Origin of the sequence: Herbaspirillum lusitanum, assembly GCF_026127345.1 — a bacterium.
In the GTDB taxonomy this organism is placed as follows: domain Bacteria; phylum Pseudomonadota; class Gammaproteobacteria; order Burkholderiales; family Burkholderiaceae_D; genus Herbaspirillum; species Herbaspirillum lusitanum.
The window spans coordinates 630,281-860,966 of record NZ_QXFG01000008.1 but is presented as its reverse complement, the minus strand read 5'-3'; the positions used below and the strand labels follow the sequence as shown (position 1 = coordinate 860,966).

Here is a 230,686-nt window from a genome sequence, read left to right as displayed (position 1 = left end):
GTTTTCTCTCCGGTGGAAACGAGACACTAATCGTGCATTTTTATCGATACATCTTTTCGGAGGAAAATCGTGAACACTACTAGCCAAGACGCCATCGTGTTACTCAAAGCGGATCATCAGGAAGCCAAAGAACTGTTCGATAAATATGAAAATATCAAGGAACATGCCGGCGACGACCAGAAAATGGAAATTGCAAAAAAAGTTTGTGGGGCTCTGCTGATCCACATGGAAATCGAAGAAAAAATATTCTATCCGCGCGTGCGTCAAAAAATAGACGATGCCGATCTGATGAATGAAGCGCTCGTGGAGCATGACGGCGCCAAATCTCTCATCCAGCAAATTGGAGAGCTCAAGCCAGGCGATCCGATGTTCGACGCCAAAATCAAAGTCCTCGGCGAACAGATCGAGCACCACGTGGAAGAGGAGGAGAAGGAAATGTTTCCCAAAGCCCGGGATTCCGGGCTTGACCTGATCGAATTGGGAAGTCAGTTATTCGAAGCCAAAAATCGATTGCGGGTGGAACATGGACTACCTGCACTATCTACGACGTCTCCGACGAAAACCGATACCGGTTCAGCGCCCGAAACGACACAGGCACAGGTCAAGGCGGAAAAATTTTCCACAAAGCACTCCGACGAGAAGTTTGAATTTCCCAAAGGTCAGGACGCCCGGGAAATTCGTTAGCCTGCCGCTCGTGTGACGGTCACGCCGACCGTCATTCCGTCTTTGACGGATGCGCGGGCGCCGGCCCTCCGGCACGTTCCTCGCGCTTCCCGGTGGCGTCGCCTGCATTGTTGACAACGTCAAGCACTCCATCCTTGCGCGCGCTCTGGACACCCGGGCGCGCGTCGAGCGGGGCGGCGCCACCGAGCGTGCCTTCCTTGCCTGGAATTTCCGCTTCCGGACGACTAACGATTTCATTGGGACTAGATGTCGCGTCGGTATGATCTTTGGTCATCACTGGCTCCTGAACACAAACAGATTGTGAAGCGATGATGCGCTCCCGACAACGGACGCGGTATCGGCCAAGTGCCCGAGGTTGTGTAGGAAGCGACTGTCGGAAAGCAGGGGGATCAAGGGGAGGTGGCATGAGCCAGGCGGACAACGAAATTGTTCGGCATCATTTAAAAACGTCTACTGAAGAACCCCAGTTCAAGAGATTAATTGGTGCACGCTAGCCAGATAGACCGACTCGCCATTTCACAACCCACCCGTGATCAATTTACCGACCGCCAAAAGACTTGCGTAATAGCCTCTGTACTTAGGCAGGCTACCCGGCATGTCCTGCACACGACGATGATAGAAGATGTCCAGTCGAACCGGTGGCAACTGCGCCACTAGTTCAAAATTGCTGGCCGGGATGAACATCACCTTGAACGGCCCGAAGCCTGCAACCTCCACGATCGGCTTGCCGCAAGTCCGGCAGACTCCACGGTTGAAGTTCGGGGGCAGACGGTATTTCTTGAATGAGATATTCCCAGCATTTTTCAGAACGACATCCTTGGCGCGAGCGGCAACAACATCCGCAAACGGTTTGTCGTTAAAGATCTGGCAGATCAGGCAGTGGCACCGGAACCTGGCTTTCGGCAACGTATGCAACTCGAATGAGCAAGCGCCGCATTCGCAGGCGCCGCGTAATGGCAACGATGTGTCGGCAATCATGTGCAGATGATCCTTAGTTTCATTGGGAATAGCATTTCGATCACCGTAGCATCATGTTGAGAATGGTATCGATCGGCTGTTTGAAGGGCGCGTGGAGCAGGTTGGCGAGGTTCCAGCGCCCCTGCTCATAGATCCCCTTGGCATGGCTGAAGGTGCGGAAACCCTCGACGCCATGGTAAGCGCCCATGCCGCTGGGCCCAACGCCACCGAAAGGCAAGTCATCCTGAGCGATGTGCATGATCGTCCCGTTAATGGTGACGTTGCCGGACATCGTTCGGCTTAGCACCTTGCGGCGGTTCTCATCATCAGCACCGAAGTAGTAGAGCGCGAGCGGCCGAGGACGGGCATTTACATAGGCGATTGCTTCTTCGACATCGCGGTAGGTAAAAATCGGTAGTATTGGGCCGAATATTTCCTCATGTGCGATGCGCATGTCGTCTGTAACGCCAAGCACCACGGTTGGCGCCATCGTATTGGGACGACGAGAAGCATCGCCGGGCCGATTGCCAACCTCAATGATTTGCGCCCCTTTGGCGCGAGCATCGTCGATCAAGCTCTGAAGCCGAGAGTGATGCCGCTCGTTGAAGATTGAGGTGTAGTGCTCGCTTGTCGGACCGTCCGTATAAAAGGACGCCACTTTCCGGTCATACGATCCGACGAACGAGTCGATGTCGTTTTCGTGGACGAGTACGTAATCGGGAGCGATGCAGGTCTGGCCAGCGCTGAGCAGCTTACCGAAAGCAATGGACGCGGCCGCCCGGTCGAGGGAGTGGCCCTTGGCGATGATGGTCGGTGATTTGCCCCCCAATTCAAGGGTGACAGGGACAAGATTGTCGCTAGCGGCCTTCATCACCGACCGCCCCACCGCAGTGCTGCCAGTGAAGACGAGATGGTCGAACGGCAAAGCAGAGAACGCTGCCCCCACGTCCGAATCGCCGGTCACCATGGCGAACTGGTCTTCGGAAAAGATCCCGCCCAGCATTCTCGCGAGCAACGAATTGGTGGCGGGTGTAAATTCAGAAGGCTTCAGCATCACCCGGTTCCCGGCAGCGATGGCCGTTATGACCGGCATCAGCGCGAGGTTCACCGGATAGTTCCACGGCGACATCACGCCGACAACACCAAGCGGCTGATATTCGATGCGGGCATTGCCGGGCCGCATGTGCAGCGCAACGTGGCGGCGGATCGGAGCCATGAACTTGCGAAGGTTGCTGATCAGATACTTCGTGCCCTCGGCGACCCCGCCAACCTCCATGATCGCCGTCTCGTGCCTTGAGCGATGCCCAAAATCGGCATTGATGGCATCTTCGATTTCCCTGCGGTGTCCGATCATCATGTTCCTGAACTTCGACAGATCAGCGCGTCGCTGCGCCAGCGAGGGCGCCCCGTCACGAAGGAAGGCAACCCGTTGGCCGACGAGGAGGCCGCGTAGCTGATCAGCGTCGGTGATTTTTGCAATGGCGTTCATGGTCACTCCAATGTAGACAGTGGAAACTTATGCCTTGACTATAGGTACGTAAGTAGGCATTGTCAACATATATTCACAAACAACTTTTGAGATTACATGTCAGACACATCCAACCGCCCCTATCACCATGGCGATCTCCGTCGTGCTGTTCTCGAGACCGCCTTGGATATGCTTCGGGAGGAGAAAGGCTGGCAGTTCACGCTGCGGGAAGTCGCCCGCCGGGCTGGCGTAAGCCACGCAGCGCCCTACAAACACTTTCCCGATAAGGCCGCGCTGCTTGTAGAGCTCGCTATGATTGGCTTTGACCGGCTGCGCGAATCCCTATCGGCAGCAAAGCCTGATGCGCCCAAAACTCTGCGCGACGAATTTACGTCGATAGCTCATGCCTACGTCGCGTTCGGAACGAGCAATCCGGCTCTCTACCGCCTGATGTTTAGCGCGGAGGAGGGAAAAGCAGTGGGAATGCACCTGAATGAGCGGGCACTGGCGGTATTCGATGTTGTCCTCGAAATCCTCCGCTGCGGCCAAGCCACGGGAAGTATTCGCAAGCGGCCGATAGAAGGCCAGGCGGCAGCCTGTTGGGGCCTCGTCCACGGCATGACCATGCTTGCGATCGATGGGCTCTTGGTGCCCGAGAAGGTGGGGCTGACCCCCTTGGATGCAGCTTTGAACGCGCTGGTGGAAGGGCTGGAGAACCCAGCAACATGACACTAGCTGCTCAACACTAGACACTGATTTGGCAGTGCTCTACATAAATTAAGTAACGATCGAAATTTCAACTATCCGCATGGCTTAAAAACCGAATCCGCCAAATCTCGAAAGCAAAAGCGCAGTCTCAAGCAGATGCATGCGGACCATAGATTTAATTAGAGCTCTCGGACGACTACGGGCGCTGGTGAACAAAATAAACATTGGATGTAATTTGACGAGTCCCCAATGTAATTTGTTCATTTCCATGATAAGCGGCTAATCGGGAACGGATTTCTTTCATGCGCCAGTCACCGTTGTTCACGCCGGCATGTTCATTGGGCGTTTAAAGACCCGACTCGATGTAATTCCCCGACGTTCTCTTGCTTCCGTCACAACGCCCGCGCCGGACGTCCTCCCTCATGTCACGGATATGTAATTTTTGACCGGTATAGTCGCGGCTCTAAGTCTGTTGTTTCCGCTTGACTCCATTCCAACTGGTTGCACTCTATTCGAACTATGACAGGTAGCCCGGCATCAGTCAGTGTGCTTGCGCTGGCGGGATGCCTGGCCACTGCCGGCCTCCTGTTTGCGGTACGTCCATCCTTCGCCCAGGCGGCGAAGGCGTTGGGTCAATCCCTGCAAGCCGGTGATTCCGCAATCCATGCCGCTGCGGCCGACACCGCTGAAAAATCATCGTCTTTTGAGTTCGATATTCCGAGCCAATCTCTTGCTTCAGCCCTGGATCGCTATGCCGTCATCACGGGCAACCCCGTCCTGTTTCCCAGCAAGCTGGCCGCGGGCAGGAGCTCCTCCGCCGTCCGCGGCCGCCTCGAAGCCGGCGCCGCACTGGAACTCCTGTTGCAAGGGACCGGCCTGGCCGCCGAGCAGCTGCATGAAGGCGGGCTCAATACGTTTGCGTTAAAACAATTGTCGGCAGCGGACGTCGTCGAGGCAACCGCGCGTGCGGAAGCGAAACGCCATGTTTCCGAACGCTACGATGCCTTGGTGCAGGCAAGGGTGTGGGAAGCGCTATGCAAGGACGCGCATACGGCGCCGGGGAGCTATCGGGCATTGCTGCGGTTTCGCATCGACGCGCAAGGGCGCATACGGCAGCCGCGCTTGGTCAGTTCGACCGGCGATGCGCGTCGCGACAGCATGTTGACCGACACCTTGGCCAACGTCGGCATTGGCCAGCCGCCACCGGCAGACCTGATGCAGCCGCTGACCATGCTGATGCTTCCGCAGGGGAAGATATCGGGGCGGCTTTGCCCTGCGGAGGCGCGCTGATATGTCCGAAGACGTCCGCGCCACGCTGCTTACGCATCTCACCAGCCGCTACGCCGATCTCAAGCGGCGGCTGACGCGCGTGCTCGGCAGCGATGATCTGGCCGGTGATGCGCTACAAGATACCTGGTTGCGCCTGCAGCGTCTCGAAGGGCAGAGCCCGATCCTGAATCCGCACGCCTTCCTGTTGCGCATGGCGGCCAATATCGCGGTCGACAACCGGCGCAGCCAGAGCAGGGCGCTACCGCCCGGCGAGATCGATGAGTTGCTGGAGTTGTCGGACGGCGCGCCCGGCCCCGAGCAAACCGCTGAAGCGCGGTCCGAAGCGCAGGCGCTGGCGCGTATCCTCGAGCGGATGCCGCCGCGCCGCCGCGAGATTCTGATCATGGTGCGCTGGGAAGGCATGGCGCAAAAGGAGGTCGCGCAACAGCTGGATATCTCGCTGCGCACCGTCGAACACGAACTCAAGCGCGCGCATGATTTCTGTGTTGCCAGGCTGGAAGAGAAAAATTAATTGCGGATTTCCATGTCGACAAACGTCTTACTCTATACCGAGCCGGAAATACAGGTGCCCTTTGAGCGCCGGTCTTGTCGCCGGCCGTGGAAAGCCTGACTGTGAAGATAGCCCCTGAGGATCGTTCCGACCTGCCTGACGTGCTCGCGCAAGAAGCGCGGGTCTGGTTGCGCCGGCTGACTTCAGGCGACGTCACCGAATGGGATGCGCAGGCGTTCAAGCGCTGGAAGCAGACCAGTCCGGCGCATCAGCAGGCTTTCATCGATGCCAGGCGTCAATGGCAGGCCATGCGCCCGGCCATCGGCAAGCTGCTGCAAGGCAACCGCGATGCAGCAAGATTGCACGAACGCAGCATGCAATCCGGCGGGCTTGTTCATTCCGGGCGTCGGATGTTCCTGCGGGTGGCCGGAGGCGTAGCAGCGGCGGCAGTCGGTGTTGCCATCGTGCATCCGCCCTTGCAACTCTGGCCGTCGCTGAACGAGTGGCAGGCCGATGCGCGTACGGGCAAAGGCGAACAACGCGATCTGGCCTTGAACGAGCGCATCAATATCACCTTGAATACCCAAACCAGCATTCGCACGGAAACCCTGGCAGGCGAAACCGGCGGGATCGATCTGATCTCGGGCGAGGCGGCCATCGATTTGCGTGGCAGCGGCGCGGCGTTCAACGTGGTTGCCGGCGTCGGTCGCAGTACCGCCCGGGAGGGGCAGTTCGAGGTACGCAATCTGGATGGCAAAGTCTGCGTGACGTGCATCCGGGGCGCCGTGCGCGTGGTACATCCGGGCGGCGCCGTCGATTTGAAGCCGCGCCAGCAGACCATTTACGATGCCGATGCGCTCGGCCGCGTCGCAGACGTCGACACGGCCGGCATTTCAGCCTGGCGCAAGGGCGAATTGATTTTCCGCCAGGCGCCGCTGCAACAGGTCATCGACGAAATCAATCGCTATCGTCCGGGCCGGGTTGTGCTGGCGACGAACGCGCTGCGTGACAGCGCCGTGAGCGGACGTTTTTCGATTGCGGCGCTGGATGGCGCCTTGTTGCAATTGCAGCATTCCTTTGATCTGAATGCGCGCCGTCTACCGGGCGGCGTGCTGGTATTGAGTTAAAAAAAAGATGCGTCATCGCTGGCCGGTGCGCAGAGAAAAATAGTTGGGGGTTTTGAGAACCGGTCGTCGTCCTTGTAGAGACAGGTTGCGATGCAGCAGAAATGCCGCAGAACGCAACCGGCAAACTTTATCGGACGCAGCCGGCCGTTTGGGCGGATGGCTGCTCGGGGAACGATTCAGCCATCTACGGGACTCAACATGAATACACGCAGCCGCAGCGCGCACGCACGTATCGCTACACGCAACAACCGACGATACTTTCATCCTGCACCGCTGGCCCATGCAGTGGCCTTGATCATTGCTACCGGCGCGTGGCACAGCGCGCATGCGCAGCAGGCTTTCAGCAGCGCGTGGTTTGCCGCCAAGGGCGCAGCGCAAAGCACGGCAGCCAGCACCGGCTATCTTCCCAACGGCATGCCGGCGTCGTCGCTCACCAATCCGGCCTTGCAGCAACAGAAGGCCAACCAGCAGCTCCAGACTTCCCTCAATAACCTGACGCTCATTGCACGCGGCATCGCCGCCCAGCAAGCTGCACAGCAGGCCGCGCGATTGGCGGCGACGAACGGCGCCGGCGTGCCCGACGGCTTGGTGGATGGTGGTCTGAAAGTCGACACCGACAGCCTTACCAAAGGCTGGCTTAATGCCACCGCGCCGACGCAGACCACGGCTGACGGCAAGACCTCGGTCGTGATCCAGCAGACCGCCGAGAAGGCGATCCTGAACTGGGAAACCTTCAACGTCGGCAAGAACACCATCCTGAGTTTCCTGCAGCTGCCGCATTGGGCGGTACTGAATCGCGTCAACGATCCGCTGGCGCGTCCCAGCCAGATTCAAGGGCAGATCAAGGGCGACGGTACGGTGATGGTCGTCAATCGCAACGGCATCATTTTCAGCGGCAGCAGCCAGATCGATACGCGCAACCTGGTGGCGGCAGCGGCCAACATCAGCGACAGCCAGTTCACCACGGGGCTGTACGGCGCCAATCAGACCACCGCCAGTTTCACGGACGCCAACGGCAAATTGATCGTCGAGGCCGGCGCGCAGATCGCCACCAGAAATCCGGGCTCAGTCACGCAAGGCGGCGGCTACGTGCTGCTGCTCGGTACTGAGGTCAGCAATGCCGGCCAGATCACCACCAATCGCGGCCAGGCCGAACTCGCTGCGGGCGACAGCTTCATCATCCGCAAGGGTGTCGGCACCGACGGCAATACCATCTCGACCACGCGCGGCAACGAGATTGCCCCACAGTTCAACCAAGGCAGCAGCGCCGGCAAGGTCAGCAACAGCGGACTGATTGTCGCCCGCGAAGGCGACGTCACCCTGGCGGGACGCGACGTGCAGCAGAACGGCGTGGCCGTCGCCAGCACCACCGTCAATACGCGCGGCACCATCCACCTGCTCAATTCCGCCGGCGATGCGCAGGGCAAGGTCACGCTCGGCGCCGGCGCAACCACCGCCATTGTGATCGAGGACGACGGCGTGACGACCGCGCTCAACAGCCAGCGCGACGCCTTGATCAGCGAGTCCGCAGCGCAGGATATTCTGCGCGCGAATAGCGTCGCCGGGCGCTTCGACAATCTGGCGAAACTCTCCGATCGCCGCGATCAGTCGCGCATCGAAATCGTCAGCGGCGGTGACGTCGAGTTCCAGGGCGGTTCGACCACACTGGCCACCGGCGGCCAGATCGCCGTGAGCGCCGTCAAACGTAGCTTCGTCGCCGACAAGGCGACGCTTGACGTTTCCGGCACGGTGGGCGTCAACCTGGCGATGGACGTCAACAACATCAAGATCAATGTACAAGGCAACGAATTGCGCGATGCGCCGGGGAACCGCGACCTCGGTAGCCTGCTCAACGGCAATCTGTGGATCGATACGCGTCAGCTGATTTATGTTCCCGCAGGGACGGGCGGCTATGCGTCGGACCGCTGGTATACGGCCGGCGGTTTGCTGGAGGTCGGCGGCTATCTCGGCAACCAGGGACATCGTGCCGGAGAGTGGGCGGCGCAGGGCGGTTCGATCATGCTCGGCGGCGCCGAAGTCATCACGCAGGCGGGCTCCAGCGTTAACCTGTCGGGCGGCACGCTCAATGTCCAGACCGGCTACCTCAACCAGAGCTGGCTCAAGGGCGCCGACGGCCAGTTGTACAACGCCAGTACGGCTTCGGCGAACATGATGTACACCGGTGTCTACAAGGGTTTTGAGGACGAACACGTACGCTGGGGAAAGAACGCCACCGCGTATTACTACAATCCGCTGATCGGCCCGCAGCGGCTGTTGCAGAACGGTTATACCGTCGGCCGTGATGCCGGCCGGCTGATCATCAATGCGCCCACGGCCGTCATCGAAGGCAATATCGTTGCCGATGTCTACAACGGTCCCCAGCAAACCGCGGTGCGGTCAGTCGCCACAAGCGACGGCTACAAGCTGTCGCAGTCGAGCGCCGCGCGTGCGGCGCTGCTGGCGTTGGGAAACTATTCGGCGATCGGCAGGACCGATCTGTTCAATACCGACGTGCGCATCGGTGAAATCGCGCAGACCACGTTGGGCATGGGCGCCGGCGATGCCCTCGATCCCGCGCGCAACGGCACCGTCTGGCTCGATAGCAAACAGCTGAGCGCACAGGCGCTGGGCGGACTGGATCTCGGCACGCGCGGCGCCATCGTGATCGACCGCGCGTTGACGCTGGCCGACGGCGGCCAATTGAACCTGACCGGCGCCAACATCGACATCCGTGCCGACGTCGCCATCCATGGCGGTAGCCTGCGCGCGGGCAACCTGTTCTTGTCGGGGGTTGCCGGTTCGACCACACAGGTATTGACGCAGGGCGGCGCTTCGCTGATTGCGCTGCGTGATGGCGCCACGCTGGACCTGCGCGGCCGTCAGAGCAGCGCTGTGACAAGCGATGGCAATACGTCGGCTTACGTCGACGGCGGTTCGGTGGCGCTGGAATCCGCCAACGACGTCAGCATCGAACGCGGCAGCGTGATTGATGTTTCTTCGGGTGCGGCCATCCTGGTCAAAGGAAAACAAAAAGGCGGAAAGGGCGGCAATGTATCGCTGATTGCCGATTCTGCCGCATCAGGCGCCAGCAATGGCGGGGCGCTCCGGCTGGACGGCGAAGTTCGCGCTTACGGCGTCAGCGGCGGCGGCGCGTTCAAGATCGAGACAGGCAATGCCGTTGTGATCGGAGGCGATCCGGCGCTGACGCCGGCTGCGCTGAACATCGATGCGTCACGCCTGCAATCCGGTTTTTCCAGTATCGACATCAACGGCCATCAGGGTCTGGCGGTCGCGGCGGGCGCGCAGCTGGATGTCGCGATGCCGGTCTATCGTTTCAGCGGCAGCGATCAAGCCGGTGCGTTGCTGACTGTGTGGACGCCGCCGCAGCAGCAGGATGACGTACTCAATCAGCGCATCGTGCAACGCGCAGGCGCCGACCTGACGTTGCGGTCGCAACGGCGTCCCAATGAAGGCGGCGACATCGCCATCGGCGCCGGTGCAGTGATCTCTGTTGACCCCGGCCGTTCGATCAGCCTGCTTGGCGGCGGCATGAGCAATATCGTGGTGGATGGACGTCTCAATGCATGGGGCGGCAATATCGCCATCGGCATCGATTCGCCGTTGGCCACCAGCCTGCAAAGCACCTCGCAGCACGCGCATCAGCGCTCGATCTGGATCGGCGACAGCGCCGTGCTCGACGTCGCGGCGCGCGCGGTCACCGCGACGGCGGCGAACGGACGACGTTACGGCACGGTGCGCGACGGCGGCACGATTGCCATCGGCGGCACGCTGGACTGGGAAGGCAAAGGCGAAGCCAATGCATCCGATATCGCCGTGATCATTCGTTCCGGCGCATTGCTGGACGCGTCGGGAAGCAGCGCCGTACTGGATTTCCCGGCAGCGGGAAAAATGAATCAGGTCAATGTCGCCAGCAACGGCGGCAGCATCATTCTCAAATCGGCGCATAGCCTGTATCTCGACGGCACCTTGCGCGCTCGTGCAGGCGGCGCCGGTGCGGCAGGCGGTACCCTGGCGATTGCGTTGGAGAGACTTGCGTTCGCAAGCAATGCTCCGCCGGACGACGCCGTGCGCGCCCAGCGCGAATTCATTTTTTCGCAAACACAGCAGGGCAGCGGCTTGTCGCCGACATTGCAGCCGGGCCAGACCGATCCGGCGCTGGTCTATGGGACGGGACGGCTCGGCGTCGATCAAGTGGTCAATGGCGGGTTCGGCAATCTGTCGCTGCTGGTCGACGGCGCGCTGAGTTTTGCCGGCGACGTCAATCTGACGACGTCGCAAAGCATGCGCTTGTATGCCGGCAGCTACGGATTGGCGGAGACCGCGGCGGCCAACTCGCAGGTAAGACTGGCGTCGTCCTATTTGCGCCTGGGTGCGGCCACACGCACCGCCAAAGATTTTGAGGTGATGTACGGCGTGACCTGGCGCAACGGCGCCTCGACACGTTCCAGCGACGCCGTGTTCACGGCGACGGCGGATCTGATCGATGTCCGGGATCGTGTCGGATTTGGCGCGCACGGACAGATACGGCAACAGAACAACAGCCTGGTCGACGTCGATCAGCGCGGCTTCGATACGGTCGATCTGGTCAGCCGTGGCGATCTGCGCCTGCTCGGCGGTACCGCCGGACTCGGTTTGTCGGGTAGCCTCACGACTGAGTTGGCGACGACCGGCAACATGCGTATCACGGCGGCGCAGATTTATCCGGCCACCAACGCCAGCGCACAGATCATGGCGGGTTATGACACGGGCCGTGTGCTCGATATCCGGCGCTATGGCGGCACCAATGCGGCGGCGCCGTTCTCGGTATTCGGTTCGCTGATGCTGGGCGCCGACACTGTGCGCCAGGGCGGTGTCGTGCGCGCACCGCTGGGCAGCATCACGCTGGGCACGGACGGCCGCGGCGCTTCCACCGCACATGCGAGCCTGGTCGACTTGTTGCCCGGCAGTCTGACCTCGGTCAGCGGTGCCGGTCTTTTCATGCCGTATGGCGGCACCATCGACGGCGTGACGTATGACTATGCAGGCAAACCGATTGCCTTGCGGGCCCTGGGCACCAGCGGCATCACAATGAGCGCCGACAGTGTTGTCGGCCACGGCGGTTCGGTGCTTGACCTGTCGGGTGGCGGCGAACTGACCGGAGCCGGTTTCATCAGCGGCCGCGGCGGTTCCGTTGACATCCTCCGCACGCCGCTGGTCAACGCCAATCCAACTTCGGGCTTCAGCAAGTCCGGCAACGCCGTCTATGCCATCGTGCCGGGTTCAGGCGCTACCTATGCGCCGGTAGCGGCCGAGGCCGGCGCCGCCGATCCGATGATCGGCCGGCAGATCACCATCGACAGCGATGTCGCAGGTCTGAAAGCCGGTACCTATACGCTGATGCCATCGACGTATGCGCTGCTGCCGGGGGCATTCCGGGTCGAAGTGGGCACCGCGCTCACGCCGGGAGGCGGTGTCGTCGCGACCGGCAACGGCTCCTATGTCGCGTCGGGTTATCTCGGCGTAGCAAATACTGCAATACGTTCATCGCTGCCGAATCAACTGGTGCTGACGCCTGCCGACGCGGTGCGCAAGCAATCCACTTACAACGAAACCGACTACAACGCCTTTGTCGTCGCCGATGCGGCGCGGCGCGGCGGCATGCGCGGCGAGGTCAGCGACGACGCCCGCGGCCTGGTGCTGGACTTCGGCTATGTACGTCTCAAGCCCGGCGTACGCATGCTGCAATTCGACGGCACCGCATTGTTCAATCCGAAGGCAGGTAGCGGCGGCTTCGGCGGCACGCTGAGCGCCAAGGCTTACAACCTGGAAGTACTGGCGGACGGCGCGATGCCTTCGGCCGGCTTCACCGGCGCGTCCCTGTACGCATCGGACCTGAATTCCTTCAACCCGGCACGCATGATCCTGGGCGGATCGCTGGAGCTGCAGTATGGCGATAATTTCGCCACCTTCAAGGGCGACGCCGCCAGTCTTGTCGTGCGCAGCGGGGCGCAGTTGAGCGCTCCGGAAGTGTTCATGGTAACGGGCAGTGCATCCGGCGGCATCACCGTCGAACAAGGCGCGTCCGTCAGCACGCTGGGCCGTGGTGCAGCCGCTTACGACTCCAGCAACGGCGTGGTGTTTTCCGCAGGAGCGGCCAGCGTCCTCGGGTTGTCCAACGGCTGGATCAATCTGTTGCCGACCAACGTGCCCGGATCGAGCGGCGGCGCCATTGATGTCGGCGCATGCAACGGCGGCGCCTGCAGCGGCGCCGCGGCCTTGTACAGCGAAGGCACGCTGGCGATCGCCACCAACAAGGCGCTGACGATAGCCGAGAACGCACGCTACGGCAGCAGGAATCTCTTGCTTGCGGTGTCATCGCTGAACATGGGCAGCGATGCCGCGCTCGGCAACGCCGCGGCCAACGGCATGCTGCCGGCGGGCTTGTCGCTCAATCAGGGCGTGCTCAATCGTCTGCTGGCCGGCAATGCCGGCGTCGGCGTGCCGGCGGTCGAGTCGCTGATATTCAACGTGCGCGAGTCGGTCAACATGTACGGATCGGTTGATCTGGATACACGCAATCCGGTCAGCGGCAAGTCCTCGATCCAGCGTCTGGTGGTCGGTACGCCGGCGATCTATGGCTATGGTTCCGCGACGGACAAGGCCAACATCCTCACGGAAGAATTCGTCTGGACCGGCTCCACGTCGTCGCAGGTCGTCACCGGCACCGGCAACGGCTCCGGACAGTACACGCCGGACCTGCCGGGCGCAGCCATCGGCAGCCTGCTGGGTGACGGCACGCTGAATATTTCGGCACAGCGCATCGTGTTCGGCAACGGACCGAACTCGCAACCGCTGGCGGGCGTCTCCGCCGATCGCCTGGCGCTGGGATTCGGAGCGGTCAATTTCAACGCCGGCGAGCGCGTCACCGCCAACGGCACCGGCACGCTGAAGGTCTATCACCAGCAGGGTGCTTATGTTGCCGGCCAGGGTTATCAATACACTGGCGGCGACCTCAACATCGTCGCGCCGATGGTCACGGGTGAGGCCGGCTCGGTCAATCGCGTCACCGCCGGCGGCGCCATCGCGCTGTCGGCGCCGACGGGTGTTTCCACGGCGGCCAATAACGATGCGCTCGGTGCCGAACTGCAGCTGAACGGCCGCAGCATCAGCGTCAATACCGCCGTTGCCCTGCATTCGGGCAAGCTGTCGCTGAACGCCGCCGACGACCTGACGCTGGGCGCTGATGCGCACATCGATCTGTCAGGACGCGCCATCAGGTTCTTTGAACAGACCCGCTATAGCTGGGGCGGTGACCTGCTGCTCAACAGCACTAACGGAAATATCGTGCAGGGCGCCGGATCGATCATCGATCTCTCGGCGCAAAACAATCGCGGCGGCACCTTGAAGGCCACCGCGCTGGGCGCGGTGGCGGGCCACGTCGATCTGGCCGGCAGCATCCGCGGCGCGGCGAGCGGACGCTACGACGCCGGCGGCACCATCGTGCCTTACGACGCGGCGGAAGTGACCGTACGCGCGCAGACGCTCAACGATTTCGCCGGACTCAACGCCCGGCTCAACAGCGGCGACGTGTTCGGCGCGCGCCGCTTCCAGATCAAGCAGGGCGACCTGGTCATCGGCGACGAGGTCAAGGCGCGCCAGGTGGAAGTGACCGTCGATGGCGGCAAACTGACCGTCAACGGCCGCATCGACGCCAGCGGATTCCAGGTCGGCGCCATCCGGCTGTCGGCAAGGGACGACCTGACCGTCAACGGCGTGCTGGACGCCCATGCCACCGGCTTGCGGGTGGACAGCTACGGCAAGATCATCGACAGTGCCAACCGCGCCATCGTCGACCTGACCACCCAAGCCGGCATGCTCACATTGGGCGCCAATGCCGCGGTCGATCTGCGCGCCGGCACCGCAACCGCGCAAGGCAACGATGGTGCGGCGCGCGGCACGTTCAGCCTGAATGCGCCGCGCCTGGGCGGCAGTGCAGGCGGCGCGGGCGCCGGCGCCAATGATGTCGCTGTCACCGTCAACGGTGCGCCGCTCATCAACGGCGCCAAGACCATTGCCGTCAATGCCTTCCGCAGCTACGACGACGCGCCGCTGGCGCCGTTGCCGGATATCTCCGGCAATACGCCGCAACTGGTGACGCAAGCCTACCTGGACGGCATCGACGTCGACAGCCAGGCTTACATCAACGCAGCACTGGCGAACACCAATCTGGCCGGTCGCCTGGCAGGACTGGGAAGCTATCATCTGCGCCCGGGCGTGGAAATCGTCAGCAACAAGATCACCAACCCCGGCGGCGACCTGACAGTAGCGGGCGACCTGGATCTGTCCGGCTATCGCTACGGGCCGGGCGCCAACCGTCTCGATCCGAATCTGCGTGGCTACGGCGAACCCGGCGTGCTGGTATTGCGCGCCGGCGGCAACATCAATGTCTACGGCAGCATCAACGACGGCTTTGCGCCGCCGCCTGCGACACCCGACGACAAGGGCTGGTATCTGACCGAAGGCCGTAACGCCGCGGGCAGAGGCGAGACGCCGTTCGGCGGCGATATCGTGATCCCGGTCGATGGCATCGTGCTGGAAGCCGGCACCTTGTTCCCGAAGAATGCCACCCTCAACTACGACGTACCTGTCGCCGGCGCCATCCTGCCTGGCGGCACCGTACTACCGGTGGACGTTACGCTCAACGGCAGCCATACGCTGGCGGCCGGCACGGTGCTGGGCGCCAACGTCTACAACGCCGACGGCAGCGTCGCGTTGGCGGCCGGAACGGTACTGGGCAGCAATGTCGTCCTCAGCAGCGGTATGAAACTGGGCGCTGGCAATGTGCTGCGCAGCGACGCCGATGTCGCCGCACTGACCTGGCCCAAAGGCGTGGCGCTGCCGGTCGACATGACCGCCAGCAGCAGCGTTGCGCTGGCGCGCGGCGCCCTGATTCCCGCGATGACGAAGGTGGAACTGCTCAACGATGAGCCGGTCAGCCTGCGCCCGGCAAACGGCGGCGTGCAAGGCCGGAACTGGGCGGTGGCGCCGATGCTGGGTCAGGGTTCGAGCAGTTGGGGATTGCAGCTGACTGCCGGCGCCGATCTCGGCTCGGCGGATCGCCGCGCCGTGCTACCGACCTCCAAGGGATCGGTTGTGCTGGCCGATACGCATGCCATGACCAAGGTCGAAGTCAGTCTCGGCGGCACCGGACTGGTCTGGTCGGACGCTGCTGCGGATAGTGGTTTGGAGCCCGGCGCCCCGGTTGATCAACTGTATATCGACCTTGGAGTTTGCGATCCTGCAGGAGGAGGATTGTGTGCGATCGATCCCAAGCGCATCAGCTATGTATGGGGCGTTGACGGCACGAAGTGGGATCCGAGTTTCGTAGTGGGGCAACCGGTAGACCCTTTATTCATGGACTATTGCAGCTATAGCCCCAATTCATGTTCCCAGTTCATCAATCCGGTCAAGGACGTCACGGCTTACACCGTGCAGTCGCCGATGTTCAGCGTCATCCGCACCGGCAGCGCCGACCTGGGTATCAACGCGGCGCGCGACTTGCTCATGCAGTCGCCGTTCGGCGTCTACACTGCAGGAACGCGCTCGGCGGCATTGACCAACGGTGGCGGCGCCGATCCGTACAACCAGCCGCGCAGTCTCAAGAACGGCAGCCCGATTGGTATTCCTGCGGGAGATTACAGCGACGCGCTGGCAAGCTATCAGGCCTGGTATCCGGAGCAGGGCGGCAACCTGAGCGTGAATGTCGGCGGCGATGTGACCGGCGACACCTGGGGCGCGTTCAAAGGAGTCAAACGTTCGCAGACTCCAAGCGCCAGCGTCGGCAACTGGCTGTGGCGCCAGGGCACAGGCAGCACCGCCAGCGGTACGGAGGCCATCCCGACCGCGTGGTGGATCAATTTCGGCGCTTACGTGCCGTCCATCGATGTGGACTCGACCGATCCGTATCTGGTCGGCTTTACCGGATTCGGTACACTGGGCGGAGGCAATCTGAGCATTGATGCCGGAGGCAATGCAGGCATCCTGACGCGCCGCGGGGACGTGACCGGGGTGGCGTCGCCACGCAGCCAGGCGCTGGTGGCTGCGGTCGGCAGCACCGGCCGGGTCGGGGCGGATGGCACGCTGACGCTGACCGGCGGCGGCGATCTGCGCATTCGTGTCGGCGGCGCGGTGAACGCCAACACCTCTGTTTCGCAATACGGCAACAGCGGCGCCAGCATACAGAATCAGGACATCAACGGCGCGCTGATCAATCTGCGCGGAATGACCTCGCTGACGGCCGGCGCCATCGGCGGCATTCAGCCGCGTTACCGCCAATTGCAAGCGCAGGTGGCGGGGGCGGACGGCGATGCGGCAGACACCCGTTCCATTGATGCATTTACCTCAACCATCGCTCTTAGCGGCAGCGGCCTGACGCTGATGCCGGGCGACTCGGCAGTCTATCTCGACACGCTGGGCGACCTGGTGCTGGCGACCGCCGCCGACCCCGGTCGCGTGTTCAGCACCAACACAACGGCTTTCACCGCGGCAGGCAACCGCTATGCCGGCGGCGGCCAGAGCTGGTTCTCATTGTGGACGCCGCGCACGGCCGTCAATCTGTTCGCGGCTGGCGGCAATCTGACGCCCGGCACCGATGTCGCCAACCAGGGTTCTTCGATCGGCAACAGCAACCCTGGCGACATCGTGGTGGTCTACCCCTCGATTCTGCGTGCGACGGCGGCCACCGGCAGCATCTATTACGGTTACTCCGCCGCACCGGTATCGAACAGCACGCCGACGACGAAGTCGCTGGTGCTGGCGCCCTCAGCCAAGGGCGCACTGGAGTTCCTGGCGGGTAACTCGCTGTTCGGCGGTGCATATCCAATCAGCATGTCGGGCTCCGATGCGCCGCTGCCGACGCCGTTCAATCCCGCGTTTGCCGGCTTTGCCGCGAATGGCGCCCTGATTGCCGGATCGTCCAACCTCAGTCTGAACGGGACGCTCAGCCAGGATGGCGGCTACAGTGGCAAGCCTAGTCTGGGCGCTGCCAACAGCTTCCCGCTCTTCGCGTTCGGGCCCGATACGATCGGCTCCACCGCGTTGCATCTTGGCGATCCCTCGGCGGCGTTGTTCTACGCCGTCAACGGCGACGTGGTGGGGCTGAGCAACGGTAACGTGCAGACGTATACTCCTTATACCGAACGCACCATCCCGGTCTGGTATCGCTCGGCTACGGCAGCGCGTGTGCTGGCGGGACGCGACATCGTCAATGCCAACGGTCTGTTCGTGCACAACAACAGCACCGACATCTCGTTGGTGCAAGCCGGCCGCGACATCCTGTACGCCAATCTTCAGGTTGCCGGTCCCGGCACGCTGGAAGTATCGGCCGGACGCAATCTGCTGCAGGAAGGCAAGGCCAGCATCGTCAGTATCGGGGCATTGGTGCAGGGCGACAGCCGTCCCGGCGCCGACATCGCAATGATGGCGGGCATGGGTGCGGGCGGGCTGGATTTCTCCGCGATTGCGAAGCGCTACCTGAATCCGGCCAATCTGGCCGACGCCAACACGGCATTGGCCAGTCAGTCGGGCAAGGTCGTAAAGACATATAACGCTGAACTCGGTGTCTGGCTCAAGGATCGCTACGGCTTCCAGGGCAATCAAGCCGACGCGCTGGCGTACTTCAATGCGCTGGCGCCTGAGCAGCAACGCGTCTTCCTGCGGTCCGTGTACTACGCCGAACTGCGCGAAGGCGGTCGCGAGTACAACAATCAGGAAAGCCGCCGCTATGGTTCCTTCCTGCGCAGCCGCGACATGATCGCCACGCTATTCCCGGATCGCGATGCCGCCAGCAATGAGATTCGCCGCAGTGGCGACATCACGATGTTCGGCAACGCCGGCGTGCACACCAACTTCGGCGGCGACATCCAGATGATGGCGCCGGGCGGGCAAATCGTCGTCGGCGTTCAGGGCGAGGCGCCGCAGGCAAGCGCAGGCGTGGTGACGCAAGGCCAGGGCAATATCCAGCTGTTCAGCGAGAAGAGCCTGTTGCTTGGTCTTTCGCGCGTGATGACGACGTTCGGCGGCGATATCTTCGCCTGGTCGGAGCAGGGCGACATCAACGCCGGCCGCGGTTCCAAGACCACGGTACTGTACACGCCGCCCAAACGCGTCTACGACCAGTGGGGCAACACCGCGCTGTCGCCGCAGGCGCCGAGTTCGGGCGCAGGCATCGCCACGCTCAGTCCGGTGCCGGAGGCCAAGGCCGGCGACGTCGACCTGATCGCGCCCCTGGGCAAGATCGACGCGGGCGAAGCGGGTATCCGCGTCTCGGGCAACATCAACATCTTCGCACTGGAGGTGGTCAATGCGACCAACATCCAGGTCAAGGGCGAAGCGGCTGGGATACCGACGGTTGCGGCGGTCAATGTCGGCGCACTGAGCAACGCGAGTGCGGCGGCCAGTTCCGCAGCTGCGGCGGCGCAAGACACGGTGCAGCGCGCCCGCAATGAAGCACGCCAGGCATTGCCGTCCATCTTCACGGTGCGGGTACTCGGTTTCGGCAATGACGGCGGCGTCGGCGATGCCGCATCGCCGACCTCGTCAAACGGCGTCAAGCCAGGTTACGACCAGAACAGTTTTGTGCAGATCGCCGGACACGGCGACGAGATCAAGCCGGAACTGATGTCGCGCCTGACTGAAGCGGAAAAGCGCAAGCTGCGGCAGGACTGGTGATGAGGGAATGAACCGTTGACCTGATGTGGAAGAAAGCGGCGCCGGAGGCAATCGATCCGGCGCCGCTTTTTTGTTGTCAGCGCGGCAGCACGGGAACGGCCGGTGCAGCCGACGGGCGCTGCGGATACACCGAGGTGCCAAAGGTATTTCCCATGCGGTTGCTGGTGGCGGTGTAGTTGAACAGCCCGAGCTGATTGGACGGCTTGCCGACGATGGCCTCGGAAGTCATCTCAGGTGTTGGCTGTTTTTTTTCAGCCGCCTTTGGCATCAGCTTTTGCGTCAGGCAGTCATAAGACGGAATGTGCTCACCATTGACGACAACGTCGATGCAGGTCGCCGCATTTCCATTTGATGCAGCATCCGGTTCCGCGGACCATGCCGGTGCAGCGCTGCCGGCAAACGAAAAAAAGAGCAACGGCAGGATTATTTTCACGGTCATGATTTTCTTTCCAGTGTGGGTGTGCCGCCGCCCCGGATTGCACAACGCGAGCAGTGCGATTCGGATGATTTTTTTGCCGGCGTCGCGTCGGGTTTTGTCACAGAGAGGTCACGTCCTGCCGCTAGCATCTCGGCTCGTTACGTTCCCGAAATCGATGACCGCAGCATAGGCGATGTCGGCAAGGCTTTCAATCAAAAAGAGCAGTGCCGAGACATCGTCGAATAACAAAAACAAGCTCGTCCCGGTACGTGTCCGGCAGAGCGAAGGAATTCTCAGCGACGCGGTTTTTCGCCGCTCGCCAACGCCGCCGGACATTGTCAAAAAAAGAATTATGAACGTTTGATGACATTTGACGGTTCCGGCGCATGCCAATCGTCTATGCATTTAGACGCTGCATCGATACCGATCGACGGCATTGATGACAGATGCCGGCTTCGCCATCGCGAAGCAAGGCGCCGAGAAGAGTTGGATTAAGAGGGCTGGGTTCACATATGCATGAAGCAAACCGAAACAAACACGGATCGCCTGGCTGTCTGCGGGCGATATGCCTGGCAATGCTGGCGGCCGGAATGGGTATGGGAGTGGAGGGCGCCGCATCGGCCCAGGAGGCCGGCAATGCGGTCGCGCCACCGGCCGCTGCGTCGAGCGAAGACACGCGTCGCGTCGACATCAACGAGTACATCGTGCGCGGCAATACCGTGCTGGACGCGCGCAGCATCGAAAAGGCGGTTACGCCATTCCTCGGGCCGCAACGCACCATGAAGGACGTGGAAGGCGCACGCGACGCGCTGCTGGCGGCCTATAACGCCAAGGGTTATCAATCGGTGTATGTCGACCTGCCGGAGCAGCAGGTCACCGAGGGCGTGGTTTTCCTGCAGGTCAGCGAAACCAAGGTGGGCCGCGTGCGCGTGGTCGGCGCGCAATACAATTCGCCGCTCGAAGTGCGCGACCAGGTGCCGGCGCTCAAGGAAGGCGCGGTGCCCGATTTTACGCAAGCGCAGGTGGAACTGACCGCGCTCAATCGCGGCGCCAAACGCCAGGTGGTGCCATTGGTGAAGCAGGGCAGCGTTCCCGGCACCATGGACGTCGATCTCAAGGTTGACGACAGCAGCCCGTGGCGCGCCAGCGTCGGCGTCAATAACGACTACAGCGCGGACACCAGGCCGTTGCGCATGACCGGTTCGATCGGCTACGACAATCTCTGGCAGCTCGGCCACAGCGCCTCGCTCAGCTATTTCGGCACGCCGCAGGACATGAACCAGACCCGCGTCTGGTCCGGATCGTACAGCGCGCCGCTGCGCGGCACCAACTGGGCGATTGAAGCATCGGGCTTCATCTCCAACAGCAACGTCGCCACCGTCGGCGGCACCAGCGTGCTTGGCAAAGGCAATTCGATCGGCATCAAGGCGACTTACACGGTTCCCAATGCGGGAATCTGGTATCACGCTTTCGGCGCCGGCGTCGATTTGAAAAAGAACGATCAGTCGCTGCAACTGAACGGTGCAGGCGACACCGTGCCGCTGAAATATGCGCCGGTATCGCTGACCTATGCAGGCTTCATGCAAGGTGAGCGCAATCAGTACGGAATCAATTTCACGCTGCTCAACAGTACCAGCCGTTTCTTCGGCTACGGCAGCGACGATTCGCAGTTCGATTACAACCGCTACAAGGCGACCTCCAGTTTCCTGGTGCTCAAGCTTGATCTGAACGGCACGCATACGTTCAGCAACAACATGCAGCTCGGTGGCCGACTCAATACGCAAATTACCGATTCGCCGCTGGTCTCGGGCGAGCAGATTGCCGCCGGCGGTCTCAACTCCGTGCGGGGTTATCTGTCGGCAGAGGCCACCGGAGACTATGGCACTGTCGGTTCGATAGAGCTGCGTTCGCCGATGCTCAGCTACCTCAATCCGGTGGTGGAAAACTGGCGCATCTACACCTTCCTTGATGCGGCGCGTCTGAAGCTGCGTGAGCCGTTGCCGGAACAGGTTGACGTCTACACACTCGCGTCGGTCGGCTTCGGCAGCAGCTTTCTGATCAGCCAGGCAATCAGCGGTCGCTTCGATTTCGGTTACCCGCTCAAGAAGGGGCCCCGTACCCCCAACCATACCCCGCGGCTGAATTTCAGCCTCACGGCGACGTACTGAACGTCGACGCCTTCACTTAACTATTTTTATACGCGTTTTCGGAGATCCATTGTTATGCGACGTATCCTCTTTCTCATGCTCGCGCTGGCGAGCACCTTGTTGCCGAATCTGGCGCATGCCTGGTGGCAGCCCGACTGGGCATATCGCAAGCCGATCACCATCGACGGCGGTCCCAAAGGCGGCGCTATCGGCGGCGATGCCGGCCGCACGCCTGTGCTGGTGCGTCTGCATACGGGTAATTTCAATTTTCAGGATGTCAATGAGAGCGGCAACGACCTGCGCTTCGTCGGCGCCGACGACAAGACCGTTCTGAACTATCAGATCGAACAATTCGATCCGCTGCTGGGCATCGCCCTGGTGTGGGTCGACGTGCCAGCCCTGACGGCCGCGCCGCAACAGCTGTGGATGTACTACGGCAATCCGAAGGCCCCGGCTTACGGCAACGGCCAGCGTACTTTCGATTCCGACTACACGCTGGTCTATCACTTCTCCGAAGCCAATGTGCCGCCGCGCGACAGCACCGCCTACGGCAATCACGGCCAGACCGCCGTCGTCAGCATCGACGGCACCGTGATCGGCAAGGGCGCCAAGCTGGGCGGCGTGCCGCTAATGCTGCCGGCCACGCCTTCGCTGGAAATGACGGCAGGCGGGAAGTTCACCTTCTCGGCCTGGGTGCGTCCTGAAAAACTGGGTCCGAATCAGGTCATCTATTCCCGTCGCGGCAACGGCGCAGAGCTACTGATTGGCGTCGATGCAGGAGTGCCGTTCGTACAGGTCAACGGCAAGCGCAGCAGCCCGGGTCAACCGATCCAGGCCGGCCAGTGGTCGCATATCGCGGTCAAGGGCGACGGTCAGAACGTGGCGCTGCTGGTCGGCGGACGTCCTAGCGTGGCGCTGCCGGCAAGCTTGTCGGCGATGAACGCCTCGGCTGCCATCGGCAGCGATACCGAAGCCGGTTCGAGTATGGCGCCTTTTGCCGGCGCGATCGACGAAGTGCGTCTGTCGCGTGTAGCGCGTCCTGACGCCTTGCTGCTGGCCGATGCGGTCACGCAGGGCGGCGATTCGCATCTGGTTGCTTTCGGCGTGGATGAGAAGCAGGCCGGCAAGAGCCACTTCGGCTTCATCCTCGCGGCCATGCCGCTGGATGCATGGGTCGTGGTGATCGTGCTGGGTCTGATGATGTTCCTGTCGTGGGCCATCATGATCAGCAAGGGCCGTTTCTATGCAGCGACATCCCGCGCCAATGCGATCTTCATGAACCTGTTCCACGAAACCGCCGGCGCGTCTCTCGACCAGCTCGGTCGTAGCAACAAGGTGCCGGAACAGATCAAGCAGGATTCGTCGTTGTGGCGCCTGTATGACGTCGCCGTGGATGAAATGCGCCGCCGTCACGATCGCGGCTACGACATGACGTCGGTCTCGGCGGCAACCATCGACGCGATTCGTGCCGCCATGGACGGCGTCATGGTGCGCGAAAACGAACGCATGGCCAAGCGCATGATCTGGCTGTCCACCACCATCGAAGGCGCGCCTTACGTCGGTCTGTTCGGCACTGTCATCGGCATCATGCTGGTGTTCGTGGTGGCGGCGATGGCCGGCGCGGTGGATATCAACTCGGTGGCGCCGGGCATGGCGGCAGCGCTGCTCTGTACCGCCGCCGGCCTGGGCGTGGCGATCCCCGCGCTGTTCGGCTACAACTGGCTGGGATCGCGCGCCGACGCCATCGGCGCCGACATGGCGGTGTTCGTCGATGAATTCGCCACCCGCCTGGCCGAAGAGCAGGGCGACGGCCGCCACCTGCGTGCAGTGCAACTGCAGGCATAAGGGGCGATCATGGCGAGAGCGAAATACACCCCGCGCAGACGCACCGGCGGGATCAACATCACGCCCTTCGTGGACGTGCTGCTGGTGGTGCTGGTGATCTTCATCCTCACCAGCAACGCCAGCATTCCGGGCATCAAGGTCGATCTTCCCAAGGCCAGTGCTTCGGTTGCGCTGGAAAAGCCGAAGACCAAGGCAATCACGGTCGACAACGCCGGCCAGGTGTTCCTGGATGCGTATCCGGTCAGCTTGCCCGAGCTGGAAGAGCGCCTGCGCACTGAAAAAGCGCTGACGCCGGACTTCCCGGTCATCGTGCGCGGCGACGCCGCGGTGCAATATGCCAAGGTGGTGGAAGTCCTCGATCTTCTGCGCCGTATCGAGCTCAATCAGATCGGCCTCGTCACCGGCAAGCAATCGTGAGGAGAGCGTCGTGAAATTGAGTAGTGCGAATAACGACGCTCCGGCGACCACGCAGGCTTCCGGTTCGTGGCATCGCTGGAGCGGCATCGCCATCGGCGTAGTGTTGCTGGCCGCGGTCGTGGCGCTGGTTTGGTATCTCCTGTCGGGCGTCGCCAGCACCAAACGCGAAGTCTCTTCGCCACCGATGTTGATGCTGCCGCCGCCACCGCCTCCGCCGCCGGAACCTGAGAAATTGCCCGAGCCGACACCGGACAAGATCAAGCCGGAAGTCGCTCCCGAACCAAAACCGTCGGAACAGATGGAGTCGCCCAAGGACGATAGTCCACCTAGTCCTTCCAAGGATCTGGGCGATCCGGTCACCATCGACGGCGCCGCACAAGCGGGCAACGATGCATTCGGCATCCAGGCCGGGCGCGGCGGGGGCTCTACCGGCACCGGCGGCGGCATGGGCGGTTCGTACGGGCGCTATTTCGGTACGGCCTTGCAGCAAGCTTTCACCCGCGATCCGCGCACGCGTCAGTTGGCGTTCGACGACATCCGCCTCGACGTCACGCTCGATGCGGACGGCAAGGTTGTCAAAGCGACGCTGCTGCAAAGCACCGGCAATACCAAGATCGATGAAGCGATTCTGACGATGGTGCGCGAATACAAGGCTGACGAACGTCCGCCTGCCGCGCAACGCTATCCGATACATATGTCCATCCGCGGCCGGCGACCCTGAAACACCGCCATCGTCATCTTTAATTTGAAATTATTTGGGGAAGAAATGTAATGAACACACCACTCGACAAGAATGGTTTTGCCGCCCGCAAGCAGCATAAAAAGACGCTGCGCCGCGCCACGGTATTGGCCGGCATGTCTGCCGCCGCGTTGTTGCTGATGCCGCTGGCACATGCCCAGACGTCGCCTTCTTCTGAAACCGCGATGGTGCGATTGATTCGCGGCCTCATCGAGAGCGGCGCCCTGAAGAAAGATGTTGGCAATGCACTGCTGGCGCAAGCGCAGACCGAAGCGATCGCCGTGCAGCAAGCGCAGCGTCAGGCTGTTGCTGCCGCCGCACCTGCAGCCGCAGGGCGTAGCAAGATCGAACCGGGCGATGTGCGCGTGCCCTACATTTCTGCCAGCGTGCGAGATCAGATTCGCGATGAAGTCAAAGGCGAGATCATGGCGCAAGCCAGGAGTGAAGGCTGGGCTGCACCGAACGAAACGCCGGAATGGACCAAGCGTATCCGTGTCGAAGGGGACATGCGCTTGCGCGGCGAGTCGCGCTTCTATTCCGCCAACAACAGCAACATCGAAACCGATTGGCGCGGCATCAACTCAGGTACCGGCTACGACGTCAACTCAAATACCAACCTGGCATTGCCGCAACTGCTCAATACCAACAAGGATCGCGCCAATCAGTTGCGCATCCGTGCACGCCTGGGGATCTTCGCCGACATTTCGGAGAGCACGCAGGCAGGCTTGCGCCTGGCCAGCGGTAGCGACGACAGCCCGGTCTCGACCACGCAGACCCTGGGTGGCGGTCTGGGCAAGAAAAACGTCTGGCTGGACCAGGCTTGGCTGTCCTACAAGTTCAACGAAATGGTCAAAGTCACCGGCGGTCGCTTCGGCAATCCGTTCATGTCGACCGACATGTTGTTCTCCAATGATCTGAATTTCGACGGCCTCGTCGCGCAGTACGACAAGACGCTGGCGAACAAGGATATTTCGGTGTTCGGCACGCTGGGCGTGATCCCTCTGGAATATTCGTCCGACAGCAGCCCGAGCCGCAGCCAGACAAAACTGTCGAGCCAGAACAAGTGGCTGCTCGGCGCACAGGTCGGCGCGCAGTGGAAGCTCGACAACGAAAATCGCCTGCGCGGCGCCGTGGCCTACTACGACTTCAAGAACATCAGCGGCCGCACGTCGGATTCGTGCACATTGTATGCCGGCGCCGATGGCTGCAACACCGACTGGTCGCGCCCAGCCTTCATGCAACGTGGTAATACGCTCATGCTGTTGCGTACCATTGCGCTTGATCCGACCAGCCCGGCCAACACGCCGCAACCGCAATACGTCGGCCTGGCATCCAAGTTCCAACTGCTCGATCTGAACGCGCGCTGGGATACACGTATCGCCGGCGGCTACGGCTTCCGCCTGGACGGCAATTTCATCCGCAATCTGGCATATGACGAAAACGAAATGTTCCGTCGCGCCACGGTCGGCATCGTCAACAACGGCGGCACTGCGCAACCGGGCGTACGCGGCGACTTCAAGAGCGGCGCCAATGCCTACATGCTGCAAGCCACACTGGGCAACCCGGCACCGGCAGTGCAGGGCGAGTGGAACGTGCTGGCCGGCTATAAGCGCATCGAACCCGATGCGCTGCCGGATGCCTACAACGATTCCACCTTCCATCAGGGCGGCACCAACGCCAAGGGCTATTACCTCGGCGGCAATTACGCGATCGACAAGAACACGCAATTCTCGGGACGCTGGTTCGCAACCAAGTCGGTGTATGGCGCGCCGGTATCGATCGATACCTTGCAGCTTGAAGTGAACACGCGTTTCTAAGGAGGCAAGAATGTCATCAGGTTTGCATACCTCCGGCCGCATGAGCACGCTAGCCGCAGCCGCTCTGCTGATGCTCACGGCGAGTGCCGTCTGCGCGCAGCAGGGACAGAGCATGGAAGAACGCCTGCGCAATCAGTTGCGTATCACCACCACGCAGTTGCAGGAAGCGCAAAACGAACTGGCGGTACTCAAAGCCGGGAAAACGTCGCCCGCCGCCGGTGCAAGGAATACCCCGGCGGCGGAGGCCGACAACGTCAAGAAGGAACTCGCCGAAGCCAGATCGCAACTTGCGGCTGAACGCCGCGCACGCGAGAAGAGCCACGATGCCACGCAAGCCGCCCTGGATAAATCCAACGGCCAGAGCGCGCAGTACCGCAACGCGTACGAAGAGTTGCTGAAGCTGGCGCGTGCGGCGGAAACAGAGCGTCAGCGTCTGGCCCAGGCCACAAAGGCGCAAGAGGCGGCAATCACGCAATGCGAAGCGAAGAACACCCAGCTCTACACGGTCGGACAGGAGATCTTGCAGGCGTATGAAACGATGGACCTCGGCACCATCATGTCGGTGCACCAGCCGTTCGCCGCGCAGAGCCGGGTGAAGTATGAGCAAATCGCACAGCAATACGGCGACAAGCTGTATGAGGGGCGTTTTGATCATCGCACCCCAGTCACGCCGGCGGCGAGCGCCGAAACGACGCCGGCAACTGTTCCCGCGTCGACGCAATCGCGCTGAGCAACGCAAGTGTCCGCTTCCAGCAAGAAAGTACTTTTAAAAAGGATGAAAAAATGAAACCAGTCAAATTCAACGCGCAGTACATTCGTCCTTGTCTGCACGGCATGGCCGCAGTCCTGCTGGTCGCCGTGTTCGGCAGCGCCGGTGCCCAGACCAAGGGGGCTGACAAGCCGGTCGCCAGCCTGGGTCAGGTCAGCGTGCCGCAAGCCGAGCTGGAACGCATGCTGCAAGCCTTGCCTCCGGACGAACGCACGGCCGTCAAGAACGATCGCGCCGGGCTGGAGAACTGGCTGCGCCAGCGCGTCACCAGTGAAGCCGTGTTGCGGGAAGCGCGCAGCAAGGGCTGGGCCGAACGTCCGGAGATCAAGGCGCGCGTCGATGCCGCCGTCAAGGAAATCACCAACCGCCTGGTGGCCACCAGCTTTCTCGAATCGATGACGCAGGTGCCGGCTGATTATCCGTCCGACGCCGACATCAAGGCCGCTTACGAACAGAACAAGAGCACCTACAACCTACCGGCCGCCTATCGCGTCGCGCAGATCTACCTGTCCACATCGGCCACTGATGCGGTCGGCAACAAGAAAGTTGCGGAGAAGGCAAAACGTCTTGCCGTACAGGCGCGCAACGGCGATTTCGCCGCCCTGGCCAAGACCGAGTCGCAGGACCAGAGCAGCGCCGCCCGCGGTGGTGAAGTCGGTACGTTGGCATTGACAGACATGCTGCCGGAAGTCCGCGAAGCCGTCGCCAAACTCAAGGCCGGCCAGGTCAGTGAACCGGTGCAGGCGGCTGCCGGCATCCACATCGTCAAGTTGCTGGAAGCTCAGCCGGCGCGAACTGCCACGCTGGAAGAAATGAAACCGCGCCTGCAAGCAGCCTTGCGCCAGCAGCGTCAGCAGCAATTGGTGCAAGCGTATCTCTCAGGCCTGGCGCCGGCCGATCGCATGAACATTGATACGGCCACGCTGGACGCCGCGCTGCAAAAAGTGAACTGATCCATGCCGCTGTACCCAGCCCGTACAGAGGCGGGGCGCGGCGAAACAGACATTGCCGTTTTTCTCAATTTTTATATCAGGATCGACCATGAAGAAATCAACCGACATCGCAGCAGCTACCGACCTCTCCGAATTGCTCGTCGCCGTGACGCCGGAGCAGGTATCCGAGGCCATCAAGTCAGCCGGCTGTTCGGTGACTGCACTCGAACACAACGGCGTGGCGCATCTGCATAGCGCCAGTCAGGGCGTCGGCTTCCAGGTATTGTGGGGCAATGCCGCTGCGCAGCAGGGACAGTTCATCGATTTCACCATGAGCTGCCCCCTGCGCGTACAAGGCGGCGTCCTGCCTCCGGGCCTGATTGCCGAATGGCACCGCAACAAGCGTTTTGCCCGCATCGTGGAACACGGCGAAATGATTGCGCTGGAGATGGATGTCATCGTCGCCGGCGGCGTCAGCAAGGGCAACCTCAGCATGACGTTTCAGTTGTGGACGCAGATGATGGGGCAGTTCTTCCTGCATCTGCGCAATTTCGCCGCGCAAGAGGCTGATGCCGTGCCTGCCGCGGAAGCGGCACAGGCGGTCGCTGCGGAACCGCGCGCACTGGAAGAAGCCGACGCCGCGTAACGTCGTTCAACCGGGAGCGCGCCGCGTTCCCGGCCGTGCTTCCCCACCTGCCTCGTCTTTGTTTCGATCCCGTCCTCTCGTCATGGCAACGTCATGTTTGTTCGCTATGCTGCCCGTCTGCGGTTACGTACTTCGCGTAACTTGTTTTCCTGCCCCCACATGAATATCGTATTCAATCGTCTATGCCGACCAGGGCCGCCACCTGCTTTTCCAGACTCTACGGCGCCGATGCCGTGGCGTTTCGCAAGAGGAGACGCCACGATCGATAAAGAAGCATGAAACTGCTGTGAGAAAATGCCGCAACATCCGTGCGCGGCCCTTGGGCCGACGCATGTACAAGCGGCAAGGGGAGCAGGGCGGAACAACATGAAAAACATTTCGGGAGATAGCCGGCGCGCCGCCCGGTCGACGCGGTTTTGGTACATGCTGGCGGCGGGCTGCCTGCTCTGTTTATCCTGCAGCGCTGCTCCGGCGGAGAGTATCGAGGCGCAGGCCAGCGGTATATTTCTGAACGCCGACGGCGATGTGCTGACGGCCAGGCATGCGGTCTCCGGATGCCGTTCGCTATATGTGGTCAAGGATGGAAAAGTGGTGATGGCGATCTTGCGTGCGGTCAGCAACGAGGACGACGTCGCAGTGCTGGCCACAGCGCTCAAACCTTTTCTGAGTGCCGTGTTCCAGCGTTCAGCGTTGCCGCCAGAGCGCAGCGTGGCGGTATTTGCCGAAGCCTATTCGCGCTTGTTGCGCCTGCCTGACCGGGCTCGCACCTTGAGCAATGCGATCACGGTGCCGGAAGAGGGCGGCGAACTTCAACTGCTGTCCGGCGTGAAGCCCGGCGCCAGCGGCAGTGCGGTGCTGGGCGCCGGCGGCCTGGTATTGGGAATGGTGGTGGAACGTGTCGCTGGCGCCCTTTCCGGTGCGGGCGTGGCGCAAGCGCATGTGCGCAATCCGGCGCAAACAGGCGCCGCCACGCTGGTGAAGGCATTGCCGGCGGCGGCCATCAAGCATTTTTTACGCGCCGCCAACGTCGGCTTTGCCGAAAGCGATACCGCGCAAATCAGCGCGCAGCAGTCGCCCGCCGCACGCGCCTTCACCTTGGGAGCCGGCGTCATTTGCGGGTAATTTGCGCAGCTATGATCAAGCCCTGAGGTACTTCATTTGACAGAGACAAATATGCAAAAATTTTCGCAGCTGGAGAATCGCCCCGTGCCGCACCGGGCCACCCGATGGCATGCCGGTCTCAAGTTGATCCGGCGCATCGGCGCCGGCATCGGCATTGCCGCCATGCTGGCGCCGGCCGAAGCGCTGCCCGCACAGCCGGTGCAATCCCAACAACCACCTCAGCACTGGATCAGCTATGCGCAACTCGCAAGCAACCAATTTTCTGCGTGGCTCAGCGATCCCGCCGACGATGCAGTCGTGCGTTTGCACGGCTGGATGCAGGAACGCTTGCTCAAGGACGGCCAGGCATTGCCGCCGCCGCTGGTGACGCGCGTGTGGGTCGCGCCGTCGGGCAAGGTCGAGCGGCTGGAATTTTCCTCGCTCGGCAATGCCCAGGCCGACGCCGATCTGCGCACCTTGCTGACGGCCCAGCCTTTATCGGAGCCGCCGCCGCCGGACATGCGACAGCCGATGGTATTGCAGCTGTCGCTGGATTTTCCGCAAAAGCAGTAGCCGGCACCGCTATATGCCGCGTCTTCACCGATTTCGATGCTTCGCTTCCGCATGACACCATCGGTCTTGCTGGTCTTGCCAGCCTTGTTTTTCGCGTTGCCGGCGGCATGCCCAGACCGGCGGCGTCGATTCCGGCGCCATGTTGCCAAAGGCGTCGAGCACCGTTGCGCTGAAACCCGCGCCCGACTTCACGCGGCTGGTCAAAACCTACGGCGGCGCGGTGGTGAACATCAGCGCGGTGCGTGAGGCCGGACTGCGTCGTGAAGGCAACGTACCGAGACAAGATCGCGTTGACGAAAGCACGCTCGGCTCCGGCTTCATCGTAGGCGCCGACGGCTACATCCTGACCAATGCGCACGGCAACGGTTGGTAAACAAAATAAACATTGGATGTAATTTTACGAGTCCCCAATGTCATATGTTCATGTTTCTCTAGGTAGCTGATTCGCAAAGGCGAATTTTATAAGTCGGCGCAATTTGTTCACGGAAAAATGTTCACGGCGGCAGACAATTCAATGATTCAAGGTGAACATAGTGACGTTTTTCGTCATCCTCACCCAGCCTACCGAGACATGCCAACCTGAGTATTTGGTGCTCAATTGATGTCGCTAAGCTTTTAATCACTTAAGTCCCGCAGATTCCAAGTAGTCGTCAGTTCTACGTGCGCCAAACATCGGATGTTTGCCTTATTTCACACACATATTGAGCCCCGCCTTTCCGATCGCTTCTGACAGGACGCAACGGTGCAGGCATACCAGCCAAAATGAATAAAATTTCCCGGAGGAAATATTTCATCACTCCCTGCGCTGCGATACGGGCTGCCGAATGGGGTCAATCTGGACATATTTTGAAAAAGTGAGACAAGAAGTCAATTCTTGTAGTGATTCAGTGGCACTATTGCGAGCAGAAAATATCCTAATTTTTGCGGGGATAGACCTGCCCATTCAACGATGTCGGCACGCCTCATGATGAGCGCGTGACGATGGTTCGTTAAGTCGTAAAAATAAAGGCGACATCAAATCACCTTGCAGGATAGGGCTTTGCTTGTTAGTCGGATTGTTTGCCGGAATAAACAAGCTTGCCGATGTTAAGTCGGGAATGCTCAGGGGGAGCGGGATGCTGGAGAACACTATCATTGCCGCGCTCAGAACAGGGCTGCTGGCAGTGCCGACGGTCTCGGCCGTCCGTCTCGTCGCTGCAGCGACGAAGGGGGAGGCCGGCGTTGGCCTAGTCGCCTATGTCGTCGACGGTCAGCGTAAGGCTTTGGAGGTCGCCATTGCGGACTCGGGGTATCCGGGGCCAGTAGCGCTCGTGCGGGTGCACGCTTTGCCGCTGCGGCCCGACGGCTGCGTGGATGACAACGTCCTGGCCGCATTGCCGGCCTGGGTCGAGGGGGCTTTGCCGCCGACTGCTGTCTATCGGCCGATTGTGCCGTTGCGGCCGCGCATCCATCTGGCGGATATCTTGCCGGACTATCCCTTGCTGACGTCCACAATGCGGGAAACTCCGGTCTCCCGGACACCGGCGAACGGTGCTGCCGACAAGCCGGCAGTTTCCCGACTCAGATCGATTCCTGCGCAGCCGCAGATGCCGGGTGACTTGGCCGAAGCATTGGAGCGCGCGGCGCAGCATCCCGAACTCGGCATCGTCCATGTCGCCGCCGACATGAGTGAAATCCGGGTCAGCTATGCCGAATTGTTCGATCAGGCGCGCCGGATATTGGGCGGTTTGCGCTCACACGGCGTTCGCAGCGGCGATGTGGTTCTCGTCGATGCAACCGACAGCAAGAGCCTGCTGCCGCTGTTCTGGGCCTGCATACTCGGCGCCATGGTGCCGGCGCCGTTCAAGCTTGCGGCTGCGGCAGCGGGCGGCGCATCGCTCAAACGTCTGCGCGACTCCTGGGAAGTGCTGGGGCGACCGGTCATTGCCGCCGATCCGGCCAGTTTGCAAGCACTGGCGCCGCTGGGCGCGGATGCGCTGAGTGAAATGACCTTGCTGGATACGGCTGAACTTTACTGCGCCGAAGGCGCAATCCCTTCGCCGGCAAGCGATCTGCAGGTCTTGTCCATGGTGTTCATGACCTCTGGCAGCACCGGCCTTCCCAAGGGCGTCATGCTGAGCCAGGCCAATGTGCTGGCGATGATCGGCGGCGCAGCCGAACGCGGCGCCGCGTTGACGCACGGCGCGACGACCATGAACTGGATGCCGCTCGACCATGTCGGCGGCCTGGGCTTCTTGTCGATCTTGCCGCTGGTGCTCGGCATGAACCAGATACAGGTCGACACCACCACCATACTGGAAGCACCCATACGCTGGCTGGATCTGGCGCACCGGCATCGGGTCTGCATGGTCTGGACGCCCAACTTTGCGTTCGAGCTGTTGCAGCAAGCGGCATCTGCGCCCGGCGCGACGCGCGACTGGGATCTGTCGAACCTGCGCATGATCCTCAACGGCGGTGAGGCCGTTTCCGATAGTGTGCTGACGGCTTTTTCTGCGCGCTTCGCAGAGAACAAATTACCTGCCGGCGCGATATGGCCGTCATTCGGCATGACGGAAACCGTCAGCGGATTTTCCATGTCGCAGTGGGCGCCGGGCAACGGCGAGGTGGTTTCCCTCGGCCTGCCGATCTGCGGCGCCGCACATCGCATCGTCGACCAGCATGGAGAGGTGGTCCCGGAGGGCATCATAGGTGCCGTCGAGCTGTCCGGCGACTCCTTGTTCATGGGATATTTCGGCCGCGACGACCTGACGGCCGAAGCCATGCACGGCAACTGGTTCCGCTCCGGCGACATGGGCATCATCCGCAATGACGAGCTCTTCGTGGTCGGGCGCATCAAGGAAATGATCATTATCAACGGCGCCAATTTCTACAGCAGCGAAATTGAGGAAGTCGTGGCGCAGACAGAGGGCGTGGAGCGCATCAGCATCGTGGCTGTCGGTGTGCGCACGCCGGCTGCACGAACGGATCAGTTAGCCTTGTTTTTCCATGTTTCCGGCATTTCCGATATTACGGCTGTGCGCGATGACGTTCTCAGGGGCGTCATGCAAGACATGCGCATGCACCTGGGGAAGCAGCTGTCGCTGATGCCGTCGTATTTCATCCATGTGCTGGCCGATCGCCTGCCGCGCACCAATTCCGGCAAGGTCCAGCGGATAGAACTCAAGCGTCAGCTGGAAGCCGGTGTTTTCGATACTGAAATCAAGCACGCCGCCTGTTTGCTGGAGGCTGCCGGCACCATTCCCCGCTGGTTCTCCGAACCGTTCTGGAAAGCTTGCCCGATAGCTGTCCCGGCAGGCGAGTCTATCCACGGGCAACGCATCGCCTTACTGGGAGACGCCTCCGCCGGCGATACCGCGATCCGGGCAGCGCTCGCGCAAGACGCTGGCGATATCGACTGGCAGCCGTTCGTGCTGGATGAAGAAACCGATCCGTTGTCTTCCCTGAACCGTTTTTTCAACGAGATGGCGCAGCAGGGATTGCCCGAAGTCATTCTTGTATTACCTGGCTGGGCGCGCTTGCCCCGGCTGCTGTCGTTATGCCAGGCGCTGGCGGCGACCGCGCGAGGCAACCGGTCTGGAAGACTGATCGTATGCGGCGGCGCTGATGCTGCTGATGCCGCCGAGCACGCTGCAGCCGCCGCTTTTTTGCGGACGGCGGCAGCGGAAATCGAGGGTGTGCATTGCGTGCATATCCAGTTTTCAGGCAAAGACCTCAGCAGCGATGCCGGCATGATTCTCGACGACCTGCGCAACACCACGCGCGAAACCGAACTGGCCTACATCAACGGCGCTCGCCACCTGCGCCGCTGGCGCAACGTCGAGCTGCCCAAGGCGGCTCGCCCGGCACTGGGCTGCGGAGGCTTGTATCTGATCAGTGGCGGACTCGGGGGCGTCGGGCTGTTGCTGGCGCGACATCTGCTCAGTCGTCACGAATCAAAATTGTTGATTGTCGGCCGTACTCAGCTTGCTCAGCTCGACACCGCGCGAGCGACAGCGCTGCAGGCGCTGGAACGCAGCGGCCGCGTGTTGTACGTCAGCGCCGATGTAGCCGACGCCGCGGCTTTGCGTGCCGCCGTGGAGCAGGCACGCGTGCGTTGGTCGTGTGGACTGGACGGCATTTTGCATCTGGCAGGCGAGGGCCGTCAGACCGAATTGGGCCGTGAAACGGCGGCAACGCTGACGCAGATGATGCATGCGAAAGTCGCTGGCAGCCTTGTCTTGCAGGAATTGGCCGAAGCGCATCCCGATGCCTGGCTGGTTCTGGTCGGCTCCGTAGCAGGCATGGTCGCGGGCCGGCAGGACGCCGCCTATGCCGCCGCGAACGCCTGGCAGGCGGCGATGGCAGAACAACTGACCGCGTCCGGAAATACGCGCTGCCGTTACCTGGGATTTTCATCGTGGCGCCATACCGGCATCAGCAAGAACGGTGCGCCGGTATCGACAGTGGAAGCGGCAGGGTACTTTTCGCTGGAACCGGAATATGCCGTCGCCAGCTTCGACATTGCGCTGTCGGCTTCCCTGCCGATACTCGCGATCGGCCTCGACCTGCAGCATCCGCGCCACGCAGGATTGCAAGATGCGGCCATTGCGGTGGATGAAGCGGTGATTGTCGAAACCGATGGCGCTTCGCAAGGCCCCGTGATGTTGCACGACCACTTCGGCCGCAGCATGCCGGTCGCAGTGCTGGCGGTGGACGCGATACCGCGCCACGAATCGGGCGACATCGATCGTGAACAGCTGACCCGGATGGCCGGCGGATTCCTGCATGCGGGGCGGCCGGGCAGCGAATTCGAGCGCTACATGGCGCAGCTGTGGAAGCAGATCCTTGAGCTGTCCACATGCGGCGTGCACGACGACTTTTTCGCACTGGGCGGCAATTCACTGCGCGCAGCGCAAATCGCAGCGGCCACGCGGGAACGTTTCCGTCTCAATGCGGGGATGCCCGATCTGCTCCAAAACCCCACCGTGGCAGGATTCTGCGCCCATGTGCGGCGCGGCGAAAGCAAGCCGGGCATCACCGAAGCCATCGCTCGCCGTTGGCTGGAAATAGAACAAATGACACCCGAACAAAAAGCGGCACGCGTTGCTGCGAGGACTGTATGACGATACCTGAAATGCTGGCGACGGAGACTGGATTGGATGCGGCACTAGATGCCGCGCTGCTGGCTGATCTGTTGGCCGCGGACGGCTTCGAACTGCCGCCAGAAGAAGCAGCAATCCCTCGCCGCGCGGCCTCTGCGCGCGTGCTGGCGACGCCTGCCCAGCAACGACTATGGACGGTCGAACGTATCGAAGGCGTGACCGGAGAATTCAACCTGGGCATGGATATCCGTTTCAATGCCCCAATTAACATCGCCGCGTTGGAACGTGCTCTGCTGGCGCTATTGCAACGTCACGAAGGCTTACGCGCCGGCTTTTCCGATCATGATGACGGCGCCATCGAGCAGACCTTCACGCAAGTCGACGGCATCTCCCTGACGCAGCATGCGATGCCCGCGACGTCATGGCCGTCTTTCTTGCGGGAGGCAGTTGCACAGCCTTTCGACCTCGCTGCCGACCTGCTGCTGCGGGCTCAACTCCTGCACGACGACCATGCTGAGGGCGGGGAGAGTGCCTTGCTATTGACCTTCCATCACAGCATCATCGACATGTGGTCGGGACATCTGCTGCTGCGCGAACTGGTCATGCTGTATGCACGCGAGCTAGGCGCGGCCGATGAAGCGGTGACGCTATCCGAGGCGGTGCAGTTCGGCGACTATGCGGCGTGGTTGCGCGAGCCGCAACAAGCCGCTGCGCGCGAACAGCTGCATGCTTACTGGAAGCAACGGCTGGCGCAATTGCCGATAGCGCTCGAATTGCCGTTTTCAGGACAGCGCGGACAAGCCGGTGCGACCTTGTGCGAACGCATCCCGATGGTTTTGCCGGCGCCGCTGACGGCTGCCATCAAACGCTTTTCCGATGCCGCCGGAACCACGCCCTTCGTGGTGATCCTGTCGGTGTTCCATATCGTGTTGGCGCGTTATTCCAGCATGGACGACATCGCCGTCGGCGTTCCGGTCGTCAACCGCCCGCAGCAGCAAGAGCAAGACATCGTCGGCTTTCTGAGCGAGACCATGGTGTCGCGTAATGTCTCGGAGCGCAGCCAAAGTTTTGGCAGTCTGACCGAACAGGTGCGCGATCGCATGCTGGAAGACTTGCGCCATCAGGGACTGCCGTTCGACGAAGTCGTCAAGCTCATCAATCCGGAGCGCCGCACAGGGCTGGCGCCGCTGTTCCAGGCCATGCTGGTGTTCCAGACGATGCCGCCGCTGCAGGCGCAGTTCGGCGAGGTACGTGCACACGCCGCATCCGTGCCGCTTCCCGCCGCCCGGGCAGACTTGCTGCTGGAGCTGGAAGCCGGCGCAGAACATATCGAAGGCGGACTGGAGTATCGCCGCAACTTCATCGACCCGAAGCTCGCCGCCGCGATGGCGGCATCGATTGAAGTCATGCTGGAAGCGGCGCTGGCCGATCCCCAACTGCCGTTGTCGCAACTGCCGCTTCAACGCAGCGAGGTGGCGCGCGAGATGCTGGCGCGCCTCAATCCGCCCTTGCCGTCGTTGCCATCGTTGCAGACGGCCGCGCCGCGTACACTGAGCGCCTGGTTTGCAGAGCAAGCCGTGCGGACACCCGATGCGGTAGCGCTGATCGACGCGGAAGGCGGGAGCGAAACTACCTATGCCGAACTTGACCGTCGCTCTGCCGCGCTAGCTGCGCATCTGGCGCAACTGGGCGTGGCTGCCGAAACGCCGGTCGCCATCTGCCTGCCTCGCTCGGTGGATTTGGCCGTAGCTATCCTGGCGACTCTGCGCGCGGGCGGCGCCTTCGTACCGATGGATCCGAATTTCCCTGCAGAGCGCCTGCGCTACATGCTCGACACCAGCGGTGCGACGGTGTTGATGACGACAAGCGTGCCGGACTGGCTTGCTGCCGGCGTTCCCGCTGCACAGCAACCCACGCTGGTCGATCCTTCACAGGCATTTCCGCAGGCGTCCGCACCGCCGGATGTCAATCGTCCCGACAGCCTCTTGTACATTCTCTACACCTCCGGCTCAACTGGTCGTCCGAAAGCGGTAATGGGCCTGCACCAGGGGGCGGTGAACCGTATCGCCTGGATGCTGGAGCGCTATCCGTTCGAACCGCTCGACCGCTATTGCCAGAAAACCACGCCGACCTTCGTCGATTTCGTCTGGGAGCTGTTCGGTCCGCTGCTGGGCGGCGTGCCGTCCGTGATTTTGTCGGCAGCCCAGGTGCGCGATCCCCGGGCGCTGGCATCGGCGATGCAGCAGTTCGGGGTTACGCGTCTGACGCTGGTGCCATCATTGCTGAAATCGCTGCTGGATCATGTCGCCGACGTCGGCCACGTGCTCGCCGGGCTGCGTCATTGCATCTGCAGCAGTGAGGCGTTTCCGGGCGACCTGGCGCGCCGCTTCCTGCGCCTGTTGCCCGCTTGCCATCTGCTCAATCTCTACGGATCGTCGGAGGCATCGGCAGATTCGACCTGCTACGACGTCGACACCGCTGAAGGACCGCAGGTGCAGATAGGCCGGCCGATTCCGGGCAATCTGCTGGCGATTCTTGATCAGGCCGGCAATGTGTTGCCGGTGGGTGCCGCGGGTGAAATCATGATCGGCGGCATCGGCCTGGCGCGCGGCTACCTCAGTCTCAACGGCGGCGAACCGCGTTTTGTCACGTTACCCGCAGATATCGCCGGCGGTCGCGCATTCCGTTCGGGCGACCTCGGACGCTGGCGTCCCGATGGCGGCATCGATTACCTGGGGCGACTGGATCGTCAGGTGAAGATCCGCGGCGTGCGCATCGATCCCGAGGAAGTTCGCGTCGCGCTGCGCAGGTGCCCCGGTGTAGCAGATGCCGTCGTCGTGGCGAGCGAAATCAATACTGACGGCAGCGGCGAATTGATATTGATGGCGTATGTTGTAGGAAAAGAATCGGTAGAGCCGGCGTTACGGCGACGCATTCAGGAGATCTTGCCCACGGCCTTGCAGCCGTCCCGTTATGTCTTCATACCGGATTTGCCACTCAACGCCAACGGCAAGATCGATTTCCTGGCCTTGCCCGCGCCCGACGGAGAAGTAGCGGTACAAGCGCCAGAGACGGAAAGCGCGATGACGCTGGAAGAAAACTTGCTGGCGGATATCTGGCGGCAGGTAATCGGTATCCGCCCGCAACATCCGCAAGCCAATTTCTTCCAGTCGGGCGGCCATTCGCTGAGCGCCATACGGCTGGTCGCTGCGCTGGAAAAAAGCCTGGACGTGCGCCTGCCGGTGACGGCCGTCTTTGACGCGCCAAGCTTGCGCGCCATGGCATTGGAAGTGCACCGGGCGCAGCGTGGCGCGGAACTGCCGGAGGTGGTAGCCGACGGCCCGCACCGGCGTGCGCGTGCTTCGTTCAATCAGGAGCGTCTGTGGCTCATTGAACAATCCGGACAACAACGTGGCGCCTACAACCAGGCGGTGGTCTACCGGCTGCGCGGCCAGCCGGACGTCGAACGCCTGGAAACCGCATTCCGGCGTGTGATGCAACGCCACGAAGCGCTGCGCACGCGGCTCGTCCTTGCCGACGGCGTGCTGTGGCAGGAGGTGCAAGAGGTCCACGCCTCGCCTGAATTCGCCCTGAAAAGGATAGCTGCGGACGACAGTCGGCAGCAAATTACACCGTTGCTGCAGGAATTTTCAGAAAGATTTTTCTCACTGTCGGAAGACTTGCCGCTACGTGCCGGCCTGATCCGGCTGGGATCTACCGAACATCTGCTAGCGATCGTGGTGCATCACACCGCCTTCGACGGCGGCTCCGGACGCGTGATTGTCGACGAGCTGGGGCAGGCCTACAGCGAAGTGCTGGATACCGCTCCCGCAGCCTTGCAGCAAATCGATTTTTCCGAATGGCAGCGCCATTGCGACGAACAGGGCGCTTTCGAGGTGCAGTACAACTACTGGCGTGACCAGCTTGCCGGTGCGCCTGCCGTGCTCGGACTGGCCTTGAGCCGGATGCCGGAACAACGCGACTTCCGCCTTGGCCGCGTGCCGGTCACGCTCGGCAGGGAGTGCAGCGAACGCCTGCAACAGGCAGCCGATGAAGCCGGACTGAGCGTCTTCGCGCTGTTGCTCGGGGTGTGGGGATTGACGCTGGCGCGTTTCGGCGGCGAGCAGGAAGTCGTGGTCGGCATTCCCGTGGCCGGTCGCAGCCGCAGCGGGCTGGATGGCATTGTCGGCTTTCTTGCCAATACGCTGCCGATGCGCCTGGATTGCAGCGCCGCCAATCTGGCAGAGTTCGGCCGCCGCGTCCAGCAACGCGTCGCCGAAGGACTGCAGCACCAGGATATTTCTTTCAGCCGGATCGTCGAAGCCGCCGCTATCGAACGCGTTCCCCGGCGGCCGCCATTGCTGCAGGCGATGTTCGTGCTGGCCGATCTGCGCCAGTGGCAATTGCAGCTGGATGACATCGACGCGGTGGCGGAACCCTTGTCGGCGCCGCTGGCGCGCACGGATCTCAGCATGGCGTTGCATCAGGATGCGCAAGGCATCGCGGGCGAGCTGGAATATGCCGCCGACATCATTGCTCCCGAACTGGCTGAGCGCATCGGCGCGGGCTTCGTGCAGTTGCTGGACGCCTTGCTGGCGTTTCCCGACGTGCCGCCGCTGTCGCACTCGCTGCTGGATGCACAATCGGCACAGGCGCGCGCTTTGCTGGCGCAGTTCGGTCGGGCGCACACCGTATTGCCGCCGGCAACCATGCCGCTGCGGCTGCACGACTTGCTGCGCGCCAGTGTGCAGCGCAACGGCGACGCGCCGGCGCTGGCGACGCCCGAGGGCGAGATCAGTTACCGGCAACTGGATCGTCTATCGGCCGACTTTGCGCAGCGTCTGCGTAGCGCAGGCCTCAATCCTGGGGATCGCGTGGCATTGATCGGCGAGCGTTCTATCGGCCTGGTCGCTGCGCTACTAGGTATTTCAAAAGCCGGTTGCGTGTTCGTGCCGGTCGATCCGAGCTATCCCCCGGCACGGATCGCACAGATGCTGCACGATGCCGAAGTCGCGCTGGTGACCGGCGATCGTCCGGCAGGCGGGAACGAGATGCAATGGGTGCGCTTGCCGACACTGCAGGATTTGTCGAGCTTGCCTGAAGAGGACGAATCAAAGCAGTCTCACGGCGCGCTCGACCAGGACTTCGCCGCAACCGCGTGCATCATTTTCACCTCCGGCTCCACTGGTCGTCCGAAAGGCGTGGCGCTGGCGCATCATGCCTTGTGCCGTCTTGCACAGAGCGCCATGACCGAATTTTCTGTGACGCAGGAAAGCCGCATTTTGCAACTGGCCGCCTTCGGTTTCGATGTGGCGGTTTCCGATATCGTGTTTGCCTTGGCCGCCGGCGCCTGCCTGTGCCTGGCGCCGCGCGAACGCCTGCTGCCCGGCTCGCCGCTGCTGCAGACGTTGGACGCGATGAATATCACGCATCTGCAAATACCGGCGGCGCTGTTGGCAGCGATGCCGGTTGCAGCATTGCCCTGCCTGCGCACGCTGATTGTCGGCGGCGAGTTGTGTCCTGCAGCGGTGGCGTCGCAATGGCAGCAAGGCCGCGATCTGTTCATCGCCTACGGTCCGACCGAAACTACGGTGACCGTGACCGCCGGCCGCTATGCGGGAGCTGACGCGCCTCTGCAGATCGGCAGTCCGCTGGGCGATGCGCGCATCTATGTGCTGGACGAGCAGGGCACGCCGGCTCCAATTGGCGTCGTCGGTGAATTATGCATCGGCGGGCCGGGAGTAAGCATCGGCTACCTCAATAATCCGGCGCTGACGCAAGAACGTTTTCAGCCGGATCCGTATTCCGACGATCCGCTGGCGCGCCTGTATCGCAGTGGCGACCGCGCGCGCTGGCGTGAAGACGGCTCGCTGGATTTTCTCGGCCGCAGCGACCGCGAGTTTAAACTGCGCGGCTTCCGCATTGCACCGGCCGAAATCGAAGCTGCCTTGTCGCAGCAGGCCGGAGTGACTCAGGCATTGGCGATGCTACGTCCAGACAACGTTGGACAGCGCCGTCTGGTGGCCTATGTTGTTGGCGCCGGTATGAATGCAGCGACGCTGCGCGGCGAACTGCGGCGCAGCTTGCCGTCCTTCATGGTGCCCGATTTCATCTCGATTCTGGATGGCATGCCGCTCACCGGCAATGGCAAGATCGATGTGAGCGCATTGCCGCTGCCGACCTTTGAGCAAGAGAGCTTCGTATCCGGTAATACCGAGAGCCGCAAGGGTCACGACTGTCAGGCGCGTGTCGCCGGCCTGTGGCGACAGGTGCTGAACCTGAAGGACATCGCGCCGGATGCCAATTTCTTTGATGTCGGCGGCCATTCGCTGTTGCTGGTTCGCTTGTACGACCTGCTGACGGCCGAATTCGGCACGGTGGCGTCGATTAGCGATCTGTTCCGTTTTCCGACCATCAGGAGCCTCGCGGAACATCTGTCCGGTCATGAGGACATCCGGGAGACAGGATATACGGCGCGCGCGCCGTTGCCTGCCCAGGCGGACATTGCCGTCATTGGCATGGCATGCCGTTTCCCCGGTGCGCCGGATGTCGACGCCTTCTGGCAACTGCTGGTCGAAGGCCGTGAAGGCATCAGTCGTCACGATCCGGCATCGCTGGCGGCGGCAGGACGCACTGCCGAGGTGCTGCAACAAGCCAATTTCGTTGCCGCCGGCGGCGTGATCGGGCAGGCCGATTGTTTCGACGCCGACTTTTTCGGCCTCGGCCCGCGCGACGCCGTCACCCTGGATCCGCAGCATCGCGTCGCGCTGGAATGCGCCTGGCACGCGCTGGAACATGGCGGCTATGCAGCGGTGGAATCACGAGGCGATGTCGACGTTGGTGTCTTCGTTGGCGTGGGTATGAATACCTATTTGCAGGGACAGCTGTTTGCGGCCGGCCCGATGCCCGAAAGCGCTGATAGTTATCACGCGATGTCCGGCAACGACAAGGATTTCGGCGCCACGCGGATTGCTTACCATTTGGATCTCAAGGGACCGGCGCTGGCAGTACAGACCGCATGCTCGTCATCGCTGACGGCGCTCGACATGGCTTGCCGTTCGCTGCGCAGCGGCGGCGCGGGCATGGCGTTGGCGGGTGGGGTGGCAATACGCTTTCCGCAAGGCGGCGGTTATTTCCACGAGCCGGGCATGATCCTGTCGCCCGATGGGCATTGCAAACCGTTTTCCGCCGATGCACGAGGTACTGTTCCCAGCGGCGGCGTCGGCATGGTGCTGCTCAAGCCGTTGGAGCAGGCGCAAGCCGATGGCGACAACGTGCTAGCGGTGATCCGCGGCAGCGCCGTCAACAATGATGGCGGGCGCAAGGTCGGTTACGCCGCTCCCGGCGTGGACGGCCAGGCAGCGGTGATTGCCTCGGCATTGAAGCAGGCCGGACTGGAGCCGGGCGACATCGACTATATCGAAGCCCACGGCACCGGCACCGAGCTTGGCGATCCGGTAGAAGTTGCCGCCTTGACGCGCGTCTTCGGCGGGCGGCAACGGCCGCTGGCGCTGGGGTCGGTCAAGAGCAACATCGGCCATGCCGATGCAGCAGCCGGCGTCGCCGGTCTGATCAAGACGATTCTAGCCTTGCAGCACGGCGTGCTACCTCCTAGTCTGCATTTTTCGGCGCCCAATCCGCATGTGGATTTCACAGCAGCGTCGATCAGCGTGGTCGGTGCCGTGCAAGCGTGGCCCGCGCAGCAAGGCGACCATCCGCGCCGTGCCGGCGTCAGCGCCTTTGGCATCGGCGGCACCAATGTGCACGTGGTGCTGGAACAGGCGCCTGCACGTCTGCAGAACACCGCCAGCAGGATATCGCCGCAAGTATCGACTCAGATATTGCCGCTCTCGGCACGCACGCCGGCAAGCTTGCGCGGCAGCATGCTGGCGCTCGCCGATGTATTGCTGAGCCAGCCACAATTGGCCTTGCGCGACGTCGCCTTCACCTTGCAACAAGGTCGTGCCACCTTCGGCTGCCGCCACGCCATCGTTGCATCCGGCAATGAAGAAGCCATCGTCGAGCTGCGTCTGGCGGCAGAACAGTCCAGCAACGAGCCGGTAGCAACAGTCAAAGGAGCGGCGCGGCTTGCCTTCCTGTTCCCGGGACAGGGCAGCCAATATCCGCGCATGGCGCAGGCGCTATATGAGAGCGACGCCGGCTATCGGGCCTGGTTCGACCGCTGCGCCGTCACGCTGTTGCCGTATGTGGAGCACGACATCCGTACCGTGCTGTACGGCGTTGCGGCCGACGATCCCGTTGCTGTCGCGGCGCTCAGACAGACCGCACTGGCGCAGCCGGTGTTGTTCTCGGCGATGTATGCGCTGGCGCGCAGCCTGGAGACGCGCGGCGTCGAAGCCGTCGCCTTGCTGGGGCACAGCCTCGGCGAATATGTCGCAGCATGTCTGGCCGGCGTGTTCGAACTGGACGACGCCCTGGCGCTGGTCGCCATGCGCGGCCGCCTGATGCAGGCCTTGCCCGGAGGCGCGATGCTGGCGGTGCAAGCAGACGAAATACAGACTCGCGCACTGATGCGTGACTGCGGCGACGCGATCAGCCTCGCTGCAGTCAACGGCCCCGGACAGTGCGTATTGTCCGGCGCGATGGACGCCATTGATGCATTGCAAGCACGGCTGAAAGAAATCAATGTGGCGGCCGCGCGTCTCGATACCTCGCACGCTTTTCACTCGGCAGCCATGGATCCGGTGCTGCCGGCTTTTGTTGCTCAGTTCGACCGCCTCACCCTGAAGCCGCCGCAACGCCGCTTCATTTCGAATGTCACCGGCACCTGGATCAGCGATGTGGATGCCGTCGATCCTGCTTATTGGGCGCGCCATTTGCGCCAGGCTGTGCGTTTCGGCGACGGTCTCGACACCTTGCAGCGCGACGGCATCGAGCTGCTGCTTGAAGTCGGTCCCGGCAGCGCCTTGCAAAAGCTGGCGCGCACGGGTGGCTGGTCTGCGGCGCAACTGATTGTGTCGGGCCTGCACCGGCAAGCGTCGCGGCAGGCATTTGCGCTGGAGGATATTGTGGCGCAGCTATGGACGCGCGGCGCATTGATCGACTGGCGCAAAGGCCAGGTAAGCCCGCCAGAGAGTGACGATGCAGGCACGCCGTCGCGCGTCGCGCTGCCCGGCTATGTGTTTGAGCGCACGCGCCACTGGCCTGCGCCGCAACCGGCTGTCGCGGCGAACGTGAATACACAGGGGCGTCGCGCCGATATTGCAGACTGGTTCTACCTGCCGGGCTGGCAACGCGCGCCGCAACTGTCGGCGATTGCACCATCAGCGGTAACAGCAACCGCCCCGGACGTCTGGCTACTGCTGGGCGCTGAAACCGTTGCCGGCCGCGCTTTGGCGACCGGCTTGCGCGCAATCGGCCAACAGATTGTTGAAGTCAGGGCGGTGGCCGTATTCGAGGCTCTCTCGTCGCAAGACTACGCCATCAACCCCGCCAGCGGAGACGACTATCGCCGGATGTTGGACAGCGTCACACCGACCCGTGTTGTGCATCTCTGGGCCAGTGTTGTACAGCCTTTCGAGACGGCGCTGGAACGTGGCTTTGCAAGCGTGATGCTGTTGGCGCAGGCCATCGGCGCGGACTCGCGGGCGCGCACGCTGCAGCTCGACATCGTCACATGCGGTGCAGCAGATGTCAGCGGCGACGAGCCGTTGGCGGCGTCGCTCGGCACACTGCTGGGTCTGGCCAAAATCCTTCCGGTGGAATATCGCAGCCTGACCTGCCGTCTCATTGATATCGAGGCTGAGGGCTCTGCAGCCATGCTGTTGAGCGAACTCCTGCACGCAAAAGCAGAGCCGCAGGTCGCGCTGCGCCGACGCCATCGCTGGGTGCCGCAGTTGCAGCCGGTCAGGCTCGCCGCGCCGGAAGCGGGCAGCGACCGCCTGCGTAGGCAAGGCTGCTACCTGATCACCGGCGCCTTCGGCGGCATGGGGGCGAGCATTGCGCGCGATCTCGCCGCGCGTTACCGCGCACGCCTCGTTTTGCTGGGGCGCCATGTAGACCGCGCGCTTGTCGCCGAACTCGAAAGTGAGGGAGTCGAGGTACTCGCAAGCGCCTGCGACGTTGCCGACGACGCGGCGCTGACGCCGGTGATTGCGTCGGCGCATGCGCGTTTCGGCGTTATCCACGGCGTATTCCATTGTGCCGGCGTGGCCGATCTCGGCGGCATCATCCAGAACCGCAGCGTCGCGTCCATGCATCAGGTGATGGCCGCGAAAGTGCAGGGCACGGTATTGCTGGATCGCTTGCTGGAAGGCGATGCGCTGGATTTCATGGTGCTGTTCTCGACGCTGGGCAGCTTGCTGCCGCAGGCCAAGTTCGGCCAGGCAGCGTATGCCGCCGCCAACGAATTCCTCGATTTGTTCGCGCATGAGCGTAATGCGCGCGGAGGCGGGTTTACCACCGTACTCAACTGGGACGACTGGAGCGAGGCCGGCATGACCGTCACGGCTTATCGCCGTCATGGCCAGGCTGCGCCCGATAGCAATGAAGCGATGCGTTCGCAGGAAGGCCTCGATGTATTGCATAGGGTGCTGGCGTCGCCACACGCCCGCGTTGCGGTATCGATACGCGACTTGCCTGGTTTGATGGCGCGCGCCGATGTGCTGCTAGATAAGCTGTCCGCGCCGACGCTTCTGTCTCCTGCGAGCGCCGACCTGTCTGCGTCGGCGGATGCAAGCGGAATGACAGAAACGGAAGCAAAACTGGCCGCCACCTGGCGCAGTATTCTGGGTGTTGCGGACATCACGCGCGAAGCAAATTTCTTTGAACTGGGCGGGCATTCGCTGATTGGCATGCGCTTGCTGGCGTTCGTGCGCGAGAGCTTCGGCGTCGATCTGAACATCACCGCCGTGTTCGAGCATGCCACGCTGGCCGCGCTGGCCAGCCATATTGATCAATGCCGTTCCGGAGACGACGGTATAGAGGAGTTTACGATTTGAGCGGTGTTGAACATTTGATGGCGCAATTGGCGGAGCTCGGCGTCACGCTGACTTGCTCCGGCAATGATCTGCGCGTGCGCGGCCCGGCAGGCGCCTTGTCGCCGGCTCTGCGTGCAGAGCTCGGTGCGCGCAAGGCCGAGCTGATTGCGCATTTGCAGGCGTTGTCCGCGTCGTCCCTGACAATGTCTTTCCCCGAGCTGGTTCGCAGCCCGGTGCAGCGGGCGACAGCGCCGCTGTCGTTCAATCAGCGCCGTTTGTGGTTTCTGGATCGTCTGGAAGGCGGCGGCAGCGCCTTTGTCATCATGGCCGGATGGCGGCTGAAGGGGGCGCTCGACCGGTCCGCGCTGGAACGCGCCCTTGGCGCGCTGACGGCGCGCCATGAATTGCTGCGCAGCGTGATCCGCGATGAAGGCGTCGAGCCGGAGTTGCACATCCTCCCGATTACGCCGTTTGCGCTGACGGTCGAAACACCGGTTGCAGGAAGCAGTCACGCGTCGGCTGAGCAGGCCGAGCAGAAAATCCTCGCGCGCGAAGCGGCTCTGCCTTTCGACCTGACCGCCGCGCCACCGTTGCGCGTCAGCCTGTTGCAACTGGAGCCACATCGCCATGTGCTGACGCTGGCGATGCATCACATCGTTTCCGATCACTGGTCCATGGGCGTGCTGATCCAGGAACTGGGCATGCTGTACGCACTGGAAACCGGCGCATCATCGATCCGGCCGACCGAGCTGGCGATCCAGTATTCCGACTATGCCGTGTGGCAGCGCGCGATGTTCAGTGAAGAGCGACTGGAGCCCCATCTGCGCTATTGGCGCGAACAGCTGGCCGGCGTCGTCACAGAGCTGGCGTTGCCCCTGGACCGGCCGCGTCCTGCCGAGCGAGGAAATGCCGGCGCCATGCATCAGTTGCGTCTCGCGTCCGGCAGCGTGCAAAAGGTGCAGGCCTTTGGTTTGCGCGCCGGTGCGACACCGTTCATGGTGCTGCTGGCGGTGTATGCGCAGGTCTTGTCGCGCTGGTCGGGACAGGACGAAGTCGTGATCGGATGTCCGGTCGGCAACCGCGACCGCAACGAGACGCATGGGCTGGTGGGATTCTTCGTTGACACCATGCCGCTGCGGATCAGCTTGCAAGGTGATCCCGACCTTGCCGAGCTGGTCCGGCGCATAAGAACTGTCTGCCTGGAGGCATTCGAACATCAGCAGGCGCCGTTCGAGCGCATCGTTCAGGCAGTGCGTCCGGAACGCGCGCTGAACAAGGCGCCGCTGTTCCAGACCATGTTCATGCAGCAAAGCGATGCCAGTACGCAACTGGATCTGGCTGGATTGGAGGTGGACGCAGTGCAGCCGGCAGCAGGCGCGCCCGAACTGGATCTCAATTTTTTCGTGCATCTCGACGGCGACGCGTATCTCTGCGTGATGGAGTACGACGCCGATTTGTTCGATCAGGCCAGCATTGCCGAATTTTGCAATCAATACGCCTACGTACTGCAGCAAGCGAGCATCGATGCGTCCACGCCATTATCCTGCGTTCAACTTGCTCCGCCATCCGCACCGGTGTTGCCGGTGCATGCCCCGGCGCCATTGCTGCCGCAGATGATCGCCGACAGTGCGCTGCGCCACGCTGATCGGATTGCCGTGGAAGAGAGTGGAATTCGCCTGACGTATCGGGAATTGGCGCTCAGGGCGGAGCTGTTGGCCCAAGGCCTGATTGACGCAGGAGTGCAGCCCGGCGACGTGGTCGGCCTCGGATTTTCTTCATCGGCAGCGCTGGTGGTAGCAATGCTGGCCGCTTGGCGCGCTGGTGCGGGTTATGCCGTCCTGAGCCCTCAGCAGCCGGCAGCGCGGCGCGCACAGATGATTGCCGCCGCCGGTATTGCCCTGGTAGTCACGACCGCCAGAGAAGCAGCCGACTGGCCAGTGCCGACGCTGTTGTCGGATTTGTCGGCTTTGCCAGAATCGCCGGCATCCGTATCTTCCTCTTCGGCGCCTGCACAACATGTCGCTGATGCCGGGACGCTCGCCTATATCTGCTTCACCTCCGGTTCATCGGGTACGCCCAAGGGCGTGGCCGTCACGCACGCCAATCTCGCCAACCATGCACATGCGGTGGTGCAGGACTTTGGCTTGCGCGAGAACGACAGAGTCATGCAATTCGCCGCCGCCGATTTCGATGTCGCCGCCGAAGAAATCTTCCCGGCGCTGGTAGCCGGCGCCTGCGTGGTGATTCGTGCAGAGGGCGTCACCGACAGCATGGACGCGTTCGAGCAGCACGTCGGGCAGGCCGGTCTGAGTGTGCTGAACCTGCCGGCGGCGTTCTGGCATGAGTGGGTGCGCGCGCTCGGTCAGACGCGCCGCGCACCGCCTGCTTGCCTGCGGCTGGTGGTGACCGGCAGCGACCGGGTGTTTGCCGGGCGCTGGCGCGAATGGCAGGCGCTGTGCGCGCATCCGGTTGCATTTCGCAGCGGCTACGGCCCGACCGAAGCGACCATTACGTCTTCGTTTTTCAATCCTGCCGAACAGCCGTTGTCGTCGGCCGCCGAAGTCTTGCCGCTGGGCCGGGCGATCGCCAACGTCGCACTGGAAGTCGTTGATGGCCGCGGCCTGGTCGTGCCGCCCGGCATCATCGGTGAAATCATGATCAGCGGCGCCGGGGTCGCGCAAGGTTATGTCGGCCAGCCGGAGCAGACTGCCGCAGTGTTCCGGCCGCATCCGCTGGATGCCGCCTTGCGCAGTTACCGCAGTGGCGACCTGGGACGCCGCCGCATCGACGGCACGCTGGAGTTCATCGGCCGCAAAGACCAGCAGGCCAAGGTACGCGGCTATCGCATCGAACTGGCGGAAATTGAAGCGGCACTGATGCTGCATCCGCAGGTGCGCGAGGCGGTGGTGCTGATGCGGGCGGACAAGGTAGGATCAAGTCAATTGCTGGCCGTCGCCGGCTGCGGTGCGGAACTGGAGCCTGCGATGCTGCGTGCGTGGCTGGCGGAACGTCTGCCGGTCTACATGGTGCCGGCGCTGTGCGTCACCTTGCCGCAGTTGCCGCGCACGGCATCGGGCAAGACCGACCGGCGGGCATTGTTGGAGATGGATATCGCGCGTGAAGCGCAGACTCAAGATGACGCGCCTGCAGTCGTCACCGCGACTGCAGCTGAGGCGCCATTGGCGGCGTTGTTTGCCGAAGTGCTGGACCGGCCCACGGTCGGGCCTTGCGACAATTTCTTCGAACTGGGCATCGACTCCATCCGCAGCCTGCAGCTTGTGTCGCGTGCCCGGCAGTTGCAGCTGAACCTGACGGTGCGTGACATTTTCCGCTTCCAGACGGTGCGTGATCTGATGCGCGCGCTGGAAGAACGTGGGCAGACGATATGCGGCAGCACACCGCAAGAATCGGACGACGGCCATGCTTTACCAGCGACGCCGATCCAGGCATGGTTCTTCGAGCAGGCGGGACAACACCGCGCCCACTATAACCAGTCGGTCGTGCTGCAGACACCTCCAGATGTCGACACCGCTGCGCTGGAACGCGCGCTGGAGGCGGTGGTGGCGCGTCATCCGATGTTGCGTTTACAGGTCGACGGTGAACGCTTGCAGGTTGCCGCCTCTGTGCCGGGGACTGTCTTGCGCGTGCTGGACGGCGCAGATACCGACTTGCCGGCGCGTACCACCGCCTATGAGCAAGCGCAGCGGGGGATGGACTTGCGTACCGGACGGGTGCTGCAAGCGGTGCTGGCTAAACCGGCCGCGCGCCTGATGATTGCGGTGCATCATCTTGCGATCGATGCCTATTCCTGGTCGGTGTTGCTGGATGACCTGAGCCTGGCCTATGCACAGGCATTGCGCGGCGAGATCTCGTTGCCGGCACCGACCACCTCCTATCGCGTCTGGTCGCGCAAGCTGCACGAACTGGCCGCCACGCTGGCGGCGCAGTCAGCGCATGATTATTTTCTGAAGCGCTTCACAGTCCGGGGGCTCACCGTATTGCCGGCACAATTGCCGGCCGGGACGGCGGGCGCCGCAGAAAGTTTGCCGTTGTCGCTCGACAGTGCAACCACGACAGTCCTGCTGCAAGTGGCGCCCGGGGTATTCCAGGCCCGTGTTGACGAACTGCTCATGGCGGCGTTGTTTATCGGCGCCGCCCGCATCGGCCTCAAGGGGGCGTTACAGATCGATCTTGAACGCAACGGCCGCGTCGACCTGTTTGACGACGTCGACCTGTCGGGTACCATCGGCTGGTTTACGGCAGTGCAGCCGGTGCTGCTGCAATGGCCGGACGCGGAGCCGGATTCGACCCTGGCTCCGGCCCAACTGGTGATGCAAGTGTGCGAGCGCGTGCGCGAATCGCCGTGCCAGGGGCTGGCGCTGGGAATCTTGCGGTATTTGTCCGTCGATGCGGGACAGCGCGCTGCGTTGCAGGGCTTGCCCGGTGCCGAGATCCTGCTGAACTATCTCGGCAGGCTCGACATCGGCGCTGTGAGTGTACCCGGCAGCGAGGGTTTTAGCGCCGTCGATGAAGCCAGCGGACCCGCGCAGAGCGATGCATTCGCGCGTAGTCACGTCATCGAAATCAACGCCGGCATCCGTTCCGGCTGCCTCAGCGGCGCGGTCAGTTTTCCGGCAGGCGAGGCGCAGCGTGAGCGCATCGATGCATGGCTGCGCGAAGTAACGGCGGCGCTGTGCGAGATCGCCGCTGCTGCACAGGGCCAGGCCTCCCAGTCGCAGGACAGGATTGAGGAAGAGTTGCCGCTGACAGCCTTGCAGCAAGGCATGGTGTTCCACAGCCTGCGTGATCCAGACATCTACTGCAATCAGCTTTGCCTGACGCTGGATGGTGCGCTTGACGCCGAGGCTTTGCGGCGCGCGTGGACGCAGGCGCTGCAACGTCACAGCATGCTGCGCACCAGTTTTCACTGGCGCGACCTGCCAGCCATGCGCCAGCGCGTGCACGCCGCCGTTGAGTTACCGTGGAGCTTCACCGACTGGCGCGGCCTGGATGAAACTGCGCGCGTGGCGGCGCTGGATGAGTTGATGCGCGCCGACCTGGCACGCGGCTTTGACCTTGAGCAAGCGCCGCTGTTGCGATTGCAGTTGTTGCAGGTTGAGGAGCAGCGCCATGAGCTGGTCTGGAGTTCGCATCATCTGTTGCTGGACGGCTGGTCGGTGTCGCTATTGCTCGCCGATATCTTTGCACTGTATCGCCGGGCCTTGGGCGAAGCGCAGTTGCGCCTGAAAGCAGCGCCGCGTTTCTCCGATTATGTGCGCTGGCATGCGCGGCAGGAGCGTAGCGAAGACATCTTGTTCTGGCAACGCGCATTGCAGGGAATCGAAGAGCCGACGTCTCTGGCGTTCGCCAGGCAGGCGGGCGATGCTGTATCGGTGCAAGACGCAATGTCCGGGGTGCATGCGATAGCGCTATCGCCCGCGCGCACACAGGCTGTACAAACACTGGCACAACGCACGCGCACCACGCTCGGCACGGTGCTGCAGGCGGCCTGGGGATTGTTGCTGGCGCGTTGCAGCGCAAGCCGCGACGTGGTTTTTGGCGTCACAGTCTCAGGCCGGTCAGCGGAACTCGACGGCGTTGAAGACATGATCGGCATGCTCATCGCTACAGTGCCGGCGCGGGTGACGATTCCGTCTGCAACACCGCTCAATGACTGGCTGGCGCAATTGCAGGAGCAACATCTGGAGCGCGAGCAGCATGCAGGCGCCTCGCTGACCGAAATTCGCCAGGCGGCGTCCTTGCCCGGCAATCAGGAGTTGTTCCAGACCTTGTTGCTGGTACAGAACTATCCTAAGGCCCAGTCGCTGTCCGGCGGCGGAGTGCGCCTGGCGGGCGTTGCGGTGAGAGAGCGCACCAACTACCCGCTGACCCTGGTCTGTAGCGCCGGCGAAACGCTTAACCTGGCCTTGCATCGCGACGCCAGCATTCCCGCTCCGGCGGCCGACCGTTTGCTGACGCAACTGGGGCGTTTGCTCGACAACATGGCGGCGCATCCGGACCGGCCGGCGTCGCAGTTGCTGGCGCTGGACGATCTCGATGCGCAGGCGGCATTGGCGGCAGGCAGAGGTCCGGTCGAGGCAATCGCGCCGGCGTATTTGCCGCAGCAGATTGATGCCTGGGCAGCACATTTTCCGAACGCCGTGGCATTGAGCGATCAGGAGCGGACTCTGAGCTATGAGGCGTTGAGTATCGAATCGCTGCGACTGGCGCGGCGTTTGCGGGCGCTCGGCGTGAGCAGCGAAAAGAAGGTCGCACTGTGCTTGCCGCGATCCTCGCGTTACGTGATTGCCGTCATCGGCATCCTGCGCTGCGGCGGCGCCTTTGTCCCACTCGATCCTGCGTATCCGGCAGCTCGCCGGCGCTTCATGCTGGAAGACAGCGGCGCGTGCTTGTTGATCGCGGATAGCACGTGCGCCGCAGAATTGCAGGCCGAGGCGATCACGCTGGATCCGGACATTTTGTTTGTGGCATCGGATGTTGAGCCCATCCTGAAGGTCCTGAGCGATATGCCGGATGACCGCGACTTCCCGCCGCCTGAGGCACAGACACTGGCTTACGTGATTTACACCTCGGGCTCGACCGGTACGCCCAAGGGCGTCGGCAATACTCACGGCGGCTTGCGCTCGCTGGCGTATGCCCAGCGCGGCGCCTTCGGCTTGTTGCCGGAAGCGCGCGTGTTGCAGTTTGCTTCTTTGTCGTTCGACGCCTCGATCTGGGAAATGACGATGGCCTTCGGCGCAGGCGCCGCCTTGATCGTGCCCGACGCCGCCACCGCCCGCGTCGGTGACGAACTGGAACAGTTCATACGGCATCAGCGTATCAGTGCGGTGACCTTGCCGCCGACTGCGTTGGCGACGCTGGATGAAAGCCGCCTGCCGGATTTGCAGACACTGGTGGTCGCAGGTGAAAGCTGTGCACCCGAACTGGTCCTGCGCTGGGGGCCCGAACGGCGTTTCTACAACGGCTACGGGCCGTCCGAAGCGTCGGTTGCGGTCAGCGTCGAGGCATGGTCGGACAACGGCGACAACACCGGGCAATTGTCGATCGGCCGACCGCTGCCGAACATGCAGCTGCACGTGCTGGACGCCGACATGCAACTGCTTCCGCCAGGTGTCATCGGCGAACTCTATATCGGCGGGGCAGGGCTGGCGCGCGGTTATCTGAACCAGCCGCGCCTGACCGCGGCGAGTTTTTTGCCGGATCCTTACGGAGCGCCTGGATCGCGCCTCTACAAAACCGGCGACCGCGGCTATCGTCTCGCCGATGGCAGGGTGCAGTTTGTCGGGCGCAATGACCACCAGATCAAGCTGCGCGGTTTCCGTATCGAGTTAAGCGAAATCGAGGCGGCGTTGATGCAACATGCCGCGGTGCGCCACGCTGCGGTGCTGGTGCGTCATTACGGCAAGGGCGAGGATGAGGGCAGCAACCGCCGTCTGACGGCCTATCTGGAGACGCGCGCGCCGATAACGAACGAGGTCTTGCGAGATTTCCTCGGTGAACAACTGCCGTCGCACATGCTTCCCGCCTGTTTCATCCCGCTGGCATCCATGCCGCTGACCGTCAACGGCAAGATAGACCGCAAGGCGCTGGAAGCGATGCCGGAGGCGACGGTGCAGCCGTCGGAAGACGCCACCTGCGACTATGCCAACGAGACCGAACGGCAACTGGCGGGTATCTGGGCGCAAGTGCTCAATGTCGCGCAAGTGCTGCCGGGGCACAACTTCTTTGAACTCGGCGGCGATTCGATTCTCGCGATCCAGGTAGTATCCAAAGCCAACAGGCAGGGTGTCGCACTGACGCTCAACCAGATCATGGATCCCGATTCGTCGACGCTGGCGGCGCTGGCGGCACAGGTGGACGCCGCCGGATGGAAGGTGGAACGTCCGCCGCTATCAGGACAAGTATCGGCGCAAATTTCAGCACAAAATTCAGCGCAAACCAGCGGCCCGGTGCCGCTAACGCCGATCCAGCATTGGTTCCTGCATCAGGATGCGCCCGATCGGCATCACTACAATCAGAGCTTCCTGCTGGAAGTGCCGGCCGGACTGGATGCACAGGCATTGCACCGCGCGCTGGAGGCCGTTTGCGCGCGCCATGACGCGCTGCGGCTGCGTTTCAAACAGGTCGACGGCGTCTGGCATCAGCATCTCGTCGAGCACGCCGCGACGCACCTGGAAGTCGTGCCGCCGCCAGCCGAGATGGCCGGCTGGCGCACATTGCTGGAACAAGGTGCAGCGGACAACCAGACCCGCCTGAATATCGAACAGGGGCCCTTGCTGCGTCTGGTGCTGTATGTGGCGCCGGCTGGCGAGGCCATGGCACGCTTGCATGTCGTGGCGCATCACCTTGTCATTGATGCCGTGTCGTGGCGCGTTTTGCTGGAAGATCTGTTCGACGCCTACGCGCAAGCACAGATCTCTTCTTCCATCGACTTGCCGTATGCCTCCGATAACGGCACGCGCGCTTCCTTCGCCCTGTGGGCTGCGGCAGTGGAACGCCATGCGGTATCCCCACAAGCGTCAGGCGAATTGCGCTACTGGCTGGAACAGCCGCGCAATCTGGCGCGCTTGCCGTTGTTGCGTACCGATATCGCCGCGACGGTCGGCGTCGCGCAGACCACCAGCTTTGCATTGGACGAGCGCGTCACCAGCGTGCTGGTACGGGAGCTTCCGCGCAGCCATGGCGCCCAAGTGCAAGAAATTTTGCTGACCGCCTTGAGCGTGGCGCTGGATGAACTGATCGACGGCTCCGCCGGAAGCGGCGCTGGTATTGGCATAGCACTCGAATCTCACGGCCGCGACATACTGCTGGAAGGCATCCATGTCGGCGGCATCCCCGGATGGTTCACCGTGCTGGCACCGTGGACCATGCCGCTCGGTGAGCATCGCATCGACAAGATTCGAGAAGTGCTCAAGGCGATGCCTCGGCATGGCTTCAGTTTCGGGGTGCTGCGTTTCCTCTCGCCCGATGCGGCAGTGCGCGAGGCGCTGGCGGCATTGCCGGTGCCCGAAATCGCCTTCAACTACCTTGGCCAATGGGATACGGCCTGGCCCGACAGCTTGCCTGTGCGGCCGGCACCGGAAGCCGATGGTGCCGGTTTTGCACCATCGACACCGCGTCCGTATGTACTGGAAGTGAATGCCTTGATTGCCGGCGGACGCTTGCAACTGGACCTCACTTTCGATCCGCGTGTGTTGCCGCAGGCCTTTGCGGATCGGCTATGCGCCGCCATGCGCGACTGGTTGCAGGCGCTGACGCGCGATGTTCCTTCCGAGGCTGCAGCATCCGCGGCAGACGTTACCGTAGCAGCTTGCGCATTGGCGCCCCAGCAAGCCGCCATGCTGGCGCACGCCATGGCGTATCCGGATTCTTCCGCCTATGTGGTGCAATTCACGGCGCGCTTGCCGGTGGAGCTGGACACCGGCGGCTTCATCGCCGCCTGGCAAACCGTGTTGCTAAGGCACATGTCGCTACGCGCCCATTTCACCATCGGAGAGAACGGCAAGGCGCGCCAGCATTTCGGCGAAGCGGTGCCGATTACCTGGCAACGGGAGGACTGGACCGGTTTGCCGGACGAGGATCTCGGCGCGGCCATTGACGCCTATTGCCTGCAGGACCGGCAGCGCGGCTTCGACCTGGCCAAGCCGCCGCTGATGCGTTTTTCCTTGCTGCAAACGACGACCGGCCAGCATTTCGTCTGGACCTATCACCATATTCTGATCGATGGCTGGTCGATGCCGGTACTGTTTGGCGAAGTCATGGCCGCTTACGGCAAGCAATTGACGACAGCGCCGGCGCCGGATTTCCGAGTCTTCCTGGATTGGCTGGGGCGTCAGGATGCGACAGCGGCACGCGACTTCTGGCGCGCCGAACTGGCGGGGATGACGCCGTCGCGCTGGCCGGCGGAACAAGGGACTGCCTGCAGAGGCAGCTTTGCGGAGATGACATGGCAACCGCGAGCCGGAACCAGTGCGCGACTAGGCACCTTTGCGCGCCGGCATCGCTTGTCGGCGCCAAGCATTTTCATGTTGGCATGGGCGCTGGTGCTGGCACGCCACAGCAGGGCGGACGAGGTTTGCTTCGGCGTCACTTCGGTCTTGCGTCCCGCCGAGGTCGACGGTATCGACACCATGGTCGGCAATCTGATCAACACGCCACCCTTGCGCTGCAAGATCGATCCCGACGCCGGTTTTGTCGAGGCCAGCCTGCAGTTGCAGCGCAGGCGTGTCACCACAACCACGCACGCGACGCTGACTTTGTCGGAAATTGCACAATGCGCCGGTTTGTCCGACGGCGACGCCTTGTTCGGCACGGCGCTGCGTATCCAGAACTACCCCTTGGGCGATGTCGGACGCGGTAACGCCGCGCTGCGGGTCAGCGACTTCGCCATTTGCGACCAGTGGCATTACCCATTCAACCTGGAAGTCACGCCGGGAGAAGACTTGCATCTGATCGCCGTATATGACTCCGGACTGGTGCCGCAAGCGAGAGCCGAGGCCATGTTGCGGTCTTACGCCACACTTCTTGAAACGCTGGACGAGTCGTCGCTGGGACTTCTGATGGAGGAGATACATGTCTGAACAGCAGGGAGGGGCTTGCATGTGAGATGAATCCAGATGGTAACTACGTTTTTTGTTGGGAATTTGTTGAATATATTGGCTGTATGCCCAATAATTTCTGCGGTCTGCGTATATTGAACATGCGTTGAGCATGCATTGTGCATACGTTGTCCGTGTATCGAGCATTGACCAGGTGTTCGACTGATTTCCCGATAGTGACGCTCTGTCAAATGCGGCAGAGTCTTTTCCCGAAGCCTTGAGCTATCCGTCAGGTCTCATGCGCGTCAGGGCGTTTAATTTATGAAGGAGATTGCAATGAAAACTACCGATCAAGCAGAAGAAACGATCACGGCAGAAGCACCGGCAGCAGAACATGCGAATGAGCAGGCAACTGAGCAGGCTGCAAAACTGACGCCGGCCGAAGTCGAAAACGAGGCGCTGCATTCCATCAAAAATCATGCAATGACAGCCATGGGCGTGGGTATCCTGCCGATTCCAGGTCTTGACCTGATCGCGCTGACAGGCGTGCAACTGAGCCTGCTGCGCAAGATCGGCAATCTGTACGGCTTCACGCTGTCCGACGAAACCGGCAAAAAACTACTGGGCGCGGTGCTCAGCGGCTACTTGCCGTTGTTGATTGCCGGTCCGGTCAGCAGCGTCTTGAAGTTCATCCCGGGCGTCGGCATCGCCGCAGGCGTCCTGGCGCAATCCACGCTGGCGGGCGCAACCACTTATGCGGTCGGCAAACTGTTCCTGCAGCACTTTGCATCGGGCGGCACCTTGCTCGACGTCGATACGAAAGAGATGGGCAAAAAGCTGAAGCAGCATGTTCAGGAGGGTAAGGATTTCCTGAAGAAGCATGCGCCCGGCGCCAAGAAAGATGCAATCTGATCCCTGCCGGCACGATTTGCAGGGAATCCGGCAGGAAACCCTGCAAGAAACTGCATGCCGGGAGTGAATGCACTTCCGGTATTTTTTATGCGCCCCCAGGCGGCCGCATGCATCCCGTGGAATGACTGATTTTCGATGACAGCACCAGAAGAATCACGTGCTTGGTTTCCTTTCGGCATGGGCCGGGAGGATGCGCACACACGCTTGTTTTGCCTGCCCTTCGCGGGCGGAGGCGCATCGAATTTCCTTCCCTGGCGCGCCCGGCTGGCCGAGGCCAGTATCGGCGTTGCCCCGGTGCAGTATCCCGGTCACGAGACACGCCTGGGCGAAACGCCTTTGCACGTATGGGAAGACATGCTGGCGGCTTTGCAGAAATCGCTTGCCCCCATGCTTGATCGTCCCTATGCCTTGTTCGGCTACAGCATGGGCGCGCGTCTCGCCTTTGCGCTGGCTGCCAGACTGGCTGCCGCCCGTACGCCGCCCGCGCAGCTGATCGTCGCGGCGCACCTGCCGCCTGATCTGCCGTCGCCGGCCTTACAGGCAGTGGGCCTGGATGACGAGTCGTTCAAAGCACTATTGCTGCAATACGGCGGGATTCCTGTGGAGATGGCACACGAACAGGGATTCTGGGACCTCACGCTGCCGGTCATGCGTGCTGACTTTGCGCTCGCAGCCGCGCCGTTGGACGCGGACGCCTATGCTGGCGCTGCATCTGCCGCGTATCCGATCGCGGGCTATGCCGGCGTCGACGACGTGCATGCCGATGCCCAGGCGATGGCCGGCTGGCGGCGTTTCACGAGAGCTGGTTTCATCTTGAGAGAGTTTGCCGGAGATCATTTCTTTCTCCGCAGCGCCGATATCTGTCCGGCGTTGAACACCGATCTGGCGCTGGCGCGGTCGGCCGATTTATCATCACTTGTCTCCGCCTGAGCGGAGCCGCACAATGAACAACAAAAGAATATTGCCGCCCACCGCTGCGCTGCATGCAAGAAGGAAAAGCCGGTTGACACTGATCGCAACGCTGGCTGGACTAGTCGCACTGACCGGTGTGCTGCCGGTGCAAGCGCGTGCACAGGACGCCAGCCATCATCTTGGCGCAGGCGCTTTCGTGTCTGATCAGCCGCTGCAGGAGCTGCTCAAGAAACGCCGTCCGAAAGGGCTGATCTACCTGGCGGTGCCGCAGGCGATTATGGTCGCCAATGAAGGCGGTAACAAAAAGCCGAGTTGTTCGCCGCAGATCCAGCTGACCAATTCGTCCAACCAGACACTGGAAGAACTCGTCGTCGGCATCCGTTACAAGAAGGCGGGCAAGACCATCGGCAGCACCTTGTCGCGCTTTTATCTGATCAAGACCGGCAAGCAGGACTTGCACTATTTTCCGAGCGTGCTGGACACCTCCGCGTGCGAAGAAACGACCGGCGAAGTCGAAGTCATCCAATGCCTGTACGACACCGGCGAGAGCTGTGCCCAAGACGTGCGGCCGTTGGAGTACGGTGCAGTGCCGTTAAAAATTCAAGACAAGAAATAACAAGGAGCCTTCATCATGCCTATCGCATTTTTAATCTATGTCGTGTTGTGCCTGTTGGTTGCATTCATCGCGCGCAGAAGCAAGCTTGGATCGCTGCGCACGCTGGTGCTGGCGTTTTTGCTGACGCCGCTGGTGGCGTTTATTTACGTATTGCTGTTCGCTGCCCTCGACGACAAGAGCAAGCACTATTCCCACGAGCCGGCAGAGCGCTGATCTGATGCGGCTGACCGAACTTCTTGTCCGCGATGCGCGGACTTCGCTGCAACGCCTCGGGCTGATGGCGCTTCTGGCCGGCGCGGCCAGCACCGGCATACTGGCGATCGTCAATTCTGCGGCCGCCTCGCAGACCGCCCATAGCAACCATCTGGTTGCCGTTGCGCTCTACGGCATCGCCCTGCTGGTGTATATCTTCAGCCAGCGTTATGTCTTGCAGACGACCACCGACGAAGTTGAGCGGATCGTCGACGAGCGTCGTCGCAGCCTGATCCGCAAATTGGCCGACTGCGAACTGCTGGGGGTCGAAAAGATCGGCCACGGCGCTATTTTTTCCGCCATCAACGCCGATACGCAGACCATCTCGCAGACTGCAGGCAGCCTGATTCTTGGCGTCCAGGCGGTGATGATGATCTTCTGGACCACGATCTACATTGCGACCTTGTCGCTGCCTGCACTGGCGCTCGTGGCCGTGGTTCTGCTGATTGCAGCACGCCTGTATCGCAAGCGCGGTGAACGCGCAGGCATCGACTTGCGGCGCGCCCATGAAGAAGTGGTCGCCCTGCACGAAATGGTCGAAGGGCTGCTGGCCGGTTTCAAGGAAGTGAAGCTGTCCAGTCGGCGTGCCGCCGAGTTGTTGCAGGATGCGGTCATGGTGTCCGGCCGGACGGCGTTCTTCCGCTCCCTGGCGCAGCGCGCGCTGGGTGTGAATTTCGTTTTTTCGCAAGTTGCCATCTTCATCTTGCTGGGCACGCTGGTGTTTATCTTGCCGGCATTGAGCACCAGCTTCGCCGACAGCACGGTCAAGGTGCTCACGGCAGTGCTGTTTCTAGTCGGCCCGGTATCTGGCGTGATTTCCGCTGCACCGCAGATCACGGTGGCCAATGCCGCAGCAGAGAATCTGTTGAAACTGGAAAAGTTGTTTGACGAGAACGTCGAAAAAGGCATCGTCGCAGACGACATGCGGGAGGCAGCTGCACCGGTATTTTCAGATTTCAGCACCATCGACTTGCGGCATCTGACCTTTGCGCGAGGCGAGGGCGGCGAACGCTTTGTGGTCGGTCCGATCGACCTGAGCATACGGCGCGGCGAGACCTTGTTCATTACCGGCGGCAACGGCTCCGGCAAGACGACTTTCATCAAGATGCTGACCGGACTTTATCCGGCCGATTCCGGCGAGATCCTGGTTGACGGCAGGCTGGTGGGCAGGGCCGACATGCAGCGCTATCGCGACATGTTCGGCGCGGTGTTTTCCGATTTTCATCTGTTCCCGACACTGTATGGCGTCGAACGCATCGACCGTGAACGCGCGGCCAGCCTGATCGACGAAATGGAAGTCGAAAACAAGGCGCATCTGGACGGCCGCCGCTTTTCTACCGTCGATCTGTCGACCGGGCAGCGCAAGCGGCTCGCCTTGGTGGCGACACAGCTGGAAAATCCGCCGATCATGGTGCTCGACGAATGGGCCGCCGATCAGGATCCGCATTTTCGCGCCAAGTTCTACCAGCTTGTCTTGCCGCGCCTGCGCGCCGCCGGCATCACCGTCATCGCGATTACCCACGACGACAAATATTTCCATCACGCCGACCGCCGCCTCCACCTTGAGGACGGCCGCGTTACCAGTATCTCCAGCAAGGGAGCAGCAACATGAGCACCATCGAAGAATTCCATCCTCCGGTAGCATCCGCGTGGCAGCGATTGCGCCGGCGCCTGCAGTTTTTCAGCAACGATCTGCTGATTGTGGGAGTAATCCTTGTGGTGTTGCTGGCGTTCCTGCTGCCGTCGATGATCGTCACGATTCCGGCCGGCCATCTGGGCGTGTTGTGGAAACGTTTCAACGGCGGCACCGTGATCGATCACGTCGAGAAGGAAGGCACACATCTTATGCTCCCGTGGGACGAGATGTACATCTACGACGCGCGCTTGCAGAGCGTGGAACGTGAATTCGAAGTGCTGTCGTCCGACGGACTGAAGCTGATGGCGACGCTGGCCTGGCGCTTCCGCGTGATCCCCGAACACCTCGGCGAGCTGCATAAATACGCCGGTCCGGAGTACGCCGAGACGCTGCTGGGTCAGTCGGTCGGCGCCCGCGCCCGCGACGTGATTGCGATCTATCGTCCGGAGGATATCTACACCAGCCATCGCCTGGAAATCCAGAACCAGATATCGGAATCGGTGCGCTATGACATCAAGAATCGCTTCAACACGGAACTGCGCTCCGGCCAGAACTGGATCCTGATCGAAGACGTGCTGATCAAGCGCATCGTCCTGCCTGACGGCGTGGAAGACGCCATCGTGCGCAAGAACGTGGCGCGCCACGAAGTCGAACAATATGCCCTGATTGTCGAAAAGGAACAGCAGGAGAGCGAACGCAAGCGCGTGGAAGCGCTCGGCATCCGCAACTTCCAGGAAATCATCAGCGGTGGCATGTCGGATGCCTACCTGCGCTGGCGTGGCATCGAAGCGACGCTGGAACTGGCCCGCTCAGAAAACGCCAAGGTGGTCGTGATCGGCAGCGAAAAGACCGGCGGTTTGCCGTTGATTTCGATTAACGGCGATGGCGTGCCGCAGGACAAGAAGGACGCCAAGAACAAGCCTGCTGCGTCGCGCGCCGATCTGGGCAAGGGCGACACCGGACTTGAGCTGAAATCCGGAAGCCTTACCGGCAAGGGCGCGGGAGCGGCAGAGAAGCTCTCTTCAATAAAGCCTGAACCCGCCGCCGTAAAACCGGTTGCGCCGATACCCGACCTGCAGGCGCGAGAAACCCATCGCAAGGAGCCACGCCCCTCGCTCGATCATCCTCCAATGCGCTAGGCCATTCGGGGTGCCGGGTCAGGCCCTCATTTCAGACAATGAGGGCGTGATTTCGGCAGGCGAGGGCAGGTCAATGCGTCCGGTGGCGATCAGGCGCTCCAGCAACACTTCGCCGAGGACATAGGTATACGCCGCGCTCAGGCCAGCCGATGGTAGGGTGCCGGCAAAGTAACTGGCGAAAGAGAGATAGCGCAGTGCGGTCGCGCTGATGCTGCCTGGCGAAAAGCCTCCCAGGATGCCGGTGATGACGTCGCGCGCCGCGTGACGATTAAATTCGGCACCGTAAATCCCACACAGCTTCTGAGCCATCCTGATCTGCACCGACATCGCCACGGCCATGTCGAGCAAAGGCACGGGAATGACCATGCTGACGCCGGCCATGGACGTGTGCCGGACGATCACATCCTGCGCCTGTAAGCGATACAATCCGGCTCTGGTGATTGGGGTAGGCACACTCATGTTTTCTCCTCTGGGCGCCAGCCGATCACACCGATCCGGTGCCGATGTTCAGTTGCCAGATGCGAATCTGGCGGCAGTCGCCATGCGCGGAAACCGCGCCGACATGATCGGGCGTCGGCGGCAGATCGACGCAATGCCAATTCGGTAACTCGGTGCCGGGCGGGGCATGCCTGAGCCAGTCGGTCGCGTCGATGCCACAGTCCACGGCGTAAGAATCCAGCGGTAGCGACAATCCGCGCCCGACGGCCTTTGCCACAGCCTCCTTGCGGCTCCAGCAACGCATCATCGCCTGAGGTGCATCAGATGCCTCGCGTATCGATTGCCGTTCCTGCGGATGGAACGACGTCGCGATCTCGGCAAAATCGGCGGGAGCCTGCGCGGACTCGATATCGATTCCGATCTCGCAATCGCGTGCCAGCGCCAGCCACACCTGCATTCCCGAATGGCTGATATTGCCCTGTAGCGAGGCGCCGGGAAAGACCGGTTTTCCCCAGGGATTAAGTTCGAATTCCTGTATGCCGCGCATGACGCCATAAGCAAGCGCAGCTCGGCGCAGCAGGGCGCGGCCATACAAATGCCTCAGCGCATCCTCGGTGTGCAGGAAACGTCCGGCGCGCTCTTGCTCGGACAAAGACGTATATTCATAGCAACAATTCGGTATCCCAGCAAACAGCGCTGGCGCCAGCGTGACGCTGATACACAGCGCGGCATGGAGAGGCAGCACGGGAAACGTAATGTCCAGCGCAGCCTGCGCGGAAAGTACTGCCGGAGGGATCATCTGCAAATCAGGTGCAGCCATGGTGAATCGTTTGGATTGTCGGTCTGGTTGAACAAAGATGGCGTCGTTGAATTCAGCCGACAGTGTATGCGAGGGGACGACTGCCAGACGGCTTTCTAAAAGGTGAGACGCACGGTATAGCCGCTAAAAATACCGATGATACTATGCTAAATAAAAGACATCAGACGCCCATGCCCATCAAAATTCCCAAAGGTTTGCCAGCACTATCCACGCTCAAAATGGAGGGTGTCATGGTGATGGACGAGCAGGGCCCGGCAGTTCAGTCTCAGCGGCCGTTGCGCATCGGTTTGCTGAACCTCATGCCCAACAAGATCAATACCGAAACCCAAATTGCCCGCCTGCTGGGATCCACGCCATTGCAGGTCGAACTGAATCTCATCAAGACTTCCAGCTACGTCCCGAGGAACACATCAAGCGAACACATCGCATCGTTTTACTGCGACTGGAGCGACATCAAGGAGCAGAAATTCGACGGTTTCATCATTACCGGCGCATCGATAGAAAAGATGCCTTTTGAGGAAGTCGCTTACTGGGACGAACTCACGCATATCTTCCAATGGACTCAAACCAACGTCCACAGTTGCCTCAACATCTGCTGGGGAGCCCAGGCGGCGATGCATTATTTCCACGGCATGCCGAGATACTTGCTGAGTGAAAAAGCTTTTGGCGTATTTAGTCATCACGGGCTGGATAGCGGCTCGCCTTACCTGAAAGGTTTTCCCGACGATTTTGACATTCCGGTATCGCGCTGGATGGAAATGCGGCGCAACGACATTCCACCCGGCAGCGGTATATCCGTACTGATCGACTCGTCGGAAACGGGGCTTTGTTTGCTCAACGATCCGCGTCACCACGCGCTTCACATCTTCAATCACATCGAATACGACTCGACCACGCTTGCCGACGAATATTTCCGCGACCGGGACGCGGGAAGAAGCATTCATCTTCCACGTAACTATTTTCCAGAAGACTGTGAAACCAAGTCTCCCAGAAACCAGTGGCGTGACCATGCGCATCTGTTGTTCGGTAACTGGATCAACCAGATTTTTCAAACGGCGCCGGCGGATCCGCTCACTATTGGCTGCGATCGGTAGAACTGTGAGAGGGGTAAGTCTGCGAGCCGATCAACAAGAGAGCTTTTTGCTGAACAGTGCGTTTATCCGGGTTTTTCTCAAACATATTACATTTTACATAATGTAAATTATGCGAAACTTGCGATCTAGAATAACAGCACAAAGATACTTGTAAGAATCTCAACAATGCTCAAAACGGCAACACTTTCCGTCCCCGTTGCCGATACCTCCTTCACACCAACTAATCCGAAAAACATCATGCGTTATCCAAACTCACGTTACGGTAATCCGGTTGAATTTCAGTACTATGCCCAAGGCCAAACCGCCGAGGAAATCGGCAGACGCCTCAAGCGCAACAAACACACCGTGCACCGCTGGCTTACAGGCAAACAGAAAATGCCGTGGTGGATTCCCGAAATCCTCCGGCTCCAGCGCCTTGAATATGACCTATGGATGCATCAGGTCGGTCTAGGCCATCGTCGCACCAAATTAGGCGTAACCCGCGCCGACGTGATCGCCTTCCCGGACTTTCGGCCTCCCGTCGACCAACCAACCAGCCCAGACACCGGCCACGGCAACAGCCAGGCTGCTTAATCTCACTCAGTGCTATACTTTTGACAGGAACCCATTGATATGACCACCGTGACCTTTGACACCCACCAGTTCATTAAAAAGCTAGAAGCTGCCGGCTTAGCCGAAGCTCAGGCGGAAGCTATCTCCGAAGCAATTAAAACCGCATCGGACACAGCTGATACAGTTTCGAAAAAGGACCTGCAAATCGAACTGGCTCCGATCAGAACTGATTTGACGCTCATGAAATGGATGCTTGGTCTTATCGTCGCAGGCGTCGCCGCCCTCGTTCTGAAATCGTTTTTCTGACGATACCAAGCCACAAAAAAAACTAAAGCCCCGTGAGGGGCTTTTTTATTTTCATTTCATTGGCATTAACCAGCTAAGCGCTGCAACCACCGCAGCGAACACCGCGATAGCAAGGGTTATCTCCGCAGAATAACGTTTGACAACATTTTCTTCTCTCGTGAAGATCAAGCGTCCAGAAGGGAAAAATTTATTCCTGAAAACGGCAAGGATGCCAAAGACGACCAAAATCAAAATCCACGCTACGAACATAAAAGTAGAAATTTTATTTCCGTCTTTATATATTCCAAGGACAGTTGGAAGATTCGTCATGATAACCAGAAGCACTCCAAATGGCATCAAAGCCAACATCCGGTACCAACACTTATGATTTTGGAGGAATGACACAACGACTTCTATACCGCCAGCACACCACGCTTCGTCCTCCCCGCGAGCTAATACCACGGCCCGATTAAAGAAAGATAGACTCGTCATGAGGCGGATGGATTTTCCGCCTTTTGATATAGATAAAGTAAAGTCACTTGCCGAACTAGCGACTAACTTGTAATCCTTAATTTCCTCAACGGAATTAAAGCTCAAGCTCTCCGACCTATTGAGATTAATAGTGATTTCACTATGAAGGTATCCATCTCCGTCGAATAACTTCAAAAGTCTTTGCCAAAGCAAATCTAACTCGGCCAAATCGAGACTAAACGCTGGCAAGTTCCGACGACGCTCGATTTCTCTTTTCATATTATTTTTCGCAGATGAACATCGCAAAAAAGCCCCGATTAAGGGGCTTTTTCATTAAAACGACCGTATGTAGTGTTTTAAATATCGTTTCAACAACATATTTCACTGCACTGTTTAAAAAAACAGTACTATTGAAATTGTCTCTTCAAAGCCGCCAGCGATGAAAAGGCATTCCTTCAACTTTATGGACTTTATATTATGACATATAGATATCTTATTGCATACGATTTGCATCGCCCAAGCCAGCATTACGAAGCGCTTCGAAAGCGGATTGAGTCATTGGGTATTGCTGAACACATTCAACTTTCTCTCTATAGGCTTCAAAGCAACCTGACGCTTGATCAAATTTATGCAGCCCTATTACCTCATGTGGACCTAAATGATGATCTAGAAATAAGCCGCGTTGCAGAAAGTCGACGATGGTCCCCACAAACTAGTGCGACAAATCGATTGTTGGGTTTAGCGTTGGCGGCTTATCGGCCAAAAACAGAGGCTCCATCTCCGATGACCTATGGGCTATTAGGAGGCCAAGCAAACAAACTGGCGAAAAGATAATTTAAAGAGGGGGGCAGCACCGGCTGTTTTCCACCCGGTGCTGCAACTGAAGTTTACAGATCGCCTCTGTACATAAATTTCAACGATAAGTCGTGTATAGATGGCTTACACAAGAGCCACATACAGGCCTTCCTCGCCGCGCGCAAGCAGCTCTCGTCTCTACTTCTGATTGACAGGCAAAAATGGTTTCAGTTGATAGAATTAGTGGGAACGCTACATGACTTCCCGTCCTTATCCATTTCGCCTTCAAATAAGTGGTACTCCGCAGTACTACCTTTTTTATACATCGTATAAACAGACATTTCCCCTCCAGTCTTAAAATGGTGTTTTTATGTTTAAGTCCGCGATATATGGTGCTGTAGCGATCCATATCACGTCAAGCGCTTTGTTGTACCAAAACTGAGCACCATCAAGTAAGCCAGATTCAGCGATGGCAAAGGCGGTTTGAACGGCACCCAAGGCCGTCACGCTGGCAATCGGCCAGCTTTGCACCTCGGGTTTCGGAATGCCTCTCGAGGCAAAATAGCGTTTCTGATCGAGGTCTCGGCAATCCATTTCCTTTGCGCAGTATTTGGCGATGTAAGCGGCCAGCTTATGCACGCCCTCTTTGCCAAAACCGAATTTCGACGGATTACGCACGTCGATGTTGGACATTGAGCGCCCTTGCTCATCGACGCCGACGATGCTCGACCAGATGGAACGCAGCAAGTGATAGGACTGACGGCCATTCACGGCCACATGAAAATGCAGTGCCCCACGCTCCTGCTCCTCGATGACAGCGACGTAGTGAAATTCCCTATGCTTACGCATGCGGCGACGGAATCTATCCCAATGTTTCAAGGCCGTTTCCCGGTCGGTCATGTTGGCGCGATAAGTCAGCGTAATCATGCGATCAGCGCCGATGGTTTTGCAGGCTTGGCGCACTCTCTTCTTCGCCGCCCTGCCTGCAACCGATTCGTTACGCTCCCTGTTCTCGGACTCGCCGCGCGGTCGACGCGGGCTATGTGCCGAACGACTGGCAAGTGGGTCAGACCGGCAAGATCGTGGCGCCGCAGCTGTATATCGCGGTCGGCATCTCCGGCGCGATCCAGCATCTGGCGGGCATGAAGGATTCCAAGGTGATCGTGGCGATCAACAAGGATGAAGAAGCGCCGATCTTCTCGGTGGCCGATTACGGCATCGTCGGCGACTTGTTCGAGGTCGTGCCGCAACTGGTTGCGGCGCTCGGCCAGCCATGAACAATACGTCGTCGTTGTCGGCTGGGATGCGCTAAGGGCAACAGAGATGCGGGGCGTGGAAAATGTGCAAGACTTTGATTTGCAAGAAATATCTTATTCTGCTTTCGTTGTTCGTTGCCTATCAGAAAAATATTTTCCTGCTACTTTCTTCATCTTTACCAAGCGCTATTTGCACACAACTCACGAGTGAAAGAAGCCGAAGCACTCCCTCCACGCCCGACACTATCGTTTTGATCAATGGTACGATCTCATCGCTAGCCGTTCCGGGACTCGGCGGGCACTTTCATCAACATCAACAAGATCATTCATGAAACGAGTCATCACCTGCATCCTCATCGGCGTCATCCTCTATTTCCTGATGCCGGTCATCACCAAATTCATCCCGCAATACCGCCTGGCGGTCTGGTCGATTACAGCAGCGCTGGTGTCCTTCATTGTCACTGCGGGCATGGATCGGGTCTGAGGAAACAGCTTCTTTGATGGAAAAGATGTCCAGCCAGCTTGATGCGGACGTGGCGGCGCTGACCGCGTTCATGGCGCCGCATCGCCATGTGCTGGTCCTGAGCGGCGCCGGCATCAGCACGGCGTCAGGCATTCCCGACTATCGCGACGCCAACGGCGTGCGGCGCGGCAAGGCGCCGATGGAAGGCCCTGCCTTCCGCAGCTCGGAAGCCATGCGTCGACGCTATTGGGCGCGCAGCATGATCGGCTGGCCCAAGCTGGCCGGGACCGCGCCGAACGCCGGTCATCGCGCGCTGGCGATGCTCGAACACGCCGGCAAGGTTTCCACCATCCTGACGCAGAACGTCGACGGCCTGCATCAGCAAGCCGGCAGCAGCAACGTCATCGAATTGCATGGCAACATCCACCGCGTGGTCTGCCTCGATTGTGCAACGATGCACACGCGCCGCAGCGTGCAGGACCTGCTTGAACAGACCAACCCTGAACTTGCCGCCGGCGATGCGGCGGCCTTGCCCGACGGCGATGCCGATCTGGAGACCGGCGCCCTCGCCGGCTTCCATGTGCCGCCTTGTCCGGTATGCGGCGGCATGCTGCAACCCGACGTGGTGTTCTTCGGCGACGGCGTCCCGCGTGCGCGCAGTGAGGCGGCCGAACGCGCGGTGGCGTCCGCCGATGCAGTACTGGTGGTGGGGTCCTCGCTGGTGGTGTTTTCGGGCTACCGCTTTTGCCGCATGGCTGCGGAAGCGGGAAAGCAGATTGCCGCGATCAACCGCGGCGTCACGCGCGCGGATCCTTTGCTGTCGCTCAAATGCCAGGAGGCGGCGGAGTTGCTGTTGCCTTTGCTGGCGAATCGTCTGGCTTCAGGCTGAATTCAGCCTGAACAGAGGATTCGCCTTCGGGATGTCAATTCGATCAGATGCGTTCGCGGCGATAGCCGCCCATCACACCCTTCTTCGACAACACCCATTGCCACAGCTGGATATCGCGGGCGCGGAATGCGCCGGCGCAGGACAGCAGGTAATAACGCCACATGCGGCGGAAGCGCGCGCCCAGTTGCGCCTCGAAACGCGGCCATGCGGCTTCGAAGTTGCTGTGCCAGGCCATCAGCGTCTTGTCATAGTCGGCGCCGAAGTTGTGCAGATCCTCCACCACGAACAAGTGATCGAAGGCGTCGCCCATCTGGCCGATTGATGGCAGGTCGCCGTTGGGGAAAATATATTTGTCGATCCACGGATCGGGAGAAGACTTGCGCTGGTTCTTGCCGATGGTGTGCAGCAGGAACAGGCCGTCATCGGCCAGGCAGCGATGCGCAACTTCCATGTAGGTGCGGTAGTTGCGGCGACCCACGTGTTCGAACATGCCGATGCTGACGATGGCATCGAAGCGTTCATTGAGTTCGCGGTAATCCTGTAGCCGGAAGTCGAGCGGCAGATGGCCGTAGCGCTCTTTCGCCAGCGCAATCTGTTCCCTGGAAATACTCACGCCCACCGCTTCGACGCCGTAGCGTTCGGCGGCAAAGGCCATGAAGCTGCCCCAGCCACAGCCGATATCGAGCACGCGCATTCCCGGCTTCAGTTGCAGCTTGCGGCAAATCAGGTCGAGCTTGGCTTCCTGCGCGTCTTCCAGCGTGGTCGCCGTGTTCCAGTAGCCACAGGTATAGGTCATGCGCGAATCGAGCATGGCGGCGTAGAAATCATTGCCAAGGTCGTAGTGCACTTCGCCGACCATGCGCGAGCGCTTGAGGTTCTGGCGATTCATGAATTTCGCCGCCAGCACGTGGCCGACCAGTCGCAGCGGCTTGATGTTGTCGGTCAGTCGCGTGCGCAACAGCCGCGAGAAAAATTCGTCGAGCTGTTCGGCGTCCCAGTCGCCGTCCATGTACGCTTCGCCGAGACCGAGGTTGGCTTGCGAGAAAGCGCGTTCCGGCACACCGGCGCGATGCAATTGAATATCCCAGGGATTGCTGCCGTTGATGCGGATACCGCCGTGACCGAGCATCTCGGCCAAGGCGCGGAAAATTGCCGAATCTTGTTGGAGCTCGCCGGGCGAGCTGATTGCGGAGGCATTCGAAGACATGTGCTGCGTTCCTGTTTGATGAGTTGAGGGGCGAGTGCGCTGCTCGGGCAACGTCGAATCTTTCTGCAAGTCATGTACTAAAAGATAAATCAGACGAAAGTCTTTTGCACAATTGATTAAATCTTTTAAATCAATTGATGGTGGCTATTGACGCAATAACGTCGGCGACATCCTCCGCAATCCCGCTGCCGGCATGGATTGGCAGCGAATTCCCCGGAATTTTTCCAAACATTTTCGTGCAGATTTCATGCGCCTTGCCACACGCCGGGTTATCCTTGCGACAATCTTCCCTGCCGCCAATGACTGCGCGCCTCACTCCAAACGCATCGCCACACCACATGACCAGACAAGTAGAAAAACAAATGGAGCCCGACAGCGCCGTCTATAAAACCTTGCTCGAATCGACCAGGGCGATACCCTGGAAAATCGACTGGGCCACCATGAAGTTTGCCTACGTCGGTCCGCAGATCGAAGCGTTGCTGGGCTGGACGCCGGAGAGCTGGGTATCGGTGGAAGACTGGGCTGCGCGCATCCATGCGGAGGACCGCGAAGGCGTGGTGAATTTTTGCGTGGCGCAATCGAAGGCCGGCGCCGACCATGAAGCCGACTACCGCGCCATCACGCGCGATGGCGAACACGTCTGGATCCGCGACGTGGTGCACGTGGTGCGCAAGCCGGACGGCGAAGTCGAAGCGTTGATCGGCTTCATGTTCGACATCACCGAGCGCAAAAAGAATGAAGCGCGGCTGGCGGAATTGCAGAAGGAACTGGAAGCCCTGTCCTACCGCGACGCCCTTACCGACGTCGCCAACCGGCGCATGTTCGACTCGGCACTGGAAGTCGAATGGGCCAACGCCGTCCGGAACCGTACGCCGCTGTCGGTGATCATGCTCGACATCGATTACTTCAAGCAGTACAACGACCACTACGGCCACATCCGCGGCGACGCCTGCCTCAAGCTGATCGCCGGCGTGCTTGGCAAGGCCGCCACGCGCACGCGCGACTTCTTCGCGCGCTACGGCGGCGAAGAGTTCGTGCTGATCCTGCCCGAAACCGATCGCGCCTCCGGCCTCAAGGTGGCCCAACGCTGCCGCAAGCTGGTGGTGAAGGAAAAAATCCCCCACGAAAAATCACAGGTTGAAAGCGTCGTCACCATCAGCCTCGGCATGGCAACCATCGTGCCATCGCGCCAGGATCAGCGCATCGAATTCATGGAAGCCGTCGACAAGCGCCTGTACATGGCCAAGCAACGCGGACGCAATTGCATCGTCGCTGAAGATTGAGTTTCTGCAGGATGCGCCGACCGCCTCGGTCGGGTGGCGCAGCTGGATTTCCGGCACCCGGACGGCTTCGCCCGGCACGATTTCCATCTCGGCCAGTTTGGCCGGACCGGACAGCGCATAACGGCCTCGGGCCTTCTCACCGCCGTCTCAGGCGCTCCAGCTGATCGAAGAGCAGCATGCCGGCAATCATTGCCGCAACGAATCCGATCGCCTTGGGGTAACCGGCGGCAGCTGAGACCAGCGCTGGACCGGGGCAGAAACCGGCCAGACCCCAGCCGATGCCGAACACTGCGCTGCCGGCGATCAGCCGTACCGTTAGCGACGCTGCGGCGGGGATCTGCATCGGCAGGCCCAGTATGGAACGGCGCCGCCGGCGTGCAAGGAAGAAAGCCGGTGCGCCCAGCAGGATGGCGCCCATCATCACAAATATCAATGATGGGTTCCACAGCCCGAACAGATCGAGGAAACCCATTACCTTGGCCGGGTCGGCCATGCCCGAAACCATCAGTCCAAGGCCAAATAAAAGACCTGCAAATAATGCGCTTACAGTAGCCATGTCGTGTTCTTCACGTTCTTCACGTTCTTCATGCTGCGACCAGATGCAGTTTGACAAACACCGTCGCAAAACCCGCCGCCATGAACGTCAGCGTCGCGACGACTGAGCGTAGGGAGCCGCGCGATATTCCGCAGACGCCGTGGCCGCTGGTGCAGCCGCCGGCATAACGCGTTCCGATGCCGACCAGGAAGCCGGCCGTCAGGATTTCTCCCCAGCCGGACTGAATCTTGATGTCGATTCCTACGCCGCCCCCGATCGCGATCACGGGCGCCAGCATCATGCCGATCAGAAAAGCCGCACGCCATGCAACATCCTTTTCCGGCAGACCGAGCAAACCGCCAAGGATGCCGCTGATGCCCGCTATCCTGCCATTGAACAGGATCAGCAAGGCGATCGCCCCACCGATCATTAAACCGCCTGCCAGCGACAGGCCCGGTGTGAAATCAACCAGATTGATCAACTCAATACTCCATGCGAGGAAATTAAAAAAAGGAATGGCGATAGCCGTTTTCGTTCGGGAGCCTGCTCACTCTCCCTTTTGCGGCTGCGCGATGGTGCGCAACTGGAAGCGGCCGTCGTTGTTGAACAGCCAGGTCTCCGACAACTCCACCCGGCCTCCTCGGAGCAAGACAGCCGGCGGTTTGGGGAATGGCGCCGTGCTGCGCAATGTGGCCAGCGCGGTGGCCTCGGTGGTCTTGTCCTTGTTGGTGCGCACCACTTCGCTGCGCACCAGGTTGCCGTCCTTGTCGACCACGTACTTGATCACGATGACGGAACGCAGCAAAGCCTGCGGACGTTCGATGTGGACCTTGGTCGAGTTGACCTGGGAAATCCGCCGCGCCAGATCCTCCTTGTACGCGTCCAGCGAGTTGGCGGTGGAGGTGCCGTCGGGCGTGGTGTTCACCTGTTCGATGATTTCCTTGGCGGTGGCGTCGCGGTTGGCCTGGGTGTCGGGCTTTTGCGACGAACAGGCCGACAGCAGTGCGGCGCTGATGCTCATCAGTGCTGCGGCGGTTTTCATCGTTGACTTGTTCAAGGCGTAATCCATGGCAAGGGAAAAGATCGGAATCGTCATTAGACCATACTGATTGGACCACGCCGCCATACCGGTACGTTCCCGCTATTTTCCGGACACATGCCGATCAGGTTTTCGGGCAGAGAGAAGCTTGCCCGACGGCAGCGGATTCATTGCCGGGAACACATCATCCATAACCTCACCCTATGGATGAAATCCATTCCATATATAACGCCGCAACTGTCATCCAGCGGTCATATTAGCTACGTAATATCCGCTCACTTTCTGGCCGAACCCGGCATATCCTGACGAAAGAGCGCGATGCTTACTCCCTTGTCCGTCACTGCCCCCGCATCTGCACCTGAATCCACTGCCGCCGCCGAAGCTATCTCTCCGACCTCCGCGACCTTCCTGTCGGTCCGCAATATCCGCAAACGCTTCGGCGCCTTCACCGCGCTCGACAACGTCTCGCTCGACGTGCGCCAAGGCGAAATGGTCTGCCTGCTCGGCCCTTCCGGCTGCGGCAAGACCACCCTGCTGCGCACCATCGCAGGCCTGGAGAAACAGGACGACGGCGCCATCCACGCCCACGGCACGGACATCTCGCACCTGCCGCCGCAATCGCGCGACTACGGCATCCTGTTCCAGTCCTATGCGCTGTTCCCCAATCTGACGGTGGCGCAGAACGTCGCCTACGGCCTCAATGCGCGCCGCCTGTCGCGCGCGCAAATGCAACAGCGCGTGGCCGGGATGCTGGACATGATCGGGCTGTCCGGCAGCGACAAGAAGTATCCCGGCCAGCTCTCCGGCGGCCAGCAGCAGCGCGTGGCGCTGGCGCGCGCGCTGGCGCCCTCGCCTTCGCTGTTGCTGCTCGACGAGCCGCTGTCGGCGCTGGATGCGCAGGTGCGTGAACACTTGCAGCTGGAAATCCGCCGCCTGCAAAAACAGTTCAACATCACTACGCTGATGGTCACGCATGACCAGGAAGAAGCGATGGTCATGTCGGACCGCATCGCCATCATGCAGCACGGCCGCATCGAACAATTCGACACGCCCGACCGCATCTACCGCCAACCGGCCACCCCCTTCGTCGCCGACTTCATCGGCCAGGCCAACTGGCTGCCGTTCCAGCGCCTGTCGCCGCATCAGGTCAGTGTCGGCGCGCTCACGCTGACGGTCGACGAGGCGCCGCGCCAGCACATGGGCAACAATGACAGCGGTCGCCTGTTCTGCCGTCCGGAAGCGGTCGACGTGCTGCCTGCCGCCGATGCATCGAACCGGTTTTCGGCGCGTGTGGTCGACCAGATCTATCTCGGCGACCGCTACCGCATGATGCTGGAGCTCGACGAATTGCCGGGCCGGCGCCTCATGGCCGACGTCGCCAACGACGTGCGCGCCCGCCTGCCGGACGTCTCCGCCCAGCGCATGTGGATCGCCTTGCCGCAGCACTCGCTGCACTTGTTTGCCTGAGCCCGGCATGAACACCTCCGTCCAGGCGTCGTCGCTCGCTGTCACCCCGGCCTCCGCACCCAGGCCGGCATCGACCTTCGATCGCGACGCGGCGACCGCGAACGGCCTGAAGTATTTCCTGCTGCTCTTGCTGGTGCTGGCGCTGGCCCTGCCGCTGGTGGCCGTGCTCGGCCAGGCGCTACTCGACCATAGCGGTGCCTGGGCCGGTCTGGCGCCTTGGAGCAAGCTGGTCGCCAATCCCAACTTCTTCCCGATGGCGGCGCGCAGCGTCGGCGTGTCGGCCGCGACCGCCTTGCTGGTGGTGCCGCTGGCCTACCTGTTCGCCTACGGCCTGCAACGCACGCTGGCGCCGTTCAAGGGCCTGTGGCGCGCGATCGCGCTGCTGCCGCTGCTGGCGCCTTCACTGCTGCCCGGCATTGCGCTGATCTACCTGTTCGGCAACCAGGGACTGTTCAAGGAATGGATGAATGGCAGCATTTACGGCTTCTGGGGCATCTTGCTGGGCGAGGCGTTCTACACCTTCCCGCATGCGCTGATGATCCTGTTGTCGGCGCTGTCGCTGGCCGATGCGCGCCTGTACGACGCTGCGTCGGCAATGGGCGCCGGCAGCTGGAAAACCTTCCGCACGGTGACGCTGCCGGCCACGCGCTACGGCATCTTCGGCGCTTTCTGCCTGGTGTTCACGCTGGCGATCACCGACTTCGGCGTGCCGAAAATCGTCGGCGGCGCTTTCAGCGTGCTGGCGGTGGAGGCTTACAAGGCCGTGGTCGGGCAGCAGCAGTTCGACCGCGGCGCACTGATCGGCTTGTTGTTGCTGATCCCGGCATTGCTGACCTTCTGCATCGACGGCTGGCTGCAGAAACGCCAGCGCGCCCAGATGAGCAGCCGCGCCGAAGTGCTGACGCCGCGTCGCCAGTGGCGCCGCGATGCGGTCTATACCTTGATCCTGCTGGCGATCAGCGCGGCCTTGCTGCTGATGATCGCCGTGGCGGTCGGCGCATCGCTGGTCAAGCTGTGGCCGTACAACCTCAAGCTGACGCTGATGCACTACGACTTCGACAACATGGACGGCGGCGGCTGGCTGGCCTACTGGAATAGCCTGCGCCTGGCCATCGGCACCAGCATCGTCGGCACGATCGTGATCTTCACCGGCGCCTGGCTGATGGAAAAAACGCGCAGCAATCGCCTGCTCGACAACGCATTGCGCTTCCTCAGCTTCCTGCCGATGGCGGTGCCGGGGCTGGTGCTGGGCCTGGGCTTCGTGTTCTTCTTCAATCATCCGGCCAATCCGCTGAACTTCCTGTACGGCAGCATGGCGATCCTGATCCTGTGCTCGGTCATGCACTTCTACACCACCGCGCATCTGACCGCCGTCACCGCGCTCAAGCAGATCGATCCCGAATTCGAAGCCGCCTCGGCCTCGCTCAAGGTGCCGCTGTTGCGTACTTACCTGCGCATCACCGTGCCGCTGTGCCTGCCTGCCGTGCTGGAAATCTTCCGCTACCTGTTCGTGTCGTCGATGACGACGGTGTCGGCGGTGATCTTCCTCTACAGCCCCAACACCGTGCTGGCCGCGATCGCCGTGCTGAACATGGATGACGCCGGCGACGTCGGCCCGGCCGCGGCGATGTCCACGCTGATCCTGCTGACCTCGATTGCCGTCTCGCTGCTGATGCACTGGGGCCTGGGCTATTGGGTGCGTCGCGCGCAGGCCTGGCGCAGCGCCGGGAAGCATTGATTCATTCGTTCGTCGTTTTACTTTTCCACCACAAGAAAGCAACCATGAAACCTACAACCATTCTGAAACTGCTTGCTTCCGTACTGGGTGCAGGCGCCCTGCTGTCCGCGCATGCAGCGACCACGCTGACCGTCTACACCGCGCTTGAGGCGGACCAGATCAAGGCCTATCAAGCCGAGTTCGAAAAGAGCAATCCGGACATCGAAATCAAATGGGTGCGCGATTCCACCGGCATCGTCACCGCCAAGCTGCTGGCTGAAAAGGCCAATCCGAAGGCGGACGTGATCTGGGGCCTGGCTGCTTCCAGCCTGGCGATCCTCGACAAGGAAGGCATGCTGACGCCTTACGCGCCGAAGAACCTGCCGGCGATTGAAGCCAAGTACCGCAGCCCGGCCAATCCGCCGGCATGGGTCGGCATGGACGTGTGGGGTTCGGCGATCTGCTTCAACACCGTCGAAGCGCAAAAGCAAGGTCTGCCGAAGCCGACTTCGTGGGCCGACCTGACCAAGCCTATCTACGCCGGCAAGATCGTGATGCCGCATCCGGCCTCTTCCGGCACCGGCTACCTCGACGTCACGGCATGGATCCAGATGATGGGCGAAGACAAGGCATGGGCCTACATGGACGCGCTGCACAAGAACATCGGCCAGTACACCCACTCCGGCTCCAAGCCATGCAAGCAAGCCGCCACCGGCGAATTCCCGATCGGCATCGCGTTTGAATATCGCGCCGTGAAGACCAAGAAGGAAGGCGCACCGATCGACATCATCCTGCCGTCGGAAGGCCTGGGCTGGGACCTGGAAGCGACCGCCATCGTCAAGGGCACCAGGAACCTTGACGCCGCCAAGCGGCTGGCCGACTTCTCCGCCAGCAAGGACGCCATGATGCAATACGAAAAGAACTTCGCCGTGCTGGCCGTGCCGGGCATCGCCAAGCCTGATCCGCTGCTGCCTGCAGATTATGAAAAGCGCCTGACCAAGAACGACTTCGTCTGGACCAGCAGCAACCGCGACCGCATCCTGACCGAGTGGAGCAAGCGTTACGAAAGCAAGGCTGAAAAGAAGCAATAAGCAGCAATAAGCAACACCGTGTAGACATGCCGCCCGTCGCCATCCAAAGCGCGGGCGGCGCTGAACAGAAGAACGTGGAGCATCGGATGGGCAACACCAATAAAGATCATATCGACGTCGCCGTCGTCGGCGCCGGCATACTCGGACTGGCGCACGCCTTTGCGGCGGTCAAGCGCGGCCTGCGCGTGGTCGTGTTCGAACGCAGCTCGACGCCAATCGGCGCCTCGATCCGCAATTTCGGCATGGGCCTGGTCACCGGCCAGCCGCCGGGCGTCATGCTCGGCCTCGCCAAACAGAGCCGGGCACTGTGGCTGCACCTGGCGCAGCGCGCCAACTTCAGCGCACGTGAAGCCGGCACCCTGCTATTCGCCCGTACTGCCGCCGAACATGCGGTACTCGAAGAATTCATGATCGTGCGTGCACGCCAGCACGGCTACGATGCCTCGCTGCTGGAAGGCGCACAGCTCGACGCCCTGTACGGCGGCCGCTTCCGCCATCATCGTTCGGCCCTGCACGGCACCCAGGATTTGCAGCTGTATTCGCGCGAGGCGGTACCGGCGCTGGTCTGCTACCTGCAATCGCAGGGCGTGCAATTCCATTTCAACACGCTGGTCAGGGAAGCCCGCGACGGTCATCTGTCGACTACCGCCGGCGAGTTTCGCGCGGAGCGCACCATCGTCTGTTCCGGCCACGATTACCAGACGCTGTTCGCCGACAAGCTCGGTGAAATGAATCTCAAGGTCTGCCGCCTGCAGATGCTGCGCGCGGCGCCGCAAGAGCGCTTGCCGCTGACGCATGCGGTCCTGACCGGTTTGTCGTGCACGCATTACGGCGCCTTCTCCGACCTGCCGAGCGCGGCCGGCGTGCATGCTGAAATCGAAGCGCAGTATCCGGTGCTGAACCGCCACGGCATCCATCTGCTGGTCAGCCCGACGCCGTATCAGGAACTGATCATCGGCGACTCGCACTACTACGGCGTCGATGCGCCGCCGTTCAATAACGAAGAGATCGATCAGCTCATGATCGGTCTGGCGGAAGAGACGCTGGGCGTGAAACTGAACGTGCTGGAACGCTGGCAAGGCGTCTACGGCAGCAAGGGACCGGGACCGTTCTCGGCTACGCCAATCGACGGCAAGACCACGGTGGTTCTGATGCACACCGGCATCGGCATGAGCGTGGGCCTGGCGCTGGGTGAGCGTGTGATCGGCGCCCTGCTGGACGGCGCGAAGTTGCCGGATCCGGCGGTCGACAAGAACTGACGCTCCGGGCGCATACCGTCGTCCCGGCATGCGTCCGGGCGACGGCAATCCGATATCAACTACTCGCGCGCCAAACCCTCCGTGTGCAGCCATTTTCCCTTGCGGCACAAGTCATCGGTCACATCCAGCACCAGCCGTTCTACCGCCGCAGCCGCATTGGTCAGCGGGATGTTCTTCGACGCGCACAAGGCCAGCGTACGCGCCATGCGTTCACCGCTGATGGGGAGCGCGACCATGTCGCCGCGTTCGATTTCGGACAGCAAGGGCGCCACCGGCAGGATGGTGGCGCCGATGTCGGCGAGGATGGCCGACTTCAGGATTGCCACCGAGTTGATCTCGATCACGTTGGCTAGCGACATGCCCTGTGAGCGCACGATGTTTTCAATGCGCGGCCGCACGCCGTGCTGCAGGCCGGGCAGGATCAGCGGCGCCTTGATGGCCTGCGCCAGCGTGACCGATTTCTTCTTGCCGGCGCCGTATTGTGAATCGGCGCGCGTGATGTACATCATCTCCTCTTCCACCATCGGCGTGCTGGCGAACGGCGACAGCTGGCCGTCGTCGAACAGCACTGCCAGGTTGATGCGGCCCGACTTGAGCTGGACGATCAGGTTGCCGGTCAGCTCCTCGGTAAGCAGCAAGGTGATTTCCGGATAGGTGGCGCGAATGGCGGTCAGCAGCGGCAACGCCAGCGCGCCCGAGACGCTTTGCGGAATGCCCAGCGCCACGGTGCCGGACGGCTTGTCATTGGATTGCGCCACCGCCGATTTGGCGTCGATGACTTGCTTGAGGATGGCCTGCGCGTGTTCGTAGAAGGTCTTGCCGGCGTCGGTGGCGATCACGCCTTGCGCGGAACGATGCAGCAGTTGCGCTTCGAGTTCTTCTTCCAGTTGACGGACCTGCTGCGTCAGCGCCGGCTGGGCGATGTGCAGCACGCGCGCCGCCCGTGACAGCGAGCCGTGATCGACGATGGCGACGAAATATCTGAGTTGGCGCAATTCCATGCAACGGATCCGATTCAGGTTGTTATTTTCAAGTTGTTATCTTTGATTACAAGCCGGGACGGCTATTGAACATGCGGCTGCGCGCATTTTCGATATGTCCGCGCATGGCCCGGCGCGCGCCTTCCGCGTCCTGCCGCTTGATCAGCTCGAAGATGTTGCGATGCTCGTCCATGGCGTCCTGGGTGCGCTTCCAGGGCTGGATGTGCATCAGGTGGCGCAGCATGTTGACGGCGTGGCTGACGTCGTATTCCAGCGTCTTCAACACCTGCACGAAACGCAGGTTGGCGGTCGCCGTGGCGATCGCCTCGTGAAAGGCGAAATCGAAATGGTGGGCGATGCCGCCGACTGCGTTGGCCTCTTCAAAACCGGTCAGCAATTCGTCCATCCTGGTCAGGTCGGCGGTGCTGCGGCGCAGGGCCGCCATGTAGGCGCATTCAGGCTCGACCACCATGCGCAATTCAAGGCCGTTCATGATGTGGCCGATGCGCTCGGAGGGTTCCGCAGTGGCCGGCTTGCCGGCGACGCCGGGGCTGTCCATGACGTAAGTGCCGGAGCCGCGCCGCGATTCGACCAACTGGTCTTCGCGCAGCCGGTCGAGGGCCTGGCGCACGATGGGCCGCGAGACGTCGAACAGCGTGGCCAGGTCGTTTTCCGACGGCAGGCGGCTTCCCACGCTGATCTTGCCTTCGACGATGGCGTGGAACAGGTTTTCGTAGACGCGTTCGGCAAAGCGCTCCTGGCGCACCGGACCGAGTCCGGCCGCGGCCAGCGCGAGCGCGTCGGTGGATAGTTGCGTGCGGATGCTGACGACTTTGGCGTCCGGCTTTTCCGGCGTTCCCTGCAGCTGGTCGTTTGGCGATTTCGGCATGGCTGGTCTCCGATGGCGATTTTCTGATGATTGCGCATGGTAGCGTATTTGCGCCGCAGCCATAAGCCCTCCTTATGGGCCTTCTGCTGTATTGCCCCTTGTCGATAAGTAGTAATATCAATTGACATCTTTTGACGATCAACTTACATTGATCTCAGACGAGGCAGCGGCGGTATCTTCCGACCGGCTGCCCATAAAACAAAAACGACAGGAGACAGACGGTCCGGCCCGATGGCTGCGACGGTGATATCTTTTGCCGTCCATTGTTTATCGAAGCCAATCATGAATAAGCCTTGCATTCAGCCTAGCCAGCCCTATCTCGAACAGTTTTCACTCACGGGAAAGACCGTACTCGTCACCGGCGCAGCGCGCGACATCGGCCTGGAAATCGCCCGCGCCATGGCGGGCAGCGGCGCCCACGTGATTCTCGGCGGCCGCAACCCGGGGACCTTGGCAAGCGCCGTGCAAAGCCTGACGGCGCAAGGCTTGTCGGCCGGCGCCCTCGCCTTCGACGTCACCGACAGAGCCGCCGTCAAGGACGCCTTCGCCCGCATCGCCAAAGAACATGGCGGCCTCGACGTACTGGTCAACAATGCCGGCGTGCGCAACCGCAAGCCGCTGCTCGAATTCAGCGACGACGATATCGTCGCCATGCTGGAGACCAACCTGGTCGCCGGTTACACGCTGTCGCGCGAAGCAGCACGCCTGATGGTGCCGAACAAGCGCGGCCGCCTGATTACCGTGACCTCCATTGCCGGCCAGATCGCGCGCTCGGGCGACGCCGTCTACACCGGCGCCAAGGCAGGTCTCACCGGCATGATGCGCGCACTCGCGGCCGAATACGGCCCGCTGGGCATCACCAGCAACGCGATTGCCCCCGGCGGCGTGGCCACCGAAGCCAATGCCGCCTCGATCGCCGATCCAAAAATCAACGCCCATTTCGCCACGCGCACGCCGCTGGGACGCTGGGCGCAGCCGGCTGAAATCGCCGGCGCCGCCGTGTTCCTCGCTTCCAACGCCGCCTCCTACGTCAATGGTCACGTTTTGTACGTGGATGGCGGCATGTCGATTGCCATGTAAATCAAAGGACTTTGAAACCATGAAACAGCACTTCATCAACAACCGCTGGACCGCGCCGTCCTCCGGCGAGAGCATTCCCGTCACCGATCCTTCGGACGGCGAAGTCTTCGAATCGCTGGCGCGCGGCAACGCCACCGACATCGACCTTGCAGTGCAAGCAGCGCGCAAGGCCTACGACAACGTGTGGAGCAGCACCAGCGCGGCCGACCGCAGCCGCCTGATGATGAAGCTGTCGCAAAAGCTGGCCGAGCACCAGGAAGAACTGGCGCAACTGGAAGCGCGCGACTGCGGCAAGCCGTTCAAGCAGGCGCGCGCCGATGCCGCCGCCATCGTGCGCTATTTCGAGTTCTATGCCGGCGCGGCCGACAAGCTGCATGGCGAAACGATTCCCTACCAGACCGGCTACACCGTGCTGACGCTACGCGAGCCGCATGGCGTCACCGCGCACATCGTGCCGTGGAATTATCCTATGCAGATCTTCGGCCGTTGCGTCGGCGGCGCGCTCGCCGCCGGCAACACTTGCGTGGTCAAGCCCGCTGAAGACGCTTGCCTGTCGCTGCTGCGCGTGGCGGAACTGGCTGCCGAAGTCGGCTTCCCCGAAGGCGTGCTCAACATCGTCACCGGCTACGGCCATGAAGCCGGCGACCTGCTGGTCAAGCATGCCGACGTCGATCACGTGTCGTTCACCGGTTCGCCCAACGTCGGCAAGATCGTGGTGCGCGCCACCGCCGAACATCACACGCCGGTCACGCTGGAACTGGGCGGCAAGTCGCCGCAGGTGGTGTTCGCCGACGCCGACTTCGACGCCATGCTGCCGGTGATCGTCAACGCCATCGTGCAGAACTCCGGACAGACCTGCTCCGCCGGCAGCCGCCTGCTGGTCCAGCGCAGCGCCTATGAGCAGGTATTGGAACGCGTCGGCGCCGCCTTCGGCAAATTGCGCGTCGGCTCGGCGGCGATGGACCTCGATTGCGGCCCCTTGATCCGCAAGACGCAACAGGAGCGCGTGGCCGGTTTCCTGCGCGACGCCGCCGACAGCAGGATCCCGATGGTGGCGCAAGGCCGCATCGCCGACGGCGTGCCGGCAGGCGGCTTCTACCAGGCGCCGACCTTGCTGCGCGACGTGCCGATTCAACACCGTCTGGCGCAGGAAGAAGTGTTCGGTCCGGTGCTGGCGGCCATGTCGTTTGAAGACGAAGCCGACGCCATCCGCCTCGCCAATGGCACCGATTTCGGCCTGGTCGCAAGCGTCTGGACGCGCGACGGCGGACGCCAGTTCCGCCTGGCGCGGGCAATCCGCAGCGGCCAGGTCTTCATCAACAACTATGGCGCCGGCGGCGGCGTTGAGTTGCCGTTCGGCGGCGTCAAGGCCAGCGGCCACGGACGCGAAAAAGGTTTCGAGGCGCTGTACGGCTTCACGGTCCTGAAGACCATCGCCATCAAACACGATTAAACAAGATATCCATCAACCACAAGGAGAAGACATGCGACTCAAAGACAAAGTAGCCATCGTGACCGGCGCCGGTTCGGGTTTCGGCGAAGGCATCGCCAAGAGCTATGCGCGCGAAGGTGCGCGCGTATTGGTGGCAGACATCAATGAAGCCGGCGGCAAGCGCGTCGTCGACGACATCGTCGCGGCCGGAGGCCAGGCGCGTTTCATCAAGACCGACGTCTCCCGGAGCGCCGACACGGCGGCGATGCTGGCCGCTGCGCTGGACGCCTTCGGCGGCGTGCATATCGTCGTCAACAACGCCGGCACCACGCATCGCAACCGTCCGATGCTGGAAATCGAGGAAGACGAATTCGAACGCGTCTATGCCATCAACGTGAAGAGCATCTTCCTGAGCGCAAAGACCTTCGTGCCCTACTTCCGCAAGGTCGGCGGCGGCGCCTTCATCAACATCGCCTCGACCGCCGGCATCCGCCCGCGTCCGGGCCTGACCTGGTACAACGGCAGCAAGGGCGCGGTCATCACCACCAGCAAATCGATGGCGGCCGAACTCGGCCCGGACAACATCCGCGTCAACTGCGTCAATCCGGTGATCTCGGCAACCGGCCTGCTGACCGAATTCATGGGCGTGCCCGACACCCCGGAAAATCGCAAGAAGTTCACCGCGACGATTCCGCTGGGCCGGTTCTCGACGCCGGACGACATCGCCAACGCCTGCCTGTACCTGGGTTCGGATGAAGCGTCGTTCATCACCGGCGCTTGCCTGGAAGTGGACGGCGGTCGCTGCGTTTAACCACGCACCAGACCGGCTGTAAGCGTTTTGTCAGCGATGAAACGCTTTCGGTTGAATCGGCAAAATTTGTGTCTATAATCACGCTGCATTAAAAAAGAACCAAAACAAGAACCACGGAAATCAGTACTTAACAAGGCCAGTCCACGAGACTGGCTTTTCATAACAACAAGACTGATCCATTTTTACTATGTATGGAGTGAGACATGTCGTATACCCCAGCACAAGGCGTCGCTGCGTCGCCCGGCACCGATGTATCGTTTGAAGAAGCGACTTTTTCCAAAGTCACATGGCGTCTGCTTCCGCTGCTTTTCCTCTGCTATGTTGCCTCTTACCTGGACCGCGTCAACGTCGGTTTCGCCAAGCTGCAAATGCTGCAGGACCTGAAGTTCAGCGAGACCGTGTACGGCCTCGGCGCCGGTATTTTCTTCATCGGCTATTTCATCTTCGAAGTCCCCAGCAACATCATCCTGCACAAGGTCGGTGCGCGGCTCTGGATCGCGCGCATCATGATCACCTGGGGCATCATTTCGGGCGCCATGATTTTCGTGACGACGCCGGAAATGTTCTACGTCATGCGCTTCCTGCTGGGCGTGGCCGAAGCCGGCTTCTTCCCCGGCGTGATCCTGTACCTGACCTACTGGTATCCGTCGCATCGCCGCGGCAAGATCACGGCGCTGTTCATGACCGGCATCGCCATCTCCGGCGTCATCGGCGGCCCGCTGTCGGGCTGGATCATGCATGCCTTCCCGGGCGTGCACGGCCTGACCGGCTGGCAATGGATGTTCATCATCGAAGCGATCCCATCGCTGGTGCTGGGCGTGGTCGTGATCTTCTACCTGAAGGACCGCATCCGCGACGCCGACTGGCTGAGCGAAGATGAAAAGCGCCTGCTGGAATCGCAGATCGCACAGGAACAGTCCGAGAAGGCGGAAGTCTCGCTGGGCCAGATGTTCGCCGACGGCAAGGTGTGGCTGAGCGCGATCATTTACTTCTGCTTCGTGATGGGCCTGTACGGCGTGAGCTTCTGGCTGCCGACCATCATCAAGACCACCGGCGTCACGGATCCGCTGAACATCGGCTTGCTGACCGCGATTCCTTACGCTGTCGCAGCCGTTGCGATGATCATGATCGGCCGCAGCGCCGACCAGCATCGCGAGCGCCGCTGGCACGTTGCGATCCCGGCGTTCCTGGGTTGCGTCGGCCTGCTGTTCAGCACCGTGTACGACCACAACACGCTGCTGGCGATGGCGTCGCTGACATTGGCCGCGGTCGGCATCCTGACCACCCTGCCCTTGTTCTGGAGCCTGCCGACGGCGTTCCTGAGCGGCGCTGCTGCGGCTGCCGGTATCGCGCTGATCAACTCGCTGGGCAACCTGGCCGGTTTCGTCAGCCCATACCTGGTCGGCTGGTTGAAAGACGCCACCCAAAGCACCAACACCGGCATGTACGTGCTGGCGGCGTCATTGCTGCTGGGCGGACTGCTGACGCTGGCGGTGCCGGCCAAGCTGGTCAATAAATAAGACGGCATCTTCACAATAAAAACGGCGGAGCCCGCAAGGGACTCCGCCGTTTTTTTATGTATCCGCTTTACGCGGCGTCAGCGCGCCAGCCGGCGCCAGATCGTATCCAACATATTGTTCAGTTCGGCGCCCTGCGCCTGGATCGCGCCCATGCCGTACTCCTTGCGCCGCACGCCCGCGTCGAACAGCTCAAGCGCCCACACGGCATCCGTGGTGCGTTGAAGCGGCAAGGCCTCGGGCAGGCTCCAGACCGCATTCATCAGCGGCACGATGAGCGCCAGGTCGTCTTCGCTCAGTTGCACCGTGCGGCTTTGCACCAGCGCCGGCTTTTCGGCCGGACTTTTCAGTTGGGTGATGAAGCGCGTCATGCTGCGCCGGTCGAGATCGACCGCCGACCAGTAGCCCACCGGCGTACCGAATGCGCCCTGCGAAATGACCACGCCGCGTACCGGCGTCATCTCGGCTGGTACGGTGACCGCGCACTCGCCGCAGACATGCGCCTTGACCGGGGCGTAGTCCGGGACTTCGGCGTAGGCATTGCCGGCCAGGCAGGCAAGCAACAGGACGTGACTACGGATGCGGCGGGACAATGTGCTCATGATGGACGACTCGCGGTGAAGGTTTGGCGGGATGGTCTCACATCCTCCGAAGAAATGCCGGACGTAGTGCGCCCTGAACTCCAGCCCAAACTGCAGCCTCATCCGATGGCCTGTCCGCTTCTCTGTCAAAATGGCGAATTCTTTTGTGCTGGCCCAAGTTCATGAACGCACCCCTCACCCCGTCCGGCGATATCGATCCCGCCGCGCTGCCTTTTGCCAATGCCTTCGCGGAATTGCCGCCGGCATTTTTCACGCGCCTGCAACCGACGCCGTTGCCGCAACCTTATCTGGTAGGCGTCAGCGCCGACGCCGCCGCGCTGATCGGCATCGATCCGGCGACGGCCGCCAGCGAGGGTTTCATTGACGTCTTCACCGGCAATGTCATCGCGCAGCACTCCAAACCTTTGGCGGCCGTGTATTCCGGCCACCAGTTCGGCGTATGGGCCGGGCAACTTGGCGATGGCCGCGCGATCCTGCTGGGCGACTTGCCGGCACGCGACGGCGGCCGCATGGAGATCCAGCTCAAGGGCGCCGGCCAGACGCCGTACTCGCGCATGGGCGACGGCCGCGCCGTGCTGCGTTCGTCGATCCGCGAATTCCTGTGTTCCGAAGCCATGGCCGGGCTTGGCATCCCGACCACGCGCGCGCTGTGCGTGACCGGATCGGATCTGCAAGTCCGGCGCGAGACGCTGGAAACCACGGCGGTGGTCACGCGCATGTCGCCCAGCTTCATCCGCTTCGGCTCGTTCGAGCACTGGTATCACAACAAGCGCCACGATGAACTGAAACTGCTGGCCGACAACGTCATCGCCAATTTCTATCCCGAATTGCTCGACGCCGACAATCCCTACCGCGCACTGCTGGCTGAAGTCACGCGCCGCACGGCGCACCTGATGGCGCACTGGCAGGCGGTCGGCTTCATGCACGGCGTGATGAACACCGACAACATGTCCATCCTCGGCCTGACGCTGGACTACGGCCCCTTCGGTTTCATGGAAGCCTTCGATGCGCGCCACATCTGCAACCACACCGACCAGCAGGGGCGCTATTCGTACCAGATGCAGCCGCGCATCGGCCAGTGGAACTGCTTCGCGCTCGGCCAGGCGCTGTTGCCGCTGATCGGCAGCGTGGAAGATACCGAAGCCGCGCTGGGGCAATACGAAGCCGAGTTCGCCGCGAAGAACGATGACTTGCTGCACGCCAAACTCGGCCTGGCGACACGTCAGGCCGACGACGACAAATTGTTCGAGTCCATGTTCGCCATCCTGCAGGCCGGCCACGTCGATTTCACCTTGTTCTTCCGCCGCCTGAGCGATTTGCGCGCCGGGGACAATGGCGGCGATGAAGCATTGCGCGATCTGTTCATCGAAAGACCTTCTTTCGATGCCTGGGCCGGGCAATACCGCGCCCGCCTGCAACAGGAAAACAGCGTCGATGCCGCCAGGAAACTTGCAATGGACGCAAGCAACCCCAAATACGTGCTACGGAATTATCTGGCGCAAGTCGCCATCGACAAGGCGCAGAACAAGGACTTCTCGGAAGTCGCCAAGCTGCAGGAAATCCTGCGCCGGCCTTTCGACGAACAGCCGGAACACGACAAGTACGCCGACCTGCCGCCGGACTGGGCCAGCCATCTGGAAGTCAGCTGCTCTTCGTGAACGTAAGATCGTCCGGCCTGGTCCGACCAAGTCATATCCAACCCATTTTTCCATCTTGCCAAGGAGCCACCCCATGACTGCCAAAGTTCAAAAAACCGATGCCGAATGGCGCGCCCAACTGGACGCCATGGAATACCAGGTGACCCGCCATGCCGCCACCGAGCGCGCATTCACCGGTAAATTCTGGGACCATCACGAAGCCGGCATTTATACCTGCGTCTGCTGCAATACGCCCTTGTTCGCCTCCGACACCAAGTTCGATTCGGGCTGCGGCTGGCCCAGCTATTTCAAGGCGCTCGATCCGGCCAACGTGCGCGAGATCGTCGACAAGAGCCATGGCATGATCCGCACCGAAATCGTGTGCAACGTCTGCGACGCGCACCTCGGCCACGTGTTCCCCGACGGCCCGCCGCCGACCGGCTTGCGCTACTGCATCAATTCGGCTTCGTTGCGCTTTGATCCGGCCACCTGATAAGCTGCGGGTCTGTACCGTCCTGCGCTCTCCGCTCTCCACCTTTTAAAAAGACCCAAGCAAATGAAGTTCTTGTTCGACCTCTTTCCCGTCATCCTCTTTTTCGGCGTATTCAAATGGGGTGAAGGCCATGCCGACGCCGCCCAGGGCCTGGTGTCGCAATACCTGTCGGGCGTGATGTCCGGCGGTGCGGTCACGGCCACGCTGGCGCCGATCCTGCTCGCCACGGCGGTCGCCATCGTCGCCTCGCTGGCGCAGATCGGTTATCTGCTGGCGCGCCGCAAGAAAGTCGACGGCATGCTGTGGGTCTCGTTGGCCATCATCGTGGTGTTTGGCGGCGCCACCATCTACTTCCGCGACGATACGTTCATCAAGTGGAAGCCGACCATTTTGTACTGGTGCTTCGCCGTCGCCTTGTTGGCCAGCCAACTTTTCTTCAAGAAAAATCTGATCCGCACGATGATGGAAAAACAAGTGTCCCTGCCCGAACCGGTATGGAGCAAACTGAACCTGGCATGGTCGGTGTTCTTCGTTGCGATGGGCCTGCTCAACCTGTATGTGGCGTTCAACTACACGCTCGACGTCTGGGTCAACTTCAAGATGTTCGGCACGATGGGCCTGATGTTCGCTTTCATCATCGCGCAGAGCCTGTTTCTGTCGAAATACATGAAGGACGCCGAATGAGCGCACGACCGGATATCATCCGCGAACGGCTGCTCGCCGCATTCACGCCGAGCGAGTGTCTGGTGGAAGACGAATCGGCCCTGCATGCCGGCCATGCGGGCGCTGCGTCGGGTGGCGGGCACTATCGCGTACGCCTGATTTCAGCCGCTTTTGAGGGGAAAAATCGTTTAATTCGGCATCGGCTGGTGTATGATTGCCTGGCTGACATGATGCACAAGGATATACACGCACTGGCCATCACGGCTATCGCCCCATCAGAAATAGCGAACTAACAAGACTATCCCCCCTCTTATCTCTCATACTTCCCGGCTTGTTAGCTATTAGTTACCTTATTACCTCCATTTTTTAGGATTCGATAATGACATTCAAACCTGCTCGTTTGCTGGTGCTGCTGTTTGCAGCCGCTGCTCTGCCAGTCATGGCGCAAAACCTCGCCGTCGTAAATGGCAAGTCCATCCCGTCGTCGCGCGCCGACGTCATGGTCAAGCAAATGACTGCACAAGGTCAGCCTGACAGCCCGCAACTGCGCGGCGCCGTCAAGGAAGAGCTGATCAACCGCGAAATCCTGATGCAGGAAGCCGACAAGCAAGGCCTGAGCAACAACGCCGACGTCAAGAACCAGCTCGAACTGGCGCGCCAGGGCATCGTCATCCGCGCCCTGATCGGCGACTACCTGAAGAAGCACCCGGTCGCTGACGCCGACATCAAGGCTGAGTACGACAAGTTCAAGGCGCAAGCCGGCGACAAGGAATACCACGCTCGCCACATCCTGGTCGACAAGGAAGAAGACGCCAAGGCAATCATCGCCAAGCTGAAGGCCGGCACCAAGTTTGAAGACCTGGCCAAGCAATCGAAGGACACCGGTTCCGCAGCCAACGGCGGCGATCTGGACTGGGCCACGCCTGCTTCGTTCGTGAAGCCGTTCTCCGACGCCATGGTTGCACTGAAGAAGGGTGACATCACCGAAACACCGGTGAAAACCCAATTCGGCTATCACGTGATCAAGCTGGAAGACACCCGTCCGGCCAAGGTCCCGACCCTGGAAGAAGTGAAGCCGCAAATCGCTGAAGCGCTGCAACAGAAGAAGCTGCAGGCTTATCAGGAAGAACTGCGCAAGAAAGCCAAAGTTCAGTAAGACTCAGTAGTAACCCCCGCATCATCTCGCGGCGCGCGCAAGCGTTCCGCGGACTTGAAAAAACGCCCTGCCGGAAACGGTTTGGGCGTTTTTTTAATTTTACGGCCTTGTTTTTTGATTTCTACAAAAAATGATGCCTCATGCGTAAAAAACCAAAAAAATTTAGCTTTCGTGCGTGAAACGCGCATTTCAGTCAATAAGGATGAGGAAATTATTTACGCATTTACCGAAAAACGACAAAAATCGCCATTGCCGCCGATTTCCTTTTTCAGTCGAAAAACGTCCTGATATTCTTGCGCCTTGCCCTATCGGGCGACGCCGCGCACCAACATTCAAAAGCAAGCGCGACGATGAACGGCAGGAGGCAGGCCGGTACACGATACCGTCATGCGCCCTGTCATCCATGACAAATGCAAGTTCAGGAGATATAGATGAAAAAAACTTACCTGGCCCTGGCTATCGCAGGTCTGACCTGCACCAGCGCGTTCGCACAGTCCAACGTCACCATCTACGGTATCGTCGACACCAGCATCCACTACCTCAGCAACGCCAATGCCCAAGGCAACGGCAACGTCCGTGTGGATAACGGCGCGATCGCCAACAGCCGTATCGGCTTCAAGGGCACCGAAGATCTGGGCGGCGGCCTGAAAGCCATGTTCCAGCTGGAAAACGGCTTCAGCAGCGATAACGGCGCGATGCTGCAAGGCGGCTCACTGTTCGGTCGTCAATCGTGGGTTGGCCTGCAAGGCGGTTTGGGCAAGATCCGTGTGGGTCGTCAGAACACCCCGCTGTTCGATCTGCTGGCCGATCATTTCGATCCGCTGACCGTCGGCAACTATGCAAGCAACTCCTGGCTGCCGGCCGCCGGCACCTTGATTCGCACCCCCAACATGCTGCGCTATGACAACGACTTCGGTCCGCTGTCGGCTTCTGTCAGTTGGGCCTTCGGCGAACAGGCCGGTTCGCTGCGCACGGGCAGCCAGTTCAGCAGCGCCCTGCGCTATACCGTCGGCGGCTTCGCGATCGGCGGCGGCTACCAGCAAACCGTGAGCGCCAGCAATTCCAGCTACAAGGACAAGGTCTGGAACCTGTCGGCGTCCTATGACTTTGGCCCAGCCAAGGTGTTCGGCGGCTGGTTCAACATCAAGGATCAAACCGGCCTGACCGGCGCCTACATGGCTGCCGACAGCGATATCAGCACCGGCTGGACCACCGCCACCACTGTCCCAGCGACTCCAGGCAACCAGCGCAAGGACAACGGCTTCTTCCTGGGCAGCAGCTACAAGGCCACCAGCGCCCTGACCCTGACCGGCGCGTTCTACTACGACAAGAGCAAGAACGTGTCGTACACCACCTTGGGCAATGTTGGCGACGGCAAGCGTTACGCCGTGGTCGGTTGGGCCGACTATGCGCTGTCCAAGCGTACCCAGCTGTACACCACGATCGACTACAACAAGGCCAGGGACGCGGCCGTGTATGAACTGACCAACTCGGCATCGGGCAAGAACAGCCTGACCACCGTCGGCGTCGGTATCCGTCACATTTTCTGATCCGGCTTGATGTGCACTGCGGCCAGCCGCAGTGCATTGAGGCTTCAGAAAACAAAAAGCGCAGTTCCGAAAGGAACTGCGCTTTTTTATTGCCTTCGATTTTTGCAGCCGGGGCCGGGGCTGTGTCAGCCTACGTCAGCCCACCCACTTGCGTGCATTGCGGAACATGCGCATCCACGGCGAATCCTCGCCCCACGCATCCGGATGCCACGACTGCGTCACCGTGCGGAACACCCGCTCGGCATGCGGCATCAGCACGTTGAAACGGCCGTCCGGCGTGGTCACCGAGGTAATGCCTTGCGGCGAGCCGTTCGGATTGTACGGATAGGATTCGGTCACTGCGCCCTTGTTGTCGACGAAACGCATCGCCACCAGCGCCTTGTTGACGTCGCCGGTCAGCGAGAAGTCGGCAAAGCCCTCGCCGTGCGCAACCGCGATGGGCGTTTGCGTGCCGGCCATGCCTTGCAGGAAGATCGACGGCGACTCCTGCACTTCCACCATCGAGAAGCGCGCTTCGAATTGTTCCGACTTGTTGCGGGTGAACTTCGGCCAGTCTTGCGCTCCCGGGATGATGGACTTGAGGTTGCTCATCATCTGGCAGCCGTTGCAGATGCCCAGCGAGAATGTGTCCTGGCGCTGGAAGAATTGCGAGAACTGCTCGGCCAGTTGGGCGTTGAACAGAATGGTCTTGGCCCAGCCTTCGCCCGCACCGAGCACGTCGCCGTAGGAGAAACCACCGACCGCGATCAGGCCCTTGAAATCATCCAGTTTTGCGCGACCGGCGATCAGGTCGCTCATGTGCACGTCGACCGATTCAAAGCCGGACTTGTGCATCACGTAGGCGGTTTCGATATGCGAATTGACGCCCTGCTCGCGCAGGATCGCCACGCGCGGACGCGCGCCGATGTTGAGGAACGGCGCCGCGATGTCTTCCTGCGGGTCGAAGGTCAGCTTCGGCGTGATGCCGGGATCGGCTGCGTCCAGCAGACGCTCGTATTCGGCATCGGCACAGGCCGGATTGTCGCGCAGGCGCGCGATGCGCCAGCTGGTTTCGCTCCACAGGCGATGCAGCGCGCTGCGCGGCTGGCTGTAGATGTTCTTGGCGTCGCGCATGAATTCGATCACGTCGCGGTTGTTCGGCTTGCCGATGATGTGGCTGCAGGCGCCCAGGTTGAAGGTGCGCAGCACGTTCATGACTTCCGACTTCTGCTCGGCGCGCACCTGGATCACGGCGCCCAGTTCTTCGTTGAACAGCGCGCGCAAGGTCAGCTCGTTGCGACGTTCGCCGACCTGCGACGTCCAGTTCTTGGAGTCGCCCCAGTCCGCAGCATGTTCGCTCTCCATGGCCAGGATGTCGAGGTTGATCGACAAGCCGCTGCGGCCGGCGAAGGCCATTTCCGTCAGCGTGGCGAACAGGCCGCCGTCCGAACGGTCATGGTAGGCCAGCAATTGACCTTCCTTGTTCAGTTGCTGGATCGCGGCGAAGAAGCCCTTGAGGTCTTCGGCGCTGTCGACGTCCGGCGTTTCATTGCCGATCTGCTGCATGACCTGCGTCAGCGCCGAGGCGCCCATGCGGTTCTTGCCGCGACCGAGGTCGATGGCGATCAGCACGGTGTCGCCCAGGTCGGTGCGGATCTGCGGCGTCAGCGTGCGACGCACATCCTGCACCGGCGCGAACGACGACACGATCAGCGACACCGGCGACGTCACGGACTTGGCGTCGCCGTCGTCCTTCCAAGTGGTGCGCATCGACAGCGAATCCTTGCCGACCGGGATCGACACGCCCAGCGCCGGGCACAATTCCATGCCGATGGCCTTGACGGTGTCGAACAGTGCGGCGTCCTGGCCGGGCTGGCCGCAGGCCGCCATCCAGTTGGCCGACAGCTTGATGTCGGAAATCTTTTCAATTGCCGCAGCGGCGATGTTGGTGATCGCTTCGCCCACGGCCATGCGGCCGGATGCAGCGGCGTTGATCACCGCCAGCGGCGTGCGCTCGCCCATCGCCATCGCTTCGCCCAGATAGCCTTCCAGGCTCATGGCGGTGACGGCGCAGTCAGCAACAGGAACCTGCCATGGACCGACCATCTGGTCGCGCACGGTCATGGCGCCCACGCTGCGGTCGCCGATGGTGATCAGGAAGGATTTGTCGGCCACGGTCGGCAGACGCAGCACGCGGTGCGAGACTTCGACCAGGTCCATGCCGGTCAGGTCGACCGGCGGCAATTCCACGGCAACGTGCTGGACGTCGCGATGCATCTTGGGCGGCTTGCCCAGCAGCACGTCCATCGGCATGTCGACCGGATTGTTGTTCTGTTCGGGGTCGACCAGCTTGAGCTGGCGCTCTTCCGTCGCGGTGCCGACCACGGCGAACAGGCAGCGCTCGCGCTCGCACAGGTAGCGGAACAGCGGCAGTTGCTCGGGCGCGATCGCCAGCACATAGCGTTCCTGGGATTCGTTGCTCCAGATTTCTTTCGGCGCCAGGCCGCTCTCTTCCAGCGGAATCTTGCGCAGGTCGAAAATCGCACCGCGCTTGGCGTCGTTGGTGATTTCCGGGAAAGCATTCGACAGGCCGCCGGCGCCGACGTCATGGATCGACAGGATGGGATTGTCGTCGCCCATGGTCCAGCAGGCGTTGATGACTTCCTGCGCACGGCGTTCCATTTCGGGATTGCCGCGTTGCACCGAGTCGAAGTCCAGATCGGCGGTATTGGCGCCGGTCGCCATCGACGACGCGGCGCTGCCGCCCATGCCGATGCGCATGCCGGGACCGCCCAGTTGGATCAGCATGCTGCCGACCGGCAGGTCGTTTTTCCTGGTGTGCTTGGCGTTGATGCTGCCGATGCCGCCGGCGATCATGATGGGCTTGTGATAGCCCTGCACGTTGCCGCCGACGTTTTGTTCATAGGTGCGGAAGTAGCCGCCCAGATTGGGACGGCCGAATTCGTTGTTGAACGCCGCGCCGCCGAGCGGACCATCGATCATGATTTGCAGCGGCGAAGCGATGCGATCTGGCTTGCCGTAGATCCCGCCCTGTGCCAACGCATCGCGCTGGGCCGGCGCTTGCGCGACGTCGCGGGCGTTTTCCCATGGTTGCACCGCATGGGTGACCATCAGGTTGGAAACGGTAAAGCCCGTCAGGCCCGCCTTTGGCTTGGCGCCGCGGCCGGTTGCGCCTTCGTCGCGGATCTCGCCGCCGGCGCCGGTGGAGGCGCCCGGGAATGGCGAAATGGCGGTCGGGTGATTATGCGTCTCGACCTTCATCAGGATATGCGTCAGTTCGTCCGATGCTTCGTAGACGTTGCCCTTGGCTGCGCCGCGCTGGTAGAAGCGCGAGATGTTGGCGCCTTCGATGACGGATGAGTTGTCGCTGTAGGCGACCACGGTGCCTTCGGGATGCAGCTCGTGCGTGTTGCGGATCATGCCGAACAACGACTTGCTTTGCTTCTCGCCGTCGATGGTCCAGTCGGCGTTGAAAATCTTGTGGCGGCAGTGCTCGCTGTTGGCCTGCGCGAACATCATCAGTTCGACGTCGGTCGGATTGCGCTGGGCGCGGGTGAAGGCATCGACCAGGTAGTCGATCTCATCGTCGGACAGCGCCAGGCCGAGTTCGGTGTTGGCGCGTTCCAGCGCGGACTTGCCGCCGGCCAGCAGGTCGATGAATTCCAGCGGCTTGGCTTGCAGTTCGCTGAACAGGCCGGCCGCTTCCTGCGGCGTGCGCAGGACCATGTCGGTCATGCGGTCGTGCAGCAGCGCGGCGACTGCCGCGACGCTGGCCTCGCCGAGCTTCTTGGCGCCGCCCAGCAGGCCGCTCTTGACCTGCACGTGATAGGCGATGCCGCGCTCGATGCGATGGATGTTGGCCATGCCGCAGTTGCGGGCGATGTCGGTGGCCTTGCTGGCCCACGGCGAAATCGTCCCGAAACGCGGGATCACCACGAATTCGTCACCCTCGGCCGCGCCGCTGAACGGCTCGCCGTAGGTCAGCAAACCGTCGAGGCGGTCCTGGTCTTGCTGCGACAATTCACCGACGGCGTCGATGAAATGGATGAAGCGTCCGGTCACGCCCGTAATGGCGGCGTCGACAGCTTGCAGTTGGGACAGGAGACGTTGGGTGCGGAAGGCGGAAAGGGCATTGGAGCCCGGCAGAATCAGCATGGCAGGAAGTCAGGATTTGGCGGTGGAATCGAGTCGTATCTGAGTCCCGTGGTGCAGCGTTTGCACTGGGAAATACGAAAAGCAGCATTATACCTTGCCCACCCTGTTCCAGCCCATGAAAACCGCCATTCCGGCAGGAAAGCAATCCGGAATGGCAGCATCATGCGATCAAAAGCTTAAAAGTCTTTCAACACGATCTTGCCGATCACGCGCCCGCCTTCCAGGTCGGCATGCGCCTGGCGCAGGTTGGCGGCATTGATCGGCGACAACACCTTGCTGAGCGTGGTGCGGAGCACGCCCCGGTCGATCAGGGCGGCGATTTCATTGAGCAACTTGCCCTGCTCGCCCATGTCCGGGGTCTGGAACATCGACCGCGTGAACATGAATTCCCACACGAAACCTGCGCTCTTGGCTTTCAGCAACGACACGTCCAGCGGCGCGCTGTTCTCGACGATGGTGGCGATCGTGCCTTGCGGTGCAATGACCTGCGCCGCCGCCGGGAAATGCTTGTCGGTGTCGTTCAGGATCAGCACGTGGTCGACCTGCTCGAAACCGACGCCCTTGAGCTGGGCCGGGATGTCACCGAAATGGTTGATCACCTGCTGCGCGCCCAGTTCGCGCACCCATTTCTCCGATTCCGGACGCGAGGCCGTGGCGATCACGTTCAGGCCGGCCACCTTGGCCGCGAGCTGGATCGCGATCGAACCGACGCCGCCGGCGCCGCCGATGATGAGGATGCTGGGCGCCTTGCCGGAAGCGGCTTCGGCCTTGCGAGGAACGCGCAGGCGCTCGAACAAGGCTTCCCAGGCCGTGATGGCGGTCAGCGGCAAGGCCGCAGCCTGTTCCACCGACAACGATGCCGGCGCGTGGCCGACGATGCGTTCGTCAACCAGCTGGAACTCGCTGTTGCTGCCAGGACGCGTGATGTCGCCGGCGTAGAACACCTGGTCGCCGACCTTGAAGCCGGTGACGTCGGCGCCGATCGCCTCAACCACGCCGGCGGCGTCCCAGCCGAGTACCCGCGGCGTGTCTTCGACCTTGTCCTTGGGGGCGCGCACCTTGGTATCGACCGGATTGACGGCAATTGCCTTGACCGCCACCAGCAGGTCGCGGCCTTGCGGCGTCGGGCGCGGCAAGTCGACGTCGAGCAGGGATTCGGGATTGGCAATGGGCAGGTAACGCTTCAGGGCGACGGCTTTCATGGTGTTTCTCCTTTATCAAGCACCCGGCAAATGTCCGGGAGATGAGGCATTATCACAGCATCGCAAAAACAGATAAATAGACTTAAAATTGAATTACTTACAAATTTAATTTGAAAATCGACATGGTCGCGACCACCGACTTGCAATTGCTGATCCATACCGCCGACACCGGCAGCCTGTCGCAGGCCGCGCGCCTCCTCGGCATCCTGCCGGCCACCGCCAGCGCCAGCCTGAAGCGCGTCGAACAGCGCCTCAACACGCGCCTGTTTGCGCGCTCCACGCGCAGCATGCGGCTCACGCCGGAAGGGGAAATTTTCCTGGAATACTGTCGCGACGCGCTGGCACTGCTGCAGGAAGGCGAAACCCTGCTCAGTAGCGGCAAGGATGCAATCCAGGGGCATATCCGACTGTCAATGCCGTCCGACATCGGCCGCAACGTGCTGTTCCCGTGGCTCAACGAATTCCAGGCGCTGCATCCGGCGGTCAAGTTCACGATGCAGTTTTCGGACCGGATCGCGGACCTGTTTCGCGACGCCGTCGACGTCGCCATCCGTTCGGGAAAGTTGGCCGACTCGTCGCTGGTCTCGCAGCAACTGGCGACCGGCCGACGCGTGCTGGTGGCATCGCCGGACTACCTCAATCGCCGCGGCGCGCCGCAGACGCCGGATGATCTGGCGCGCCACAACTGCCTGTTGTTCTATCTGAAACAAGGCTTGTTCAACCAATGGCGCTTTCAGAACGGCAAGCAAACCATCGACATCAAGGTGCAAGGCGACCGCATGACGGACGACGCCTCGATCGCGCGCGAGTGGGCCGTAGCCGGCGTCGGCATCGCCTACAAATCCTGGATCGACGTGCGCGACGACGTACGCGCCGGCAAGCTGGCGACCTTGCTTGATGCGTACTGCCAGGAAGAAATCCCGCTCAATGCGGTCTATCCTCATCGCAACAGCGCATCGCCGACGGTGCGCGCCTTGCTGGCTTTTTTGCGGGCGCGCTTCGATGCACTGGACGCATTGGATACAGCGAACGCGCAATGAAAAACGGCCCGGCCGACTGATGTCGAACCGGGCCGGCGGGAACGCCTGCCGTGGCTTGGCTTGCTTGCCGCTTACTTGACCACCAGACTGTTCTTCACACCCTTGGCGCCTTCCACCTTGCGCGTCACTTCAGCAGCCTTGAGAGAAGCGGCGCTGTTGTTCACGAAACCACTCAGTTGCACGATGCCCTTGAAAGTCTCGACGCCGATCTGCAGCGTTTTCAGGTTCGGCTCTTCAAAGATCGCCGCCTTCACCTTGGTAGTGATCACGGAGTCGTCGATGTATTGGCCGGTGCTGGCCTGTTGGGGTGTAGAACCGCAACCGGCCAGCGCCAATACGAACAGTGCGAAGAAGAATGCAGCAAAACGTTTGGTCATGATCATGGTATTCACCTTTTTAAATTTGTTGATGCGCGCTGATACAACTGCAAGACGCTCGTTCCGGCAAACCGGGAAACCGCTTTAGCGCGGCTGGCGCTAATGTAACCAGTCAACACTGGAAATAACAAGCCCCCTTCGGAGGAAAAGTCCGTTTAGCGGTTCCGTGGCCAAGCGACAATTTCCCAAATGCCGAAATCAGTTGAGGGCGTTTTACAAACCTGCCGCGCTATTGCCGCAAAAAAGGCAAAGCGCTGTACGCCCCTGCGATTTGGTATCATTCAGGCCGCATTACGGGGCGAGTATCGGGCGAACACCCCGGACGGATCATCGGCGCACCTCGGCAAGCAGCGCCAGTACAGGTTGACAAGGTTTCCACCGGTCGGCCTCGATTGAATTAGTGACGATAAATAGTGACGCATAATAAAACACTGAAGCAGATTGCCGTTGTGGGCGGGGGCCTGTCGGGGGTAACTACAGCCTATTTCCTGGCCCGCGCCGGCTTTGAGGTCGCGGTGCTGGAACGCCGCGCCAACGTCGCCGAAGAAGCCACTTTCGGCAACTCCGGCCTGCTCGCACCCAGCGTGGTGCAGCCGCTGGTCCTGCCGGCGATCACGCGCACCGCCTTTTCCAATTTGTTCAAGAGCGAACCGCCGATCCTGGTCAAGTCCGGCTTCAATCCCTCGCGCTGGCGCTGGGTGCGCAAGTCGCGCCGCGAATACCAAGATTATTTTTCGCTCAACAAGCAGCGCCTGACGCGCTTGTCCGCCTACGGCCAGATGCTGGTCCAGCATCTGCAGGAGCAACACGCGCTGGAAGAAGAAAACAGCCAGGGCCTGCTGCACCTGTTTCGCAACCAGGCAGACGCAGACCGCTGCGCCGCGATCGAAAACAGCCTCAAGCAGTTCGAATTGCCGCGCCAGCAACTCAAGGGGCAAGACGCCATCCGCGAGGTCGAACCGGCGTTCCAGTCGGCCACGCCGATCGCCGGTGCGCTGTATTACCCGAAAGACGCGGCCGGCAATTGCGTGCTGTTCGTCAAGCAGCTGCGTGCGATTGCGCAGTCGATCGGCGTGCAATTCCATTTTTCGCAATCGGTGAAAGCGGTCCGGCCTGAACTCGGCGGCCGCGTCTCGATTGACGTCGGCAGCATTGACGGCGACAGTACGCTGACCGTGGATGGCGTCGTGCTCGCTGCGGGCATGCAGAACCTGCCGCTGTTGAAGCCGCTCGGCTTGTCCCTGCCGCTGTGCCCGGTGCAAAGCTACAACGCCATGGCGGCGGTCAAGAACCTCGATGAAGCGCCCAATACGACGTTGTTCGATGAGACCTACAAGGTCGCCATCGCCCGCGTCGGCAACCGCATCCGCGTCTCCGGCCTGCTCGGCTTCCTGCCGCGCACCGAACTGCCGCATCCCAAGGCCATCGCCAGCCTGCTCAAGGTCGCCAACGACTACTATCCGAATGCGGCCAACTTCAACACCGCCAATTTCTGGAGCAGCACCTTCGCGCTGCAACCCAACGGCATGCCGCTGGTAGGCGGCACCACGCACGGCAACATCTTCGTCAACACCGGCCACGGCGCCCACGGCTGGGCCGCCGCCGTCGGCGCGGGCAAATTGCTGGCCGACGCCATGGCCGGGCGCGAGACGGAAATCGACAGCGAAGGTTTGCTGATCTCGTCGGTCGCCGGCTGACAAACTCCGCAGACGAAAGCGCGGTCGCAACCGCAACGCCACGCTTTTTTGCGCAGCAAGCTTGCGCTTTTTCATGTCTGCGGATTTTTTTCAATTGACTTAGAATGGTCACGCCAGCACCATTCCTGCTTTCCCTCCGCATCATTCTCATGTTCCACCTTATCGGGCCGCGTCGTCTATGAGTGCGCTTTATTCGATTGCTGAAATTCGCCGGATCGAACATGCCGCCAAGGCGGAACTGCCGTCCTACACGCTGATGCAACGCGCCGGGGAAGCGTGCGCACGCCGGGCGCTGAGCCTCGTAGCCGGTGACGACGACGTGCATGTCCTTATCCTCGCGGGTCCCGGCAACAATGGCGGCGATGCGCTGGAAGCGGCACACTATTTATCCCAATTTGAACTGCACGTCGCGGTCGCCCTGCACGCCGACGAAAGCAAGCAACCCGACGATGCCCGCAAGGCGCTGCAACGCGCGCGCGAATCCGAGGTGGAATTTCTTGACATCACCGACGCCGAGCATCTGACGCAGAAGCGCTGGACACTGGTCGTCGACGGCCTGTTCGGCATCGGCCAGACGCGCCCGATCGCCGGCAAGCTGCGCGCTTGCGTCGACTACGTCAATTCGCTGCGCTGCCCGATACTGGCCATCGACATCGCCAGCGGCCTGAGCGCCGACACCGGCGCCATCATCGGCGGCGCCGGCTGCGTTGCGGTACGCGCCACGCATACCCTCAGCTTCATCGGCGACAAGCCGGGCATGCATACCTGCGACGGCCAGGATTTCAGCGGCGAGGTTGCGGTCGACAACCTCGACATCGACGACAACCACTTGCCTGCATCGCATGCGCAACTCAATGAACTGGCGTTGTTCGCCTCCGCGCTGAAACCGCGCGCCGGCAACACGCACAAAGGCAGCTACGGCGATGTCATCGTGGTCGGCGGCGCCCACGGCATGGGCGGCGCGCCGGTGCTGGCCGCGCGCATGGCGGCGCATGCCGGCAGCGGACGCGTGTTCATCGCCTTCGTCGACGATGCGCCGGCCTACGACAGCGTTCATCCGGAACTGATGATGCGCCAGGCCGACCGCGTCGAATTCGGCGCGGCGTCGGTCGTGGTCGGCCCCGGCCTCGGCACTTCGCGTCACGCGCACGATGTCCTGACGCGCGCACTGGATGCGCAGGGTCGCATCGTGATCGACGCCGACGCGCTGAACATGATCGCTGCCGAACCTGGTCTGCAGCACAGGCTGCAAAATCGCGCGCACCACGCCAGCATCATCACGCCGCATCCGCTGGAAGCGGCGCGCCTGCTCGACGCCACCACCGCCGAAATCCAAAATGATCGACCGGCCGCCGCGCGGCTGCTGGCGCGGCATTTCAAGAGCATCGCCATCCTCAAGGGCGCCGGCACCGTCATCGCATTCCCGGATGGCGACATCGTCATCAACACCACCGGCAATCCGGCGCTGTCCACTGCGGGCACCGGCGACGTCTTGTCCGGCCTGTGCGGCGCGTTGCTGGCGCAAGGCTGGCCGGCGACGCAGGCGGCGCTGGCTGCCGTGTGGCTGCACGGCAAGGCGGCCGATCAATTGGTCGACCTCGGCATCGGCCCGGTCGGCCTGACCGCCAGCGAAGTCATTCCAGCCGTGCGCACCCTCCTCAATCAAATCATCCGAGACCATGCCCGCTAACATTGCTTCACATCCGAGACTTTGGTTGGGCATCATCTTTCTGATTTCGGCGTTGTGGACGCTGTCGCTGCTGGATACCGCAGGCAAGTTGCTCGGCATGGCCGGCTATCACGTGGTGATGATTGCGTGGATGCGCTACTCCATCAACACCGTCTTCATGGCGGCCACGCTGATGCCGCTGTACAAGCGCCGCCACGGCCGCAGCATCCTGCATTCGAGCCGGCCGCGCCTGCAGGTCTTGCGCGCGCTGGCGTTGCTGCTGTCGACGCTGATTTTCTTTTCGGTGCTGAAGATCGTGCCGCTGGCCGAAGGCACCGCGATGAATTTCTGCGCGCCGCTGATCGTGCTGGCGGTGTCGCCGTGGCTGCTGGGCGAGACGACCTATATCTCGCGCTGGATTGCCGTGGCGGTGGGATTCGCCGGCATGCTGATCGTGATCCGTCCGGGCGGCGACATCCCGGCGCATGGCGTGCTGCTGGGGCTGCTGTCGGCGGCGACCTATGCGACCGTGTCCATCCTCAATCGCAAGGCCAACCAGGCCGACGATCCGATGGTGACGCTGTTCTATGGCGGTCTGGTGGGAATGGTGGTCAGCAGCCTGATGGTGCCGTTTTTCTGGTCGCCGCATACGCCCGATGCGACCGAATGGATGATTCTTGCATCGACCGGCATCACCAGCACGATCGGCCATTTCTTCATGAACAGCGCCTACCGGCATGCCGAAGCGTCAGTGCTGACGCCGTTCGCCTACAGCCAGATCATCTCGGCCAGTGCGATGGGCTGGCTGGTGTTCAACCAGTTCCCCGACGCCGTCACCATCCTCGGCATCGCGATCATCTGCGCCAGCGGCATGGGCATCGCGTATGTCGAACATCGGCGCGCGCATCCGCTGCGGGCGGCTGCGGAAACAACTGCTTAGGCTTCGACCAGCCGCCCTGCCGCAATCGTGATCGTCTGCGCGCAGCGCGCGGCAATCGACGGATCGTGCGTGACCAGCACCAGCGTCGAGCCGCGTTCCTGGTTCAACTCGAACATCAACCGGATCACCGCTTCACCGGTGGTGGCATCGAGGCTGCCGGTCGGTTCGTCGGCCAGCAGCAGAGGCGGCTCGGTGACGAAGGCGCGCGCCAGCGCCACGCGTTGCTGCTCGCCGCCGGACAGATATTTGGGATAGTGCTTGAGGCGGCTGCCCAGCCCGACGCGCGCCAGCATGCGTTCGGCCTTGCCGCGCGCATCGGCGTCGCCGCGCAGCTCCAGCGGCAGCATGACGTTTTCGACCGCGTTGAGATGGCCGAGCAGCTGGAACGATTGGAACACGAATCCGAGCTTGTGCTTGCGCAGCGCCGCGCGGCCATCTTCGTCGAGCGCAAAGATGTCGACGCCGTCGATCCTGACGGTGCCGTCGGAAGGCGTATCCAGCCCTGCCAGCAATCCCAGCAGCGTCGACTTGCCCGAACCGGAGGCGCCGACAATGGCCAGCGTGGTTCCGGCCTGCACGTTAAAATTGACGTCGCGTAAAATCGCCAGCTCGCCAGCCTTGCTGACGGCAGTCGCCTCGGCGGCGGCATCGGCGACGCGCTTGGACAGATTGACGACTTCGATGGCGGAAGTGTTGGCAATGGCGGAACTTGAAGGCACAGAGGAATCAGGCATGCAATCGAATGGAAGATGGATGAAGGCGACAAGAAGACATGATGTGCGCTGGCGCCGCCTGTTGGCCGCGCTGCTGGCGATGCCCCTGCTGATGTTCGCAGCGAGCGCCTATTCTGCACCAAAAACCCTGCTTGTGCTCGGCGACAGCCTCTCCGCCGAATACGGCCTGACGCGCGGCAGCGGCTGGGTGGCGCTGCTCGACAAACGTCTGCAGCAGGAAAAGATCAGCACCGGCATCATCAACGCCAGCATCAGCGGCGAAACCACCATCGGCGGCAAGACCCGCCTGCCGGCCCTGCTGAGCAAACATGCGCCCGACGTCGTGATCATTGAGCTGGGGGCCAACGACGCGCTGCGCGGCCTGCAACTGAGCGCCACCCAAACCAACCTGCAGGCGCTGATAGACATGGCGCGCGCGGCCAAGGCCAAGGTGGTGCTGGTGGGAATGCAGATTCCGCCGAACTACGGCGCCGACTACACCAACAAGTTCTCGCAGTTGTTCCCTGCCGCTGCGAAGCGGAACAAGACCGCGCTGGTGCCGTTCTTCCTCAAGGACGTGGCCGACAAGCCGGCGCTGTTCCAGGCCGACCGCATGCATCCCAACGAGCAGGCGCAGCAGACCTTGCTGGACAACGTCTGGCCGGCGCTCCAGCCTTTGCTCAAATAGTCACGGGGATTTGCTTGACCGGCGCGTGCAGATCAAGAAAGCGACGCAGCAGCGCCGCCGATTGCGGCGTCTCGCATACCTGGGCGCACATGGCGGCGGTATCGATGCCGCATTTGCCGTAGACCTCGGTGTAATACGCCAGGTGGGCCCTGACGAACTCGCCGGTGAACTCCGGATGGAACTGCGCTGAAAAGATGTTCGGCGCCAATCGCAGCATGTGGTGCGGATCCATCGTCGAGCTGGCCAGCACGGTTGCACCCGGCGGCGGCTCCAGCACCACTTGCGAATGCAGCATGTGGGCTTCAAAACTATCGGGAATCTCCTGCAGCAGATGCTCATCTGCCGCGACCGCATGCCGCCTCACCGCCATGGTGCCGGCCACGCGTCCGGCCGGGTTGTACCCGACCTTGCCGCCAAATGCGTGCGACAACAATTGATGTCCATAGCAGACACCGAACATCGGCAGTCCATGTCCGGCCGCGCGGCGCAACCAGGCAGCCGTGCGCTCGCTCCAATCGACCAGGTCGGTGACCATGGTCGGCGAACCGGTAATCAGCACCGCGCGGTATTGCTCCGGCTCGCGCAGGAACTGGCCCTGGAATACGGAGACGATCTCGGTTTCGTCGTCGGCCAGCCCGGCCGCTTTTTGCAACTGGACCGCATAGCTGCCATAGGACTGACGCAACTCGTCGACGGGATCGCCGGTGTGGATGATGAGGACCGGGGCGATCGGCTGGGCTGAAGCTGAATCAGGCACTGCGGCTGACACTGAGGCTGGCATGGGACGCGGCTTCAAGGACGGGGGTGAGCATTGATTGTACGTTCAGGCGCAGCGCGCCGAAGCTGCAAAAAAGGCCGCATAAGCGGCCTTTTTTGTTTGATGCACGTGATTTACGCAGTTTCAGCTTACTTGACGGCGTCGGCCGGCTTGCCGTCGCTTGCACCGACTGTCTCGCCGCCCTTCAGGATCTTGGTCTTGGCCTTTTCCTTCAGGTAGTTGATGTACGACAGCATTTCCTGCTCGGCCAGCGTATTGGCGATCTGGTCCTGCTCGGTCTTGCGGCGGGCCGCGTCAGGCGTGGCCGGTTGCGCCACCTTGGTGATGCGGAACACGCTGTAGCCCTGGCCCGGTATTTCGATGCCGGTATAAGCCGGCAGCTTGGCGGTATCGGCCTTCATGACGGCCAGGAAGGCATCCTGGTTCCAGCCCTGGGTCTTCACGCGCGAAGCCACTTTGGCTTCGCCGAAACCGGCGGCGTCATCCTTGGACTTCAGTTCCGCCAGCTTGGCTTCGCCTGCCTTCTTGGCCAAGGCCAGTTCTTCGGTTTGCGTCACGAGCTCGCGCACAATGGTCTTGACGTCGTCAAAGGCGCGCTTGGTGACCGGCTTGTACTCGACGATATGGCCGGCGATCAGCGTGGTCGGCGCGACCTGCACCGCTTCCGAATTGTGCTTGCCCTTGATGGTGTCGTCGGTGAACAGCGCCTTCAGGAACTTCGGATTGTTGTAGACCGTGTTCGGCGGCAGGGTCGGATTAGCCTGACGCGTCACGCCGGTGGCAGTTTCGATCTTCAGCTTGAGCTTGTCGGCCACCGGCTTGAGGCTGTCACCCTGTTCGTAGACGGTATTATTGAAGGTCTCGGCCAGTTCGGCGTACTTCTTGGCGGCCAGTTGCTTCTTGATCTCGGTGGAAATTTCGCTCTTCACTTCGTCCAGCGGCTTGACCGAGCCCGGCTTGATGCCGGTCAGCTGGATGATGTGGTAACCGTAGTCGGACTCGACCGGATCGCTGATCTCGCCTTGCTTGAGCTTGTAGGCCGCGTCTTCAAACGACTTGAGCATGGCGCCCTTGCCGAAGAAGCCGAGGTCGCCGCCCTGGTCCTTGGAACCCGGATCCTGCGAATTGGCCTTGGCCAGCTTGGCGAAGTCGCCCGGCGTCTTGCGCAGTTGCGCCACCAGGCCGTCGGCCTTGGCCTTGACCGCAGCCTTGTCGGCGGCGGACGCGCCCTTCTTCACTTCCAGCAGGATATGGCTGGCGCGGCGTTGTTCGTCGGTCGAGTATTGCTTGATGTTCTGGTCGTAGTAGGACTTGACGTCGGCATCAGACACGCTGACCTGAGCAGCCACGGCCGCGCTGTCGAGCACCACGTACTCGATCTTGGCCTGTTCCGGCACTTCGAACTTGCTGCCGTTCTTGTCGTAGTAAGCCTTGAGCATGTCGTCGGTCACCTTGACCTGGCCGGCAAAGGATGCCGCCTTGAACGACAACTCCTGCACGGTGCGTTCCTGGTCGTTCAGGTCGGACAGGCGCGCGGCGACTGTCTTCGGTGCAAACGCTGTGCCCTGCACGGCGGCGTTGATCTGTTGCAGCCCCATGTCGCGGCGCAGGCTCGCTTCATAACCCTTCGGGGTCAGGCCCTGGGCCGCCAGCAGGACGCGGTACTGGTCGCTGTCGAAGCTGCCGTCGGCCTTCAGCAGGCCGGGAATCTGCATGATGCTCTGCTGCAGCGTCAGGTCCGACACCGACAGCTTGTCGTTGACCACTTCAGCCGCCAGTGCACGCTGGGCGATCAGGTTTTCCAGTACGGCGCGGCGCGCTTCGGGCGTGTCGAACACCTTCGGATCGATCTGGCCGCCGGACATCTGGCGCATGCGCTCCAGTTGCTGGCGCTGCGCGGCGTCCCATTCTTCCTTGGTGATGGTCTGGCCGGCCACCTTGGCCACGGCATTGTCGCCATCGGACAGACGGCTGTAGCCTTCCAGGCCGAAGAACGCGAAGGACGGGAAAATAAACAGCAGCAGCAGGAATTGCATCAGGCGCTGATGGTTACGGATAAATTCAAACATGGGTCAGCCGATCACGAAATCAGAAAGAAATCAGAAACAAGGACATCAAATGACATCAGTTACCACGCACTCGCCGTCCGGAAACCGGTCAGCCAGGACGCCTACAAGCAACAAGCACACAGAACGCATAAGAAAAAAGGCGAACTCACGTTCGCCTTGTAGCAATGCTAATGCTGGCGGAGCAAATTTCTCTGCTCTGGGAGATGCCGCCTTGGCAACAACACCCGCGCGTCATTATACACAGCCAGCCACGCCAAGTCACCGATGCTGCCGTCGGGAAACGCATTGAAAATGCTGATTTGGGCGGGTTCGCGCTATCATCCTGCGCTGAATCTTCTCAAGGCAAACAGGGATCGGTCATGACAAAGCTGGAAGAAATCGTCAAACGGCAAAAACAAGGCGCAAAATTCGTGCTCTCGTTTCAGATGCTGGGCATGGATGTAGAGACTTTCGATACGGTCGCGCAGACCTGGCTCGAGCACGGCGGCCCCGGCTTCGAGGCTGCCGGGGTACCGTTCCGCAAGGTGATCGACGGCGAATTCCTGATCGCCCGCCTGACCGTGGTCAAGACCGCCGACGACTGAACGCGCGCGGATTATTCGTACTTGCGTGCGTCCTCGATGACCTTGCCGTCATTGGGCAAACTTCCCGGCGCCGCGAACAGCACATCTCCCCTCAGCTTGGTCACGTCGCGCACGCTGTCGGCAATCGCCGCCGCTTGCGCCACCGCACTTTCCATGTCCTGGGTTTCGCAATGCAGCGTCATGCTGTCGTTGGCCATTTCGCCGCTGACCACCAGCCTCGCCTTGAGGATCAGCCCATGGCGGCGCGTGATCTCCGCCACCTGCGAAGGATGCACGAACATTCCGCGCACCTTGGTGGTCTGGTCGGCACGCCCCATCCAGCCCTTGATGCGCGTGTTGGTGCGGCCGCACGGCGAGACGCCGTCCAGCGTAGCGGTCAGGTCGCCGGTGCCGAAACGGATCAGCGGATAGTCGGGATTGAACGACGTCACCACCACTTCGCCGACCTCGCCCGGCCGGACCGGGTCGCCGGTGCCTGGGCGGACGATCTCGAGGATCAGGTCTTCATCGAGGACCATGCCCGGATTGACCTTGCCCTCGCTGATCGACTCGTAAGCAATGTTGCCGATGTCGGCCGAGGCGTACAGCTGCAAAACGTTCGGCACGCCATTGTCGTGGAACCAGCTGCGCAGCGACGGCGGCAGCGCCTCAGCGCTGACCAGCGCACGTTGCAGGCTGTCGAGCGCGACACCCATTTCCTGCGCCTTTTCGATGATGATCTTGAGGAAGGACGGCGTGCCGACGTAGGCGTCCGGACGCAGCGACGCCATGGTTTGCACCTGCAATTCGGTCTGGCCGATGCCCGACGGAATCACCGCACAGCCGAGCTTGGCCGCTGCGCCTTCAGCCATGAAAGCCGCCGGCGTGAAATGGTAGGAAAAACAGTTCTGGATGATATGCCCGGCACGCAGCCCCAGCGCGCGCATCGGCCGCTCGAAGCGCCACCAATCCTGGCTGTGTCCTTCCGGATCGAAGATCGGACCCGGCGACACGAACAGACGGCGCAGCTGGCGATGCGGCGTGGTGTTGAGTCCGCCGAACGGCGGCGTCGCCGCCTGCAAATCCTTCAGGTCCGATTTGCGCGTGACCGGCAGTTGCGCCAGTGCGGCGCGCGTGCCGATGTCGCCGGCGCTGACGCCATTGAGGATGCGGCTCCAGCCTTCGGCGCCTTGCGCGCGCGCCACCAGGCCGGGCAAGGCGGACATGAGTGCGGCCTCGCGTTGGTGCGAATCGCGTTGTTCCAGGGGATCGAGAATGTCGGACATGAATTTACCGTATGCGTGGACTGAGGAAGAGTTGCATCAAGCCAGCCAGCGCTTGCGCCTACGATAGAACTTCATGTCGCGGAAATTCTTGCGCCCCGCCGCCGAGACGCCGAGATAGAACTCCTTGACGTCTTCGTTGCTGGCGAGATCGTTGGCAGCGCCTTCCATCACCACCCTGCCGTTCTCCAGGATGTAGCCGAAATCGGCATAGCGCAGCGCCACCATGGTGTTTTGCTCGGCCAGCAGGAAGGACACGTTTTCCTTGGTGTTGAGGTCTTTGACGATCTCGAAAATCTCTTCCACGATCTGCGGCGCCAGACCCATCGACGGTTCGTCGAGCAGGATCATCGACGGCTTGGCCATCATGGCGCGGCCGATCGCGGTCATCTGCTGCTCGCCGCCGGAGGTGTAGCCCGACTGCGACTTGCGGCGCACCTTCAGGCGCGGGAAATAGTCGTAGATTTTTTCCAGTTCCCGCTTCACCTCGGCGTTGCTGATGTTGCGCGTATAGGCGCCGGTCAGCAGGTTTTCTTCGATCGTCAGATGGCCGAAGCAATGCCGGCCTTCCATCACCTGGATCACGCCGCGCTTGACCAGGTCGTTGGGCGTAAGCCGGTCGACACGCTCGCCTTTGAATTCGATGCTGCCTTTGGTGACGTCGCCGCGTTCGGCCCCCAGCAGATTGGAAATCGCCTTGAGCGTGGTGCTTTTGCCGGCGCCGTTGGCGCCCAGCAGCGCCACGATCTTGCCTTCCGGCACCGCCAGCGAGACGCCCTTGAGGACCAGGATCACGTGGTCGTAGATGACTTCGATGTTGTTGATGTTGAGTGCTGTACCCATGCTTGCTCCGGCTTGACTGCCTTGTTCGGACTTGCTGTTCGGATTTTTCCCAAAAAAGCGTCGGCGAATTTGGCATGTCCTGCGACACACTTCAACGCGCCGACGCCAAGGCCTGTGTTTTATTTCATGCAGGCAGGGGTAATACCCTTTTCTTTCGCGTACTTCGCTGCCGACGCCTTGAACAGCGGATGGATCAGGTTCTTGTTGCCTTCGATCCAGTCCGAGACCAGCACCCACTTGCTGCCGTCCCATTGCTGGATCTTGACCTTGCCCGAACCTTCGTGGTTGTCGCAGGAAGTCTTGATCTCAGGCAGCAGGCCGGTGGCGCCCAGCTGTTGCAGGCGCGCATTGGTGATGTTGAGGTTTTCCAGGCCCCAGCGCACGTCTTCGCCGCTCATGACCTTCTTGCCGAACTTGCCTTGTGCAGCCCGCACGGCTTCCACCGTGGCGATGGCTGCCGAGACGCCGCGGTTGTACAGGATCGAGCCGATCTTGGCCTTGTCCTGCAGGTTGCCCTTGCCGGCGCCGTAGACCACTTTCTCGATGTCGGCAATCAGCGGCACGCCCTTGCCGGCCACGTTCCAGGTCGCGCTCATGTAACCCTTGGCGGCGTCGCCTGCAGGAATCGTGTCTTCTTCAGAGCCGGCCCACCACGAACCGATGATCTTGTCGCGTGCAAAGCCGACCTTTTGCGCCGCCTTCAGCGCGGTCTGGTTCATCACGCCCCAGCCCCAGAAGATCACGTAATCGGGATTCTCCTGGCGGATCTTCAGCCATTGCGCACCCTGTTCGTTGCCCGGATGGGCCACGGGGATTTGCACGACCTTGAACTTGCCCAGCGTGGCTTCGGCTTCCAGCGCCACGATAGGCTCCTTGCCGTAGGCCGAATCGTGATACAGGAACACGATCTTCTTGCCGGCCAGCGAGCCGCCGTTCTTGGTCGTGAGGAACTTGACGATCGCCGACACCTGCATCTGGTAAGTCGTCACCAGCGGGAATGCGTAGGGGAACACCGAGCCGTCCACCGCATCGGTGCGGCCGTAGCCCATCATCAGCAGCGGCACCTTGTCTTCCACGCTCTTGTCGATCAGCGCGTAGGAAATGCCGGTCGCCATCGAGTTGATCGCGGTGCCCTTGGTCACCGGATTCTTGTTCTTCATGCGCTCATAGCACTCGACGCCCTTGGCGTTGTTGTATTCGGTTTCGCATTCTTCCCAGGACAGCTTGACGCCGTTGACGCCGCCTTCCTTGAGATTGACGTAGTTCAGGTAGTCGACGTAGCCGCCGTAGTACGACTGGCCGTTGGTGCCGTACGGGCCCACGCGATAGCTTGGAATCGCAATGAACTGGTCGCTGGCCTGGGCCATCGCCGGCAGTGCGGGAGCCAACAGGCTTGCAGCGACGGTCGCGGCAAGTACAAGCTGTTTGATATTTTTCATACGTGTCTCCTTGAGTTTTATTACCCATGTGCGTACCTCATTTTTACTTCTGGGCACGCATCGTTTTACTTCTGAAAAACAGTAGCTATCAATGCGGGAACGGCCACAGGCGCAGCTTCTCCTTGGTGATCTGCCACAGGCGCGCCAGTCCGTGCGGCTCGACAATCAGGAAGAAAATGATCAGCCCGCCGAACAGCATGAGCTGGATGTGCGACACCGTCGCATTGGTGAACGGCAGGTGCAGCAGCGACGCCAGCGGCGGCAGCACGTTATCGAGGAAGATCGGCAGCAGCAGGATGAACGCCGAGCCGAGGAAGGCGCCGAGGATGCTGCCGACGCCGCCGATGATGATCATGAACAGGATGCGGAACGACAGGTCCAGCGAGAAGCCGTCCGGCTCCACCGAACCGAGGTAGCAAAACGCATACAGCGCGCCCGCCACGCCGCAGAAGAACGAGCTCACCGCAAATGCCAGCAGCTTGGTGCGCATCAGCTGGATGCCGATCACTTCGGCCGCCACGTCCATGTCGCGCACCGCCATCCAGGCGCGGCCGGTCGAGGAACGCACCAGGTTCTTGGCCAGCATCGCCATCACGCAGACGATGCCGAGCACGAACAGGTATTTCTTGACCGGCGAGTTGATGGCGATGCCGAAGAAGTCGATCTTCTGCGTGCTGATCACACCGGACGAACTGTTGTTGGAGAACCAGGAAAATTTGGTCAGCGCCCACACCACGAAGAACTGCGCCGCCAGCGTCGCCACCGCCAGATAAAAACCCTTGATGCGCAGCGACGGCAAACCGAACACGATCCCCACCAGCGCCGCACAACCGCCGGCCAGGATGAACGACAGCACGATGGGAATGCCTTCGATGCGCAGCTGGAAGTTGTAGGCCGCATAAGCGCCCACTGCCATGAAGGCCGCCGAACCCAGCGACAGCTGACCGGCGTAACCGGTCAGGATATTCAGCCCCAGTGCCGCCAGTGCGAACACCAGGAAGGGAATCAGGATCGCCGAAAACCAGTATTCGCTGCCGATCAGAGGAATGCCGACGAAGGCGATCGCAAGCAGAATCGCCATGCCGATGCGATCCTGGCGGATCGGAAATATCTGGCTGTCGGCAATGTACGACGTCTTGAACTGCCCGGCCTCACGATAAAGCATAGTGTTTCTCCTGTGTCTCCATGCGGCGAAGCGCCAATGTGCTTCGTCCTTTATTTTTCATTGCCTTGTCCGGATCAGACCGGTCAGACCCGGTCAATATGCCGCTCGCCGAACAATCCCTCCGGACGCACCAGCAGGAACAGCAGCGCGAACACATACGGGAACCAGCCTTCGATGCCGCCGAAATTGCCGCCGAACAGATCCTGCAACACCGGCGGGATGTAAATCTCGGCCAGCTTCTCCGACGCGCCGATGATCAGCCCGCCGACGATCGCACCGGGAATCGAGGTGAAGCCGCCCAGGATCAGCACCGGCAAGGCCTTCAGCGCGGTCATCGTCAGCGCGAACTGCACGCCGTTACGCGAGCCCCACAGCAAGCCGGCCACCAGCGCCACGAATCCGGCCACGCCCCACACCACCGCCCAGATGTGTTGCAGCGGAATGCCCAGCGACAAGGCCGCCTGGTGGTCGTCGGCAACAGCGCGCAAGGCGCGGCCGACCTTGGTCTTCTGGAAGAACAGCGCCAGCAGCGCCACCAGTCCGATCACCATGCCGGAGGCGAACAGGTCGAATTTGGAAATGCCGATGCCGATGCTGTCCATCACCGACATGATCGGCTCGTCGACGATGCCCAGTTCGATCGGGCGCACTTCGCTGCCGAACAGCAAAGGGCCCAGGCCTTCGAGGAAAAATGCCAGCCCGATGGTGGCCATGAACAAGGTGATCGGCGGCTGATTGACCAGCTTGCGCAGCACGAAGCGCTCGGTCGCCAGCCCAACCAGGATCATCACCAGGAAGGCGCCGATGATGGCCGCCCACATCGGCATGCCCTTTTCCATCAGCCCGACCACCGCCAGCGCGGCGAAATACACCATCGCGCCCTGGGCGAAATTGAAAACGCCGGAGGCTTTGTAGATCAGCACGAAGCCGAGCGCCACCAGGGAATACATGAGGCCGGACAGCAATCCGCTCAGCGTCACTTCAAAGAAAAATTGCATCTGCGCTCTCCACTTGTTCGGCTTGTTCTGCTTCTTTTGCTTCTTTTGCTTGTTTCCATCCTCGGCAACTTCAATGAGAAGTGCCGAGGTAAGCTTTGATGACTTCCGGATTGGCCATCACCTCGTCCGGTGTTCCGTCGCCGATCTTCTTGCCGTAGTCGAGCACCACCACGCGATCCGAGATATCCATCACCACGCCCATGTCATGCTCGATCAGCACGATGGTGGTGCCGAACTGTTCATTGACGTCAAGGATGAAGCGGCACATGTCCTGCTTCTCTTCCACGTTCATGCCGGCCATCGGCTCGTCCAGCAGCAGCATGCCCGGCTCGGCCGCCAGTGCACGCGCCAGTTCGACGCGCTTCTGCAAGCCGTATGGCAGACGGCCGACCGGGGTTTTGCGGATGTGCTGGATTTCAAGGAAGTCGATGACCTCTTCGACCTTGTGCCGATGCAGGACTTCTTCATTGCGGGCGCTGCCCCACCAGATCGCATTGGCGAGGAAGCTCGAATGCATCTTGGTGTTGCGCCCGGTCATGATGTTGTCGAGCACGGTCATGCCCTTGAACAAGGCGATGTTCTGGAAGGTGCGGGCGATGCCCTGGCGCGCCACTTTGCTCGGCTGCATGCTGTGGCGCTGCTCGCCGCGGAATACGATGGTGCCCTTCTGCGGATGGTAGACGCCGTTGATGACGTTGATCATCGAGCTCTTGCCGGCGCCGTTGGGGCCGATGATGGCGCGGATCTCATGTTCGCGCACGTTGAATGAAATGTCGGTCAGCGCCTTGACGCCGCCGAAGGACAGCGAGATGTTCTGCAAGTCGAGGATGACTTCGCCGATCTTGCGCACGCCGTCGTCGCCAGTATCTCCTGCGTCGGCCTGTCGTTCCTGTTCCATCGGCTGCACTTCTTCCGTGATATGTCTTTTCATGGTGGTCATGCAGGCCTATGCCGCTTGGTTGAGGTTGGCGAAAGTCTTGACGTCGGCAATCCTGAGGTCAGCCGCGATCATGCCCTGGCGACCGTCTTCGAATTTCACCTGCGTCTCGATGTACTGCGACTGCTTGCCTTCGTACAGCGCCTCGATCAGCACCGCATATTTTTCGGCGATGAAACCGCGCCGCACCTTGCGTGTGCGCGTCAGCTCGTCGTCGTCGGGATCCAGTTCCTTGTGCAGCACCAGGAAGCGATGCACCTGCGAGTCGGCCAGCAAGGGATCCTGCACCAGGTCGGCGTTGACCTTTTCCACGCAATCCGCCACCAGCGCATACACGCTCTCATGCGCGGCCAGGTCGGTGTAGCCGCTGTAAGCAAGGTTGCGACGCTCGGCCCAGTTGCCGACGGCGTCCATGTCGATGTTGATGAAGGCCGTGCATTGCTCGCGCTGGTTGCCGAACACCACGGCTTCCTTGATGAAGGGGAAGAACTTCAGCTTGTTCTCGATGTACTTGGGCGCGAACATCGTGCCGCAGGCCATCTTGCCGACATCCTTGGCGCGGTCGATGATCTTCAGGTGGCCGTCGCTGTCGAAGAACCCTGCATCGCCGGTGTGGAAGTAGCCGTTTTCGTCGATCGCTTCGGCGGTGGCGTCGGGACGCTTGAAGTAGGACTTCATCAGTCCCGGTGAACGCACCAGCACTTCGCCGCTGGCGTCGATATGCACTTCGACGCCGCGCATCGGCCGGCCTACGGTGTCCAGCTTGACGTCGCCGGACGGCTGCATGCAGACCGTGACGCAGGTTTCGGTCATGCCGTACAACTGCTTGAGGTTGATTCCCAGTGAGCGGTAGAAGTCGAACAGGTCGGGACCGATCGCCTCGCCGCCGGTGTAGGCCACGCGGATGCGCGACATCCCCAGCACGTTCTTGAGCGGACCGTAGATGACCAGGTGGCCGATTGCGTACAGCAGGCGGTCGGCCAGCGAGACGTCCGGCTTCTTGTCGAGAATGCGCATGCCGACGCGGCGGGCGATACTCATGAAACCATGGAACAGCTTGCGCTTGACCCAGCCGGCATCTTCGATGCGGATCATCACTTGCGTGAGGATGTTTTCATAGATGCGCGGCGGCGCGAAATAATAGGTCGGTCCGATTTCACGCAAGTCGGTCATGACCGTGCTTGGCGACTCCGGGCAATTGAGGCAGAAGCCGGCCACATGGGTCTGTGCGAACGAATACAGGAAGTCGCCCACCCAGGCCAGCGGCAGATAGCACAACACGTCGTCGCTCTCGTTCAACTGGTCGAAGTCGACCAGCGTCTGCGCCGTCGCGATCATGGCCGCATGCGAATGGCACACGCCCTTGGGCTTGCCGGTGGTGCCTGAGGTATACAGGATGATGGCGATGTCGTCGGTGCCCAGCGCATTGACCTGATCCATGAAGAAGCTCGGATTGGCCTTGTCGTAGGCGCGCCCCAGTTCCTGCACGCTGGCGAAGGACGACAGCTCGGGCTGGCGGTAATTGCGCATGCCGCGTTCGTCGTCATAAATGATGTGCGTGGGACGTTCGGTGCCGCTGGAGAAATTCAGCTTGATCTCGAAGACCTTGTCGACCTGTTCCTGGTCTTCGGCGACGACGAAATCGATCTCGGCGTCGTTGAGCACATACGACATGTCGGCTGCCGGCGCGTCCTGATACAGCGGCACGGGCATGCCGCCCAGGCATTGCGTGGCCGACATCGCCCAATACAGGCGCGGGCAATTATTGCCGATGATCGCCAGGCTCATGCCGCGCTTGAAACCAAGCGCCGCCAGGCCGCAGGCGAATGCCCTCACTTCATCCGCCACCTGGGCCCACGTCGTGGTTTGCCAGATGCCGAGATCCTTTTCGCGGAACGCCGGACGATCCGGACGCGCCTGCGCATGCATCAGGAGCAGCTGCGGAAATGTCTGCGCTCCTGGACGTTGTGTTGTCTCCACCATCGTCCCACCTTTATTTATAAACGTCCGCTTGCCGGATACGGTCTTGTGCCGGACGTTCTGGGTTCAGTGTGTCAAGTCAGTCTGAACCGACATGCTTACGTTGCACTTACTGCTCTTGTGCTGCGGCAAGTCAGGCGGTTGTGCGCTGCTTTTGTGCGATGATAGTAGTGTGAGTCGAGAGGCATGGTTGTCATCTCGCGGACAATTGCCGAACAATCGCCAAACTTTTGATATTGCAACGCATCATAATGATAGAGACATCGAAGACAACGATTCAAGACATGCTGGGCAAAAGCATCTGGGCGCGCGCGCTGACCAGCGAACAACTGGAGCGCGTGCAATCCGAAATATTCAGCCGCAAGATTCCGGCCGGCGGTTTCGTCTGCCATAAGGGTGATCCGGTTTCACACTGGATCGGCGTGCATGAAGGTCTGCTGAAAATGAGCAGCGTGTCGCCCGAAGGCAAGACCGTCTCGTTCGCCGGCATGGCCAACGGCGGCTGGCTCGGCGAAGGTTCCCTGCTCAAGGATGAGCCGCGCAAATACGATGTGGTGGCGCTGCGCGACAGCGAGTTGCTGTACATGCCCAAGGCGACGTATCTCTGGTTGCTCGACAACAGCATTCCGTTCAACCGTTTTCTGGTGACGCAACTCAACGAGCGCCTGGGTCTGTTCATCTCCCTGGTCGAATACGATCGCATGCTCGAACCCGATGCGCGCGTGGCGCGCTGCCTGGCGGCGCTGTTCAATCCCTACCTGAATCCCGGTATCGGACTGGAGCTGCAAATCTCGCAGGAAGAAGTCGGCAACCTTTCAGGCGCATCGCGCCAGCGTGCCAACCAGGCCTTGCAGGTATTGGAAAAAGCCGGCCTGCTCAAGGTCGATTACGGCAGCATCACCATCCTCGATCTCGAGGGGCTGCGGCAATTCCATTCCTGAAGTGTCCGGGTTCGTTTCCGCCATAAAAAATGCAGGCCGTGGCCTGCATTTTTTATTTCCGCAAGTGATGCGACAGGCTTGGCCTCAACGCACCACCTTGTTACGGTTCATCCAGTACATGCCGGCATCGGCGACTGTGCCGATGAATTCGCGCGGGTCGGCCGATTTCATCAGGTAGCCGTTGGCGCCCAACTGATAGCTTTGCACGATGTCGCGCTGGTCGTCCGAGGACGAAAACATCACCACCGGAATATGCGCGGTGGCGACATTGGATTTGATGATCTTGAGAAAATCGTGACCGCTCATCAGCGGCAGGTGCAGGTCAAGCAAGATCAGACGCGGATGCAGATCCTTGCGGGCGACAAAACCGTTGTCCGAAAACATGTAGTCCGCAGCCTCTTCGGCGTCGGCAAACCAGGTCATCTTGTCGGCCAGCTTCTTGCTGTCCAAGGCGATCCGAGTCAACTCGGCAACCTCCGGGCTGTCATCCACCAGCATGATATCCATTTGCTCCATGTCCTGATCACTTTCTTGCATTTTTTATTGCCTGAACACCATCAGTTTTCTGCGTCGGCTTATGACCAGCGCAGGCTGGAACGACGCAGACCCTACCGCCAAATTGCATTCGCGGTATCACGTCGGGTGAATTAATTATGGCATGATCGACAACGGAAGATATCAGGATATACCTTAGATTTCGCTTAAATTCAGCAATTAAATGAGGCTAATTATCGACTTTTGTTTCCTTTTTCATTTATCCGACGTCGTCAGACCGGTACGAATGGCGTAACGCACCAGCCCGGGCACGTCGCGGATTTCCAGCCGCTCCATGAGCTGGGCCCGATGGGTTTCAATGGTCTTGGCGCTGACGTTGAGGCGGTAGGCGATCTCCTTGGTATTGTTGCCTTCGGCGATCAGTTGCAGGATCTCGCGCTGGCGCGGCGTCAAGACTTCCACCGGCATGCCGCCCTGCGCCACTTTCTTCATGTACAGATCGAGTGCATCCTTGGAGATGTGCGAATCCAGGTATTGCCGGCCCTGAATTACTTCGATCAGCGCCTTCTCCAGTTCGTAGGCGGCAGAATCCTTGAATAGATAGCCGTTGGCGCCGGCGTTCAGCGCCTGCATCACGTATTCCTCGCTGCCATACATCGACAGCATCAGGAACTTCGTGGCCGGATGGTCGGCGCGCAGGCGGCGCACCGCTTCCAGGCCGTTCATGCCCTTCATCGCGATATCCATGACGACCACATCGGGCCTGAGCTTTTCGGTGAGTTCGATGGCGGCGTTGCCGTCATCGGCCTCGCCCACCACTTCGATGCCGGGCATCGCCATGAGCAGCGATTTGATACCGCTGCGCACCAGCGCGTGATCGTCGGCCAGCACAATTCTTGTCAACATGTTCTATCCCCTTCGCATGACAGGTGTCACAGGTAATTGCAAAACGATCTCCACCCCCTCGCCGGGCGCGGAGGTGATGTCCATCGCGCCGCCCACCAGCACGGCGCGCTCCTCCATATTCAGCAAACCGAAACTGGTGCCGGCAATCGCATTGCTGCGCGCCTTTTCCAGGTCGAAGCCCTTGCCGTCGTCGCGAATGCTGACGTTGAGCTGATCCTGGCGCTGGCTGACCTTGACCCAGATATTCTCAGCCTGGGCGTGGCGCAAGATATTGGTGACCGCTTCCTGCACGATGCGAAAGCAGGTGTTCTCAATGTCGTGATGCAACTCCACCGTCAAAGGCGAACTCTCGAACCAGCCTTTCACATTGGCCAGCGTGGACTTGTTCTCCACGTACGAACGCAAGGTGGCGATCAACCCCAGGTTATCCAGCTGCGGCGGCCGCAGGTCCAGCGACAGGCTGCGCACTTGCGACAACACCGCAGCAACGATGTCGATGCCGTTCTGCAGCGACGGCCCTTCCAGCGAACCGGTCTTCTTGATGGTCTCCAGATTGATCTTGAGCGCCGTGAGCGACTGGCCGACGTCGTCGTGCAGGCCGCGCGCCAGATGCTGGCGCTCGCGCTCCTGCACCTCGATCACGCGGCTGGCCAGCATCTTCTGGCGTTGCATGGCTTGCTCGAGTTCCTTTTGCGAATTGACCCGCTCGGTCACGTCCATCGCCAGCCCGGCGGCCAGGATCTTGCCGTCGCTGCCGATGGGAAAACGCACCATGTCCATGATCTTGGGATTGTGGTCGGCGTCGAATACCGTTTCCTGCGTATGCATTTCGCGATTGCCGTCGAGCACCTTGCGGTCGTTGGACTGGGCGTTCTGCGCCGCCCCGCTCGACATGATGTCGAAGTCGCTCAGGCCGATCATGTCGCCCGGCGTCATGCCGAAAAACGCCGACTGCGCCGGGTTGACGTAGAGGTAGCGCAGGTCGGCATCCTTGATCCAGGCCGGCATTGGCGCGGCGCTCATGAAGGCGTAGAAACGCGCCTGCATTTCACGCAAGGCGGCGGCGCCGGCGCGCTGCTTGCGGCGCACCAGGGCGTCGCGCAATTCGCGCTCGACGGCGACCGGCAAACGGGCGATCGCGCTCTTGAGGAAGTAATCCTGTGCGCCCGCCTTCATGACCTCGACGGCGGTCTGCTCGCCGATGGCGCCCGAGACGATGATGAAGGGAATCTGGTCGTTCTGCCGCTTGACCAGTTCCAGCGCGTCGACGGCGCTGAACATGGGCATCGAATAATCGGAGATCACGATATCCCATTTGTCGCGCAGGGCCGCCTCCATGTCCGGCTCGGTGTCGACCCGTTGCCAGGTCGGCTCGAAGCCGCCGCGCTTGAGTTCGCGCACCATGAGGATCACGTCCTCTTCCATGTCTTCGACAAACAATACCCGGAGTGGAATACTCATATGCTCATGCTCGCTTCCCGCCCTTGTCGTTGTTAAGGCCGGCGCCCGCAGACGCCGGCCATGAATATCCTTCTGCCGCTACGGTTGCCGCTACTGCCCCTGCCGCGGCAGCGCGAAATAAAAACTGGCGCCCTCGCCCGACCGGCTTTCCGCCCACACCCGCCCGCCGTGCCTGACCACGATGCGCTGCACCAGCGCCAGGCCGATACCGGCGCCGGCATAGTCTTCCTGCCGATGCAGGCGCTGGAAGGTGCCGAACAGCTTTTGCACGTAACGCATGTCGAAGCCGATGCCATTGTCCTGCACCTGATAGATCACTTCTTCCGGCGTCGAGGTCGACGACACGCGCACCACTGCATGCTCGGCCTTCTTGCTGAATTTGACGGCATTGCCGAGCAGGTTCTCCCATACCTGGCTAAGCAAAACCTGATTGGCAATGACGTCCTCCAGCGGATCGACAATGAACTCGACGCCCGCGTTCTCGCGGCGCAAGCCGGCAATGCTTTGCTCGACCTGCTTCCGCATGGAAAAATATCCCAGCGTCAGTTCGCCGGTCGCTGATTTGGACAGCTTGAGCAGATCGCTGATGAGCGCATCCATCTTGCTGACGTTCCTGCGGATTACCTGCAGCAGTTCCTGGCCTTTGGCGTCGAGCGCGTCGGCGTAATCCTCTTCCACCATCATCGCGTAACCGGAAATGGCCCGCAGCGGCGCGCGCAAGTCATGCGACACGGAGTACGAAAAGCTCTCCAGCTCCTTGTTGATATTGCTCAGGTGCTGAGCCTGGCGCTTCAAGCTGGCATTGAGTTCTTCGATTTCCCTTTCGGTCTGCTTGCGTCCGGAAATGTCGTGGATCACATTGCGGCTGATCACGCGCCCGTTGTCCGGATGCAGCACGGTGCTGATGCTCATCAACGTGGGAAAATGCGTGCCGTCGGCGCGCCGACAATCGGCATCGATGCCGTCGATCGCTTCGTTGCGCAAGAACCGCGGCCGCAACACGGTGCGATAGCGTTCCGCGCTGGATGGCGTCATCAGATCGGCCTGCGTCATCTTGCCGACTACCTGTTCGCGCATGTACCCAAGCCAGGCCAGTTCCGTGTCATTGATCTGCACGATCAGGCCGCTTTCTTCATCAATGGAGTGGTAACCGCACGGCGCCCGGTTATACAGATCCTCGATCTCGTCCGCATACAGCTGCGTCTTGGCTTGCGCTTCCAAGCGCCGCAGCGTTTCGCGCTTGAGCCGCAGATAGACCGCGATCAGGATGGCGACGATGACAACACTGCCGCCGACGATGGCGAGGATGGTCCAGCGGATGCTCTCGCGCGTCTCGGCCGAGCGCTCGGCCAGCAGCGCCTGCTCGACGTCCTTCAAGGCGACGAACTGCCGGCGAATGTCTGCGCTCAGGTCGCGACCGTGCTCATGGGCGTTATCGATGCGCAGTTCCTTGTCGGCCTCGATCAAGGCACGCGCCAGTTCGATCCGCTGGGCAATGGAGATGCTGAGGTCGTTCAGACGATCCAGTTGATCTTGATTGTCGATCAGCAGTGCGCGCAAACCGCTCAGCGATCGGTGCAGCAAGTTGCGATCCGACTCGAAGCCGAGCAGATACTCATGCCGGCTCGACAGCGCATAACCGAGCGCATTGGCGACCAGGTCACGCAAGGTTGAATGGGTTTCTTCCAGCCGCTGCAAGACGGTATGCGTGTGTTCCACCCAGATCGCGCGCGCCTCGAACACGCGCACGCTGCGATAGGCCATGGTGGCAACCCCAATCGACAACAGCATGGCCAGAACGAAGAAAGCGCCGGTATTGACCAGCGCAGATCTGTTCTTCGATTCCCGCTTGTTTGATCTCGGCATCGTTATATCGGGTCCCCGATAAAGCTGACGGTTTGTCGTTAGCGCCTGTTCGAATTCACTTCAAAGAGAGCTTTTTGGTTACGTCGATTTTGAGTTCTCCGGCATCGGCCCGCATGCTCATTTTTTTTTACGTATTCCGGCCCGCAACAAACAGCCAAGAGGCCAATGGATGTCCGCGATATGCAGCGCAGCAATCAATGACCGCCACGGCGTGTTCATCAGCCCTTCCTACGTTCGATTTCGTCTTTCTTGCCGATTCTGACTTGGCGAATGGCTTTGGAAGTTATCCTATAATAGTATCGAATAAGTTGCATTACCAAACATCATTTTATTCAAATGAAAACTCTACAAAAATCGGGATAGTAGTCCCGTGCGCAAGCAGCCTGCGTCAGGCCCCGACGTCCGCAGGCAATCTCGCTCGTCTCCGCGATTGGCACTTCGACTTGCAGCGTCAACAGTGCAGCCCCGCCTTTCAGCACCCCCTACACAGTCATTTAACCGCCTCAAGTACAACCAGCTTTTTGCGGCAGGTCATTCCCTGCTCCATTCTTCTTGGTGCCGATACCACCCATCTGTCCATCAACTTCCTTGCTCTTGCTCTTGCTCTCGCCGGACGGGCCTGACGCCGCGGCTGATCCGCCGCCGCAATCCCGCTGCGTCGCCACGGAGTTGATCGCGCTGGTGGCGGTATTAAGCGCTTGCGCAAGCACCCCGGTCGGCTGCGATGGCAGCTGCGCCGGCGACCGCACCGGTGTCGGGACTGGCGACGGTGCGACATACAGGTTCGAGGCGACATTGACGCCGGTCGGCACATGCGCGCCTGTGACGCCGTTAGCGTTGATTGTGATCGCGCCTCCGCTGGAGGTGACGTTTTGCGCGAACGCAATCTTGTCCGCGGTATTTCCGGAACCGGCGGAGCCGGCCGTCAGATCGATATTGCCGGTCGCGGCAATATCGCCGTTGATGGTCAACGCATGGCCGCTGACCGTGGCCAACGCCAGCGGGCCGGTGGTGGTCACGACGTTGCCCGCCGTTGCTGCGGCAGGGCCGACGACAAGGTCCGACAGGCTCGTGACACGGATGCCGGCCATTGGCGCCGTCAGTGCAGCGATGCGCGACACCGTGGTATGCAAGCCGCCGCTGCCATCGATGGCGCCGATGCCGGCGCCGCGCGTGGAGGTACCGTTGGCCGTGATGCTGAGCGTGCCTGCGGTGACGTCGTTGGTGCCGGTGCCGCCGTAGACGGCGCCGGATGAGATCAACGCGACGTTGCCGCCGCCGCCGGCGTTGATGGACTGGAAGATGCCCAGCTCGCTAGTGGCGTTGCCGGCGACCGTCAGCGCCACATTACCGCCCGCGGTGCTTACGCCGCTCAAGAGCGCCAGCGCGCCCGATCCGTCGATCGTGATGTTGCCGCCGGCGGTGGTGACGGCCTTGTTGATCGTGGTTGTGTAGCCGCCTGCGTTCTCAAGAGAAACGTTACCGGCGCCCTGCTGCTGAATACCATAGTTGCTGGCGCCGCCTACCGACAGATTGGTGCCGCTATTGGCCAACCGTATCGGTCCCGCTCCCGTGTTTTTCGCCTGTACGGCATCGGTCACGATGTCGAGCGCAGCGGCGTTGGTGCTGCCGTAAATACCGTTGGCAGCCTTCATGTCGAGCGCGCCGGCCTTGATGACGCGGCCGGCCAGCATCTGGATCGCACCGGCGCTGCTGAGTGACACGGCGCCGTTGGCGCCGGCCGCGTTGGAGCGCGCGTCGATTCCGCTGTCGGCGCCCAGTATCATGTCGCCGCCGTTGGCCGTCAGCGTGACATTGCCGGCGTTGAGCGCGCTGGTGCTGACGCCGCGCGCGGTCAGCGCCTGCTGGGCTGTCATGGTGACGTTGCCGGTCGTGGAGGCCACGGTGCCGACTGCGATGTTCTGCGTGGCCGACAAATTCACGTTGCCGCCGGTGATGATGGAGCTGTTGTCGCTGGCCAGGTTACCGCCGCTGTTGAGCGTCAAGGCGGCGCTACCCGTGTTCAGGTTGCCGGAGAGCGTAAGGTCGCTGCTGGCGCTGATGCTGACCGGCGAATTGGCGCCGTAGTGCGAGCCCGCGTTCAGTGTCATCGCTCCGGTCTGGTCGAGATACAACGAGGACGCCCCCGCACTTGATGCGCCGACAAGCAAATTGGTGTTGCCGCCGCCAACGGCAGCGGTCAACAATGACGAGCCCAATGTGCCGATGGCGCCGCTGCTGGTGTTTTGCAGGTTTAGGGTGTTGGTCCTGATGACACTCCCGCTGCCGACGCGGGTAATCGCCCCGCTGCCGCCTGCGTTGAGCGTGACTGAGCCGGTGCTGCCGGTGCTGATTGCTCCGGCCACTTCGATGCCGAAGGCGGACCCGGCAGTGGTGGAGATATTGATCGCGGCATTGGCCGCGCCGGTGCTGACCGAGGCAATCGACAAGGCCTTGTTGTTGACCAGGGTGACGTCGCCGCTGCCGGTGACGCTGGCGTTCAGCGTGCCGATCTGGTTTTGCGCGCCGGCCAGGTTGATGCCGGTGGCAGAGTTGATCGTGACATTGCCGCCCTTGACGATGCCGCTGCCCAGCACCTGTCCGTTGCTCGCGTTCAACGACAGCGCCGAGGTGCCGGAGGATCCCGCCATGACGCCGTAAGTCGTGTTCGCGATCGTCAGGTCGCCGGTCAGCGCCGTCAGGCTCACAGGCGCGGCGCCGAAACTGACCACGCCATTCGAGCCGGCGACCGTGCCGACCGTGAGGGCGCCGGCATTGACGAAACTGAAACCCGACGGCCCATTGCTGTAACCGGACAGTTCCGCCATCGAGTTGGACGTATTGTTGAGCGTGACCGCGCCCTGGTCGGCAATGATCACCGCCGCCGGCGCGCTCAGCCGGGCGCTCTGGGTGATATCGCCCATGTATTCACGCAAATTGAGGACACCCGACGGCGCCGACAGCGGCCCGTCAATGGCAAGGCCGCCGCTGACGCCGCCGACGCCGGTCGCGATGTTGATGTCGCCGCTGCTGGAGGTGATGCCGCTCTGGGTCGTGATCACGCCGCCCGACACCGTGCCGATCGTCAGCGCATCGGCGTCGTGGTAGGAAAAGCCGGTAGCGCCGGCACCGGCCAGGGTGCCGACGGTGTTGCCGTTATGGGTCAAGGTCACACTGCCGCTATTGGCGATCGCCGCCAGCGTCGGCACGGAGATCGACGCGGTCTGGGTAATGTCGCCGCCGATCGTATACAGCGCCAATTTGCCGCCGCCGTTGTTGCTCATCTGCGCATTGATCGCGATGCCGGTGGCGGCCGACAGCGTCAGCTCGCTGGAGTTGGCCCAATTGACCACGCTCATCACGGTGATCGATCCGGTATTGGTGAGGACGCTGACGTCCGACAAGGCCAGCTGGTTTGTTAGCGTCAGCGGCGTCAGCACCGCCGGCGTGCTGAAGCCCTCGAACTCGAAGGGATTGCCGCCATTCTGGCCGATGAAGGTATCGCTGCCGGTTTCGATTCGAATATTGTTCGGATCCAGCAGCAGGGTTCCTCTTTTGCCATTGGACGCGCGCAGGTCGACCGTGCCGCGGAAATCGAGGAATTGCTTGCCGGACGCTTCCGCGACACCGCCGTTGCCGCCGGCCGCGCCGCCGCGCGCCGACAGACGCCCCGCCATCGAGGTGGCGCCGTCGGCCCAGACCACGATCTTGCCGCCGTCGCCGCGCGCGATTGCATCTGCACTGATGCTGGCATCGGGGCCAACTACGGTCTGCCGGGCGTTTTGCACCGCCGCGTTCTTGCCCTGGTAATCGCCGCCAACCAGTACGGTACCGCCGCCGGTTTGTCCGCTGGCGTCAATACGCGCGTCGCCGGTCAATGCCACGCGCTCCCCCAGCACCGATACTTCGCCGCCCTGCCCTGCGCCGGTGGCGCTGGTCACGCTGCCCGCCTCAAGCAGCGTATCGCCGCTGGCCTTGAGGATGATCTTGCCGGTCTCGCCAACCTGCGCACTGTTGGCATTGAGTATGCCGCGCTGATTGATCATCGCGCCGTAGATACCGATCTTGCCGCCTTCCGCGATGACCTGGCCGATGTTGATTGCACGATCGCTTGGCGACGATACAACCACCTGCATCGCCGGATTGGAGGAATCCGCCAGTTGCACGCTATGTCCCGCCGCCAACACGACTTCACCTTGCGGCGAAGTGATGAGGCCGCTATTGGTCACATCCGGCGCAATCAGAAAAACCTTGCCGCCGGAGGGTGTCGTAATTTCGCCGGCGTTGACGACGCTGCCCGCCGTCGCACCGGCGAAGAATTTGTTTTTACCAGCGATAAAATCTGCATTCGCGATATCCAGCGTCGATGCGATCAGGCCGTTGACGTTCACTTGCGCGCCCGCACCGAACAGAATGCCGTTCGGATTGATCAGATAGACGCGGCCATTGGATTGCAATGCGCCCATGATGACGCTTGGATCTTGCCCCGTGACCCGATTCAACACGGCGCTATTGGCGTTCTGTTGAATAAAGCGAACGATCTCGCTCTGCGCAATGGAGAAACTGCCCCAATTGATAATCGCGTTCGGACTGTTGGTAATCGAAAAGATGTTGCCGTTCTGAGAAAACGTCACCTGCCCGTTCACTATCGTGGGAGTGCCAGGCGCGGCCGCGGCCGGGCCAATGCCCGCCGCAATCAGGAACGGCAAAAGTCTGAGTTGCGGGACGCGGATTCGCAGGAAAAAAGGCATCATGGATTTGCGGTGCATATTCATTGGGGTAGTTTTCATCATGTCCTCAGAAAGACAAGCCGAGACGTGCGTGCAAACGTCCATCGCCTCTTTGCGTTACCGTCGCTTCCGCACGCAAAACATGGCCGTAATCCATCTGCAAGCTGACGTTGTTGCGCAACTGCAGACGCACGCCGACACCGATGCTGCTGATCGCCATGCTGCGGAACTCTCCCGGCAACGCACGATTGCGCGTCAGATAGGCCGTGTCATAAAACGCCAGCACCCGGCATTGCCAATCGGTGTTGCGGCACAAAGGCGGTGAGTAGATTTCAACATTGGCTGTCACGCCGGAATCATTGGACACTTCGCGCTCTTGAAAACCGCGAACCGAACTCGCGCCACCGGCGCCATACTGTTCGCCCGCAATCAGCGCATCCCTTGTGTATTGACCATTGACGATCGCCCGGGCCAGCCATTCTTGCGGCAACCCCTGCGTGGTGCTCGCTGCAAAGCGCAGCGCGGTGTAATCGGCTTTTGCGCCCACGCGCGCGGCGTCGAAGTCCTGTTGGCGCCCCTTGGCGCCGCCCGCAACGTTATGCGACAAGGTCGCGCCCCAATTTGCAACGCCATTCTGCATTGACCAATTGCCGACATAGCCGACGCTGAGCGGGTGCACGGTGACATCATTACCCAGTTCAATCCCGAGCGTCTGCATGCTGTTGCGGACTTCCTTGTAATCGATGCCGTAGACCAGCTTTGACTCGTAGCTGCCGACGGTCGTCAGGTTCTGGTTATAGCGCGCGCCGTACATCGAACCCTTGCCACTGACGGCGATGTCGAGAATCCCTGCGGTTACCGTTCCCGCATTCACATCGGAGTGGCTTGCAAAAAAATCCAGCGAATCACCGAGCGCATACAAAGGCACGTGATAACCGAAGCCATAGACGGCAACATCGCCCGAATGCTCGAGCGTGGTGGTGTACTGCAACGTCATGACGTGATCACGACCGAACATATTGGCATTTTGCAAAACCACGCCGGCATAGGTTCTGCCAACCTGTTCCGTGCCTGAGTTGTCGAGATTGAGCGTCGTCAGCCAGACGGATTCTTCGGTCACGGCCAAGCTTGCATCGACTTCATCAGCTGCTGCTCCCGGCTTTATCTTCATGACCGTCTTTTTGGCGGGATTTTCATTCGCCAATTTCAGGCTTTTTGAAATCTTGTTCAGATCGGGAGCTTCACCTTCTTGCAGACCCGGCAAGCTGTTGCGAATATTCGTATCGGTGAAACTCTTGTTACCCTCGATCGCGACATTGCCGATTCTGGTTTGCACCACATTCAACACGACCACACCATTATTCAATTCTTGTTCGGGCAAGTCGATGCGCACCAGCACATAACCGTGTGCCTGATACACCGCTTTCAGCGCGACAAGTGCACCCTTCACATCGGAAAAATCGCGATCCTTGCCGGTGAACGGCGCAACCGCCGCATCGACGTCTGCCGCCGGCAGCAACGTGTTGCCGGCGATGGCAAAACGGTTGATCTCGAAACGGAGCGAGCCCGGTGCCGGTGGGTCGACCGACCAGGCGGCGCCGGCGGCGGTGGCAAGCACGGAGCCCGCTACCAGACGTGCAAATCGAAATGTCATGTGATGTTTTTCTACAAGCTGTCGTTATATGTAATGCGCAAATGCCAACCTTATTGGCAGGAGCGCAGGCAGGCATCCACCTTGTGCGGAAGATGCCTGCTTAACTTGGAAAAGACGTGGATGACCAGCGATTCCCTTCCCCCTTTTTTTTGTTAAAACGGGCTTGGACTATTTCTTATGGCCCTATACGCGAAAACTGGATGGTTCTACCGGCCTTCCGCTCGCGGAAATATTCATGGCATAGGCGTCTGGCCTGCGTTAGCGGTCATGGTAGCATCCACTTTTCCGATGACTATACCGTGCATCTCACATTTTCAAGAAGCATTGCAGCGGATCGACGCACCACGATGAAAGCCATTCCGCCATTAGCATACGAACAACGCTTCAGCCTCACGGACGGCGCGATTAAATGAATCACCTGTCTCCAGAACTTTCACCGTCTGATGGTGGAGTGCACTCGATGAGTGCCATCGGGAAGATTTCCGTTTTACCGCATCAAATTGATCTGTGGTGCTGTTTTACCGACAGCATCAGCGACGACGATTTGCATTTGTACCGGCAATCTTTGCTCAGTCCCGAAGAACGCGAGCGTGCGTCGCGTTTCTATTTCGAGCGTGACCGCAAGAAATTTGTCATCACCCGTGCGCTGGTGCGCAGCGTGCTCTCGCGCTATGCCGCGCTGGCGCCGGCGGCGTGGGAATTTGTTGCCGGTAGCCACGGTCGCCCTCAAGTAGTGCAAGACGTCGCACAACATCTTTGTTTCAATCTGTCGCACACCGCCGGACTGGTGGTCATGGCCGTCAGTGCTGCCCAGGACATGGGGGTGGACACGGAAAACATTGCCATCCGCACGGCTCCGCTGGATGTGGCCAACAGTTTTTTTTCTCCTGACGAAGTGGCCGGGCTGAATGCCCAGCCATTTGCGCAGCGTCAACAGCGCTTTTTTGAATACTGGACCTTGAAAGAGTCGTGGATCAAGGCGCGTAGCATGGGGCTGTCCATTCCTCTGGACCAGTTCAGCATGGACCTGGGGACAGAGGGACGGGTAAGCTTGCAGACGCAGTTGGTGGCGCAACCATCTGCGTGGCAGTTTTTTCTGCTGTCGATGGGTAACGATCATTTGCTCAGCGTATGTGCACAGCAAGAGCAGCCCTTGCACTTGCGCGTACACCATTGCCGACCTCTGCTGGACGAAACCATGTTGCGTGCGACGCCGTTGCGGCAAACACGGATTGAAGCATCCATTTGCGCCGACAGCCCTTTCTCTTGATGCGATTTTTGTCCGGTGATATATGCTCCCCTGCCCGCCTCGGCCTGTCACGTCGGTGCCGGCAAGGTGACGATCAGTCTCCATGTCCGGCCCCGATAAGTCAATCCGCTTGCGCCGCTGCGCTGTAGCACGTTTGCGCTACAGACCAATCGGCATTTTTGATGGTGCAACGGCGGCAGTTCAGCTGTACAGCCACTTTTGCGCCAGTTTGGAATAGCGACCCGACGACGATGGCAGCGACGATCGGGTGGCTGATCGACTGATGATGCAGCACCGGTGCATTTGTGCCTCCCGGGTTTATCGTTGCCGCAGGAAAAGTTTTCCCGATTGCTGCCGTTAACCCCTCATGCGCTCTCATGCACCAACGCCTTGCCGCTGCAGATTCCATGCAGCGACTGATTTGCGATTAAAATTTCCGTGCCGGTCGGCGACATGCATGTCGATCCGACAACACGCCAGAGCTCCCGGGGAACAATATGAAAAAACTCAATCTCAATCTCAAAGATGAAGTCTATGATTCGCTCGATCGCGACTACAAGAACTTCAATCGTCTCTCGCTGAAGTGCGACTCGGGATTCGTCTCGCCGAGCTTCGAAAGCTTCATGCTGGCGAAACTCTCCGACAACACCACCTTCCTTACCGAAGCCGCCGTTCAGCATCTGATGCTGTCGGGCCAGTACGCCTGGGCCAAACGCGCGCTCGACAAGGATTTTCCGGATGTTGTCGCAATCCTGATCTCGCAAGCGTCCAACTACGGTTTCCACATCGCCGTGCGGCATGACTGGTCGGTTGATGAGCTGACCGCGGCGTCGAAAGCCTGGGCCACCTCGATCGTCAAGCAAGCCAAGGGCGACGAATCGCAGATCGACGTCCTCGCCGCGCAAATCAAATCGGCTGCCATCAGCATCGCCAAAGCCGAAGAAGCATTGAAGACGCCGGCATGGCGTCTGTCGCGCTCGTGGGCGCAGCAGCTGCACGACGCCAAGATCGCTGTCGAACATGCACGCGGTTCGGTCGCCAGGGAAAAGCTGGGCTCGCTGCGCACGCTGTTGACGCTCGGCATCGCCTACGGCACGGTTAAGGAAAAAGATGAGAAAGAAATCCTCGACCGCCTGCGCACCAGGAAGCCCTATCTGTTTGAAGAAGAAGCCGATGGCTTTCTCGGCCGCGCCCTCGCCTGGTATCGCAGCGTTTTTGCTTGATCCAGGTCCTGTTTATCTTGTCCGGCCTCCTCTTCAGGGCGGCAGAATCCGGAAAAACGACGAGACGGCTTGCTGACTATCCCATCTCTTGGCGCATACGGCGTCAAGCTCAAGTCCGTCACCGACGAGTGCAGATAACCTCCGAACCTTTTGGGTGGATCCGATCAAAAAGAATATCTGCTGCAGACATCTGATTGCGGCAGCGCTTTTCAACGGACAGGAGTTATCAATGCTGCAACTCAAGGATCCATCCCTGCTGCGCCAGCAGGCCTACATCAATGGCGCCTGGTGCAACGCCGACGGCGGCGGCACGCATGCCGTCAACAATCCGGCCACCGGCGACGAGCTCGGCACGGTGCCCGACATGGGCACGGACGAAACCCGGCGCGCGATTGAAGCAGCACAGGCGGCATGGCCGGCCTGGCGCAAGAAAACCCCCCGGGAACGCGCCGCCATCCTGCGCAAATGGAACGACCTGATGCTGGCCAACGCCGATGACCTGGCGCTGATCATGACGGCAGAACAAGGCAAACCGCTGGCCGAATCCAAAGGCGAAATCGCCTATGCGGCCTCGTTCATCGAATGGTTCGGCGAAGAAGCCAAGCGCACTTACGGCGACACCATTCCCTCGCCCGTGCCCGGCAACCGCATCGTCGTGATCAAGGAACCGATCGGCGTCTGCGCGGCGATCACGCCGTGGAATTTTCCGGCGGCGATGATCACGCGCAAGGCCGGTCCGGCGCTGGCGGCAGGTTGTCCGATGGTGCTCAAGCCGGCGCAGGCGACACCGTTTTCCGCGCTGGCGCTGGCGGTCCTGGCTGAACGCGCAGGCGTGCCGGCCGGCGTGTTCAGCGTGGTGACCGGCTCGTCCAAGGTCATCGGCGCCGAGATGACCGGCAACCCGGTCGTGCGCAAGCTGAGCTTCACCGGTTCGACCGAGACCGGCAAGTTGCTCATGCAACAGTGCGCGGCGACCATCAAGAAAGTATCGCTGGAACTGGGTGGCAACGCGCCCTTCATCGTGTTCGACGACGCCGATCTCGATGCGGCAGTGGAAGGCGCAATCGCCTCCAAATTCCGCAACACCGGACAGACTTGCGTCTGCGCCAACCGCATTTACGTGCAGGACGGCGTCTACGACAAGTTCGCCGATAAGCTGGTTGCGGCGGTGGCGCAACTGAAAGTCGGCAATGGCGTCGACAGCGGCGTCACGCAAGGTCCGCTGATCGACGAGAAGGCGGTGCAGAAAGTCGAGCAGCACGTCGCCGACGCCCAGGCCAAGGGCGGCCGCGTGCTGCTGGGCGGCAAGCGCCACGCGCTCGGACACAGCTTCTTTGAACCCACTGTAATCGCCGACGTCACCGCCGACATGAAGATCGCGCGCGAAGAAACCTTCGGCCCGATGGCGCCGCTGTTCCGCTTCAAGACCGATGATGAGGTGCTGGCCCTGGCCAACGATACCGAGTTCGGGCTGGCCAGCTATTTCTATTCGCGCGACATCGGCCGCATCTGGCGCGTCGCCGAAGGTCTGGAAAGCGGCATCGTCGGCATCAACACCGGCCTGATCTCCAACGAAGTCGCACCATTCGGCGGCGTCAAGCAATCGGGCATGGGGCGCGAAGGTTCGCACTACGGCATCGACGGTTACCTGGTCATCAAGTACCTGTGCATGGGCGGGATCTGATTGCTCAACCCGGCCGCCTGAACGCCTTGCGCTCCGCCTCCACGGTCTTGCGGCAGGCGCAGCCGGTCAGGTGGTCGTTGACCAGGCCCATGGCCTGCATGAAGGCGTAGATGGTGGTCGGGCCGACGAAGGTCCAGCCGCGCTTCTTGAGGGCCTTCGACAATGCCACCGAGGCTTCCGAGGTGGGATTGGCTTGCCAGTAATCCAGCGTGAGCACCTTGGGTCGGTCTTTGGCGGCCGGCTCGAATTGCCAGAACCAGGCAGCCAGCGAGCCGGCCTCCTCCACCAGTTCGATGGCGCGGCGAGCGTTGTTGATGGCCGAGACGATCTTGGCGCGGTTGCGGATGATGCCGGCGTCGCCGAGCAGGCGTCCGATGTCCGGTTCGGTATACCGCGCCACCCGGTGGAAATCGAAGCCGTCGAACGCGGCGCGGAAATTCTCGCGCTTGCGCAAGATGGTGATCCACGCCAGGCCTGACTGGAACCCTTCCAGGCAAATCTTCTCGAACAGACGCACGTCGTCGGCCACCGGCCGGCCCCACTCGCTGCCGTGGTACTCCGGCATGGCCGCATGCCAGGCGCAATAGTCTTTTCCGTCTTCCGCCGTGATCAGTCCAGGCACTTCGTTGCTAGTGATTATTGTCATGTCGATAATAAAAAAGCCGCAAGCAAGCGCTTATGATCCGGCAAAGCAAGCGAGTGTGCACGGCGCTTCTTGCTAATCCATTGCCGTGACGGCTTCTTGAAGTAACTGCAAAACGGCCGGCGGACAACCATGTCCATGCCGGCCCATATCGGAAATTCCGGCAACACCGGCAATTGCATAAATCGTGCGGATTGCCGGCCCCTCCATGTCGAAGCTGAGTGCGAGCGCGATTTTTCCATACTGCAGGAATGTCGCGCCCCATCCGCCATTGATGCCGACGCAGGCGATGTTCGTCCCGGACAACTCCATCGACATGATGCCGCTGACAAAACTGCTTGCAGCCTGCGCAGCGGCTGCACCATTGCCCATCACCACGGCATCCGGCGCCAGCAGCTGCAGCATCGCCTGTTTGTCCTGGCGACAGATCGCCGCGACAAATTCCTGCGCCGTCTCGCGGCAAACCTGCTCGTCTGCAATCCTGCGCACCCGGTCCGATTGCACGCGCTCCTTCGCCCGGCGCACCAACTGACGGCAATGCACCGGCGTCTTGTCCAGCGTGCGTGCGATTTCCTCGTACTGACAATCAAACACTTCATGCAATAGCAAGGCCGCGCGCTCGTCCGGGCTCAGGCGCTCCAGCATCAGCAGCACGCCATACGACAGATCCGACAGCATCGATACAGCATCTTCGGGCGACGGCGCATGCTCGTCCATCCACGGCTCCGGCAGCCAGGGCACGGCGGTGGTGGCGCGCTGGTGCTGCAAATGCCGCAGACGGTCAATCGCCAGCCGGCTGGCAACGGTAGTGAGCCAGGCTACCGGCGTTGTCAGCGACAGGTCCTGTGCTTCGTGCCAGCGGATCCAGGTTTCCTGAACGACGTCTTCCGCCTCCGCCACGCTGCCCAGCATGCGGTAAGCGATCGACAGTAGCCGTCGCCGCGCGGCTTCGAACGTGGCGGTGGCGCTGATCGGGCTTCTTGTCATTGGTCTCTCCATGTTTGCAGCGCTGAGCTACTGCCTCCCTTGTTGACGTCCGGGGCGGCGAAAACGTGACAGCCGGCGAAAAATATTTTCATTTCGTCACGCGCGGCGTGCGGCGGCCGTCATGTCCTTACACCCACATTTCACGAAAAAGGACACGCCATGCCTGCATTTTCACCTCGCGCTCTGGACCTGGTTCCCACGGTCGTCGAGCAATCGGGACGGTCGGAACGCGCCTACGACATCTACTCAAGGCTGCTGCGCGAACGCATCATTTTCCTGGTCGGGCCGGTCACCGACCAATCGGCCAACCTGATCGTGGCGCAATTGCTGTTTCTCGAATCGGAGGATCCGGACAAGGATATTTCACTCTATATCAATTCACCGGGCGGCGTGGTCTATGCCGGGCTTGCGATCTACGACACCATGCAGTTCATCCGGCCGCAGGTGTCGACACTGTGCACCGGCTTCGCGGCCAGCATGGGCGCCATCCTGCTGGCGGCCGGCGCGCCCGGCAAACGACTGGCCTTGCCCAATTCCCGCATCATGGTGCACCAGCCCTCCGGCGGCTCGCAGGGCACCGCGACCGACGTGGAAATCCAGGCGCGCGAAATCCTCTATCTGCGAGAACGTCTCAACAGTATTTTGGCCCGGCACACCGGCCAGACGATGGAGCGCATCGCCGGCGACCTTGAGCGCGACAACTTCATGTCATCCGAACGCGCCAAAGAATACGGCCTGATCGACGAAGTCGTCTCGCACAAGACGCGCTCGGACTAGTCGGCGAAACCGTCGGTGGCACGAATCAACTGATCAAGGATGCCCGGCTCGTTGTACGCATGGCCGGCGCTGCCGACCAGATGCAAGGTCGAATCCGGCCAGGCCTTGTGCAGATCCCATGCCGACTTGGCCGGCGTCACGATGTCGTAGCGGCCTTGCACGATCACACCCGGAATACCCTTGAGGCGGCCGGCATTGGCCAGCAACTGGCCTTCTTCCATGAACCCGTGATGGACGAAATAGTGGTTCTCGATGCGCGCGAACGCGAGCGCAAAGTGCGCGTCGCTGAAACCGGCGATCATGCCTTCATCGGGCACCAGCGTCACGGTGCTGGCTTCCCAACGGCTCCAGGTGCGCGCCGCCTCCAGCTTGGCGGCCTCGTCGTCGCCGACCAGCCGCTTGCGATAGGCGCTCATGAGGTCGCCGCGCTCGGCTTCCGGAATCGGCGCCAGAAATTCATCCCAGCGATCCGGCGCCAGCCATGATGCGCCTTCCTGGTAATACCAGTCCAGCTCCGACTGACGCAGCAGGAAGATGCCGCGCAACACCAGTTCGGTGACGCGCTCGGGATGCGTCTCGGCATAAGCCAGCGCCAGCGTGCTGCCCCATGAGCCGCCGAACACCTGCCATTTGTCGACGCCCAGCAGCACGCGCAAGCGTTCGATGTCGGCCACCAGGTCCCAGGTGGTGTTGGCGTCGAGATTGGCGTGCGGCTGCGAGCGGCCGCAACCGCGCTGGTCGAACAGCACGATGCGGTATTTCTCCGGATTGAACAGTTGCCGGTGCGACGGGCCGCAGCCGCCGCCCGGACCGCCGTGCAGGAACACCACCGGCTTACCCTTGGGATTGCCGCAGGTTTCCCAGTACACGCTGTGGCCGTCGCCGACGTCGAGCATGCCGCTCTCATACGGCGCGATGGGCGGATATAGCGTGCGCAATGCGGTGTCGTTGGTGTTGCTCATTGTGGTTGTTTCCCTGATGTCGGATAAAGAGTGTGAAAGGAGAGTGTAAAACGGTTCAGGCCGCGGCAAAGTAGCCCGACAGTTTGGCGAGGTCGACATTGCCGCCGCTGACGATCACGCCGATGCGCTTGCCCTTGAGCTGGTCTTTCATCTTTCGCACCGCGGCGAAGCTGAGGCAGCCGGTCGGTTCTACGATCATCTTCATGCGCTCCGCGTAAAAGCGCATGCACGCCACCAACTCGTCGTCGCTGACGGTCAAAATGTCGGCCACGTCGCGGCGGATGATCTCGAAAGTGTAATGACCGACGTGCTGGGTCTGGGCGCCGTCGGCGATGGTCTTGGGTGTATCGATGTGAATGATCTTGCCGGCGCGCAGCGATTGCAGCGCGTCGTCGCCGGCCTCCGGCTCGACGCCGTAGGTCTGGCAATCGGGCGACAGGGCCTTGGCCGCCAGCAGCGAGCCAGACAGCAGTCCGCCGCCGCCGAGGCAGACGAACAATGCATCCAGCGGCCCGGTTTCTTCGAACAGTTCCTTGGCGGCGGTGCCCTGCCCGCTGATCACGTCGGGGTGATCGTAGGGCGGAATCATGGTCAGGCCGTGCTTCTCGGCCAGCGCCGCGCAAATCTCTTCGCGGTTTTCAGTGTAGCGATTGAAGCGCACCACCTTGCCGCCGTATCCGCGCGTAGCAGCCACCTTGGCTTCGGGCGCATCTTCCGGCATCACGATGGTGGCCGGCATGCCGAGCTCATGCGCCGCCAGCGCGATGGCCTGCGCATGGTTGCCGGATGAAAACGTCACCACGCCGTCGTTGCGCTGCTCCGGCGTGAAGCGCGCCAACGCATTCATGGCGCCGCGGAACTTGAACGCGCCCATGCGCTGGAAGTTTTCACACTTGAAAAAAACCTGCGCGCCGATCTCGGCATCGGCCGTACGCGATGTCAACACAGGCGTCTTGTGTGCGTGACCGGCGATGTGGGCGGCGGCGGCGACCACGTCGTTGTAATCGGGAAGCTCAGGCATGGTGTCTCCGTAGGGGCTGTGCGTATGCGGGGATTATTGCTTTTCAGATAGTAAAACATTTTCGGCAACACGATCGTGGTCTGCCTGCGCGCGGAAGATCGAGGCAAGGTCATCGCCGAAGGCGTGGAAAGCGAGGAGCACGCCGCCCGGCTGCTCAAGATGAGAAATGACAACGTTTGGCGTAGGACAAACACTGAATCCCCGGTAAGAAAGTTTGCCGCGCTCGCGGCGAACGCCACTTTTTTTCCATTTCTTCGTAACATTGGCAGGCGAAGAAATCCTCTGCCGTCCGTACCCTTTTGCGCACGCGTTGTCCGGCCGGAGACCGATTCCTGAGGTCAACAGATTCACTACCCAAAATCCAAAAATACGCTTCACCAAGGTGAATACAGAGGCTGCATATGAAGCTTGACGCCGCATCCACGCCATACAGTTTCCTCCAGGGCACCGGCACCCTCGGACAACTGATCCTGGACCACGACTGGTCCGCCTCTCCGCTCGGGCCGATCGACAACTGGCCGCAAAGCCTGAAGACGTCCATCAGCCTGATGATCAATTCACGCCAGCCGATGTGGCTGGGCTGGGGCGAAGAAGCGACCTTCTTCTACAACGACGCCTACATCGCCGTCCTCAGCGAATCCAAGCACCCGTGGGCGCTCGGCCGTCCGGTGACCGAAGTGTGGGCGGAGATCTGGGATATCTGCGGACCGCTGGCCGACAAAGTGTTCCAGCACGCCGAGGCGACGCTGGTGGACGATATCCGGCTCTTCATGAACCGCGACTCCGGCCTGGAGGAAAACTATTTCTCCTTTTCCTATAGCCCGATCCGGGATGAGTCGGGAAAGGTCGGAGGCTTGTTCTGCACCAACGCGGAAATGACTTCCAAGCATCTCAACGCGCGCCGCCTGCGCACCTTGTCCGAGCTCGCGCAACGAGCGCTGGTCGAAAAAACCGCCAGCGGCGCAGCCGCCACCGCCGCGGCGATCCTGGCGCAGAATCCCGATGACATCCCGTTTGCGCTGCTGTATTTGACGGACTGCGACCGCCGTCAGGTCCGGCTGGAACAAAGCGTGCATATCCTGCCCCTGAGCCTGGTCGTCCCCGATAGCGCCGACGTTGGACACGTGGACCTTGGACGCATGGACGTTGACACCACGGCTGTTAGCCATGTTGGCAATGACGCCAAGGCCACCCCGACGTTCTGGCCATTCGCGCAAGCGCTGGGCGCGGGCGGAAAAACCGTGGTCGACGTCAGCGGCCTCGACACGTTGCCGCTCGGCCCGGCCGATCAGCCGCTGCGCCAGGCGGTGATGTTGCCGCTGCAGACGCCGGGGCAGGAACATCCGCTTGGGGTGCTGATCTGCGGCGTCAATCCGACCCGGCCGCTGGATGAGGACTATGCGACCTTCTTCAATCTGTTGGCGGGCCAGGTCGGCATGGCGATCCAGAATGCCCGTTCGGTCGAAGCCGAAAAGCAGCGCGCCGACCTGCTGGCGGAGTTGGACCAGGCCAAGACCACGTTCTTCAGCAACGTCAGCCACGAATTTCGCACGCCGCTCACATTGATGCTGGGGCCGCTCGACGATATGATCGCCGACAAGGAACATGGCCTGCCGCCGGCCCAGCAGGAGCGGGCCCAAATGCTCCGGCGCAATGCTCTGCGCCTGCAGCGGCTGGTCAACGCACTGCTCGATTTTTCACGCACCCAGGCAGGCCGCACGCAAGCCTCTTACGTACAGATCGACCTGGCGGCGTTCACCGCCGACCTTGCCAGCACTTTCCGCTCCACCATCGAGGGCGCCGGCTTGACGTTCGAGGTGGATTGCCCGCCGCTCGCCGAAGAGACCTACGTCGACCCGAGCATGTGGGAAAAGATCGTTCTCAACCTGCTCTCGAACGCCTTCAAATTCACCTTCGCCGGCAAGATCAGCGTCCGCCTCAGAGGTCACGGCGACCATATCCGCCTGACCGTCAGCGATACCGGCGTCGGCATCGCCAGCGACCAATTGCCGCTGGTGTTCAAGCGCTTCCACCGCATCGAAGGGTCGCAATCGCGCACCCATGAAGGTTCCGGCATCGGCCTGGCGCTGGTGCGTGATCTGGTCACGCTGCTAGGCGGCGCCATCGGCGTCGACAGTGACCTTGAGCTGGGTTCCTCGTTCACGCTGACCATCCCGAGCGGCCGCGCTCACTTGCCGTCCGAGCGCGTGGTGGAATCGCTTGGCCCGGTCAATTCCAGCCTGAGCCCGCTGGGCGACGCCTATGCCGCCGAAGCGGACCGCTGGAGCGGCGCCAGGAACGGCAATCCCGCAGAACCGGAAGACGCGGCAACAGCCGAGCGCAATCGCGCCAACCAGGTGCTGTCGGCGAGCGCACGCATCCTGGTCGCCGACGATAACGCCGACATGCGCGAATACCTGTCCAACCTGCTGCAGTCGCACTGGCGCGTCGAAGCAGTCGGCAACGGTGTCGAAGCGCTGGAGTCGGTACGCGCCAATCCGCCCGACCTGATCCTGTCCGACGTCATGATGCCGCAGCTCGACGGCTTCGGCCTGCTGGCCGCGCTGCGCAGCAACGACGCCAGCAAGGACATCCCGTTCTTCCTGCTGTCGGCGCGTTCCGGTGAAGAGGCGCGCCTGGAAGGCCTGACCGCCGGCGCCGACGATTATCTGGTGAAGCCGTTCTCCAGCCGCGAGCTGATCGCCCGTATCGAATCCATGCTGCTGCGCTCCCAGATCCGCGCCATGGAAAAGCGCCATGCCGACCGCATGGCCACGATCTTTGCCCAGGCGCCGGTCGCCATCGCCATCACGCGCGGCCCCAATCATGTCTTCGAACTGGCCAATGCGCCTTACCAGGAACTGGTCGGCAACCGGCCCATCATCGGCCGCAGCGTGCGCGAATCGCTGCCCGAACTGGAAGGCCAAACGGTGCTGGACCTGCTCGACAACGTGTATCGCACCGCCGAGCCCTACATCGGACGCTCGATGGGTGTGAGGCTGCGCCGCAGCCCCGGTGAGGTGGACGAACGCTTCTTCGATTTCGTCTACCAACCCATGCTCAAGACCGACGGCAGCATCGAGGGCATCGCGGTGGTGGCCTTTGAAGTCACCGAGCTGACGCGCGCGCGCCAGACTGCCGAAATCGCCAATCGCACCAAGGACGAATTCCTCGCCATGCTCGGCCATGAACTGCGCAATCCGCTCACGCCGATCCTGACCGCGGTGCATCTGATGCGCCTGCGCGGCGGTGGCGGCATGGAGAAGGAATGCAGCGTGATCGAGCGCCAGGCCCGCCATCTGGTGCGGCTGGTGGACGATTTGCTGGACGTGTCGCGCGTGGCGCAGGGAAAAATCAACCTGCAAAAAAAGAAGCTCGAGATCGCCGACATCATTTCCAAGGCCATCGAAACCGCCAGTCCTTTGCTGGAAGAGCGCCAGCACCGCCTGACCGTCAACGTCCCGGCGCAAGGCCTGCAGGTGCACGCCGATCCGGAGCGGCTGACCCAGGTGCTGGCCAACCTGCTGACCAATGCCTGCAAGTACACCGAGAACCGCGGCCACATCCGTGTCGACGCGATGCTCGACAACAACCAGATCGTCGTGGAGATCCGCGACAACGGCATCGGCATTCGCGCCGACATGCTGCCGCATGTATTCGAAATGTTCGCTCAGGAAACCCAGGCCATCGACCGCGCCGGCGGCGGCCTCGGCCTTGGCCTGGCGATCGTGCGCAGTCTGACCGAATTGCACGGCGGTACGGTACATGTGTTCAGCGCCGGTCCCGGCACAGGCAGCGTCTTCACGATCAAACTGCCGGCCGTGCTCAGCGACGCCACGCCTATCCTGCTGCCGCTGACGCCCGACAATTTGCTCGGGCTGCAACCGCTGGAAGAAGGCTGCCCCATCCTGATCGTCGACGACAATCTCGACGCTGCGCAAATCCTCGGTGAGTTGCTGACCATGCAAGGTCACGAAATCCGCATCGCCTATGACGGGCCGTCGGCGCTGGACATCGTCAAGGATTTCACGCCGCGCATCGCCTTGCTCGATATCGGCCTGCCGATCATGGATGGTTATGAAGTCGCCGGTCATTTGCGCGCCATGCCGCATCTGGAAGGCATCAGCCTGATCGCGCTGACCGGCTACGGCCAGGCCAGCGACAAGCTGCGTTCGCTGCGGGCGGGCTTCGACCATCACCTGGTCAAGCCGGTCGATATCGATGTGGTGGAAGAATTGATCCGCAGCACGCTGGCAGCGCCGGACGAACCTGCCGTTGCGGTGCTCGGTCATCGGGTTGCCGGTTCCGGGTCGGACGCCGAACCGGCCTGAAGTGCGGATAACTGCTTGCGGCTGATCAGTCGCGGCGCTGCTTATAGGTCTCGGCGGCGTGCATGGCGATGAATTCCTGGGCGTCGCAGATCGCCGCATGTTCGGTCGCGCGGATTTCCGGACAACTGAAGCTGGGTTGACAGCCGCCGTCGACCAGCACGATGCCGCGGTATTGCGACGGCCCCAGACGGGCGATGCCCGCTTGCAGGGAAGGACTGTTGAGTTCCGGCAGGTATTCACCGCCCGGCAGGTCGATAGGGATGGTCATGCCGACTCCTTTTCCATTGAAAACGACGACAGAATTTTTTTGGTAAGGCGCTGCCTGGTTGCGGCGTAGTCATGCCATGGATCGCGTTTGAGGGACGCCAGCCGCTTGGGTACGGTGACCACGGTAAAGCTGTCGGCTCGCGTCGTGCCGTCCAGCTCGTCCCAGGCCAGCGGCACCGATACCGGCGCACCGGAGCGTGCGCGCGGCGAGTAGGCGGCGACCGCGGTGGCGGTCGCCGCATTGCGCAGGTAATCAATGAATATCTTGCCGGTGCGCGCCGCCTTCGCCATCTTCGCCGTGAAATGATCGGGTAGCACCTGCACCATGTGCTCGGCGACGCCGCGCGACCATTCCTTGACCACCTCCCACTCCTGTTCCGGCACGATCGGCACGACCACGTGCAGTCCCTTGCCGCCGGTGGTCTTGACGAAACTGCGCAAGCCGATCTCTTCCAGCAGACCGTGCACCAGCCTGGCGCCCTCGACCACCTTGCTCCACGGCACCTCGGGCGCGGGATCGAGATCGAAGATGATGCGGTCGGGCTGCGCCAGCTTGCCCTCGCGCGCACCCCAGGTATGCAGTTCCAACACGCCCATCTGCACGGTGGCGACCAGGCCGGCGATGTCGTTGACCATCATGTACTCAGCGCTGCCCTTGCCTTCGGGGACCGCGATCTTCTCCACCGCGGCGGGAGCGCCCTGGCCGAGGTGGCGCTGAAAAAAACACTTGCCGACGCTGCCATCGGGACAGCGCACCATGGTCATCGGACGCTGCTGCACGTGCGGCAGCAGCCAGTCGGCGACGGTCGCGTAATACTCGGCGAGATCGCGCTTGCTCAGGTCCGGGTCGGTGAACAGCAACTTGTCGGGATGCGTCAGGCGCATGCCTTCGATGGATTCGATGGATTCGATGGAGGAGTTGGTTGAAGAGTTGGCGGAAGGCTTTTTCGCCGCCCTGCTTTTCGGCGCGTGTTTTGCATCTCCTTTTGCATTCGCCTTCACTTCCGGCCTGGATGTCGCAATCGCCTTCTCGCGTACGATTTCTTCCGCCTTCTTGTCCTCGCGCAGGGCGACGAATGCTCCATGGCGCAGGATGCCTGAGCGGGTCCATTGAGCGAACTTCACTTCCGCCACCAGCTTCGGCGCCAGCCAGTGCACGCCGTGCGCGAGGCGGCCGCGCGGCGGATCGACGAAGGCCGGCTGGTCACGCTCCAAGGTCTTGAAGCGCTTGAGCAATTGCGTCAGCTTGCGGTCGTCGAAACCGGTGCCGACGCGACCGGCGTAATGCAATTCCCCGCTGGCGGCGTCGTACACGCCCACCAGCAAAGCGCCGAAACCAACACGGCTGCCGGCCGGATCGGTGTAACCGGCGATGACGAATTCCTGGCGCATGGCGCACTTCAGCTTGACCCAGCTGCGGTCGCGCCGTCCTGCATAGGCGGCGTCGGCGCGCTTGACCACGGTGCCTTCCATGCCGTGCAGGCAAGCGTGGCGGTAGACCTCGGCGGCGTCGCCGACGACGTGTTCACTGAATCGGATCAGGCCGCTGTGGTCTACGCCCGACACCACTTCGCGCAACAGACGCTTGCGCTCCAGCAGCGGCGTGTCGCGCAAGTCTTTGCCGTTGAGCCAGAGCAGGTCGAACACATAGATGGCCAGCGTCACCCCGTCATAGCCGGTCGGATCCTGCAGCGCTTCGAAACTGATGCTGCCGTCGTCCAGCACGGCCACCACTTCGCCGTCGATCCAGGCCTCCTCGACGTCGAGCGCTGCCAGCGCCTGCGTCAGTTGCGGCCAGCGCTTGCTCCAGTCGAGATGCTCGCGTGTGAAGATGCGCGCCTTGCCGCCTTCGATCCGGCACAGCCCGCGATAGCCGTCGAACTTCATTTCACTGAGCCATGCGTCGCCGTCGGGCGCCTCTTTTACCAGCATCGCCAGTTGTGCGTCGACTTTGTCCGGCATCGGCATGGAAGTGGCGGCGCGACCGGCAGGTTTACGTTTTTTCGACGTGGTCTCGACGGGCTTTTCAGCAGCATTTCCAGGAGCGATTCCAGTCTTCTTCGTCGCTGTGCCCGCCACGCTCTCCGGCCGCAAGGCGGTGATGTCGGCCTGCTTTCCCTCGCGTGCGGCGTCGTCCTTTTCCTTGATCAGCAACCAGTTTTCCCTGGTCTTGCCGTCTTTATCCTTGTCTTTGTCGGCCGGCTTGCCCATGCGCACCAGGTTCCAGCGCCCGCTCAGTTTGGCGCCGCGCAGTTCGAATTCCAGGTGGCCCTTCTTCAGGCCGGCCACGGGATCGCCGATCGGCAGCCATTCGCCGCGATCCCACAGCACCACTTCACCGGCGCCGTATTGATGCGCCGGGATGCGGCCCTCGAAGCTGCCGTAGTCGTAGGGATGGTCTTCCACGTGCACCGCCAGCCGCTTGTCGTGCGGATCCAGGCTCGGTCCTTTGGGCACTGCCCAGCTCTTGAGCACGCCATTCACTTCGAGGCGGAAGTCGTAATGCAAGGCGCGCGCGTGATGGCGCTGGATGAAATAGCTGAGCGTCTTGCCGGATCGGCGCGCCACCGGCTCCGGCGGCGGCTCCGGCGTGATCTTGAAATCGCGCTTGGCGCGGTAGCGGGCCAGGCTCATGCGCGCGCCCGCGCCGACGGCGCGGTCCTGGAACGGTTTTTGGCGGCGGCAGGTCTGGCCGCAGCCTTGGTTCGCCTGGCCGGGGTTGCGGCCGGCTTTGCAGCTGGTCGCTTGCCCTTGCCGTCAATGCTCTGTTTGAGCAAGGCCATCAGATCGATGACCTTGGCGCTGCTGCGCGGCTTGTCCTCGTCCTGCGGTTCCGGCTCGGCGATCTCGTGGGTCTGGCGGCTCCTGATCTTTTTTTGCACCAGCGCCAGGATGTCGTCGCGGTAAGTGTCGCGCAGCGATTCCGGATCCCAGTCGCCGGACATGCTTTCCACCAGCGATTGCGCCATTTCCACTTCCTTCGCGCTGAGGCCGGCCTTCTTCGGATTGGCATCAGGCACCGGCAAGTCGTCCGGCGCACGCAACTCAGCCGGATAACGCAAGGTAATCAGGTTGATGATGTCGTCGAACGGCGTCAGTGCGGCGATATGCTGGCGCGTGCGGATGACGATGCGCGCCAACGCGACCTTGCCGCTCTTGCGCAGCGTCTCGCGCAGCAAGGCATAGGCCTTGGCGCCGCTTTTCAGAGGCGCCAGGTAATACGGCTGTTCATAGTAGGTGATCGGAATCTGTGTCGCATCGACGAAGGATTCGATGTCGATGGTCTGGGTGGCTTCGACGTTGGCGCGGCGCAAGTCTTCGTCGGAGAGCAGGACGTATTTGCCGTCCTCGTACTCGTAGCCCTTGACGATGTTGTCCCAGACCACTTCCTTGCCGGTTTTCTTGCTGATGCGCTTGTAGCCGACCGGCGACAGGTCGCGCTTGTCCAGCATGGTGAAGTCGAGCTCGTCATGTTTCTCGGCCGTGAACAGCTCGACCGGTATATTGATCAGCCCGAAACTGATTGCGCCCTTCCACAATGCTCGCCGCATGTTTGCTTCTCCCGATAGTGAGAAAAGTATCGCGCAAAAGCGGCGGCCATCACAGTCAGCAATCGGCTGAATGCCTTGTCAGACGGCAGCCGACGCGGCTGCTGGTGGTCAGACGAAGTAAATCTCGAAGTCCCGCTGGAAATGCGCCAGCACCTCAGGCGGCAGAATGGCGGCGTTGCCGGTCGAACGATCGGGTTCCAGTTGGCTACGATAGCATTCCAGCGCCGCCTTCTTGCGCGCCTGCATGTCAGGGTCAAGCGCCAGTTTGCGGGCGCGCTGCCAGGGGATATCTTGATGGTCGGGAGTGCGCCAGTGCCACATCCAGATCGGGATTTCGATCAGGCGGCAGCCGATGGCGCGCGCTGCATCGCGGCTGGCCAGGCCGACCGCTTCATGGTCCGGATGACCGTCGCGATGCCAGCTGGCGAAGACGACATCGCTGCGTTGCAGATAAGCGCCCAACAAATCCTGCAATTTGCGCTGATGCTCGCCCACCCTGCTGTCGGGCAATTGGGCGCGCATGATGGTGATGTTGCCGATGCCGAGCGCGGTCAAGGCCACGCTGGTTTCGGCAGGACGAACGTGCGACAGCAAGTCGCTGCTGAACGCCGATTCACTGCTGTGGCTGCGCTCGCCGTCGGAGACCGCGATCAACAGGATCTCGTGGCCGCTGCGCGCCAGATGCATCAACAAGCCGGCGCAGCCGAGCACTTCGTCGTCGGGATGCGGCGCCACGATGACGGCGCGCGAATCGGACGACACCAATGTTTCCGGATGGACTTGCGGCACCCTGGCCAAGCGCGGATTGTCGCGCCAGCGCGCTTCGTCGGTGGCCGCATGTCCGATCTCGGGAGGATTTTCTTCAGTCAGCGTCAGAGTCGCCATTCTTCTTCTCCTGCATGATCGTCTTCCCCGTCGTCCCCGTCTTCCGCCTGTTGCAGCGTGGATTGCGCCAGCGCCGCCAGATCGCGTTCGGCATGGCTCTGACGCAAAAATACCGGCAAGTCGGCCATCATGCGCGCAACCCAGGGGTCACGACACAGCGGCGCCGCGCCCAGCGCACGCCCTACCGCCTGCATGACCTCGACTGCCGCCTGCTCGGTCGCCAGCCGGACGCGCATGGCGAGACGATAACTATCCGCCGTCGGCTCCGCGTCGATGGCTTCTGCCGCCGCGCGCAGTCCTGCCGCCGATGCGCTCAGCGCAACGTCGGCGCGTCCAAGGTGAGCCAGCGCATGCGGATCATCCTGACCGGTCAGTTTGTGGCGCAGATAACTCGCCAGTTGCGCCGCCGCGCCATGCCAGCATGCGGCAATACCGGCGCCGCCTTGCCAGAAGCCCGGCCGGCCGACATAGAAATTCGCACCGCCGACGGCGATACCGCGCGCGTTTTCAAAATGCACGTTGACGCTGGTGGTCTCGGCCATGCCGACCGCGTGCCAGCCCTCGTCGCTGACCGTCACGCCGGCCTGGTCGAGATCGACCGCCGCCAGGCAAGGATGGCCGTCGGCATTCCAGCCGCTGACGATGGCGTGGCTGAGCGCGTTGGCGCCCGAGCACCAGGCCTTGACGCCATCAATGACCACGCGGCCCGGGTCTTCGGCCGAGGCGGTGCGGATATCAAGCCGCGCCTCGGGCGGCTCGGCGCACCACACGCCCCAGACGCTGAGCGCCGGCGCGATGTCGTCGGCGGTGGCTTCAGCGAGGATCGCCAGGGCATCGGCATGGGCCTCATACAATTTCGCCAGGCTCAGGTCGTACGCCGCCACCGCCGCCAAGGTGCGCCAGCGTTGCAGGGTCTGGCCCGAACCCGGCAGGCTGAGCCGATCCAACCCGGCGTCGACCATCTCGCACAGCAACTGGCCGGCCTCAGGTCGCGCCGGCAATTGCGCGAAAAAACGGCGGATGCCGTCGACGTTGTCTTTGGCAGGTGTGTTCATCAGACCACCGGGGGATCAGTTTCGCGATCCAGTTCACGCCGCCCCCCGACGGCCTGGATGAATTGCGCCAAGCCGTCGTCGAGCTGGTCGCCGGACACGTTGATCAGCGAAAAGTCGGGGTCGCCGGTCGGCAGCACCGCCGGCAGTCCGGCACGGTCGAGCAGATCGGCGCCGGTGTCGATGACGAGGATCGGCTTGCAATGACGATACTGGTCCTTGATGAACTCGATCGCCAGGCCGTTTTCGCACAGGCTGATGGTGGAGGCATCTCCAGGCGCCACGATCAGCGCGTCGTACAAGGCAGACGGCGCCGCCTCGATCGTGATGTCCGCCTGCCAGCCGTCGCCGGCCGAGCCCTCCCTGCCCTTGACTGCGCCAAGCATTGGCGCCAGCACTTTGGGCGCCGCCCCTTGCTCCAGCAGCACGTCGTAAATCCTGGACAGCACCTCGACGTCAACGCCATCCGTTGCGAGGATGGCGATACGGCGCGTGCGGATGCTGCCGTCCCCCGGATACGCAGTCAGCGACAAGGCCGGCGACGGTGCGTAGACCGGTTTGACGACCGGTCCGACATCGGGCGCCGGATCGGGCACGGTGAAACCGAGACCTTCGGCCACGCTTTCGGCCAGCAGATCGTCGACATTGGCCAGCAGCGACACCACACGCTGGCGGATCGCCGGCGTCTGCACGCGCGTCAGCTCGAAGCGGAAAGCCTTGATGATGTGGCGCTGCTCGGCGGCGGACTGGCTGTTCCAGAACAACCTGGCCTGGGCATAGTGCTCGGCGAATTTTTCCGGTTTGGCGCGCACCTTGTCGCCCTCTACCGGTTGCGGAAAACTGGCAAATCCGGCGCTGCCGGCCTGGAACGGACAGCCGCCGCCCAGCGAATTGGGTTCGTACGACACACGCCCGCGATGCACCGCCTGGCGATGCATGCCGTCGCGCTGGTTGTTATGCACCGGCGCCAGCGGCGCATTGATCGGCAACTCGTGGAAGTTGACGCCGCCGAGCCGGCTGATCTGGGTATCCAGGTAAGAATGGATGCGCCCTTGCAGCAAGGGATCGTTGGTGAAATCGATGCCGGGCACGATGTGCGCCGTGCAGAAAGCGATCTGTTCCGTCTCCGCGAAGAAATTGTCGGGATTGCGGTTGAGCACCATCTTGCCGACCGGCGTCAGCGGCACCAGCTCTTCCGGCACGATCTTGGTCGGGTCGAGGACGTCGAAATCGAACTCCTCGGCCTGTCCTTCGGAAAACACCTGCAGGCCCAGCTCCCATTCGGGCGCGTGACCGGACTCGATGGCTTCCCACAAGTCGCGGCGATGGAAGTCGGGATCGGCGCCGCCGATCTTCACCGCTTCGTCCCAGACCAGCGCATGCGTGCCGGCTACCGGTGTCCAGTGAAATTTGCAAAATACCGATTCGCCGGCGGCGTTGACCAGGCGGAACGTATGTACGCCGAAGCCCTGCATCATGCGGTAACTGCGCGGGATGGCGCGGTCCGACATCTGCCACATCAGCATGTGGGTCGACTCCGGCATCAGCGAGACGAAATCCCAGAAGGTGTCGTGCGCGCTGGAAGCCTGCGGCATGCCGAAATGCGGTTCCGGTTTGAGCGCATGGACCAGGTCGGGAAACTTCATCGCATCCTGGATGAAGAACACCGGGATGTTGTTGCCGACCAGGTCCCAGTTGCCTTCATCGGTGTAGAACTTGACGGCGAAGCCGCGCACGTCGCGCACGGTGTCGGCCGAACCGGCGCCGCCGGCGACCGTCGAGAAGCGTGCGAACACCGGGGTGCGCTTGCCGTCGCCGGAGAACGGCGCAGCGCGCGTCAGGGCGCTAAGGTCCTTGTAGCATTCGAAATAGCCGTGCGCGCCCGAACCGCGCGCATGCACCACGCGTTCGGGGATGCGCTCATGGTCGAAATGGGTGATCTTTTCACGCAGGATGAAGTCTTCCAGAGAGGTCGGTCCGCGCACGCCGGCTTTCAGGGAATTCTGGTTGTCGGCGATCGCGACGCCCTGATTGGTGGTCAGGGCCTGCGCGACCGAGTCGACCCGCACACGGTCGAGATTGCCGCCGACTGCGTTGTGACCGGGTTGAGCCGCGCCGCCGGTCTTGCCGGACACGATGGCTTCGCTGACGGTACCGGCGCTTGCTTGCGGCGACGCGGGCTTGGCGATGGTGCCCGCGCTCGGGATATGCCGGGGTTCACCGCCGGGGTGGAGGAACTCGTCCGGTTTGGAGGTGTTGTGGGTGATGCCGCCGGCCAGTTTGGCGCCGTCAACGATTTTTTTCAGCAACTCCGCCGGCAATACCTTCTTGCCGCTGTTGGCGCCGACCACCGCTGCCCCCGACATGGTGCCGAGCACCGAGCCTGCTGCCTCATTGCCGCTGTTTGCCGTTTTCTTTCCTGCCATGATGAGACCTCTTTATGGGATGCATTCAACACACAGCGCATGCACACCACGAAGACGCGCCACTACGCCAGCCAGAGATGAGCCTAGCGGCAAAGCACTGACGGCGACATAAGCGGATACCCTGTTCGGGCGTCAGAATTGTTGAGGTCTGCGGAAGGAAAGGAGGAAGACGCAATATCGACGACGATCCGGCCGGGATGATTCAGGATGATTCAGAACAGCACGCCCTGACGCTCATCGGCAGCGGTGCGGGATGGGCGTTTTTCGGATTTCTTGCGCGTCGGACGCTGCGTTTCAAGCGGCGCCTTCTGGTCTTGCAACCAGCGCGCCAGCATGTCGATGATGTGCTGCGTCTGCAATGAGGTCAAGTTCTGGCCCATGCCGATGCCGTGCCATTTCTCCAGGCAAGAGCGGCAACAGGTTGCGGTCGCATGCTGCGCCACGAATACCGGATGGCCGCGAAACGGCGTCTGCTTGCCGTCCTTGTCGGGATGGGCCGGCGCCAGGCGCGCGGCGATGAAGCTTTCGGCATGCCGCAGTACTTCTTCCAGACCATGCTCTTGCAAGTAGCGGTATTCGGGCGGCTTCAGCACGAAGCGGCGGCGGAAAGCCGAATGTTGCAAGCGGTCGACAATCAGGTCTTGTGAAAACATGGCGCCGGGATCGGGTGGACGATGATCAATCATAACCTGGCGCCCCGCCGCAATGCTGTAGGCGCACGCTGATTGCACCGTGGGACAACGTCCTTGTTCTGCTCAGCTACGGGCGTCGCCTTGCCGATTTCCCCAACTTCCTACGCAAAAACAAGTTGCACGCCGACAGTGTGCTACGGGACGCATTGCTAAGCTGGCGACGGATTCATACCACCAACGACAATCCGGCTCCGGTCGATACAACAATGAGAAAGTCCAAATCCATTTCGTGGTTGAAGCGGCTCGGGCCGGGCCTGATCACCGGCGCGGCCGACGACGACCCCAGCGGCATCGCCACCTATTCCCAGGCGGGGGCGCAATTCGGTTTCAATACCTTGTGGACGGTGCTGCTGACTTATCCGCTGATGGTCGGCATCCAGATGGTCAGCGCGCGCATCGGCGCTTTCAGCGGACACGGCCTGGCGACCAACATCGGCCGCCATTTCCCGCGCTGGATGCTGCATGGCATCGTGATCCTGCTGCTGCTCGCCAATATCATCAACATCGCCGCCGACCTGGTGGCCATGGGCGACGCCGTGACGCTGGTGATCGGCGGGCCGCATCATCTGTATGCGCTCGGGCTGGGGATCGCCTCCATCCTGCTGCAAGTGTGGGTTCCGTACCAGCGCTACGTCAACGTGCTGAAGTGGCTGACGCTATCGCTGTTTGCCTACGTCGGCACGGTGTTCGCGCTGCATATCGAGTGGAGCGAAGTCTGGAGCCGCACTTTCTTTCCGCACATCACCCTGAGCCGCGATTACATCACCATGATAGTCGCCATCTTCGGCACCACCATCAGCCCTTACCTGTTCTTCTGGCAAGCCTCGCAGGAAGTCGAGGAGCAGCAACGCGCACCCGCCGAAGAAGCGCTCAAGCGCCGTCCGGAAGAAGCCGCCGCGGGCGTGTCGCGCATGCAGTTCGACACCTGCGTCGGCATGGGCGTGTCCAACGCGGTGGCGTTCTTCATCATGCTGACCACCGCCATCACGCTGCACCAGCACGGCGTGCACGACATCGAAAGCAGCACCCGCGCGGCGTCGGCATTGAAGCCGGTGGCGGGACAACTTGCATTCATCCTGTTCAGTCTCGGCATCATCGGCAGCGGCATGCTGGCCATCCCGGTGCTGGCGGGATCGGCGGCCTACGCCATGGCCGGCACCTTCAAATGGAGCAACAGCCTGGAAGACAAGCCGGCCGCGGCCAAACGCTTCTACGGCGTGATTGCCCTGGCGACCATCATCGGCGCGGCGCTGGCCTTTTCTTCGGTGAACACCATCCAGGCGCTGTTCTGGAGCGCCGTGATCAACGGCGTCATCGCCGTGCCGGTGATGGCCATCATGATGCTGCTGGCCGTCAACGCCGGGGTCATGGGACGCTTCGTGATCGGGCGAAAAATGCGCGTCCTCGGCTGGTGCGCCACGGTTGTCATGGCTGTCGCCGTGATCGCCATGCTGGCGACGATGGCCTGACCCGCTTCATCGGCCACGGAGTCTCTCTGTCAGGTCCGACAACATCCTCCGACGCCCGAATCGGAGGATGCCACATAGCAAGAAGCCATCCCTCAAGGACGGCTTTCCCATTTGCGGTTTCCAGTGCGCCATGACTATCGCCGGGCTGCTTTAAGAGTTTTCCTATTGTTCGGCTGAAACCGTCCACCTACACTGCCTGCAGTCGCTCGCATCAGTTCGCTGCATTTTTTCGTTCTACGTCTTCGGCGCGTATGCGCCTTCCACTTGTCCGTCTTTCATCAGGTCGCGTCCCCAAGGACAGCGCCGGGAGTTCATTCGTGCCGTCTTTTCTACGTCCATGGCTATTGCCGATCCTGTGTCTCGTCAACGCCGCTGCTGGCGCTGGCGAAATTCCAGCGTCTTCGGCGCGCTTCGCCGCCCACGCCCTCAGCAGCCTTTCCAGCGGTATCCGCTACAAGTTCGGCGGCACCGATCCCGACAGCGGGCTCGACTGCAGCGCCTTCATCGCGCTGCTGTACAAGGATGCCGGCGGCGGCGATTTGCCGCGCACCGCGCGTGAAATCAGCACAGTCGGCGTTCGCGTCGCGGCCGGAGCGATGCAGCCGGGCGACCTGGTGTTCTTTCGCGATGGACAGCGCGGTATCGCGCACGTGGGGATCTACGTGGGAGGTGAAAATTTCGTCCATGCCTCACGCAAGCATGGCGTGATTTACCAGTCCCGACTCAGCGAGCCATACTGGAAAAGCCGTTTCAAGGGTGCCCGTCGGTTGCCGCAATCCACCCCAATCTTTTCCCATCATCGCGAGGCACAATAAAAAAGCCGCTCCGAAGAGCGGCTTTCAGTTCGTCCCCGCCGACGCGGAAACAATAAGGTACGGCTGTTTTTATCGTTTATGACTTGTTTGCAAGCACTTATTGCTTGGCGACTGCTGCCGGCAGATGACGGCCATGGAATTTCACGTAGATCGCATCCAGCTTGCCGTTGCGGTGGTTGGTCAGGACCCAGTTGTTGATCCATTCCTTCAGGCGCGGCTGGTTCTGGTTGAAGGCGATGCCGAGGTCGAAGTCCTTTTGCGCGAATTTCAGTTCCAGGTTCTTGCCTGGTGCGCGCTTGATCATTTCGCCCAGGTTGGACGGTGTGCTGGAGAAGATCTCGACCTGGCCGGTCACCATCGAGGTGATCAGCGTGGCGTCGTCTTCATAGCGAACGATTTCGGCGCCCTTGGCTTGCGCCGTGGTCAGCGTGTCGTTGACGGTAGCGCGGGTCAGACCGATGCGCTTGCCGTTGAGGTCGTTGTAGTCCTTGATCTGGATGTTCTTCGGACCGCCGACGATGATGGTGATGACGGCGTAAGGCACGGAGAAGTCCACCACCTTGGCGCGCTCAGGCGTGATCGACAAGTCGGCGATGACGACGTCGGCGCGGTTGGCTTGCAAGGTCGGAATGCGGGCGGCGTTGGTGACCGGCACGATTTCCAGCTTGACGCCCAGGTCCTTGGCGAATTGCTCGGCGGTTTCGACGTCGGAACCGGCCGGTTGCAGGTTGGCGTCAGCGAAGCTGAACAGCGGCGTGCCCATGGCGATCGCCACGCGGACCTTGCCGGCCTTCTTGATGTCGTCCAGCTGGTCGGCCATGGCGGCGTGGGCCAGGCCGGCGGTCAGCAGCGCAGCGATGCAGGTGCGAGCAAAAGCGTGGCCTAAACGGTGATTCAGTTTCATGCAGGTCTCCTTGGTTTGATTGTGTTGCAATGAAAAGCTACCTATGGATTACAGGCCGTTATTGAGGAAGGCATGCAATTCCGGTGTCTTTGGGTTGTCCAGCATCTCACCCGGGCCGACTTCCCATACGGTGCCCTGGTGCATGTAGATGATGCGGTCGGCCACGCGCTTGGCGAAGGCCATTTCGTGGGTCACCAGCAGCATGGTCATGCCGCCGGCGGCGAGGTCTTCCATCACGCGCAGCACTTCGCCGGTCAGTTGCGGATCGAGCGCCGAGGTGACTTCGTCGAACAGCATGACTTTCGGCGACATGGCCAGCGAGCGGGCAATCGCCACGCGCTGTTGCTGGCCGCCCGACAGTTGCTCGGGATAGGCGTCGGCTTTATTGCCGAGACCGACTTGTTCCAGCGCGGCCATGGATACGGCCAGGGCCTGCGCCTTCGGCTGTTGCTTGACGTGGCGCAGCGCCAGCATGATGTTTTCCTGCACGGTGAGATGCGGGAACAGGTTGTAGCTCTGGAACACGATGCCGACTTCCTGGCGCAGCTTGTGCAAGTCGATGGCCGGATCGTCGACACGCATGCCGCAGACTTCGATGGCGCCGGAATCGATCTTCTCGAGGCGGTCGATACAGCGCAGCGCGGTGCTCTTGCCGGAACCGCTGGCGCCGATGATGGCGATCATCTCGCCCTTTTGCACCTCGAAGGAAACGCCCTTCAGCACCTGGTTGGAGCCGAAGCTCTTGTAAATCTGATCTAGTTTAACGATTGCTGACATTGAGCTTGTTCTCCATCGATTCACTCCAGCGCGAGAGCGGGTAGCACAGTACAAAATAGAACGCCCCTACCAGACTGAAAATCAGGAAAGGCTGAAAAATTGAGTTGTTGATGATCTGACCGGCGCGGGTCAGTTCGATAAAACCGATCACGGACGCCAGCGATGTCATCTTGATGACCTGCACCAGGAAGCCCACGGTCGGCGGCAGCGACAGGCGGAAGGCCTGCGGAATGATCACCAGGCGCAGCGTCTGCCAGCGCGTCAGCGACAGGCATTCGGCGGCTTCCCATTGCGGACGCGGCATCGCTTCGACGCAACCGCGCCAGATGTCGCCCAGATAGGCGCTGGTGTAGACCATCATCGCCAGCCCCGCCGCGACCAGCGCCGGCAAGGCGAAGCCGTACACCGACAGGCCGAAATAAACGATGAACAGCAGGATCAGCAGCGGAATGCCCTGGATGCACTCGATGTACACCAGCGTCGGCATCCACAACCAGCGACGCGGCGAAATGCGCGCCAGCATCACCCCGAATCCGCCGATGCTGCCGAGGATGAAGGCCAGCCCGGACAGCACCAGCGTCCACCAGATCGACTGCACCAGATAGAGGAAATGTCCCCAGGAGAAACTGCCGATCATGATGCGCTCCCGTTGGTAGTGTTCGCAGCTGTAGCGGCTGCAGTTGCGGCGACCGGCTGGAACGGCGGAATCGCGGGCGGACGGCGACGAGCGGCTTCCAGTGCGGCGCGGCGGATGATGCGGCGGCGCTTGAACAGGTATTCGCCGAAGCCCCAGGCCAGCAGCTTGACCAGGATCGACAGCGCCAGGTACATGAAGGCGACGACGATATAGGTTTCCAGCGAGCGGAAGGTGTCGGACTGCACGGTGTTGGCGATCGCGGTCAATTCTTCGGCCGAGATCTGCGAGGCCATGGCCGAGGCTTGCATCATCAGCAGGAACTGGCTGGTCAGCGCCGGATAAACGCGCTCGATCGACGGCTGCAGCATCACATGCCACGCGATGCGCCAGCGCGACAGGCCGAGGCATTCGGCCGCTTCGATCTGGCCCTTGGGCACCGATTCCAGGCCGGCGCGAATGATCTCGGCGGCATAGGCGGCGATGTTGATGATCATCGCCAGCACTGCGGCGGCGAACGTCGGCATGTGGATACCGAGGCTGGCCAGGCCGAAGTACAGCAAGAAAATCTGCACCAGGAAAGGCGTATTGCGGACCGCCTCGATGTAGGCGGAACAGGCTTTGGCGATATAAGGATTGCTGCCGCGCTTGAGGAAAGCGATCAGCGTACCGATAGCGACGCCGACCACAATGGCGACCGTCGTCATCTTCAGCGTCAGCCAGGCGCCGGTCAGGAAGACCGGCCAGTATGGCGCGAGAGGAGCGAAATTAAGTGTAAAACCCATGCCGATGTTGCCCTTTATACGTGGCGTTTAATTCGGCGATGTAATGACAGTGGAGGACACGAGGAGCCGACCGACAAACAAGGCGGTCCACCGTGGAACGAAACTAATCGATTTTTCCCTGAGCTTGCGGCGTCATCATCAAGCACCGAGGTCTGTGCTGCCCACCTCTTTACCTTGGCAATGGCGTCGCTGCCTGCGGTGTGTGCGTTATTGTTTTTGCTTGCTGTCGCTCACCGTCACTACTACCGTCTCCCTTCACCTTGTCCAACGCCGGCGCGTTGCGCTGTCTCCGCCGGGTTGCCGGACAAGGCGGCTGTCGTGTTACCAGCCTGTGCTGCTTATGCTTTGCTGCTTGTTATTGCACTTGCTGTATCCATTGCCACATCCGCCGCTGCCGCTTGTTCAAACACGTGGTTCTTATGGCGGCCCTCACTGCGCTTTGCAGTTTCACGATCTCAGGCGGCAGCAAAGATAACATGGATGTACGATAACATACAATCGAGAATGTGAAGCCGGCTGGGATAACTTTTTGTAGTTTCGCGTTACCTTGCCGCAATCCCGATATCCGTTACTTCGGCTCGAATGGACCGGTCACGGTGAAGATTCCGCCCTGGTAGACCCGCACCGGGTCATCGGCCGGCGGCAGCGGCTGCGCCTCGATCTTGGCGCGGAAGATCTCGGACGTATCGCGCGCCTTGAAACCCAGGTGCGCCGCATAGCGGTTGTCCCACCAGGTCGACGGATTATCGGACATCCCATATACGACGGTGTGGCCGACATCCGGGGTAAACAGGCAGCAGCGCATCAGTTCGGTGAGGTCGTCATAACTCAGCCAGCTGGCCAGCGAGCGGCGATCCTTGGGTTCCGGGAACGACCAGCCGATGCGGATGCTGACGGTTTCGATGCCATAGCGGTCGTAATTGAATTGCGCCATATCTTCGCCGTAGGACTTCGACAGGCCGTAATAGCCGTCCGGACGGCGCAGGTCGCGCACGTCGATGCGTTCATCCTGGCGATAAAAACCGGTGACGTGATTGGAGCTGGCGAACACCACGCGCTTGACGCCGTGACGACGCGCCGCTTCGTAGACGTGGAATACGCCCTTGATATTGGCTTCCAGGATTTCTTCAAACGGCCGCTCGACGGAGACGCCGCCCAGGTGGACGATGGCGTCGCAGCCGGCGATCAGTGCATCCATCGCGGCGCGGTCAGCCAGGTTGCAGGCCATTACTTCTTCATGCGGTGCAGCGTCGGTACCCAGCGCGGCGCCCAGATCGGACACGCGCAGGATGTCGGCAAACGCCGCCAGGCGCGGGCGCAAAACCTTGCCGAGGCCGCCGGCGGCGCCGGTCAGCAACAGACGGCCGAGTTTGGATTGATTCCTGTTTTGTGCTGCAGCTGCTGATACTGCGCCTGCTGCCCCTGTTGCTTGGTCGGCCATGTCTACATTTCCAATGAATAAGTCCCTGGCAGCGCACTGCTTGGAGGAGATGACGCTACGCTGCGTGATACGTTATCTTATAACGCGAGGAGGGATTATCGGCTTCGCCTCATTTCCTTGTCAAACGAAGTCGACAGGAATACGGAAAATAGTTAGTTTCGCAGCGCAGCAAGCCGACGCTTGGCGCACGTATCGAAACGAACTCGCAATGAGAAATTACATTAACTTAAACACGAAAATATTATCTTTAAAATACAATAAGTTAAAACGCATATTTAATGTTTAAGATAAATATTTAAAGCCACGCATTCGTGTCGGTTATCGCGTCGCACAAGTCACTACCCTGCCCTGACGCAGCTGCTTCCACCCGTCAAAAATAGTTGCAGTAGCCATTGGCAAATTCAGAATTCACATTGTATGATGACTGATAACAAATAATAGCGATGCATAATAACAATACCTTCCGAGACACTTCTTCAGCCAACTTCACGCCATCATGACGCCACAAGAACTTAAAACCATCATGGGCTCCGGCCTGCTTTCGTTTCCCCTGACCGACTTCGACGCCAACGGCGACTTCAACGCCCGCGGCTATGCCGAGCGGCTGGAATGGCTGGCTCCCTACGGCGCCAGCGCACTGTTCGCAGCGGGCGGCACCGGCGAGTTCTTCTCGCTGACCGGCCATGAATACCCGACCATCATCAAGACTGCGGTCGACACCTGCCGCGGCAAGGTGCCGATCATCGCCGGCGCTGGCGGCCCGACCCGCTACGCCATCGAATGTGCCCAGGCCGCTGAAAAAGCCGGCGCACACGGCGTCCTGCTGCTGCCCCATTACCTGACCGAAGCCGGCCAGGACGGCCTTGCCGCCCACGTGGAAGCGGTCTGCAAGAGCGTCAAGTTCGGCGTCATCGTCTACAACCGCGGCCAATGCCGCCTGACGCCCGCCACGCTGGCGCGTCTGGCCGAGCGTTGCCCCAACCTGGTCGGTTTCAAGGACGGCATCGGCGACATCGAGCTGATGTCTTCGATCTACATGAAGATGGGCGACCGCTTCGCCTACCTCGGCGGCTTGCCGACGGCCGAAGTCTATGCCGCCGCCTACAAGGCGCTGGGCACGCCGGTGTACTCGTCGGCGGTGTTCAACTTCATCCCCAAAACTGCGATGGAGTTCTACCATGCCGTCGCCGCGGACGATCTCGCCACCCAGCATCACCTGCTGCGCGAATTCTTCATGCCTTACCTCGAAATCCGCAACCGCATGCAAGGCTACGCGGTCAGCATCGTCAAGGCCGGCGCCCGCCTGGTCGGCCATGACGCCGGCCCGGTGCGCGCCCCGCTGACCGATCTCAACGCCGCCGAATGCGAAGCCCTCGGCGCGCTGATTGCCAAGCTGGGTCCGCAATGATTTCCACTCAAAGTCCTACCCAATCACAACTACTCAAGGAGACAAGATGTTCAGGAAATGGATGTATCTGGCCAGCGCCATGGCGTGCTCAATGGTGATCGCTCAGGGCGCAGCGGCTGCCCCAACCGCCGACGAACAGGCAGTGGCGACCGCGGTCGAAAAACTGCGCGTGGCAATGACCTCGCAGATCGACCGCGGCGCATTGGATGCGCTGACCGAAGAGCAACTGAGCTACGGCCACTCCAACGGCGTGGTGCAGACCAAGGGCGAATTCATCGGCCAGCTGGCCAGCGGCGAATCGACCTTCGTCAAGATCGACCTCACGGCGCAAACCGTCAACGTGCAGGAAAACGTCGCCGTGGTACGCCACACGCTGACGGCCGTGACCAGCGACTCCGGCAAGCCGGGCAATGTCGCGTTGAAGATCCTGATGGTCTGGAAGAAGACCGGCGGCCAATGGCGCCTGTTGGCGCGCCAGGCGGTGCGTTTCGCGGCGCCGACCTGAGCCGGGTTGCTGCTGTTGAAATAAAAAACCGAAGCCGCGGCTTCGGTTTTTTTATGGGTGTTCGTCATTGCCGCCGACTGGCATTGATCGCCACAGTCGTCGACCGGGAATCGGAGGCTGCGTTCAACCAGGCCTTCAAGCGCCGAATCGCATAAAATTCCCTGCATGCACGGCGAGCAAAAAACAAGAACAGCCGTCCCACTTTCATCGACTGGAGACCCATGAAAAAGCTCATCAACGACGTTTCGCAAGTAGTACCCGACATGCTCAACGGCCTGGTCGCGCTCAATCCCCATCTGGCGCTGTTGCAAGGCAAGACCATCGTGGTGCGGGCCGATGCGGCGCAGGCGGCGGGACGCGGCGAAGTGGCATTGATTTCGGGCGGCGGCGCCGGCCATGAACCGGCGCACGGCGGCTATGTCGGCGCCGGCATGCTCAGCGCCGCCGTATCCGGCGAAGTCTTCACCTCGCCCTCCACCGACGCCGTGCTCGATGCCATCCGCGCAGTGGCCGGAGCGGCCGGCGTGCTGCTGATCGTCAAGAACTACACCGGCGACCGCCTCAACTTCGGCCTCGCCGCCGAAATCGCGCGCGCCGAAGGCATCGCGGTCGAGATGGTGATCGTGGCCGACGACGTCGCCCTCTCCGCCCACGGCCAGCATGCCGGACGGCGCGGCCTGGCCGGTACGGTGCTGGTGCACAAGATCGCCGGCGCCGCAGCCGCACAAGGCGCGCCGCTGGCCGAAGTTGCCCAGGCGGCGCGCGAGGCCATCGCCGCACTCGCCACCATGGGCGTGGCGTTGACGCCGTGTACCGTGCCCGCCGCCGGCAAGCCCGGCTTCACGCTGGCCGACAATGAAATCGAATGGGGCCTGGGCATCCACGGCGAACCCGGCATCGAACGCGGCGCGCTGGTGCCGGCCGACGCCATCGTGGCGCGCCTGCTGCAACAGATCGCCGGCGACCTCAAACTCCAGCGCGGCGACCGTGTGGCGCTGCTGGTCAACAACCTCGGCGGCACGCCCGCGAGCGAGCTCGACATCGTCGCCGACGCCGCCTTGCGCGACCTTCGTGCACGCGGCGTCGAAGTAGAACGCGCCTGGGCCGGCACCTTCCTCAGTGCGCTCGACATGGCCGGCGTATCGCTGACCGTCTTGCGCGTGGATGACCGTCGCCTCGGCCTGCTCGACGCACCCACCGTCACCAGCGCCTGGCCGGCGCTGGGCGGCCATCTTGCAAAGACGCCGGTCAAACCGGCGCCGTCCCCGCCGCATGCAAAACGCAGCGACCGCATGGCGGCCGATGCGCGCCTGCGCCGCGTGATTGAAGCCGTCTGCGCCCGCCTGACCGACGCCGAAGCCGTGCTGACCGAGATGGACCAGCGTGTCGGCGACGGCGACCTCGGCATCAGCATGGCGCGCGCCGCGCAAGGCATTCGCGACGAAATCGACGAATGGCCGGCGGAAACCGACCCGGCCGCAGTACTGCGCGCCATGTCGGCCACCATCCGTCGCGTGGTCGGCGGCACCTCCGGTCCGCTCTACGCCATCCTGCTGATGCGCGCCGCAGCAACGCTCGATGGCGCAAAGACAAACGACGCACGCGCCTGGAGCGCCGCCTTCAGCGCGGCCGTCGAAGGTGTTTCGGAACTGGGCGGCGCGCATCCCGGCGATCGCACCATGATCGATGCGCTGCACCCGGCGGCACAGGCGATGCAAGCCGCGCTGGATGGTGGCAAAAATGAGGAAGCAGTAATCAATGCCGCTGTGGAAGCGGCTGTCCAGGGCGCCGCCCAAACCGCCTCGATGACACCGAAGCGCGGCCGCTCCAGCTATCTCGGCGATCGTGCACTGGGTTTCGCCGATCCCGGCGCCCACGCCGTCGCCTTATGGCTGGCGGCAGTGCGCGACGCGCTGGCGACTTTCCGGTGACTGGCATCGCGTCGCACACGCAGCAGGAGCGGATGCGAACTAGCGCTCGTTGCGCAGCGTCAGCGGATCGGGCTGCAGGTAGACCAGATTGTTGATGGTCGCCAGTGCCTGATCCAGTGCCGAGATATCGGCGGCGCTGGTGGCGCCCTCTTTCTTTTGCAGCGGCTTGAGCAGGCTGAGGAAGTCGCGCGACAGCGTCGCGTTCTGCGGCGTGGTGTTGTCGTTGATCAGCCCGCCCATCATGTACTTCTGCACACGCGTCGACTGGCTGGCCGATTGCTCCAGCGTGGCCTTGACCAGCACGCCCTTGTCGTACGCGATCGTCGCCTTGCTGCTGGCGTCGTCCTTGATCTGATGATACGTGTAGTTCTGCGAATTCTTGTCGGTGGTTAGCCTGAGCGGCACGTCCGCCAGCAGCGACTCATGGTAGCTCGCGCTCAGATGCGACTCCTGCTGCTGCGTGATGGCGCGATTGAGTTGGCCGCCTCCGTTACTGCCGACGTTACTGCTCTGCGAAGTCTGGTACGAGAAAGTATCGTGTTCGCTCTGGCGCGCCGGGTTCGGCGACGTCACTTCCTGCGTCATCGACGCGTTGAAATCGGCCAGCCCGGTCGTCATGCTCTGATCAGTCTTGTTGAGCCAGATCGCCGCCGGCGACTGCTCGCGGGCCTGTTGCGCGGCACTGGTGACGTTGCTGTTCATTTCCTTGAAGGCGTCCTTGAACATCGCTACCAGCGAGGCGTCGCCATGACCGCGGCTCTGGGCATCGTCGAATTGCTTCAGATAGCGTTTGATGGCCTCGGCCTGCTGCTTGGCGGTCCCCACGATAGCCAGATTGCTGAGGTCGACGCTGACCTTGAGCGTACCGGCAGGTCCGGCCGCACTCACGGTGCGCTGCTTGCTGTCGGCATGGAAGCCGATGGTCTGCGTCTGGCCGCCGACCTGCACGCTCGCATGCAAGTCCACCGACGCCAGCAGGCTGGTGTCGAACTGCGTCAAGCCATCCAGCTTCAGACCCGGCGGATTGGCGGCAATGCCGTCAATGGCGGTCTGGAATCCATCCGACAGTTTTTGCAGCGCGCCGCGTTCGGCGTCGGTCAGCTTGCCTTTGCCGACCTGTACCTGCACCGACAGGCCGTCTTCCTGGCTGGACAGCGTCAGGTCGACTTGCGCGCCCGAGGTCGTCACGATGGTCAGTGAAATCTTGTTGTCGGTCTGGGCATCGGTCTGTGCCCGCAACGTGGTTTCCAACGCGGAACCCTTCGGCGTGCCGGCCGGCAGCGCCACTACCGATTGCGAGAAATTGCCGCTGTCGCTGTCGAAGCGATTCAACAGCGCTGCGCCGAGGCCCTTGAACCGCGCACCCAGCGGTGACGAAGAAAAATTCCCCGCCATCATGGTGCTGACGGCATCGTTGGATTTGCTCTGCCAGGAGAAGAACTTGTCCGTCGACGGCGCCGCGCCGGACATGGAATACAGCTGCGCGCTCGCGGCGGCATTGCTGCCGCCCAGCGTGACGGAGGTATGGGATTGCGCCGAAGCCTGGTTCGACGCGGCGCTCGGAGTCGAGGCGCTTCGTGTCGCCGTCGCCGGCGCTGCCGATATCAACGGCGCCGATGAGCTCACTGCGGATAGGTTTGTCATATCGGTAAGTAGCAGCAAAAAGTCGTCAAGGGACATCCGGGATCAGGACATCCGCTAGCTGCTTTACGGTCGATGCTGCAGGAACTTTATGCCGGCGATTTCAGATGACGCCCTGATTGACCCGTTTGCTCAACATCTCCGCACTCTCCCTCCGCTCGCTGTAACGATTTGCGAGCGTCGGCGAGACGTCGCGTGTCAGCAAAGTAAATTTCATCAACTCTTCCATGACATCTACCACGCGGTCGTAGTACGCGGAAGGATGCATGCGGCCGGCCTCGTCGAATTGCTGGAACGCCTTGGCCACCGACGATTGATTCGGGATGGTCAGCATGCGCATCCAGCGTCCCAGGATGCGCATCTGGTTGACGGCGTTAAAGGACTGCGAACCGCCGGAGACTTCCATCACCGCCAGCGTCTTGCCCTGCGTCGGCCGGATGGCGCCGGACGACAAAGGAATCCAGTCGATCTGCGCTTTCATGATGCCGGTCATGGCGCCGTGCCGTTCCGGCGAACACCACACCATGCCTTCGGCCCATTGCGCCAGTTCGCGCAACTCCTGCACCTTGGGATGCATGTCCGGCGCGCTGTCCGGCAGCGGCAAGCCGGAGGGATCGAAGATCCTCGTCTCGCCGCCCATGGCCTGCAGCAGGCGTGCTGCTTCCAACGTCAGCAAGCGGCTGTAGGAACGCTCGCGCAGCGATCCGTACAGCAGCAGAAATCGCGGCGCATGCGTGGCGCGACCGACCGCGGTGAAGTCGCTCGCCTGCGGCGCGTGGAACAACGCCGCGTCAATGTTCGGCAAATCAGGAAGTTGCGACACGGCGCCCCTCCGCATCGATGACGACTTCGCCATCCTCCTTGCTGAACGGGCCTTGCTGGGGATTGGGGAGGATGTCCAGCACCAGCTCGGAGGGGCGGCACAGGCGCACGCCCTTGGGCGTGACCACGAAAGGACGGTTGATCAGCACCGGATGCGCAAGCATCGCATCGAGCAGCAGGTCATCGCTCAGTTGCGGATTGTCCAGGCCGAGTTCCGCATAAGGCGTGCCTTTTTGGCGGATTGCCTCCCGTACCGTGAGGCCGGCGTCCTTGATCAGTTGGATCAGGACCTCGCGCGACGGCGGATGCTGGAGATACTCGATGACAATCGGTTCCTCACCGCTGTTGCGAATCAGCGCAAGCGTGTTGCGGGACGTGCCGCAGGATGGATTGTGATAGATCGTGGTGGTCATGATTGTTTCCTGGTGTGGGAAAGAGCTGCTTTGGAAAAAGGACGTGTCGCGGCATAAAAGAACAGCACTGCGCCAAGCGTCGCGATGCCGGCCATCGCGACGATGGCGCCGGGGTAGCCGCCACCGGCGGCATACAAGAACGCTGCGACAGAAGGACCGGCCGCGAAGGCGATCGTCACGGGTGTCGCCATCGCGCCGCTAATGGCGCCATATGCTTCGCGGCCATACAGCTCTGCAGGCAATGCGCCACGGACGATGGTCATCACGCCATTGCCGATGCCGTACAGGGCGGCAAAAATCCCGTAAATGAGCAACCATCCGGCCGGCGCAAACAGCAACAGCAGCGCCACAGGCAACAAGGAGATGGCGACGAGACCGACCTGCCTGGTCGTCGCGTTCTTGCCGAGCGTCGTCTCCAGGATTCGGCCCAGCACTTGCATCGGGCCGATCATGGCGCCGATGCCCGCCGCATAGTAGGCGGACATCCCTCTGCCCTGAAGAATGGAAATCAGATGCAAGGACATTGCCGAAAACACCAGCGCATTCAATGTGACCGCAGCGGTGATGAGATAAAAGCCGGGTTCGCGCAGTACCGCCTCAAGACTGATGCTTTCTGCAACCCGGTCCCTGCTCTTTGCCTTTTCCCTGATACTCGCCGCGCGCGGCAGCAAGGCATGAATCGGCAGGCAGATCATCAAATTGACCACCGCATAAATCATCCATGTGTCACGCCAACCGTAGCGCTCAAGGAGCCATTGCGTCAGCGGCCATGCCACGGTGCTGGCGAAGCCGCCGAAGAGCGTGAGCATGGTGATTGCACGGCGAAAGCCGCTTTCAAAAATCTGTGTGAGAACGGCGAACGCCGGTTGATACAGGGTGGCGCTCATTGCCACGCCGATACCGGCCCAGATCAGATAAAGGCCTGCCACGCTGTCCACGGCGGAGAGCAGCGCCAACATCAACGCAGCCAATACCGTTCCTGCTCCCATCAACAATCGTCCGCCCACACGATCAATGATGCTTCCGGCCAGCGTCGACAGCAATCCCGAAATCAGGAGCGCCAGCGAATACGCTCCCACGATCACGGGCCTGGAGGTGTGCAGTTCCATCTGCATGGGCTGCATGAGCACGCCATATGCATAAAACATTGAGCCCCATCCGACAATCTGGGTCAGACCGAGAGACGGGATCAGCCAGGCTGGCTTACGGGCAGCGGCATCCATGCTCAGGCGCTCAATCTCACGGCCAGCGCAGCCAGCGTCACCGCCAGAACCGGGATCGTGAGCATCGCGCCCACTCGGAAGTAATATCCCCAGGAAATGTGAATGCTCTTTTTATCGAGTACGTGCAGCCAAAGCAAGGTAGCCAGACTACCGATTGGCGTAATCTTCGGTCCCAGATCGCTGCCGATGACATTGGCGTAGATCATGGCCTCCTTGACGACACCTTGTGCTGTCGCAGCGTCAATCGTCAATGCACCAACCAGCACCGTCGGCATGTTGTTCATGATCGAGGACAAGAACGCCGTCAGGAAGCCTGTCCCGATCGCCGCACCCCAGACACCATGTTGAGCAAATCCGTTCAACAGTCCCGTGAGATAACCTGTCAATCCTGCGTTACGTAGCCCATAGACCACCAGATACATCCCCAACGAGAAGAACACGATCTGCCACGGCGCGCCTTTGATCACTTCCCGCGTAGAAATGCGGTGGCCTTTTGCCGCGACGGCCAACAGGATAAGCGCACCGACTGCGGCGATGGCGCTGATCGGTACGCCCTGGCCTTCGAGCCAGAAAAATCCGATCAGCAACAGGCCGAGAACCCACCAGCCGGCCATGAAGGTCGCTCGGTCATGAATGGCTTCAGCAGGTTTCTTCAGTTGTCCGAGATCGTAGGCGATCGGGATGTCGCGGCGAAAATACCAGTAGAGCACCAGCAACGTCGCGATCACTGAAACGATATTGACCGGAACCATGACCGCGGCGTAGTGCGCGAAGCCAATCTTGAAGAAGTCGGCTGAGACGATATTCACCAGATTCGACACCACCAGCGGCAGGCTTGCCGTATCGGCGATGAAGCCGGCGGCCATCACGAACGCCAGCGTGGCTTGCGGCGAAAAGCGTAACGCCAGCAACATGGCGACGACAATCGGGGTGAGAATGAGCGCCGCGCCGTCGTTGGCAAACAGCGCGGAGACAGCCGCGCCAAGCAGCACCAACAGAACGAACAGCTTACGGCCGCTGCCGCCGCCCCAGCGCGCGACGTGCAACGCGGCCCATTCGAAGAAGCCTGCTTTATCCAGGAGCAAGCTGATGACGATGATAGCGATGAAGGTGCCGGTGGCGTTCCAGACGATGTGCCACACCACCGGAATATCGGATAGCTGAATTACGCCGCATGTCAACGCCGCCAAAGCTCCCGCACAGGCGCTCCAGCCGATGCCGAGTCCACGCGGCTGCCAGATAACGAAAACCAGCGTCAGCAGGAAGATGGAGAAAGCAATAAGCATGTTGTCCTTATCTCTTATCAGGCGTGAACGAACGTCGCCGTCTACTTTGCTTCCGCACCGGGGCAGCATTCCTGCACCGGCGAACACACATTGCCGCCGCAGCAGTTTTCGGTAAGAAAACCAATCAGGCCGTTCATCCTGTCGAAATTCGCCGAATAGATGACGAAGCGCCCTTCGCTGCGCGCAGTGACCAGGCCGGCGTGCGACAGCTCCTTCATGTGGAAGGACAATGCCGACGGCGCCACCGCCAGTTGCTCGGCGATCTTGCTGGCGGCCAGGCCTTCCGGGCCTGTTTGCACCAGCAGGCGGAATGCGGCCAGGCGCGACTCCTGGGCGAGCGCGGCAAGTGCGGTGATAGCAGTTTTGTTGTCCATGACGGCTCCGATCAATCCAATGATTCAATTATTATTAAAATATTGGATTGATGCAAGCCCCAGGATTACCGCCGGCCAATGCGCGCCAATGTCCGGTGATTGACAACACCGCCCTTGATCCAGATCAAGTAGTGTCCAGAAACCCCGTCGTACGTTGTCTGCCGGACGTCGCCCTGGGCTATATTGAGCAAAACAACGACCAGGCGTCCACACGTCCACTGCCATGAGCCAGCTTCAACAGATCCAGCGCCCCCTGCCGCCACCCCTCCACGCGATGAAAACCAGTTGCGTCAATTGCAGCATGCACCAGTTGTGCCTGCCGATGGGGCTGGATGATTCCGACATGAACCGGCTCGACCAGATCATCGGACGGCGCCGCCGGGTGGCCCGCGGCGAGAGCCTGTATCGCATGGACGACCCGTTCAGGAATTTGTATGCGATCCGGCTCGGGCATTTCAAGACTTACCAGCTCAATGCCGGCGGCGAACAGCAGATCACCGGCTTCCAGATGGCCGGCGAACTGATGGGCATGGACGCCATCAGCACCGACAAGCATCATTGCGACGTCGCCGCACTGGAAGACAGCGAGGTGTGCGAGATTCCCTTCCAGCGCCTGGAAGAATTATTCGGCGTGATCCCGATGCTGCTGCGCCATTTCCATCGCATCATGAGCCAGGAAATCACGCGCGAACAAAACGCCATGCTCCTGCTCGGCAACATGCGGGCGGAACAGCGCTTCGCAGCTTTCCTGATCAACCTTTCCTCACGCTATGCGGCGCGCGGTTATTCATCGACCAGCTTCCAGTTGCGCATGTCGCGTGAAGACATCGGCAACTACCTCGGCCTCACGATCGAAAGCATCAGCCGATTGGTGTCGAAGTTCCGCAAGCTCGGCTGGCTCGGCGTCGACAAGCGCGAGATCCAGTTGCTAGACCCGGTCCGCATCAAGGCCCTTGCCGCCGGGACCGAGACTTGTCCGATGGCCTGATCAGGTAGTCGCGCTGTCCGGGCAGATTCAGCAGGAAGGCCAGCCCGCCTGACAGCGCACAGAACAACCACAGGAAAAAGAATCCCGCCGTATACGCGGCCAGCCGCTCGCGCTGGCCGATGAAATGGAACAGCTCGTCCGGATCGAACCAGGCGAAGAAGCAACCCTCCGCCGCAATCGCCGCCAGGAACGAGGCCCACAGGATATTCGGCACGATGCGTTGCATGGCAATCTCCTCTTCTTGAATTCCGCGGCTCAACTTGCCGCCGGCTGATCTGCAATCAGGTCCAGCATGCGTTGCTGCGGCCAATGCCAGACGCCGGCCACGCGCCAGTCGCGCGCGTCGTTCTCCAGCAGCACCTGCCAGCGCGCCAGTTCCAGCATCGGCAAGCTGATGCTGAAATCGCCGTGGGCGTTGGTCTCGAGCGGCAGACGCAAATCTTTTTCAGGCCGGGTCGGATGCGCCAGGTGCAATTGCAGCTTGCCTTGCAGCGGCCCGGCATGGGTCTGCACGTTGCCCAGCAATTTTCCCGACGCGGCGTCATAGCCGAGGTGCAGCGCCACGCCCAGCGAGGTCGCGGCACGGTCGCGCCGCAGGTCCTGGTTGATGGCGCGGCCTTCCTTGTAGTAGTCGCCCACCACCATGGCGTCTTCGCGCGTCACCGCCAGCCAGATGGTGAATGTTCCGGCCACGATCACCAGCGCGGGGCCGAGCATCAGCAGCCAGGGCCAGCGATGGGTGTACCAGGGACGTAAAGTCGGCGTTGCTTGCATGTTCGTTTCCTTCTGAATTGCTGGTTGATCTCATCAGCGCGGCACGAAGAAGATGGCCTTCTCCTGCACCTGCAATTGCGGATCGTCAACGGCGCTCAACGCGAACGCCACCTTGTTGGAACCGTGTTCGCCCTTGCCGTGCGGGACCCGCACGCGGACCGGGACGGCGCGCATGGCGGCGCCTTCGATCTCGACTTCCGCCGGGGTCGCCAGCCTGATGCCGTCGATACCGGACACGTCGATATGGAAGCGATGCGCGGTCTCGCCGGTGTTCATGATCTGCAGCCGGTAGACGTTCTCGATCATGCCGTCCTCGACTTCGCGCGCCATCACGCCGCGATCGCGGATGATGTCGAGCTTGAGCGGCGTGCGCAGCGCCAATGCCGTGCCGAATCCGGCCACGATCAGCACCAGCAGCGCTGTATAAGCCAGCACGCGCGGACGCAGGACGCGGCGACGCATCTCATGCAACGACAAATGCGAGGTGATGGCGTGCTCTGTGGAATACCTGATCAGCCCCGGCGGCAACGCGACCTTGGCCATGACGCCATTGCAGGCGTCAATGCAGGCGGCGCAACCGATGCATTCGTATTGCAGACCGTCGCGGATGTCGATGCCGGTCGGACAGACCTGTACGCACATCGAGCAATCGATGCAGTCGCCGGTCTTTTGCGCTGCTTTGGACTTTGCGCCACGCGGCTCGCCGCGTGCGCGGTCGTAGGTGATGATCAGCGTGTCCTTGTCGATCATCGCGCTCTGGAAGCGCGCATACGGGCACATGTATTTGCACACCTGCTCGCGCATCCAGCCGGCGTTGCCATAGGTGGCGAAGCTGTAGAACGTGATCCAGAAGGCCTCCCACGGCCCCGGCGACACGACGGCGACGCTCGCCATCAACTCATGGATGGGCGTGAAGTAACCGACGAAACTGAACCCCGTCCACAGCGACAATGCGCCCCAGACGATGTGCTTGGCGCTCTTCTTGAGGAGCTTCTGCACGCCCCACGGCTGACGGTCCAGACGCATGCGCGCGCTGCGCGTGCCTTCGATGCGGCGCTCTATCCACAGGAACATTTCCGTGTAGACCGTTTGCGGGCAGGAGAAGCCGCACCACACCCGCCCCGCCACCGCCGTGAACAGGAACAGCGCGTAGGCGCAGATGATCAGCAGCGCCGCCAGGTAGATGAAGTCCTGCGGCCACAGCACGATGCCAAAGATGTAGAACTTGCGCGCGCCGAGATCGAACAGCACTGCCTGGCGGCCGTTCCATTGCAGCCACGGCAAGCCGTAGAACACCAGCTGGGTCAGCCACAGGCAGACCCAGCGCAGGCTGGCGTAACGCCCCTTGATTTCGCGCGGATAGATATCCGCGCGGGCGGCGTACATGTTGACGACGGCAATATCCGGCGGCGTATCCATGATCGTGCGTCCTTACTTCTGGTCGGCGTTGGACGGCGCGTTCGACAGGCTCCAGACGTAGGCCGCCAGCACCTGCACCTTGGCTTCGCCGAGGAACGCCTGGAACGCCGGCATGGTGTTGTTGCGACCCTTGCGAATGGTTTCCATGACGGTTTCTACGCCGCCGCCGTACAGCCAGACCTTGTCGCTCAGGTTGGGGGCGCCCAGCGCCTGGTTGCCGGTGCCGCCGGCGCCGTGGCAGCCGGCGCAGACTGCAAACTTGGACTTGCCGAACACCGCCTTGATCGGATCATGCGTCGAATCCGACAGACTCAATACATAGTGCGCGACGTTCTCGACGTCCTTGTCCGAACCGAGCGCCGCCGCCATCGACGGCATCTGGCCGTTGCGGCCGTGCAGGATGGTCGTCCTGATCACTTCCGGATCGCCGCCGTACAGCCAGTCCTTGTCGGTCAGGTTGGGAAAGCCCTTGCTGCCGCGCGCGTCGGAGCCGTGGCATTGCGCGCAATAGGTCAGGAACAGGCGTTCGCCGATCACGTGCGCCTGCGGATCGGCGGCAACCGTCCGGATGTCCTGCTGCAGGTATTTTTCAAACAATGGACCGTAGTCGGCGTCGGCCTTGCTCAATTCGCGCTGATAGGCTTCGCTGGATTTCCAGCCGAGCTTGCCGGCATAGCTGCCCAGCCCCGGATACAGGAACAGGTAGGCCAGCGCGAACACGATGGTCAGGTAGAACAGCCACATCCACCAGCGCGGCATGGGCGTGTTGAGCTCGGTCAGGTCGACGTCCCAGACGTGGCCCGTGGTGCCAACGGTGGACGGATCCTGGCCAGGCTTCTTTTCCACCTTGACCTTGGACTGCGACCACAGCAGCACGCCGCAGCCGATGATGCTGATGATGGTGAGACCGGCGATGTAGAGGTTCCAGAACTCGCTCGTGAAATCAGACATGGCGGCTCTCCGCGGTATCCTTCAACAGATCGGAGGGATCGTCGAGATGTTCATCCGCGAACGGGATCCGTTCCGCCTCGGCGAAATCGTCGCGGCGGCGCGCGCTGAACGACCACCACAGGATGCCGATGAAGGTGCTCAGACTGATCACCGTCATCACGCTGCTGGCCTGGATCGTGAAATTGTCGATAGCCATGTGTTTCCCCTAGTTTCTTGTCTTGATTTGCGTACCGAGGCCCTGCAGGTACGCGACCAGCGCGTCTTCCTCGGTCTTGTCTGCCAGTTCGGCCGGCGCCGCCTTGATCTCTTCGTCGGTGTACGGCACGCCCAGGCGATGCAGCGCACGCATCTTGGGCGCGATGCTGTTCGGATCGAGCCTGGTTTTCGCCAGCCACGGGTAGCCGGGCATGTTGGATTCGGGCACCACGTCGCGCGGATTGTTCAGGTGGATGCGATGCCATTCGTCGCTGTAGCGTGCGCCCACGCGCGCCAGGTCCGGACCGGTGCGCTTGGAGCCCCACTGGAACGGATGGTCGTAGACGAATTCGCCCGCCACCGAGTAATGGCCGTAGCGCTCGGTCTCGGCCCGGAACGGCCGGATCATCTGCGAATGGCAGTTGTAGCAGCCTTCGCGGATGTAGACGTCGCGGCCGGCCAGGCGCAGCGGCGAGTATGGTTTCAGACCCGCGATCGGTTCGGTGGTCGAACGCTGGAAGAACAGCGGAACGATCTCCACCAGCCCGCCGACGCTGACCACCAGCACCACTAGCGCGATCAGGAGCCAGGGATTCTTCTCAATCCATTCATGGGAAAATTTCATTCGATGCTCCTGCTCATGCGTGGGTTGATACGTGATTCGTCAATACAGGGATGCGCGCCTCGACCGGCTGCCCGTCCCGCATGGTCCTGTAGGTGTTGTAAGCCATCATCACCATGCCGGTCAGGTACAGCAGGCCGCCGGTGAAACGGATCACGTAGTAGGGATAGGTCGCCTTGACGCCTTCCGCGAAGGTGTAGGTCAGCGTGCCGTCGGCATTCACCGCGCGCCACATCAGGCCCTGCATCACGCCGGCAATCCACATCGAGGCGATGTACAGCACCACGCCAATGGTGGCCACCCAGAAATGCAGGTCGACCAGGCGCACGCTCCACATCTCGCGCTTGCCGGACATGCGCGGGATCAGGTAATAGATCGAACCCATGGTGATGAAACCGACCCAGCCCAGCGCGCCCGAATGGACGTGGGCAATGCCCCAGTCGGTGTAGTGCGACAAGGCGTTGACGGTCTTGATCGACATCATCGGACCTTCGAAGGTCGCCATGCCGTAGAACGACAGCGACACGATCATGAACTTCAGCAGCGGGTCGGAACGCAGTTTGTGCCACGCGCCCGACAGCGTCATGATGCCGTTGATCATCCCGCCCCACGACGGCGCCAGCAGGATCAGCGAGAACACCATGCCGATCGACTGGGTCCAGTCCGGCAGCGCGGTGTAATGCAAGTGGTGCGGACCGGCCCACATGTAGGTGAAGATCAGCGCCCAGAAGTGCACGATCGACAGCCGGTACGAATACACCGGACGCTCGGCCTGCTTGGGGATGAAGTAATAGACCATGCCGAGGTAGCCGGCGGTCAGGATGAAGCCGACCGCGTTATGACCGTACCACCACTGGATCATGGCGTCCTGCACGCCGGCATAGGCCGAGTAGGACTTCCACAGCGACACCGGCATGGCCGCGCCGTTGACGACGTGCAGCAGCGCCACCGCGATGATGTAGGCGCCGAAGAACCAGTTGGCGACGTAGATGTGCCTGACCTTGCGCTTGATCAGCGTGCCGAAGAACACCACCGCATACGTCACCCAGACCACGGTGATCAGCAAGGCGATGGGCCATTCCAGCTCGGCGTACTCCTTGCCGCGCGTGAAGCCCATCGGCAAGGTGATCGCAGCCGAGACCAGCACCAGTTGCCAGCCCCAGAACGTGAACGCGGCCAGCTTGTCCGAGAATAGCCGGACCTGGCAGGTGCGCTGCACGACGTAATACGAGGTCGCGAACAAGCCGCAGATGCCGAACGCGAAGATCACCGCATTGGTGTGCAGCGGCCGCAGGCGACCGTAGGTCAGCCATGGAATGTCGAAGTTGAGCGCCGGCCAGGCCAGCTGCGCTGCAATGAAGACGCCGGCCAGCATGCCGATGACGCCCCACACCACGGTGGCGATCGTGAATTGCTTCACGATCCTGTAGTTGTAATTGAGTTCTCTGTCCACACCCTCTCCCGGAATTTTTTCGTGCTTGCTGTACGCGCACGACCTTGACAATGGGAGAGTAGTTTTACGGAGCGCAACTGTCCTTGATGTGCATCAAAATACAGGAGATCAGTCGATGGAAGCCTTGGCGCCGATCGAACTTTCATCGGCCGGCGCGCGATCGTCATCCTGCAGGATCCGCCAACCCGGACTTACCAGGTCATCGAACTGACCATCGTCGGACATGCGGAAGAACAGCCAGATCGCCGCGAACACGACGGCGATGCTGAGCGGCACCAGCAGGTAGAGTGCTTCCATGCTCAACTCTCCTTTCCGGCCCGGCGCAGGCGCAGCGCGTTGAGCACCACCACCACCGAACTCAGCGACATGCCCACGCCCGATAGCCACGGATTGATCCAGCCCAGCGCCGCGGCCGGAATCGCCACCACGTTATAGAGCGTGGCCCAGGCCAGGTTCTGGCGAATCACCGCCAGCGTCTTTGCGGCGACGCGATCGGCTTCGCACAGCGCCGACAGTCGTCCCGACAGCAGCACGCAATCGGCGCTGGTCTGCGCCAGCGCGGCGCCGTTGCCCATCGCGAACGAGACGTCGGCGACACGCAGCACGGCGGCGTCGTTGACGCCGTCGCCCACCATCGCGACGATGGCGCCGCCCTGCTGCAGCCGCCGCACGAATGACAGCTTGCTTTCAGGCAGACAATCGCCGAGCGCGGTCTGGATGCCGAGCCGGTCGGCCACGCGTTGCGCCACCTCATGGCGATCGCCGCTGAGCAGCACCAGGCTTTTTCCTTGCCGCTGGAAATGCGCGACCACCGCCTGCGCTTCCGGCCGGAGCGCGTCGGTAATATCAAAGCGCGCCAGCCAACCGTTGCTCGACGCCAGGAACACATAACTGGACTCGGCATGCTCGTCGGCATCGGCCGCCGGCATGCTCGATGCAGTCGGAATCAATGCATGCACAAACGCGAAATTGCCGAGCCGGCACAGCACGCCGTCAACGGTCGCTTCCAGGCCTTGTCCGGTGGCATGGCGCAACGTCCCTGCCTCCGGAATATCGTGCAGTTGCCTGTCCGCTGCCGCCTGCAGGATAGTCTGCGCCAGCGGATGCGCGCTGGCGCGTTCCATGGCGACGGCAATGCGCAGACAGTCAGCCGCGGACAAGGCGCCCAGCGGCAGAATGTCTTGCAGTGCAGGCTTGCCGACGGTCAGCGTGCCGGTCTTGTCGAACACGATGTGGGTGGCGCGATGCAAAGTCTCCAGCACATGCGGCTGTACCGCCAGGATGCCTTGCCGCAGCAGCCGATCGGTGGCTGCCGCCAATGCTGTCGGCGTCGCCAGCGACAAGGCACACGGACAGGAAACCACCAGCACCGCAATTGCCACCGGCCACGCGCGCGCCGGGTCGATCACGTACCAGACGCAAAACACCACGACTGCGAACAGCAACAGCACCGCCACGAACCACGCCGCCACGCGATCGGCCCACAGCGCCAGTTTCGGTTTGGCTTGTCCGGCCCGGTTGACCAGGCCGACCAGCACCGACAGCGCGCTGTCGCCAGCGGTGCGCACGACTTTGGCAGTCAGCGCTTGCGCGATATTGATCGCGCCGCCGGGAATGGCGTCGCCAGCCTTCTTGTGCACCGGACGGCTTTCGCCGGTCAGCAGGGACACATCGACCGAGGATGCCCCTGCGAGCACGATGCAGTCTGCCGCCAGCGCCTCGCCAGGCCGCACCAGAATCACGTCGCCGGCGCGCAGCCGCGTGGCCGCCACCAGTTCTGCATCGGGCTGCGGATAGGCCAGTACGCGCAGCGCCGAGGACGGCAACGACTGTTGCAGCCGGTCCAGCGCCGAGGCGGCCTTGCGCCGCGCCGTCAGTTCCAGGTAACGGCTGCACAGCAACAGGAAGATGAACATTGTCACCGAGTCGAAGTACACTTCGCCCCCACTCCCACTCCCGCTCTCACCGCGCCACGTCGCCAGCGCACTGCCCGCAAACGCGGCGGCGATGCCCAGCGCCACCGGCACATCCATGCCCGGCGTGCGGTTGCGAATGTCGCGCCAGGCGCCGAGGAAGAACGGTTGCGCCGAATACACCAGCGCCGGCAGGGTCATCAGCAAGGCAGCCCAACGCATCAGACTTGCCATGTCGTCATCCATGCCGCCCTCGCCTGCCAGGTACGCGGGCACGGCGTACATCATCACCTGCATCATCGACAAGCCGGCGATGAAGAGTTGCCGGAACAGCGTCTTGCGCGCGCGTTCGAGCTGCTCGCCGTGCCGCACCGGATCGTAGGGATAGGACGGATATCCGATGGCCCGCATGGCGGCAAGGATGTCGCTGGGCTTGCACGCATCGGCGCGCCAGCGCACGTGCAGGCGTTCGGTCACGGCGTTGACTTCGGCGCTCAGCACGCCCGGCACGCGCGCGAGGCGCAACTCAATGAGGCAAATGCAGGAAGCGCAACGAATATTGGCCACCGTATAGATCGCTGCGGCGATATGCGCATCCACTGCGGAAGAGGCATCGCCGGCAGCAGCCACGGGCTCATGGTCGTACAGCAGCAGTTCAGGCGGCATCAAATCCCGCTCCTGGACCGTGGCTGCAAAACCGCTGCGCGAGGCGTAATAGTCGGAGAAGCCGTTATCCACGATGCTGCGCGCCACCGCCTCACAGCCGGGGCAGCACATGGCGCGCTCGGCACCGTCGATCGTCACGCGCCATGCAGTGTCCGAAGCCACCGGCAAGCCGCAATGGAAACAGGCTGCGTCGGTCACGCCGCGCCCGACGGCAATCATGGCTGCCCCGTCGCGGATCCGGCAACATGCGGCGGCGTCATGCACAAGGCCGCCAGCCAGTCAGGCGTGAGGCCGTGATGCGCTCGCAGCAGGCCGAAGACGCCAAACAGCAGAACCACCATCCCGCACGCCACGCGCACGCCGCGCCGTTGCAGCACGCTGCGCAATTGCGCGCCGAACATCCCGGCCGTCAGCAACACCGGCAAGGTGCCGAGGCCGAACGCCAGCATCACGGCGGCGCCGGACGCTGCCGAGCCGCTCAGCAGCGCGGTCAGCAGCACGCTGTAGACCATGCCGCACGGCAGCCAGCCCCACAGCCCGCCGGCCAGCACCAGCTTGAATGGGCTATCGAGGGGCAGCAGCAAGCCGGTCAGCGGCCGCAGGCGTTGCCACAGGATGTTGCCAACTGTTTCCGTCCTGGCGAGGCCGCGCCAGGCGTCCATCAGATACAGGCCCAGCGCGACCAGCATCAGTTGCGCCAATACATGGATGCCGGCTTGCCAGGCTTGCATGCCTGCCAGCAGCCGGGCGCCGCCGGCAAGACCGCCCGCCAGTGCGCCGGCAACGGCATAGCTGCCGATGCGGCCGAGATTGTAAGAGAGCGTACGCAACAGGAGCGCGCCGTTCGCTTTGCTGTTCATGACGCTGACGGCCACCGGAAACGGTTTCGCCCGGACCGACGCAGGCGCCATCGAGAACGCGCCGACAATGCCGCCGCACATGCCGATGCAATGGACGCTGCCGAGCAGGCCGATCATGAAAACCGGGATCAGACTCAAATTCAGACTCAAATTCAGATTCAGGCCGCCCATGATTGCTCAGATAGTGCGCGAATAGCGCTGCTCGGCCGGCCGCGATTGCAGGTAGCGATCGAACACCATGCAGATGTTGCGCACCAACAGGCGGCCCTTCATGGTGACCGTGATCCATTCGTCGTCGATCATCACCAGGCCGTCCTGTTCCAGGCCGCGCAAACCGTCCAGCTCGGCCGCGAAGTAGGACGCGAAGGTAATCGGATAGGCGGTTTCAATGGAGGCAATCGACAATTCGAAATTGCACATCAGGCGCTGGATGATCAGGCGTCGCAAGACGTCGTCCATGTTCATGCGCAGGCCGCGCACGATGGGCAGCTCATTCCTGTCGATGGCGTCGTAGTAGTCCTCCAGCGTCTTGACGTTCTGGCTGTAGGTCGAAGCCACGGCGCTGATGGCCGAGACGCCGCAAGACACCATGTCCGACTCGGCGTGCGTCGAATAGCCCTGGAAGTTGCGGTGCAGCCGGCCCTGCTGCTGCGCGATCGCCAGGTCGTCGGTCGGCAATGCGAAGTGATCCATGCCGATATAGACGTAGCCGGCGTCGGTCAACCGGCGGATCGCCAGCGACAGCATGTCGAGCTTGGCTTCCGCACCCGGCAGTTGCGCATCGAGGATACGGCGCTGCGGCTTGAACAGGTGCGGCAGATGGGCGTAGTTGTATAGCGAAATGCGATCCGGTGCGGCCTGGATCACCTTGCCCAGCGTCTGCGCCATGCTGATCACGTTCTGCCCCGGCAAGCCGTAGATCAGGTCGATGCTGACCGAACGGTAGCGTTGGGCGCGCGCGGCCTTGAGGATGTCCTGCGTCAGGTGCTCCGGTTGCACGCGGTTGACGGCGCGCTGCACCAGCGGATCGAAATCCTGCACCCCCAGGCTGAGGCGATTGAAACCCTGCGCGCGCAGGCTGGCGACGCGTTCGGCCGAGACCGTGCGCGGATCGACTTCGATCGAATATTCGCCGACTTCATCGGCGGCGAAGCGGAACCAGCGCTGCAGATGCGCCATCAGGTCGGCCATCTGCGCATCGGAAATATAGGTCGGCGTGCCGCCGCCGAGGTGCAACTGCTCGATCTGGTTCATGCCGTCGAACAGCTTGCCCTGCATTTCGATCTCATGCTTCAGGTAGCTCAGGTAGATACCGGCCTTGTCGCGATTCCTGGTGACGATCTTGTTGCAGGCGCAGTAGTAACAGATGTTTTCGCAGAACGGGATGTGCACGTACAGCGACAAGGGGTTGCGGCTGCCGCGCGTGCGCAGCCCCGCCACCGCCTGCAGGTAGTCACGGTAGCCGAAGGTGTCGCTGAAGCGATCCGCGGTCGGGTACGAGGTGTAGCGCGGGCCGGACTGGCTCAGCTTGCGGATCAGTTGACCGTCGAATTCGACGGATGGTTCGGCGACCATCGTCATTGCGGATACCACCATGTTGTTAGCTCCAGAGGCGGGCCGCAGAAAAGCGAGATAAGCGAGATGACCGAGAAAAAGCAAGACGGACTGCGACCCTGGCGAAGCAAGTCTAGGGAATTGCGCCCCGCCATGCCTTGACCTACATCAAAAGGGGCGTAAACGCAGACGAACGGTGCTTCCGGGACGCATGCGCATCACCGTCCCCGATCCGCTTCTTTTTTCTTTTTTGATCGACATCAAATCCCGCCTTCACCATCCCGCGTACATTTCGCTGCATCGCAACTTCATTCACAACAATGCGCTTTCATCGAGAGTAAGCGCGGGGAAATCATCATGAAAAAGATCGCAATTCTGCTGGCGTCCGCCGCCACCCTGTCCGTCGCCGGTCCCTTCGCTGCAGCGCAGGAGAGCCCCTGGCTGGTGCGTGTGCGGGCGGTCAACCTGAGCCCGGACAACAAGTCCGATCCGGTCGGCGGCGTCGGTGCGTCGGATCGCCTGACGGTCAGTTCCAAGACCATACCCGAAGTCGACATCAGCTATTTCTTCACGCCCAACTGGGCCGCCGAACTGATCCTGACCTACCCGCAAAAGCATGACGTGCGGCTCGACGGCCAGACCATCGGCAGCTTCAAGCACCTGCCGCCGACGCTGCTGGCGCAATACCACTTCACGCCCGCCTCGACCTTCAGCCCGTATGTCGGCGCCGGCATCAACTACACGCGCATCTCCGACGTCAACCTGCTCAACGGCGGCGCCCGTCTCGAAAGCCACAGCATCGGCGGCGCGCTGCAAGCAGGCTTCGACGTCAAGCTGGATCGCCATTGGCTGATCAACTTCGACGTCAAGAAAGTGCAGATCCGCAGCGACGTGCTGGCCGCCAATGGCGCCAAGCTGAGCACGGTGAAGATTGATCCGTGGTTGATCGGCGTCGGCGTCGGTTATCGCTTCTGAGGCTGCCCACAACACCGCTGAACGCCATCACCATGTCTGAAGGTTCTTATCCCATGCAGCATCCTGACTCAACCCTGACGCCCGTCGATCCGCATGCGCCCATGCCGCATCGCAAAGTCATCCGTTCCTGGCTGGCGCCCATCGTCGCGCGCAGCACGCCGCTGGCGATTGCGCTGGTGGTGCTGGATTTCTGCCTGTTCGGCCTGGCGCTGGCGGCAACCATCCGGGTCGACAACATTCTCGCCAAGGTGGCGCTGGGGATGCTGACCGGCTTCATCATCGGGCGCCTGTTCATCCTCGGGCACGACGCTTGCCACCAGAGTTTCACCGCCAACCGCCGTCTCAACACCTGGCTCGGCCGGCTGGTGTTCATGCCGTCGCTGACGCCTTACAGCCTGTGGGCGGTCGGGCATAACGTGGTGCATCACGGCTATACCAACCTGAAAGGCTTCGACTTCGTCTGGCAGCCGCATTCGCTGCAGGAGTTCCGGGCGCTGCCGCGCTGGCGCCAGAAGCTCGAACGCCTGTATCGCAGCGGCTGGGCGCCGTGGCTGTACTACACGGTGGATATGTGGTGGAAGAAGATGTACTTCCCGTCGCGCAAGCAGATGCCGACACGCCGTGCGGAGTTCATCTGGGACGGCGTGCTGGTCAGCGTCGCCGCAGCTGTCTGGATCGGCGGGTTGGCATGGGCTGCGCAGTCCGGCGGGCAATCGTTCCTGACGCTGCTGCTGACCGCGTTCGTGGTGCCGGTGCTGTTCTGGAAAGCGATGATCGGTTTCGTGGTCTACGTCCATCACACCCACGTCGGCGTGGCCTGGTATCAGGACAAATCGGAATGGTCGGCAGCGCAGCCGTTCGTCTCGACCACGGTGCACCTGACCTTCCGCCACGGCATCGGTGCAGCGCTGCATCACATCATGGAGCACACCGCCCATCACGTCGACATGAGCGTGCCGCTGTATCGCCTGAAGAAGGCGCAAAAACTGCTGGAGACGATGCTGCCGGGCCGCATCGTGATCCAACAATTTTCGTGGCGCTGGTATTTCGATACGGCACGGCGCTGCAAACTGTATGACTTCGATCGCCTGTGCTGGACGGACTTCAAGGGACGTCCGACCAGCACGCCGTTAAGGGCGGTCGTGCAAAGAGCAGTTGTGGAAGCGGCTTAGCAATTTTCGAAGGCGTTAAGCCGCCTTTGCTGTCGCCTTGCTCTTTGCTGTTTTGGGCTTGGCGGCAGCTTTTTTTATGGCTGTCGTTTTGGTCGCGGGCTTTGCCGCAGCCGGCTTGGCCTCCGGTTTCTCCAGCGCATCCGTCAGCTTGCGCGCCAAGCCGATCACGCGTTGCGGATCGACGCCCAGGGTGCCGATCAGGAATTCAATGATTTCCGAACGAGGATTGGCCAGCGTCGGCTCGATCATCATCACCGCCGCCGACACCGCCAGCGCACGCTCGCGCGTGGCCGTATCGGGCAATAATTGTTCCAGCGCATTGAGCGCTTCCACCGGCGCCACGGCCGTCAGGCGCGCCTGATCCTTCAGCAATTGCACCCAATTGGTCTTGGACGACACGCTTGCATGCATCGGCAACTGCGCCAGCAGGCGAGCCAGGCGCAGGCTGCGCCGCTCGAAGGCGCCGATCGAAATCATCCCTGCCACCACGATGCGGCACACCGCTTCGGCAAAGCCGCCTTCCGCGATGTGCGCCAGGGCCTTCTCACGATAGATCTCGAGCTCGCGCAGCGCGCGTTCATGGGCGACGACAGCGTCCGGCTCATGCGGCTTGAGCCATGCGCCCATGCCCTTGGGACCGAATAGTTGGCGCGTCATCTTGACGGTGCGTTCGTCGCGACGGTCGCGGTACAGGTTGAGCTCGTCGGTGATCTGTTGCGCCATCTTCTTTTCGAGCTGTTTCAGCGGATGGTCGTCGGCAACCGTGGCCCGCTCGGCGCGCGCTTCGGCGGCCTTCTGGCGGATGAACGGCGCCATGAAGAAGCTGTCCGAGAACAGCTGGCGCTGCATGCGCAAGGGGCTCATCTTGAGCATGGCATTGGCCATCTCGCGCGTGGCGCTCATTTTTATCCACGGGCGCACATAGGTCTTGTACAGGTTGGCGTTGAACTCCGACCACTGCGCGATGGTGGAGAACATCTCTTCTTCTTCGCGCCCTTCCGGATTGATCTTGCGGATGTCTTCCATGGTGCGGTGCTGGTAATGCACCGTGTAATCGCCCGGTTCCAGTTGATCCCAGCGCTGTTCATCCTTGCCGGCCTTGGCTTCGAGTTTCATCTCGTAGAGGCCGGGCGGCAGACTTTCGATGACGTCCAGCGAGGTCACCAGCTGGTCGTGCTCCTTGAGCGCAATCGAACCGCCGACGAAGATGCCGAGATGACCGACGCTTTCATGCAGCACGTAAATGATGGTGCGGCCGGCGGCGGCAATCGCGCGCTCGTCGCCCCAGGTGTCGATGATCCAGTTGAGCGCCTGCGGAGGCGGCGTGATGTTGTCGCCCCAGGAGGCGAACACCACGATCGGCGAGGTGATGTTGCGCAGGTCGATGGCCTTGTCGCCGGCCATCATGGTGCCGCGCGCGAGCTTGTTGCCGACGAACAGGTTCTCGACAATCGATTCGATCTCGCTGCCGGTCATGCGGAAGTAGCCGCCCCACCAGCGTTCGAACTCGAGGAAGCGCTCGGCTTCGGTGTCGACGCCGGCCCAGAGGTTGTAATACTTGTTCCACAGCGTGTTGGCAGGATTGAGCTTCTCGAAGTTTTCCACCAGATGGGCGCCGTCGAAACGGTCTGCGCCAAGATCGCTGGTCATCGACGCCAGCCAGGAACCGCCCAGTTGCGCGCCGCTGTAGCGCATCGGATTGAGCGTCGAGCTGCCGGCCCAATAGGACACCGGCGCGCCGACAATCATGAGCGGGCCGAACAGTTCCGGCCGTCGCGCGTTCAGGGCCATCATGGCCCAGCCGGCCTGGCAGTTGCCGATCACCACCGGCTTGGCCGTGCATTGCGGATGGCGCCTGATGATTTCTTCGATGAACAATGCTTCGGCGTCCATCACGGTCAGCAAGGTCTGGCCGTCTTCCGGCTCGGGCCTGAAGGTGACGAAATATACCGTGTGGCCGGCACGCATGGCCATGCCGACTTCCGAATCGAACTTGAAGCCACCGATGCCGGGGCCGTGGCCGGCGCGCGGATCGACCACCACCACCGGGCGCGCCTCCTGCTTGACCGGCATCGAGGCCGGCGGCTGCAGCCGCAGCAAAGCGTAATTGCAGGGATTGGGCAGGTCGTGACCGTCCATCACCACTTCATGCTCGAACTTCAGCAGCGGCGGCGTGCCCTGGTCCAGGTGTTCAAGATAGTTGTTGCCGCGATCGAGCAAGGTATCGAGGAACAGGTAGGTACGCTGCATGGCGTCGGTCAGATAGGCATTGAGGTCGCCCAGCTGAGGGATCCCCATCACGGGAGCGGCTTGCGGCGTAGCTGCTCGGTCTTCAGGCGTTGCCGCCGGGGTCTTGCGCGTGGCCATGAGTCAGCTCCTGGTGATGGGATATGCAACGTTATCTTGCATGATACCGAGAAAGACGTGATCACAGACCCTGATCTCTGCGACAATAAAACCGCAATTCGTCGAATTGAATGCCAGCTCCCGCTTCGGTTCGCGACGATGAAATTTGTATTGCTACATTGAACGCGCTGCCGCCGCAGTTCGTTTATTGACACAAGGGAACAACGCATGGAACTCAAGAGCCTCGTCGACCAGCCCAACAAGCTGCCCACCGTCCCCAAAGTCGTCCAGCAACTGATCGAGAGCTTCAACTCCGAAGACATCTCCGCAACCGAGATCGCCCACCTGATTGCAGGCGATCCGGCGCTGTCGGCCAAGCTGCTGCGGCTGGCCAATTCCGCCTATTTCCACGTCTCGCGCACGGTCGGCACGGTCGACGACGCGCTGCGCATGCTCGGCTTCGTGATGGTGCGCAACCTGGTGCTGGGCAACGGCATGGTGGCCGCCTTCAAGAACACCAAGGGCATGGAATTGCAGCAGTTCTGGCGCTACAACCTCTACACCGCCTGCGCCGCACGCTGGCTGGCGCATCAGGGCGGCGACAACGGCGACGCCGCCTTCACGCTGGGCATGATGCACGGCATCGGCCAGTTGCAGCTGCATGCAGTCGCCGCGGCCGAAGTGGCGTTGCTGGACAAGCAACTGAACGTGCTCGACGCCGGCCGCGCCGAACTTGAAAAAGAGAAACTCGGCTTCCACTTCGCCGACGTCTCGGCCGAACTGGCGAAGATCTGGAATTTCCCTGAAACCCTGTCCAGCGCGCTCAAGGATATTCCTGCTCCGCTGGCGTCGACGCCGTTCGACCGCATGGCCGCCTGGGTCCACGTGGGCGCGTGGCGCGCCCGTGCAGAAGTGCTGGACCACAGCGATGAAGACATGGCGGCGAGCTATCCCGCGGCCGTCGCCAAGCGCTTGGGCCTGGACGCCGGCTGGGCGCTGGCAAGTGCGAAGGATCATGCCGACAAGGCAATGCCGCCGTTGAAGGAATTGACGGCGGGGTTGGATGCAATGCTGGAATAATCCTCGCCCCCTCATTATCTCTTTACGACAGCCACCTGCTTTCGCGCCCGCCCGCCTGTTTCACCGTTTGGCGAGTGCCGGCTGAGGTGAGCCTGAACCCGCATCTTCCTTCACCTTGCGCTTCTGCGCCACGCGCGCCTTGCGCTTGCGCATCCAGATCACTACGCCGGTCACCGACAGCATCGCCACCAGCGCGCCCATGAATGAGATGAAGATACGGCCCGGCAAGCCGAGGATGCGGCCCGAGTGCAACGGGAATTGCGCCTGGATGAACAGGTCGCCGGCGCTGCCGGTGCCCGGGATGCGCGTACCGGCCGGTGCACCGGTGGCCGCGTCGAAGTACAGCCAGGCGTTGCCGAGGCCAACGTCGCCGTGATCGTTACCGGGTTCAAAGAAACCGACGCCATACAAGCCGAACATCGAGGAATAGAACACGCCGCCGGCCGGCGCCTCGAAGCCGCGGCGCTTGCCCTCTTCCATCGCCAGCCGGGTGACCTGCTCGCGCGACATCTTCGGCTCAACCACCTTGTCCGGTGCGACCGGCGTACGGGTGTCGAAGGCGGTCGGCGTGACCGTGGAGAACATCTTGATGATCGGCGTCATGACCTGGTTGTTGAGGTTCATGGACACCGAGGTCACCGCCAGCACCAGCAACAAACCCCACACCCAGACACCGCCCGAACGATGCAGGTCGAAGTTGAGCTTGTGGCCGCCGTCCTTCCAGCGGAAGGCGAACGACTTGCGCCAGCTCTTCCGGTTCGGGAAAGACAGCCATAGCGCGATGAAGCAATCCAGCGTCCAGACGATGCCGATGATGCCCATCAGCCAGATGCCCAGTTCGATGCCGCCGACGTCCGGCAGATGCATGGTGTAGTGCAGCTTGTAGAGGAACGGCAACAGGTTTTCGCGGCTCAGCGAGATCGCGCCCCACATCCGCTTGCCCTGGATTTCGGCGGTGACGGGATCAACCGCGATCTGGTTGTAGCCCAGTTCATAAGGCTTGCCGGTAACCGGATTGAGGCGCGGCTCGACCATCATGCTGCTGGTGTGACCCGGCTCGCTCTCGTTCATCACGTAGGTGACGCGCAGCTTCGGTTCGCGCGCTTCGACGATGTTGGCCAGTTCCAGGCCCGGCTTGGGCGCGCCGGCTACGGTGCCGGCGTCGGCGCTGTTGGCGTGGAACAGGGTCGGATTGAGCGCGGCGTCGAGTTCATGGTCCCAGGAAATGATCGCGCCGGTGGCGCCTGAAATGAACAGGAACACGGCCACGCCGAGACCGAACCAGCGATGAAGGAGGACGAGAACAGCACGCATGAAGTCGCTTCAAAAAAACGCCGAAGCGGCCCTGCTCCGCTATCGGAGCAAGACCGCCGGCAGGTTAAATCAATCAAACCGCACTTAAACCCTGTTCAACCGCATTGCAGGTGAATCAGAAATCCACCTTGGCGCTGAGGCTGAAGGTACGCGGGTCGCCCGGCTTGATCCAGTTTTCATACTGGTATTCCCAGTAACGCTTGTCCGTCACGTTGCTGACGGCCGCGCGGAAAGTCGTGTCGACATTTCCGATGCGGGTGGTGTAATTGGCGCCCACGTTGAACAGCGTGTAGCCGGCCAGCTTGATGTCGTTGGCGGCGCGCAGCATGGTGGTGCCGGTGTACTTGGCGTCGGTGGACAACTTCAGGCCGCTGATCTGCGGGACCTGGTAAGCCACCTGTCCGGCGGCGACAAAATCGGGCGCGCCGGCGACACGGTTGCCATTATAAGTGAGCCCCTTCTTGTATCTGGTGTCGAGGAACATCAGGTTGCCCGATACCTTCCAGTCGCGTCCCGGCTTCATGCCCGCGCCCAGCTCCAGGCCCTGGTAGACCGACTCGCCGTCCTGCACCAGCGCCTTGGTGACGGTATTGGTGTACTCGGCGCCGCGCTCGATGCGGAACACTGCAGCCGTGGCGCTCCAGCGGTCCTGCTCGGTTTTTACGCCGAATTCATATTGCTTGCTGGTGAGCGGGTTGAGCGTGCTGCGGTAGTTGGAATTGTCGATGGTCGGGATGCCGCCCTGCTCCAGCGATTCGACATAGCTGGTGTAGATCGTGGTGTTCGGCTCCGGCTTGAACATCAGCGCCACGGTCGGCGTGACCACGCCGTCCTTCTTGTACTGCGCAGTGCGCACGCCGGTCAGGCCGTAGCTGTTTTGCTCGAAATTGGTATACCGCAGCCCGGCCAGCAGCGACCATTGCTCGGAAAATGCCAGCGTGTCGCTGGCGAACAGCGATTGCTGTTTGATATCCGAGTCGTGGTAAGTGCGCAGGTCGGTCGCGCTGACGTAGTCGTTGGAGTTCTGGCGATACAGGTTGCCGTTGCCGATGGACTGGTAGAAGCTGCTGACGGTATAGTCGTTGACCTGCTTTTGCCAGGAGGCGCCGAACACCATCTGGTGGTCGATGAAGCCGGTCCTGGCCTTGCCTTCCAGGATGCCCTGCCAGTAATCGAAAGTATGTCCTTCGCGGCTGTCCGAACGCGTGTCGTTGTAGTCGCCGGCGGCGTTGGCCAGGTATAGCGACGACTCATTGCGGCTGCGGCGCGAGGTGCTGTGGCTGTAGTTCAGGCTCAGCTTCCAGTCGGGATTGATGGCGTATTTCAGGCCGGTCGAATAGAACTGGAAATTGGTGTTCAGATGCTGGCCGCGCCCTTGCAGCGACTGGTCGTCGCCGGCCGGCACGCCCGGCAGGACGTTGCCGGTCAGCTTGCCGGTGCTGATCGAGGGCGTCTGGTTTTCCGAGTTGCGGTTGTGGTACATGGACTGGAATTCCCAGCTCAGGTCGCGCGTGAGACGCGCATCCAGCGCCAGCGACAGGGTATCGCGAACCACATTGCCGTCGTTGAAGGTGCGGCCCTGTTCGTGCGTGGCGTTGACGCGATAGCCGAACATGCCGTCCTGGCCGAAGCGTCCGCCGAGGTCGACATGCTCGCTCCAGATGTTGTTCGACTTGAAGCCGACTTCGATACTGCGCACCGGTTCATCGGTCGGACGCTTGGTGACGTAGTTGATCATCCCGCCCGGCGCACCGAAACCGTACATGTAGCCCGAGGAACCCTTGAGCAGGTCGATCTGCTCGAAATGCTCATACGGCAAGGTGATCGCATAGCTCATGAACGGCCGGCCGTCGATGCGGTAGGCGTTCTGCCAGTCCAGCGGCAGGCCGCGCACGGTCACGTAGCTGGCCCAACTGCTGTAGCCGCCGCTGTTGTCGGTAACCGAGGCATCCAGTGCAAACACATCGCCCAGCTTGACGACCTGGCGCTCGGCCAGGTCGTCGGCCTTGATCACGGCCATCGAAAAAGGCGTGTCCAGCTGCGAGCGCGTACCGAGCGCACCGCTGCTCACGCGTTCGCCGAGATGCAGTCCGCCATCGGTTGCCGCGACCACGCTCACGGCCGGCAAGCTGCCGCTGCTGCGGTTGTCCGCAACCGGAGCGACCAGGACGTAGCCGGCATCGGTCTTGCGCATCTCATATCCCGTATCGCGCAACAGCACGCGGAAACCCTCGTCCACGCCGTAGTTGCCGCGGATGCCGGCGCTCTGCTTGCCCGCCACCTTGTCGGCGTCGACCGCAATCGAAATACCCGATTGCTGCGCATAGCGATTCAGCGCATCGGCCAGCGGACCGGCCGGGACGTCGTAGGAAATCGTCTGCACCGCCGTCTGTACCGCCGTTTGTGCATGCGCCGGCATTGCCATGCCGCTCAACAGCAGGACCGGCAGGCTGATGCGGATCGCAAACGCCAGCGGTCGCAGGTTGAACGGGGAAGACGCCCGGGCGGTATGGCGGGGAAGTCGGGTGGATCGGCGATATGGATGAACGTCGTGGTGCGGCATGATGAAGACTTCCTTTTCGTTGGTCATACTCCCTTGACGCACGAGAAACGAAAAGTGGAACCGGTGTTCGCAAACAAGATTGAAAATGCACATGAAAATTTGCCATCGTTCAGGGCGCTTCAGGCGCATCCACCCGCACCAGATACGGCGACAGGGTCCGGAAGCGCAGCGCCGGGAAGCTGTTGGCCAGCAATTGCAGTGCGCGGCCGGTGTCGTCCAGCGGCAGCACCGCCGACACATTGATGGCGGCGATCTGCTCCCGGTTGTAGCTGATGGCGCCGGGGCGATAGCGGTCGAGCGCGTCGAGCACCTCCGGGAGGGGCTGGTTGCGCACGACCAGTTGATGGAATTTCCAGGCATCGGTAATGCTGCGGGCATCGATGTCGTCGATCGCGCCGATGTTGTCGGCAGTGAAGCGCAGGCGCTGGCCGGCCGCCACTACCGTTGGATGATTCGGGTCTTGCTGCGCCGTACGCACTTCCACACGCGACTCCAGCATGCTGAGCACGGTAGCATCGGCCTCGCGGCTGACCACGAAGCGGGTACCGAGCGCGCGCACGCTGCCATGCGCCGTCTCCACCACGAAAGGACGTCCGGGATCCCTGGCGACGTCGACCAGGATTTCTCCCTGCACCAGTTCCAGCGTGCGACGCGCGGCATCGAAATGCAGATTGACCGCGCTGGCGCTGTTCAAGGTAATGCTGCTGCCGTCGGCCAGTACGCGGGTTTCCCATTTGCCGGTGGCGGTGCGCATTTCGGCCGCCAGATAGGCCGGCGGGAATGCCTTGATCGCGACCCATGCCGGCAGACCCAGCGCCAGCGCGATCGCCACGGCGGCGCCGATGCGTTTGACTTGCTTGATTTGTTTGATTTGCTTGATCTGCTTAGTACGGGGGCCAGGTTGGTGCTGAAGCGTAAACGTGGCATTGAGCGCCGCGCGCGCCGGTTGATGCCGGTTGCCGCCTGCCCCGCGCAAGCCCTGCACGCGACCGATGAACCCTTCCAACCGTGCGGCCATATCTGCGTGGCGCGGATCGGCGGCTTTCCAGGCGTCGAAATCGCGTTGCGCGGTGAGGCGAGCCGCTTCGTCGTCAGCGCTCAGCTGCACGATCCACTGCGCCGCCTGCCCGGCGATGCGCTCCTCTTCCGAGGCGTCGAATCCGGGGTCACGCTTCATAGCAGGCACCTCATGCCTGCGCCAAGCGGCACTTGACCAGCACCTGCACCAGGTATTTGCCGACCATGCGGGTGGACACGCCGAGCGCAGCGGCCACTTCTGCATGCGTCCGGCCGTCGAGATAATGCAACAGGAAAGCCTCGCGTGCCTTGGCGGCGACGGACTGCAGCGCGGCGCTGATCTGCTCAAGAGCTTCCACGGCGAGCAGGATTTCCTCGGGACCCGGATAGCCTTCGGCCTGCTCCATGGTCAGCGCCAGTTCCGCCAGGTAAGACTGCTCGATCATTTGGCGACGCGCCCGGTCCACCATCAGTCGCTTGGCCGTTGCGGTCAGGTAGGCGCGCGGCTCCTGCACGCCGAGCAAGGCGTCGCGCGACGCGATGATGCGCACGAACGTATCCTGCGCAACGTCGGCGGCGTTGTGCGCGCAGCCCAGTTTCTTGCGCAGCCAGCCAAACAGCCAGCCGTGATGGCTGCTGTAAAAGGAATGCATGTCCGGCTGGAGGGTGGATTCGGCCACGGAAGGATTTCGGCGTTGATAAGAATGCTTCTCATTTTAATCCATGCCGACGCCGCGCCACAATCCCCAGACACATTCGTCGCTTCAAATCGATGTTCATCGAACGGCGATATCGATGATTTGATAGCCCTTTATTGCTGATCATCGAATATAAACAAGAATTGTTTTCATCTATAATCGCCTGCACGAAAAAACGTCATCAAGAATCAACAATAATCGCAACCGCCGGCGCCATCGTGACCGGCTTCGTGGATCGAACTGAGCTTATCGGGAGAAAAAGCATGAAGGGAACATGGAGCATGCCGCTGCTGCTGGGAGCGCTGTCGCTGGGTGGACTGGCTGCGGGGATTTTCGGCGACGGCATCTGGGACTGGCTGTGCTGGCTGGGCCTGGGGATTCCGGTGGCGGTCGTGACGCGTCATGTGTGGCGTCAATGGCGCGTCGCCCGACCGTCCTGATTTACCTGCGCTAGTTCGGCCCTGCGCCGAACAGGTGCAACTGCGCGTACTGCAGCAGCATGATGGTCTTGCCGTCGGCGATTTCACCTTCGGCGATCATCATCAGCGCCTGCTGGATCGGCACTTCCATCACCTCGATATCCTCCCCTTCGGCGACATTCCCGCCGCCCTCGCCTGCGCGCGCGTCGTCGGTATATTCACCGACGAAGAAATGCAGCTTCTCGGTCACCGAGCCCGGGCTCATGAAGACCTCGAACACCTTGCGCACGTCGCCGACGCGATAGCCGGTTTCTTCTTCCGCCTCTGCGCGGATGCGTTGTTCCGGGCTGGCGTTGTCGAGCAAGCCGGCCGGCGTCTCGACCAGGAAGCCATCGTGGCCGTCGCGATAAGTCGGAAAGCGAAATTGCCGGATCAGGATGACGCTGCGCCGCTCCAGGTTGTACAGCAGGATGGTGGCGCCGTTGCCGCGATCGTAGGTTTCGCGGTTGAGCGTCTGCCAGACGCCGTCGGCGCGGCGATAGTCGAAGGTGGTCTTCTTGAGCAGATACCAATCGTCGGACAAGACTTCGACATTGCGGATGCGGACACGCTCGTTTTCCATCGTTTTGCTCCTGTGCAGTGAATTCGTAAGGCGGCGAAGCCCGGCAATCACTCTGCCGGTATTGCACGCTTCATTTAAAATATCATGCAATATCAGGAATAATCAAGAATATTCGTGCAGAATTACGACCTTTATTCCGTGAAACTGCACGAATTTGCGCGTTGTCTTGTACACTCCCGACCTTACCAATACCACTGCCAACGCCGGACTAAAAGCATGCTGACCAGCCAACGAAAGAAACACCTGCTCGACCTGCTCAACCGCGACGGACGCATCGTCGCCAAACCGGTGAGCGAACAACTGGAGGTGTCCGAAGACACGATCCGACGCGATCTGCGTGAACTGGCCAGGGAAGGCTTGCTGCGACGCGTACATGGCGGCGCGTTGCCGTTGCTTGGCACGCCGGCGCTGGTGATGTTCGCCAACCGCCAGCACATCGAACCCGGCGCCAAGGCCGACATCGGCCGCGCGGCGGCGGCGCTGGTGATGCCCGGCCAGGTGGTGTTCATCGACGGCGGCACCACCTGCGTCCAGATGGCGCGCCATCTGGCGCCGGACCTGAAGGCAACCGTCGTCACGCACAGCCCGTCGATCGCGGTCGAGCTGTCCAACCATGCGCATATCGACGTCATCATCATCGGCGGCAAGCTGTTCAAGCATTCGGTCGTGGCGATGGGCAGCGGCACCATCGACGAGATCGCACGGGTGCGCGCCGACCAGTATTTCATGGGCGTGTGCAGCCTGCATCCGCGCACCGGCATCACTTCACTCGACTTCGACGAAGCCGGCATCAAGCGCGCCTTCAGCCGCGCCGCAGCCGACACCGTCGTGCTGGCGTCGCCGGACAAACTCGACACCACCTCGCCGTTCGAAATCGTGCCGCTGGCCGAGGTCAGCCGCATCGTGCTCAATCGCGACACCGCCGCCGAACTGATTGCGCCTTACCAGGCGCAAGGCATCGAGATCACGCTGGCCTGAGCCGCGATCCTCCCTCTGCACGCCGCAAGAAAACGCTTCTGCAACGACGCAAGCTTGTTGTCAGCACCTGCATATCCCTCGTGAATTACAAGAAGAAAAATTATCAATAAATACACGAATAACGACGGCTTTTGTTTGAATAAAGTTATCTTCCATGCAATTCTGTGAGGAACTGGCCGCTGCTGCGGGCGGGAAGAAAAGCACCATCGGAAATCAAGATGCGATGCGCCGATTCACAAAAAGCGGGGAGACACGCAATGAAATGGTTCTACAACTTGAAGATCGCCACCAAGCTGATCGCCACCTTTTTAACCGTGATCGTGTTGGCAACAGGACTTGGCGTTTTCGCCATCAGCCAGCTTGACAAGGTCAACCGCGCTTCTACCGATATCGCCACCAATTGGCTGCCGACCATCCGTACCCTCGCCCAGCTGAAGTTCACGGCCTCGCGCATCCGCAGCTTTGAGCAGCAGCATATTCTTGCCGCCGACGCCAAGGAGTTTGAGGAAATCGAGCAGAACGCCAACAGGCAACTCGACGCCCTTGCCGCATCGCGCAAGCTGTACGAGAGCCAGATCACCGAACCGGAAGAACGCGCCCTCTACCCGGAACTCGGCAAAACGCTGGACGTCATGGTCGCCGAACATCCCAGGATCATCGCCCTGTCGCGCGACAACAAGAACGCCGAGGCACGCACCCTCATGAAGGGCGAATCGACCAAAAGCTATCGCAAGGCGATCGAGATCCTCGACAAATTGAGCGCTGTCAATGAGCGTGGCTCGGACATATCGAACAAGCTGGCCGATGACACTTACCATAACGGGCGGCTGTGGATCATCGCCATGCTGGCCTTGTGCATCATTGCGGCGATGACGTTGGCAATCATGGTGGCGCGCATCATCTCGCGGCCGCTGACGCAAGCCGTCAAGATCGCCCGCCAGGTTGCCGACGGCGACCTGACGGCCGATATCCAACAAAACAGCGAAGACGAAACCGGCCAGTTGCTCGGTGCGCTCAAGCAGATGAACGACAACCTGCTGCGCATCGTCAGCAGCGTACGCACGGGCACCGACACGATCGCGACCGCATCAAGCGAAATCGCCACCGGCAACATGGACCTGTCCTCGCGCACCGAGCAGCAGGCCGGCTCGCTCGAAGAAACCGCCTCCGCCATGGAAGAGATGACGTCAACCGTCAAGCAGAACGCCGACAATGCACGCCAGGCCAACCAGCTGGCGGCGTCCGCCTCCGCAGTCGCCATCCAGGGCGGCAACGTGGTCGGTCAGGTGGTCGATACCATGGGTTCGATCAACGAATCTTCACGCAAGATCGTCGATATCATCAGCGTGATTGACGGCATTGCCTTCCAGACCAATATTCTGGCGCTCAATGCTGCCGTGGAAGCCGCGCGCGCCGGCGAGCAAGGCCGTGGCTTTGCCGTGGTCGCCTCCGAAGTGCGCAGCCTGGCGCAACGCTCTTCCGCCGCCGCGAAGGAAATCAAGCAGTTGATCGACGACTCCGTCACCACGGTCGGTATCGGCAGCAAGCTGGTCGCACAAGCCGGTTCGACCATGGACGAAGTGGTCAGCAGCGTCAAACGCGTGACCGACATCGTCGGTGAAATCACCGCTGCCAGCCATGAGCAAAGCGTCGGCCTCGATGAGATCAACCGCGCGATTACCCAGATGGATGAAGTGACGCAACAGAACGCTGCGCTGGTGGAGGAAGCCGCTGCCGCGGCCCAGTCGCTTCAGGAACAGGCAAGCAACCTGTCACAGATCGTCAGCGTATTCAAGCTGGATCGCCATGCCTTGCCGCAAGGCCAGACACACACGGCCACAGCGCCCAAGCGCACCGTGAACATCACGCCCGAGCCGGCGTCTCTGCCTGCCAAAACAAACGTCAAGACCGCATCCAAGACTGCTGCGGTGAAAAAAACCATCGCCAGCGAAGCGCCTGCGCACGACGACGCAGGCTCGTGGGAACAGTTTTGACGTGATCGGCGCTACTTCAGCCCGAGCCGCTTCGCCATCCGGTTGAGATTGGCGCGGTCGACACCCAGTTCGCGCGCGGCCGAGGCGACGTTGCCGCCGTTGCGCGCCAGGCAGGCGCTGACCAGGCGCCGTTCGTAGGCGCTCACGGCGTCGCGCAGGCCGCTGGCGTTCTGCAGGTCGAGCTCGGTCTGGACTTGCTGCTCATGCAATCCCTCGTGCGATGACAGCGCGTTCGCCTTCTCATTGGACAGATCGAAATCCTCGGCCGCCAGCGTCAGGATGCGCGGCCGTTCGGGATGCTTGCCGAGCGCCTTGAGCGCGGTGCGCGCAATCACGTGTTCCAGTTCGCGTACATTGCCAGGCCAGCGGTAATTGAGCAGCACTTCCTGGGCATCGGTGGCCAGGCGCAGACTCAGCAAACCCAGCCGGAAACGGTTTTCTTCCAGGAAGAATCCGCTGATCAGCAAGATGTCGTGACCGCGCTCGCGCAACGGCGGCACCGCCAGCGGGTAGACGCTGAGGCGATGGTAAAAGTCGGACCGATAGCGGCCCAGCCGCACTTCTTCCTCGAGATCGCGATTGGTGGCGGCGATCACGCGCACGTCCACTTTATGCTCCTCGTCCGAACCGACGCGCTGGATCTGCCCACTCTGCAGCGCGCGCAGCAACTTGGCTTGCACCGTCAGCGACAACTCTCCCACCTCGTCGAGGAACAAGGTGCCGCCGTCGGCCAGCTCGAACTTGCCGCGCCGGTCGCTGACCGCACCGGAAAACGCGCCCCGGACGTGGCCGAACAGCTCGCTCTCGACCAGGGTTTCTGGCAAGGCGGCGCAGTTGAGGCTGATGATGGGCTTGCGCGCACGCGGCGAGGCGGCGTGGATGGCGTTGGCGACCAGCTCCTTGCCGGTGCCGGTTTCCCCCGTAATCAGCACCGTCATGTTGCTCGGACCGGCCAGCCGCACCTCTTTCATCATGCGCTTGTGCGCCGGGCTCTGGCCGATCAGCTCGCGCCGGCTCTGGTTGGCGGCGAGCCGGTAGGCTTCGGCGCGCTGGCGTTCCTGCTCACTGGTCTCGGCAAGGTTATGGATGCGTTCGGCGACGTTGACGGTGGCCGCCGCCAGGCTGGCGAAGGCTTGCAAGGAGGCAGTGTCGACCGAATCGAAGCGTCCGGGACCGAGCGCGTCCAGCGTCAGCAAACCCCAGGGCCGGCCGTTCATGCTGATCTGGCAGCCCATGCAATCGTGCACATGAAGTTCGCCCGAATGCGCTTCGACCAAGCCGTCGTAAGGATCGGGCAAGGACGAGTTGGCAGGGAAACGCGTCGGCGGCACGTTCGACAACAGCACGCGAAAGCGCGGATGTTCGCTCACGCGGAAGCGCCGGCCGAGTGTGTCGCTGCTCAGCCCGTTGATCGCCAGCGGCACCAGTACCTCGCCGTCGAGCCGCAACAAGGCGGCGGCGTCGCAGGGAAACAGCATCCGCAACGTGTCCAGCAGACGGCGATAGCGCTCGCTGTCGTGTAATTCCCTGGACAGATCGGCCATCAGCGGAATCAATGCGTCCAGCATGAGCTTAGGAGTCATTTTTACCCTTATGAGTCGTTATGACTCGGGTCGATTCGACTCGGTCATTTTTTAAGTGACTGATTATAAAAGATTTTTAGTCTGGCATGGAGTTTGATTAAGAAGGGATAAGAAGATGCAAAAAACGAGGATTCTTGACCTCGGTCCCACTTGTTCAACCCTGAAAGGTATCGCCATGCTCTCCGACGTCCACCGCGCCATCGTCAAATCCACCGTCCCCCTGCTCGAAAGCGGCGGCGAAGCGCTGACCACGCACTTCTACAAGATGCTCATGCGCGACTACCCGCAAGTCATCCCGCTGTTCAACAAAGCCCATCAAGGCAGCGGCGATCAGCAACGCGCATTGGCCAACGGCGTGCTGATGTACGCGCGCCATATCGACCAGCTCGAACAACTGGGCGGCCTGGTCACCACCATCATCAACAAGCACGTCGCCCTGCAGATCCAGCCCGAACATTATCCGATGGTCGGCGACTGCCTGCTGCGCGCCATCCGTGAAGTGCTGGGCGCGGAAATCGCCACCGACCAGGTCATCGAAGCCTGGGGCGCCGCCTATGGCCAATTGGCCGAGATCCTGATCGGCGCCGAGGAAGGCATCTATCAGGCTACCGAAAAGGCCGACGGCGGCTGGCGCGGCCTGCGCAAGTTTGTCGTGGTGCGCCGCGTCGACGAGAGCGACGAAATCACCTCCTTCTACTTCGCGCCGGAAGACGGCAAGGCCATCCTGGAATACCACCCGGGCCAGTACATCGGCCTGTGCGTCACCGTCGACGGCGAAGAAATGCGCCGCCAGTACTCGCTCTCGGCCGCGCCGAACAGCAAGATGTACCGCATCAGCGTCAAGCGCGAGCCGAACGGCAAGGTTTCCAACTTCCTGCACGACCACATGACCGTCGGCAAGCAGATCGACCTGATGCCGCCGTCGGGCGAATTCACCCTGACGCAAAGCGAGCGCCCGTTGGTGCTGATCAGCGGCGGCGTCGGCATCACGCCGATGCTGGCGATGCTGGACGCGGCGCTGCCGGGCAAGCGCCCGGTGGTGTTCATCCATGCGGCGCGCCACGGCGGCGTGCACGCCTTCGGCAAGAAGATCGCCGACCTGGCGCAGGAACATCCGCAGTTGCAGCATTTCTTCTGCTACGAACAAACGCGCGAACAAGACCCGGCCCCGCATGCGACCGGCTACCTCGACCGCGACAAGCTGTCCCGCTGGCTGCCTGAGTCGATGGACGTGGACGCCTATTTCGTCGGTCCCAAGTCCTTCATGAAGGCCGTCAAGCGCCATCTGCACGAGCTGGGCGTTCCGGCGGCCCAGGCCCGTTACGAGTTCTTCGGCCCGGCTTCTTCGCTGGATTGACGCTGGATAAATCGTTTTGCGCCGGACTGCATGCTGTCCGGCGCGATTTTCAGAATTGATGAGGTATGAAAGACAACCCATGGACATCGACAAATACAAACACCAGCACAGCGTCATCTTCGACAACATCCGCAAGCTCAAGGAGTTTTCCCATCTGGGCATCGCCGAACACGCCGCCGACATCGCTGCACAAGTGATCAAGATGAGCTCGGTCATCAAGCTCCACCTGTCGATCGAGGACAAATTCCTCTATCCCGCCTTGCAGGAGGCCAATAATCCGCGCCTGGCCATGATGGGCAAGCAATACCAGCATGAAATGACGCACATCGCCGAAGCCTATGGCGAATTTGCGCGCAAATGGAATGACGCCGGCCACGTTGCTGCCGATCCGGGCGGTTTCCGCAGTGAAGCCAACAAGGTGCTGAAAGTCCTGTTCGACCGCATGCAGCGCGAGGACCGCGATTTTTATCCGATGATCGAAAAGGTCTGAGCAGGGCCTGAAGTGTCGGCTGCGTAGTTGCTGCTCAGTTGCTGCTTAACTGCCGCTCAATTGCCAAGTTCTTCCAGGATCGTCTTCACGCGTCCCAGCGCCGTCTCGATGTCGAGCGACTCGATGGCGCCATAGCCGAAGAACAGCGCGGGCTCGGGCTTGACCCGGTAATAGAACTCGTCCAGCGTGTACAGTGCGACGTCGACCCGGCGCGCCAGCCGCAGCAGTTGCGTCATGTCGACCTTGGCCGTCATCCGCGCCGCCAGGTGGAAGCCGGCGGTGGTCGGCACCGCGCACATCCAGGGTTTGAGCGTGCCGTTGAGCGCGGCATGCAGCTTTTCGCGCCGCGCGACATAGATGCCGTGGCAGCGTCGGATATGCTTTTGCAGATAGCCTTCGTCGATGAACCTGGCCATCGCCCATTGGGTCATGGTCGGCGTATGCCAGTCCGACAGGCCCTTGACCACGGTCATGGCGCGCAAAATCGAGGGCGGTGCAATCACGTAGCCGACGCGCAACTCCGGGTTCATCGACTTGGAAAATGTGCCGACAAAGGCCACCAGCCCATCCTGGTCCATGCTTTGCAGCGAATCCATCGGCCGGCCTTCATAGCGGAACTCGCTGTCGTAGTCGTCTTCGATGACGATGGCCCGCAATTCACGCGCACGCGCCAGCAAGGCCGCACGCCGCGCCGGACTCATCGGCATGCCGAGCGGGAACTGATGCGCCGGCGTCGCGTAGATCAGCCGCGTGCCGTCCGGAATCAGATCGACCTGCATCCCTTCGCCGTCCACCGGCACGCTCTCCACCCGGGCTCCTTGCGCCGAGAACAGCATGCGCGCCGGCGGGTAGCCGGGATCCTCCACCGCCACCACGCTGCCCGGCTCCACCAGCACCCGCGCAATCAGGTCCAGCGCCTGCTGCGCGCCGTTGGTCACCAGCACGTCGGCGGCCGTACATTGCACACCGCGCGAGAACGAGACGTGGCGTGCGATCGCTTCACGCAACGCCGGCAAGCCTTCGGTCTCGGCATAGAAACCGCACGATTCGCTGATCTGGCGCAAGCCATACAGCACGCATTGACGCCACTCTTCCTGCGGGAATTGCCTGCGCACCGGAATACCGCCCATGAAATCGTATTGCGAGCGCGTTTCCGGACCGACATGCCGCATCAGCAGCGGGAACGACTGATCGAGCCAATGCGCGATCAGTTTGCCGGAGGCGAGGTCGCCGCTTTCAAAACGTTTCGGCTTGGATTTCGGCTCGGGCGGCGCATTGACGAAGGTGCCGCTGCCGGTCCGGCCCACCAGCAGCTTGTCCAGCGTCAGGCGGCTATAGGCTTCCGATACGGTCTTGCGCGACAGGCCCAGTTGTATTGCCAACAGACGCGACGGCGGCACCTGTTCTCCCGGCGCCAGGCGGCCGCTTTGTATGGCGTCGCGCAGCTGGCGATAAACCTGCCCGGCCAGATCCTTGCTGCCTTCGATGACGATGTGCAATTCCATGCGGGCTGCTCCCTGCTGTGTTTTTGTTTGTTGTTCGCTGCTGGTTGCGGCTTGTTGCTGCTTGTTGCTGCTTATGCTTCCTCGGCGATTCTAGCCGGGCGATCGAAAGTGGTCTCCTGTTTTTTCGAGGAATTGGTTATCCGCGACCGGGAGTGGTCTCCTTATGATGACGTCACTGGCCAAGCAAACACACACCGGCCACAACGATTTCACTGACTGATTTAATTTACTTAACTTACCAAGGAGCATCGCCATGGAACAACGCGTCGATTTCTACAAAGCATCCCCTGAAGTCCTGAAGGGCATGATCGCCCTCGAAAACGTGGTCGGCAAGCTCGGCCTCGAAACCTCCCTGCTGGAACTGGTCCGCCTGCGCGTGTCGCTGATCAACGGTTGCGCCTTCTGCGTCGACATGCACACCGCCGACGCCCGCAAGGCCGGCGAGACCGAACGCCGCCTGTACGCCGTGCCGGTCTGGCGCGAAACCCCGTTCTTCACCGAGCGCGAGCGCGCCGCCCTGGCCTGGAGCGAATCGCTGACCCTGATCTCGCAAACCGGCGCTCCCGACGAGGACTATGCCCTGGCGCGCGCCCAGTTCACCGATGCCGAACTGGTCAACCTGACCCTGGCCATCAATACCATCAATGCCTGGAACCGTTTCGCCATCGGCTTCCGCAAGATGCCGGTCGCCTGAAACAGCGACGGACAAGGAGCCTGACATGCGATTCATTTCTACAGCGAAAAGCGCGCTTCTAATCGTTTTGCTGGCCATGGTGGCCAGCGCCGGCGCCCACGACGGCAAACATGGCGATGAAGTCGTCACGCCTTTGCAGCATCAGGCCCTGTCCGATGCGCCCGGCAAAAGCGGCGTCATGGCGGTCGTCGCCTACGGTCCCGGCCAAAGCTCGGTGGCGCATCGCCATCCCGGCTCGATCTTCGCCTACGTGCTGGAAGGCGAAGTGGTCTCCCAGCTGCAGGGCGGCGCGCCGGTGACTTACAAGGCGGGCGAGTCCTGGTATGAAGCGCCGGACACGCCGCACCTGGTGTCGCGCAACGCCAGCGCCACCAAACCGGCGAAGTTGCTGGTCTGGTCGCTGGTGCAGGACGGCAAGCCGTTGACGGTGCCGCTGGAAAAGTAAATCCTTGCGCCCGCACTCCCGCTTCCTTGGCTTTGGGTCAGGGAAGCGGGATTTTTTCATCTTAAGTTTCAGCTTAAATTTCAGCTTGAGCGCCCGCTTCCTGTAAACTTGCGGGATGCGCTTATTTTTACTTGACTGGTTCGGCTGGTCGTTCCTGTGGATACTGCCCCTGCTGGGCAGAGTATTACTGTCTTTATTGTCCGGAAAAGGCCTGCGCGGACGCGGCTCCATCCGCATCTGGCTGGGCACCCTGGCGGTCCTGTGCGCCAGCAGCGCGATCGAGGCCATGCTGCGCTCGCAGGGCGATGCCATGCTGGAAACCGACCTGTTCGGGCAGGCGCTCGCACGCAACGTCACCGCCGCCTTCGGCAAGCTGATCGCGGTGATTGCATTGCTGACAACAGGACTGATCGGCCTGTTCTGGCTGTTCGGCCGCCGCAAGACCAGGCCCGACCTCGATGCCGATACCAGTTCCCTGCCGCTGCAGGCATCGGTGCCGCGCCGCACCCAGGCCAATATCGCCCCCACCATTCGCAACATGCCGGCCGCGCAATCGCACCGCCCTCCACCTGCGCAATCGAAACCGTCTGGCTCGCCTGCCTCGCCTGCCTTCGGCAACCTGACCCGCAAGCGCGATCCCTGGCCGCTACCCAATGAATTGCCGCGCGCCGCCAATCCTGCCGGTAACTGGCCGGGCGCTTCGCAGCACAAGGCCGAACCGCCCAAACGACCGGCGCGTCCAGCCTCCGAATGGGCCGCGTTCGAATCGCTGCGCCCGACACAGGCCATGCTGGCGCGCTCGGCTTCCATCCCGCAAGCCGAAACTCCGGCCCGGGCCCATAATGCGGCACCCAAGCCGTCGCTGGCCACCAGCCTCATCAGTAAACCGAAGATCACGCCCATCGCCGGCAGCAGCACCAAGGTCCGCATCAGCACCGCCAGCGACCGCAGCCAGGCGATTCCGACGTCGCTGAGCGCCTCGCTGCGCGCGCATGAACCGGTAGCGCCTGTCGAGCCGGTCATTGCTTCTCCGGTTGCTCCGAGTCTTATTCCGGTCCTGCCGCCGACTGTGCCCCAGACCACCGCCTTCCATCCCGCCGCGCCGGAGCAGGAAGTCATCACCGCGCCCGAGCCATTCAACATCATCGACACCCGCATTGAACCGGACATCATCGAAATCCCTGAACCGGCCTACGCTGCGCCATCACCGGCTCCGGCTTTGCTATTTGAAGAACCGATCCAGGAACCAGTTGTTGCCGCTGCGCCCATGCAGATCCGCACCTGGACTCAAGCGCCCGCAGCCCAGCCGGCTGCGCCGATTCCTGCTCCGGCTCGTCCGTATCGTCCGACCGAGGTTCCCCTGCCCGGCATCGAACTGCTCGACCAGGGCAGCGACATGCCGGTCGAGATGGACGAAACCCAGCTGCTGGAAATCGGCCAGCTGATCGAACAACGCCTCAAGGAATTCAAGGTCCCCGTCACCGTGCTGGGCGCCTACGCCGGCCCGGTCATCACGCGTTTTGAAATTGAACCGGCGCTGGGCGTGCGCGGCGCGCAAATCGTCAACCTGATGAAGGACCTGGCGCGCGCGCTCGGCCTGACCTCGATCCGGGTGGTGGAAACCATTCCCGGCAAGACCTGCATGGGTCTTGAACTGCCCAATCCCAAGCGCCAGATGATTCGCCTGGCCGAAATCATCCAGTCCGAAGCCTATGCGCGCTCGGCGTCGCATCTGACGCTGGCGATGGGCAAGGACATCACCGGCGTCCCGGTGGCGACTGACCTCGCCCGTGCGCCGCACATGCTGGTGGCCGGTACGACAGGCTCCGGCAAGTCGGTGGCGATCAACGCCATGATCCTGTCGCTGCTGTACAAGGCCACGCCTGATGACGTGCGCCTGATCATGATTGATCCGAAGATGCTGGAACTGTCGGTCTACGACGGCATTCCGCACCTGCTGGCGCCGGTCGTGACCGACATGAAGCTGGCCGCGCATGCGCTGTCATGGTGTGTCGCCGAAATGGACAAGCGCTATCGCCTGATGTCGGCGCTGGGCGTACGCGGCCTGGCCGGTTACAACCAGAAGATCGCCGACGGCATCGCCGCCGAGAAGCGCGTGAAGAATCCGTTCTCGCTCACGCCCGACGCGCCCGAGCCGCTCGATCCCTTACCGATGATCGTGGTGGTGATTGACGAGTTGGCCGACCTGATGATGGTGGCCGGCAAGAAGATCGAAGAGCTGATCGCTCGTCTGGCGCAAAAGGCCCGCGCCGCCGGCATCCACCTGATCCTGGCGACGCAGCGTCCCTCGGTGGACGTGATCACCGGCCTGATCAAGGCCAACATCCCGACCCGCGTGGCCTTCCAGGTGTCGTCCAAGATCGACTCGCGCACCGTGCTCGACCAGATGGGCGCGGAAACCCTGCTCGGCCACGGCGACATGCTGTTCCTGCCGCCGGGATCGGGTTATCCGCAGCGCGTGCATGGAGCGTTCGTGTCGGACGAGGAAGTGCATCGCGTGGTGGAACACCTGAAGGCCCACGGCGAGCCGCAATACGAGGAAGCCATCCTGGCCGGTCCGGCCTCGGAAGAGCCGCAGCAAACCGACATGTTCGGCGAACCCGGCGATGAAGCCGATCCGCTCTACGACGAAGCGGTGGCCTATGTCACGCGCAGCCGGCGCGCCTCGATCTCCTCGGTGCAGCGCCAGTTCCGCATCGGCTACAATCGCGCCGCGCGCCTGGTGGAACAGATGGAAGCCGCCGGCATCCTGTCCTCAATGTCCAAAAGCGGCAGCCGCGATGTGCTGGCGCCGCCACCGCCGGATCTGTGAGCGTTTCCGACACTTGGTTTCCGACGCTTATTTTGCGAGTTTCGAGGTCTTGCTGATGAAGGCAAAAATCATCACCGTCGCCATCAACTCCACGATGGCGATGGTGGTCAGGCCTTTGCCGTATTGCCCGGTGGTGGTTTTGAGATAACCCAGCAGCTGCGGCGAAAAATACCCGGCCAGATTGGCCACCGAATTGATCACCGCCAGGCCGACCACGATCGCCGTACCCGACAGGAAACGTCCCGGCAATTGCCAGAACACGGGAATCGCGCCCATCGTGCCGGCCGATGACAGCGCCAGTGCGAACACCACGCCGGCGGCGCTCTTCTCGCCCAGGAAATATGCCGCCAGCAGCAAACCCAGCGCGCCGATCGCTGCCGCCACCGCGGTGTGGATGCGCACTTCCTTGTTGCGGTCCGACAAGTAGCCATTGATCAGCATGCCCAGCCAGCCGCAGCAATAAATCCCGCCCATCACCCAGCCCAGCGTCTTGATGTCGGTAAAGCCGACTTCCTTGACCAGGCTCGGGCCGTAGTACACCAGCGTGGCGTTGCCGGCGATGATGCAGAAGAACACCATGATCAGCGCCCACATGCGCCCGCTGCGCAGGGACGCAAAGAAGCTGTGCTCGCGCGGACCGAGCGCCTGGTCTTCGGCGGCCAGTTCGGTTTCGACGTGTTCCTTTTCGCGGTCATTGAGCCAGTGCGCATCACGCGGGCGATCGGTCAGCAGGAAATACGCCGCCGCGCCGGCCAGGATCGAAGGGATCCCTTCGATCAGGAACAGCCATTGCCAGCCTTTGAAACCGCCCAGGCCCTGCGACAACTCCATGATGTAGGCGGCCAGAGGACTGCCGACCACCAGCGAGACCGCCGAGGCCGAGACGAAGATCCCCAGCGCCTTGCCGCGCCGGTGCGTCGGCAGCCAGTAGGTCAGATAGAGGATCACGCCGGGTTGCAGGCCGGCTTCAAACGCGCCCATCAGGAAACGCAGGAAGTAGAACTGCGTCGCGGTCTGCACCCACGCCATCAGCACACAGGTAATGCCCCAGCCGATGGTGATGCGCATGATGGTCTTGCGCGCGCCGAATTTTTGCAGCGCAAGGTTGCTCGGCACTTCAAAGATGAAATAGCCGATGAAGAAAATCCCCGCACCGGCGCCGTAGACGGCGTCCGACCATTGCAGGTCGCTCATCATGGTCAGCTTGGCGAAACCGACATTGACGCGGTCGACCCAGGCCAGGAACCAGATCAGCGTGACGAACGGGACGATGCGCCAGACGACGCGACGGAAAGTGACGTCGCGTTCTTCCACGGCGATGTCGATATGGGCAGGCGCGGCTGCGGCGATGGTGTTCATGGGTTCCCCTGTCTTGGATGAATCGAATCCGTGACGGCCCCCCCTCGATTTGCACCACTGCTGTGCAAATCAGCGAAGTTTGCCGTCCTCTTCCAGGCAAGCAGCATCCATGCCACTGCCGGAACGGGACCTCATCCGAATGTCGGGGAAAATTGTCGGGAGAAAATGTTGCAGCCTTGATCAGGCCTTGCAACGCAGCCGGGGCGTCGTTACAGCGAACTGTCCTTGCCCGGGAAGCGCAAGGCGAAACCGCGCTGGGCCTTGCTGACATTGCTCGGCGCCAAGGCAATCGCCTGCCGCAGCGCCTGCGAAAACGCCAGCAGTTCGTCGGTCTGGCCCGATTTCAGCTCCAGCTCGATCTCGCAGATCGGCAGCGTGCGACCGTCTGCTTCGACCACGCCCTGATCCAGCGCCAGCTCGACTTCGGTCCCCTGCGGCAAGCGCAATTGCCAGGCAGTGCGACGGAAACTGGTGGCGAAGACTGCCTTCAACTGCGCTGCCAGCCCGGGCAATTCCAGCGCGGCGCGGGCGGCCGGGTTGTCGACCAGCGGCAGCAGCTTGTCCAACTCGATCCGTGGGCCGGCCACTTCGCATTCCCATTCGTGGCGCTGATGCAGGCCCGCCGCGACGCTGCCGCCGCCCTTGTAGGTCTGGATCCACAACGCCCCGGCCTTGCGCACGCGCAGCGCCGAGCGGTGCTGCTTCAGGTGCAACGTCGGAGTGTCGAAATAGGTGCTGAACAAGTCCTGGGATGTGGCGGCGCCGACGGCGTGTTGCTGCAGCAAGGGCAAGGCGCAGAAAGCAAGCACGTCCTCGGCGGCGATCAATAGTTTGAGTTCGATTTCCATGTCCGGGAGTTTATCTGCAAACCTGTCGTATCATGGCGGACTTTGCTTCATTGAGCCTCTCATGTCCGACCTCGCGCCAGAATCCCCCGATACCGATACCGACATTTCCGATGTCATCCACGAGCCGCGCCTGTGGCGCGATGAAGGCTGGACCGCGCGCATCATCAAGAACGACGACGATGACGGCTGGGCGGTGGAAATGACGCGTGAAGGCGAACGCGAACCGACGCTGATCGGTCCGTGGACCATGGGCCGCGACAAGAAGAACCCGAAACCGATGGACAAGAACGCCTTCAACACGCTGGTGAAGACCGCTTCGGAATTCCGTCGCCGCAGCGAGCAGCAGCTGCATGCGCAATTGCACAAGCACGTCACCGTCGACGGTCCGGAAGGCAGTATCAAGGTGACGCTGGACATCGTGCCCGACGACGACTTTCCGTATGCCGACCTGAAGGCATGGGACGACATGGGCGAGATGCTGGCCAAGGCGCAGGTGGCGCCGAACTTCAAACTGAGCGCCGCCAGCGCCGAGCGTTGGGTCGAGGGCGGTTACCGCAAGCCGACCTCAGGTTAAGAACTCGGTTGGCTCGATCCCATAAAAAACGGCAGACGCGAAGTCTGCCGTTTGAGTTTTTGCGCTTGCGCGCGCTTCTTTATCCTGTCAGACCCGGTAAATCTTTTCGCCGGTCTGGACAATCTTGAATTTGGCGTCCGACAAGGGATCAAGCGCGCGGCCGTCAGCCAGCTTGTAGGTCTTTAGTCCGGGCGGAGCGGCCTTGTCGGCTTCTTCCAGTTCCGTCTGGTACACCTCGACGTGATAAGCGCCTCCTGTCTTGCCTTTGGCGTCGAATTTTTCAACCAAATCCATATGCGTCTCCTTGTGGTTTCAGGTCAGTGCCGTTTATAAAGATAGCAGATTTATTTTTCTGCGCGGGAGAGATTTGAAGATATTTGCACTGCGTTTTGAAAACATGAAAAACTAACTGTTCTTTCGATTCGCAAACCCGGTCCCGATGCCTTTCCTGACGAACAACAAACGACAACGAATCCACTACGAAATCATCGACGGCGATCGCGTAAAACCCTGGCTGGTGTTCCTCCACGAAGGTTTGGGTTGCACTGCAATGTGGAAGGATTTTCCGCAACGCTTGTGTACGGCGACGGGCTGTCGCGGGCTGCTGTACGACCGTCTCGGCTACGGTCTTTCCGATGCACTGCAACATAGGCGTGAGCCGGATTATCTGCATCGCTACGCGCTCGATGAACTGCCGCAGGTATTGACCGCCTTGTTGCCCGGACAAGCCTGCATCCTGATCGGCCATTCCGACGGCGGCAGCATCGCCTTGTTGCATGCTGCACAACGTCCGCCCCTGCTGCAGGCGATCGTCACCGAAGCCGCGCACGTCTTTGTCGAATCGGTGACGCTGGAAGGCATCCGCGCAGCCGACCGCGCCTATGCCGACGGCAAGCTGAAGGGATTGCAAAAATATCATGGCGACAAGACCGAACAGATGTTCAAGGCTTGGTCCGACACCTGGCTCTCGCCTGCCTTCGCCGGCTGGAATATCGAGGCGGACTTGCTGCGCATCGACTGTCCTGCCCTGGTGATGCAAGGTATCGACGACCAGTACGGCACGCCGGCCCAGGTCGACGCCATTGTGTCCGGTATCGCCAAGGGAAACGGCGCACCCGCGCACAAAGCCATGCTCCCCGATTGCGGCCACGCCCCGCATCATGAACAGCCGCAGGCGGTGCTCGACCTGATGCGCCAATTCGTTTTGGAACGCATCGCAGAATCGCAGAAATAGCCGCCACCGCAGCCTGAACCCTTACAGCGTCGCCACCTGCTCCAGGAAGGACGCCACCAGCCGGCTGTCCTTGCGATCGGCCAGGCAATAAATATAGGTATGAGTACTGACCGGGTTTCCTTCGATCCGCAGCAATTTCAGACGCGGATCCGGCACGAACTCCGCCTCCGACACCGCACCCAGCCCGATTCCGCGCGCCACCGCCTCGCGCAGCGCTTCGCGGCTGCCGATCTCCATCACCACGCGCGGCATGACGTCAGCTTCCTTGAGCACCTTCTCCAGCGCCAGCCGGGTGGTTGAACCCTGCTCGCGCATCACCATCGGCTGGCCATGCAAATCCTGCAAACTGATTGCATCAAGCCTGGCGAACGGATGGTCGACGTGGGCAAACACCACGATGGCGTGATCGGCATACGGCACCGCCACGAAGCGCGGATCGTCGTTGAAGCTGGCCAGCACGGCGACGTCGGTAACGTAATTCTCGAGATCGGCCATGGTCTCGGCTGAATTGCCCATGCGGATCGACAGCTCGACGTTGGGGAACTTGCGGCGATAGGCATCGACCATTTCGATCACATGGAACGGCCCTACCGCGCCCAGCTTCAGGTGGCCGATATTGAGCACGCCGGAGTTGTACAGCAGGTTGTAGGCGTCGAGTTCGAGCTCGGCGATCTTTTGGGCGATCGGCAACAGCCGCTGGCCGGTATCGGTCAGGTCGAGACGGCGACCGCGCCGATAGAACAGTTCGACATTGTGTTGGCGTTCCAGCGCCTGCACCTGCGACGTCAGCGTTGGCTGGCTGACGCCAAGCGTGCGCGCCGCAGCGCTGAAACCGCGATTGCGGGCAACGGCGAGGAAAGCACGGAGTTGCGAAGGCGTCATCTATAGATCCAATCAATAGGTAATCGTCAATCTCCTGATTATATCGATAATAAAGGCGTCACAAAACCTCCCTAATCTTAGGGTCAGTTAATAGTCATGAACACAAGCCCATCCTCACAGGACGGACCTCACTCACCGCCGCCAGGAGCATCATGAAACGTCTCTCCGCCCTTTTCCGTCCTTTGGCCTTGTGCCTTAGCCTGATTTCCGCAAGCTCGGCATTCGCCGCCCAGCCCCAACAGCTGACCGTCGGCCTGATCCCCGCCGAAGATTCCCAGGCCATGCTGGAAAACAGCAAGAAGGTCATCGACAGCCTGCAAGAGCAACTGGGCATGCCGGTCAAGCCCTTCATCGCCACCGACTACAACGGCATCATCGAAGCGCTGCGTTCGAAGAAACTGGACGTCGCCTACCTCGGCCCGTTCTCCTATGTGCTGGCGACCTCGATCGCCAACGTCGAAGCCTTCTCCGTCGCCGAAACCAGGAAGACCGGCAAGAGCGCCTACAAGAGCCTGATCATCGTACGCAAGGACAGCGGCATCGAAACCGTGCCGCAACTCAAGGGCCGCACCATGGCCTTCGTCGATCCATCGTCGGCTTCCGGCCATCTGTTCCCGACTGCCGGCCTGCAAAAGCAAGGCGTCGAACCGAACAAGTATTTCTCCCGCGTGATCTTCTCCGGTTCGCATGACGCCAGCATCCTCGCCGTCGCCAACAAGAAGGTCGACGCCGCCGCCGTGGCCGACCGCATCCTGGCCGCCGCCATCGCCAAGGGCGTGGTCAAGCAAAGCGACTTCAACATCGTCTGGACTTCGCCGGACATTCCTGAATCGCCGATGGTCTGGCGCAAGGATCTGGATCCCGAACTGAAAAAGAAGATCGCCGCCGCTTTCGCCAACATCAAGAACGTCGAATGGGGCGACCAGGGCGTGCTGAACGGTTTCGTGCCGACCAACGACGCCGCCTACAACGTCGTGCGCGATACCGCCAAAATCCTCAATCTCGACCTCAAGGCAATGAAATGATCAGGATCCGTTCGCTCACCAAGCAATACGGCAGCAATGCCGTACTGCGCGGCATCGACCTCGATGTCGCTCCCGGAGAATTCCTGGTGGTGCTGGGACCGTCCGGCGCCGGCAAGTCGACCTTGCTGCGCTGTATCAACGGCCTGGCCACGCCGACTTCCGGTGAACTGGTGGCGGCCGGATTCGACGCCACCGATGCGCGCAACGGCAACATCCGCAAGTTGCGCCAGCAAGTGGCCATGATCTTCCAGCATCACAACGTCGTGCCGCGCCTGTCGGTGCTGAAGAACGTACTGACCGGCCGGCTCGGCCAGACCGCGACGCTGAGTTCGGTGCTGCAATTGTTCAGCCGCCAGGATGTGGCGCTGGCGATGGATTGCCTGCGCCGCGTCGAACTGGAACACAAGGCCGAACAACGCACCGATGCGCTCTCCGGCGGCCAGCGCCAGCGCGTCGGCATCGCCCGCGCCTTGGCGCAGCGTCCGCAAGTCATCCTGGCCGACGAACCGGTCGCCAGCCTGGACCCCAAAACCTCGCGCCTGGTGCTGCAATACCTGCGCGCCGCTTGCCGCGAACTCGGCATCACCGTGGTCTGCAACCTGCATCAGGTCGACTACGCCCGTGAATTCGGCGACCGCATCGTCGGCCTGGCCGGCGGCAAGCTGGTGTTCGACGGCCGCGGCGACGAGCTGCGCGAGTCGCACCTCAATCTCATCTATTCCGGCCTGGATCAGGTCAAGGCGCAGGACGAAACAGACGCCGCGCGACCGCCGTCGGCACCATCGGCACCGTCGGAAATGATCCTGGAAGGAGCCCTGTCATGAGCACGCCCTTGTCTGCCAACATGGACCGCGCCAGCTATCACGACTACGTCTGGACCGGCGCCCGTCCGCTGACCTTGCGCTCCTGGCTGCTGTCGATCGCCGCCGTGGCCGCAGTCGCCTTCATCCTCGCCTGGAGCGCGCAAGGCACGCAACTGAGCTGGGGCGAACTGGCCGACGGCCTGCCGCAGATCGGCGACTTCCTGAGCCGCTCCTTCCCGCCCAACTGGAAGATCCTCGGCAATCTGGTCGGCCCCGCCGTGGAAACCGTGCAAATCGCCATCTGGGGCACGTTGCTGGGCGTAATCGGCGCCATCCCGGTGTCGTTCCTGGCGGCACGCAACCTCAATCGCAACCGCATCGTCTATCAGGCCGTGCGCCAGATGCTCAACGTCACGCGCAGCATCAACGAGCTGATCCTGGCGCTGGTGTTCGTCTCCGCGGTCGGCCTCGGGCCTTTCCCGGGCGTATTGGCGCTGGCCTTGCACGGCATCGGCATGGTCGGCAAGTTCTTTGCCGAAAGCATCGAGGAAATCGACGACGGCCCGCTGGAAGCCCTGCGCGCCACCGGCGCCCGTCCGCTGCAGGTGATCGTCTTCGGCGTGCTGCCGCAGGTCATCACCGCCTGGATCGCCACCGTGCTGTATCGCTTTGAGGTCAACCTGCGCCAGGCAACCGTGCTCGGCATGGTCGGCGCCGGCGGCCTCGGTTTCGAACTGGTCAGCAGCCTCAAACTGTTCAAGTACCAGGACACCGCCACCTGCATCGTGGTCGTGACGCTGATGGTGGTGGTTGCCGACACCATCTCCAGCCGCCTGCGCCAGATGATCCAGGACGGCAAGGTCCATTAATTTTCACGCTCCCATTTTTAGCAAAGAAACCCATGTGGAAATATCACAACCCGGTCGCTATCCAGGCCGGCAGCGGCAGCCTGGCGCAATTGCCGGCGCTGCTCAACGGCAGGCGCGCCCTGCTGATCACGTTCCCCGAAGCCGCCGCGCTCGGACTGGAAGCGCGCATCGCGCAATTGCTCGGCCCGCAACTGGCCGGCATTGAAAACGCCGTGCAACCGAATCCCGACGTCAGCTGGCTCGCCGCGATGTATGAGCGCGTGTGGCGCGAACACCGTGACGTCGATTGCATCGTCGCCTTCGGCGGCGGCAGCGTGATCGACTGCGCCAAGGCCATGCTGACGCGCACACCTTCGGGACGCTTCGATGAATTGCTGGCGCATCTGCGCGACGGCGACGCTTTGTCAGGCGCAGGCGCCAAGACGCTGATCGCCGTCCCCACCACCGCCGGCACCGGCAGCGAAGTCACGCCCTGGGCCACCATCTGGGATGCCGACGCCGGCAGCAAGTATTCGCTGCATCAATCATGGACCTGGCCGACCGCCGCCATTATTGATCCGCAACTGATGCTGAGCCTGCCGCCGGGCATCACGCTGGCCAGCGGCCTGGATGCGCTGTCGCACGCGCTGGAGTCGATCTGGAACGTCAACCGCAATCCGGTCTCGTCCAGCCTGGCTGCCGCCGCCGCACGCAGCATCGTCGCCACGCTGCCCGATCTCATGGCGCATCCGCACGACCTTGCGCTGCGCGAACGCATGGCCACCGCCGCGCTGCAAGCCGGCCTGGCGTTCTCCAACACCAAGACCGCGCTGGCGCATTCGCTGTCCTACGACATCACGCTGCACCACGGCGTTGCCCACGGCATCGCCTGCTCGTTCTCGCTGCCGCACGTGATGGCGCTGGCCTTCGGCAACGATGACGCCGTCGACGCCCTGCTGCTGGACATCTTCGACGCCGCCGATGCGCAGCAAGCCGTCGCCGTGCTGTCGGCGTTCCTGGAAAGCCTGGGCGTCAGTACCGATCCCGCGCACTACGGCGTCGCCGAAGCCTGGGACGCGCGGGTGCAACGCGCGCTGCAAGGCCCGCGCGGACGCAACTTCATCGCCGCCCTCCACTCTTGATCGCATTTTTGACCGCAAAGGAATTCCCATGACACGTCCCCTCCATGCCCCCATCGATCTGCAGGCAGTGATCTTCGACTGGGCCGGCACGCTGGTCGATTTCGGCTCGCTGGCGCCGACGCAAATTTTCGTCGATGCCTTCAAGAGCTTCGACATGAACATCTCGCTGAAACAGGCGCGCGGTCCGATGGGCCTGTCCAAGTGGCAGCACATCCGCACCCTGCTCGACAACCCTGAAATCGCCCGTCAATGGAAGGAATGCCACGGCGCTCTGCCGGGCGACGCCGATGTCGACGCCATCTATGCGCGCTTCATGCCGATGCAGATCGCCAAGGTCGGTGAATACTCCCAAGCCATCGACGGCGCCGCCGATATGCTTGCCTGGCTGCGCGACAGGGGCCTGAAAATCGGCTCCTGCTCCGGCTATCCGCGCCAGGTGCTGGACGTGTTGCTGCCGCTGGCAGCGGCCGAAGGCATCGCGCCCGACCATGTGATCGCCGGTGACGAACTGGAAGCCGGCGGCCGCCCCGGTCCCTACATGGCGCTGGCCAACATGCTGGCGCTGAAGATCGGCGACGTCGCCGCCTGCATCAAGGTTGACGACACCGTGCCCGGCATCGAGGAAGGCATCCGTGCCGGCATGTGGAGCGTCGGCGTCTCGCTGTCCGGTAACGAAGTCGGTTGCACCAGGGCCGAACTGGCGCAGTTGTCGCCGGAGCAGATCAAGGCGCTCAAGGCGCTGGCTGAAATGCGCCTGCGCGAAGCCGGCGCCCATTATGTAATCGACTCGGTGGCGGACCTGCCGGCGGTGGTCGACGCCATCGCCGCGCGACTCAAGGCCGGCGAACGGCCATAGCCCACAGCAACAAGGCCGCCACGGGGTGTCAAGCGACGGCGTACAATACCGCCGCGGCATTCCATAAAAATTCTTCAGAACACCCCGTGGCAGCTTATATCTTCGTCCTGAGCGTCGGCCTGATCGCCGGCATGGTCAGCGGCATCATCGGCACCGGTTCTTCCATCATGCTGCTGCCGGTGCTGGTCTACAACTTCGGCCCCAAGCAGGCGGTCCCCATCATGGCAGTGGCGGCCGCGATGGCCAACCTGTCGCGCGTGCTGGCGTGGTGGCGCGTGGTCGACTGGCGCGCCTTCGTGGCGTATGCCATCCCCGGCGTGCCGGCGGCGGCGCTCGGCGCGCGCACCTTGCTGGAATTGCCTCCGCACTTCATCGACGTCAGTCTCGGCCTGTTCTTCATCGTCATGATCCCGTTCCGTCACTGGATCAGAAAGCGCAACTTCAGCGTCCGCCTCTGGCAACTGGCGCTGGCCGGCGCTGTCATCGGCTACCTGACCGGCATCGTGCTGTCGACCGGACCGCTCAGCGTACCGGTGTTCACCGCCTACGGCCTCAGCAAGGGCGCCTTCCTCTCCACCGAAGCGGCCAGTTCGCTGCTGCTGTATGTCAGCAAGGTGCTGACCTTCCGCGAACTCGGTGCAATGCCCTTGTCGGTGTTCCTGCAAGGTTTGCTGGTGGGGGCGTCGCTGATGGCCGGCACTTTCCTCGGCAAGGTCTTCGTCATGAAAATGAGCGAAGCCAATTTCCAGCGCCTGCTGGACCTGCTGCTGCTGACTTCAGGTTTGTCGCTGCTGTGGGCGGCGCTTGGCTGAAGCGGCTGCAGCGCCCTGGCGCGCTTTGGCTTATGCTTGCAAGATCATCCGGATAACACCGCCCTGCAACAACGAAACAAGGAAATCATCATGCCCAAGAAAGAAAAGCTCGATCCGGAAACCGAAGCCCTGATCCAGTGGTGTACCGAAGTTGAAAAATTCCTCGTCAAAGGCGGCGCCACGCTGGAGCAGGCGCAAGAACACATCGAGGAAGAAGTCGAATGGTTCACCGACCTGTTCTATGACGGCCTGACGCCAGAAGAAGCCGCCAAGGAAGCACTGAATTAAACATCTTGCCGGCATTCCTCAAGGCAACAAAACCCCGTTCTCCCTCTGCAACCCGCTCCCGGCCTGGCGCCGGGAGTTTTCATCTGTAACATCAACATTTTCGCAACACCTGTTTTTTGAGAGTTTTCTCATATAAATCCGATCCTTAAATCGTCAAAATGGCTTCACTGCTTAAGCAAACACAAGCTGCTGAAGCAAAACGAATGCAAACGAACTTCAACTCATTCTGGCTACTTAAGGAAACGATCATGACCAAGCAAATCGCCCTCTTCTCCGCCCTGGCTGCTTCCCTGCTGGTGTCCTTCGCCGCGCAAGCCGCCGAGACCGCCGAACTGAAGGTCAAGGGCGTGATCCGTCCGTCGGCCTGTACACCAAGCTTCACCGGCACCAACGTGGTCGACTACGGCACCATCGCCGCCAAGGGCCTGAGCGCCACCGCACCGAACGTGCTGGCTGAAAAGACCATCGCCTTTACCGTGACTTGCGATGCAGCAACCAAGGTCGCCGTGCGCGCCATCGACAACAAGGCATCGACCGTCGTCAACGGCCTGATGACCGCGATCAACTCCAACCTGACCGACAAGCATGCCTACGGCCTGGGTGCAGCGGGCGGCAAGAACATCGGCGCCTACAGCGTGCGCACCATCGTGGGTTCGTTCACGGCCGATGGCGCTACTCCCGACGTGGTGGCCGACGCCGCCAACAACAACACCTGGACCAAGTCGACCTACGGCCGCTTCCACGCCGACGGCAGCGCGCGCCAGTCGTTCGCCGCCACCGGTTCGACCGTGCCGGGTTCGTACAAGACCATGTCCGGCAACCTCGGCGTGACCGCCGTGCTGGACAAGGGCGACAACCTGCCGCTGACGCAGAACATCGACCTCGACGGCTCGGCCACGATTGAAGTGCAGTACCTGTAATCATCGCTTACCGGTAGTCTCCTGTTAGCCCGCTTGCTTCACCGGCGGGCTTTTTTGCGTCTGCAGAAAGCGGGCATCGAACGGATCAGCAAATCCCTGCTGCTGCGATCAGAACAGTTCCTTCTGCCCACCGACCAGCGCGCCGAAATCATCCTGCAAGAACGGCAGGATGGCGTCGGCCACCGGCTGCAGCTGGCGCGTGACGTAGTGGTCGTAGTCGATGGCCGCGCGGCGCGTCTCCAGCGGTTCGGGGCCGGCGGTGGTCATGACGTAGCTGATCCAGCCGCCGTCCTGGTATTGCAGCGGCCGACCCTGTTCGCGGTTGTACTCATCGGCCATGCGCGCGGCACGCACGTGCGGCGGGACGTTGCGCTCATAGGCGTCGAGCGGTCGCCGCAAGCGCTTGCGATACACCAGGGCGTCGTCGAGCGCGCCGCTGAGCGTGCGTTCGACGTAGTCGCGCACGTAATCCTGATACGGCTCGCGGCGGAAGATGCGTTGATACAACTCCTGTTGGAACTGCTGCGCCAGCGGCGTCCAGTCGGTGCGCACCGACTCCAGTCCCTTGTAGATCATTTCTTCGCGGCCGTCCGGCTTGATGATCATGCCGGCGTAGCGCTTCTTGCTGCCGAAGTCGGTGCCGCGCACATTGGGCATGAGGAAGCGCCGATAGTGGGTTTCGTATTCCAGCTCGAGCGCATTGTCGAGGCCGTAGGTTTCCTTCAGATGCGCCGCCCACCAGTCGTTGACATGCCGCACCAGCGCATTGCCGATGGCGTCGGCGGACGCTTCGTCGTGCGCCTTCCTGAGCCAGACGAAGGTGGAGTCGGTGTCGCCGTAGATGACTTCATAACCCTGCGCCTCGATCAGCTCGCGCGTACGGTGCATGATCTCGTGCCCGCGCATCGTGATCGACGACGCCAGGCGCGCATCGAAGAAGCGGCAACCGGTCGAGCCGAGCACGCCGTAGAGCGAATTCATGATGATCTTGAGCGCCTGCGACAAGGGCTTGTTCTGCTGGCGCTTGGCCACTTCGCGGCCTTGCCAGATTTTTTCGACGATGGCCGGCAGGCTGTGCTTGCTGCGCGAGAAACGCGCACCGCGGAAACCCGGCACCGAGTCGGCGTCGCCAGGATGCGCCAACCCTTCGATCAGGCCGACCGGATCGATCAGGAAGGTGCGGATGATGGACGGATACAGGCTCTTGTAATCGAGCACCAGCACCGAGTCGAACAAACCGCTTTGCGAATCCATCACGAAACCGCCGGGGCTGGGCTCGCCCGGCGTATCGCCCAGGTTCGGCGCGACGAATCCGAGGCGATGCATGTGCGGCATGTAGAGATGGCCGAACGCCGCCACCGAGCCGCCGTTGCGGTCGGCCGGCAGGCCCGTCACCGAGGCGCGTTCAAGCAGGAAGCTCAGCAATTCGGTCTTGGCGAAGATGCGCGTGACGAGTTCGCAATCCTTCAGGTTGTAGGTCGCCAGCGCCGGCTTGTCTTCAGCAAAGCGGCGATCGATTTCATCCATGCGCTGGTAGGCGTTGTTGATCGCCTTGCCTTCACCGAGCAGGGTCTGCGACACCGACTCCAGGCTGAACGATGGGAAACTCCAGGTCGCCGAACGCAGCGCCTCGATGCCGTCGATGATCAACCGCCCCGCCGCCGACGCGAAATAATGATTCTGCTGGAAGCCGTGCTCGCGCCATTCCAGCTCGCTGCCGTCGCGGCCGAAACGCAATGGGATACCGAAGCGCGCGGCATGCTCGCGCAGCACGCGCAAGTCGAACTGCACCACGTTCCAGCCGATGATGGCATCGGGGTCGTGCCGTGCCATCCATTGATTCAGTTTCTCCAGCATCTGCGCGCGGGTGTCGCAGTATTCCATGTCGAAATCGAGTCCGCTGGCGTCGCCGTTGGGCGGCCCCAGCATGTAGACCTGGCGTTGGCCGCAGCCTTCCAGCGCGATCGAATACAGGTCGCCGCCCATGGTCGTCTCGATATCGAGCGACACCAGCTTCAGTTGCGGGCGATAGTCGGGGGCTGGCTTGAGCTGCGTGTTGAGCAGCGGACCCGTGCCGTTGGCGTCGCCGTTGAACAGCACCGGCGCCGTGATGAATCGCTCCATCAGATAGCGTTCCGGCGGACGGATGTCGGCCTCGTAAATGGCGAGGCCATAGTCCCGGAACTGCTTCTCGATCTTGATCAGCTGGCGATGCTGCCGGCAATACACCCCCAGCACCGGACGATGCGAAAAGTCGGTCAACTGCAACGGCCGCAGCTCGACCTCGCGCTCGTTGCGCAGCAGTGCTTCGGCCTGTTCGCGTTGTTCTGCGGGAATGAAAGCGACCGAATGCTGCGGCGGCAGGCGCACCAGTTGCGGCCCGTCATCAGTCGCCAGCCAGAACTCGACCTCGGTCCCGGCCGGCGTGTCGCGCCAGTGCCTGGTGAGGAGAAAACCTGCTCGTTGTTGCGTCACGTTACTGCTGCCTTGCTGCCTGTTTCCGGAATCGCGCAAGTATAGGCGATTCCGGGCGATTATTCCGGCGGCATCAGCGCTGCGTCGGTGCGCCGTCGAGGATCTTGTCGTGCACCCCGGCGTCGGCCAAAGTGGACGGTGTCAGCTCGACCGGATCAATCGCAGAACGCAGGCGCGGCAAGGCCTCGGGATGATGCTCGGCAAGGAAGGCGATCATCGATTCGCGGATCGCGCAGCGCAGGTCGAAGGCGTTGCCCGAATTCTGCGCGCTGACCAGCATGCGTACTTGCATCGCGCGTTCGTTGACATCGGTCACTTGCAGCACGCAGACGCGCCCGTCCCACTGCGGCGCGGCCTTGCAGACGCGCTCGAACTCGGCCCGCAGCGCCGCCACCGGGAGCTTGAAATCCAGCCACAGAAAGACGGTGCCGAGGATGGTCGACGAGGTGTGCGTCCAGTTCTCGAAGGGATTCTCGATGAACCATTGCAGCGGCACGATCATGCGCCGCTCGTCCCAGATGCGCACGACCACGAAGGTGCCGGTGATTTCTTCCACACGTCCCCATTCGCCGTTGACGATCAACACGTCGTCGATACGGATCGGCTGCGAAAACGCAATCTGCAGGCCGGCGATGAAGTTGCCCAGCACCGGCCGCGCCGCGATACCGGCAACCAGCCCGGCCACGCCCGCCGAGGCCAGCAGACTGGCGCCGAACTGGCGCGCACCCGGCAGAGTCAACAGCACGAAGGCCAGGCCCAGCAAACCGACGATGAAATAGGCGCTGCGCGTGAGTACGCGCGTCTGCGTCAGGATGCGGCGCGCCTTGAGATTGTCGGCGACGTCGTAAGGATTGAGTTGGGTAATGGTGATGCTGACCGACTCGATGCACTTCATCACGCACCAGGTGAGCGCCACGATCAGCGCCACCGAGCTGATGTAAGACAGCGAGCGCAAGCCCGGTGTGTCGTCCGGCGCCGCAGTCAGCACGACGCGTACGGCGAACAAGGCCACGCACACCTGGCTGGCGCGAAACGCGATATGTGTCGCGTTGGTGGTGAACGGCCGGTTGTGCGCCAGCCGCCGCAACAGCAAGATGCCGATGCGATGCACGACCATCGCCAGCAGAATCGCGACCACGACGGCTACCGCGACGATCAGTCCGGACTGCAGCGGACCTGGCTCAAGGTCTTTGAGATACGGTATTTCCATAGGCGACTCCTGTTCATGTACCTGAAAGGAGATCGCCGATGCACGGCGTCAGTTCCCGCGACTTAATTTGATGATTGACTGTCTGCCAACATCACCGAGCCCTGCTTGCTGACCAGGTAGGCGCCCGCGCCGGCTCTGCCCGCAACCACGCGCACCGGTTTGCCGTCGATGAAATGCAGGGCTGCACCGTCATCTACCGCCACACCGGCCGGCAGTTTTTCTTCGCGTACGAAAGCCTCGAACGCAGGTCGGCGTTCCGGTTCATGGGAATAATGCGGGCAGCAGGTGCCGCGCAGGAAACCGAGACCGTCGAGCGGCGCCAGCACGCCGGCGTTGGAGTCGGTCACGCCGTGTTCAAACCAGCACATTGCGCCGGCGCTCACGCCCGCCAGCACGGTGCCGCTTTGCAGCGCTTCCTTGAGGATCGCCGGGAAGCCCCAGGCGCGCCACACCGCCAGCATGCTCTTGGTGTTGCCGCCGCCGACGAAAATCACGTCCTGCGCCATGGCCCATTCGCGCAGGTCCGGCGTGCGATCGAAGAACGGCAGATGCGTCGGCATGCAATCGAGTGCTGCAAAGCGTGCGTAAAATTTGAGGAGATAAGCCGGCGCGTCGCCGCTGGCGGTCGGCACGAAGCCGATGCGGGGATGCGCAGTGCGGGCTTGCTTGAGAATGTATTCGTCGAGGGAAGGATCGCTCTCCGTCGAAAAACCGCCGCCGCCGAGTGTGATGATTTGCTGTTTCATATTTTTATGACTGCAGGAAGTACGAACTTGAATGGTCTTACCAGTAAATTAAGATCAAAAGCAAAAAGAACGATCGTTATCATGCCATGGGTGAGACAAAATATATTGCAGTGCAACCTTTGGAAACACAAAAAAAGCCGGAAGTTTTCACTCCCGGCTTTTTCGTTGTTTGCAAAACGCCAACTTAAGGTCAATGCAACAGCATCAGCCATTCTTCCATTCCGCACTGCGCTTTTGCAGGAAGGCATTGACGCCCTCTTTCTGGTCTTCGGTGCTGAACAGGTCGAGGAACAATTCGCGCTCCACCGGCAGGTTGGCCATCGGCGGCTGATGCCGCGCGCCCTGGATCAGCTTCTTGCTGGCGGCGACGCTCGACGGGCTTTGCTTGTCGACCAGCTTCGCCAGTTCCAGCGCGCGCTGCTTCGCCTGTCCCTTCTCGACCACTTCTTCCACCAGGCCGATGCGCAAGGCGGTCTCGGCGGTGACGCGTTCGCCGCACAGGATCATGCGCTTGGCCCAGCCTTCGCCAACCAGCAACGGCAGCAATTGCGTGCCGCCGGCGCAAGGCAACAATCCCACCGCCGCTTCCGGCAAGGCCATTTGCGCCTGCGTCTCGGCGATGCGGATGTCGCAGGCCAGCGCGCATTCGAGACCGCCGCCCATGGCATAGCCGTTGATGGCGGCAATCGAGACGCCGCGGAACTGGCTCAGCGTCTCGAACGCTTCACCGAAACGACGCGCCATTTCACGCGCCAATGCCTGGTCGCCGTCGGCGAACAGTTTCAGGTCGGCGCCGGCGGAGAAGAATTTCTCGCCTTCGCCCGTCACCACCAGGCTGTAGATGTTCCGGTCTTCGTTGAGATCCGTGACAAGCCTCTTGAGATCGATCAGGCCTTCGCGCGTCCAGGTATTGGCCGGCGGATTGGCCAGCGTGACGATGGCGGTATGGCCGATTTTTTCAAGACGCAAATTGGTATAACTGGTCATCGAATGTCCTCATTGGAGTCGTTGCTGAGCAGATGGCGCGCGATGATCACGCGCATGATTTCGTTGGTGCCTTCCAGGATCTGGTGCACGCGCACGTCGCGGAAATAGCGCTCCAGCGGGTATTCGCGGATGTAGCCGTAGCCGCCGTGGATCTGCAGCGCTTCATTGCAAATCTTGAAGCCGAGGTCGGTGGCGAAACGTTTGGCCATCGCGCAATAGGTAGTGGCGTTGGGCGATTTGGAATCGAGCTTGACTGCTGCCAGACGCACCATCTGGCGGGCGGCGACCAGCTCGGTCTGCATGTCGGCCAGCTTGAATTGCAGCGCCTGGAAGTCGGCGAGCGGACGACCGAATTGCTTGCGTTCCTTCATGTAGGCATGCGCCGCATCAAGCGCCGCCTGCGCCGCGCCGACCGAACAGGTGGCGATGTTGATGCGGCCGCCGTCGAGTCCCTTCATCGCGAACTTGAAGCCCTCGCCTTCAGCGCCGAGCAGGTGGTTGACCGGCACCTTGACGTTGTCGAAGCTGATGGTGCGCGTCGGCTGGCTGTTCCAGCCCATCTTGACTTCCTTCTTGCCGTAGCTGATGCCGGGCGTATTGGCCGGCACCACGATGGCCGAGACACCCTTGGCGCCGTCGCCGCCGGTGCGCGCCATCAGCACCAACACGTCGGTTGCGCCCGCACCGGAAATGAAGGCCTTGGAACCGTTGATGATGTAGTGACCGTCCACCAGTTTGGCGGTGGTCTTGAGCGATGCTGCGTCAGAGCCGGAACCCGGTTCGGTCAGACAGTAGGAGCCGATCTTCGTGCCCGCGGCGAGATCGCCGCACCAGGTCGCCTTGACTTCAGGCGTGGCCCACGAGGCGATCATCCAGCTCACCATGTTGTGGATGGTCAGGAATGCCGCCGTCGACGGACAAGCATAGGCCAGTTCTTCGAACACCACGGTGGCGTCGAGGCGCGACAGGCCGAGGCCGCCGACTTCTTCCGGGGTGTACAGCGCGCAGAAGCCGAGTTCGCCGGCCTTGGCGATGACGTCGACGGGAAAATGCGATTCCTCGTCCCAGCGGGCCGCGTGCGGCGCCATCTCGCCGGCGGCGAAATCACGCGCGCTGGCCTGGAAGGCCAACTGGTCTTCGTTCAGTTCAAAATCCATGCTTGTCTCCTGTAGTCGATCTTGCGATCTTGTCTTGTTTGGCAAAAGACTAACGCAAAAGCAGCGCCGATGATGTCGCTTGGGCGACATTGGCGCTGAGGCTGAAGCCGTCATTCACGGCAGTCATTGTGCACGAAATGGGGTAATGGCTGATGAGTCCGGTCAGTGGTGGGCGGTGTGCAGCAATCCCAAGCTGTTTTGCATCTCTGCACACTCTGCGCATCACTGAATCAGGCTGCTACATCATGCAGCAGCGATGCTTGCCACGTTGACCTTCTGCGCCAGCCCGGCAGGCACAGCGGCGGCATAACGCGTCAGCATTTCATCCTGCTTGCCGCGCACCTGCGCCAGCGCCTTGTCCTTGACGTGGCCGTAACCGCGGATCTGTTCCGGCAACTGCGCAATCTCGATGGCCAGCGCCAGCTTGTCCACGCTCAGGCCATCCAGCAGCGACGTCACCGTATCGCGATATTCCGCGATCAGGCGACGCTCTGTCTTGCGCTCTTCGGTGTAGCCGAAGACGTCGAAGCTGCCGCCGCGCAAGCCCTTGAACTTCGCCAGCAGCTTGAACGCCGACATCATCCACGAACCGTACTTGGCCTTGACCAGGCGGCCTTGCGCATCCTTCTTCGAGAACAGCGGCGGCGCCAGGTTGAAGCTCAGCGAGAAGTCGCCTTCGAACTGCTGCTTCAGTTGTTCCACGAAACGACCGTCGGTGTACAGGCGCGCGACTTCGTATTCATCCTTGTAGGCCATCAGCTTGGACAGATTGCGTGCCACCGCCATCGTCAGCTTGTCGCCCAGATTCAAGGCGGCCTCCTTCTCACGCACCTGCTCGACGAAGCGTGCGAAGGAGTCCGCGTAAGCCGCATCCTGATAGTCGGTCAGGAAAGCCACGCGGCGCTTGATCAGCTTGTCCAGCGTTTCCGGCATGCGGATCACCACCGGTTGCGCCGGCACGGCGATGCGTTCGACGCGCGCCAGATCGACGGCGGCGCGACGGCCCCACAGGAAGCTGGTCTTGTTGGACTCGATGGCGACGCCGTTCATCTCGATGGCGCGCAGCAAGGCGGCCTCGGTCAGCGGCAATTCGCCGCGCTGATAGGCGTAGCCGAGCATGAACAGGTTGGTCGCGATCGAGTCGCCCATCAGCGCCGTCGCCAGGCGTGTGGCGTCGATGAAGTCGACCTGCTGATCGACCGATTCCCCGATCAACGCCTTGACCTCTTCAAACGGGAATTGCCAGTCGGGATTCTTGGCAAACTGTCCCGGCGGTTGCTGATGCACATTGACGACCGCGCGCGTGCGGCCCGGACGCATCTTGGAAATCGCATCATGCGAACCGGCGGTCAGCATGTCGCAGCCAAGAATCAGGTCGGCCTCGCCGGTGGCGATGCGCTGTGCGCGGATCGCCTGCGGCGTGCGGGCGATGCGTACGTGCGAAGTCACCGAACCGTTCTTTTGCGACATGCCGGTCATGTCCAGCACCGACGCGCCCTTGCCTTCCAGGTGTGCGGCCATGCCCATCAGCGCGCCGATGGTGATGACGCCGGTGCCGCCGATACCGTTGATGAGGATGTTGAACGGCGTATCGCAGGACGGGATGGCCGGTTCCGGCAGCACGCCGAAATCGTCGGCGCTGTCCTTCTTGATGACGCCGGTTTTGGACTTCTTGAGCTTGCCGCCGCTGACGGTGACGAAGCTCGGACAGAAGCCCTTGACGCAGGAATAATCCTTGTTGCACGAGGACTGGTCGATGGCGCGTTTGCGGCCGAACTCGGTTTCCAGCGGCAGGATCGAGGTGCAGTTCGATTGCACGCCGCAGTCGCCGCAACCTTCGCAGACGGCTTCGTTGATGAACAGGCGCTGATCGGGGTCGGGGTATTCGCCTTTTTTACGGCGACGGCGCTTCTCGGCGGCGCAGGTCTGGTCGTAGATGATCACGGTCACGCCCGGCACCTCGCGCATGTCGCGTTGCACCGCATCCATGTCCTTGCGATCGTGAATGGTGACCAGGCCGGGCAGATTGGAGCGGTCGCTGTAGCGGCTGACGTCTTCGCTCACCAGCGCGATGCGCTTGATGCCCTCAGCCGCCATCTGCTGCGCGATCATCGGCACCGACGTGGTGCCGTCAACCGGCTGGCCGCCGGTCATCGCCACCGCATCGTTGTAGAGGATCTTGTAGGTCATGTTGACGTTGGCCGCCACCGCAGCGCGGATCGCCAGATAACCCGAATGGAAATAGGTGCCGTCGCCAAGGTTGGCGAACACGTGCGGCACTTGCGAAAACGGCGCCTGCCCGATCCACGGACCGCCCTCGCCGCCCATGTGGGTGGTCAGCTTGTTGAATTCAGGATAGATCGCGGTGGCCATCACATGGCAGCCGATGCCGGCCAGCGCAAAGCTGCCTTCCGGCACCTTGGTCGAGGTATTGTGCGGGCAACCCGAGCAGTAATACGCCGGACGCGGCGGCGTGCTGATCGCCTTGTTCAGCACCGCATCCTTGGCATCGAGGAAAGCCAGGCGCGCCTTGATCAGGTCGCTGGTATGGAAACGTGCAATGCGCGCCGCGATCACGCGCGCGATCTGCGCCACCGAGAAGTCGGCCTTGGAAGTCAGCAGCCATTCGCCGCGCGGGGCAACCCATTCGCCCTTTTCGTCGAACTTGCCGATCACGCGCGGACGCACGTCGTCGCGCCAGTTGTAGAGCTGCTCCTTGAGCTGGTATTCGACCATCTGGCGCTTTTCTTCGACCACCAGGATTTCATCGAGGCCCTGGGCGAATTCGCGCACGCCTTCCGGCTCCAGCGGCCATGGCATCGACACCTTGAACAGGCGCAGGCCGATCTCGGCGGCGAAGTCTTCATCGATGCCCAGTTCGCTCAGCGCTTCCAGCACGTCGAGGTAGGACTTGCCCGAGGCGATGATGCCCAGCCGCGCCTTGGGGCTGTCGATCATCACGCGATTGAGTTTGTTCGCGCGCGCGTAGGCAAGCGCGGCGTAGATCTTGTAATCCTGCATCAGCGCTTCCTGCTTGCGCGCCTGCACGCCCAGCGTGTCGGTCGACAAGCGAGCGTTGAGGCCGCCTTCGGGCATGACGAAGTCGGCTGGATATTTGATCTCGACGCGGAACGGATCTGCGTCCACCGAAGCGCTCGACTCGACGGTGTCGGCCAGCGCCTTGAAGCCCACCGTGCAGCCGGAGAAGCGCGACATGGCCCAGCCGTGCAAGCCGAGGTCGAGGTATTCCTGCACATTGCAGGGGTACAGCATCGGAATCATCGATGCCGAAAAAATATGGTCGGATTGATGCGGCAGCGTCGACGAATACGCGCCATGGTCGTCGCCGGCCACCAGCAGGACCCCGCCCTTGGCCGACGTGCCGGCATGGTTCATGTGCTTGAGCACGTCGCCGCAGCGGTCCACGCCGGGTCCCTTGCCGTACCACATGGAGAACACGCCTTCGACCTTGGCCGGGCCGATCAGGTCGACCTGCTGCGTGCCCCAGACGGCGGTGGCTGCCATGTCTTCGTTGGTGCCGGGCTGGAACTTGATCTTGTGCGCTGCGAGATGCGGCTGCGCCTTCCACAGGGCTTCGTCGAGACCGCCCAGTGGCGAGCCACGATAGCCGGAAATGAAGCCGGCGGTATTGAGTCCGGCTTTCTGGTCGCGCAGATACTGCAGCAGCGGCAAGCGCACCAGCGCCTGGATGCCGGACAGAAAGATCGAACCCGAAGTGGCCGTATATTTGTCGTCGAGACTGACCGTCGCGAGCGGTGTCGTCCCCGAGACTGATGTCGTTGAGTTTGCTACAGTGGTTGCTGCCGGTGTCACTGCCCGCCCCGACCGGTCAGGGGCTGACAATTCAACAGGCTCGGCTGCCGAACGGTATTCCATGTACGTCTCCAAAATGATTATTCAGATATCGCCTGCCGTTACTGCACCGGGTACGATGCGTTACTGTCAGACAAAGCGGCCGTGGTAGCGACCTTCACAACAATCCGTCCTCCGAAACTGCTGTGACTGAAGTCTATGCTTTTATAAGAAGATCAAGGAAATACCGATTGTCGATGGGGGTATAAGTTTTAAATATAGCCCCGGACCTGATAACCATTAAGCGGGATTCGTGCTGCGAATCATGAGGTAAACGCAAAAACGCCCGCTTGCGCGGGCGTTTTATGTCTGGCGGAGTGGACGGGACTCGAACCCGCGACCCCCGGCGTGACAGGCCGGTATTCTAACCAACTGAACTACCACTCCTAAATCGTTGCTGACCACTTGAGATTTGGTGGGTGCTGAGAGGCTCGAACTCCCGACCCGCGCCTTGTAAGGGCGCTGCTCTACCAACTGAGCTAAGCACCCGCACCTTAACCCCAAACAGTCTTTTATCGTCTGTCAACGACGAAAGACCGCTAGTTTAGCGCATCTTTCAAACCTTTGCCAGGTTTAAATTTGGGCACCTTGGCAGCCTTGATCTTGATTGCCGCCCCGGTACGCGGGTTGCGGCCCGTGCGCGCGGCGCGCTTGCCGACCGAGAATGTGCCAAAGCCGACAAGGGTCACGGAGCCGTTTTTCTTCAACGTGGTTTTCACTGCGCTGATCACGGCTTCCAATGCACGCGCCGATGCCGCTTTCGAGATGTCGGCCTGCTTCGCGATGTGATCGATCAATTCGGTTTTATTCACTTACGCCCCTCCAGACTAAAGATTGAACAAGCTTCATTTCGTGACGCCTGCGCCTTCGATTCGGTGAGGCCAAACACGCATCACGGACCCTGCAGAAAATCTGCAGAACGTATTAAACAAGCCGCAAATCCTTGTGTCAAGCGGTTTACCGGCGCTTCATCCGGCCTTCGAAATGCAGTTTTTGAAATGATGTAAAACGTTTATCTTTTTACCAACGACCATCTTTGTGAATGCAGCGAACACAAAAAAAGGCGCTCCGGAGAGCGCCTTTTCATTATCGGCGACCATGAGGCCGCCGAACGAATTACTTCAATGCTTCACGACGCTGGGATCGGTCGATTCCTTCGGCGCGACAGCCACCACCGCTGCCTCTTCTTCGGTCAACGGAACCGGCTGGCTCTCCAGGGCAATTTCCAGAACCTTGTCGATCCAGCGCACCGGCACGATTTCCAACTTGTTCTTCACGTTGTCGGGAATCTCGGTCAGATCCTTGACGTTTTGCTCAGGGATCAGGACCGTCTTGATGCCGCCGCGATGCGCCGCCAGCAGTTTTTCCTTCAGGCCGCCGATCGGCAGCACTTCGCCGCGCAAGGTGATCTCGCCAGTCATCGCCACATCGGCGCGAACCGGAATACCGGTGAACACCGACACCATCGCCGTGGTCATCGCGATACCTGCCGATGGGCCGTCTTTCGGCGTCGCGCCTTCGGGGACGTGAATGTGGATATCACGTTTCTCGAAGACTTCGCTCTTGATGCCGAGCTTGCTCGCGCGGCTGCGTACGACGGTACGCGCAGCTTCGATCGATTCCTTCATCACGTCGCCCAGGGTACCGGTGCGAATCACGCCGCCCTTGCCCGGCATCGTCACGGCTTCGATGGTCAGCAGATCGCCGCCCACTTCGGTCCATGCCAGGCCGACGACCTGACCAACCTGGTTTTCCTTCTCTGCGATACCGAAATCGAAACGACGCACGCCCAGGAATTTGTCCAGGTTGCGCGAAGTCACGGTGACCTTCTTCTCCTGCTTCTTCAGCAACAGCATCTTCACGACCTTGCGGCAGATCTTCGACACTTCGCGTTCCAGCGAACGTACGCCGGCTTCGCGGGTGTAGTAGCGGATGATGTCGCGCAGCGCCGACTCCGCCACGCTGATCTCGCCCTCTTTCAGACCGTTGTTCTTGATCTGTTTCGGCAGCAGATAGCGTTGCGCGATGCTGGTCTTTTCATCTTCGGTGTAACCCGACAGGCGAATCACTTCCATGCGGTCCAGCAGCGCCGGCGGGATGTTGAAGGAATTTGACGTCGCCACGAACATCACATCCGACAAGTCGAAATCGACTTCGATGTAATGATCGGAGAAGGTGTGGTTCTGTTCCGGGTCGAGCACTTCCAGCAGCGCCGACGATGGGTCGCCGCGGAAGTCCATGCCCAGCTTGTCGATTTCGTCGAGCAGGAACAATGGATTGCGCACGCCGACCTTGGACAGGCTTTGCAAAATCTTGCCTGGCATGGAGCCGATGTAAGTACGGCGATGGCCGCGGATCTCGGCTTCGTCGCGTACGCCGCCGAGCGCCATGCGCACGAACTTGCGGTTGGTCGCACGGGCGATCGATTGACCCAGCGAGGTCTTACCCACGCCCGGAGGACCGACGAAGCACAGGATCGGCGCTTTCAGCTTGTCGACGCGCTGTTGCACGGCGAGGTATTCCAGGATGCGTTCCTTGACCTTGTCGAGGCCGTAATGGTCGCCTTCAAGGACCTTCTCTGCATTCGGCAAGTCGTTGTTGACCTTGGACTTCTTCTTCCACGGCAAACCGACCAGCGTGTCGATGTAGTTGCGCACGACCGTGGCTTCGGCCGACATCGGCGACATCAGCTTGAGCTTGCGGAGTTCGGATTGGGCCTTTTCCAGCGCTTCCTTCGGCATCTTGGCGGAGAGGATCTTCTTCTCCAGCTCTTCCAGATCGGCGCCGTCTTCGCCTTCGCCGAGTTCCTTCTGGATCGCCTTGACCTGTTCGTTCAGGTAGTACTCGCGCTGCGACTTTTCCATCTGGCGCTTGACGCGGCCGCGGATGCGCTTTTCGACCTGCAGGATGTCCAGCTCGCCTTCCAGCTGGCCGAGCAGATGCTCATGGCGCTTGGCGACATTGAAGATTTCCAGGATGACCTGTTTTTGCTCGAGCTTGAGCGGCAGATGCGCAGCAATGGTGTCGGCCAGACGGCCGGCGTCATCGATGCCTGCCAGCGAGCTCAGGATCTCGGGCGGGATCTTCTTGTTCAGTTTGACGTATTGGTCGAACTGCTGAACGATGGTGCGGCGCATGGCTTCGACTTCAGCCTCGTCGCCCAGTTCGGATTCGACCGGCGTCAGATCGGCGACAAAATGCGTGTCCAGTTCGCTGATGTGATGGATGCGCGCACGCTGTGCGCCTTCGACCAGGACCTTGACGGTGCCGTCGGGCAACTTCAGCATTTGCAGGATGTTGGCGACGCAGCCGATTTCGTAGATGTCGTCAGCCGAAGGTTCATCCTTGGCGGCGGCTTTCTGGGCGGCAAGCATGATGCTCTTGCCCTGCTCCATCGCGGCTTCCAGAGCCTTGATCGACTTCGGACGGCCGACGAATAAAGGAATCACCATATGCGGGAAGACAACAACATCCCGCAACGGCAACAGAGGCAATTGCGTTTGTTCTGTGAGAGTAGAAGTCGTCATGGCGAGCCTTATCAAAAGTTACTGTTAGTGATGTTGGCGCGAGCTGCTAAAACACAAGCCCAGATTGAAATAAAAACACGACAACTTTCGGGTAAAACCGGGTAAGTGCTGCGGTTGATGAAAACAAATAAATGCCGAAACAATAACAAAAAATCAAACAAAAAAAGCCACACACGAAGTCGCCCTCGGGTGGCTTTACGATGGAAGCCTGAGTGATGTCTGCGGTTTATTGTACCGCTTTTAATCGAGGCGAACCGGGCCGGCGATTTTTGTCGCCGAGCCCTTTTCGCCGGGGGATCAAGCGCCCGAAACCTTGGGCTGTTCGTGGTAAATCAACAAAGGCTTGGCGCCGTTGGTGATGGTGTTTTCATCGATGACCACCTTGGCGACGTTTTGCTGGCTCGGCAGTTCGTACATCACGTCCAGCAGAGCGTGTTCAAGGATGGAGCGCAGGCCGCGCGCACCGGTCTTGCGGGCCAATGCCTTCTTGGCGATCGCCTGCAACGCGGCAGGACGAATCTCGAGTTCAGCGCCTTCCATTTGCAACAGCTTGGAATACTGCTTGATCAGCGCATTCTTCGGCTCCAGCAAAATCTGGATCAGCGCTTCTTCGTTCAATTCGTTGAGCGCGGCAATCACCGGCAAACGGCCGACCAATTCCGGGATCAGGCCGAACTTGACCAGATCGTCCGGTTCCGCGTGCAGCAGCACTTCGCTGGCGGTCTTTTGCGTCTGGCTCTTGACGTTGGCGCCGAAACCGATGCCGCTCTTCTCGGAACGCTCGGAAATGATCTTGGTCAGGCCGTCGAAGGCGCCGCCGCAGATGAACATGATGTTGGTCGTATCGATCTGCACGAAATCCTGGTTAGGATGCTTGCGGCCGCCTTGCGGCGGCACCGATGCCATCGTGCCTTCGATCAGCTTCAGCAGCGCTTGCTGCACGCCTTCGCCGGACACGTCGCGGGTGATCGACGGATTGTCGGACTTGCGCGAGATCTTGTCGATTTCATCGATGTAGACGATGCCCCGCTGAGCCTTCTCGACTTCGTAATTGCAGTTCTGCAGCAGCTTCTGAATGATGTTCTCGACGTCTTCACCGACATAGCCGGCTTCGGTCAGCGTGGTCGCGTCGGCGATCACGAACGGCACGTTGAGCATGCGCGCCAGTGTCTGCGCCAGCAAGGTCTTGCCGGAGCCGGTCGGGCCGACCAGCAGGATGTTGCTCTTGGCGAGTTCGACGTCGTCCTTCTTGCCGAGATGCTTCAGACGCTTGTAGTGGTTGTACACGGCGACCGACAGAATGCGCTTGGCGGTCTGCTGGCCGATCACGTACTGGTCGAGCAATTCGGAAATTTCCTGCGGCGTTGGCAGATCGGATTTTGCACCCGCGACCGACTCAACGCTGGAGGCTTCGTCGCGAATGATGTCATTGCACAGATCAATGCATTCATCGCAGATGAAGACAGACGGACCTGCGATCAGTTTCTTGACTTCGTGCTGGCTTTTGCCGCAAAACGAGCAATAAAGCAGCTTTTCGCCACTGGAAGATTTTTTCTCGGACATATAGGGCAAATGTGAATAGAGTTCGGCTTGATCATACCTGCGATTTCATGATTCGTCACGGAATCGCCATATTTGAAAGCCGGTAAAACGAGCTTCCAGAGTACTCCATATGGGGTCGCAGACAAAAAAAGCAATGAGACGGAAATCCGTCCCTAATCGCCGCATTGACACCGCATATTGAGAGCTTTGTACGATGATGCGGTGCAAAAGAAAAATGCCCGGACCGCAGTCCGGGCATTTTCTTGAAATGCAGCAATGCGGCACCGGATCGGTGACGCAAATCTGACAAATCCGAATTACGCGCGTCGAATCAAGCCCGTTTTTCCAGCACCTGGTCGATCAGGCCATACTCCGCAGCGGCTTGCGCCGACATGAAGTTGTCGCGATCAGTGTCCTTGCCGATCTGATCGATCGTGCGACCGGTCTTTTCGGCGAGGATGGCGTTCAGGCGTTCACGCAGGTACAGGATTTCGCGTGCCTGGATTTCGATATCCGATGCCTGGCCCTGAGCGCCGCCCAGAGGCTGGTGAATCATGATGCGCGAGTTCGGCAGCGAGAAACGCTTGCCCTTGGCGCCGGCGGCGAGCAGGAAAGCGCCCATCGAGGCTGCCAGGCCCGTGCACAGCGTGGAAACGTCCGGCTTGATGAATTGCATCGTGTCGAAAATCGCCATGCCGGCCGACACCGAGCCGCCCGGGGAGTTGATGTACAGCGAGATGTCCTTGTCAGGATTTTCGCTCTCCAGGAACAGCAGCTGCGCCACCACCAGGTTGGCGGTCGCATCATTGACCGGGCCAACCAGGAAAATGATGCGCTCTTTCAGCAAGCGCGAGTAAATATCGTACGCACGCTCACCGCGACCGCTTTGCTCGATCACCATCGGCACCATGCCGAGCATTTCTGTATCCAGTGCAGACTGCCTAATCAAACCTGTC

The 230,686-nt window shown here is 61.6% G+C and carries 175 protein-coding genes, 2 tRNA genes and 1 pseudogene (1 of these 178 only partly in view); 86 read left to right on the top strand and 92 right to left on the bottom strand.

Annotation, left to right across the window (positions count from 1 at the left end):
- The first annotated feature begins 69 nt into the window (after positions 1 to 69).
- Complete coding sequence (locus DXT88_RS12235) at positions 70 to 684, top strand: hemerythrin domain-containing protein (protein ID WP_265213743.1); 615 nt, start codon at positions 70 to 72, stop codon at positions 682 to 684.
- A gap of 31 nt (positions 685 to 715) precedes the next feature.
- On the opposite strand, the gene DXT88_RS12230 is transcribed toward DXT88_RS12235, so the two are convergent.
- The 3 genes from DXT88_RS12230 to DXT88_RS12220 form a co-directional block, all read right to left on the bottom strand.
- A complete protein-coding gene (locus DXT88_RS12230; protein ID WP_265213741.1) occupies positions 716 to 958 on the bottom strand; it encodes a hypothetical protein in 243 nt (80 codons plus the stop codon).
- A 242-nt stretch (positions 959 to 1,200) separates the two neighbouring features.
- Positions 1,201 to 1,662 (bottom strand): GFA family protein, encoded by a 462-nt coding sequence (locus DXT88_RS12225; RefSeq protein WP_016836450.1) that lies wholly within the window; start codon positions 1,660 to 1,662, stop codon positions 1,201 to 1,203.
- A gap of 40 nt (positions 1,663 to 1,702) precedes the next feature.
- Complete coding sequence (locus DXT88_RS12220) at positions 1,703 to 3,130, bottom strand: coniferyl aldehyde dehydrogenase (protein ID WP_265213739.1); 1,428 nt, start codon at positions 3,128 to 3,130, stop codon at positions 1,703 to 1,705.
- A 96-nt stretch (positions 3,131 to 3,226) separates the two neighbouring features.
- Here DXT88_RS12220 and DXT88_RS12215 point away from each other — a divergent pair, with 96 nt between their 5' ends.
- From DXT88_RS12215 to DXT88_RS12195, 5 genes are all read left to right on the top strand, one after another.
- Entirely contained in the window at positions 3,227 to 3,838 is a 612-nt protein-coding gene (locus DXT88_RS12215) for a TetR/AcrR family transcriptional regulator (RefSeq protein WP_016836446.1), read from the top strand.
- 525 nt (positions 3,839 to 4,363) lie between these two features.
- On the top strand, positions 4,364 to 5,107 hold the full coding sequence (locus DXT88_RS12210; RefSeq protein WP_265213736.1) for an STN domain-containing protein: 744 nt from the start codon (positions 4,364 to 4,366) through the stop codon (positions 5,105 to 5,107).
- A gap of 1 nt (position 5,108) precedes the next feature.
- Positions 5,109 to 5,618 carry an RNA polymerase sigma factor gene (locus tag DXT88_RS12205; protein WP_265213734.1) on the top strand — a complete coding sequence of 170 codons (510 nt, stop codon included), beginning with the start codon at positions 5,109 to 5,111 and terminating at the stop codon, positions 5,616 to 5,618.
- 101 nt (positions 5,619 to 5,719) lie between these two features.
- Entirely contained in the window at positions 5,720 to 6,724 is a 1,005-nt protein-coding gene (locus DXT88_RS12200) for a FecR family protein (protein WP_265213732.1), read from the top strand.
- A 198-nt stretch (positions 6,725 to 6,922) separates the two neighbouring features.
- Positions 6,923 to 19,453, top strand: a complete 12,531-nt coding sequence (locus DXT88_RS12195) for a filamentous hemagglutinin family protein (protein ID WP_265213730.1) — start codon at positions 6,923 to 6,925, stop codon at positions 19,451 to 19,453.
- Between the two features lie 76 nt (positions 19,454 to 19,529).
- On the opposite strand, the gene DXT88_RS12190 is transcribed toward DXT88_RS12195, so the two are convergent.
- The gene (locus DXT88_RS12190) at positions 19,530 to 19,937 is read right to left on the bottom strand and encodes a hypothetical protein (RefSeq protein WP_265213728.1); all 408 of its coding nucleotides are present in this window, start codon (positions 19,935 to 19,937) and stop codon (positions 19,530 to 19,532) included.
- 530 nt (positions 19,938 to 20,467) lie between these two features.
- Between DXT88_RS12190 and DXT88_RS12185 the strand changes: the two genes are divergently transcribed.
- The 20 genes from DXT88_RS12185 (at position 20,468) to DXT88_RS12090 (ending at position 62,904) form a co-directional block, all read left to right on the top strand.
- Positions 20,468 to 22,039, top strand: coding sequence for a ShlB/FhaC/HecB family hemolysin secretion/activation protein (locus DXT88_RS12185; protein WP_265213726.1), 1,572 nt, complete (start codon positions 20,468 to 20,470; stop codon positions 22,037 to 22,039).
- 54 nt (positions 22,040 to 22,093) lie between these two features.
- The gene (locus tag DXT88_RS12180; RefSeq protein ID WP_265213724.1) at positions 22,094 to 23,863 is read left to right on the top strand and encodes a DUF2341 domain-containing protein; all 1,770 of its coding nucleotides are present in this window, start codon (positions 22,094 to 22,096) and stop codon (positions 23,861 to 23,863) included.
- Positions 23,864 to 23,872: 9 nt separating this feature from the next.
- Positions 23,873 to 24,280 (top strand): ExbD/TolR family protein, encoded by a 408-nt coding sequence (locus DXT88_RS12175; RefSeq protein WP_265213722.1) that lies wholly within the window; start codon positions 23,873 to 23,875, stop codon positions 24,278 to 24,280.
- Positions 24,281 to 24,290: 10 nt separating this feature from the next.
- Complete coding sequence (locus DXT88_RS12170; protein ID WP_265213720.1) at positions 24,291 to 25,001, top strand: energy transducer TonB; 711 nt, start codon at positions 24,291 to 24,293, stop codon at positions 24,999 to 25,001.
- Between the two features lie 50 nt (positions 25,002 to 25,051).
- Positions 25,052 to 26,836, top strand: a complete 1,785-nt coding sequence (locus tag DXT88_RS12165) for a putative porin (RefSeq protein WP_265213717.1) — start codon at positions 25,052 to 25,054, stop codon at positions 26,834 to 26,836.
- Between the two features lie 10 nt (positions 26,837 to 26,846).
- Complete coding sequence (locus DXT88_RS12160; protein ID WP_265213715.1) at positions 26,847 to 27,566, top strand: hypothetical protein; 720 nt, start codon at positions 26,847 to 26,849, stop codon at positions 27,564 to 27,566.
- 53 nt (positions 27,567 to 27,619) lie between these two features.
- The gene (locus DXT88_RS12155) at positions 27,620 to 28,558 is read left to right on the top strand and encodes a peptidylprolyl isomerase (protein WP_265213713.1); all 939 of its coding nucleotides are present in this window, start codon (positions 27,620 to 27,622) and stop codon (positions 28,556 to 28,558) included.
- Between the two features lie 88 nt (positions 28,559 to 28,646).
- The gene (locus DXT88_RS12150) at positions 28,647 to 29,183 is read left to right on the top strand and encodes a YbjN domain-containing protein (protein WP_265213711.1); all 537 of its coding nucleotides are present in this window, start codon (positions 28,647 to 28,649) and stop codon (positions 29,181 to 29,183) included.
- Positions 29,184 to 29,549: 366 nt separating this feature from the next.
- The gene (locus DXT88_RS12145) at positions 29,550 to 30,305 is read left to right on the top strand and encodes a S1 family peptidase (protein ID WP_265213709.1); all 756 of its coding nucleotides are present in this window, start codon (positions 29,550 to 29,552) and stop codon (positions 30,303 to 30,305) included.
- Positions 30,306 to 30,356: 51 nt separating this feature from the next.
- On the top strand, positions 30,357 to 30,857 hold the full coding sequence (locus DXT88_RS12140; RefSeq protein WP_265213707.1) for a YbaB/EbfC family DNA-binding protein: 501 nt from the start codon (positions 30,357 to 30,359) through the stop codon (positions 30,855 to 30,857).
- Positions 30,858 to 30,996: 139 nt separating this feature from the next.
- On the top strand, positions 30,997 to 31,230 hold the full coding sequence (locus tag DXT88_RS12135) for a hypothetical protein (RefSeq protein ID WP_407649317.1): 234 nt from the start codon (positions 30,997 to 30,999) through the stop codon (positions 31,228 to 31,230).
- Between the two features lie 742 nt (positions 31,231 to 31,972).
- Positions 31,973 to 35,959 carry an SDR family NAD(P)-dependent oxidoreductase gene (locus tag DXT88_RS12130; RefSeq protein ID WP_265213705.1) on the top strand — a complete coding sequence of 1,329 codons (3,987 nt, stop codon included), beginning with the start codon at positions 31,973 to 31,975 and terminating at the stop codon, positions 35,957 to 35,959.
- Positions 35,956 to 46,899, top strand: coding sequence for a non-ribosomal peptide synthetase/type I polyketide synthase (locus tag DXT88_RS12125; RefSeq protein ID WP_265213703.1), 10,944 nt, complete (start codon positions 35,956 to 35,958; stop codon positions 46,897 to 46,899). The genes DXT88_RS12130 and DXT88_RS12125 overlap by 4 nt, the downstream gene beginning before the upstream one ends.
- Positions 46,896 to 57,479, top strand: a complete 10,584-nt coding sequence (locus DXT88_RS12120) for a non-ribosomal peptide synthetase (protein ID WP_265213701.1) — start codon at positions 46,896 to 46,898, stop codon at positions 57,477 to 57,479. Before DXT88_RS12125 ends, DXT88_RS12120 begins: the two co-directional genes overlap by 4 nt.
- Positions 57,480 to 57,773: 294 nt before the next feature.
- Positions 57,774 to 58,349, top strand: a complete 576-nt coding sequence (locus DXT88_RS12115; protein ID WP_265213699.1) for a YcjF family protein — start codon at positions 57,774 to 57,776, stop codon at positions 58,347 to 58,349.
- A gap of 135 nt (positions 58,350 to 58,484) precedes the next feature.
- On the top strand, positions 58,485 to 59,279 hold the full coding sequence (locus DXT88_RS12110; RefSeq protein ID WP_265213697.1) for a thioesterase II family protein: 795 nt from the start codon (positions 58,485 to 58,487) through the stop codon (positions 59,277 to 59,279).
- A gap of 73 nt (positions 59,280 to 59,352) precedes the next feature.
- Positions 59,353 to 59,877, top strand: coding sequence for a hypothetical protein (locus DXT88_RS12105; protein ID WP_265213682.1), 525 nt, complete (start codon positions 59,353 to 59,355; stop codon positions 59,875 to 59,877).
- 15 nt (positions 59,878 to 59,892) lie between these two features.
- Complete coding sequence (locus tag DXT88_RS12100) at positions 59,893 to 60,090, top strand: hypothetical protein (RefSeq protein ID WP_265213680.1); 198 nt, start codon at positions 59,893 to 59,895, stop codon at positions 60,088 to 60,090.
- A 4-nt stretch (positions 60,091 to 60,094) separates the two neighbouring features.
- On the top strand, positions 60,095 to 61,741 hold the full coding sequence (locus tag DXT88_RS12095; protein WP_265213678.1) for a cyclic peptide export ABC transporter: 1,647 nt from the start codon (positions 60,095 to 60,097) through the stop codon (positions 61,739 to 61,741).
- Positions 61,738 to 62,904 (top strand): prohibitin family protein, encoded by a 1,167-nt coding sequence (locus DXT88_RS12090; RefSeq protein ID WP_265213677.1) that lies wholly within the window; start codon positions 61,738 to 61,740, stop codon positions 62,902 to 62,904. The genes DXT88_RS12095 and DXT88_RS12090 overlap by 4 nt, the downstream gene beginning before the upstream one ends.
- A gap of 18 nt (positions 62,905 to 62,922) precedes the next feature.
- Here the strand turns inward: DXT88_RS12090 and DXT88_RS12085 are convergent, their stop codons facing one another.
- Complete coding sequence (locus DXT88_RS12085; RefSeq protein WP_265213675.1) at positions 62,923 to 63,363, bottom strand: DUF697 domain-containing protein; 441 nt, start codon at positions 63,361 to 63,363, stop codon at positions 62,923 to 62,925.
- 25 nt (positions 63,364 to 63,388) lie between these two features.
- Positions 63,389 to 64,162: a 4'-phosphopantetheinyl transferase family protein gene (locus DXT88_RS12080; RefSeq protein ID WP_265213673.1), complete on the bottom strand. Its 774-nt coding sequence runs from the start codon at positions 64,160 to 64,162 to the stop codon at positions 63,389 to 63,391.
- A 170-nt stretch (positions 64,163 to 64,332) separates the two neighbouring features.
- On the opposite strand from DXT88_RS12080, the gene DXT88_RS12075 reads away from it, so the two are divergent.
- The 3 genes from DXT88_RS12075 (at position 64,333) to DXT88_RS12065 (ending at position 66,114) form a co-directional block, all read left to right on the top strand.
- Positions 64,333 to 65,256: a homoserine O-succinyltransferase gene (locus DXT88_RS12075; RefSeq protein ID WP_265213671.1), complete on the top strand. Its 924-nt coding sequence runs from the start codon at positions 64,333 to 64,335 to the stop codon at positions 65,254 to 65,256.
- A gap of 165 nt (positions 65,257 to 65,421) precedes the next feature.
- Positions 65,422 to 65,829, top strand: coding sequence for a helix-turn-helix domain-containing protein (locus tag DXT88_RS12070; protein ID WP_265213670.1), 408 nt, complete (start codon positions 65,422 to 65,424; stop codon positions 65,827 to 65,829).
- Between the two features lie 39 nt (positions 65,830 to 65,868).
- On the top strand, positions 65,869 to 66,114 hold the full coding sequence (locus DXT88_RS12065) for a CCDC90 family protein (protein ID WP_007878713.1): 246 nt from the start codon (positions 65,869 to 65,871) through the stop codon (positions 66,112 to 66,114).
- Between the two features lie 51 nt (positions 66,115 to 66,165).
- Here the strand turns inward: DXT88_RS12065 and DXT88_RS12060 are convergent, their stop codons facing one another.
- Both DXT88_RS12060 and DXT88_RS12055 read right to left on the bottom strand, forming a co-directional pair.
- Positions 66,166 to 66,843 (bottom strand): hypothetical protein, encoded by a 678-nt coding sequence (locus DXT88_RS12060; RefSeq protein WP_265213665.1) that lies wholly within the window; start codon positions 66,841 to 66,843, stop codon positions 66,166 to 66,168.
- A gap of 870 nt (positions 66,844 to 67,713) precedes the next feature.
- On the bottom strand, positions 67,714 to 68,286 hold the full coding sequence (locus DXT88_RS12055) for a rolling circle replication-associated protein (RefSeq protein WP_265213664.1): 573 nt from the start codon (positions 68,284 to 68,286) through the stop codon (positions 67,714 to 67,716).
- A 92-nt stretch (positions 68,287 to 68,378) separates the two neighbouring features.
- On the opposite strand from DXT88_RS12055, the pseudogene DXT88_RS12050 reads away from it, so the two are divergent.
- The 3 genes and pseudogenes from DXT88_RS12050 to DXT88_RS12040 all read left to right on the top strand — a co-directional run.
- A pseudogene (locus DXT88_RS12050) lies at positions 68,379 to 68,636 on the top strand (electron transfer flavoprotein subunit alpha/FixB family protein); the annotation flags it as partial.
- 307 nt (positions 68,637 to 68,943) lie between these two features.
- Positions 68,944 to 69,099 (top strand): hypothetical protein, encoded by a 156-nt coding sequence (locus DXT88_RS12045; protein WP_016835230.1) that lies wholly within the window; start codon positions 68,944 to 68,946, stop codon positions 69,097 to 69,099.
- A gap of 16 nt (positions 69,100 to 69,115) precedes the next feature.
- Positions 69,116 to 69,967: an NAD-dependent protein deacetylase gene (locus DXT88_RS12040; protein ID WP_407649316.1), complete on the top strand. Its 852-nt coding sequence runs from the start codon at positions 69,116 to 69,118 to the stop codon at positions 69,965 to 69,967.
- Between the two features lie 43 nt (positions 69,968 to 70,010).
- Here the strand turns inward: DXT88_RS12040 and cfa are convergent, their stop codons facing one another.
- Complete coding sequence (gene cfa / locus DXT88_RS12035; protein WP_016835228.1) at positions 70,011 to 71,174, bottom strand: cyclopropane fatty acyl phospholipid synthase; 1,164 nt, start codon at positions 71,172 to 71,174, stop codon at positions 70,011 to 70,013.
- 338 nt (positions 71,175 to 71,512) lie between these two features.
- On the opposite strand from cfa, the gene DXT88_RS12030 reads away from it, so the two are divergent.
- Positions 71,513 to 72,457 (top strand): GGDEF domain-containing protein, encoded by a 945-nt coding sequence (locus tag DXT88_RS12030; RefSeq protein ID WP_265213663.1) that lies wholly within the window; start codon positions 71,513 to 71,515, stop codon positions 72,455 to 72,457.
- Positions 72,458 to 72,593: 136 nt separating this feature from the next.
- Here the strand turns inward: DXT88_RS12030 and DXT88_RS12025 are convergent, their stop codons facing one another.
- The 3 genes from DXT88_RS12025 to DXT88_RS12015 all read right to left on the bottom strand — a co-directional run bounded on the left by DXT88_RS12025 (position 72,594) and on the right by DXT88_RS12015 (position 74,034).
- On the bottom strand, positions 72,594 to 73,013 hold the full coding sequence (locus tag DXT88_RS12025) for a DUF6691 family protein (RefSeq protein ID WP_265213661.1): 420 nt from the start codon (positions 73,011 to 73,013) through the stop codon (positions 72,594 to 72,596).
- Positions 73,014 to 73,041: 28 nt separating this feature from the next.
- Positions 73,042 to 73,422 (bottom strand): YeeE/YedE family protein, encoded by a 381-nt coding sequence (locus DXT88_RS12020; RefSeq protein WP_265214154.1) that lies wholly within the window; start codon positions 73,420 to 73,422, stop codon positions 73,042 to 73,044.
- Between the two features lie 117 nt (positions 73,423 to 73,539).
- Positions 73,540 to 74,034 (bottom strand): energy transducer TonB family protein, encoded by a 495-nt coding sequence (locus tag DXT88_RS12015; protein WP_265213660.1) that lies wholly within the window; start codon positions 74,032 to 74,034, stop codon positions 73,540 to 73,542.
- Positions 74,035 to 74,349: 315 nt separating this feature from the next.
- Between DXT88_RS12015 and DXT88_RS12010 the strand changes: the two genes are divergently transcribed.
- From DXT88_RS12010 to DXT88_RS11995, 4 genes are all read left to right on the top strand, one after another.
- Positions 74,350 to 75,498, top strand: coding sequence for a putative 2-aminoethylphosphonate ABC transporter ATP-binding protein (locus tag DXT88_RS12010; protein WP_265213658.1), 1,149 nt, complete (start codon positions 74,350 to 74,352; stop codon positions 75,496 to 75,498).
- Positions 75,499 to 75,505: 7 nt separating this feature from the next.
- Entirely contained in the window at positions 75,506 to 77,236 is a 1,731-nt protein-coding gene (locus tag DXT88_RS12005) for a putative 2-aminoethylphosphonate ABC transporter permease subunit (protein WP_265213656.1), read from the top strand.
- Between the two features lie 44 nt (positions 77,237 to 77,280).
- Positions 77,281 to 78,306, top strand: coding sequence for a putative 2-aminoethylphosphonate ABC transporter substrate-binding protein (locus tag DXT88_RS12000; protein ID WP_029363705.1), 1,026 nt, complete (start codon positions 77,281 to 77,283; stop codon positions 78,304 to 78,306).
- Between the two features lie 86 nt (positions 78,307 to 78,392).
- The gene (locus DXT88_RS11995) at positions 78,393 to 79,565 is read left to right on the top strand and encodes a TIGR03364 family FAD-dependent oxidoreductase (RefSeq protein ID WP_265214153.1); all 1,173 of its coding nucleotides are present in this window, start codon (positions 78,393 to 78,395) and stop codon (positions 79,563 to 79,565) included.
- A 59-nt stretch (positions 79,566 to 79,624) separates the two neighbouring features.
- On the opposite strand, the gene DXT88_RS11990 is transcribed toward DXT88_RS11995, so the two are convergent.
- Positions 79,625 to 80,566, bottom strand: a complete 942-nt coding sequence (locus DXT88_RS11990; protein WP_016835219.1) for a LysR substrate-binding domain-containing protein — start codon at positions 80,564 to 80,566, stop codon at positions 79,625 to 79,627.
- 46 nt (positions 80,567 to 80,612) lie between these two features.
- Positions 80,613 to 81,434, bottom strand: a complete 822-nt coding sequence (locus tag DXT88_RS11985; protein WP_265213652.1) for a FadR/GntR family transcriptional regulator — start codon at positions 81,432 to 81,434, stop codon at positions 80,613 to 80,615.
- Between the two features lie 282 nt (positions 81,435 to 81,716).
- Here DXT88_RS11985 and DXT88_RS11980 point away from each other — a divergent pair, with 282 nt between their 5' ends.
- From DXT88_RS11980 to DXT88_RS11965, 4 genes are all read left to right on the top strand, one after another.
- Positions 81,717 to 82,514 carry an SDR family oxidoreductase gene (locus DXT88_RS11980; RefSeq protein WP_016835217.1) on the top strand — a complete coding sequence of 266 codons (798 nt, stop codon included), beginning with the start codon at positions 81,717 to 81,719 and terminating at the stop codon, positions 82,512 to 82,514.
- A gap of 19 nt (positions 82,515 to 82,533) precedes the next feature.
- The gene (locus tag DXT88_RS11975) at positions 82,534 to 83,967 is read left to right on the top strand and encodes an aldehyde dehydrogenase family protein (RefSeq protein ID WP_265213650.1); all 1,434 of its coding nucleotides are present in this window, start codon (positions 82,534 to 82,536) and stop codon (positions 83,965 to 83,967) included.
- A 31-nt stretch (positions 83,968 to 83,998) separates the two neighbouring features.
- Entirely contained in the window at positions 83,999 to 84,757 is a 759-nt protein-coding gene (locus DXT88_RS11970) for an SDR family oxidoreductase (protein WP_265213648.1), read from the top strand.
- A gap of 203 nt (positions 84,758 to 84,960) precedes the next feature.
- Positions 84,961 to 86,277, top strand: a complete 1,317-nt coding sequence (locus DXT88_RS11965) for an MFS transporter (protein ID WP_016835214.1) — start codon at positions 84,961 to 84,963, stop codon at positions 86,275 to 86,277.
- A 77-nt stretch (positions 86,278 to 86,354) separates the two neighbouring features.
- Here DXT88_RS11965 and DXT88_RS11960 read toward each other — a convergent pair whose 3' ends face one another.
- Entirely contained in the window at positions 86,355 to 86,876 is a 522-nt protein-coding gene (locus DXT88_RS11960; protein ID WP_265213646.1) for a hypothetical protein, read from the bottom strand.
- A gap of 161 nt (positions 86,877 to 87,037) precedes the next feature.
- On the opposite strand from DXT88_RS11960, the gene DXT88_RS11955 reads away from it, so the two are divergent.
- From DXT88_RS11955 to DXT88_RS11930, 6 genes are all read left to right on the top strand, one after another.
- Positions 87,038 to 88,534 (top strand): protein adenylyltransferase SelO, encoded by a 1,497-nt coding sequence (locus tag DXT88_RS11955; RefSeq protein WP_265213644.1) that lies wholly within the window; start codon positions 87,038 to 87,040, stop codon positions 88,532 to 88,534.
- 73 nt (positions 88,535 to 88,607) lie between these two features.
- Positions 88,608 to 89,006, top strand: a complete 399-nt coding sequence (msrB, locus tag DXT88_RS11950; RefSeq protein ID WP_016835210.1) for a peptide-methionine (R)-S-oxide reductase MsrB — start codon at positions 88,608 to 88,610, stop codon at positions 89,004 to 89,006.
- Positions 89,007 to 89,069: 63 nt separating this feature from the next.
- The gene (locus tag DXT88_RS11945) at positions 89,070 to 89,690 is read left to right on the top strand and encodes a septation protein A (protein ID WP_016835209.1); all 621 of its coding nucleotides are present in this window, start codon (positions 89,070 to 89,072) and stop codon (positions 89,688 to 89,690) included.
- Positions 89,687 to 89,962, top strand: coding sequence for a BolA family protein (locus tag DXT88_RS11940; protein ID WP_016835208.1), 276 nt, complete (start codon positions 89,687 to 89,689; stop codon positions 89,960 to 89,962). The genes DXT88_RS11945 and DXT88_RS11940 overlap by 4 nt, the downstream gene beginning before the upstream one ends.
- 86 nt (positions 89,963 to 90,048) lie before the next feature.
- The gene (locus DXT88_RS11935) at positions 90,049 to 90,825 is read left to right on the top strand and encodes a peptidylprolyl isomerase (RefSeq protein ID WP_029363702.1); all 777 of its coding nucleotides are present in this window, start codon (positions 90,049 to 90,051) and stop codon (positions 90,823 to 90,825) included.
- A 431-nt stretch (positions 90,826 to 91,256) separates the two neighbouring features.
- Positions 91,257 to 92,375, top strand: coding sequence for a porin (locus DXT88_RS11930; RefSeq protein ID WP_016835206.1), 1,119 nt, complete (start codon positions 91,257 to 91,259; stop codon positions 92,373 to 92,375).
- A 135-nt stretch (positions 92,376 to 92,510) separates the two neighbouring features.
- On the opposite strand, the gene purL is transcribed toward DXT88_RS11930, so the two are convergent.
- Both purL and DXT88_RS11920 read right to left on the bottom strand, forming a co-directional pair.
- On the bottom strand, positions 92,511 to 96,530 hold the full coding sequence (gene purL, locus DXT88_RS11925) for a phosphoribosylformylglycinamidine synthase (RefSeq protein WP_265213636.1): 4,020 nt from the start codon (positions 96,528 to 96,530) through the stop codon (positions 92,511 to 92,513).
- Between the two features lie 176 nt (positions 96,531 to 96,706).
- Entirely contained in the window at positions 96,707 to 97,732 is a 1,026-nt protein-coding gene (locus tag DXT88_RS11920) for a zinc-binding alcohol dehydrogenase family protein (protein WP_265213634.1), read from the bottom strand.
- Between the two features lie 122 nt (positions 97,733 to 97,854).
- Here DXT88_RS11920 and DXT88_RS11915 point away from each other — a divergent pair, with 122 nt between their 5' ends.
- Positions 97,855 to 98,772, top strand: coding sequence for a LysR family transcriptional regulator (locus tag DXT88_RS11915; RefSeq protein ID WP_265213632.1), 918 nt, complete (start codon positions 97,855 to 97,857; stop codon positions 98,770 to 98,772).
- A gap of 71 nt (positions 98,773 to 98,843) precedes the next feature.
- On the opposite strand, the gene DXT88_RS11910 is transcribed toward DXT88_RS11915, so the two are convergent.
- Positions 98,844 to 99,155 (bottom strand): BON domain-containing protein, encoded by a 312-nt coding sequence (locus DXT88_RS11910; protein ID WP_265213630.1) that lies wholly within the window; start codon positions 99,153 to 99,155, stop codon positions 98,844 to 98,846.
- A 407-nt stretch (positions 99,156 to 99,562) separates the two neighbouring features.
- On the opposite strand from DXT88_RS11910, the gene DXT88_RS11905 reads away from it, so the two are divergent.
- The 3 genes from DXT88_RS11905 (at position 99,563) to DXT88_RS11895 (ending at position 103,455) form a co-directional block, all read left to right on the top strand.
- Positions 99,563 to 100,846 (top strand): FAD-dependent oxidoreductase, encoded by a 1,284-nt coding sequence (locus DXT88_RS11905; RefSeq protein ID WP_265213628.1) that lies wholly within the window; start codon positions 99,563 to 99,565, stop codon positions 100,844 to 100,846.
- A 178-nt stretch (positions 100,847 to 101,024) separates the two neighbouring features.
- On the top strand, positions 101,025 to 102,536 hold the full coding sequence (locus DXT88_RS11900; protein ID WP_265213625.1) for an NAD(P)H-hydrate dehydratase: 1,512 nt from the start codon (positions 101,025 to 101,027) through the stop codon (positions 102,534 to 102,536).
- Positions 102,526 to 103,455, top strand: a complete 930-nt coding sequence (locus tag DXT88_RS11895; protein ID WP_265213623.1) for a DMT family transporter — start codon at positions 102,526 to 102,528, stop codon at positions 103,453 to 103,455. Before DXT88_RS11900 ends, DXT88_RS11895 begins: the two co-directional genes overlap by 11 nt.
- Here DXT88_RS11895 and DXT88_RS11890 read toward each other — a convergent pair.
- Positions 103,452 to 104,189 carry an ABC transporter ATP-binding protein gene (locus DXT88_RS11890; protein ID WP_265213621.1) on the bottom strand — a complete coding sequence of 246 codons (738 nt, stop codon included), beginning with the start codon at positions 104,187 to 104,189 and terminating at the stop codon, positions 103,452 to 103,454. The genes DXT88_RS11895 and DXT88_RS11890 overlap by 4 nt on opposite strands.
- A gap of 19 nt (positions 104,190 to 104,208) precedes the next feature.
- On the opposite strand from DXT88_RS11890, the gene DXT88_RS11885 reads away from it, so the two are divergent.
- Entirely contained in the window at positions 104,209 to 104,856 is a 648-nt protein-coding gene (locus DXT88_RS11885) for an arylesterase (RefSeq protein WP_321161110.1), read from the top strand.
- Here DXT88_RS11885 and DXT88_RS11880 read toward each other — a convergent pair.
- Both DXT88_RS11880 and DXT88_RS11875 read right to left on the bottom strand, forming a co-directional pair.
- Positions 104,849 to 105,637, bottom strand: a complete 789-nt coding sequence (locus DXT88_RS11880) for a glutamine amidotransferase (RefSeq protein ID WP_265213619.1) — start codon at positions 105,635 to 105,637, stop codon at positions 104,849 to 104,851. The genes DXT88_RS11885 and DXT88_RS11880 overlap by 8 nt on opposite strands.
- 125 nt (positions 105,638 to 105,762) lie before the next feature.
- Positions 105,763 to 107,703 carry a SurA N-terminal domain-containing protein gene (locus DXT88_RS11875; RefSeq protein WP_265213617.1) on the bottom strand — a complete coding sequence of 647 codons (1,941 nt, stop codon included), beginning with the start codon at positions 107,701 to 107,703 and terminating at the stop codon, positions 105,763 to 105,765.
- Between the two features lie 170 nt (positions 107,704 to 107,873).
- Between DXT88_RS11875 and DXT88_RS23445 the strand changes: the two genes are divergently transcribed.
- Positions 107,874 to 108,287, top strand: coding sequence for a hypothetical protein (locus tag DXT88_RS23445; RefSeq protein ID WP_407649313.1), 414 nt, complete (start codon positions 107,874 to 107,876; stop codon positions 108,285 to 108,287).
- An 11-nt stretch (positions 108,288 to 108,298) separates the two neighbouring features.
- On the opposite strand, the gene DXT88_RS11865 is transcribed toward DXT88_RS23445, so the two are convergent.
- The 7 genes from DXT88_RS11865 to DXT88_RS11835 all read right to left on the bottom strand — a co-directional run bounded on the left by DXT88_RS11865 (position 108,299) and on the right by DXT88_RS11835 (position 116,914).
- Positions 108,299 to 109,552: a phenylacetate--CoA ligase family protein gene (locus tag DXT88_RS11865; protein WP_265213615.1), complete on the bottom strand. Its 1,254-nt coding sequence runs from the start codon at positions 109,550 to 109,552 to the stop codon at positions 108,299 to 108,301.
- Positions 109,553 to 109,588: 36 nt separating this feature from the next.
- Complete coding sequence (locus tag DXT88_RS11860) at positions 109,589 to 110,392, bottom strand: ABC transporter ATP-binding protein (RefSeq protein ID WP_016835191.1); 804 nt, start codon at positions 110,390 to 110,392, stop codon at positions 109,589 to 109,591.
- Between the two features lie 119 nt (positions 110,393 to 110,511).
- Complete coding sequence (locus DXT88_RS11855) at positions 110,512 to 111,831, bottom strand: ABC transporter substrate-binding protein (RefSeq protein WP_265213612.1); 1,320 nt, start codon at positions 111,829 to 111,831, stop codon at positions 110,512 to 110,514.
- 88 nt (positions 111,832 to 111,919) lie between these two features.
- Positions 111,920 to 112,996 (bottom strand): branched-chain amino acid ABC transporter permease, encoded by a 1,077-nt coding sequence (locus tag DXT88_RS11850; RefSeq protein WP_016835189.1) that lies wholly within the window; start codon positions 112,994 to 112,996, stop codon positions 111,920 to 111,922.
- Positions 112,997 to 113,079: 83 nt separating this feature from the next.
- Positions 113,080 to 113,994 (bottom strand): branched-chain amino acid ABC transporter permease, encoded by a 915-nt coding sequence (locus DXT88_RS11845; RefSeq protein ID WP_265213609.1) that lies wholly within the window; start codon positions 113,992 to 113,994, stop codon positions 113,080 to 113,082.
- 70 nt (positions 113,995 to 114,064) lie between these two features.
- Positions 114,065 to 114,892 carry an ABC transporter ATP-binding protein gene (locus tag DXT88_RS11840; protein ID WP_265214148.1) on the bottom strand — a complete coding sequence of 276 codons (828 nt, stop codon included), beginning with the start codon at positions 114,890 to 114,892 and terminating at the stop codon, positions 114,065 to 114,067.
- A 48-nt stretch (positions 114,893 to 114,940) separates the two neighbouring features.
- On the bottom strand, positions 114,941 to 116,914 hold the full coding sequence (locus DXT88_RS11835) for an AMP-dependent synthetase/ligase (RefSeq protein WP_265213607.1): 1,974 nt from the start codon (positions 116,912 to 116,914) through the stop codon (positions 114,941 to 114,943).
- Between the two features lie 281 nt (positions 116,915 to 117,195).
- Between DXT88_RS11835 and DXT88_RS11830 the strand changes: the two genes are divergently transcribed.
- Entirely contained in the window at positions 117,196 to 117,852 is a 657-nt protein-coding gene (locus DXT88_RS11830; protein WP_265213605.1) for a Crp/Fnr family transcriptional regulator, read from the top strand.
- An 84-nt stretch (positions 117,853 to 117,936) separates the two neighbouring features.
- On the opposite strand, the gene DXT88_RS11825 is transcribed toward DXT88_RS11830, so the two are convergent.
- From DXT88_RS11825 to DXT88_RS11800, 6 genes are all read right to left on the bottom strand, one after another.
- Positions 117,937 to 118,389, bottom strand: a complete 453-nt coding sequence (locus tag DXT88_RS11825) for a response regulator (protein ID WP_265213603.1) — start codon at positions 118,387 to 118,389, stop codon at positions 117,937 to 117,939.
- A gap of 213 nt (positions 118,390 to 118,602) precedes the next feature.
- Positions 118,603 to 119,253, bottom strand: coding sequence for a response regulator (locus DXT88_RS11820; protein WP_029363689.1), 651 nt, complete (start codon positions 119,251 to 119,253; stop codon positions 118,603 to 118,605).
- Between the two features lie 3 nt (positions 119,254 to 119,256).
- Entirely contained in the window at positions 119,257 to 120,714 is a 1,458-nt protein-coding gene (locus DXT88_RS11815) for a hybrid sensor histidine kinase/response regulator (RefSeq protein ID WP_265213600.1), read from the bottom strand.
- 90 nt (positions 120,715 to 120,804) lie between these two features.
- Positions 120,805 to 122,580, bottom strand: coding sequence for a sensor histidine kinase (locus DXT88_RS11810; RefSeq protein WP_265213598.1), 1,776 nt, complete (start codon positions 122,578 to 122,580; stop codon positions 120,805 to 120,807).
- 503 nt (positions 122,581 to 123,083) lie between these two features.
- Positions 123,084 to 127,331 carry a beta strand repeat-containing protein gene (locus tag DXT88_RS11805; RefSeq protein WP_265214146.1) on the bottom strand — a complete coding sequence of 1,416 codons (4,248 nt, stop codon included), beginning with the start codon at positions 127,329 to 127,331 and terminating at the stop codon, positions 123,084 to 123,086.
- Positions 127,332 to 127,377: 46 nt separating this feature from the next.
- Positions 127,378 to 128,964 (bottom strand): ShlB/FhaC/HecB family hemolysin secretion/activation protein, encoded by a 1,587-nt coding sequence (locus DXT88_RS11800; protein WP_265213596.1) that lies wholly within the window; start codon positions 128,962 to 128,964, stop codon positions 127,378 to 127,380.
- Positions 128,965 to 129,373: 409 nt separating this feature from the next.
- On the opposite strand from DXT88_RS11800, the gene DXT88_RS11795 reads away from it, so the two are divergent.
- The 3 genes from DXT88_RS11795 to gabD all read left to right on the top strand — a co-directional run bounded on the left by DXT88_RS11795 (position 129,374) and on the right by gabD (position 133,120).
- Complete coding sequence (locus DXT88_RS11795; RefSeq protein ID WP_265213594.1) at positions 129,374 to 130,234, top strand: 4'-phosphopantetheinyl transferase family protein; 861 nt, start codon at positions 129,374 to 129,376, stop codon at positions 130,232 to 130,234.
- 476 nt (positions 130,235 to 130,710) lie between these two features.
- The gene (locus DXT88_RS11790) at positions 130,711 to 131,436 is read left to right on the top strand and encodes a DUF4088 family protein (RefSeq protein WP_016835176.1); all 726 of its coding nucleotides are present in this window, start codon (positions 130,711 to 130,713) and stop codon (positions 131,434 to 131,436) included.
- A gap of 229 nt (positions 131,437 to 131,665) precedes the next feature.
- Positions 131,666 to 133,120: an NADP-dependent succinate-semialdehyde dehydrogenase gene (gene gabD / locus DXT88_RS11785; protein ID WP_265213591.1), complete on the top strand. Its 1,455-nt coding sequence runs from the start codon at positions 131,666 to 131,668 to the stop codon at positions 133,118 to 133,120.
- 4 nt (positions 133,121 to 133,124) lie between these two features.
- Here the strand turns inward: gabD and DXT88_RS11780 are convergent, their stop codons facing one another.
- Positions 133,125 to 133,766, bottom strand: coding sequence for a DNA-3-methyladenine glycosylase I (locus DXT88_RS11780; protein ID WP_029363027.1), 642 nt, complete (start codon positions 133,764 to 133,766; stop codon positions 133,125 to 133,127).
- Between the two features lie 72 nt (positions 133,767 to 133,838).
- The gene (locus DXT88_RS11775; protein ID WP_265213589.1) at positions 133,839 to 134,750 is read right to left on the bottom strand and encodes a sigma-70 family RNA polymerase sigma factor; all 912 of its coding nucleotides are present in this window, start codon (positions 134,748 to 134,750) and stop codon (positions 133,839 to 133,841) included.
- 159 nt (positions 134,751 to 134,909) lie between these two features.
- On the opposite strand from DXT88_RS11775, the gene clpP (DXT88_RS11770) reads away from it, so the two are divergent.
- Positions 134,910 to 135,527, top strand: coding sequence for an ATP-dependent Clp endopeptidase proteolytic subunit ClpP (gene clpP / locus DXT88_RS11770; protein WP_265213587.1), 618 nt, complete (start codon positions 134,910 to 134,912; stop codon positions 135,525 to 135,527).
- Here the strand turns inward: clpP (DXT88_RS11770) and pip are convergent.
- From pip to DXT88_RS11755, 3 genes are read right to left on the bottom strand one after another with little or no spacing between them, the layout of a single operon-like run.
- The gene (pip, locus tag DXT88_RS11765) at positions 135,524 to 136,489 is read right to left on the bottom strand and encodes a prolyl aminopeptidase (protein ID WP_016832440.1); all 966 of its coding nucleotides are present in this window, start codon (positions 136,487 to 136,489) and stop codon (positions 135,524 to 135,526) included. The genes clpP (DXT88_RS11770) and pip overlap by 4 nt on opposite strands.
- Positions 136,490 to 136,544: 55 nt before the next feature.
- Positions 136,545 to 137,510: a threo-3-hydroxy-L-aspartate ammonia-lyase gene (locus DXT88_RS11760; protein WP_265213584.1), complete on the bottom strand. Its 966-nt coding sequence runs from the start codon at positions 137,508 to 137,510 to the stop codon at positions 136,545 to 136,547.
- A gap of 33 nt (positions 137,511 to 137,543) precedes the next feature.
- Positions 137,544 to 137,939, bottom strand: a complete 396-nt coding sequence (locus tag DXT88_RS11755) for a hypothetical protein (protein ID WP_265213582.1) — start codon at positions 137,937 to 137,939, stop codon at positions 137,544 to 137,546.
- On the opposite strand from DXT88_RS11755, the gene DXT88_RS11750 reads away from it, so the two are divergent.
- On the top strand, positions 137,912 to 141,841 hold the full coding sequence (locus DXT88_RS11750; protein WP_265213580.1) for an ATP-binding protein: 3,930 nt from the start codon (positions 137,912 to 137,914) through the stop codon (positions 141,839 to 141,841). The two genes, DXT88_RS11755 and DXT88_RS11750, sit on opposite strands and share 28 nt — an antisense overlap.
- A 25-nt stretch (positions 141,842 to 141,866) precedes the next feature.
- Here DXT88_RS11750 and DXT88_RS11745 read toward each other — a convergent pair whose 3' ends face one another.
- From DXT88_RS11745 to DXT88_RS11715, 7 genes are all read right to left on the bottom strand, one after another.
- Entirely contained in the window at positions 141,867 to 142,109 is a 243-nt protein-coding gene (locus tag DXT88_RS11745) for a hypothetical protein (RefSeq protein ID WP_016832444.1), read from the bottom strand.
- Positions 142,106 to 144,742, bottom strand: a complete 2,637-nt coding sequence (gene ligD, locus DXT88_RS11740; protein ID WP_265213579.1) for a DNA ligase D — start codon at positions 144,740 to 144,742, stop codon at positions 142,106 to 142,108. Before ligD ends, DXT88_RS11745 begins: the two co-directional genes overlap by 4 nt.
- Positions 144,739 to 145,659: a non-homologous end joining protein Ku gene (gene ku, locus DXT88_RS11735; protein WP_265213577.1), complete on the bottom strand. Its 921-nt coding sequence runs from the start codon at positions 145,657 to 145,659 to the stop codon at positions 144,739 to 144,741. Before ku ends, ligD begins: the two co-directional genes overlap by 4 nt.
- Positions 145,660 to 145,767: 108 nt before the next feature.
- Entirely contained in the window at positions 145,768 to 146,544 is a 777-nt protein-coding gene (locus DXT88_RS11730) for a PIG-L deacetylase family protein (protein ID WP_265213575.1), read from the bottom strand.
- Complete coding sequence (locus DXT88_RS11725) at positions 146,532 to 147,599, bottom strand: acyl-CoA dehydrogenase family protein (protein WP_265213573.1); 1,068 nt, start codon at positions 147,597 to 147,599, stop codon at positions 146,532 to 146,534. The genes DXT88_RS11730 and DXT88_RS11725 overlap by 13 nt, the downstream gene beginning before the upstream one ends.
- Positions 147,599 to 150,022, bottom strand: a complete 2,424-nt coding sequence (locus tag DXT88_RS11720) for a catalase (protein WP_265213572.1) — start codon at positions 150,020 to 150,022, stop codon at positions 147,599 to 147,601. The genes DXT88_RS11725 and DXT88_RS11720 overlap by 1 nt, the downstream gene beginning before the upstream one ends.
- Before the next feature lie 212 nt (positions 150,023 to 150,234).
- Positions 150,235 to 150,708: a DUF4186 domain-containing protein gene (locus DXT88_RS11715; RefSeq protein ID WP_265213571.1), complete on the bottom strand. Its 474-nt coding sequence runs from the start codon at positions 150,706 to 150,708 to the stop codon at positions 150,235 to 150,237.
- 212 nt (positions 150,709 to 150,920) lie between these two features.
- Between DXT88_RS11715 and DXT88_RS11710 the strand changes: the two genes are divergently transcribed.
- Together DXT88_RS11710 and DXT88_RS11705 are read left to right on the top strand one after the other, a co-directional pair.
- Complete coding sequence (locus tag DXT88_RS11710; RefSeq protein ID WP_029363035.1) at positions 150,921 to 152,183, top strand: NRAMP family divalent metal transporter; 1,263 nt, start codon at positions 150,921 to 150,923, stop codon at positions 152,181 to 152,183.
- Positions 152,184 to 152,500: 317 nt separating this feature from the next.
- Positions 152,501 to 152,998, top strand: a complete 498-nt coding sequence (locus tag DXT88_RS11705) for a C40 family peptidase (RefSeq protein WP_265213569.1) — start codon at positions 152,501 to 152,503, stop codon at positions 152,996 to 152,998.
- 97 nt (positions 152,999 to 153,095) lie between these two features.
- Here DXT88_RS11705 and DXT88_RS11700 read toward each other — a convergent pair whose 3' ends face one another.
- The 5 genes from DXT88_RS11700 to DXT88_RS11680 all read right to left on the bottom strand — a co-directional run bounded on the left by DXT88_RS11700 (position 153,096) and on the right by DXT88_RS11680 (position 157,539).
- The gene (locus DXT88_RS11700; RefSeq protein WP_265213567.1) at positions 153,096 to 153,902 is read right to left on the bottom strand and encodes a transporter substrate-binding domain-containing protein; all 807 of its coding nucleotides are present in this window, start codon (positions 153,900 to 153,902) and stop codon (positions 153,096 to 153,098) included.
- 48 nt (positions 153,903 to 153,950) lie between these two features.
- Positions 153,951 to 154,679: an amino acid ABC transporter ATP-binding protein gene (locus tag DXT88_RS11695; protein ID WP_265213565.1), complete on the bottom strand. Its 729-nt coding sequence runs from the start codon at positions 154,677 to 154,679 to the stop codon at positions 153,951 to 153,953.
- Positions 154,663 to 155,316: an amino acid ABC transporter permease gene (locus DXT88_RS11690; RefSeq protein ID WP_016832476.1), complete on the bottom strand. Its 654-nt coding sequence runs from the start codon at positions 155,314 to 155,316 to the stop codon at positions 154,663 to 154,665. Before DXT88_RS11690 ends, DXT88_RS11695 begins: the two co-directional genes overlap by 17 nt.
- Positions 155,313 to 156,098 (bottom strand): amino acid ABC transporter permease, encoded by a 786-nt coding sequence (locus DXT88_RS11685; protein ID WP_016832477.1) that lies wholly within the window; start codon positions 156,096 to 156,098, stop codon positions 155,313 to 155,315. Before DXT88_RS11685 ends, DXT88_RS11690 begins: the two co-directional genes overlap by 4 nt.
- A gap of 568 nt (positions 156,099 to 156,666) precedes the next feature.
- Positions 156,667 to 157,539: an NAD-dependent epimerase/dehydratase family protein gene (locus DXT88_RS11680; RefSeq protein ID WP_265213562.1), complete on the bottom strand. Its 873-nt coding sequence runs from the start codon at positions 157,537 to 157,539 to the stop codon at positions 156,667 to 156,669.
- Between the two features lie 496 nt (positions 157,540 to 158,035).
- On the opposite strand from DXT88_RS11680, the gene kdgD reads away from it, so the two are divergent.
- The 3 genes from kdgD to dhaK all read left to right on the top strand — a co-directional run bounded on the left by kdgD (position 158,036) and on the right by dhaK (position 161,383).
- A complete protein-coding gene (gene kdgD / locus DXT88_RS11675; protein ID WP_265213560.1) occupies positions 158,036 to 158,947 on the top strand; it encodes a 5-dehydro-4-deoxyglucarate dehydratase in 912 nt (303 codons plus the stop codon).
- A 46-nt stretch (positions 158,948 to 158,993) separates the two neighbouring features.
- Positions 158,994 to 159,452 (top strand): nuclear transport factor 2 family protein, encoded by a 459-nt coding sequence (locus tag DXT88_RS11670; protein ID WP_029363037.1) that lies wholly within the window; start codon positions 158,994 to 158,996, stop codon positions 159,450 to 159,452.
- 221 nt (positions 159,453 to 159,673) lie between these two features.
- Positions 159,674 to 161,383 (top strand): dihydroxyacetone kinase subunit DhaK, encoded by a 1,710-nt coding sequence (dhaK, locus tag DXT88_RS11665; protein WP_265213559.1) that lies wholly within the window; start codon positions 159,674 to 159,676, stop codon positions 161,381 to 161,383.
- Positions 161,384 to 161,422: 39 nt separating this feature from the next.
- Here the strand turns inward: dhaK and DXT88_RS11660 are convergent, their stop codons facing one another.
- From DXT88_RS11660 to DXT88_RS11635, 6 genes are all read right to left on the bottom strand, one after another.
- On the bottom strand, positions 161,423 to 163,027 hold the full coding sequence (locus tag DXT88_RS11660) for a hypothetical protein (RefSeq protein WP_265213558.1): 1,605 nt from the start codon (positions 163,025 to 163,027) through the stop codon (positions 161,423 to 161,425).
- A 100-nt stretch (positions 163,028 to 163,127) separates the two neighbouring features.
- On the bottom strand, positions 163,128 to 163,862 hold the full coding sequence (gene arsH, locus DXT88_RS11655) for an arsenical resistance protein ArsH (RefSeq protein ID WP_265214144.1): 735 nt from the start codon (positions 163,860 to 163,862) through the stop codon (positions 163,128 to 163,130).
- Positions 163,831 to 164,259: an arsenate reductase (glutaredoxin) gene (arsC, locus tag DXT88_RS11650; protein WP_265213556.1), complete on the bottom strand. Its 429-nt coding sequence runs from the start codon at positions 164,257 to 164,259 to the stop codon at positions 163,831 to 163,833. The genes arsH and arsC overlap by 32 nt, the downstream gene beginning before the upstream one ends.
- A complete protein-coding gene (locus DXT88_RS11645; protein ID WP_265213555.1) occupies positions 164,256 to 165,482 on the bottom strand; it encodes an MFS transporter in 1,227 nt (408 codons plus the stop codon). Before DXT88_RS11645 ends, arsC begins: the two co-directional genes overlap by 4 nt.
- A gap of 2 nt (positions 165,483 to 165,484) precedes the next feature.
- Positions 165,485 to 166,768: an arsenic transporter gene (locus tag DXT88_RS11640; protein ID WP_265213553.1), complete on the bottom strand. Its 1,284-nt coding sequence runs from the start codon at positions 166,766 to 166,768 to the stop codon at positions 165,485 to 165,487.
- Positions 166,769 to 166,809: 41 nt separating this feature from the next.
- Positions 166,810 to 167,142, bottom strand: coding sequence for an ArsR/SmtB family transcription factor (locus DXT88_RS11635; RefSeq protein WP_265213552.1), 333 nt, complete (start codon positions 167,140 to 167,142; stop codon positions 166,810 to 166,812).
- Positions 167,143 to 167,365: 223 nt separating this feature from the next.
- On the opposite strand from DXT88_RS11635, the gene fnr reads away from it, so the two are divergent.
- On the top strand, positions 167,366 to 168,130 hold the full coding sequence (gene fnr, locus DXT88_RS11630; protein ID WP_265213551.1) for a fumarate/nitrate reduction transcriptional regulator Fnr: 765 nt from the start codon (positions 167,366 to 167,368) through the stop codon (positions 168,128 to 168,130).
- Here the strand turns inward: fnr and DXT88_RS11625 are convergent.
- The 11 genes from DXT88_RS11625 to hemN form a co-directional block, all read right to left on the bottom strand.
- Entirely contained in the window at positions 168,087 to 168,356 is a 270-nt protein-coding gene (locus DXT88_RS11625) for a hypothetical protein (RefSeq protein ID WP_029363041.1), read from the bottom strand. The two genes, fnr and DXT88_RS11625, sit on opposite strands and share 44 nt — an antisense overlap.
- A gap of 29 nt (positions 168,357 to 168,385) precedes the next feature.
- Positions 168,386 to 168,904 carry a FixH family protein gene (locus tag DXT88_RS11620; RefSeq protein ID WP_265213547.1) on the bottom strand — a complete coding sequence of 173 codons (519 nt, stop codon included), beginning with the start codon at positions 168,902 to 168,904 and terminating at the stop codon, positions 168,386 to 168,388.
- Between the two features lie 33 nt (positions 168,905 to 168,937).
- The gene (ccoG, locus tag DXT88_RS11615) at positions 168,938 to 170,323 is read right to left on the bottom strand and encodes a cytochrome c oxidase accessory protein CcoG (protein ID WP_265213545.1); all 1,386 of its coding nucleotides are present in this window, start codon (positions 170,321 to 170,323) and stop codon (positions 168,938 to 168,940) included.
- Between the two features lie 12 nt (positions 170,324 to 170,335).
- Positions 170,336 to 171,274 (bottom strand): cytochrome-c oxidase, cbb3-type subunit III, encoded by a 939-nt coding sequence (ccoP, locus tag DXT88_RS11610; RefSeq protein WP_265213543.1) that lies wholly within the window; start codon positions 171,272 to 171,274, stop codon positions 170,336 to 170,338.
- Positions 171,267 to 171,470 (bottom strand): cbb3-type cytochrome oxidase subunit 3, encoded by a 204-nt coding sequence (locus tag DXT88_RS11605; RefSeq protein ID WP_016832493.1) that lies wholly within the window; start codon positions 171,468 to 171,470, stop codon positions 171,267 to 171,269. The genes ccoP and DXT88_RS11605 overlap by 8 nt, the downstream gene beginning before the upstream one ends.
- Positions 171,471 to 171,479: 9 nt before the next feature.
- On the bottom strand, positions 171,480 to 172,094 hold the full coding sequence (gene ccoO / locus DXT88_RS11600; RefSeq protein ID WP_016832494.1) for a cytochrome-c oxidase, cbb3-type subunit II: 615 nt from the start codon (positions 172,092 to 172,094) through the stop codon (positions 171,480 to 171,482).
- A 13-nt stretch (positions 172,095 to 172,107) separates the two neighbouring features.
- Positions 172,108 to 173,544, bottom strand: a complete 1,437-nt coding sequence (gene ccoN, locus DXT88_RS11595; RefSeq protein WP_016832495.1) for a cytochrome-c oxidase, cbb3-type subunit I — start codon at positions 173,542 to 173,544, stop codon at positions 172,108 to 172,110.
- Between the two features lie 108 nt (positions 173,545 to 173,652).
- Entirely contained in the window at positions 173,653 to 173,841 is a 189-nt protein-coding gene (gene ccoS / locus DXT88_RS11590; protein ID WP_016832496.1) for a cbb3-type cytochrome oxidase assembly protein CcoS, read from the bottom strand.
- Between the two features lie 2 nt (positions 173,842 to 173,843).
- Positions 173,844 to 176,342 carry a heavy metal translocating P-type ATPase gene (locus tag DXT88_RS11585; protein WP_265213537.1) on the bottom strand — a complete coding sequence of 833 codons (2,499 nt, stop codon included), beginning with the start codon at positions 176,340 to 176,342 and terminating at the stop codon, positions 173,844 to 173,846.
- The gene (locus DXT88_RS11580) at positions 176,339 to 177,154 is read right to left on the bottom strand and encodes a sulfite exporter TauE/SafE family protein (RefSeq protein WP_265213534.1); all 816 of its coding nucleotides are present in this window, start codon (positions 177,152 to 177,154) and stop codon (positions 176,339 to 176,341) included. The genes DXT88_RS11585 and DXT88_RS11580 overlap by 4 nt, the downstream gene beginning before the upstream one ends.
- Before the next feature lie 6 nt (positions 177,155 to 177,160).
- Positions 177,161 to 178,579 (bottom strand): oxygen-independent coproporphyrinogen III oxidase, encoded by a 1,419-nt coding sequence (gene hemN / locus DXT88_RS11575; RefSeq protein WP_265213532.1) that lies wholly within the window; start codon positions 178,577 to 178,579, stop codon positions 177,161 to 177,163.
- Between the two features lie 315 nt (positions 178,580 to 178,894).
- Here hemN and DXT88_RS11570 point away from each other — a divergent pair, with 315 nt between their 5' ends.
- Both DXT88_RS11570 and DXT88_RS11565 read left to right on the top strand, forming a co-directional pair.
- Positions 178,895 to 179,512, top strand: coding sequence for an OmpW/AlkL family protein (locus DXT88_RS11570; protein ID WP_016832502.1), 618 nt, complete (start codon positions 178,895 to 178,897; stop codon positions 179,510 to 179,512).
- A gap of 53 nt (positions 179,513 to 179,565) precedes the next feature.
- Positions 179,566 to 180,684 carry a fatty acid desaturase gene (locus DXT88_RS11565; RefSeq protein WP_265213529.1) on the top strand — a complete coding sequence of 373 codons (1,119 nt, stop codon included), beginning with the start codon at positions 179,566 to 179,568 and terminating at the stop codon, positions 180,682 to 180,684.
- Positions 180,685 to 180,699: 15 nt separating this feature from the next.
- On the opposite strand, the gene DXT88_RS11560 is transcribed toward DXT88_RS11565, so the two are convergent.
- Entirely contained in the window at positions 180,700 to 183,051 is a 2,352-nt protein-coding gene (locus tag DXT88_RS11560) for a DUF3141 domain-containing protein (protein ID WP_265213527.1), read from the bottom strand.
- A gap of 207 nt (positions 183,052 to 183,258) precedes the next feature.
- Here DXT88_RS11560 and DXT88_RS11555 point away from each other — a divergent pair, with 207 nt between their 5' ends.
- Positions 183,259 to 184,110, top strand: coding sequence for an HDOD domain-containing protein (locus tag DXT88_RS11555; protein WP_265213525.1), 852 nt, complete (start codon positions 183,259 to 183,261; stop codon positions 184,108 to 184,110).
- A gap of 60 nt (positions 184,111 to 184,170) precedes the next feature.
- Here DXT88_RS11555 and DXT88_RS11550 read toward each other — a convergent pair whose 3' ends face one another.
- The 4 genes from DXT88_RS11550 to DXT88_RS11535 form a co-directional block, all read right to left on the bottom strand.
- Positions 184,171 to 185,424, bottom strand: a complete 1,254-nt coding sequence (locus DXT88_RS11550) for a PepSY-associated TM helix domain-containing protein (protein ID WP_265213523.1) — start codon at positions 185,422 to 185,424, stop codon at positions 184,171 to 184,173.
- A 115-nt stretch (positions 185,425 to 185,539) separates the two neighbouring features.
- Positions 185,540 to 188,014 (bottom strand): TonB-dependent siderophore receptor, encoded by a 2,475-nt coding sequence (locus tag DXT88_RS11545; RefSeq protein ID WP_265213521.1) that lies wholly within the window; start codon positions 188,012 to 188,014, stop codon positions 185,540 to 185,542.
- Positions 188,015 to 188,096: 82 nt separating this feature from the next.
- Complete coding sequence (locus tag DXT88_RS11540; protein ID WP_265213519.1) at positions 188,097 to 189,164, bottom strand: FecR family protein; 1,068 nt, start codon at positions 189,162 to 189,164, stop codon at positions 188,097 to 188,099.
- 10 nt (positions 189,165 to 189,174) lie between these two features.
- A complete protein-coding gene (locus DXT88_RS11535) occupies positions 189,175 to 189,657 on the bottom strand; it encodes a sigma-70 family RNA polymerase sigma factor (RefSeq protein ID WP_265214143.1) in 483 nt (160 codons plus the stop codon).
- Between the two features lie 308 nt (positions 189,658 to 189,965).
- Between DXT88_RS11535 and DXT88_RS11530 the strand changes: the two genes are divergently transcribed.
- A complete protein-coding gene (locus DXT88_RS11530; protein ID WP_265213517.1) occupies positions 189,966 to 190,142 on the top strand; it encodes a hypothetical protein in 177 nt (58 codons plus the stop codon).
- A gap of 10 nt (positions 190,143 to 190,152) precedes the next feature.
- Here the strand turns inward: DXT88_RS11530 and DXT88_RS11525 are convergent, their stop codons facing one another.
- Positions 190,153 to 190,743, bottom strand: a complete 591-nt coding sequence (locus DXT88_RS11525; protein ID WP_265213515.1) for an NUDIX domain-containing protein — start codon at positions 190,741 to 190,743, stop codon at positions 190,153 to 190,155.
- A 216-nt stretch (positions 190,744 to 190,959) separates the two neighbouring features.
- Here DXT88_RS11525 and DXT88_RS11520 point away from each other — a divergent pair, with 216 nt between their 5' ends.
- Positions 190,960 to 191,721, top strand: a complete 762-nt coding sequence (locus DXT88_RS11520; protein WP_265213513.1) for a DeoR/GlpR family DNA-binding transcription regulator — start codon at positions 190,960 to 190,962, stop codon at positions 191,719 to 191,721.
- Positions 191,722 to 191,978: 257 nt separating this feature from the next.
- On the top strand, positions 191,979 to 193,715 hold the full coding sequence (locus tag DXT88_RS11515) for a methyl-accepting chemotaxis protein (RefSeq protein WP_265213510.1): 1,737 nt from the start codon (positions 191,979 to 191,981) through the stop codon (positions 193,713 to 193,715).
- A gap of 11 nt (positions 193,716 to 193,726) precedes the next feature.
- On the opposite strand, the gene norR is transcribed toward DXT88_RS11515, so the two are convergent.
- A complete protein-coding gene (gene norR, locus DXT88_RS11510; protein ID WP_265213508.1) occupies positions 193,727 to 195,298 on the bottom strand; it encodes a nitric oxide reductase transcriptional regulator NorR in 1,572 nt (523 codons plus the stop codon).
- A gap of 175 nt (positions 195,299 to 195,473) precedes the next feature.
- Here norR and hmpA point away from each other — a divergent pair, with 175 nt between their 5' ends.
- A complete protein-coding gene (gene hmpA / locus DXT88_RS11505; protein WP_265213506.1) occupies positions 195,474 to 196,655 on the top strand; it encodes an NO-inducible flavohemoprotein in 1,182 nt (393 codons plus the stop codon).
- A gap of 79 nt (positions 196,656 to 196,734) precedes the next feature.
- A complete protein-coding gene (locus tag DXT88_RS11500; protein ID WP_265213503.1) occupies positions 196,735 to 197,145 on the top strand; it encodes a hemerythrin domain-containing protein in 411 nt (136 codons plus the stop codon).
- A gap of 56 nt (positions 197,146 to 197,201) precedes the next feature.
- On the opposite strand, the gene pdxR is transcribed toward DXT88_RS11500, so the two are convergent.
- On the bottom strand, positions 197,202 to 198,650 hold the full coding sequence (gene pdxR, locus DXT88_RS11495; protein ID WP_265213501.1) for a MocR-like pyridoxine biosynthesis transcription factor PdxR: 1,449 nt from the start codon (positions 198,648 to 198,650) through the stop codon (positions 197,202 to 197,204).
- A 253-nt stretch (positions 198,651 to 198,903) separates the two neighbouring features.
- Here pdxR and DXT88_RS11490 point away from each other — a divergent pair, with 253 nt between their 5' ends.
- From DXT88_RS11490 to DXT88_RS11480, 3 genes are all read left to right on the top strand, one after another.
- Positions 198,904 to 199,344 carry a carboxymuconolactone decarboxylase family protein gene (locus DXT88_RS11490; RefSeq protein ID WP_016832519.1) on the top strand — a complete coding sequence of 147 codons (441 nt, stop codon included), beginning with the start codon at positions 198,904 to 198,906 and terminating at the stop codon, positions 199,342 to 199,344.
- Positions 199,345 to 199,369: 25 nt separating this feature from the next.
- Positions 199,370 to 199,789: a cupin domain-containing protein gene (locus DXT88_RS11485; protein ID WP_040503090.1), complete on the top strand. Its 420-nt coding sequence runs from the start codon at positions 199,370 to 199,372 to the stop codon at positions 199,787 to 199,789.
- A gap of 115 nt (positions 199,790 to 199,904) precedes the next feature.
- Positions 199,905 to 202,622, top strand: coding sequence for a DNA translocase FtsK (locus DXT88_RS11480; protein ID WP_265213496.1), 2,718 nt, complete (start codon positions 199,905 to 199,907; stop codon positions 202,620 to 202,622).
- Positions 202,623 to 202,649: 27 nt separating this feature from the next.
- Here the strand turns inward: DXT88_RS11480 and DXT88_RS11475 are convergent, their stop codons facing one another.
- On the bottom strand, positions 202,650 to 203,981 hold the full coding sequence (locus DXT88_RS11475) for an MFS transporter (protein ID WP_265213494.1): 1,332 nt from the start codon (positions 203,979 to 203,981) through the stop codon (positions 202,650 to 202,652).
- Between the two features lie 209 nt (positions 203,982 to 204,190).
- Positions 204,191 to 204,829: a CYTH domain-containing protein gene (locus DXT88_RS11470; protein WP_265213491.1), complete on the bottom strand. Its 639-nt coding sequence runs from the start codon at positions 204,827 to 204,829 to the stop codon at positions 204,191 to 204,193.
- A 61-nt stretch (positions 204,830 to 204,890) separates the two neighbouring features.
- Here DXT88_RS11470 and DXT88_RS11465 point away from each other — a divergent pair, with 61 nt between their 5' ends.
- Entirely contained in the window at positions 204,891 to 205,403 is a 513-nt protein-coding gene (locus DXT88_RS11465; protein ID WP_265213489.1) for a hypothetical protein, read from the top strand.
- 87 nt (positions 205,404 to 205,490) lie between these two features.
- Here DXT88_RS11465 and DXT88_RS11460 read toward each other — a convergent pair whose 3' ends face one another.
- Positions 205,491 to 205,697 (bottom strand): hypothetical protein, encoded by a 207-nt coding sequence (locus DXT88_RS11460; protein WP_016832526.1) that lies wholly within the window; start codon positions 205,695 to 205,697, stop codon positions 205,491 to 205,493.
- Positions 205,698 to 205,842: 145 nt separating this feature from the next.
- Here DXT88_RS11460 and DXT88_RS11455 point away from each other — a divergent pair, with 145 nt between their 5' ends.
- Entirely contained in the window at positions 205,843 to 206,637 is a 795-nt protein-coding gene (locus DXT88_RS11455) for an alpha/beta fold hydrolase (protein ID WP_265213486.1), read from the top strand.
- Between the two features lie 21 nt (positions 206,638 to 206,658).
- Here the strand turns inward: DXT88_RS11455 and DXT88_RS11450 are convergent, their stop codons facing one another.
- Positions 206,659 to 207,519: a LysR substrate-binding domain-containing protein gene (locus DXT88_RS11450; protein WP_265213484.1), complete on the bottom strand. Its 861-nt coding sequence runs from the start codon at positions 207,517 to 207,519 to the stop codon at positions 206,659 to 206,661.
- Positions 207,520 to 207,671: 152 nt separating this feature from the next.
- On the opposite strand from DXT88_RS11450, the gene phnD reads away from it, so the two are divergent.
- From phnD to DXT88_RS11410, 8 genes are all read left to right on the top strand, one after another.
- Complete coding sequence (gene phnD / locus DXT88_RS11445) at positions 207,672 to 208,544, top strand: phosphonate ABC transporter substrate-binding protein (protein WP_265213481.1); 873 nt, start codon at positions 207,672 to 207,674, stop codon at positions 208,542 to 208,544.
- A complete protein-coding gene (phnC, locus tag DXT88_RS11440) occupies positions 208,541 to 209,368 on the top strand; it encodes a phosphonate ABC transporter ATP-binding protein (protein WP_265213479.1) in 828 nt (275 codons plus the stop codon). The genes phnD and phnC overlap by 4 nt, the downstream gene beginning before the upstream one ends.
- Positions 209,365 to 210,216 carry a phosphonate ABC transporter, permease protein PhnE gene (phnE, locus tag DXT88_RS11435; RefSeq protein ID WP_265213477.1) on the top strand — a complete coding sequence of 284 codons (852 nt, stop codon included), beginning with the start codon at positions 209,365 to 209,367 and terminating at the stop codon, positions 210,214 to 210,216. The genes phnC and phnE overlap by 4 nt, the downstream gene beginning before the upstream one ends.
- Before the next feature lie 32 nt (positions 210,217 to 210,248).
- Positions 210,249 to 211,337 (top strand): iron-containing alcohol dehydrogenase PsrA, encoded by a 1,089-nt coding sequence (psrA, locus tag DXT88_RS11430; protein WP_265213475.1) that lies wholly within the window; start codon positions 210,249 to 210,251, stop codon positions 211,335 to 211,337.
- Positions 211,338 to 211,365: 28 nt separating this feature from the next.
- On the top strand, positions 211,366 to 212,193 hold the full coding sequence (gene phnX / locus DXT88_RS11425; RefSeq protein ID WP_265213473.1) for a phosphonoacetaldehyde hydrolase: 828 nt from the start codon (positions 211,366 to 211,368) through the stop codon (positions 212,191 to 212,193).
- Positions 212,194 to 212,279: 86 nt separating this feature from the next.
- Positions 212,280 to 213,005 (top strand): sulfite exporter TauE/SafE family protein, encoded by a 726-nt coding sequence (locus DXT88_RS11420; RefSeq protein ID WP_265213471.1) that lies wholly within the window; start codon positions 212,280 to 212,282, stop codon positions 213,003 to 213,005.
- Between the two features lie 90 nt (positions 213,006 to 213,095).
- Positions 213,096 to 213,293 carry a hypothetical protein gene (locus DXT88_RS11415; protein WP_029363050.1) on the top strand — a complete coding sequence of 66 codons (198 nt, stop codon included), beginning with the start codon at positions 213,096 to 213,098 and terminating at the stop codon, positions 213,291 to 213,293.
- Between the two features lie 248 nt (positions 213,294 to 213,541).
- Positions 213,542 to 214,213 carry a DUF1120 domain-containing protein gene (locus DXT88_RS11410; RefSeq protein WP_265213470.1) on the top strand — a complete coding sequence of 224 codons (672 nt, stop codon included), beginning with the start codon at positions 213,542 to 213,544 and terminating at the stop codon, positions 214,211 to 214,213.
- Positions 214,214 to 214,321: 108 nt separating this feature from the next.
- Here the strand turns inward: DXT88_RS11410 and DXT88_RS11405 are convergent, their stop codons facing one another.
- The 12 genes from DXT88_RS11405 to clpP (DXT88_RS11350) form a co-directional block, all read right to left on the bottom strand.
- The gene (locus tag DXT88_RS11405; RefSeq protein ID WP_265213468.1) at positions 214,322 to 216,688 is read right to left on the bottom strand and encodes a DNA polymerase II; all 2,367 of its coding nucleotides are present in this window, start codon (positions 216,686 to 216,688) and stop codon (positions 214,322 to 214,324) included.
- Positions 216,689 to 216,761: 73 nt separating this feature from the next.
- A complete protein-coding gene (locus tag DXT88_RS11400; protein WP_265213466.1) occupies positions 216,762 to 217,898 on the bottom strand; it encodes a mechanosensitive ion channel family protein in 1,137 nt (378 codons plus the stop codon).
- Positions 217,899 to 217,960: 62 nt separating this feature from the next.
- Positions 217,961 to 218,644 carry a Type 1 glutamine amidotransferase-like domain-containing protein gene (locus DXT88_RS11395; protein WP_016832051.1) on the bottom strand — a complete coding sequence of 228 codons (684 nt, stop codon included), beginning with the start codon at positions 218,642 to 218,644 and terminating at the stop codon, positions 217,961 to 217,963.
- Positions 218,645 to 218,848: 204 nt separating this feature from the next.
- Positions 218,849 to 219,631, bottom strand: a complete 783-nt coding sequence (locus tag DXT88_RS11390) for an enoyl-CoA hydratase (protein ID WP_265213464.1) — start codon at positions 219,629 to 219,631, stop codon at positions 218,849 to 218,851.
- The gene (locus DXT88_RS11385; protein ID WP_265213462.1) at positions 219,628 to 220,788 is read right to left on the bottom strand and encodes an acyl-CoA dehydrogenase family protein; all 1,161 of its coding nucleotides are present in this window, start codon (positions 220,786 to 220,788) and stop codon (positions 219,628 to 219,630) included. Before DXT88_RS11385 ends, DXT88_RS11390 begins: the two co-directional genes overlap by 4 nt.
- 243 nt (positions 220,789 to 221,031) lie before the next feature.
- On the bottom strand, positions 221,032 to 224,685 hold the full coding sequence (locus tag DXT88_RS11380; protein WP_265213460.1) for an indolepyruvate ferredoxin oxidoreductase family protein: 3,654 nt from the start codon (positions 224,683 to 224,685) through the stop codon (positions 221,032 to 221,034).
- Positions 224,686 to 224,971: 286 nt separating this feature from the next.
- Positions 224,972 to 225,048: transfer RNA gene (locus DXT88_RS11375), tRNA-Asp, on the bottom strand.
- Positions 225,049 to 225,074: 26 nt separating this feature from the next.
- Positions 225,075 to 225,150, bottom strand: a tRNA-Val gene (locus DXT88_RS11370).
- A 50-nt stretch (positions 225,151 to 225,200) separates the two neighbouring features.
- Complete coding sequence (locus tag DXT88_RS11365) at positions 225,201 to 225,473, bottom strand: HU family DNA-binding protein (protein ID WP_016832870.1); 273 nt, start codon at positions 225,471 to 225,473, stop codon at positions 225,201 to 225,203.
- A gap of 309 nt (positions 225,474 to 225,782) precedes the next feature.
- Positions 225,783 to 228,188, bottom strand: a complete 2,406-nt coding sequence (lon, locus tag DXT88_RS11360) for an endopeptidase La (RefSeq protein ID WP_029363134.1) — start codon at positions 228,186 to 228,188, stop codon at positions 225,783 to 225,785.
- 297 nt (positions 228,189 to 228,485) lie between these two features.
- Positions 228,486 to 229,751: an ATP-dependent Clp protease ATP-binding subunit ClpX gene (gene clpX, locus DXT88_RS11355; RefSeq protein WP_016832872.1), complete on the bottom strand. Its 1,266-nt coding sequence runs from the start codon at positions 229,749 to 229,751 to the stop codon at positions 228,486 to 228,488.
- A gap of 310 nt (positions 229,752 to 230,061) precedes the next feature.
- A protein-coding gene (gene clpP, locus DXT88_RS11350; RefSeq protein WP_029363135.1) for an ATP-dependent Clp endopeptidase proteolytic subunit ClpP crosses the window boundary here: on the bottom strand, positions 230,062 to 230,686 show its 3' portion. 2 nt of this gene lie beyond the right edge of the window; 625 of the gene's 627 nt are visible here — the last part of the coding sequence; only part of the start codon is in view: it crosses the right edge, with 1 base visible at position 230,686; its stop codon occupies positions 230,062 to 230,064.

Excerpts from the sequence above, each read along its gene's own strand:
- DXT88_RS11535 (WP_265214143.1), bottom strand. The coding sequence starts at position 189,657 with ATGCATTCCTTTTACAGCAGCCATCACGGCTGGCTGTTTGGCTGGCTG.
- phnC (WP_265213479.1), top strand. The coding sequence starts at position 208,541 with ATGATCAGGATCCGTTCGCTCACCAAGCAATACGGCAGCAATGCCGTA.
- DXT88_RS11570 (WP_016832502.1), top strand. The coding sequence starts at position 178,895 with ATGAAAAAGATCGCAATTCTGCTGGCGTCCGCCGCCACCCTGTCCGTC.
- DXT88_RS11845 (WP_265213609.1), bottom strand. The coding sequence starts at position 113,994 with ATGCAATTTTTCTTTGAAGTGACGCTGAGCGGATTGCTGTCCGGCCTC.
- DXT88_RS11850 (WP_016835189.1), bottom strand. The coding sequence starts at position 112,996 with ATGCTTTATCGTGAGGCCGGGCAGTTCAAGACGTCGTACATTGCCGAC.
- DXT88_RS11635 (WP_265213552.1), bottom strand. The coding sequence starts at position 167,142 with ATGGACAACAAAACTGCTATCACCGCACTTGCCGCGCTCGCCCAGGAG.
- DXT88_RS11965 (WP_016835214.1), top strand. The coding sequence starts at position 84,961 with ATGTCGTATACCCCAGCACAAGGCGTCGCTGCGTCGCCCGGCACCGAT.
- DXT88_RS11955 (WP_265213644.1), top strand. The coding sequence starts at position 87,038 with ATGAACGCACCCCTCACCCCGTCCGGCGATATCGATCCCGCCGCGCTG.
- DXT88_RS11640 (WP_265213553.1), bottom strand. The coding sequence starts at position 166,768 with ATGCTTATTGCTTTCTCCATCTTCCTGCTGACGCTGGTTTTCGTTATC.
- DXT88_RS11920 (WP_265213634.1), bottom strand. The coding sequence starts at position 97,732 with ATGAAAGCCGTCGCCCTGAAGCGTTACCTGCCCATTGCCAATCCCGAA.
- DXT88_RS12150 (WP_265213711.1), top strand. The coding sequence starts at position 28,647 with ATGAAGAAATCAACCGACATCGCAGCAGCTACCGACCTCTCCGAATTG.
- DXT88_RS11485 (WP_040503090.1), top strand. The coding sequence starts at position 199,370 with ATGCGATTCATTTCTACAGCGAAAAGCGCGCTTCTAATCGTTTTGCTG.
- norR (WP_265213508.1), bottom strand. The coding sequence starts at position 195,298 with ATGACTCCTAAGCTCATGCTGGACGCATTGATTCCGCTGATGGCCGAT.
- DXT88_RS11710 (WP_029363035.1), top strand. The coding sequence starts at position 150,921 with ATGAGAAAGTCCAAATCCATTTCGTGGTTGAAGCGGCTCGGGCCGGGC.
- DXT88_RS11975 (WP_265213650.1), top strand. The coding sequence starts at position 82,534 with ATGAAACAGCACTTCATCAACAACCGCTGGACCGCGCCGTCCTCCGGC.
- DXT88_RS11455 (WP_265213486.1), top strand. The coding sequence starts at position 205,843 with ATGCCTTTCCTGACGAACAACAAACGACAACGAATCCACTACGAAATC.
- DXT88_RS11760 (WP_265213584.1), bottom strand. The coding sequence starts at position 137,510 with ATGCCTGAGCTTCCCGATTACAACGACGTGGTCGCCGCCGCCGCCCAC.
- DXT88_RS12160 (WP_265213715.1), top strand. The coding sequence starts at position 26,847 with ATGTCATCAGGTTTGCATACCTCCGGCCGCATGAGCACGCTAGCCGCA.
- DXT88_RS12125 (WP_265213703.1), top strand. The coding sequence starts at position 35,956 with ATGACGATACCTGAAATGCTGGCGACGGAGACTGGATTGGATGCGGCA.
- DXT88_RS11980 (WP_016835217.1), top strand. The coding sequence starts at position 81,717 with ATGAATAAGCCTTGCATTCAGCCTAGCCAGCCCTATCTCGAACAGTTT.
- DXT88_RS12135 (WP_407649317.1), top strand. The coding sequence starts at position 30,997 with ATGTTGCCAAAGGCGTCGAGCACCGTTGCGCTGAAACCCGCGCCCGAC.
- ccoG (WP_265213545.1), bottom strand. The coding sequence starts at position 170,323 with ATGGATACGCCGCCGGATATTGCCGTCGTCAACATGTACGCCGCCCGC.
- DXT88_RS11855 (WP_265213612.1), bottom strand. The coding sequence starts at position 111,831 with ATGAAAAATATCAAACAGCTTGTACTTGCCGCGACCGTCGCTGCAAGC.
- phnD (WP_265213481.1), top strand. The coding sequence starts at position 207,672 with ATGAAACGTCTCTCCGCCCTTTTCCGTCCTTTGGCCTTGTGCCTTAGC.
- DXT88_RS12060 (WP_265213665.1), bottom strand. The coding sequence starts at position 66,843 with ATGAAAAGAGAAATCGAGCGTCGTCGGAACTTGCCAGCGTTTAGTCTC.
- phnE (WP_265213477.1), top strand. The coding sequence starts at position 209,365 with ATGAGCACGCCCTTGTCTGCCAACATGGACCGCGCCAGCTATCACGAC.
- purL (WP_265213636.1), bottom strand. The coding sequence starts at position 96,530 with ATGCTGATTCTGCCGGGCTCCAATGCCCTTTCCGCCTTCCGCACCCAA.
- DXT88_RS12070 (WP_265213670.1), top strand. The coding sequence starts at position 65,422 with ATGCTCAAAACGGCAACACTTTCCGTCCCCGTTGCCGATACCTCCTTC.
- DXT88_RS11790 (WP_016835176.1), top strand. The coding sequence starts at position 130,711 with ATGAAAAAACTCAATCTCAATCTCAAAGATGAAGTCTATGATTCGCTC.
- DXT88_RS12175 (WP_265213722.1), top strand. The coding sequence starts at position 23,873 with ATGGCGAGAGCGAAATACACCCCGCGCAGACGCACCGGCGGGATCAAC.
- DXT88_RS11880 (WP_265213619.1), bottom strand. The coding sequence starts at position 105,637 with ATGCCAGCCTCAGTGTCAGCCGCAGTGCCTGATTCAGCTTCAGCCCAG.
- DXT88_RS11500 (WP_265213503.1), top strand. The coding sequence starts at position 196,735 with ATGGACATCGACAAATACAAACACCAGCACAGCGTCATCTTCGACAAC.
- arsC (WP_265213556.1), bottom strand. The coding sequence starts at position 164,259 with ATGACCACCACGATCTATCACAATCCATCCTGCGGCACGTCCCGCAAC.
- ccoS (WP_016832496.1), bottom strand. The coding sequence starts at position 173,841 with ATGGAAGCACTCTACCTGCTGGTGCCGCTCAGCATCGCCGTCGTGTTC.
- DXT88_RS11565 (WP_265213529.1), top strand. The coding sequence starts at position 179,566 with ATGCAGCATCCTGACTCAACCCTGACGCCCGTCGATCCGCATGCGCCC.
- DXT88_RS12010 (WP_265213658.1), top strand. The coding sequence starts at position 74,350 with ATGCTTACTCCCTTGTCCGTCACTGCCCCCGCATCTGCACCTGAATCC.
- DXT88_RS11865 (WP_265213615.1), bottom strand. The coding sequence starts at position 109,552 with ATGTCCGACATTCTCGATCCCCTGGAACAACGCGATTCGCACCAACGC.
- DXT88_RS11900 (WP_265213625.1), top strand. The coding sequence starts at position 101,025 with ATGAGTGCGCTTTATTCGATTGCTGAAATTCGCCGGATCGAACATGCC.
- DXT88_RS12110 (WP_265213697.1), top strand. The coding sequence starts at position 58,485 with ATGACAGCACCAGAAGAATCACGTGCTTGGTTTCCTTTCGGCATGGGC.
- DXT88_RS11725 (WP_265213573.1), bottom strand. The coding sequence starts at position 147,599 with ATGAACACACCTGCCAAAGACAACGTCGACGGCATCCGCCGTTTTTTC.
- DXT88_RS11690 (WP_016832476.1), bottom strand. The coding sequence starts at position 155,316 with ATGATCGGCAGTTTCTCCTGGGGACATTTCCTCTATCTGGTGCAGTCG.
- DXT88_RS11985 (WP_265213652.1), bottom strand. The coding sequence starts at position 81,434 with ATGCCGAAATCGCCAAACGACCAGCTGCAGGGAACGCCGGAAAAGCCG.
- DXT88_RS11545 (WP_265213521.1), bottom strand. The coding sequence starts at position 188,014 with ATGACCAACGAAAAGGAAGTCTTCATCATGCCGCACCACGACGTTCAT.
- DXT88_RS11930 (WP_016835206.1), top strand. The coding sequence starts at position 91,257 with ATGAAAAAAACTTACCTGGCCCTGGCTATCGCAGGTCTGACCTGCACC.
- DXT88_RS12055 (WP_265213664.1), bottom strand. The coding sequence starts at position 68,286 with ATGATTACGCTGACTTATCGCGCCAACATGACCGACCGGGAAACGGCC.
- DXT88_RS12025 (WP_265213661.1), bottom strand. The coding sequence starts at position 73,013 with ATGGCTACTGTAAGCGCATTATTTGCAGGTCTTTTATTTGGCCTTGGA.
- DXT88_RS12180 (WP_265213724.1), top strand. The coding sequence starts at position 22,094 with ATGCGACGTATCCTCTTTCTCATGCTCGCGCTGGCGAGCACCTTGTTG.
- DXT88_RS12140 (WP_265213707.1), top strand. The coding sequence starts at position 30,357 with ATGCAAAAATTTTCGCAGCTGGAGAATCGCCCCGTGCCGCACCGGGCC.
- DXT88_RS11555 (WP_265213525.1), top strand. The coding sequence starts at position 183,259 with ATGGAACTCAAGAGCCTCGTCGACCAGCCCAACAAGCTGCCCACCGTC.
- DXT88_RS11940 (WP_016835208.1), top strand. The coding sequence starts at position 89,687 with ATGAGCGCACGACCGGATATCATCCGCGAACGGCTGCTCGCCGCATTC.
- DXT88_RS11815 (WP_265213600.1), bottom strand. The coding sequence starts at position 120,714 with ATGAGTATTCCACTCCGGGTATTGTTTGTCGAAGACATGGAAGAGGAC.
- DXT88_RS11460 (WP_016832526.1), bottom strand. The coding sequence starts at position 205,697 with ATGGATTTGGTTGAAAAATTCGACGCCAAAGGCAAGACAGGAGGCGCT.
- DXT88_RS11475 (WP_265213494.1), bottom strand. The coding sequence starts at position 203,981 with ATGAACACCATCGCCGCAGCCGCGCCTGCCCATATCGACATCGCCGTG.
- DXT88_RS11715 (WP_265213571.1), bottom strand. The coding sequence starts at position 150,708 with ATGATTGATCATCGTCCACCCGATCCCGGCGCCATGTTTTCACAAGAC.
- DXT88_RS11755 (WP_265213582.1), bottom strand. The coding sequence starts at position 137,939 with ATGGCGTGGATGCGGCGTCAAGCTTCATATGCAGCCTCTGTATTCACC.
- DXT88_RS11515 (WP_265213510.1), top strand. The coding sequence starts at position 191,979 with ATGAAATGGTTCTACAACTTGAAGATCGCCACCAAGCTGATCGCCACC.
- DXT88_RS11890 (WP_265213621.1), bottom strand. The coding sequence starts at position 104,189 with ATGCCTGATTCCTCTGTGCCTTCAAGTTCCGCCATTGCCAACACTTCC.
- DXT88_RS11680 (WP_265213562.1), bottom strand. The coding sequence starts at position 157,539 with ATGGCCGACCAAGCAACAGGGGCAGCAGGCGCAGTATCAGCAGCTGCA.
- DXT88_RS12195 (WP_265213730.1), top strand. The coding sequence starts at position 6,923 with ATGAATACACGCAGCCGCAGCGCGCACGCACGTATCGCTACACGCAAC.
- DXT88_RS23445 (WP_407649313.1), top strand. The coding sequence starts at position 107,874 with ATGCTGGCGGAGCAAATTTCTCTGCTCTGGGAGATGCCGCCTTGGCAA.
- DXT88_RS11800 (WP_265213596.1), bottom strand. The coding sequence starts at position 128,964 with ATGACATTTCGATTTGCACGTCTGGTAGCGGGCTCCGTGCTTGCCACC.
- DXT88_RS11645 (WP_265213555.1), bottom strand. The coding sequence starts at position 165,482 with ATGGATGCCGCTGCCCGTAAGCCAGCCTGGCTGATCCCGTCTCTCGGT.
- DXT88_RS12155 (WP_265213713.1), top strand. The coding sequence starts at position 27,620 with ATGAAACCAGTCAAATTCAACGCGCAGTACATTCGTCCTTGTCTGCAC.
- DXT88_RS11660 (WP_265213558.1), bottom strand. The coding sequence starts at position 163,027 with ATGACAAACCTATCCGCAGTGAGCTCATCGGCGCCGTTGATATCGGCA.
- DXT88_RS11745 (WP_016832444.1), bottom strand. The coding sequence starts at position 142,109 with ATGACCATCCCTATCGACCTGCCGGGCGGTGAATACCTGCCGGAACTC.
- DXT88_RS11885 (WP_321161110.1), top strand. The coding sequence starts at position 104,209 with ATGAAGGCGACAAGAAGACATGATGTGCGCTGGCGCCGCCTGTTGGCC.
- DXT88_RS12015 (WP_265213660.1), bottom strand. The coding sequence starts at position 74,034 with ATGAAAACCGCCGCAGCACTGATGAGCATCAGCGCCGCACTGCTGTCG.
- DXT88_RS11685 (WP_016832477.1), bottom strand. The coding sequence starts at position 156,098 with ATGGGTTTTACACTTAATTTCGCTCCTCTCGCGCCATACTGGCCGGTC.
- DXT88_RS12220 (WP_265213739.1), bottom strand. The coding sequence starts at position 3,130 with ATGAACGCCATTGCAAAAATCACCGACGCTGATCAGCTACGCGGCCTC.
- DXT88_RS11415 (WP_029363050.1), top strand. The coding sequence starts at position 213,096 with ATGCCCAAGAAAGAAAAGCTCGATCCGGAAACCGAAGCCCTGATCCAG.
- DXT88_RS11580 (WP_265213534.1), bottom strand. The coding sequence starts at position 177,154 with ATGGGCGGCCTGAATCTGAATTTGAGTCTGAATTTGAGTCTGATCCCG.
- DXT88_RS11410 (WP_265213470.1), top strand. The coding sequence starts at position 213,542 with ATGACCAAGCAAATCGCCCTCTTCTCCGCCCTGGCTGCTTCCCTGCTG.
- DXT88_RS11775 (WP_265213589.1), bottom strand. The coding sequence starts at position 134,750 with ATGACAAGAAGCCCGATCAGCGCCACCGCCACGTTCGAAGCCGCGCGG.
- DXT88_RS11810 (WP_265213598.1), bottom strand. The coding sequence starts at position 122,580 with ATGCCGAGATCAAACAAGCGGGAATCGAAGAACAGATCTGCGCTGGTC.
- DXT88_RS11450 (WP_265213484.1), bottom strand. The coding sequence starts at position 207,519 with ATGACGCCTTCGCAACTCCGTGCTTTCCTCGCCGTTGCCCGCAATCGC.
- ccoO (WP_016832494.1), bottom strand. The coding sequence starts at position 172,094 with ATGAAATTTTCCCATGAATGGATTGAGAAGAATCCCTGGCTCCTGATC.
- DXT88_RS11390 (WP_265213464.1), bottom strand. The coding sequence starts at position 219,631 with ATGACCAGTTATACCAATTTGCGTCTTGAAAAAATCGGCCATACCGCC.
- DXT88_RS11585 (WP_265213537.1), bottom strand. The coding sequence starts at position 176,342 with ATGATTGCCGTCGGGCGCGGCGTGACCGACGCAGCCTGTTTCCATTGC.
- DXT88_RS11840 (WP_265214148.1), bottom strand. The coding sequence starts at position 114,892 with ATGGAACAGGAACGACAGGCCGACGCAGGAGATACTGGCGACGACGGC.
- msrB (WP_016835210.1), top strand. The coding sequence starts at position 88,608 with ATGACTGCCAAAGTTCAAAAAACCGATGCCGAATGGCGCGCCCAACTG.
- DXT88_RS12020 (WP_265214154.1), bottom strand. The coding sequence starts at position 73,422 with ATGATCGGTGGGGCGATCGCCTTGCTGATCCTGTTCAATGGCAGGATA.
- dhaK (WP_265213559.1), top strand. The coding sequence starts at position 159,674 with ATGAAAAAGCTCATCAACGACGTTTCGCAAGTAGTACCCGACATGCTC.
- hmpA (WP_265213506.1), top strand. The coding sequence starts at position 195,474 with ATGCTCTCCGACGTCCACCGCGCCATCGTCAAATCCACCGTCCCCCTG.
- DXT88_RS11875 (WP_265213617.1), bottom strand. The coding sequence starts at position 107,703 with ATGTTTGAATTTATCCGTAACCATCAGCGCCTGATGCAATTCCTGCTG.
- DXT88_RS11465 (WP_265213489.1), top strand. The coding sequence starts at position 204,891 with ATGTCCGACCTCGCGCCAGAATCCCCCGATACCGATACCGACATTTCC.
- DXT88_RS11540 (WP_265213519.1), bottom strand. The coding sequence starts at position 189,164 with ATGAAGCGTGACCCCGGATTCGACGCCTCGGAAGAGGAGCGCATCGCC.
- DXT88_RS12095 (WP_265213678.1), top strand. The coding sequence starts at position 60,095 with ATGCGGCTGACCGAACTTCTTGTCCGCGATGCGCGGACTTCGCTGCAA.
- psrA (WP_265213475.1), top strand. The coding sequence starts at position 210,249 with ATGTGGAAATATCACAACCCGGTCGCTATCCAGGCCGGCAGCGGCAGC.
- DXT88_RS11910 (WP_265213630.1), bottom strand. The coding sequence starts at position 99,155 with ATGATCATGACCAAACGTTTTGCTGCATTCTTCTTCGCACTGTTCGTA.
- DXT88_RS12230 (WP_265213741.1), bottom strand. The coding sequence starts at position 958 with ATGACCAAAGATCATACCGACGCGACATCTAGTCCCAATGAAATCGTT.
- DXT88_RS11945 (WP_016835209.1), top strand. The coding sequence starts at position 89,070 with ATGAAGTTCTTGTTCGACCTCTTTCCCGTCATCCTCTTTTTCGGCGTA.
- DXT88_RS12130 (WP_265213705.1), top strand. The coding sequence starts at position 31,973 with ATGCTGGAGAACACTATCATTGCCGCGCTCAGAACAGGGCTGCTGGCA.
- DXT88_RS11605 (WP_016832493.1), bottom strand. The coding sequence starts at position 171,470 with ATGGCTATCGACAATTTCACGATCCAGGCCAGCAGCGTGATGACGGTG.
- DXT88_RS12085 (WP_265213675.1), bottom strand. The coding sequence starts at position 63,363 with ATGAGTGTGCCTACCCCAATCACCAGAGCCGGATTGTATCGCTTACAG.
- DXT88_RS11385 (WP_265213462.1), bottom strand. The coding sequence starts at position 220,788 with ATGGATTTTGAACTGAACGAAGACCAGTTGGCCTTCCAGGCCAGCGCG.
- DXT88_RS11695 (WP_265213565.1), bottom strand. The coding sequence starts at position 154,679 with ATGTCAGCAATCGTTAAACTAGATCAGATTTACAAGAGCTTCGGCTCC.
- DXT88_RS12075 (WP_265213671.1), top strand. The coding sequence starts at position 64,333 with ATGCCCATCAAAATTCCCAAAGGTTTGCCAGCACTATCCACGCTCAAA.
- DXT88_RS12005 (WP_265213656.1), top strand. The coding sequence starts at position 75,506 with ATGAACACCTCCGTCCAGGCGTCGTCGCTCGCTGTCACCCCGGCCTCC.
- DXT88_RS11670 (WP_029363037.1), top strand. The coding sequence starts at position 158,994 with ATGTTCAGGAAATGGATGTATCTGGCCAGCGCCATGGCGTGCTCAATG.
- ligD (WP_265213579.1), bottom strand. The coding sequence starts at position 144,742 with ATGAGCCTGGCCCGCTACCGCGCCAAGCGCGATTTCAAGATCACGCCG.
- DXT88_RS12000 (WP_029363705.1), top strand. The coding sequence starts at position 77,281 with ATGAAACCTACAACCATTCTGAAACTGCTTGCTTCCGTACTGGGTGCA.
- DXT88_RS11830 (WP_265213605.1), top strand. The coding sequence starts at position 117,196 with ATGCTGGGCAAAAGCATCTGGGCGCGCGCGCTGACCAGCGAACAACTG.
- DXT88_RS11490 (WP_016832519.1), top strand. The coding sequence starts at position 198,904 with ATGGAACAACGCGTCGATTTCTACAAAGCATCCCCTGAAGTCCTGAAG.
- DXT88_RS11380 (WP_265213460.1), bottom strand. The coding sequence starts at position 224,685 with ATGGAATACCGTTCGGCAGCCGAGCCTGTTGAATTGTCAGCCCCTGAC.
- DXT88_RS12145 (WP_265213709.1), top strand. The coding sequence starts at position 29,550 with ATGAAAAACATTTCGGGAGATAGCCGGCGCGCCGCCCGGTCGACGCGG.
- gabD (WP_265213591.1), top strand. The coding sequence starts at position 131,666 with ATGCTGCAACTCAAGGATCCATCCCTGCTGCGCCAGCAGGCCTACATC.
- DXT88_RS11750 (WP_265213580.1), top strand. The coding sequence starts at position 137,912 with ATGAAGCTTGACGCCGCATCCACGCCATACAGTTTCCTCCAGGGCACC.
- DXT88_RS11395 (WP_016832051.1), bottom strand. The coding sequence starts at position 218,644 with ATGAAACAGCAAATCATCACACTCGGCGGCGGCGGTTTTTCGACGGAG.
- DXT88_RS11480 (WP_265213496.1), top strand. The coding sequence starts at position 199,905 with ATGCGCTTATTTTTACTTGACTGGTTCGGCTGGTCGTTCCTGTGGATA.
- ku (WP_265213577.1), bottom strand. The coding sequence starts at position 145,659 with ATGCGGCGAGCATTGTGGAAGGGCGCAATCAGTTTCGGGCTGATCAAT.
- lon (WP_029363134.1), bottom strand. The coding sequence starts at position 228,188 with ATGACGACTTCTACTCTCACAGAACAAACGCAATTGCCTCTGTTGCCG.
- DXT88_RS11795 (WP_265213594.1), top strand. The coding sequence starts at position 129,374 with ATGAATCACCTGTCTCCAGAACTTTCACCGTCTGATGGTGGAGTGCAC.
- DXT88_RS12185 (WP_265213726.1), top strand. The coding sequence starts at position 20,468 with ATGGGAGTGGAGGGCGCCGCATCGGCCCAGGAGGCCGGCAATGCGGTC.
- DXT88_RS12065 (WP_007878713.1), top strand. The coding sequence starts at position 65,869 with ATGACCACCGTGACCTTTGACACCCACCAGTTCATTAAAAAGCTAGAA.
- DXT88_RS11780 (WP_029363027.1), bottom strand. The coding sequence starts at position 133,766 with ATGACAATAATCACTAGCAACGAAGTGCCTGGACTGATCACGGCGGAA.
- DXT88_RS12040 (WP_407649316.1), top strand. The coding sequence starts at position 69,116 with ATGGAAAAGATGTCCAGCCAGCTTGATGCGGACGTGGCGGCGCTGACC.
- DXT88_RS11970 (WP_265213648.1), top strand. The coding sequence starts at position 83,999 with ATGCGACTCAAAGACAAAGTAGCCATCGTGACCGGCGCCGGTTCGGGT.
- DXT88_RS12090 (WP_265213677.1), top strand. The coding sequence starts at position 61,738 with ATGAGCACCATCGAAGAATTCCATCCTCCGGTAGCATCCGCGTGGCAG.
- DXT88_RS12100 (WP_265213680.1), top strand. The coding sequence starts at position 59,893 with ATGCCTATCGCATTTTTAATCTATGTCGTGTTGTGCCTGTTGGTTGCA.
- pip (WP_016832440.1), bottom strand. The coding sequence starts at position 136,489 with ATGAGCAACACCAACGACACCGCATTGCGCACGCTATATCCGCCCATC.
- DXT88_RS11960 (WP_265213646.1), bottom strand. The coding sequence starts at position 86,876 with ATGAGCACATTGTCCCGCCGCATCCGTAGTCACGTCCTGTTGCTTGCC.
- DXT88_RS11520 (WP_265213513.1), top strand. The coding sequence starts at position 190,960 with ATGCTGACCAGCCAACGAAAGAAACACCTGCTCGACCTGCTCAACCGC.
- DXT88_RS12030 (WP_265213663.1), top strand. The coding sequence starts at position 71,513 with ATGACCAGACAAGTAGAAAAACAAATGGAGCCCGACAGCGCCGTCTAT.
- DXT88_RS11895 (WP_265213623.1), top strand. The coding sequence starts at position 102,526 with ATGCCCGCTAACATTGCTTCACATCCGAGACTTTGGTTGGGCATCATC.
- DXT88_RS11550 (WP_265213523.1), bottom strand. The coding sequence starts at position 185,424 with ATGCGTGCTGTTCTCGTCCTCCTTCATCGCTGGTTCGGTCTCGGCGTG.
- DXT88_RS11525 (WP_265213515.1), bottom strand. The coding sequence starts at position 190,743 with ATGGAAAACGAGCGTGTCCGCATCCGCAATGTCGAAGTCTTGTCCGAC.
- DXT88_RS12080 (WP_265213673.1), bottom strand. The coding sequence starts at position 64,162 with ATGGCTGCACCTGATTTGCAGATGATCCCTCCGGCAGTACTTTCCGCG.
- DXT88_RS11820 (WP_029363689.1), bottom strand. The coding sequence starts at position 119,253 with ATGTTGACAAGAATTGTGCTGGCCGACGATCACGCGCTGGTGCGCAGC.
- clpP (WP_265213587.1), top strand. The coding sequence starts at position 134,910 with ATGCCTGCATTTTCACCTCGCGCTCTGGACCTGGTTCCCACGGTCGTC.
- fnr (WP_265213551.1), top strand. The coding sequence starts at position 167,366 with ATGAGCCAGCTTCAACAGATCCAGCGCCCCCTGCCGCCACCCCTCCAC.
- cfa (WP_016835228.1), bottom strand. The coding sequence starts at position 71,174 with ATGTCTTCGAATGCCTCCGCAATCAGCTCGCCCGGCGAGCTCCAACAA.
- DXT88_RS11560 (WP_265213527.1), bottom strand. The coding sequence starts at position 183,051 with ATGGCCACGCGCAAGACCCCGGCGGCAACGCCTGAAGACCGAGCAGCT.
- DXT88_RS12205 (WP_265213734.1), top strand. The coding sequence starts at position 5,109 with ATGTCCGAAGACGTCCGCGCCACGCTGCTTACGCATCTCACCAGCCGC.
- DXT88_RS11625 (WP_029363041.1), bottom strand. The coding sequence starts at position 168,356 with ATGCAACGCATCGTGCCGAATATCCTGTGGGCCTCGTTCCTGGCGGCG.
- DXT88_RS11470 (WP_265213491.1), bottom strand. The coding sequence starts at position 204,829 with ATGGAAATCGAACTCAAACTATTGATCGCCGCCGAGGACGTGCTTGCT.
- DXT88_RS12165 (WP_265213717.1), top strand. The coding sequence starts at position 25,052 with ATGAACACACCACTCGACAAGAATGGTTTTGCCGCCCGCAAGCAGCAT.
- DXT88_RS12215 (WP_016836446.1), top strand. The coding sequence starts at position 3,227 with ATGTCAGACACATCCAACCGCCCCTATCACCATGGCGATCTCCGTCGT.
- hemN (WP_265213532.1), bottom strand. The coding sequence starts at position 178,579 with ATGGTGGTATCCGCAATGACGATGGTCGCCGAACCATCCGTCGAATTC.
- DXT88_RS11860 (WP_016835191.1), bottom strand. The coding sequence starts at position 110,392 with ATGGGTACAGCACTCAACATCAACAACATCGAAGTCATCTACGACCAC.
- kdgD (WP_265213560.1), top strand. The coding sequence starts at position 158,036 with ATGACGCCACAAGAACTTAAAACCATCATGGGCTCCGGCCTGCTTTCG.
- DXT88_RS12225 (WP_016836450.1), bottom strand. The coding sequence starts at position 1,662 with ATGATTGCCGACACATCGTTGCCATTACGCGGCGCCTGCGAATGCGGC.
- DXT88_RS11530 (WP_265213517.1), top strand. The coding sequence starts at position 189,966 with ATGAAGGGAACATGGAGCATGCCGCTGCTGCTGGGAGCGCTGTCGCTG.
- DXT88_RS11915 (WP_265213632.1), top strand. The coding sequence starts at position 97,855 with ATGGTCGCGACCACCGACTTGCAATTGCTGATCCATACCGCCGACACC.
- DXT88_RS12045 (WP_016835230.1), top strand. The coding sequence starts at position 68,944 with ATGAAACGAGTCATCACCTGCATCCTCATCGGCGTCATCCTCTATTTC.
- DXT88_RS11400 (WP_265213466.1), bottom strand. The coding sequence starts at position 217,898 with ATGGAAATACCGTATCTCAAAGACCTTGAGCCAGGTCCGCTGCAGTCC.
- DXT88_RS11730 (WP_265213575.1), bottom strand. The coding sequence starts at position 146,544 with ATGGCGACTCTGACGCTGACTGAAGAAAATCCTCCCGAGATCGGACAT.
- DXT88_RS11995 (WP_265214153.1), top strand. The coding sequence starts at position 78,393 with ATGGGCAACACCAATAAAGATCATATCGACGTCGCCGTCGTCGGCGCC.
- ccoP (WP_265213543.1), bottom strand. The coding sequence starts at position 171,274 with ATGTCTGATTTCACGAGCGAGTTCTGGAACCTCTACATCGCCGGTCTC.
- DXT88_RS12115 (WP_265213699.1), top strand. The coding sequence starts at position 57,774 with ATGAAAACTACCGATCAAGCAGAAGAAACGATCACGGCAGAAGCACCG.
- DXT88_RS11990 (WP_016835219.1), bottom strand. The coding sequence starts at position 80,566 with ATGGAATTGCGCCAACTCAGATATTTCGTCGCCATCGTCGATCACGGC.
- DXT88_RS11805 (WP_265214146.1), bottom strand. The coding sequence starts at position 127,331 with ATGCCTTTTTTCCTGCGAATCCGCGTCCCGCAACTCAGACTTTTGCCG.
- pdxR (WP_265213501.1), bottom strand. The coding sequence starts at position 198,650 with ATGGAATTGCACATCGTCATCGAAGGCAGCAAGGATCTGGCCGGGCAG.
- DXT88_RS11620 (WP_265213547.1), bottom strand. The coding sequence starts at position 168,904 with ATGCAAGCAACGCCGACTTTACGTCCCTGGTACACCCATCGCTGGCCC.
- DXT88_RS11700 (WP_265213567.1), bottom strand. The coding sequence starts at position 153,902 with ATGAAACTGAATCACCGTTTAGGCCACGCTTTTGCTCGCACCTGCATC.
- DXT88_RS11825 (WP_265213603.1), bottom strand. The coding sequence starts at position 118,389 with ATGCAAGAAAGTGATCAGGACATGGAGCAAATGGATATCATGCTGGTG.
- phnX (WP_265213473.1), top strand. The coding sequence starts at position 211,366 with ATGACACGTCCCCTCCATGCCCCCATCGATCTGCAGGCAGTGATCTTC.
- DXT88_RS11835 (WP_265213607.1), bottom strand. The coding sequence starts at position 116,914 with ATGGTGGAGACAACACAACGTCCAGGAGCGCAGACATTTCCGCAGCTG.
- arsH (WP_265214144.1), bottom strand. The coding sequence starts at position 163,862 with ATGCGGAGGGGCGCCGTGTCGCAACTTCCTGATTTGCCGAACATTGAC.
- clpX (WP_016832872.1), bottom strand. The coding sequence starts at position 229,751 with ATGTCCGAGAAAAAATCTTCCAGTGGCGAAAAGCTGCTTTATTGCTCG.
- DXT88_RS11935 (WP_029363702.1), top strand. The coding sequence starts at position 90,049 with ATGACATTCAAACCTGCTCGTTTGCTGGTGCTGCTGTTTGCAGCCGCT.
- DXT88_RS11720 (WP_265213572.1), bottom strand. The coding sequence starts at position 150,022 with ATGGCAGGAAAGAAAACGGCAAACAGCGGCAATGAGGCAGCAGGCTCG.